The 224,759-nt window shown below is 71.0% G+C and carries 200 protein-coding genes and 1 tRNA gene (2 of these 201 only partly in view); 74 read left to right on the top strand and 127 right to left on the bottom strand.

Features of this window, described 5'->3' with window-relative positions:
- Nucleotides 1–1,112, top strand: the 3' end of a protein-coding gene (locus BKK81_RS27245; protein ID WP_071019356.1) for a pyruvate carboxylase. The gene continues 2,410 nt to the left of window position 1, outside the view; 1,112 of the gene's 3,522 nt are visible here — the last part of the coding sequence; its start codon lies beyond the left edge, outside the window; the stop codon is at nucleotides 1,110–1,112.
- A 93-nt stretch (nucleotides 1,113–1,205) separates the two neighbouring features.
- Here BKK81_RS27245 and BKK81_RS27240 read toward each other — a convergent pair whose 3' ends face one another.
- The 5 genes from BKK81_RS27240 to BKK81_RS27220 all read right to left on the bottom strand — a co-directional run bounded on the left by BKK81_RS27240 (nucleotide 1,206) and on the right by BKK81_RS27220 (nucleotide 5,200).
- Nucleotides 1,206–1,607: a Zn-ribbon domain-containing OB-fold protein gene (locus BKK81_RS27240; RefSeq protein ID WP_071019353.1), complete on the bottom strand. Its 402-nt coding sequence runs from the start codon at nucleotides 1,605–1,607 to the stop codon at nucleotides 1,206–1,208.
- 4 nt (nucleotides 1,608–1,611) lie between these two features.
- Nucleotides 1,612–2,778, bottom strand: coding sequence for a thiolase domain-containing protein (locus BKK81_RS27235; protein WP_071019350.1), 1,167 nt, complete (start codon nucleotides 2,776–2,778; stop codon nucleotides 1,612–1,614).
- 207 nt (nucleotides 2,779–2,985) lie between these two features.
- Nucleotides 2,986–3,900 carry a glutaminase gene (locus tag BKK81_RS27230; RefSeq protein WP_071019348.1) on the bottom strand — a complete coding sequence of 305 codons (915 nt, stop codon included), beginning with the start codon at nucleotides 3,898–3,900 and terminating at the stop codon, nucleotides 2,986–2,988.
- A 141-nt stretch (nucleotides 3,901–4,041) separates the two neighbouring features.
- Nucleotides 4,042–4,734 carry an LrgB family protein gene (locus tag BKK81_RS27225; protein ID WP_071019345.1) on the bottom strand — a complete coding sequence of 231 codons (693 nt, stop codon included), beginning with the start codon at nucleotides 4,732–4,734 and terminating at the stop codon, nucleotides 4,042–4,044.
- Complete coding sequence (locus tag BKK81_RS27220; protein ID WP_156811462.1) at nucleotides 4,727–5,200, bottom strand: CidA/LrgA family protein; 474 nt, start codon at nucleotides 5,198–5,200, stop codon at nucleotides 4,727–4,729. The genes BKK81_RS27225 and BKK81_RS27220 overlap by 8 nt, the downstream gene beginning before the upstream one ends.
- Nucleotides 5,201–5,383: 183 nt before the next feature.
- On the opposite strand from BKK81_RS27220, the gene BKK81_RS27215 reads away from it, so the two are divergent.
- On the top strand, nucleotides 5,384–6,274 hold the full coding sequence (locus BKK81_RS27215; protein WP_071019341.1) for a LysR family transcriptional regulator: 891 nt from the start codon (nucleotides 5,384–5,386) through the stop codon (nucleotides 6,272–6,274).
- 253 nt (nucleotides 6,275–6,527) lie between these two features.
- On the opposite strand, the gene BKK81_RS27210 is transcribed toward BKK81_RS27215, so the two are convergent.
- Together BKK81_RS27210 and BKK81_RS27205 are read right to left on the bottom strand one after the other, a co-directional pair.
- Nucleotides 6,528–7,796 carry a glutamate carboxypeptidase gene (locus BKK81_RS27210; RefSeq protein ID WP_071019339.1) on the bottom strand — a complete coding sequence of 423 codons (1,269 nt, stop codon included), beginning with the start codon at nucleotides 7,794–7,796 and terminating at the stop codon, nucleotides 6,528–6,530.
- A gap of 125 nt (nucleotides 7,797–7,921) precedes the next feature.
- The gene (locus BKK81_RS27205) at nucleotides 7,922–8,653 is read right to left on the bottom strand and encodes a BON domain-containing protein (protein WP_071019338.1); all 732 of its coding nucleotides are present in this window, start codon (nucleotides 8,651–8,653) and stop codon (nucleotides 7,922–7,924) included.
- A gap of 703 nt (nucleotides 8,654–9,356) precedes the next feature.
- Here BKK81_RS27205 and BKK81_RS35700 point away from each other — a divergent pair.
- Nucleotides 9,357–9,500 (top strand): hypothetical protein, encoded by a 144-nt coding sequence (locus tag BKK81_RS35700; protein ID WP_156811461.1) that lies wholly within the window; start codon nucleotides 9,357–9,359, stop codon nucleotides 9,498–9,500.
- A 193-nt stretch (nucleotides 9,501–9,693) separates the two neighbouring features.
- Complete coding sequence (locus tag BKK81_RS27200) at nucleotides 9,694–10,410, top strand: MgtC/SapB family protein (protein WP_418235902.1); 717 nt, start codon at nucleotides 9,694–9,696, stop codon at nucleotides 10,408–10,410.
- A gap of 56 nt (nucleotides 10,411–10,466) precedes the next feature.
- On the opposite strand, the gene BKK81_RS27195 is transcribed toward BKK81_RS27200, so the two are convergent.
- The gene (locus tag BKK81_RS27195; protein WP_071019332.1) at nucleotides 10,467–11,441 is read right to left on the bottom strand and encodes a Bug family tripartite tricarboxylate transporter substrate binding protein; all 975 of its coding nucleotides are present in this window, start codon (nucleotides 11,439–11,441) and stop codon (nucleotides 10,467–10,469) included.
- 434 nt (nucleotides 11,442–11,875) lie between these two features.
- Here BKK81_RS27195 and BKK81_RS27190 point away from each other — a divergent pair, with 434 nt between their 5' ends.
- Nucleotides 11,876–12,961, top strand: a complete 1,086-nt coding sequence (locus BKK81_RS27190; protein WP_071019330.1) for a calcium:proton antiporter — start codon at nucleotides 11,876–11,878, stop codon at nucleotides 12,959–12,961.
- 54 nt (nucleotides 12,962–13,015) lie between these two features.
- The gene (locus BKK81_RS27185) at nucleotides 13,016–13,705 is read left to right on the top strand and encodes a uracil-DNA glycosylase family protein (protein WP_071019327.1); all 690 of its coding nucleotides are present in this window, start codon (nucleotides 13,016–13,018) and stop codon (nucleotides 13,703–13,705) included.
- Here the strand turns inward: BKK81_RS27185 and BKK81_RS27180 are convergent.
- The 3 genes from BKK81_RS27180 to BKK81_RS27170 form a co-directional block, all read right to left on the bottom strand.
- Entirely contained in the window at nucleotides 13,660–13,998 is a 339-nt protein-coding gene (locus BKK81_RS27180; protein ID WP_071019324.1) for a carboxymuconolactone decarboxylase family protein, read from the bottom strand. The genes BKK81_RS27185 and BKK81_RS27180 overlap by 46 nt on opposite strands.
- A 154-nt stretch (nucleotides 13,999–14,152) precedes the next feature.
- Complete coding sequence (locus BKK81_RS27175) at nucleotides 14,153–15,289, bottom strand: OpgC domain-containing protein (RefSeq protein WP_231908102.1); 1,137 nt, start codon at nucleotides 15,287–15,289, stop codon at nucleotides 14,153–14,155.
- A 216-nt stretch (nucleotides 15,290–15,505) separates the two neighbouring features.
- Nucleotides 15,506–16,435, bottom strand: coding sequence for a LysR substrate-binding domain-containing protein (locus BKK81_RS27170; protein ID WP_071019318.1), 930 nt, complete (start codon nucleotides 16,433–16,435; stop codon nucleotides 15,506–15,508).
- Between the two features lie 266 nt (nucleotides 16,436–16,701).
- Here BKK81_RS27170 and BKK81_RS27165 point away from each other — a divergent pair, with 266 nt between their 5' ends.
- Nucleotides 16,702–17,493, top strand: a complete 792-nt coding sequence (locus tag BKK81_RS27165; RefSeq protein WP_071019314.1) for a crotonase/enoyl-CoA hydratase family protein — start codon at nucleotides 16,702–16,704, stop codon at nucleotides 17,491–17,493.
- Nucleotides 17,494–17,531: 38 nt separating this feature from the next.
- Here the strand turns inward: BKK81_RS27165 and BKK81_RS27160 are convergent, their stop codons facing one another.
- Nucleotides 17,532–18,098: a winged helix-turn-helix transcriptional regulator gene (locus BKK81_RS27160; protein ID WP_071019312.1), complete on the bottom strand. Its 567-nt coding sequence runs from the start codon at nucleotides 18,096–18,098 to the stop codon at nucleotides 17,532–17,534.
- A gap of 208 nt (nucleotides 18,099–18,306) precedes the next feature.
- Here BKK81_RS27160 and BKK81_RS27155 point away from each other — a divergent pair, with 208 nt between their 5' ends.
- On the top strand, nucleotides 18,307–19,161 hold the full coding sequence (locus BKK81_RS27155; protein ID WP_071019306.1) for an alpha/beta fold hydrolase: 855 nt from the start codon (nucleotides 18,307–18,309) through the stop codon (nucleotides 19,159–19,161).
- Between the two features lie 50 nt (nucleotides 19,162–19,211).
- On the opposite strand, the gene BKK81_RS27150 is transcribed toward BKK81_RS27155, so the two are convergent.
- The 3 genes from BKK81_RS27150 to BKK81_RS27140 all read right to left on the bottom strand — a co-directional run bounded on the left by BKK81_RS27150 (nucleotide 19,212) and on the right by BKK81_RS27140 (nucleotide 23,666).
- The gene (locus BKK81_RS27150; RefSeq protein WP_071019303.1) at nucleotides 19,212–20,606 is read right to left on the bottom strand and encodes a dihydrolipoyl dehydrogenase; all 1,395 of its coding nucleotides are present in this window, start codon (nucleotides 20,604–20,606) and stop codon (nucleotides 19,212–19,214) included.
- 253 nt (nucleotides 20,607–20,859) lie between these two features.
- Nucleotides 20,860–21,591, bottom strand: a complete 732-nt coding sequence (locus BKK81_RS27145) for a glutathione peroxidase (protein WP_071019301.1) — start codon at nucleotides 21,589–21,591, stop codon at nucleotides 20,860–20,862.
- Between the two features lie 326 nt (nucleotides 21,592–21,917).
- Nucleotides 21,918–23,666: an FAD-dependent oxidoreductase gene (locus BKK81_RS27140; RefSeq protein ID WP_071019298.1), complete on the bottom strand. Its 1,749-nt coding sequence runs from the start codon at nucleotides 23,664–23,666 to the stop codon at nucleotides 21,918–21,920.
- Nucleotides 23,667–24,185: 519 nt separating this feature from the next.
- Here BKK81_RS27140 and BKK81_RS27135 point away from each other — a divergent pair.
- Complete coding sequence (locus BKK81_RS27135; protein ID WP_083384471.1) at nucleotides 24,186–25,241, top strand: EAL domain-containing protein; 1,056 nt, start codon at nucleotides 24,186–24,188, stop codon at nucleotides 25,239–25,241.
- Nucleotides 25,242–25,339: 98 nt separating this feature from the next.
- Here BKK81_RS27135 and BKK81_RS27130 read toward each other — a convergent pair whose 3' ends face one another.
- Nucleotides 25,340–26,056 (bottom strand): aspartate/glutamate racemase family protein, encoded by a 717-nt coding sequence (locus BKK81_RS27130; protein WP_071019296.1) that lies wholly within the window; start codon nucleotides 26,054–26,056, stop codon nucleotides 25,340–25,342.
- A 3-nt stretch (nucleotides 26,057–26,059) separates the two neighbouring features.
- Nucleotides 26,060–27,358, bottom strand: coding sequence for a D-amino acid dehydrogenase (locus tag BKK81_RS27125; RefSeq protein WP_071019293.1), 1,299 nt, complete (start codon nucleotides 27,356–27,358; stop codon nucleotides 26,060–26,062).
- Nucleotides 27,359–27,696: 338 nt separating this feature from the next.
- Here BKK81_RS27125 and BKK81_RS27115 point away from each other — a divergent pair, with 338 nt between their 5' ends.
- From BKK81_RS27115 to BKK81_RS27105, 3 genes are read left to right on the top strand one after another with little or no spacing between them, the layout of a single operon-like run.
- The gene (locus BKK81_RS27115) at nucleotides 27,697–28,533 is read left to right on the top strand and encodes a transporter substrate-binding domain-containing protein (RefSeq protein ID WP_071019287.1); all 837 of its coding nucleotides are present in this window, start codon (nucleotides 27,697–27,699) and stop codon (nucleotides 28,531–28,533) included.
- 9 nt (nucleotides 28,534–28,542) lie between these two features.
- A complete protein-coding gene (locus tag BKK81_RS27110; RefSeq protein ID WP_071019285.1) occupies nucleotides 28,543–29,202 on the top strand; it encodes an amino acid ABC transporter permease in 660 nt (219 codons plus the stop codon).
- Between the two features lie 4 nt (nucleotides 29,203–29,206).
- Nucleotides 29,207–29,974, top strand: coding sequence for an amino acid ABC transporter ATP-binding protein (locus BKK81_RS27105; protein ID WP_071019282.1), 768 nt, complete (start codon nucleotides 29,207–29,209; stop codon nucleotides 29,972–29,974).
- 75 nt (nucleotides 29,975–30,049) lie between these two features.
- On the opposite strand, the gene BKK81_RS27100 is transcribed toward BKK81_RS27105, so the two are convergent.
- From BKK81_RS27100 to poxR, 13 genes are all read right to left on the bottom strand, one after another.
- Complete coding sequence (locus BKK81_RS27100) at nucleotides 30,050–30,241, bottom strand: 2-hydroxymuconate tautomerase (protein WP_071019280.1); 192 nt, start codon at nucleotides 30,239–30,241, stop codon at nucleotides 30,050–30,052.
- 184 nt (nucleotides 30,242–30,425) lie between these two features.
- On the bottom strand, nucleotides 30,426–31,214 hold the full coding sequence (gene dmpH, locus BKK81_RS27095; RefSeq protein ID WP_071019277.1) for a 2-oxo-3-hexenedioate decarboxylase: 789 nt from the start codon (nucleotides 31,212–31,214) through the stop codon (nucleotides 30,426–30,428).
- Between the two features lie 84 nt (nucleotides 31,215–31,298).
- A complete protein-coding gene (dmpE, locus tag BKK81_RS27090; RefSeq protein ID WP_071019274.1) occupies nucleotides 31,299–32,105 on the bottom strand; it encodes a 2-oxopent-4-enoate hydratase in 807 nt (268 codons plus the stop codon).
- Nucleotides 32,106–32,113: 8 nt separating this feature from the next.
- Complete coding sequence (locus BKK81_RS27085) at nucleotides 32,114–33,568, bottom strand: 2-hydroxymuconic semialdehyde dehydrogenase (RefSeq protein WP_071019271.1); 1,455 nt, start codon at nucleotides 33,566–33,568, stop codon at nucleotides 32,114–32,116.
- Between the two features lie 320 nt (nucleotides 33,569–33,888).
- Nucleotides 33,889–34,821 carry a catechol 2,3-dioxygenase gene (locus BKK81_RS27080; RefSeq protein ID WP_071019269.1) on the bottom strand — a complete coding sequence of 311 codons (933 nt, stop codon included), beginning with the start codon at nucleotides 34,819–34,821 and terminating at the stop codon, nucleotides 33,889–33,891.
- A gap of 86 nt (nucleotides 34,822–34,907) precedes the next feature.
- Nucleotides 34,908–35,213: a 2Fe-2S iron-sulfur cluster binding domain-containing protein gene (locus tag BKK81_RS27075; RefSeq protein ID WP_071019266.1), complete on the bottom strand. Its 306-nt coding sequence runs from the start codon at nucleotides 35,211–35,213 to the stop codon at nucleotides 34,908–34,910.
- Between the two features lie 63 nt (nucleotides 35,214–35,276).
- Nucleotides 35,277–36,347 (bottom strand): NADH:ubiquinone reductase (Na(+)-transporting) subunit F, encoded by a 1,071-nt coding sequence (locus BKK81_RS27070; RefSeq protein ID WP_071019263.1) that lies wholly within the window; start codon nucleotides 36,345–36,347, stop codon nucleotides 35,277–35,279.
- A gap of 25 nt (nucleotides 36,348–36,372) precedes the next feature.
- Nucleotides 36,373–36,732, bottom strand: coding sequence for a phenol hydroxylase subunit P4 (locus tag BKK81_RS27065; protein ID WP_071019260.1), 360 nt, complete (start codon nucleotides 36,730–36,732; stop codon nucleotides 36,373–36,375).
- 41 nt (nucleotides 36,733–36,773) lie between these two features.
- Nucleotides 36,774–38,288, bottom strand: coding sequence for an aromatic/alkene/methane monooxygenase hydroxylase/oxygenase subunit alpha (locus BKK81_RS27060; protein ID WP_071019257.1), 1,515 nt, complete (start codon nucleotides 38,286–38,288; stop codon nucleotides 36,774–36,776).
- A gap of 67 nt (nucleotides 38,289–38,355) precedes the next feature.
- A complete protein-coding gene (locus tag BKK81_RS27055) occupies nucleotides 38,356–38,628 on the bottom strand; it encodes an MmoB/DmpM family protein (RefSeq protein ID WP_071019255.1) in 273 nt (90 codons plus the stop codon).
- A gap of 10 nt (nucleotides 38,629–38,638) precedes the next feature.
- Nucleotides 38,639–39,634, bottom strand: a complete 996-nt coding sequence (locus BKK81_RS27050) for an aromatic/alkene monooxygenase hydroxylase subunit beta (protein WP_071019249.1) — start codon at nucleotides 39,632–39,634, stop codon at nucleotides 38,639–38,641.
- A gap of 93 nt (nucleotides 39,635–39,727) precedes the next feature.
- Nucleotides 39,728–39,952: a phenol hydroxylase subunit gene (locus BKK81_RS27045; RefSeq protein ID WP_071019247.1), complete on the bottom strand. Its 225-nt coding sequence runs from the start codon at nucleotides 39,950–39,952 to the stop codon at nucleotides 39,728–39,730.
- Between the two features lie 767 nt (nucleotides 39,953–40,719).
- The gene (gene poxR, locus BKK81_RS27040) at nucleotides 40,720–42,426 is read right to left on the bottom strand and encodes a phenol degradation transcriptional regulator PoxR (protein WP_071019244.1); all 1,707 of its coding nucleotides are present in this window, start codon (nucleotides 42,424–42,426) and stop codon (nucleotides 40,720–40,722) included.
- Nucleotides 42,427–42,604: 178 nt separating this feature from the next.
- Here poxR and BKK81_RS27035 point away from each other — a divergent pair, with 178 nt between their 5' ends.
- Nucleotides 42,605–43,507, top strand: coding sequence for a patatin-like phospholipase family protein (locus tag BKK81_RS27035; RefSeq protein WP_071019242.1), 903 nt, complete (start codon nucleotides 42,605–42,607; stop codon nucleotides 43,505–43,507).
- Between the two features lie 23 nt (nucleotides 43,508–43,530).
- On the opposite strand, the gene BKK81_RS27030 is transcribed toward BKK81_RS27035, so the two are convergent.
- Nucleotides 43,531–44,070 carry an isochorismatase family protein gene (locus tag BKK81_RS27030; protein ID WP_071019239.1) on the bottom strand — a complete coding sequence of 180 codons (540 nt, stop codon included), beginning with the start codon at nucleotides 44,068–44,070 and terminating at the stop codon, nucleotides 43,531–43,533.
- 379 nt (nucleotides 44,071–44,449) lie between these two features.
- On the opposite strand from BKK81_RS27030, the gene BKK81_RS27025 reads away from it, so the two are divergent.
- On the top strand, nucleotides 44,450–45,667 hold the full coding sequence (locus BKK81_RS27025) for a CaiB/BaiF CoA transferase family protein (RefSeq protein WP_071019236.1): 1,218 nt from the start codon (nucleotides 44,450–44,452) through the stop codon (nucleotides 45,665–45,667).
- Between the two features lie 169 nt (nucleotides 45,668–45,836).
- On the opposite strand, the gene BKK81_RS27020 is transcribed toward BKK81_RS27025, so the two are convergent.
- The 6 genes from BKK81_RS27020 to BKK81_RS26995 form a co-directional block, all read right to left on the bottom strand.
- Nucleotides 45,837–46,850, bottom strand: coding sequence for a tripartite tricarboxylate transporter substrate binding protein (locus BKK81_RS27020; protein ID WP_071019233.1), 1,014 nt, complete (start codon nucleotides 46,848–46,850; stop codon nucleotides 45,837–45,839).
- 73 nt (nucleotides 46,851–46,923) lie between these two features.
- The gene (locus tag BKK81_RS27015) at nucleotides 46,924–48,726 is read right to left on the bottom strand and encodes an acyclic terpene utilization AtuA family protein (RefSeq protein WP_071019230.1); all 1,803 of its coding nucleotides are present in this window, start codon (nucleotides 48,724–48,726) and stop codon (nucleotides 46,924–46,926) included.
- Complete coding sequence (locus BKK81_RS27010) at nucleotides 48,723–50,774, bottom strand: acetyl/propionyl/methylcrotonyl-CoA carboxylase subunit alpha (RefSeq protein ID WP_071019228.1); 2,052 nt, start codon at nucleotides 50,772–50,774, stop codon at nucleotides 48,723–48,725. Before BKK81_RS27010 ends, BKK81_RS27015 begins: the two co-directional genes overlap by 4 nt.
- Nucleotides 50,775–50,889: 115 nt before the next feature.
- Nucleotides 50,890–51,747: an enoyl-CoA hydratase/isomerase family protein gene (locus BKK81_RS27005; protein ID WP_071019226.1), complete on the bottom strand. Its 858-nt coding sequence runs from the start codon at nucleotides 51,745–51,747 to the stop codon at nucleotides 50,890–50,892.
- Between the two features lie 104 nt (nucleotides 51,748–51,851).
- Nucleotides 51,852–53,012, bottom strand: coding sequence for an acyl-CoA dehydrogenase family protein (locus BKK81_RS27000; RefSeq protein WP_071019223.1), 1,161 nt, complete (start codon nucleotides 53,010–53,012; stop codon nucleotides 51,852–51,854).
- Between the two features lie 236 nt (nucleotides 53,013–53,248).
- A complete protein-coding gene (locus BKK81_RS26995; protein ID WP_071019221.1) occupies nucleotides 53,249–54,868 on the bottom strand; it encodes an acyl-CoA carboxylase subunit beta in 1,620 nt (539 codons plus the stop codon).
- Between the two features lie 222 nt (nucleotides 54,869–55,090).
- Here BKK81_RS26995 and BKK81_RS26990 point away from each other — a divergent pair, with 222 nt between their 5' ends.
- The gene (locus BKK81_RS26990) at nucleotides 55,091–55,840 is read left to right on the top strand and encodes an IclR family transcriptional regulator (RefSeq protein ID WP_071019218.1); all 750 of its coding nucleotides are present in this window, start codon (nucleotides 55,091–55,093) and stop codon (nucleotides 55,838–55,840) included.
- A 78-nt stretch (nucleotides 55,841–55,918) separates the two neighbouring features.
- Here BKK81_RS26990 and BKK81_RS26985 read toward each other — a convergent pair whose 3' ends face one another.
- The 24 genes from BKK81_RS26985 to BKK81_RS26870 all read right to left on the bottom strand — a co-directional run bounded on the left by BKK81_RS26985 (nucleotide 55,919) and on the right by BKK81_RS26870 (nucleotide 76,283).
- Complete coding sequence (locus BKK81_RS26985; RefSeq protein ID WP_231908101.1) at nucleotides 55,919–56,617, bottom strand: 4'-phosphopantetheinyl transferase family protein; 699 nt, start codon at nucleotides 56,615–56,617, stop codon at nucleotides 55,919–55,921.
- Nucleotides 56,618–56,700: 83 nt separating this feature from the next.
- A complete protein-coding gene (locus BKK81_RS26980; protein WP_071019212.1) occupies nucleotides 56,701–57,150 on the bottom strand; it encodes an excinuclease ATPase subunit in 450 nt (149 codons plus the stop codon).
- 65 nt (nucleotides 57,151–57,215) lie between these two features.
- Entirely contained in the window at nucleotides 57,216–58,445 is a 1,230-nt protein-coding gene (locus BKK81_RS26975) for a beta-ketoacyl-ACP synthase (RefSeq protein WP_071019209.1), read from the bottom strand.
- Nucleotides 58,442–59,173 carry a 3-oxoacyl-ACP reductase FabG gene (fabG, locus tag BKK81_RS26970; RefSeq protein WP_071019208.1) on the bottom strand — a complete coding sequence of 244 codons (732 nt, stop codon included), beginning with the start codon at nucleotides 59,171–59,173 and terminating at the stop codon, nucleotides 58,442–58,444. Before fabG ends, BKK81_RS26975 begins: the two co-directional genes overlap by 4 nt.
- A 5-nt stretch (nucleotides 59,174–59,178) precedes the next feature.
- A complete protein-coding gene (locus BKK81_RS26965; protein WP_083384777.1) occupies nucleotides 59,179–59,745 on the bottom strand; it encodes an ApeP family dehydratase in 567 nt (188 codons plus the stop codon).
- A 20-nt stretch (nucleotides 59,746–59,765) separates the two neighbouring features.
- On the bottom strand, nucleotides 59,766–60,959 hold the full coding sequence (locus BKK81_RS26960; protein WP_071019205.1) for a beta-ketoacyl-ACP synthase: 1,194 nt from the start codon (nucleotides 60,957–60,959) through the stop codon (nucleotides 59,766–59,768).
- Nucleotides 60,956–61,636 carry a DUF3261 domain-containing protein gene (locus BKK81_RS26955; protein WP_231908100.1) on the bottom strand — a complete coding sequence of 227 codons (681 nt, stop codon included), beginning with the start codon at nucleotides 61,634–61,636 and terminating at the stop codon, nucleotides 60,956–60,958. Before BKK81_RS26955 ends, BKK81_RS26960 begins: the two co-directional genes overlap by 4 nt.
- Entirely contained in the window at nucleotides 61,624–62,862 is a 1,239-nt protein-coding gene (locus BKK81_RS26950; protein ID WP_071019202.1) for an NAD(P)/FAD-dependent oxidoreductase, read from the bottom strand. The genes BKK81_RS26955 and BKK81_RS26950 overlap by 13 nt, the downstream gene beginning before the upstream one ends.
- 35 nt (nucleotides 62,863–62,897) lie before the next feature.
- Complete coding sequence (locus BKK81_RS26945) at nucleotides 62,898–65,276, bottom strand: MMPL family transporter (RefSeq protein ID WP_071019200.1); 2,379 nt, start codon at nucleotides 65,274–65,276, stop codon at nucleotides 62,898–62,900.
- Entirely contained in the window at nucleotides 65,269–65,922 is a 654-nt protein-coding gene (locus BKK81_RS26940; protein WP_071019198.1) for an outer membrane lipoprotein carrier protein LolA, read from the bottom strand. Before BKK81_RS26940 ends, BKK81_RS26945 begins: the two co-directional genes overlap by 8 nt.
- On the bottom strand, nucleotides 65,919–66,335 hold the full coding sequence (locus BKK81_RS26935; RefSeq protein ID WP_071019196.1) for an acyl-CoA thioesterase: 417 nt from the start codon (nucleotides 66,333–66,335) through the stop codon (nucleotides 65,919–65,921). The genes BKK81_RS26940 and BKK81_RS26935 overlap by 4 nt, the downstream gene beginning before the upstream one ends.
- Complete coding sequence (locus BKK81_RS26930) at nucleotides 66,332–67,333, bottom strand: LpxL/LpxP family acyltransferase (protein ID WP_083384775.1); 1,002 nt, start codon at nucleotides 67,331–67,333, stop codon at nucleotides 66,332–66,334. Before BKK81_RS26930 ends, BKK81_RS26935 begins: the two co-directional genes overlap by 4 nt.
- Entirely contained in the window at nucleotides 67,330–68,112 is a 783-nt protein-coding gene (locus BKK81_RS26925; RefSeq protein ID WP_071019195.1) for a glycosyltransferase family 2 protein, read from the bottom strand. The genes BKK81_RS26930 and BKK81_RS26925 overlap by 4 nt, the downstream gene beginning before the upstream one ends.
- Entirely contained in the window at nucleotides 68,105–69,868 is a 1,764-nt protein-coding gene (locus tag BKK81_RS26920; protein ID WP_071019193.1) for an AMP-binding protein, read from the bottom strand. The genes BKK81_RS26925 and BKK81_RS26920 overlap by 8 nt, the downstream gene beginning before the upstream one ends.
- The gene (locus tag BKK81_RS26915) at nucleotides 69,861–70,406 is read right to left on the bottom strand and encodes a hypothetical protein (RefSeq protein WP_071019191.1); all 546 of its coding nucleotides are present in this window, start codon (nucleotides 70,404–70,406) and stop codon (nucleotides 69,861–69,863) included. Before BKK81_RS26915 ends, BKK81_RS26920 begins: the two co-directional genes overlap by 8 nt.
- A gap of 48 nt (nucleotides 70,407–70,454) precedes the next feature.
- The gene (locus tag BKK81_RS26910) at nucleotides 70,455–70,712 is read right to left on the bottom strand and encodes an acyl carrier protein (protein ID WP_071019189.1); all 258 of its coding nucleotides are present in this window, start codon (nucleotides 70,710–70,712) and stop codon (nucleotides 70,455–70,457) included.
- Between the two features lie 39 nt (nucleotides 70,713–70,751).
- Complete coding sequence (locus BKK81_RS26905) at nucleotides 70,752–71,021, bottom strand: phosphopantetheine-binding protein (RefSeq protein WP_071019187.1); 270 nt, start codon at nucleotides 71,019–71,021, stop codon at nucleotides 70,752–70,754.
- Nucleotides 71,008–71,784 (bottom strand): lysophospholipid acyltransferase family protein, encoded by a 777-nt coding sequence (locus BKK81_RS26900; RefSeq protein WP_071019185.1) that lies wholly within the window; start codon nucleotides 71,782–71,784, stop codon nucleotides 71,008–71,010. Before BKK81_RS26900 ends, BKK81_RS26905 begins: the two co-directional genes overlap by 14 nt.
- The gene (locus BKK81_RS26895; RefSeq protein WP_071019184.1) at nucleotides 71,777–72,532 is read right to left on the bottom strand and encodes a beta-ketoacyl synthase chain length factor; all 756 of its coding nucleotides are present in this window, start codon (nucleotides 72,530–72,532) and stop codon (nucleotides 71,777–71,779) included. The genes BKK81_RS26900 and BKK81_RS26895 overlap by 8 nt, the downstream gene beginning before the upstream one ends.
- Nucleotides 72,533–73,505: 973 nt before the next feature.
- Nucleotides 73,506–73,823, bottom strand: a complete 318-nt coding sequence (locus tag BKK81_RS26890; protein ID WP_071019182.1) for a high-potential iron-sulfur protein — start codon at nucleotides 73,821–73,823, stop codon at nucleotides 73,506–73,508.
- Between the two features lie 306 nt (nucleotides 73,824–74,129).
- The gene (locus tag BKK81_RS26885; protein WP_071019180.1) at nucleotides 74,130–74,954 is read right to left on the bottom strand and encodes a c-type cytochrome; all 825 of its coding nucleotides are present in this window, start codon (nucleotides 74,952–74,954) and stop codon (nucleotides 74,130–74,132) included.
- Nucleotides 74,955–75,039: 85 nt separating this feature from the next.
- A complete protein-coding gene (locus tag BKK81_RS26880) occupies nucleotides 75,040–75,495 on the bottom strand; it encodes a DUF6691 family protein (protein ID WP_071019178.1) in 456 nt (151 codons plus the stop codon).
- A gap of 1 nt (nucleotide 75,496) precedes the next feature.
- Nucleotides 75,497–75,931, bottom strand: coding sequence for a YeeE/YedE family protein (locus BKK81_RS26875; RefSeq protein ID WP_071019176.1), 435 nt, complete (start codon nucleotides 75,929–75,931; stop codon nucleotides 75,497–75,499).
- Between the two features lie 46 nt (nucleotides 75,932–75,977).
- Nucleotides 75,978–76,283, bottom strand: a complete 306-nt coding sequence (locus BKK81_RS26870) for an ArsR/SmtB family transcription factor (protein WP_197524074.1) — start codon at nucleotides 76,281–76,283, stop codon at nucleotides 75,978–75,980.
- 343 nt (nucleotides 76,284–76,626) lie between these two features.
- Between BKK81_RS26870 and BKK81_RS26865 the strand changes: the two genes are divergently transcribed.
- Genes BKK81_RS26865 through BKK81_RS26850 form a run of 4 tightly spaced genes read left to right on the top strand, consistent with a single transcriptional unit; the run spans nucleotide 76,627 to nucleotide 80,452 of the window.
- Complete coding sequence (locus tag BKK81_RS26865) at nucleotides 76,627–77,700, top strand: ABC transporter substrate-binding protein (RefSeq protein ID WP_071019172.1); 1,074 nt, start codon at nucleotides 76,627–76,629, stop codon at nucleotides 77,698–77,700.
- Between the two features lie 10 nt (nucleotides 77,701–77,710).
- Nucleotides 77,711–78,643 (top strand): ABC transporter ATP-binding protein, encoded by a 933-nt coding sequence (locus BKK81_RS26860; RefSeq protein WP_083384469.1) that lies wholly within the window; start codon nucleotides 77,711–77,713, stop codon nucleotides 78,641–78,643.
- Nucleotides 78,640–79,428, top strand: a complete 789-nt coding sequence (locus BKK81_RS26855) for an ABC transporter permease (RefSeq protein ID WP_071019170.1) — start codon at nucleotides 78,640–78,642, stop codon at nucleotides 79,426–79,428. Before BKK81_RS26860 ends, BKK81_RS26855 begins: the two co-directional genes overlap by 4 nt.
- Nucleotides 79,421–80,452 carry a substrate-binding periplasmic protein gene (locus tag BKK81_RS26850; protein WP_071019169.1) on the top strand — a complete coding sequence of 344 codons (1,032 nt, stop codon included), beginning with the start codon at nucleotides 79,421–79,423 and terminating at the stop codon, nucleotides 80,450–80,452. Before BKK81_RS26855 ends, BKK81_RS26850 begins: the two co-directional genes overlap by 8 nt.
- A gap of 185 nt (nucleotides 80,453–80,637) precedes the next feature.
- On the opposite strand, the gene BKK81_RS35695 is transcribed toward BKK81_RS26850, so the two are convergent.
- From BKK81_RS35695 to BKK81_RS26835, 3 genes are all read right to left on the bottom strand, one after another.
- On the bottom strand, nucleotides 80,638–81,507 hold the full coding sequence (locus BKK81_RS35695; RefSeq protein WP_071019167.1) for a DUF4852 domain-containing protein: 870 nt from the start codon (nucleotides 81,505–81,507) through the stop codon (nucleotides 80,638–80,640).
- A 145-nt stretch (nucleotides 81,508–81,652) separates the two neighbouring features.
- Nucleotides 81,653–82,447, bottom strand: coding sequence for a hypothetical protein (locus tag BKK81_RS26840; RefSeq protein WP_071019165.1), 795 nt, complete (start codon nucleotides 82,445–82,447; stop codon nucleotides 81,653–81,655).
- 224 nt (nucleotides 82,448–82,671) lie between these two features.
- Entirely contained in the window at nucleotides 82,672–84,360 is a 1,689-nt protein-coding gene (locus BKK81_RS26835) for a caspase family protein (protein ID WP_071019163.1), read from the bottom strand.
- Nucleotides 84,361–84,419: 59 nt separating this feature from the next.
- On the opposite strand from BKK81_RS26835, the gene BKK81_RS26830 reads away from it, so the two are divergent.
- Both BKK81_RS26830 and BKK81_RS26825 read left to right on the top strand, forming a co-directional pair.
- Nucleotides 84,420–85,190, top strand: coding sequence for a hypothetical protein (locus BKK81_RS26830; RefSeq protein ID WP_071019161.1), 771 nt, complete (start codon nucleotides 84,420–84,422; stop codon nucleotides 85,188–85,190).
- On the top strand, nucleotides 85,187–86,260 hold the full coding sequence (locus BKK81_RS26825; RefSeq protein ID WP_156811459.1) for a hypothetical protein: 1,074 nt from the start codon (nucleotides 85,187–85,189) through the stop codon (nucleotides 86,258–86,260). Before BKK81_RS26830 ends, BKK81_RS26825 begins: the two co-directional genes overlap by 4 nt.
- Before the next feature lie 145 nt (nucleotides 86,261–86,405).
- Here BKK81_RS26825 and BKK81_RS26820 read toward each other — a convergent pair whose 3' ends face one another.
- Entirely contained in the window at nucleotides 86,406–88,034 is a 1,629-nt protein-coding gene (locus tag BKK81_RS26820; protein ID WP_071019157.1) for a hypothetical protein, read from the bottom strand.
- Between the two features lie 205 nt (nucleotides 88,035–88,239).
- Complete coding sequence (locus BKK81_RS26815; RefSeq protein WP_071019155.1) at nucleotides 88,240–89,007, bottom strand: LuxR family transcriptional regulator; 768 nt, start codon at nucleotides 89,005–89,007, stop codon at nucleotides 88,240–88,242.
- Between the two features lie 466 nt (nucleotides 89,008–89,473).
- Here BKK81_RS26815 and BKK81_RS26810 point away from each other — a divergent pair, with 466 nt between their 5' ends.
- Entirely contained in the window at nucleotides 89,474–89,782 is a 309-nt protein-coding gene (locus BKK81_RS26810) for a hypothetical protein (protein WP_231908099.1), read from the top strand.
- Nucleotides 89,779–90,708: a hypothetical protein gene (locus tag BKK81_RS26805; RefSeq protein WP_083384468.1), complete on the top strand. Its 930-nt coding sequence runs from the start codon at nucleotides 89,779–89,781 to the stop codon at nucleotides 90,706–90,708. Before BKK81_RS26810 ends, BKK81_RS26805 begins: the two co-directional genes overlap by 4 nt.
- Nucleotides 90,709–90,783: 75 nt before the next feature.
- Here the strand turns inward: BKK81_RS26805 and BKK81_RS26800 are convergent, their stop codons facing one another.
- Nucleotides 90,784–91,248, bottom strand: coding sequence for a hypothetical protein (locus BKK81_RS26800; protein ID WP_071019153.1), 465 nt, complete (start codon nucleotides 91,246–91,248; stop codon nucleotides 90,784–90,786).
- A 170-nt stretch (nucleotides 91,249–91,418) separates the two neighbouring features.
- Between BKK81_RS26800 and BKK81_RS26795 the strand changes: the two genes are divergently transcribed.
- Nucleotides 91,419–92,936 carry an MFS transporter gene (locus BKK81_RS26795; protein WP_071019151.1) on the top strand — a complete coding sequence of 506 codons (1,518 nt, stop codon included), beginning with the start codon at nucleotides 91,419–91,421 and terminating at the stop codon, nucleotides 92,934–92,936.
- A gap of 419 nt (nucleotides 92,937–93,355) precedes the next feature.
- On the opposite strand, the gene boxA is transcribed toward BKK81_RS26795, so the two are convergent.
- The 4 genes from boxA to BKK81_RS26775 form a co-directional block, all read right to left on the bottom strand.
- A complete protein-coding gene (boxA, locus tag BKK81_RS26790; protein ID WP_071019149.1) occupies nucleotides 93,356–94,636 on the bottom strand; it encodes a benzoyl-CoA 2,3-epoxidase subunit BoxA in 1,281 nt (426 codons plus the stop codon).
- A gap of 106 nt (nucleotides 94,637–94,742) precedes the next feature.
- On the bottom strand, nucleotides 94,743–96,170 hold the full coding sequence (gene boxB / locus BKK81_RS26785) for a benzoyl-CoA 2,3-epoxidase subunit BoxB (RefSeq protein ID WP_071019147.1): 1,428 nt from the start codon (nucleotides 96,168–96,170) through the stop codon (nucleotides 94,743–94,745).
- A gap of 108 nt (nucleotides 96,171–96,278) precedes the next feature.
- Nucleotides 96,279–97,937: a 2,3-epoxybenzoyl-CoA dihydrolase gene (boxC, locus tag BKK81_RS26780; RefSeq protein ID WP_071019145.1), complete on the bottom strand. Its 1,659-nt coding sequence runs from the start codon at nucleotides 97,935–97,937 to the stop codon at nucleotides 96,279–96,281.
- 152 nt (nucleotides 97,938–98,089) lie between these two features.
- Entirely contained in the window at nucleotides 98,090–99,184 is a 1,095-nt protein-coding gene (locus BKK81_RS26775; protein ID WP_083384467.1) for a helix-turn-helix transcriptional regulator, read from the bottom strand.
- Nucleotides 99,185–99,284: 100 nt separating this feature from the next.
- On the opposite strand from BKK81_RS26775, the gene BKK81_RS26770 reads away from it, so the two are divergent.
- The 3 genes from BKK81_RS26770 to BKK81_RS26760 all read left to right on the top strand — a co-directional run bounded on the left by BKK81_RS26770 (nucleotide 99,285) and on the right by BKK81_RS26760 (nucleotide 103,043).
- Complete coding sequence (locus BKK81_RS26770; protein WP_071019143.1) at nucleotides 99,285–99,752, top strand: DUF4863 family protein; 468 nt, start codon at nucleotides 99,285–99,287, stop codon at nucleotides 99,750–99,752.
- Between the two features lie 19 nt (nucleotides 99,753–99,771).
- Nucleotides 99,772–101,328, top strand: coding sequence for a 3,4-dehydroadipyl-CoA semialdehyde dehydrogenase (locus BKK81_RS26765; protein ID WP_071019141.1), 1,557 nt, complete (start codon nucleotides 99,772–99,774; stop codon nucleotides 101,326–101,328).
- Between the two features lie 125 nt (nucleotides 101,329–101,453).
- Entirely contained in the window at nucleotides 101,454–103,043 is a 1,590-nt protein-coding gene (locus BKK81_RS26760) for a benzoate-CoA ligase family protein (protein WP_071019140.1), read from the top strand.
- Nucleotides 103,044–103,110: 67 nt separating this feature from the next.
- Here the strand turns inward: BKK81_RS26760 and BKK81_RS26755 are convergent, their stop codons facing one another.
- The 7 genes from BKK81_RS26755 to BKK81_RS26725 form a co-directional block, all read right to left on the bottom strand.
- Entirely contained in the window at nucleotides 103,111–104,106 is a 996-nt protein-coding gene (locus BKK81_RS26755; RefSeq protein WP_156811458.1) for a tripartite tricarboxylate transporter substrate binding protein, read from the bottom strand.
- Between the two features lie 14 nt (nucleotides 104,107–104,120).
- Nucleotides 104,121–105,590: an MmgE/PrpD family protein gene (locus tag BKK81_RS26750; RefSeq protein ID WP_083384466.1), complete on the bottom strand. Its 1,470-nt coding sequence runs from the start codon at nucleotides 105,588–105,590 to the stop codon at nucleotides 104,121–104,123.
- Nucleotides 105,591–105,745: 155 nt separating this feature from the next.
- On the bottom strand, nucleotides 105,746–106,750 hold the full coding sequence (locus tag BKK81_RS26745) for a tripartite tricarboxylate transporter substrate binding protein (RefSeq protein WP_071019136.1): 1,005 nt from the start codon (nucleotides 106,748–106,750) through the stop codon (nucleotides 105,746–105,748).
- Nucleotides 106,751–106,842: 92 nt separating this feature from the next.
- Nucleotides 106,843–107,457 (bottom strand): YbhB/YbcL family Raf kinase inhibitor-like protein, encoded by a 615-nt coding sequence (locus tag BKK81_RS26740; RefSeq protein WP_083384465.1) that lies wholly within the window; start codon nucleotides 107,455–107,457, stop codon nucleotides 106,843–106,845.
- Nucleotides 107,454–108,167: a 3-isopropylmalate dehydratase small subunit gene (gene leuD, locus BKK81_RS26735; protein WP_156811457.1), complete on the bottom strand. Its 714-nt coding sequence runs from the start codon at nucleotides 108,165–108,167 to the stop codon at nucleotides 107,454–107,456. Before leuD ends, BKK81_RS26740 begins: the two co-directional genes overlap by 4 nt.
- Entirely contained in the window at nucleotides 108,164–109,561 is a 1,398-nt protein-coding gene (locus BKK81_RS26730) for a 3-isopropylmalate dehydratase large subunit (RefSeq protein WP_071019134.1), read from the bottom strand. Before BKK81_RS26730 ends, leuD begins: the two co-directional genes overlap by 4 nt.
- On the bottom strand, nucleotides 109,558–110,472 hold the full coding sequence (locus BKK81_RS26725) for an isocitrate lyase/PEP mutase family protein (protein ID WP_083384464.1): 915 nt from the start codon (nucleotides 110,470–110,472) through the stop codon (nucleotides 109,558–109,560). The genes BKK81_RS26730 and BKK81_RS26725 overlap by 4 nt, the downstream gene beginning before the upstream one ends.
- A 198-nt stretch (nucleotides 110,473–110,670) precedes the next feature.
- On the opposite strand from BKK81_RS26725, the gene BKK81_RS26720 reads away from it, so the two are divergent.
- Both BKK81_RS26720 and dinB read left to right on the top strand, forming a co-directional pair.
- Nucleotides 110,671–111,483 (top strand): GntR family transcriptional regulator, encoded by an 813-nt coding sequence (locus BKK81_RS26720; protein ID WP_071019132.1) that lies wholly within the window; start codon nucleotides 110,671–110,673, stop codon nucleotides 111,481–111,483.
- Nucleotides 111,484–111,638: 155 nt separating this feature from the next.
- Nucleotides 111,639–112,811, top strand: a complete 1,173-nt coding sequence (gene dinB, locus BKK81_RS26715) for a DNA polymerase IV (RefSeq protein ID WP_071019130.1) — start codon at nucleotides 111,639–111,641, stop codon at nucleotides 112,809–112,811.
- A gap of 86 nt (nucleotides 112,812–112,897) precedes the next feature.
- On the opposite strand, the gene BKK81_RS26710 is transcribed toward dinB, so the two are convergent.
- The gene (locus BKK81_RS26710; protein ID WP_071022398.1) at nucleotides 112,898–113,833 is read right to left on the bottom strand and encodes a LysR family transcriptional regulator; all 936 of its coding nucleotides are present in this window, start codon (nucleotides 113,831–113,833) and stop codon (nucleotides 112,898–112,900) included.
- A 299-nt stretch (nucleotides 113,834–114,132) separates the two neighbouring features.
- Here BKK81_RS26710 and BKK81_RS26705 point away from each other — a divergent pair, with 299 nt between their 5' ends.
- Nucleotides 114,133–115,059, top strand: a complete 927-nt coding sequence (locus BKK81_RS26705; protein ID WP_071019129.1) for a DMT family transporter — start codon at nucleotides 114,133–114,135, stop codon at nucleotides 115,057–115,059.
- A 145-nt stretch (nucleotides 115,060–115,204) separates the two neighbouring features.
- On the opposite strand, the gene BKK81_RS26700 is transcribed toward BKK81_RS26705, so the two are convergent.
- From BKK81_RS26700 to BKK81_RS26690, 3 genes are all read right to left on the bottom strand, one after another.
- Complete coding sequence (locus BKK81_RS26700; protein ID WP_071019127.1) at nucleotides 115,205–116,086, bottom strand: ProQ/FinO family protein; 882 nt, start codon at nucleotides 116,084–116,086, stop codon at nucleotides 115,205–115,207.
- Nucleotides 116,087–116,201: 115 nt separating this feature from the next.
- Nucleotides 116,202–116,921 carry a GntR family transcriptional regulator gene (locus BKK81_RS26695; protein ID WP_071019125.1) on the bottom strand — a complete coding sequence of 240 codons (720 nt, stop codon included), beginning with the start codon at nucleotides 116,919–116,921 and terminating at the stop codon, nucleotides 116,202–116,204.
- Between the two features lie 3 nt (nucleotides 116,922–116,924).
- Nucleotides 116,925–118,721, bottom strand: coding sequence for an IlvD/Edd family dehydratase (locus BKK81_RS26690; protein WP_231908097.1), 1,797 nt, complete (start codon nucleotides 118,719–118,721; stop codon nucleotides 116,925–116,927).
- Nucleotides 118,722–118,973: 252 nt separating this feature from the next.
- Between BKK81_RS26690 and BKK81_RS26685 the strand changes: the two genes are divergently transcribed.
- Nucleotides 118,974–119,996: a tripartite tricarboxylate transporter substrate binding protein gene (locus BKK81_RS26685; RefSeq protein WP_071019121.1), complete on the top strand. Its 1,023-nt coding sequence runs from the start codon at nucleotides 118,974–118,976 to the stop codon at nucleotides 119,994–119,996.
- 53 nt (nucleotides 119,997–120,049) lie between these two features.
- Here the strand turns inward: BKK81_RS26685 and BKK81_RS26680 are convergent, their stop codons facing one another.
- Both BKK81_RS26680 and BKK81_RS26675 read right to left on the bottom strand, forming a co-directional pair.
- Nucleotides 120,050–120,385, bottom strand: coding sequence for an antibiotic biosynthesis monooxygenase family protein (locus BKK81_RS26680; protein WP_071019119.1), 336 nt, complete (start codon nucleotides 120,383–120,385; stop codon nucleotides 120,050–120,052).
- 97 nt (nucleotides 120,386–120,482) lie between these two features.
- On the bottom strand, nucleotides 120,483–121,127 hold the full coding sequence (locus BKK81_RS26675; protein ID WP_071019117.1) for a LysE family translocator: 645 nt from the start codon (nucleotides 121,125–121,127) through the stop codon (nucleotides 120,483–120,485).
- Nucleotides 121,128–121,254: 127 nt separating this feature from the next.
- Here BKK81_RS26675 and BKK81_RS26670 point away from each other — a divergent pair, with 127 nt between their 5' ends.
- The 10 genes from BKK81_RS26670 (at nucleotide 121,255) to BKK81_RS26620 (ending at nucleotide 133,285) form a co-directional block, all read left to right on the top strand.
- The gene (locus BKK81_RS26670) at nucleotides 121,255–122,577 is read left to right on the top strand and encodes an aminotransferase-like domain-containing protein (RefSeq protein WP_071019115.1); all 1,323 of its coding nucleotides are present in this window, start codon (nucleotides 121,255–121,257) and stop codon (nucleotides 122,575–122,577) included.
- Between the two features lie 154 nt (nucleotides 122,578–122,731).
- Nucleotides 122,732–125,800 carry a formate dehydrogenase-N subunit alpha gene (gene fdnG, locus BKK81_RS26660; protein WP_156811456.1) on the top strand — a complete coding sequence of 1,023 codons (3,069 nt, stop codon included), beginning with the start codon at nucleotides 122,732–122,734 and terminating at the stop codon, nucleotides 125,798–125,800.
- A gap of 10 nt (nucleotides 125,801–125,810) precedes the next feature.
- Complete coding sequence (gene fdxH / locus BKK81_RS26655; protein WP_071019109.1) at nucleotides 125,811–126,755, top strand: formate dehydrogenase subunit beta; 945 nt, start codon at nucleotides 125,811–125,813, stop codon at nucleotides 126,753–126,755.
- Nucleotides 126,742–127,383: a formate dehydrogenase subunit gamma gene (locus BKK81_RS26650; RefSeq protein ID WP_071019108.1), complete on the top strand. Its 642-nt coding sequence runs from the start codon at nucleotides 126,742–126,744 to the stop codon at nucleotides 127,381–127,383. The genes fdxH and BKK81_RS26650 overlap by 14 nt, the downstream gene beginning before the upstream one ends.
- A gap of 54 nt (nucleotides 127,384–127,437) precedes the next feature.
- Entirely contained in the window at nucleotides 127,438–128,379 is a 942-nt protein-coding gene (fdhE, locus tag BKK81_RS26645) for a formate dehydrogenase accessory protein FdhE (protein ID WP_071019106.1), read from the top strand.
- Complete coding sequence (gene selA / locus BKK81_RS26640; RefSeq protein ID WP_071019104.1) at nucleotides 128,369–129,799, top strand: L-seryl-tRNA(Sec) selenium transferase; 1,431 nt, start codon at nucleotides 128,369–128,371, stop codon at nucleotides 129,797–129,799. Before fdhE ends, selA begins: the two co-directional genes overlap by 11 nt.
- On the top strand, nucleotides 129,796–131,763 hold the full coding sequence (selB, locus tag BKK81_RS26635) for a selenocysteine-specific translation elongation factor (protein ID WP_071019102.1): 1,968 nt from the start codon (nucleotides 129,796–129,798) through the stop codon (nucleotides 131,761–131,763). The genes selA and selB overlap by 4 nt, the downstream gene beginning before the upstream one ends.
- Nucleotides 131,764–131,859, top strand: a tRNA-Sec gene (locus BKK81_RS26630). It abuts the gene before it with no gap.
- A 506-nt stretch (nucleotides 131,860–132,365) separates the two neighbouring features.
- On the top strand, nucleotides 132,366–132,665 hold the full coding sequence (locus BKK81_RS26625) for a hypothetical protein (protein ID WP_071019100.1): 300 nt from the start codon (nucleotides 132,366–132,368) through the stop codon (nucleotides 132,663–132,665).
- A 302-nt stretch (nucleotides 132,666–132,967) separates the two neighbouring features.
- Nucleotides 132,968–133,285, top strand: coding sequence for a hypothetical protein (locus tag BKK81_RS26620; RefSeq protein WP_071019098.1), 318 nt, complete (start codon nucleotides 132,968–132,970; stop codon nucleotides 133,283–133,285).
- Between the two features lie 478 nt (nucleotides 133,286–133,763).
- Here the strand turns inward: BKK81_RS26620 and BKK81_RS35690 are convergent, their stop codons facing one another.
- Complete coding sequence (locus BKK81_RS35690; RefSeq protein ID WP_071072405.1) at nucleotides 133,764–134,021, bottom strand: hypothetical protein; 258 nt, start codon at nucleotides 134,019–134,021, stop codon at nucleotides 133,764–133,766.
- A gap of 233 nt (nucleotides 134,022–134,254) precedes the next feature.
- A complete protein-coding gene (locus tag BKK81_RS26615) occupies nucleotides 134,255–134,467 on the bottom strand; it encodes a hypothetical protein (protein WP_156811455.1) in 213 nt (70 codons plus the stop codon).
- Between the two features lie 465 nt (nucleotides 134,468–134,932).
- Between BKK81_RS26615 and fdhD the strand changes: the two genes are divergently transcribed.
- The 8 genes from fdhD (at nucleotide 134,933) to BKK81_RS26575 (ending at nucleotide 145,868) form a co-directional block, all read left to right on the top strand.
- On the top strand, nucleotides 134,933–135,754 hold the full coding sequence (fdhD, locus tag BKK81_RS26610) for a formate dehydrogenase accessory sulfurtransferase FdhD (protein ID WP_071019095.1): 822 nt from the start codon (nucleotides 134,933–134,935) through the stop codon (nucleotides 135,752–135,754).
- Nucleotides 135,755–135,927: 173 nt separating this feature from the next.
- Entirely contained in the window at nucleotides 135,928–137,055 is a 1,128-nt protein-coding gene (locus BKK81_RS26605) for a transglutaminase-like domain-containing protein (RefSeq protein ID WP_071019093.1), read from the top strand.
- A gap of 854 nt (nucleotides 137,056–137,909) precedes the next feature.
- On the top strand, nucleotides 137,910–139,154 hold the full coding sequence (locus BKK81_RS26600) for an efflux RND transporter periplasmic adaptor subunit (RefSeq protein ID WP_071019092.1): 1,245 nt from the start codon (nucleotides 137,910–137,912) through the stop codon (nucleotides 139,152–139,154).
- Nucleotides 139,155–139,169: 15 nt separating this feature from the next.
- Complete coding sequence (locus BKK81_RS26595) at nucleotides 139,170–142,352, top strand: efflux RND transporter permease subunit (RefSeq protein WP_071019090.1); 3,183 nt, start codon at nucleotides 139,170–139,172, stop codon at nucleotides 142,350–142,352.
- A 1-nt stretch (nucleotide 142,353) separates the two neighbouring features.
- Nucleotides 142,354–143,871 carry an efflux transporter outer membrane subunit gene (locus BKK81_RS26590; RefSeq protein WP_071019087.1) on the top strand — a complete coding sequence of 506 codons (1,518 nt, stop codon included), beginning with the start codon at nucleotides 142,354–142,356 and terminating at the stop codon, nucleotides 143,869–143,871.
- 170 nt (nucleotides 143,872–144,041) lie between these two features.
- Nucleotides 144,042–144,287, top strand: a complete 246-nt coding sequence (locus BKK81_RS26585) for a hypothetical protein (protein ID WP_071019085.1) — start codon at nucleotides 144,042–144,044, stop codon at nucleotides 144,285–144,287.
- Between the two features lie 226 nt (nucleotides 144,288–144,513).
- Nucleotides 144,514–145,089 (top strand): AAA family ATPase, encoded by a 576-nt coding sequence (locus BKK81_RS26580; protein ID WP_071019084.1) that lies wholly within the window; start codon nucleotides 144,514–144,516, stop codon nucleotides 145,087–145,089.
- A gap of 107 nt (nucleotides 145,090–145,196) precedes the next feature.
- A complete protein-coding gene (locus BKK81_RS26575) occupies nucleotides 145,197–145,868 on the top strand; it encodes a DUF2459 domain-containing protein (RefSeq protein WP_071019082.1) in 672 nt (223 codons plus the stop codon).
- Here the strand turns inward: BKK81_RS26575 and BKK81_RS35685 are convergent.
- From BKK81_RS35685 to BKK81_RS26550, 6 genes are all read right to left on the bottom strand, one after another.
- Nucleotides 145,857–146,009, bottom strand: coding sequence for a hypothetical protein (locus BKK81_RS35685; protein ID WP_156811454.1), 153 nt, complete (start codon nucleotides 146,007–146,009; stop codon nucleotides 145,857–145,859). The genes BKK81_RS26575 and BKK81_RS35685 overlap by 12 nt on opposite strands.
- 191 nt (nucleotides 146,010–146,200) lie before the next feature.
- Complete coding sequence (alaC, locus tag BKK81_RS26570; RefSeq protein ID WP_071019080.1) at nucleotides 146,201–147,451, bottom strand: alanine transaminase; 1,251 nt, start codon at nucleotides 147,449–147,451, stop codon at nucleotides 146,201–146,203.
- A gap of 77 nt (nucleotides 147,452–147,528) precedes the next feature.
- A complete protein-coding gene (locus tag BKK81_RS26565) occupies nucleotides 147,529–148,086 on the bottom strand; it encodes a DUF523 domain-containing protein (protein WP_071019078.1) in 558 nt (185 codons plus the stop codon).
- A 77-nt stretch (nucleotides 148,087–148,163) separates the two neighbouring features.
- Entirely contained in the window at nucleotides 148,164–149,222 is a 1,059-nt protein-coding gene (locus tag BKK81_RS26560; protein ID WP_071019077.1) for a porin, read from the bottom strand.
- Nucleotides 149,223–149,568: 346 nt separating this feature from the next.
- On the bottom strand, nucleotides 149,569–150,483 hold the full coding sequence (locus tag BKK81_RS26555; RefSeq protein ID WP_071019075.1) for a LysR family transcriptional regulator: 915 nt from the start codon (nucleotides 150,481–150,483) through the stop codon (nucleotides 149,569–149,571).
- 41 nt (nucleotides 150,484–150,524) lie between these two features.
- Nucleotides 150,525–150,902 (bottom strand): MerR family transcriptional regulator, encoded by a 378-nt coding sequence (locus tag BKK81_RS26550; protein WP_071019074.1) that lies wholly within the window; start codon nucleotides 150,900–150,902, stop codon nucleotides 150,525–150,527.
- 164 nt (nucleotides 150,903–151,066) lie between these two features.
- On the opposite strand from BKK81_RS26550, the gene BKK81_RS26545 reads away from it, so the two are divergent.
- On the top strand, nucleotides 151,067–151,525 hold the full coding sequence (locus BKK81_RS26545) for a hypothetical protein (protein ID WP_071019072.1): 459 nt from the start codon (nucleotides 151,067–151,069) through the stop codon (nucleotides 151,523–151,525).
- Nucleotides 151,526–151,551: 26 nt separating this feature from the next.
- Here the strand turns inward: BKK81_RS26545 and BKK81_RS26540 are convergent, their stop codons facing one another.
- Nucleotides 151,552–152,937: a DUF1501 domain-containing protein gene (locus BKK81_RS26540; protein ID WP_071022395.1), complete on the bottom strand. Its 1,386-nt coding sequence runs from the start codon at nucleotides 152,935–152,937 to the stop codon at nucleotides 151,552–151,554.
- A gap of 37 nt (nucleotides 152,938–152,974) precedes the next feature.
- Nucleotides 152,975–154,606 carry a DUF1800 domain-containing protein gene (locus tag BKK81_RS26535; RefSeq protein ID WP_071019070.1) on the bottom strand — a complete coding sequence of 544 codons (1,632 nt, stop codon included), beginning with the start codon at nucleotides 154,604–154,606 and terminating at the stop codon, nucleotides 152,975–152,977.
- Nucleotides 154,607–154,964: 358 nt separating this feature from the next.
- Here BKK81_RS26535 and BKK81_RS26530 point away from each other — a divergent pair, with 358 nt between their 5' ends.
- Nucleotides 154,965–156,350: an amino acid permease gene (locus BKK81_RS26530; protein WP_071019068.1), complete on the top strand. Its 1,386-nt coding sequence runs from the start codon at nucleotides 154,965–154,967 to the stop codon at nucleotides 156,348–156,350.
- Nucleotides 156,351–156,397: 47 nt separating this feature from the next.
- Here the strand turns inward: BKK81_RS26530 and BKK81_RS26525 are convergent, their stop codons facing one another.
- Together BKK81_RS26525 and pdxR are read right to left on the bottom strand one after the other, a co-directional pair.
- Nucleotides 156,398–157,345, bottom strand: coding sequence for a bestrophin family protein (locus BKK81_RS26525; protein WP_071019066.1), 948 nt, complete (start codon nucleotides 157,343–157,345; stop codon nucleotides 156,398–156,400).
- A 186-nt stretch (nucleotides 157,346–157,531) separates the two neighbouring features.
- The gene (pdxR, locus tag BKK81_RS26520) at nucleotides 157,532–159,016 is read right to left on the bottom strand and encodes a MocR-like pyridoxine biosynthesis transcription factor PdxR (RefSeq protein WP_071019064.1); all 1,485 of its coding nucleotides are present in this window, start codon (nucleotides 159,014–159,016) and stop codon (nucleotides 157,532–157,534) included.
- Nucleotides 159,017–159,283: 267 nt separating this feature from the next.
- Here pdxR and BKK81_RS26515 point away from each other — a divergent pair, with 267 nt between their 5' ends.
- Nucleotides 159,284–160,492, top strand: coding sequence for a benzoate/H(+) symporter BenE family transporter (locus tag BKK81_RS26515; RefSeq protein WP_071019062.1), 1,209 nt, complete (start codon nucleotides 159,284–159,286; stop codon nucleotides 160,490–160,492).
- A gap of 82 nt (nucleotides 160,493–160,574) precedes the next feature.
- On the opposite strand, the gene BKK81_RS26510 is transcribed toward BKK81_RS26515, so the two are convergent.
- From BKK81_RS26510 to BKK81_RS26495, 4 genes are all read right to left on the bottom strand, one after another.
- Entirely contained in the window at nucleotides 160,575–160,892 is a 318-nt protein-coding gene (locus BKK81_RS26510) for a zinc ribbon domain-containing protein (RefSeq protein ID WP_071019061.1), read from the bottom strand.
- 128 nt (nucleotides 160,893–161,020) lie between these two features.
- The gene (gene fmdA, locus BKK81_RS26505) at nucleotides 161,021–162,253 is read right to left on the bottom strand and encodes a formamidase (protein ID WP_071019059.1); all 1,233 of its coding nucleotides are present in this window, start codon (nucleotides 162,251–162,253) and stop codon (nucleotides 161,021–161,023) included.
- 126 nt (nucleotides 162,254–162,379) lie between these two features.
- Nucleotides 162,380–162,892, bottom strand: a complete 513-nt coding sequence (locus BKK81_RS26500) for an AmiS/UreI family transporter (protein ID WP_071019058.1) — start codon at nucleotides 162,890–162,892, stop codon at nucleotides 162,380–162,382.
- A gap of 435 nt (nucleotides 162,893–163,327) precedes the next feature.
- A complete protein-coding gene (locus tag BKK81_RS26495; protein WP_071019056.1) occupies nucleotides 163,328–164,488 on the bottom strand; it encodes a helix-turn-helix transcriptional regulator in 1,161 nt (386 codons plus the stop codon).
- Between the two features lie 252 nt (nucleotides 164,489–164,740).
- Between BKK81_RS26495 and BKK81_RS26490 the strand changes: the two genes are divergently transcribed.
- From BKK81_RS26490 to BKK81_RS26475, 4 genes are all read left to right on the top strand, one after another.
- Nucleotides 164,741–167,461 (top strand): ATP-binding protein, encoded by a 2,721-nt coding sequence (locus BKK81_RS26490; RefSeq protein ID WP_071019054.1) that lies wholly within the window; start codon nucleotides 164,741–164,743, stop codon nucleotides 167,459–167,461.
- Complete coding sequence (locus BKK81_RS26485; RefSeq protein WP_071019052.1) at nucleotides 167,458–168,798, top strand: EAL domain-containing response regulator; 1,341 nt, start codon at nucleotides 167,458–167,460, stop codon at nucleotides 168,796–168,798. The genes BKK81_RS26490 and BKK81_RS26485 overlap by 4 nt, the downstream gene beginning before the upstream one ends.
- A 152-nt stretch (nucleotides 168,799–168,950) precedes the next feature.
- The gene (locus tag BKK81_RS26480) at nucleotides 168,951–169,919 is read left to right on the top strand and encodes an aminomethyltransferase (RefSeq protein WP_083384461.1); all 969 of its coding nucleotides are present in this window, start codon (nucleotides 168,951–168,953) and stop codon (nucleotides 169,917–169,919) included.
- Nucleotides 169,920–169,923: 4 nt separating this feature from the next.
- Nucleotides 169,924–171,087, top strand: a complete 1,164-nt coding sequence (locus BKK81_RS26475; RefSeq protein ID WP_071019051.1) for a glycosyltransferase — start codon at nucleotides 169,924–169,926, stop codon at nucleotides 171,085–171,087.
- Nucleotides 171,088–171,137: 50 nt separating this feature from the next.
- Here BKK81_RS26475 and hpnA read toward each other — a convergent pair whose 3' ends face one another.
- On the bottom strand, nucleotides 171,138–172,139 hold the full coding sequence (hpnA, locus tag BKK81_RS26470) for a hopanoid-associated sugar epimerase (protein WP_071019048.1): 1,002 nt from the start codon (nucleotides 172,137–172,139) through the stop codon (nucleotides 171,138–171,140).
- Between the two features lie 173 nt (nucleotides 172,140–172,312).
- On the opposite strand from hpnA, the gene ispH reads away from it, so the two are divergent.
- From ispH to BKK81_RS26440, 6 genes are read left to right on the top strand one after another with little or no spacing between them, the layout of a single operon-like run.
- Nucleotides 172,313–173,308, top strand: coding sequence for a 4-hydroxy-3-methylbut-2-enyl diphosphate reductase (gene ispH, locus BKK81_RS26465; RefSeq protein ID WP_071019046.1), 996 nt, complete (start codon nucleotides 172,313–172,315; stop codon nucleotides 173,306–173,308).
- 17 nt (nucleotides 173,309–173,325) lie between these two features.
- Nucleotides 173,326–174,489: an adenosyl-hopene transferase HpnH gene (gene hpnH / locus BKK81_RS26460; protein WP_071019044.1), complete on the top strand. Its 1,164-nt coding sequence runs from the start codon at nucleotides 173,326–173,328 to the stop codon at nucleotides 174,487–174,489.
- A 5-nt stretch (nucleotides 174,490–174,494) separates the two neighbouring features.
- Nucleotides 174,495–175,679, top strand: a complete 1,185-nt coding sequence (hpnI, locus tag BKK81_RS26455; RefSeq protein WP_071019042.1) for a bacteriohopanetetrol glucosamine biosynthesis glycosyltransferase HpnI — start codon at nucleotides 174,495–174,497, stop codon at nucleotides 175,677–175,679.
- Entirely contained in the window at nucleotides 175,676–177,109 is a 1,434-nt protein-coding gene (gene hpnJ / locus BKK81_RS26450; protein WP_071019041.1) for a hopanoid biosynthesis associated radical SAM protein HpnJ, read from the top strand. The genes hpnI and hpnJ overlap by 4 nt, the downstream gene beginning before the upstream one ends.
- A gap of 32 nt (nucleotides 177,110–177,141) precedes the next feature.
- Entirely contained in the window at nucleotides 177,142–177,957 is an 816-nt protein-coding gene (gene hpnK / locus BKK81_RS26445) for a hopanoid biosynthesis-associated protein HpnK (RefSeq protein WP_231908243.1), read from the top strand.
- Nucleotides 177,958–177,964: 7 nt separating this feature from the next.
- On the top strand, nucleotides 177,965–178,990 hold the full coding sequence (locus BKK81_RS26440) for a lysylphosphatidylglycerol synthase domain-containing protein (protein WP_071019037.1): 1,026 nt from the start codon (nucleotides 177,965–177,967) through the stop codon (nucleotides 178,988–178,990).
- 56 nt (nucleotides 178,991–179,046) lie between these two features.
- Here BKK81_RS26440 and BKK81_RS26435 read toward each other — a convergent pair whose 3' ends face one another.
- Nucleotides 179,047–179,685: an MlaC/ttg2D family ABC transporter substrate-binding protein gene (locus tag BKK81_RS26435; protein WP_071019036.1), complete on the bottom strand. Its 639-nt coding sequence runs from the start codon at nucleotides 179,683–179,685 to the stop codon at nucleotides 179,047–179,049.
- 287 nt (nucleotides 179,686–179,972) lie between these two features.
- On the opposite strand from BKK81_RS26435, the gene BKK81_RS26430 reads away from it, so the two are divergent.
- Nucleotides 179,973–182,705, top strand: coding sequence for an MMPL family transporter (locus tag BKK81_RS26430; RefSeq protein ID WP_083384460.1), 2,733 nt, complete (start codon nucleotides 179,973–179,975; stop codon nucleotides 182,703–182,705).
- A 26-nt stretch (nucleotides 182,706–182,731) separates the two neighbouring features.
- Complete coding sequence (locus tag BKK81_RS26425) at nucleotides 182,732–183,547, top strand: MlaA family lipoprotein (protein WP_071019034.1); 816 nt, start codon at nucleotides 182,732–182,734, stop codon at nucleotides 183,545–183,547.
- Nucleotides 183,548–183,596: 49 nt separating this feature from the next.
- Here the strand turns inward: BKK81_RS26425 and BKK81_RS26420 are convergent, their stop codons facing one another.
- Entirely contained in the window at nucleotides 183,597–184,274 is a 678-nt protein-coding gene (locus tag BKK81_RS26420) for a TetR/AcrR family transcriptional regulator (protein WP_071019032.1), read from the bottom strand.
- Between the two features lie 94 nt (nucleotides 184,275–184,368).
- Between BKK81_RS26420 and BKK81_RS36590 the strand changes: the two genes are divergently transcribed.
- Nucleotides 184,369–186,657 (top strand): NAD(P)/FAD-dependent oxidoreductase, encoded by a 2,289-nt coding sequence (locus BKK81_RS36590; RefSeq protein ID WP_083384459.1) that lies wholly within the window; start codon nucleotides 184,369–184,371, stop codon nucleotides 186,655–186,657.
- The gene (locus tag BKK81_RS26410; protein ID WP_071019030.1) at nucleotides 186,654–187,631 is read left to right on the top strand and encodes an alpha/beta fold hydrolase; all 978 of its coding nucleotides are present in this window, start codon (nucleotides 186,654–186,656) and stop codon (nucleotides 187,629–187,631) included. Before BKK81_RS36590 ends, BKK81_RS26410 begins: the two co-directional genes overlap by 4 nt.
- Nucleotides 187,632–187,683: 52 nt before the next feature.
- Here BKK81_RS26410 and BKK81_RS26405 read toward each other — a convergent pair whose 3' ends face one another.
- The 5 genes from BKK81_RS26405 to BKK81_RS26385 all read right to left on the bottom strand — a co-directional run bounded on the left by BKK81_RS26405 (nucleotide 187,684) and on the right by BKK81_RS26385 (nucleotide 193,708).
- On the bottom strand, nucleotides 187,684–188,670 hold the full coding sequence (locus tag BKK81_RS26405; protein ID WP_071019028.1) for a TonB family protein: 987 nt from the start codon (nucleotides 188,668–188,670) through the stop codon (nucleotides 187,684–187,686).
- Between the two features lie 202 nt (nucleotides 188,671–188,872).
- Nucleotides 188,873–189,967 (bottom strand): CaiB/BaiF CoA transferase family protein, encoded by a 1,095-nt coding sequence (locus BKK81_RS26400; RefSeq protein WP_071019026.1) that lies wholly within the window; start codon nucleotides 189,965–189,967, stop codon nucleotides 188,873–188,875.
- Between the two features lie 14 nt (nucleotides 189,968–189,981).
- Nucleotides 189,982–190,959, bottom strand: coding sequence for a tripartite tricarboxylate transporter substrate-binding protein (locus BKK81_RS26395; RefSeq protein ID WP_071019024.1), 978 nt, complete (start codon nucleotides 190,957–190,959; stop codon nucleotides 189,982–189,984).
- On the bottom strand, nucleotides 190,956–192,140 hold the full coding sequence (locus BKK81_RS26390) for an acyl-CoA dehydrogenase family protein (RefSeq protein ID WP_071019022.1): 1,185 nt from the start codon (nucleotides 192,138–192,140) through the stop codon (nucleotides 190,956–190,958). The genes BKK81_RS26395 and BKK81_RS26390 overlap by 4 nt, the downstream gene beginning before the upstream one ends.
- A gap of 14 nt (nucleotides 192,141–192,154) precedes the next feature.
- On the bottom strand, nucleotides 192,155–193,708 hold the full coding sequence (locus BKK81_RS26385) for an AMP-binding protein (RefSeq protein ID WP_071019020.1): 1,554 nt from the start codon (nucleotides 193,706–193,708) through the stop codon (nucleotides 192,155–192,157).
- A 99-nt stretch (nucleotides 193,709–193,807) separates the two neighbouring features.
- Between BKK81_RS26385 and BKK81_RS26380 the strand changes: the two genes are divergently transcribed.
- Together BKK81_RS26380 and BKK81_RS35680 are read left to right on the top strand one after the other, a co-directional pair.
- The gene (locus BKK81_RS26380) at nucleotides 193,808–194,710 is read left to right on the top strand and encodes a LysR family transcriptional regulator (protein WP_071019018.1); all 903 of its coding nucleotides are present in this window, start codon (nucleotides 193,808–193,810) and stop codon (nucleotides 194,708–194,710) included.
- 322 nt (nucleotides 194,711–195,032) lie between these two features.
- Nucleotides 195,033–195,236, top strand: coding sequence for a hypothetical protein (locus BKK81_RS35680; RefSeq protein WP_084084975.1), 204 nt, complete (start codon nucleotides 195,033–195,035; stop codon nucleotides 195,234–195,236).
- A gap of 12 nt (nucleotides 195,237–195,248) precedes the next feature.
- Here the strand turns inward: BKK81_RS35680 and BKK81_RS26370 are convergent, their stop codons facing one another.
- The 4 genes from BKK81_RS26370 to BKK81_RS36150 form a co-directional block, all read right to left on the bottom strand.
- On the bottom strand, nucleotides 195,249–197,687 hold the full coding sequence (locus BKK81_RS26370) for a CHASE2 domain-containing protein (RefSeq protein WP_231908096.1): 2,439 nt from the start codon (nucleotides 197,685–197,687) through the stop codon (nucleotides 195,249–195,251).
- Nucleotides 197,677–199,371 carry a FecR domain-containing protein gene (locus tag BKK81_RS26365; RefSeq protein WP_197523986.1) on the bottom strand — a complete coding sequence of 565 codons (1,695 nt, stop codon included), beginning with the start codon at nucleotides 199,369–199,371 and terminating at the stop codon, nucleotides 197,677–197,679. The genes BKK81_RS26370 and BKK81_RS26365 overlap by 11 nt, the downstream gene beginning before the upstream one ends.
- A gap of 4 nt (nucleotides 199,372–199,375) precedes the next feature.
- Complete coding sequence (locus tag BKK81_RS26360; RefSeq protein WP_071019013.1) at nucleotides 199,376–200,086, bottom strand: response regulator transcription factor; 711 nt, start codon at nucleotides 200,084–200,086, stop codon at nucleotides 199,376–199,378.
- Between the two features lie 142 nt (nucleotides 200,087–200,228).
- Nucleotides 200,229–200,411: a hypothetical protein gene (locus tag BKK81_RS36150; protein ID WP_071019011.1), complete on the bottom strand. Its 183-nt coding sequence runs from the start codon at nucleotides 200,409–200,411 to the stop codon at nucleotides 200,229–200,231.
- Nucleotides 200,412–201,222: 811 nt separating this feature from the next.
- On the opposite strand from BKK81_RS36150, the gene cysK reads away from it, so the two are divergent.
- Nucleotides 201,223–202,140 (top strand): cysteine synthase A, encoded by a 918-nt coding sequence (gene cysK, locus BKK81_RS26350; protein WP_071019010.1) that lies wholly within the window; start codon nucleotides 201,223–201,225, stop codon nucleotides 202,138–202,140.
- A 98-nt stretch (nucleotides 202,141–202,238) separates the two neighbouring features.
- Here cysK and BKK81_RS26345 read toward each other — a convergent pair whose 3' ends face one another.
- From BKK81_RS26345 to BKK81_RS26320, 6 genes are all read right to left on the bottom strand, one after another.
- Nucleotides 202,239–202,931: a phosphorylase gene (locus BKK81_RS26345; RefSeq protein ID WP_083384456.1), complete on the bottom strand. Its 693-nt coding sequence runs from the start codon at nucleotides 202,929–202,931 to the stop codon at nucleotides 202,239–202,241.
- Nucleotides 202,919–204,952 (bottom strand): squalene--hopene cyclase, encoded by a 2,034-nt coding sequence (shc, locus tag BKK81_RS26340; protein WP_071019008.1) that lies wholly within the window; start codon nucleotides 204,950–204,952, stop codon nucleotides 202,919–202,921. Before shc ends, BKK81_RS26345 begins: the two co-directional genes overlap by 13 nt.
- Before the next feature lie 191 nt (nucleotides 204,953–205,143).
- A complete protein-coding gene (gene hpnD / locus BKK81_RS26335; RefSeq protein ID WP_231908095.1) occupies nucleotides 205,144–205,911 on the bottom strand; it encodes a presqualene diphosphate synthase HpnD in 768 nt (255 codons plus the stop codon).
- 378 nt (nucleotides 205,912–206,289) lie between these two features.
- Nucleotides 206,290–206,862: a BON domain-containing protein gene (locus tag BKK81_RS26330; RefSeq protein ID WP_231908094.1), complete on the bottom strand. Its 573-nt coding sequence runs from the start codon at nucleotides 206,860–206,862 to the stop codon at nucleotides 206,290–206,292.
- A 137-nt stretch (nucleotides 206,863–206,999) separates the two neighbouring features.
- Nucleotides 207,000–207,203 (bottom strand): cold-shock protein, encoded by a 204-nt coding sequence (locus BKK81_RS26325; RefSeq protein WP_008650922.1) that lies wholly within the window; start codon nucleotides 207,201–207,203, stop codon nucleotides 207,000–207,002.
- A gap of 317 nt (nucleotides 207,204–207,520) precedes the next feature.
- On the bottom strand, nucleotides 207,521–208,816 hold the full coding sequence (locus tag BKK81_RS26320) for an Hsp70 family protein (RefSeq protein WP_071019005.1): 1,296 nt from the start codon (nucleotides 208,814–208,816) through the stop codon (nucleotides 207,521–207,523).
- A gap of 238 nt (nucleotides 208,817–209,054) precedes the next feature.
- On the opposite strand from BKK81_RS26320, the gene BKK81_RS26315 reads away from it, so the two are divergent.
- From BKK81_RS26315 to BKK81_RS26305, 3 genes are read left to right on the top strand one after another with little or no spacing between them, the layout of a single operon-like run.
- Nucleotides 209,055–210,041: a Bug family tripartite tricarboxylate transporter substrate binding protein gene (locus BKK81_RS26315; protein ID WP_156811552.1), complete on the top strand. Its 987-nt coding sequence runs from the start codon at nucleotides 209,055–209,057 to the stop codon at nucleotides 210,039–210,041.
- 45 nt (nucleotides 210,042–210,086) lie between these two features.
- Nucleotides 210,087–211,286: a CaiB/BaiF CoA transferase family protein gene (locus tag BKK81_RS26310; protein ID WP_071019003.1), complete on the top strand. Its 1,200-nt coding sequence runs from the start codon at nucleotides 210,087–210,089 to the stop codon at nucleotides 211,284–211,286.
- Nucleotides 211,283–212,176, top strand: a complete 894-nt coding sequence (locus BKK81_RS26305; RefSeq protein WP_231908093.1) for a citryl-CoA lyase — start codon at nucleotides 211,283–211,285, stop codon at nucleotides 212,174–212,176. The genes BKK81_RS26310 and BKK81_RS26305 overlap by 4 nt, the downstream gene beginning before the upstream one ends.
- Before the next feature lie 69 nt (nucleotides 212,177–212,245).
- Here the strand turns inward: BKK81_RS26305 and BKK81_RS26300 are convergent, their stop codons facing one another.
- The 3 genes from BKK81_RS26300 to BKK81_RS26290 all read right to left on the bottom strand — a co-directional run bounded on the left by BKK81_RS26300 (nucleotide 212,246) and on the right by BKK81_RS26290 (nucleotide 215,400).
- A complete protein-coding gene (locus BKK81_RS26300; protein ID WP_157903368.1) occupies nucleotides 212,246–213,484 on the bottom strand; it encodes a GGDEF domain-containing protein in 1,239 nt (412 codons plus the stop codon).
- A gap of 147 nt (nucleotides 213,485–213,631) precedes the next feature.
- Complete coding sequence (locus BKK81_RS26295) at nucleotides 213,632–214,360, bottom strand: IclR family transcriptional regulator (protein WP_071019001.1); 729 nt, start codon at nucleotides 214,358–214,360, stop codon at nucleotides 213,632–213,634.
- Between the two features lie 62 nt (nucleotides 214,361–214,422).
- Nucleotides 214,423–215,400 (bottom strand): LysR substrate-binding domain-containing protein, encoded by a 978-nt coding sequence (locus BKK81_RS26290; RefSeq protein ID WP_071022377.1) that lies wholly within the window; start codon nucleotides 215,398–215,400, stop codon nucleotides 214,423–214,425.
- 199 nt (nucleotides 215,401–215,599) lie between these two features.
- Between BKK81_RS26290 and BKK81_RS26285 the strand changes: the two genes are divergently transcribed.
- Nucleotides 215,600–216,817, top strand: coding sequence for an MFS transporter (locus BKK81_RS26285; protein WP_071018999.1), 1,218 nt, complete (start codon nucleotides 215,600–215,602; stop codon nucleotides 216,815–216,817).
- Nucleotides 216,818–216,820: 3 nt separating this feature from the next.
- Entirely contained in the window at nucleotides 216,821–217,477 is a 657-nt protein-coding gene (locus tag BKK81_RS26280; RefSeq protein ID WP_071018998.1) for a DNA-3-methyladenine glycosylase, read from the top strand.
- A gap of 51 nt (nucleotides 217,478–217,528) precedes the next feature.
- On the opposite strand, the gene BKK81_RS26275 is transcribed toward BKK81_RS26280, so the two are convergent.
- The 6 genes from BKK81_RS26275 to BKK81_RS26250 form a co-directional block, all read right to left on the bottom strand.
- The gene (locus BKK81_RS26275; protein WP_083384455.1) at nucleotides 217,529–219,793 is read right to left on the bottom strand and encodes a TonB family protein; all 2,265 of its coding nucleotides are present in this window, start codon (nucleotides 219,791–219,793) and stop codon (nucleotides 217,529–217,531) included.
- Complete coding sequence (locus BKK81_RS26270) at nucleotides 219,790–220,650, bottom strand: PP2C family serine/threonine-protein phosphatase (RefSeq protein ID WP_156811451.1); 861 nt, start codon at nucleotides 220,648–220,650, stop codon at nucleotides 219,790–219,792. The genes BKK81_RS26275 and BKK81_RS26270 overlap by 4 nt, the downstream gene beginning before the upstream one ends.
- The gene (locus tag BKK81_RS26265; protein ID WP_071018992.1) at nucleotides 220,554–221,237 is read right to left on the bottom strand and encodes a vWA domain-containing protein; all 684 of its coding nucleotides are present in this window, start codon (nucleotides 221,235–221,237) and stop codon (nucleotides 220,554–220,556) included. The genes BKK81_RS26270 and BKK81_RS26265 overlap by 97 nt, the downstream gene beginning before the upstream one ends.
- Nucleotides 221,238–221,507: 270 nt before the next feature.
- Nucleotides 221,508–222,263, bottom strand: coding sequence for a YfaP family protein (locus tag BKK81_RS26260; protein WP_083384454.1), 756 nt, complete (start codon nucleotides 222,261–222,263; stop codon nucleotides 221,508–221,510).
- A 25-nt stretch (nucleotides 222,264–222,288) separates the two neighbouring features.
- Complete coding sequence (locus BKK81_RS26255) at nucleotides 222,289–223,050, bottom strand: YfaP family protein (protein WP_071022375.1); 762 nt, start codon at nucleotides 223,048–223,050, stop codon at nucleotides 222,289–222,291.
- A gap of 77 nt (nucleotides 223,051–223,127) precedes the next feature.
- Nucleotides 223,128–224,759, bottom strand: partial view of a DUF2300 domain-containing protein gene (locus BKK81_RS26250; RefSeq protein WP_071022372.1) — the 3' portion only. Its footprint extends 90 nt past the window's final position; only the last 1,632 of its 1,722 coding nucleotides appear in the window; its start codon lies off the right edge, out of view; it ends in the stop codon at nucleotides 223,128–223,130.

The raw sequence follows: 224,759 nt of genomic DNA, 5'->3' as shown, positions 1-224,759 counted from the left end.
CCGCGCTGGCGGGCAGCGAACGCGATCCGGGCCTTGACCTGGAGCGTCTGCACGAGGCCTCCATGTACTGGGAAGGCGTGCGGCGCTACTACGCGCCGTTCGAGTCCGACATCCGTGCCGGCACCGCCGACGTCTACCGCCACGAGATGCCCGGCGGCCAGTACACCAACCTGCGCGAACAGGCGCGCGCGCTCGGCGTGGAGCACCGCTGGACCGAGGTGTCGCGCGCCTATGCCGAGGTCAACCAGCTGTTCGGCGACATCGTCAAGGTCACGCCGACCTCCAAGGTGGTGGGCGACATGGCGCTGATGATGGTGACCAACGACCTGAGCGCCGCCGACGTGTGCGATCCGGCCAAGGAGATCGCCTTCCCCGAGTCGGTGGTCTCGCTGTTCAAGGGCGAGCTCGGCTTCCCGCCCGACGGCTTCCCGGCGGCGCTGTCGCGCCGGGTGCTCAAGGCGGAGCCGCCCGCTCCCTACCGCCCCGGCGACCGCCTGCCGCCGGTCGATCTCGACGCGGCCCGGGCGCAGGGCGAAGCCGCCTGCGGCCGCGCGCTCGACGACCAGCAGCTCGCCTCCTACCTGATGTACCCCAAGGTGACGGTCGACTACTTCACGCACCGGCGCAGCTACGGCGACACCTCCACCCTGCCCACGCCGGCCTTCTTCTACGGCCTGCAGCCGCAGCAGGAGATCGCGGTCGACATCGCCCCGGGCAAGACGCTGCTGATCGCCCTGCAAGGCGTGCATGCCGCGCAGGAGGAAGGGATGTTCAAGGTGCAGTTCGAGCTCAACGGCCAGCCGCGCATGGCGCACGTGGAGAAACACGCGGCGCCCGCCGCCGGCGGCCCGGCCGCGGGCTCGCGCAGCCGCCCCATGGCGGAAGCCGGCAATCCGCTGCACGTGGCCGCGCCGATGCCGGGGGCGGTGGTGACGGTGGCGGTCAAGCCGGGGCAGCATGTCAGCGCGGGCAGCGTGCTGGTGTCGCTGGAGGCGATGAAGATGGAGACCCACCTGACCGCCGAGTTCGACTGCGAGATCGCCGCCGTGCACGTGGCGCCGGGCGACCAGGTGCCAGCCAAGGCCCTGCTGCTGGAGTTGCAGCGCAAGTAGGGCGGAACCGCGCCCGCGCCGCCGAGCGCCGGCAGGCCGCGGGCGGGCCCGCCATGAGGGGAAAGCCCCGCCGGCTCAGGCCGGCCGGGGCCTTCAGGCCGGCGCGAAAGTCGGCACCGGCGCGCCACCCTCGGCGGTGGGCGAGAACTTCACCTGGACGCGCTGGCCGATGCGCACCGTGTCGAGGTCGCAGTCGACGATATTGGTCATCATCGTCACGCCTTCGTCCAGCGTCACGTAGGCGATGCAGTACGGGGTGGGACCGGCGCGGCGGGTCACGCTGTACGAGTAGATGGTGCCGCTGCCGCTGGCCGGCTTCCACTCGGTCTCGCCGAGGCAGAAGGGGCACAGCGCGCGCGGGTACCAATGCACCTTGCCGCAGTCCTTGCAGGCCTTCACCAGCAGCCGGCCCTCGCGGGCGGCCTGCCAGAACGGCGCGTTGTCGGGCTGTTCGTCGGGGGCGGCGAGCGGGGCGGGAACGTAGGGAGTCGTCATGTCTTTACTCTCGTTCGAGGATCAGGGTGGCGCTGCCGTGGCGCGAGCCCAGGTAGCCGCCGGTGCCTTGCGCCAGCGCCAGGCCGCAGTCCTTGACCTGCACGGCCGGATGCGCCTCGCCACGCAGCTGGCGCACCGCCTCGATCACCTTGGTGATGCCGCCGCGGTTGGCCGGGTGGTTGTTGCACAGGCCGCCGCCATCGGTATTGATAGGCAGCTTGCCGACGCCGGCGATCAGGTTGCCGTCCATGACGAAGCGGCCGCCCTCGCCCTTCTTGCAGAAGCCCAGGTCCTCGAGCTGCATCAGCACGGTGATGGTGAAGCTGTCGTAGATCGACGCGTAGCGGATATCGGCCGGCGTCACGCCGGCTTCGGCGAAGGCTGCCGCGCCGGAGAACTTCGCCCCCGACCAGGTCAGGTCGACCTCGCCGCCGAGCTGGCCCTTGACGTACTCGCCGGCGCCCAGGACCTTCACCTTGGGCCGCTTGAGGGTGGCGGCGATCTCGGGGCGCGCCACGATCAGCGCGCCGCCGCCGTCGGACACCACGCAGCAGTCGAGCTTGTGCAGCGGGTCGGAGATCATCGGCGAGGCCAGCACGTCCTCCACCGTGACCACGTCGCGCAGCATGGCATTGGGGTTGTGCTGGGCGTGGTGCGAGGCCGCCACCTTGACCCAGGCGAGCTGCTCGGGCGTGGTGCCGTACTGGTGCATGTGGCGCATGGCCACCATCGCGTACAGGTTGACCGTGACCGGGCTGAACGGGGCCTCGAAGGGCTGGTCCGGCAGGTTGGCGCCCCAGTTGCGCGCCTTGGTGCCGCTGGAGCCTTCCGAGCGCGGGCGGCCCGCCAGCGTGATCAGGGCGACGTTGCACTTGCCGGCGGCGATCGCCTGCGCGGCGTGGGAGACGTGGGCGATGTAGGAGGAGCCGCCGGTTTCCGTCGAATCGACGTGGCGCACCTTCAGGCCGAGGTAGTCGACCATATTGATCATGCCCAGGCCGGGGGCGTCGCCCGCGCAGAAATAGCCGTCGACGTCGGCCAGCGTCAGGCCGGCGTCCAGCAGCGCGCCCTTGGCGCATTCCGCGTGCAGTTGCGCCACGCTCTTGTCAGGGGCCTTGCGCGTCGGGTGCTCGTAGGCGCCGACGATATAGGCCTTGCCTTTGATGCTCATCGTGAGGATTCCTTTGCGGCCGCCGCGGCCGCGTGATTTCACCGCCCTGCCCGCGCTCGCGGGCGCCTGCCAGCCGGCACTCCGGCCGGCGGACGTGCGTCGGGAGCCTGCGGGCGATCGTCAATGATGGCGCAGCGGCGCGGCGCTGCCAATGGCAGAAAAGATCAAGGCGATTGACAGAAAGAGACGGCCGGCGCGCGCCGCCGTTCAGAAGATCGACTGCCCGGTCAGCGTGGTCAGCCACTCCAGCGCCTGCACGCCGGCCAGCGAATTGCCGCTGTGGTCCAGGCCCGGCGACCACACGCACACGGCCCAGCGGCGCGGCAGCACCGCGACGATGCCGCCGCCCACGCCGCTCTTGGCCGGCAGGCCCACGCGGTAAACGAAGTCGCCGGCCTCGTCATAGGTGCCGCAGGTCAGCATCAGCGCCGACAGCCGCTTGGTCGGGCTCGGTGCCAGCACGCGCTCGCCGCTCCACGGCACCACGCCGCCGTTGGCGAGGAACAGGGCGGCGCGCGCCAGTTCCTCGCAGCTCATGGTGATCGCGCACTGCCGGCAATAGGCGTCGATCACCGCCTGCACCGGCATCTCGATACGGCCGAAGCTCTTCATGAAATGCGCCATGGCCAGGTTGCGGTCGGCATGGGCCAGCTCCGAGCGCGCCACCTCTCCGTCGTAGTCGATGCCGTCCTTGCCGCACAGCCGGCGCAGGAACTGCACCAGGGCCGACTCGGCCTGCACGAAGCGGCTGCACAGCACATCGGTCACCACCAGCGCGCCGGCATTGATGAAGGGATTGCGCGGCAGGCCCTGCTCGTATTCGAGCTGTACCAGCGAATTGAAGGCATTGCCGGAAGGCTCGCGCCCGACGCGCTGCCACAGGTCCTCGCCCAGCAGCTGGAAAGCCAGCGTGCAGGCGAACAGCTTGGAGATGCTCTGGATGGAGAACGGCACGGTGGCATCGCCCACCGCATGGCAGCGCCCGTCCAGCGTCACCAGGGCCATGCCGAAGTGATCGGGCCGGACCTTGCCCAGCTGCGGGATGTAGTCCGCCACGCGGCCCTTGCCGAGCAGCGGCTGCACGTCGTCGCGGATGCGTTCGAGGATGGCGGTGTAGTCCATGCGGGCTCCGGGCAGGCGGGAATGCAGTCGTCGAGGCGGCACGGCACGGATCGCTCCGTCCGCCCGCCTGCGGGCCCAGCAGGATCCGTGCCGGGCCCGGCCGCCATCGTACCGCGCCGGCCGCGCGGGCAGACGCCGACGCTAGAAGAAACAGAGCCGGATCAGCGGCGCGCCCAGCACGCTGACCAGGCCGGCGATCATCATCACCAGCGAGGCCACCACGCCCTGCACCTCGCCCAGCTGGCGCGCCTTGGCGGTGCCGGCGCCGTGCGCCGCCGCCCCGAAGATGGCGCCGTGGGCCAGGCGGCTGCGCACCATCGGCAGCCACGACAGCACCAGCTCGCCGATGGCCATGCCGGTCAGGCCGGTGATGACCACGAACACCGCCGCGAGATCGGCCGGGCCGCCCAGCGAGCGCACCGCCTCCACCGCGAATGGCGTGGTCACGGATCGCACCGCCAGACCCTTCTGCAGCGCCAGCGGCAGGCCCAGCCAGCGCGCCAGCCACACCGAGGTGGCGACCGAGGTCAGCACCGCCGCCAGCACGCCAAGCGAGATCGACAGCCAGTGCTTGCGCACCATCGCGCGGTAGTCGTAGATGGGCAGCGCGAAGGCCACCGTGGCCGGGCCCAGCAGCCACAGCAGCCAGCGCGTGTCGGCGATGTAGTCGCGGTAGGGAATGTGCGCGGCCAGCACCAGGGCGATCAGCACCGCCGGCGTCGCCAGCAGCGGCATCAGCAGCAGGCTGGCGCGGCGCGCATAGAGATACTTGTTGAGGTAGTAGAGGCCGAGCGTGGCGGCGAAGCACAGGCCGGCCAGCAGGCCGTCAGACATGGTGGCGCTCCCGCTGGCGGCGCGCCAGCATCAGTTCGAGACGGTAGACACGGTCGACCACCAGCGCTGTCACCACCATCACCGCCACCGTGCTGCAGCCGATCACCGCGCAGATGCGCCAGCCATCGTGCCGCACCAGGTCCGAGTACTGCACCACCGCCAGCACGGCGGGAATGAAGAACAACAGCATCTCGCCGAGCAGCCAGTCGGCGCCGCCGCGGATCCAGCCGGTGCGCACCACGCCGCCGAACAGCAGCGCGGCCAGCACCAGCAGGCCCAGCAGGCTGGCCGGCAGCGGCAGGCCGAGGCGCCCGCGCAGCCAGTCGGCCAGCACCCACAGGGCGGACAGCGCCAGCACCTGGACCATGGCCAGCCCTCCCTTGCGCAGGGATGAGGCGACGGCATGGCGGGACGGCGCGGCGGCGGGGCCGGCCGGATGGTGGGGGGAAGGCGAGAGGGCTGGCATGGTCGGGAAGCGGCGCGCAGGTGGCGGGATCGGTACTGGGGTCGGGGCGGTTACAGCACATCCGGAGGTGGTGCACTGGCCGCACGCTGGCGATGCTCTAGTGTACGAAGCCCGCTCCGATATATAAAATGAATATAAATTATTCATTTGATTCTCATCTGGAATAGAAAACGGGATCGTGCGATGGATATCCGCAGCCTGCGTTATTTCGTCGAAGTCGTCCGCCAGGGCGGCTTCACCCGCGCCGCCGGCGCCTTGCACGTGACCCAGCCGACCATCAGCAAGATGGTCAAGGCGCTGGAGGACGAACTGGGCGGACCGCTGCTGCTGCGGGAAGGCCGCACCGTGCAGCTCACCGATGCCGGCAAGGTGGTGCTGGCGCGCGGCCAGGCGGTGCTGGCCGAAGTGGCACGCCTGCGCCAGGAAGTGGCCGAGGTCGACGGCATGGCCCGCGGCGAGCTGGCGGTGGGCATCCCGCCGATGGCGGGACGCTATTTCGCGCCGGTCATCGGCGCCTACCGCCGGCAATACCCCGGCGTGGCGCTGCGCCTGCGCGAACAGGGCGGCCGGGCACTGGAAGAAGGCGTGGCCTCGGGCGAACTGGACCTCGGCGTCACGGTGCTGCCCGCCACGGTGCCGGGCCTGGGCACCCTGCCCGTGACCCGCCACGCGCTGACGGTGATCTACCCCGCCGCGCGCGCGCCGGCGAGCATGCGCGCGCTACCGCTGGCGGCGCTGGCCGGCGAGTCGTTCGTCATGTACGAAGATGACTTCGTGCTCTACCGCGTCATCCTCGACGCCTGCGAGGCCGCCGGCTTCCTGCCGCAGATCGCCGGCCAGAGCCGCCACTGGGACTTCATCGGCGAACTGGTGGCGGCCGACGTCGGCATCGCCCTGCTGCCCGAGCCGATCGCGCGCAGCCTCGACCCGGCGCGCGTGGCGGTGCGCCCGCTGGCCGCGCCCGAACTGACCTGGGAACTGGGACTGGTCTGGCGCGAAGGCTACCTGTCACGCGCAGCCCGGGCCTGGCTGGACGCCTGCCAGCGGGCCTTCGGCACGCCGTCGGCGCCGTGAAGGGCGACCGGGGCGTGCATGGCGCCGGCTGACCGTGGCGGCCGGGATCACACCATCGGCTTCGCTTCTTTGCTCACGTGCTGGATCACACCCTAGGCTTCGCTTGGGTGTGGTGCCTTGCTAGACCACCCCTCACCCCCACCCTCTCCCCATGCGGGGAGAGGGAGCCAAGACCTTGTGCTTGGCGAGCGGTGTTGGCGGCTCTGTTGGCTTCGTCCAACGCGACGGGGTTCGTGCCGTGCCGTTTGCCGCCTCACTCCCGCCCGATCTCCTCCAGCAGCCGCGTGACTAGGTAGAGCCGCGGCACCACGGCTTCGAGATCGACATACTCATCGCGCGCATGGTAGCCGTGACCCGCGAGGCCCAGGCTTTCCAGCACCGCGGCCTTGCCCGAACGCGCGGCGAAGCCGGCGTCGGTGCCGCCACCGGTACCGGGGATCAGCAGCAGCTTGCGGCCGTCGAGTTCGGCGTAGATCTGCTGGGCGCGTCGCGCCAGCGCCTGGCCGCGCGCGTCGGCGACGTAGGCCGGGCGGCCTTCGCTCATCGTCACCGTGGCCTGGGTGTCCGGCACCAGGTGCCCGGCCCCGACCTTCTGCTGCAGGGCGGCCTCCAGCTTCTGCGCGCCGCCCGGCACGCTGATGCGCACATCGGCCCCGGCCGAGGCGGTCTCGGGGATCTGGTTGCGCGGGCCATCGGCGCTGGCGCTGGTCCAGTTGAGCTGGGTGCCCGGCACGTCCTTGGCCACGTCGCGCGTCTGCTGCAGCTGGTAGGCCAGCTCGAGCAGCGCATTGCGCCCCTGCTCGGGCGCGGCGCCGGCGTGCGAGGCGCGCCCCTTGATGGTCAGGGTCGCCGTGGCGGTGCCGCTGGCGGCCAGCAGCACGCCCTCGGCGCCGGCGGTGGCGCGGTCGGGCGAGGGCTCGAACGACAGCACCACGTCGTGCTGGTCGGCCAGCGCCGCGATCCGTTCGCCGGAACCGCCCGACCCGACCTCCTCGTCGGGATTGAACAGCACGCTGAGCTGGGCAAAGTCGCGCCAGCCGCGCGCCTTCAGGATCTCCAGGCTGTGCAGGATCACCGCGATGCCGCCCTTGTCATCGGCGATGCCCGGGCCGTACAGGCGGTTGCCCTCGCGCCGGATCGGCTGGGTCGCCAGCGTGTTGGCCGGGTAGACGGTATCCATGTGGGCGATCAGCAGGATGCGGCGCTTGCCGGTGCCGACCAAGGTGCCCTGGACCAGCGTGCCCGGCCCGCGCGTGGCGGCGAAACGCTCGGTCCTGGCGCCCAGCGCGATGAGGCGCCGCTCGGTGTAGTCCGCCATCTGCGCCAGCCCGGCCGCGTTGGCGCTGCCGGATTCGATCGCGACCATGTCGCGCAGCGATTGCTCCAGCGCCGGCTGGGCTGCGCGGGCGGCGGCAAGCAGTCCGGCATCGGCGGCGGGCACCTTGGCGGCATCGGCAAACGCGGTGCCGCAGCACAGCGCGGCGCAGGCCGCGACCAGGGCGCGGCGGAAGGCGAAGGGCATGGGATCTCCTTTGTGGTTGGCTGGGTCCGCCGCGCGCCCGTCTCCTCCTGCCGGCGCGCAGACGAACGCCCATGCTATCGCCTCCGTGCGCGCCAAGCGAGCACTGCCCAGCCAACCGGCCGGCCTCAGCCGGCCAGCTCGATCCGGTTCACCACGTTCTCCACCCCTTGCACATACCAGGCGTCCTGCTCGGCACGGCGCCGCACCGCGTCGGTGACCGCACAGCCATCCAGCGTCACCACCCGGCCCTCGGTATGCACGCCGATCTGCTCGGCATCGACGAAATCGTCAGTCTCCAGCACCAGCCGCAGCGCCTCCGTGATCTCGGCATCGCTGTCCGCCTCCGCCGGCTCGACCTTCAGTTCGTTGACGACGCAGCGGCAACCTGGCACCCACCACGCCAGCACGCCGGCCAGGCGCAGGTGCGAGAGGCTGATCACATGCCCGCTCAGCGTGACCACGCCGTCGGCGACACCCACCTCGATCTCGCCGGCACTGTCCTCTCCGGCCGCGCGCAGCTCGTTGCTGCGCCCCTTGGCCCGCGCACTGATGCGGCAGTTGCGGAAGTCGATGTCGTCGAGCAGGCGGTCGCACACCGCGGCGCGCAATTCGCCATCGCCCACGGGATTGCTGCCGTCCGCCACGCGCAGGTGGTCGATCACGCTGGAGACGCCATCGACGCGGCGCATCTGCGCCGCGGTGCGCGTCTTGTCGACGATGTCCGCCACTTCGCCCTCCAGCAGCAAGGCGCCGTGGTCCAGGCGCATATGGATGACCGGATGCTGCGGATGGCCATGGAAAGGCACATGCGCCAGGGCGGCACGCGCCTGCGTCAGCACTGATTCGCTACTCTGCATGATGTCTGCCTCCTCTCGACTGCCGTGTGGAATGCCCTCCCGCCGCGCGGCGCACGCGGGGCATGGCGGCGCGGGCCTCGCCCGCGCGGACGGACCCCAACCCATTATAGGAACGGCCCCGGCGCTCTCGCGCACGGCCGTGCGGCTTGACCTTGACAGGCCAACGGGCTATAGTCCTCGCTTCGTTAAAAGTTTGGGGTTCCCAATTGGACACTTCCAGTTGTCCTGATCCGTTGGTCAAGCATTAACCCCCGCCAGACTTTCCGCCGCATTCCCCGGCCACCGTCTGGCAGGACCTGCAAGACGGTGCGCATCCAGCCCTAGTGCCCTAGCGGCTGACCCGCACTCCATACGCTTTACCCGAATCATTCGCAGGCGCTGTGCCGCCCGCGAAGGGATCGGCCTTGGGCCGTCCGCCACGCCAGCGCGTGACGGCGCGTCCCGGGCCATGGCGCGCCGCCCGCGAAACGGCCCGCCGTCCCGGTCGCCCGTGCGCACCATGGTGCGCACGGGCGGGCGCCCCATTTGTTCCACCGCAACCAGGAGGCCAACGATGCCCGACGACCCTTGTAGTCCGTCATCCGAACCGCCGCGCGCCCCATATGGCCGGCGCGCCTGCCACGAACCTGCCCGACCGAGCGCGCCGCTCGCCTGACCGATCCGCCGAGCGACGCCGGGTCCGGGCCCCGACAGGAGAATCCACATGAAATACGCTGTCCTGCTGCCCGACTTCCGTCACCCCGAAATGGCCACCCACGACGCCGACCGCCTGCGCGCCATGCGCCAGGCCGGCGCGCGGCGCGCAGCCGCCTGGCTGCGCCGCCTGCTGGGCGGCTGGCGCGGCTGAACGCCGCGGCGGTCCCGGCGCCCGTGCCGGGGCCGCCCCCTCCGACTTCCCGACTCATCGACCGCACCGCTGGCGCGCCCGCGCGCGCCGGCGGCTGCGTCACGCGCCTGCCATGGGCGCCGGCTAGCCTTGCGGGCGGATGCCCGCAACCGCGCCAGCCGGCCGGCCGGTGGCGGCAAAGGAGAACGATTCTGTGCGCATGATCAACAACTTCCAGTGGCTGCCGCTGCTGGACACCCTGACCTGCCTCGCCCTCGCATTCGTGCTCGGCTCCGCGATCGGGCTGGAACGCCAGTTCCGGCAACGTACCGCGGGGCTGCGCACCAATGCGTTGGTGGCGGTCGGCGCCGCCGTCTTCGTCGACCTGGCCTGCCGCCTGGGCGGCGGCGACGGTGCCGTGCGGGTGATCGCCTACGTGGTATCCGGCGTCGGTTTCCTCGGCGCCGGCGCCATCATGAAGGAAGGCATCAATGTGCGCGGCCTGAACACGGCCGCCACGCTGTGGGGCTCCGCCGCGGTGGGCGCCTGCGCCGGCGCCGGCTTCGCCGCCGAGGCCCTGCTCGCCTCGCTGTTCGTGCTGGCCGCCAACACGCTGCTGCGCCCGGTGGTCAACACCATCAACCGCGCGCCGATCGACGACGCCTCGACCGAAGTCACCTACCAGATGCGCGTGATCGCCCCGCGCGAGCACGGCAAGCAGGCGCTGGCCGCGCTGGAGGACAGCCTCGAGCATGCCAACTACCCGGTGGGCGACCTCGATGTGGAGACTTTCGGCGAGGACGACGTGGAAATCGTCGCCACCCTGCTGAGCACCTCGGTGGACTCGGACGAACTCGACCGCGTGGTCGAGGGACTGGTGCTCAAACCCTTCGTCTCGCAGGCCTACTGGAGCCCCAGCACCACCGACTGACGATGGCCGGCGCCGGCCGGCCGGTCAAAGGGGCCGCCGACGGCCGGCGGCCCGCCTCACTCCTGGATATTGGCCTCGCTGACGATCTTGCGGTAGGCCTCGGTCTCCTTGGCGATGAAGGCGCGGAAGGCCGCCCCATCCTTGGCGTCGATGTCGACGCCCGCCTCGGACAGCCTGCCCTTGACCTCGGGATCGTTGATGGCGTGCGCGAGCGCTTCCGACAGCCGGTCGGTGACCGCCTTGGGCGTCGCCGCCGGCGCGAACACGCCGAACCAGAGCCGCATGTCGATGCCCGCCAGGGCCTTGTTCTCGGCCAGCGCCGGGATGTTGGGCGCCGCGTGCGAGCGCGCCGCCGAGGTCACGCCGATGGCCTGCAGCTTGCCCGACTTGATCTGCGGCAGCGCGGTGGACAGCACCAGCACGCCCAGCTCGATCTGGTTGGCCATCAGGTCGGCAATGGCCGGCGCTCCCCCCTTGTAGGGCACGTGGGCCATATTGACCTTGCTGGCGCTGCGGATCAGCTCGCCCGACAGATGCAGCGGCGTACCGATGCCCGAGGTGCCGTAGTTGACCGGCTTGTGGCTCTTGGCCAGCGCCAGGAAGCCGTCGATGCCGCGGATGCCCGACTGCGCGCCCGACACCAGCACCATCGGCTGGGACCCGACCATGCGCAGCGGCACCAGGTCGCGCTGGCCGTCGTAACGGATACGCGGGTTGGTCAAGCGCGCGATCGAGATCTCGCTGTTCGACCCCAGCAGCAGCGTATAACCGTCCGGCGCGGCATTGACGGTCTTGACAGCACCGATGGTGCCGCTGGCGCCGGGCGCATTGTCCACCACCACCGAGACGCCCAGTTCGCGCGACAGGCGCTGGCCAAGCACGCGCGCCACCAGGTCATTGCTGCCGCCGGCCGCATAGGGCACCACGAGCGTGACGGGATGGTCGGGATAGGCGGCCAGCGCCGGCGCGGCGGCGAACGAAGCCGACAGCGCGGCGGTCAGCGCCAGCGCGGCGGCAAGAGACTGTTTCATCGGATTCCTTGTTCTGTGATCCCCGGGGGACCTGTGCCGGACCAGGGGCGCGCCGTCCTGCCCGCCGTTGCGGCTCTTACGGCTCGCGCGCGACGCGGATTGTAGGGCGGACGAATGCGGATTGGGAAGCCGGCAAACCGCCCCGCCAGACCCGCGCGGCGGCGGCACGTGGATGCGCTCAGGCAAAGTTTGCGCCACTTCGCGGATCGATGAAAACCTACCGTGAAACGGCGCCACCCTCCGATCATTCGAAGAAAACTTCCACTATATGAGTCGAAAATCTTCAAATTTCGCGGAACCATAGGACATCTTCCCTGCCTTACCCCTGGTCCAAGACAGACGCCACGCGGATCTATCGAATCCATCACGTGACGCTGGACAGACATCCGAGAACAACACAAAGATCACTCGACACAGGAAAGGAAATCAACGGGATGGCATTGGCTTCGAACAAACTGCCGGCATGGACGATCTGGGCGCCGCTGGGCGCCTGGGCCGTGCTCGGCGCCCACACCGCCCTGCCCGGCCAGGCCTGGTTGCTCTGGATCGCGGCGCTGGCGCTGGCCGGCGCGGTCTTCTCCGCGGTGCACCACGCCGAGGTGGTGGCCCACCGCGTCGGCGAACCCTTCGGCACGCTGGTATTGGCGATCGCCGTGACCGTCATCGAGGTCTCGCTGATCGTCTCGGTGATGCTGTCGTCCGGCCCCGAGAAGGCGGCCCTGGCGCGCGATACGGTGTTCGCCGCCGTGATGATCCTGTGCAACGGCATCGTCGGCCTGTGCCTGTTCGTGGGCGGCCTGCGCCACCGCGAGCAGGCCTTCAAGGCGCCGGGCGCGACCGCGGCGCTGGCCGTGCTGGCCGCCTTGATGACCCTGACCATGGTGCTGCCCAACTACACCAGCACGGTGCCGGGCCCGGTACTGTCGCCGCCCCAGCTCGCCTTCTCGGGCATCATCGCGCTGGTGCTGTACTGCGTCTTCGTCTTCGTGCAGACGCTGCGCCACCGCGACTACTTCCTGATTGCCGGGGTCTCCGACGAAACCGTGCATGCGCCGCCACCGCCGGTGCGCGTCGCGCTGTCCAGCCTGGCGCTGCTGATGGTGTGCCTGGTGGCCGTGGTCGGCCTGGCCAAGGTGCTGTCGCCGGTGGTCGAATCGGCGGTGGCGCGGGCCGGCGCTCCCGCCGCGGTGGTCGGTATCATCATCGCGGCCATGGTGCTGCTGCCGGAAGGCCTGGCAGCGCTGCGCGCGGCGCAGGCGGACCGCCTGCAGACCAGCATGAACCTGGCGCTGGGCTCGGCGCTGGCCAGCATCGGGCTGACCATTCCCACCGTCGCCGCTGTCTTCATCGTGGTGGGCCAGCCGCTGACGCTGGGCCTCGGTCCGAAGGAGATGGTGCTGCTGGCGCTGACCGTGGTCGTGTCGACGTTGACACTGGGGCTGGGCCGGACCACCATCCTGCAAGGCGTGGTGCACCTGGCCATCTTCGCCGCCTACCTGTTCCTGTCCATCATCCCCTGAGCCCACTGAGCCCCCCCCCCGACTCCCCCGAGCCGCCGCGCGCGGCACGCGCCCATGCCCCGCCGACCCGACCTGCCCGCCGCGCCCGCGTGCGGCGACCTCGACAGCCTGCTTGCCGAGATCCGCGCCTGCCGCGCCTGCGCCGACGCCCTGCCGCTGGGCCCGCGCCCCGTGCTGCAGGCGGGCGCCGGCGCAAGCATCCTGGTGGTCGGGCAGGCCCCGGGCGCGCGCGTGCATGCCAGCGGCATCCCCTGGGACGACGCCAGCGGCGCGCGCCTGCGGCAATGGATGGGGGTGGACGACAGCGTCTTCTACGACGCCTCGCGCATCGCGCTGGTGCCGATGGGCTTCTGCTACCCGGGCCGCGGCAAGAGCGGCGACCTGCCGCCGCGCAGCGAGTGCGCGCCGCTGTGGCTGGATACGCTGCTGGCCAGGCTGCCAGGGATCCGGCTCACGCTGCTGCTCGGGCAATACGCGCAGCGCCGCTTCCTCGGCCGCGCCGCGCGCGCCAGCCTGACCGAGACCGTGGCCGCCTGCGCGGACTACGGACCCGGCTGCATGCCGCTGCCCCATCCCTCGCCGCGCAACCAAGGCTGGTTCCAGCACCATCCCTGGTTCGCGCGCGACCTGCTGCCGCTGCTGCGCGAGCGCGTGCAGGCGGCCCTGGCGGCGCACGGCGCGCCGGCGCCGCAGGGAATTCAGGCAGTACGGGAGGCGAAGGCGTCCATCACGCGCGCCGAGTAGACCAGCGCGGCGCCGGTGTTCACGGCGATCGCCACGCCGAGCGCTTCCATCACCTCTTCGCGCGTGGCACCGCGCTTGGCGGCGGCCTCCGCATGCACGGCGATGCAGCCGTCGCACTGCCGCGTGACCGCCACGGCAAGCGCGATCAGTTCGCGCGTCTTGGCATCCAGGTGGCCGGTCTTGGCGCCAGCCTCGCTGAGGTGGCCGTAGCCCTGCACGGTCTGCGGGCTGAGCTTGGCCATGTCGGCGATGGTGGCCAGCAACTGCTTGCGGTAGGCATCCCACTCGAGCATCATGATCGGCTCCCTGCGGATGCGGCCAGGCGCGCCGGCCGCGATGGCAACGCGCGGCCCGGCAGGGCCGCAGTCACCAAGGAGTCTAGACCATGGACAGCGGCCGCTCAGGCCGCTCAGGCCGCTCAGGGCGCTCGGTTCGCCCGGTTCGCGCTCAGGCCGCCTGGCTGCGCGCGGCGAGGCGGCGCGCTTCCTTGCGGCGCCCCCACCAGCCACCGATCCCCAGCAGCAGCGCCACGGCGATCAGGTCGCCGGTGAGCGCGACCGGGCGCGGCGGCCTACCACCGGCCACGCCGTAGGTGAAGCCTTCGATCACTACCGACAGCGAAGCGCCGAAGACGAAGCAGAACAGGCTGTGCCGGCCGATCTGCACCACCGGCCCCATCCACTGCGCCAGCCGCGCCACCCAGCCGGCGCGGGCCGCCAGGTAGACCAGCCAGGCGATCCCGAGGAAACTGACCAGCCGCAGCGCGGCCAGGCTCTGCTTGGGCAGCGGGAACGCCAGCACCGGCACCCAGGCCGGCAGCCAGGGCTCGTAGACGTGCGGCCGCATCCACAGGTAGGCCAGCAGCACGCTGCACAAGGTGATGCCGATGGCGACTGCCGTCAGCAGCGAACGGCCCAGCACCCGCTGCGGCAGCATCACGTCGGGACGCAGCCGCGACAGCAGGCCCAGGCCGAACATCAACTGCCAGGCAAAGGGATTGAAGGACCAGCCAGTGCCCTCGCTGCTGGGCAGCAGCGGCGTCAGCACCGGCGCCATCAGCCACAGGGCCACGCTGCAGCCGACGAAGGCCAGCGGCCGCGCGCGCGCGGCCCGCACCGCCAGCGGCGCCAGCCCGATGAAGACCGCGTACATCGGCAGCACGTCCGAGACGAAGGGCTGGCGCGACAGGCTGACCAGCTCCAGCAGCGTGGTGACGGGGTGGGCCTGGAACACCAGCGCCTCGGTCGAGCGGATCGCCGGCGCCGGGATGCGGCAGGCCGCCAGCAGCAGGCCGAACACCAGCATCAGCACGGCCGTCAGCAGGAAAGCCTGGTAGATCACCCAGCTGCGCCGGCGCAGGCGGCTGCCGGCGATGCCCGCGCCGTGGCGGGCTTCCATCGCCAGGTAGGCCGAGGCGGCCGAGTAGCCCGCCAGGAAGACGAAGATCTCGGCGGCGTCGAATAAGACGAAGTTGCGGATGGTGTAGTCACCGAGCACGCTGCCGTTGACGTGGTCCACCACGATGAAGATCAGCGCGATGCCGCGGATCAGGTCGATCTCGGTACGGCGCTGGGACAAGCTCATCACTGCGTTCAATTCCTGTGGTTGGTAGCGGCCGTGCGCCGCTGCTTTCTTCTGAGTTTTTGTTCTACGCCATACCGGGGAGTTCCCGATAGTTGGATTCCGTTTCGGCGGGTTTCAAGCTGTTTCAAAGCCTGGCGCGGAGCACATCCGGAGCGTCGCCGGCGCGGCCGGAATCCAGCGGCACCCACCCTCTGTCGCCGAGGCGAGCGGCACGTCTCAGCCGGGCTCGCCGATCACCTGCGCCGCCAGTTCGGCTTCGACCCACTGGCGGAAGCGCGCCACGGCGGGACGCGCCTGCGCCTGCGGGGCCACCACGAAGCGATAGCCGATGCCGTCGGCCGCGTGCTCCGGCAGCACCACGCGCAGGCGTCCCTGGGCCAGCAGCGGCAGCGCCAGCGGCGTGCGACCGATGGCCACCCCGGCCCCCTGGGCGGCGGCCCGCAGCACGTGCTCGTACTCCGAGAAGTACAGGCAGGGCTGGCCGGGCGAATGCGCCAGGCCCAGGCGCGGGTACCAGTCCGTCCACGACATCCACGGAAAGCGTCCGGCCGGATCGTGGTAGACCAGCAGCGGCGTGCGCAGCAGGTCGGCCGCCGTGCGGATGCGCGCCGCCACCTCGGGCGCCGCCATCAGCATCACGCGCTCGCGCAGCAGCGGCGCTTCGGAGCCGTCCACGGCGCACAGCCGGATGCCCAGGTCGAAGCCCTCGCGCTCCAGGTTGGCATTGGCCTCCGAGGCATCGACGCGCACGTCGATATCCGGCGCCAGCACCTGGAAGCGCGCCAGCTTGGGCACCAGCCACAGCGCGGCGAACGACGGCGTGGTGGTGACCGTGACCGTGCTGCGCTCGGCGGCCAGCAGGCGCACACAGGCCTCGGCGAGGCCCTCCACGGCGGCCCGCGCCGCCGCGTAGAACTCCCGCCCCTGCGGCGTCAGGCTCAAGCCCTTGCCGCCGCGCACGAACAGCGCCGTGCCCAGCACGTCTTCCAGGCTCTTGACCTGCTTGCTGATGGCGGACTGGGTCAGGCACAGCTCGTCGGCCGCCGCGGTGAAGGACAGCAGGCGGGCGGCGCATTCGAAGCCGCGGATGGCTTCGAGCGACATGGCGCGCAGCGCGGCCGCCGCGACAGGACTCGGCTTGGACATGAGCGGCTGGAATAGCGGAGATGACGACAGTTCCGGGCAGAACGGGCCGATCGCGCCAACAATGGCACCACGGCCTGCAGATGACAGCGGAGATATCGCGATGGCGGACGCGCCCGGAAAGCGGGATTCTACCCGACACCGGCGCGTGATGCAGGCCGCACACGTGACGCCCGACGCACGCCTGCCGGGCCGCTGACAAAGTTTGACTTTCGCCCGTACCGGCCCCAGGGCCAGCCTGCGGACCTTTCCTTCCAGGAGACACCAGCATGACTTCCTACGTCGACACCCGGCAGCACGGCCAGCACGTGCTGCTGACACTGAACCGGCCCGCCAAGCTCAACGCGCTCAGCTATGGCCTGATCGACGAGCTGATGGGACATCTCGATGCGCTCGAAACCGATCCGGCCGTGCGCACCGTGATCCTGACCGGCCAGGGCGAGCGCGCCTTCAGCGCCGGCGCCGACATCGCCGGCTTCGCGCCGGACATCGCCATCTCGCCGGAGCAGGCCCATCGCGAGTTCCTGCTGCGCGGGCAGGCCTTGACGCGGCGCCTGGAGACCTATCCGAAGCCCGTCATCGCCGCCGTCAACGGCCTCGCCTTCGGCGGCGGCTGCGAGGTGGTCGAGGCGTGCAGCCTGGCCGTGGCCGCCACCCACGCCACCTTCTCCAAACCCGAGATCCGTCTCGGCTTCCCTCCGACATTCGGCGGCACGCAACGGCTGCCGCGCCACGTCGGCCGCAAGCGCGCCATCGAGATGATCCTCACCGGCGACGCCATCGATGCCGACACCGCCCGCCGTATCGGCCTGATCAACCAGGTGGTGCCGGCCGCCGAACTGCTGCCGGCCTGCCTGGCGCTGGCCGACCGCATCGCCCGCCATGCGCCGCGCGCGGTGACGGCTGCGCTGCGCGCCGTGACGCGCGGCATCAACGTGACGATCGATGAAGGGCTGGCGATCGAGGGGATGCAGTTCATGATCGCCGCGGCCTCGGCCGATGCGCGCGAGGGCACGCGGGCTTTCCTGGAGAAGCGGGAACCGCGCCTGTCAGGGCTCTGATCCTGGCGATGTCCTGGCGACGCTGCGGGCGCAGTGGACTAGCTCCCCGACGCCTCCATGACCGGCGCGGCCTCCCCTTGCGCTGCCGGCGCCGCGCCCTCCGAAGCCTGCGCAGCCAGGTGGGAGGCCGCCGCCGCCAGCCGCCGCCGCATGCCCTCGCTGGCCGCCGGCCCTGGCACCAGCGCATGGCGGGCGAAGCCGATCGGCTCGCCGCTGGCGGCATCGACCAGGCGCGGCTCGACCGGGCGGCCGCTGGCCTTGTCGACCAGCTGCACGCTGGCGCCCTCGGGCGCGAAGTGCCGGTTGCCCCAGGCCAGCAAGGCGAGCAGCACCGGCTGGAAGTCGTGGCCGCGCTCGGTCAGCACATATTCGAAGCGCGGCGGCCGTGCGGAATACTGGCGCCGCTCCAGCAGGCCCGCCTCGACCAGCCCGGCCAGGCGGCGCGTCAGCATATTGGGCGCGATGTCGAGGTTGCGCTGGAAATCGTCGAAGCGGGTCGAGCCGTACAAGGCCTCGCGCAGGATCAGGATGCTCCACCATTCGCCCACGCGCTCCAGGCTGCGGGCGATCGGGCATTGCATGTCCTTGAAGGTCTTTCGTTGCATGGTCGTGGCTCCTTGGACGGCATCTTAGCAGTCTTCGCGCCAGTGGAATCCATTGCCATTCAAGGGCTTACCGCAGCGTCGCCCCAGCGCGCCGGGCATGGCCGGGCATGCCGGCCGCGCGGCCGGCGCCACGCCCCCGCGCCGGCAAAGGCGGATCTCGGGCAGAATGCCCGCGTGTGCCTTACGCTGCGCCGACACCGGCCAAGACATGACTTCGATCCGCCACATCGCCTCCGGGCGCGCCGAGCTCGCGACTGAAATCGCCGGCAGCGGCGCCCCCGTCGTCTTTCTCCATGCCAATGTATGCGACCGGCGCATGTGGCGTACCGAGCAGGACGCCATCGGCGCCACTCATAAGGCAATCGCCTATGACCGCCGCGGCTTCGGCGGCAGCCGCGCCGAGCCGGAGGATTTCTCGGCCCTGGACGACCTGCTGGCGGTGCTGGATGCCACCGCGGATGGCGCCCCGGCGGTCCTGGTCGGCTGCTCCCTGGGCGGCCGCATCGCGCTCGATGCCGCGCTGCGGCACCCGGCGCGGGTGCGGGCCCTGGTGCTGATCGCCCCGAGCATCGCCGGCGCTCCCGAGCCGGTCCATGCCCCCGCGGTGGTGGAACTGCTGGCCCAGGCCCGCGACGCCGAAGCGTCCGGCGACATCGATCGCCGGAATGCCTCGCAGGCGCGCCTGTGGCTGGACGGGCCGCTGGCCGCGGAAGGCCGCGTGGCCGGGCCGGCGCGCGATCTGTTCCTCGCCATGAACGGCATCGCGCTGCGCGCGCGGCCGTTCGGCGCGGACCAGGATATCCAGCCGATGTTCCACCGCCTCGGCGAGATCGCCGTGCCGACCCTGGTGCTGTGCGGCGACCTCGACTTCCCCCACATCCAGCAGCGCTGCCACCACCTGGCGGCGACGGTGCCGGGCGCGGAACACCAGACCCTGGCGGGCATGGGCCACCTGCCCAGCCTGGAAGACCCGGCGCACATCAGCGCATGCATCGCCGGCTTCCTGGCGCGCCGCGTCGACAGCGGCGGCGGTGGCGACCGCCACGCCGGGCCCGCGCGCTGAGCGCGGCGGCGTTCGTCACCAGGCCCTCACGCCCTCACGCCCTCAAGCCCTCACGCCGCCTGCAGCTTCGCCGCGGCGTCGCGCAGCGCGGTGCGCAGGCCCTCTTCCACCACCGGGTGGTAGAAGGGCATGGCCAGCATCTGCTCGATGGTCAGGCCCTGCTGGTACGACCAGGCCAGCAGGTGCGCGATGTTCTCCGCGCGCGGGCCGCTCCACTCGGCGCCGAGGAAGCGTCCATCGGCGCGGTCGGCGTAGACGTGCATCAGGCCACGGTTCTTCAGCATGACGCGGCTGCGGCCCTGGTCCTCGAAGCTGACCTCGCCGGTGACGAAGCTGCCCTCGGCCAGGTCGGCGAAGCGCCGGCCCACCATGGCGATCTGCGGATCGGAAAACACCACCGCCAGCGGCGCGCGGCGTGCCAGCGGCTTGAGCGCGGGCCAGGCAGCGGCGTTCTCGCCGGCCGCCTTGCCTTCGTCGGCGGCCTCGTGCAGCAGCGGCAGCACGTCGTTGACGTCGCCGGCCAGGAAGACCGGCGCGCTGCCGCATTGCAGGGTGGCCGCATCGAACACCGGCACGCCGCGCGCATCGAGCGCCAGCCCGGTGTTCTCCAGGCCCAGCCCGCGCACGTTGGGAGCGCGGCCGGTGGCGGCCAGCACGTAGTCGAATCGCTCCGTGACCTCGCGCCCTGCCGTATCCGTATAGCGAATCACCGCCTCGTCGCCCTCGCGCCGCATCTCGCTGACGCGGGCGTCCGGATCGAGGTAGAAGTCCTCGCGGAAGGCCTGCAGGGCCGCCGCCTTGACCGCCGGGTCGGTCAGCGGGCCGACGCCGCCGCGCACGCCGAACACGCGCACCCGCACCCCCAGGCGCGACAGTGCCTGGCCCAGCTCCAGGCCGATCACACCGGGGCCGAACACCGCCACGCTGCGCGGCAGGTCATCCCAGGAAAACACATCGTCATTGACCACCAGGCGGTCGCCGAACACGCGGAAAGGCTCGGGCACCACCGGGCTGGAGCCGGTGGCGATCACTACGCGGCTGGCCCGCACGGTGACGCTGTCACCGACCTCCAGCACGGTGTTGTCGATGAAGCGCGCATAGCCGCGCAGGCGGTCCGCCTCGTCGAACCCTTCCACGCCGCGCACGACGAAGCCGACGAAACGGTCGCGCTCGCGCTTGACGCGCGCCATCACCTCGCGCCCGTCGATGCGCACCGCGCCGTCCACATGCACGCCGAAGGGCGCGGCGTGGCGGATCTCGTGCGCGGCCTCCGCGGCCGCGATCAGCAGCTTGGAGGGCATGCAGCCAACGCGGGCGCAGGTGGTACCGTAGGGACCGCCCTCGATGATCACGGCGCGCTTGCCGGCGGCCTTGGCGGCCCGGTAAGCGGCGAGGCCGGCGGTGCCGGCACCGATCACGGCGACGTCGGTGACGATGGTTTGCATGGATTCTGCTCCTCGAAAGGTACGGGTGCCGGGAAGGCCCGGCGGCTCCGGTGGGTTCTGGGGATGGTGCGTGACGGGGGCGATCGGACGGCGGCGCCTGGCGCGCGCGCCAATCAGCGAATCGGCGAATCGGCGAATCGACGGGCGGGATGGCAGCACGCTGCCATCGGGTCCGGCGACTGGGTCCGGCGACTGGGTCCGGCAGCCTGGCCGCGCCGCCGCGCGCCCGCGGGCACGCGGCGGGCAGCGGCGCTCAGCGTGCCAGGTACTGCTCGAGCGCCTCGGCGCCGCCGACCAGCTTGCCGTTGATGAAGACCTGCGGCGCGGTCATCGTGCCCGACACGGCGCCCAGCACCTTGCCGCGGATCTTGTTCTCGAGCGGCACATCGATGTAGTCGAAGCCGTTGTCGTCGAGCAATTGCTTGGCCTTGGCGCAGAACGAGCAGCCCACCTTGGAGAACACCACCACCTGGTCGGGACGCTTGGCGTTGGGCGCGATGTGGTTGAGCATGGTGTCGGCGTCCGACACCTTGAACGGGTCGCCCGGCTCTTCCGGTTCGATGAACATCTTCTGCACCACGCCGTCCTTGACCAGCATCGCATAGCGCCAGCTGCGCTTGCCGAAGCCGAGGTCGGCCTTGTCCACCAGCATGCCCATGCCTTCGGTGAACTCGCCGTTGCCGTCGGGGATCATGGTGATGTTTTCCGACTCCTGGTCCTTGGCCCACTCGTTCATGACGAAGGTGTCGTTGACCGAGACGCACAGGATGTCGTCCACGCCATGCCTGGCGAACACCGGCGCCAGCTCGTTGTAGCGCGGCAGGTGGGTCGACGAACAGGTCGGCGTGAAGGCGCCGGGCAGCGAGAACACCACCACGGTCTTGCCGTCGAACAGCTGGGCCGTGGTCACGGTCTTCCACTCATTGTTTTCACGCACGCGGAACGAGACGGCGGGAACGCGCTGGCCTTCGCGGGATTGCAGCATGGATATCACTCCTGGTCGGTTGGGTTGTGGCTGCGTGATGCAGCGAAGGCCTCATTGTGTCGATCCCGCCCACATTTGTGAAATTCATTGTATCTAGCGGAGTGATTGCATAAGACTATCAATGGGCGATAGGACGGGACTATCCCCGCCTCGATCGAGGCTCATTCGACACATTGCTTGGTGAAATCACCGCCTGGCAGGCATCCCGCGCATTCTGGGCTTGCGCCCCGCCAGCACCGCCGAGGATGACCCGCACGCCGGCCGAGCGCGCGTCACGCCCGCCCGTGGCACTGGAAGGCGCGCCAGCAGACTCGCCAGCAGACCCGCTAGCAGACCCGCGCCGGACGTCCCGCCAGCCCGGCCAGATAGGCGTGGATCTGCGCCACCACCGCCGCGCCCTCGCCGACCGCCGCGGCGACCCGCTTGGTGGAACCGGCACGCACATCGCCGATGGCGAACACGCCCGGCACGCTGGTCTGCAGCGGAGCCTCCTGCCCGGCGTCGGCACCGGTGCGCACGAAGCCGTGCGCATCGACGCCCACCGGGCAGTCGCGCAGCCAGGCCGTGTTCGGCGCGGCGCCGACGAAGAGGAAGAGATGGCGCAGCGCGCCGTCGTGCTCGCCGTCGGCGCGGCAGCGCCAGTGGATGTGGTCGAGCCAGGCGCTGCCGTCCAGCCCGGTCACCTCGGTGCCGGTCCACAGGCGCACATTGGGCAGGCCGGCGATGCGGTCGATCAGGTAGCGCGACATGGTGGCCTCCAGACCGGGCCCGCGCACCATCAGGTGGACGCGCGCGGCGTGCGTGGCCAGGTAGACCACGGCCTGTCCGGCCGAATTGCCGCCGCCGACCAGGATGACTTCCTCGTCCTGGCACAGCCTGGCCTCGACCGGCGAAGCCCAGTAGTAGACGCCGCTGCCCTCGAAGCGCTCCAGCCCGTCGATGGCCGGGCGCCGGTATTGCGCGCCGCTGGCGATGACCACGGTGCGCGTCGCCACCTCGCGGCCGTCGGCAAGCACCAGGCGCAAGGGGAAGCGGTCGCAGCGCAGCGCGCGCACGGCCAGCGGGATGGCCAGGTGGGCACCGAACTTGAGCGCCTGCGCCAAGGCGCGGCCGGCCAGTGCCTGCCCGGAGATGCCGGTGGGAAAGCCCAGGTAGTTCTCGATGCGCGCGCTGGCGCCGGCCTGGCCGCCCGGGGCGCGCTCGTCCATCACGGCCACCGACAGGCCTTCGGAAGCGGCATAGACCGCGGTCGCCAGGCCGGCGGGCCCGGCACCGGCCACCACCACATCGTAGATGTGTTCGGGATCGAAGTCGGGCAGCAAACCCAGGCAGGAAGCCAGTTGCCCTTCATCCGGCGCGCGCAGTACATGGCCGCCCGGGCACAGTACCAGCGGCAGGTCGGCCGGCTCCAGCGCGCAGCCGCCCAGCAGCGCACGTGCCTGCGGGTCGGCTTCGACGTCGAGCACGGTATGGGGATGGCCGTTGCGGCGCAGGAAGGCCTGCAGCGCCAGCAGCCGCGGCGACGCGCCGCGCCCGACCAGCACCGGCCCGCTGCCGCGCTCGATCAGGCCCACGCGACGCAGGATCAGCGCGCGCATGATGCGCTCGCCCAGTTCGGCCTCGGCCACCAGCAGCGCGCGCAGGCGTTCGGGCGGAATCGCCAGCGCCTCGGTGTCGGCGACCGCGACTCCATCGACCAGCGCCGGCTTGCCGCTCAACTGTCCGACCTCGGCAAGGAACTGTCCGGGCCCTTCCTCGACCACCGTGCTGGAGCGGCCGAGCCCGTCGCGCTGGACCACCGCGACGCGGCCGCTCAGGACCACGAACATGCCGCGGCCGCGGTCGCCGATGGAGAACAGGTTTTCGCCCGCGCGCCAGCGCCGCACCTCGCCGAAACGGCGCATGCGCTCGATGTCCGCCACCGAAAGTTGCGGGAACATCTGGTGCCGGCGCGACTCCAGCGGCGAAAACGGGGCCTCCGCCGCTTCGCCCGGTACCTCGCCGGATACTCCGCCCGCGCCCCCTTCCTGCCGCGGGGGCTCCCCGCCCGTCCCGCCTGGCCGCCCTGCTTCCATGCCGCCCCCTTGCCGTCCCCGGCCGCATGCCCCGGCCGCGCGGCGCGCATCGCGCGCTCGCCGGCGGGGCCGACTCTAGATACTAGGCAGCGGCGCAGCGGAATGCACGCGCCCCATCCCACCTGCCGCCTGCCAGGTGCCGGGCTCGCCCCTTGCCAGGCCTGGGGCGGCCCTGCCGTGTCCTTCCCTTCGAGTGTGGGGTCAAGTACGAGTCGCGGCGTCCGTTAAAGCATGCGATCTCGACGCTCAGCAAGCCGGCAGGCCGCCTCTCCCGGGCACGCCGCCGCACGCACCCCGGAACCGCCCCTCGCCACCGGCCTCGCCAGGCCGGCGGCCGGCAGGGCCTCCCCCCTGACCCCTGCGAGATCGGACAAGAAAGACCGAGACATTGCCATGCCTTCAAGCCGGACGACCCAGTCGCGCAGCCAGCCGTCACCACGGCGGTCGCGCGCGCGCGCCGTCTCCCCGCGCCTCCGCTGTACACGTCCGCCCGGACGTCACCCCTGACGGCGAGGCACCATGCAGCGCATCGAACTCCTCAAACGCGTCGCCCACGGCGCACGCCTGTATCTGTCCCTCACGCCATGGGGCGCGCCGGTCCAGGGCGCGCTGCTGCAGGACGAGTGCGCCCCGAACGGCCACCGCCTGATCCCGGGCACGCAGGTCGAGCGCCTGCTGCGCGCCGGCTTGCTGCGCCGCCGCGGCGTGGCCAACCCGAACGGCGAGACCGACCTGGACCTGACCCCGGCCGGCTACGTGACCGCGTTCGGCCGGCGCCTGGCCGCCTCCATGCTGCGCGAGGCCAATGGCGGCGACGGCGACAGCCAGGCCCCGCCGGCGACGCCGGCATCGCTGCCGGGCGACACCGACGGCCAGGCCTTGCCCGGCTACTCCTTCGCCTTCCAGCCCATCGTCGACGTCCGGCACCGCTGCGTGGTGGCCTACGAGGCCTTCGTGCGCGGACGCCGGGACGGCAACGCGGCGCCCGTCCTGCGCGCGGTGCCGCCCAACGAGATCCATCGCTTCGACGACGAGTGCCGTACCGCCGCCATGCGTACCGCGGCCCGGCTGCGCATCGGCCAGCGCCTGCATATCAACAGCTTCGTCAGCGAGGACGCCGACGCGCAGGCCGCGCTCGCGCGCACCCTGTCGACGGCACAGGCGCTGGGCTTCGATGGCGGCCGCCTGGTGCTGGAAAGCAAGGTCGACGAGATCGTGGAACGCCCCGAAGCCTATGCCCGGCGCATGCAGCCCTTGCGCGAGCTGGGCATGGGGCTGGCGCTCAGCGAAATCGGCGGCGGGCTGGCCGGTGCCAACCTGGTCGCCGCCATCCGCCCCGACTACGTCAAGCTGGGCCGGCGGACTGCGCTGGGCACGCACGTCGACGCGCGCCTGCGCGAGCTGGTGCCGAAGCTGGTGCAGACCTGCCGGACGCTCGGCGTCGGTGTCATCGCCGAAGCGGTCGAGACGGTGGACGAATACCACTGGCTGCGCAACGCCGGCGTCGAGCAGTTCCAGGGCAACCTGTTCGCCCCGCCCACCTTCGAGGCGGTGCCGCCCGCGCAGCTGCCGTAGGCGATCATTGGCGACCGCGGTCCGCCGCGCGGCGCCGCCGTGGCCCGGCGCCGCGCTGGTGCCCTGAATCACGAACGCGTGGACTCAATACATTCTGTCTAGCGTGCTGCCGCGCCGGCCATCAGCTGGCGTGCCAGTGACACCAGGTCGAACACCGGCAGCCGGCAGCGCCGCGCGATCTCGGCCGCATAGGGCGGCATATTGGTGCATTCCAGCACCAGCGCCCGCAAGCGCGGATGCGCGGCGGCAAAGCGCACCGCCGTCTCCACCACCTCCTGCCCGACACGCGCCATATCGCCCTCGGGCTGGTTGCCGAGGATCACGCGGGCGAACTCGCCGGCCTCGTCCATGCCCGCGCGCGGCGAGCGCGCCGATCCGCCGACCGCTTCCAGGTGCGCATCGCTGAGCGCGCCGGCCGAAGCCGTCAGCACGCCGACCGCCTCGGGGCCGCCGCACACCTGGTACAGCGTGGGAAGCCAGCACAGCGCCGAGCTGGCGAACGGCACCCGCAGCGCCGCCGCCATCTCGCGATGGTGCAGCGCAAGGAAGCCGCAGCTGGTGACGATGGCCTGGCAGCCCTGTGCCTGCAGTGCCAGCGCCGCCTCGACGAAGGCACCGCCCAGGCCCTCGGCCTGCCCGAACACCACGCGCCGCGGCGAAGCCGCCGGCACCCGCTGGTAGCGCGTGGCGAAGGCAAAGGTGGCTGGGTTGCCGATATCGCCCGGCGGGCGCGGGAACACCGTGTCGAGCATCACCACGCCCAGCGCCGGCTGGCCCGGACCCGGAGCCCGGCCGTCAGCGATGTGGTCTGCCATGGTTCAGTACCTCGCCAGCGTGAGGCCGTCCAGGTCGATCTCCGGCTTGCGCCCGAGCACCAGGTCCGCCACCACGCGGCCGGATCCCATCGACATGGCCCAGCCGGTGGAGCCGTGCCCCACGTTCAGGAAGAGATTGGCGTGCGAGGTCGGGCCGAGGATGGGCGGGCCGTCCGGCGTCATCGGCCGCCGGCCCACCCAGTAACGCGCGCCGGCCATGTCGCCGGCGCCCGGGAACCAGTCCGCCATGACCTGGCGCAGCGTCTTCAGGCTGGCCTCGCGCAGGGCCAGGCGGTCGTCGCCCAGCTCGGCGGTGCCGGCCACGCGCACCTGGTTGCCCATGCGCGTGATGGCCGTCTTGAGCGACTCGTCCATGACGGCGGCGCGTGGCGCGGCCTCGGCGTCGGTGATCTGCAGCGTGGCCGAATAGCCCTTGACCGGATAGAGCGGCAGGGCGATGCCCAGCGGGTCCAGCAGGGTGTGGCTGTCGACCCCGGCGGCCATCACCAGCGCATCGCAGGGCAGGCGCTGCGGCCCCGCCGCGCCGGCGCCTCCCTGCTGCCCCGCCTCCAACGGCTCCAGCTGCTCCAGCTGCACCGCACTGACCCGCCCGCCGGCCGCCTCGAGGCGCGCCACGCGGGCGCCGAAGCGGAAGCGCACGCCGCCCTGCTCGCACAAGGCGCGCAGTTCGCGCGTGAAGACCGCGCAGTCGCCGGCCTCGTCCTCGGGCAGGTAGAGCCCGGACAGCGGGGCCACCGGCGCGCGCGCCAGCGCCGGCTCGATCTCGACGCACTGGGCGGCATCGAGCAGGCGGTGCGGGATGCCGGCCTCGGCCAGCAAGGCCAGCGCCGGCCTGGCCAGCTCCTCGTCGTAGCGCGAGCGGAACAGCTGCAGGTAGCCTTGGCTGCGGCCGTAGTCGAGGGGGTGGTCGCGCAGGAATTCGTGCAGGCAGGCGCGGCTGTAGTAGGCCACGCGCTGCATGCGCAGCTTGTTGACGCGATAGCGCGCCAGTTCGCAGTTGCCCAGCCAGCGCCCGATCCAGCGCCACTGGCGCAGGCTCAGCTGCGGCCGGAAGATGACCGGCGCGGCCGGCTTCAGCAGGTATTTCAGGATCTTGGCCGGCATGCCCGGCGCGGCCCACGGCGTGACATAGCCGGGCGCGATCACGCCCGCGTTGCCGGCGCTGGTCTGGCGCGCCACGTCGGGCTCGCGCTCGACCAGGGTCACCTCGGCGCCCTGCCGGTTGAGCCAGTACGCCGTGGCCGTGCCGATCACGCCGCCGCCGATCACTACGACTTTCATATCGTCGAACCCGCGTCCGCGCGGGACGCAGCAAGGGTGGGAAGAAGAATGGGACGAAGCGGCCGGGACGCAGCGCGGACGCGGCGCGGGCCTGTGCGTGAGTCTACTGAGCTTCGCCGCCGCGCGGAAGCACCAGGCCGATGCGCGCGGCTGGCGGGCACATGGCACAGAACTCGCTTCCGTCCTTCGGCATGCCGCGCCCAGGGCTGGCAGCCATTCCGCCGGCCGCCACCTTGCTGCTACACTCGGGCCCCAGGATGGCGCCCGGGCAGCCGTACCCGGCCATCGGCACCACAACCACGGCAGCATCCACACGACAGAGAGAGAGGAAACCCGACATGGCGATCACGCGCAGGCAGTTCATCGAAGCCACCCTCGCAAGCGGCTCGGCGCTCGCCCTCGCCCCGGCCTTCGCCGACGAGCCCGAATCGACCATGGCCCGCATCAAGCGCACCGGCCGCGTGCGCCTGGGCGCCATCAACGGCGCTTCACCCTATTTCAGCAAGGACCTCGCCACCGGCGAATGGCGCGGCTTCTGCATCGATTTCGGGCGCGACCTGGCCAGGCACCTGGGCGCGCAGGTCGAATGGGTGGAGACCACCTGGGGCAATGCCGTGCTGGACGTGCAGACCAACAAGATCGACGCCCAGTTCGCCATGGCGCCCACGCCGCAGCGGCGCGAGGCGGTCGACTTCAGCAATCCGCTGTTCCAGAACCTGCACACGGTGGTGGCGCGCAAGTCGCTGAACATCGAGCGCTGGGAGCAGCTCAACGTGCCCGAGATGCGCATCGCGGTGGACGTCGGCTCCAACCACGACCAGCTCGCCACCCAGCTGCTGCCGCGCGCCAACGTGCAGCGCTTCGAGACCTCGGCGGCCGCCACCATGGCGCTGCAGTCCGGCCGCGTCGACTGCCAGATCCTGGTGGTGCTGCTGTCCACCGCGCTGCTGGCCAAGCTGCCCAATATCGGCCACATCCTCTACCCCACGCCGCCGCAGACCGCGGTCACCAACATCGGCCTGCGCAAGCAGTCCGACCCGGCCTTCGTCAACGCGCTCAATGCCTGGCTGGACGAAGCACGCAAGGCCGGCCGCATCCGCGAGACCATCGTCGGCAATATGCAGAAGCTGGCCAACGTGCCGCCCACCGCCTTCCCGCCGCAAGTCCGCTTCTGAGGGCCGAGCATGTATCAGTGGGATTTCGGTTCGCTGTGGGCGTACCGGGGCATCATCACGGCCGGCGTGCTGACCACGCTGGCCTACACCGCGGTGGTCATCGTCTCCGGCCTGCTGGTGGGGGTCCTGGTGGGCCTTGGGCGGGTCTCGTCGAGCCGGCTGCTGGCGGGCTCGCTGCGCGCCTTCGTGGAAGTGTTCCGCTGCACGCCGGTGCTGGTGCAGCTGATCTGGTTCTACTATGCGCTGCCGGTGCTGCTCGGCATCGAGCTGACGCCCGGCACCGCCGCGGTGCTGGCGCTGACCCTGTACGGCGGCGCCTTCTACTCGGAGATCGTGCGCGGCGGCATCATCTCCATCGATCCGGGCCAGGTCGAGGCCGGCCAGGCGCTCGGCATGACGCGCGGGCAGGTGATGCGCCGCATCGTGCTGCCGCAGGCCTTCCGCCGCATGACCCCGCCGCTGGTCAGCCAGTCCATCATGCAGCTCAAGAACACCTCGCTGCTGTCGGTGCTGGCGGTGCCCGACCTGCTCTACCAGGGCCAGGTGATCGCGCACGACACCTATCGCCCGCTCGAGATCTACACCCTGGTGGCCGTGATCTACTTCGCCATCCTGCTGCCCGCCACCATGCTGGCCAAGCGGCTGGAAGCGAAAACCACGGGAGCCTGAGCCGATGCCAACCGAACCCATGATCTCGATCCGCGGCCTGAAGAAACGCTTCGGCGACGTCACCGTGCTGCGCGACATCAGCCTGGAGGTCGGCAAGGGCGAGGTGGTCGCGCTGATCGGCCCCTCGGGCTCCGGCAAGTCCACCCTGCTGCGCTGCGTCAACCTGCTGACCACGCCCTGCGGCGGCACCATCCAGGTCGGCGCGCACCGCTTCGACTTCGACCAGCCGGGCGGCCCCAGGCTCGGCGACCGCGCCCTGGCCGCCTTCCGCGCGCGCACCGGCATGGTGTTCCAGCACTTCAACCTGTTTCCCCACATGACCGCCGCGGAGAACGTCATGGAGGGCATGGTGACCGTGCTGGGACGCCCGAAGGCCGAAGCCCGCGCGCGGGCGCTGGAACTGCTGGCGCGCGTCGGCCTCGCCGAACGCGCCGGCACCTATCCCGACAAGCTCTCCGGCGGGCAGAAGCAGCGGGTCGCCATCGCACGCGCGCTGGCCATGCAGCCCGAAGTGATGCTGTTCGACGAAGCCACCTCGGCGCTCGACCCCGAACTGGTCGGCGAAGTGCTGGGCGTGATGCGCGCGCTGGCCGACGAGGGCATGACCATGATGCTGGTGACCCACGAGATCGCCTTCGCGCGCGAAGTGGCCGACCAGGTGGTCTTCATGCGCGACGGCGTGGTGGTCGAGGCCGGCCCGCCCGCGCAGGTCATCGACGCCCCGCGCGAGGCGTCCACGCGGGCCTTCCTGGCACGCGTCAGCGGCGGCTGACCGGCGCGGCGGCAGTCCGCGTGGCGGCGCGTCGCCGCCGCCGGACCGCCGGCGTGCCGCCCTCCCGGCTTCGCTTCAGCGTCCCAGCTCCTTGGCTGTCTTGCCGCCGATGCTGAAGTGCTCCTTGGGCATTTCCTGCAGCATCACCCGCACCGTTTCGCGCGGCGCGCCGATCGACTCGACCGCCGCATCGGTCAGCGCGGCGATCAGGCGCGCCTTCTGTTCTTCGGTGCGGCCTTCGATCAGGAAGACTTGCATGATGGGCATGGTGTGGGCTCCTTCAGGTTGGAATGGGTTGGATGGGTGGTCTGGCTGGCCTTGGTCTGCATGATGGGGCTTGCCGGCGCGTGGCGCCAGGGGTGAGGGCGGGACGGCTGGCGCGGGGGTACGACGAAGGCAAATAGGTCTGCGTACGCCTTGCCGCCGCGTGGCACCACCCCACCCCCAAGCCTCACACAAAGCGCATCGACACCGACCCCAGCCGCTGGTAGCGCACCGTCACGTTGTCGCCGGCGGCCACCGCCACCGCCTCCGTCACGCCGCCGGTCATGATGAAGGTGCCCGCCGGCAGTTCGCGCCCGCGCGCGCCCAGCATGTTCGCCAGCATCGCCACGCTGTTGGCCGGATGGCCCAGCACGGCGGCGCCGGCGGCGGTCGCCACCACTTCGCCGTTCTTCTCCAGCACCACGCCGAGATTCTTCAGGTCCAGCCCTTCCACCCCCAGGCTGGTGCCGCCGGTGACGAAGCGCGCCGACGAAGTGTTGTCGGCGATCACGCTCTTCAGGTCGAAGCGGAAGTTCTCATAGCGCGAATCGATCACCTCCACCGCCGGCAGCACGAAATCCGTCGCCGCCAGCACGTCGCCGATATGGCAGCCCGGGCCCTTCAACGGCCGCTTGAGCACGAAGGCGATCTCGGCTTCGACCTTGGGATGGATCAGGCCGGAAGTGTCGATCGCCGCGCCGTCCATGCAGGCGCCGTAGTCGGTCAGGAAGCCGTAGACCGGCTCGCTCACCCCCATCTGGCGCATCTTGGCAAAGGAGGTCAGCCCCATCTTCAGTCCGGCGATGCGCGTGCCACGCGCTTCCTTGCGCGCGCGGATGGCGTCCTGGATCGCGTAGGCGTCGTCCCAGTCCATGTCCGGATGGGCGTCGGTGATCTTGCGTACCGCCTCGCGCTGCAGCTCGGCGTTCTCCAGGTGCTCGGCGAGCTGCCGGATGGTCTCTTGTGTCAGGTTCATGGTCTTTCCTTGTAGCTTGTGGCTCATGGCTCATGGCTCATGGCTCATGGGCGGTGGCCTGTGGCTTGCGCGGGGACGGCCCCCTCAGACGAAGCGCACGCCGGCCGAGCCGACGCCGCCCAGGCTGATGCGCAGCTGGTCGCCCGCCTGCACCGGCACCATCGCCGCCAGCGAGCCCGACAGGATCACCTCGCCCGCCTTCAGCGCGATGCCCAGCCGGCCCAGCGTATTGGCCAGCCACGCCACCGCATTGGCCGGATGGCCGAGCGCGGCCGCGCCCGCTCCGGTGGCGACGATCTCGCCGTTCTTCTCCAGCGTCATGCCGACCGTGCCCAGGTCCAGCCCGCGCGGGTCCACCGCCGCGTCGCCCAGCACGAACACCCCCGAGGACGCGTTGTCGGCCACCGTGTCCTGGATGCGGATCTTCCAGTCGCGGATGCGGGAATCGACGATCTCGAAGCACGGCAGCACGAAGGCGGTGGCGCGCAGCACGTCGGCATTGGTGACGCCGGGACCGGCCAGGTCCTCCTTGAGCACGAAGGCGATCTCGCCCTCGGCCTTGGGCGCGATCAGCGTGGCAGCCTCGATGGCCGCGCCGTCCGGATAGACCATGCCCGACAGCAGGTGGCCGAAGTCCGGCTGGCGCACGTCCAGCATGTCCATCACCACCTTGCTGGTGACACCGATCTTCTTGCCGATCACGCGCTCGCCGGCATCCAGCCGGTGCTGCACCATGGCCAGCTGGATGCGGTAGGCGTCGTCGATCGACAGCGCCGGCCAGCGCTCGGTCAGCGGCGCCACCGCCTGGCGGCGCACCAGGGCCTGGTGCAGGCTGGCGCCGATCTCGCGCAGTTGCTGCGCCGGCAGGCCTTGTTGCAGGGCTTCTTCCATGTCTTGCCTCACAGTTTCACGCAGATATTGCGCAGCTCGGTGTAGAACTCCAGCGAATGCACCCCGCCCTCGCGGCCGATGCCGGATTGCTTGGCGCCGCCGAAGGCGGTGCGCAGGTCGCGCAGGAACCAGGCGTTGATCCAGCAGATGCCCACCTCCAGCGCCTTGCCCATGCGGTGCGCGGTGCCCAGGTCCGAAGTCCACACCGTGGCGGCCAGCCCGTAGGGCGTATCGTTGGCCAGCGCGATCACCTCCTCCTCGGTGTCGAACGGCGCGATATGGCAGCAGGGCCCGAAGATCTCCTCGCGGATCACCGCCGCGCTCTCGGGCAGGCCGGTCCAGATGGTCGGCTGCACCCAGGCGCCCTCGGCCAGCGCGCCCGGCATCTGCGGCACGCCGCCGCCGGTCACCACGGTGGCGCCCGCCTCGGCCGCCTTGCGGTAGTAGGACAGGACCTTCTCGCGGTGCTCCAGCGACACCAGCGGGCCCATGGTCACGCCGGCCTCGTTGGGCGGACCCAGCTTGAGCCCTTCGGCCTTGGCCTTGAGCGCGGCGACGAAGCGCTCGAAGATGGGCCGCTGCACATAGACCCGCTCGGTGCCCAGGCACACCTGGCCGCTGTTCTCGAAGGCCGAGCGCGTGATGCCGGCCACCGCCTTGTCGAAGTCCGCGTCGGCGAAGACGATGCCGGCGTTCTTGCCGCCCAGCTCGAACGACACCGGGCGCACACCGCGCGCCGCCGCGCGCATGATGGCCTCGCCGGTGCGCGTCTCGCCGGTGAAGGTGATGCCGTCCACATCCGGGTGCTCGGTGAGGAAAGCGCCCGCCGAGTCCGGGCCGAAGCCGTGCACCACGTTGTAGACGCCGGGTGGCACGCCCACCTCGTTCATCACCTCGCCCAGCAGCGTGGCGGTCGCGGGCGTCTCCTCCGAGGGCTTGACCACCACCGTGTTGCCGCAGGCCAGCGCCGGGCCGACCTTCCACGTCATCAGCAGCAGCGGCAGGTTCCACGGGCACACCACGCCGATCACCCCGCGCGGTGTGCGCACCGCGTAGTTGACCGCTTCGCCGCCGTCCGGCGTGGCCATGGCAAAGCTCTCGGTCGGCACGTTCTTGATCAGGTCGGCGAAGACCTTGAAGTTGGCCGCGCCGCGCGGGATGTCGACATGGCTGGCCAGCGACAGCGGCTTGCCGGTATCGGCGATCTCCGCCTGCAGGAAGTCATCGAAGCGGCGGTTGATGCCGTCGGCCACCGCGTGCAGCAGTTCCACGCGCTGGGCCACCGTCATGCAGCCCCAGGGGCCCGCGAGCGCGGCACGCGCGGCGGCCACCGCCGCCTCTACCTCCGCGCGGCCGGCTTCGTGCACGCGCCCGATCAGGCTGTTGTCGACCGGGTTGCGGTCATCGAATTGGCGGCCGGTGGCGACCCACTGGCCGTTGATGAAGTTCTGGAAGTCTTTCATGGTGCTTGTCTCGTTATGGCTTGGGGATGGCGGGGGAGGCTTGCTTCTTTCGTTCGCTCGGTTCCCGGTGCGCTTCGCTTTTCCGGGGGGCTGGGAAAACACGCAGGCCTTCGCCACGGCAATCGCCCGCCCTCACCCCCGGCCCCTCTCCCATTGCATGGGAGAGGGGAACAAACCCTCGCCAGAGCGACCTTCCCCGCCCGCGATGAACCTGGCTCCCCTCTCCCGCTCGCGGGAGAGGGGTTGGGGGTGGGGGCTGGCGCCCGCGTCATGCGATGGCCCGCACGATGCCGAGCACCGCCTCATTCGAAAACTCCCCCTCAGGTCAACACATTCAAGAAGGCATCATTGAGCTTGCGGTCGTGATAGAAGATCGCCCGCCCCAGCTCGTTATCGGTCCAGGTGATGGTCGGCTTGTCCGGGTAATGGATATAGCCGCCGGCGAAGACCTCGTTGCGGTTGCCCGAGGGGTCGAAGAAGTAGATGGTGGCGCCGCGCGTGATGCCGTGCCGGGTCGGACCGATGTCGAGCGATACATCGCGCTTGGAGATGATGTCGGCCGCCTTCAGCACCTCGCTCCAGTTGTCGAGCTGGAACGAAGCGTGATGGAAGCGGTTCTTCTCCGGGTGGCGGATAAAGGCGATGTCGTGCGCCTTGTTCGAGCAGGTCAGGAAGGCGCCGATCACCATCCGCTCCGGCCCCGCCACCACCTCCTCGGCCAGCGAGAAACCCAGCACGTCGCGGAACAGCTTGACCGTGCCGTCGAGGTCGTCGCCGTACAACAGGCAGTGGTCGAAGCGGCTCGGCGCCATGCCGCGCAGGTCGTCCGGCCAGGGGTCCGGATTCAGGTCGCCGGTCTGGCAGCCGAGCTTGTCCTTGTCCGCGAACAGCTCGATGGCATGGCCGGTCGGGATGGTGAAGCGGAAGCGCCGGCCGGTGCGCAGGTGCTCGCCGGCGGGAATCCAGGCGCAGTCCTGCGCCAGCCCGCTGGCGGCCACTTCGCCCGCCAGCCGCTCCAGCGTGGCGTCGCTGTCGACGCGGAAACCCATGTAGTCCATGCCCGGGCTGTCGGCCTCGCGCAGCACCACGCTGTGATGGTCGTGCTCGTCCCAGGCCTTCAGGTAGACGCGGCCCTGCGCGTCGCGGCCGGTCTCCTGCAGCCCGAGCACGTCGATATAGTGTTTCAGCGCCGGTTCCAGTTCCAGCACGCGCAATGCCACGTGCCCCGGGCGCAATACGCCAGTCAATGCCATGTTCGTCTCCTTGATGTCCGGATCTGCGATCCGTGTTTGTCGTCACCGCCCTCGCGGCGCTTTCGCTTGCTCGACAGTCGGCCCCGCTAGCGCGCCTTGTCCAGGCAACGCGCCAGCAGCGCCGCCGGCCGCAAGCGGATATCGCTGTCGGGAAATGCCTTGCAGGCCAGCACCAGCCCCTGCCCCTGCTCCGCCTCCGACAGGCAGGCGCGGCTCATCTTGCCGGTGCGGTAGCGCCCCGACTCGATGCGGACCTTGCAGACGCCGCAGCCGCCGCCGCGGCAGCCCGCGGGGATGCCGCGCTGCCCCAGCACTTCCATGGCACGCAGCAGGTTCTGCCCCGGGTCGCAGGGGTAGCGCTGCCCGCTGTCCGCTATCTCCACCGTATGCATGTCTGTCTCCTTTGCACGCTTGGTGCGCTTTGTGTGCTTGGTGCGCTTTGTGCGCCTTGCCCGTCAGATCTTGAACAGCGGACTGCGCGCGCTGTTCTGCGCATCGCTCGCGGACAGGAACTTCTCGGTATGGATGTCCGCCTCGAACAGCCGGCCCTGCATCAGGGTGCGGATGCAGGCTTCGATCATCGGCGGCGGCCCGCACAGGTAGGCCTTGTGGCCGCGGAAGTCCGCACGCCCGTCGCCATCGGCATAGAGCGCGGCCAGCGCCTCGTGCGCGAAGCCGCGCGCACCCTGCCAGGCACTGTCGGCCGGCTCGTCGGACAGCGCCGGCACGTAGCGGAAGTTCGGATGGCGTTCGGCCAGCGCACGGAACTCGTCCTCGCAGTACAGCTCGGCCCGGTTGCGCGCGCCCTGCACCAGCGTGATCGGCAAGGTCTCGCCAGCGGCCAGCAGTTCGCGGATCATCGCGCGCGGGCTCGACAGCCCGGAGCCGCCCGCCAGGAACAGCATCGGCGCCTGTGCCGAGCGGCGCACGAAGAAGCGGCCGTAGGGCGCGGAAAAGCGCAAGGCGTCGCCGACCGCCAGCCGCTCGTGCAGGTAGCCGGTGGCCTGGCCGCCCTCCACCTTGCGCACATGCAGTTCCACCAGTTCCTCATCCGGCGCATTGGCCAGCGAGAAGGCGCGCGGCTGGTCGCAGCCCGGCACCTGCAGGTTCAGGTACTGGCCCGCCTGGAATGCCACCTTCGCACCGCCCTTGACCCGCAGCCAGATGCCACGGATGGTCGGTGTAAGCGCGCGCACGTCCACCACTTCGGCCTCGTAGTCGGCCAACGGTAGGCCCAGCGCATCGGCGTCCTCCTCGATGTCGGCCTCGATGGTCAGGTCCGACTGCGCGGTGGCGCAGCAGGCCAGGCACTGGCCGTTGTCGCGCTCGAAGTCCATCAGCGCGAAGCTCGAAGCCTCGCCCTGGTCGACCTCGCCCTCCACCACCTGCACCTTGCAGGTGGCGCACAAGCCGTGGCAACAGGCGTGCGGCAGCCATACGCCGCTGCGCAGGCAGGCATCCAGCACGGTCTGCCCGGGTGCGATCGGGATGGTCTGCCCGATCGGCTCGATGGTCAGCGAATACATCTTGCGTCTCCTTGCGCGGCGGCGCTCAGCTCGCGCTGCCGCCGATACCGTCCAGGCCGGGCGTGCGGAAGCGGATCACTTCCTTGTGGCCGAGGCCGTTCTCCTCCAGCGTGGCGTCGAGGTCGGGCTGCCAGGGCCGGCCACCGCGCAGCCACTCGACCCGGCTCCAGTCGATGCGGCCGAAGTCGGGGTGGTAGCCATAGACGCCGGGCAGCACCTGCTCGACCACCTCGCGCAGGCGCATCGCGGGCGGGAAGGGGAAGCAGTGCGGCGCGCAGAACAGCAGGTGCTGGTCCCAGCCGACGTAGAGCAGGCGGTTGCCGTGGAACACCGCCTCGCGGTCGGCGGGTTCGAAGCGGTATTCACCGATGGATGCGACGGACATGATGTGTCTCCTTATGCGTGGGGTCCGGGGTGGCGCGGCGCTCAGGCAGCCGGGTGCGGCACGCCCTTCCAGGCATTCCAGTTCTTCTGGTCCTGCGAGCCTTCGAAGTCGAGGTTGTCGGCGCCCAGGTTGAGCCGGTACCACTTGAGCACGTCCTCCAGCGAGGCACCGCCGCAGTTGCCCTGGTAGATCTGGTGCACCGGCAGCCAGGCCTGGGCATACTTCTCGGGCTCGCCGTCGAAGATGTCCTTGCAGCCGTCCGAGCAGAAGTGGAACTTCATGCCGTGGTAGCTGCTCTCGCGATAGCAGGTCTGCGTGGGGTCGTCCGGCTCGGAGAACACCATCGGGATCTGGCAGGTCTGGCACAGCATCGGCAGCGTGCCGTTGTAGAAGCGCTCGCCGGCCTGCTGGCGCTCCTGCCAGTAGTCCAGGCGCGGCTTGTAGTAGCGCGCGAAGGTCTGCGGATACTTCTCGTCCAGCCATGCCATCTCGTCGGGCTTCGGGATCCAGGTGTGGAAGCCGGCGGCGGCCGCATAGTTGTAGAAGGTGCCCCAGGCCTCGTGGGTGATGCGGTCCTTGGTCTTGGTGGCGACGTCGTGGTACTTGGGCAGGCGCAGGCCGTAGCGCTCCAGGTCCTTGAAGAGCGCCCCGCCGGCCTGCTCGAAGTACATCTCCCAGGCCTCGGCCCAGGACATCACGCGGCGCGGCAGCATGTAGTCCATCATCATGCCGACCAGCGTCAGCAGGCGGAAGCCGCGCCAGAACCATTTGTCGAGCCACTTCTGCAGGATCGGGATGTTGTCCGGGTCCTGCTCGCACAGGAACTTGACCACCTCCAGGCCCAGCGTCATGTGGCGCGACTCGTCCGACTGCGCGGAGAAGCCGAAGGTCACTGTGGCCATGTCGCCGTTGTAGGCGGCGCCCGACATGAAGGGCATGAACAGCAGGTTGGTCAGCACGTACTCGAAGGAGAACGAGATCGCGGTGATGAACTCGAACGGCCCCGCGCTCATCGCGTCCTCGAAGTAGGACTTGGGCACCGACAGGTACCAGACGCGGTCATGCATGTGGCGCCACTCGCCGAAGCCGTGGAAGTACTTGTTGTAGACCGACAGCGTGTGCAGCTGGGTCTGCGCGTGGCGCAGCTCGTCGATCGATTGCATCTGCGCCGCGACGCGCGCGCCGGCGCCGCGGAAATGGCGCCCCAGATGGGCATAGCCGCGGTGCGCGGCATACTCCAGCGGCGTCACGCCGGTCAGGAACAGCCGCAGCGCATTCAGGTAGCGCGCGTCCGAGACGTTGAGGTGGCCGTTGTTCTGCACGAAGGAGTCGATGATCGCGTACAGCTTGCGCTCCTTCTCCGACTGGTACTTCCAGTACGCGTCCATGGTCATGCGGAAGGGATCCTCCCACTTGTCCCAGTCGTGGATCTTGATGCCTTCGTACTTGTCGAAGGGAAAGACCTTGTCCATCGGCTCGTAGGTGGTCTCCCAGCCGAGGTCGCGCGTCATCGTCGCGTACTTCTCGCGCAGGTTGAGCTTCTTGCGTGCGTCCATGATGTCTCCGTGTGCTCTGCTATGGCGTGCGGTTGCCGTTGCTTGTGTGCGGGGCGCCGAGCCGTGCTCAGGCGCTCCAGTGCAGCGTGAAGGCTTCGTCGGTCTCGTCGATGTTGCCGGACAGCGAGATCAGGTTCAGGTGGATCTCCTGCAGGTCCCAGTCGCGGCCGAGCTTGTCGGCCACCAGCTCGCGCACGATGGTCAGGCGCCCCGGGGCGTCGATCTTGACCATGGCGGGGAACTGCGACACCACGGCGAGCGGGTTGGCCTCGGCGATGGCCTCGATGATGGGACGGGTGTCGTCGTTGTTCTGCAGGGCGATGTAGACGTTGGCGCTCATGGCATTCTCCTCAGGCGGCCACGCCGAGCTTGGCCAGCCGGGCGTCGAATTGTTCGAGGCACAGGGCGATCGCCTGCTCTCCTTCGCCCCCCAGCAGGATGGCCGCCACCGGCCGCAGCGCCTCGGCCGCCTGCGCGCGTGCCTCGGCGGCCCAGCGCGACAGCAGCGCGCGGTTGGCCTCGGACTCGGCGGCCGCCGTCTGCACCACCGCGTCGACCCAGCGCACGTGCTCGTCGCGCCAGTCGTTCATGAACTCGGTCACCACGGCCAGCCCGGTGCCGCAGGCGCGCACGATGGCCGCGTCGGCATGCTGGTAGACGAGCGGATAGAGCAGCCCGTCGAGCGCCAGGTTCTGCGTGACGAAGGTCTGGAACCAGTCCTCGATGACGAAGCTGTGTTCGACGAAGCGGCGCAGCGGCTGCCATGCCTCGCTCTCCAGCCAGGCCGCGCGCGCCCGCTCCAGCGCAGCACCCGTGTTGCCGTCCAGCAGCAGGCCGATGCGCGACAGGTACTGGGCGATGCCCAGCCGGTCCATCGCGCAGTAGGTGCAGGCCTGCGTGATGGCCGTGCCCCAGCCATAGTCGGCGCAGTAGAAGTTGTTCATGTTCGCCGCCCATTCCACGTGGCGCAGCGGCAGCAGGCCATCGGTCAGGCGCTCGCGCCATTCCAGCGGCAGCGCCTGCAGCAGCCCGCGCTTCTCGACGAAGGCGAAGTTCTTCTCGGCCGCTTCCTGCTGGCGCCCGCGCATACCGACGTAGGCGCCGTAGTAGTACTGGCGCGGGTCCTTCAGCGCATACCAGTCCGCCATCTCGATGGCGGTGCGGCGCTTGTCGTACAGCTCGAACTGCGGCGCCCAGGTCGGGCGGTAGTGGAAGTTGACCTCGGACTGGACGTCGTAGGTCGCCTCCTGGTAGCGCGAGGCCGGCTTGTCGCCGAAGCGCCGCGCCACGTGGCCGTAGGTCTGGCGCAGCGGCTGGATCTGCTGCGTCTTGATATCGACTTGCATCGCGTTGTCTCCTGGTTTGTATCGTGGTGCCGGCGCGGGTGCGCCGGCGGTGGGGGCTCTGGCGGCCCGTTGTGTGTGCCCGGTGGATGCCTGCTAGGCGTCCTCGCCGCTATCGACGGAGGCCGCCTCTGCCGGCAGGAAGCGCACATGGTTGGCGCTGCAGAAGGCTTCGAACATCGGCTCCGGCAGGATGAGTTCGACGTTCAGGTCGGGATCGGCGACGCTGAAGGCGAACAGCACGAAGCCCTCCGGCGTGCGGCCTTCCACGCGCACGTAGCGCGGCGTGGCTTCGAACAGCGGGACCGATTGATTGATCATGGCGTCTCCAGGTGCGTGGCATCCGCGTGCTGCCGTGCCGCATCGCGTTGTGCTTGCCCGGACTATTGCGAAGACCGTGCCAGCCCGCGCAAAGGCACGCCAGATCAGCGTTTGCGGCACAGATGGCGATGCCAGGCCCGGCCCATCTCCGTACAAACCCGGAGAGATCGCTGCGCCACCGCTCGATCAATTCATCAAGCTCCGCCGCGCACTTGATCAAATGATCAAAAGCCGCGCCAGGCGGCCGTTTGCGGGCAGCGGCCGCTGCCGCCGCCGTACTTGCGCATCGCAACAACGAAGCCCTGCCAAAAGGGCCCGGGCGCTCAGCTGCCGGGCCGCACGGCGGAACGCGGCGCAGCATCGCCAGGCCGCGCCGCGCCGGACCCGGCGCAGCGCTGACGTGCGGGATGCATCAAATGATCAAATCGGAGGAATGCGTGGGGGGCGGCTGGCTCCGGACGGAGCGATACGGGCTGCGCCGTGGCGGCTGTCTCCCCGCTCCCGCTTGCGGGAGCGGGGCCGGGGAGAGGGCAGGCACTGGCTATGCCGTGACGGGCGGGATCGCACCGTCGGCTTCGTTTCCGTGCCCGCGTTCTGGATCACACCGAGGGCTTCGCTCGATGCGACGCCTCGCTAGACCACCCCTCTCCTCAACCCTCTTCGTGCGGGGAGAGGGAGCCAAGACCGTGTGCTTGGCGATTGGTGTTGGCGCATCTCGCCGGCTTCGGCATGCGCGTCGGGGTTCGCGCCGCGCCGGCCGGCTCCCCTCACCCGCGCGTGCCGCGCGTCTTCCATCGGTACGCCAGCTGGGGCCGCGTCAGCCCGAGCAGCCGCGCCGCCTGGCTCAGGTTGCCGTCGGCGCGCTGCATGGCAGCCTCCATCAGCACGCTTTCCACCTCGCCCAGCGCCAGGCCGTTCTCGGCCATATAGTCCAGCAGGCCATGCACCGCGGCTTCGCGCAGGCCGGGCAGCGCGCCCTGCTCGCCCAGCCTGGGCGTGGTGTCGACCCCGGCCGGCGCTTCGGTGCCGGGCAGGAACAATTGCTCGGCGCTGATCTGGCCGCCGTTGGCCGCCAGGATCACGCCGCGCTCGATCACGTTCTCCAGTTCGCGCACATTGCCCGGCCAGTCGTAGCGGCGCAGCTCGGCCAGCGCGCGATCGGTGATGCCGAGGATCTTCTTGCCATGGCGCGCGCCGTAGCGCGCGATGAAGCGCTCCGCCAGCAGCCGGATGTCGTCCAGCCGCTCGCGCAGCGGCGGAATCGTGACCGGGTAGACGTTGAGCCGGTAGTACAGGTCCTTGCGGAAGGTGCCCTGCCTGACCGCCTCGGCCAGGTCCACATTGGTGGCGGCGACCAGGCGCACGTCGACCTTGCGCGCCTCGTTGCCGCCGACGCGCTCTACCTCACCCTCCTGCAGCACGCGCAGCAGCTTGGACTGCGCCGAGGCGGACAGCTCGCCCAGTTCGTCCAGGAACAGGGTGCCGCCGTGAGCACGCTCGAAGCGGCCGGCACGCGACTGGTGGGCGCCGGTGAAGGCGCCCTTCTCCACGCCGAACAGCTCGGACTCGATCAGTTCGTCGGGGATGGCGGCGCAGTTCACCGCCACGAAGGGCTTGTCGGCTCGCGCGCTGACGCCGTGCAGGGCTTGCGCGAAGCGCTCCTTGCCGACCCCGGTCTCCCCCAGCAGCAGCACCGTCACGCTGCTGCCGGCGGCGCGCTGCAGCAGGTTCCAGGCGGCGCGGAAGCCCGGCGAGCCGCCCACCAGGTCGGCGGGCTGGTCGTTGGCGCGCTGCAGGGCACGCAATTGCTCCACTTCGCTCTGCAAGGCCAGGATGGTGTCGATGACCGGGTCGGGCTGGTACAGCGCCAGCTCGGCCTCGCCGTCCTCCCACTGCTCCAGCGGCTTGCCCAGGATGCGGCAGTGGGGCTGGCCGCAGCCCACGCATTCCAGCTCGCGGTAGAGGATGGTCTTGCCCATCAGCGCCGAGGTATAGCCGGTGGCGTAGCCGATCTGCATCCAGCACACCGGCGCCTGCGCCACGCCGAACATCTGCCGGTGCACATCGCCCTCGAAGGAGTCTTCCCAGAGGAATTCGCCGTGGTAGACCCCGGCGGCGATATTGATGTCCACGGTCAGCGGCGTCACCCTGACCACGCCCTCGATGGTGTGCAGGCAGGGCCCCATCTCGAGCATGCCGAAGTCGCTGTGGCCCGAGCGCATGGTCTTGGCCAGTTCGGCATCGCGCAGCCCGGAATGGAAGCCCATGCGCATGAACAGGCCGCGCGCGCGCTCCATGCCGAGGGTATCCACCAATTCCTTGCGCAGGGCGCCCAGCGCCGCCGTATGCAGCAGGATCATGCGCTGCTCGCCCAGCCAGATCGACCCCTCCTTCATGGCGAAACGCAGCCGGCGGGCGAGGTTGGACAGGCCATCGCGCATGGTGGCCGAGAAATTGTCGGTAGAACTGCTCATCGTCTCCTCTCTTCGCGCCGCTCTGCTGGCGGGCGTACCATTTTTCCACATGGCTATGCACATTATGTGCCATCGCGGTGCCGGCGCCTCCGGGTGCCGGACACTGGCCGTCGGCGCGCGCACGATATACCCTAGTCGCAGACCTCTCCCACTGCGATCTGCTGCATCGCAATACGCCATGGACAAGACAGCCTTCGTTTTCGCCGGCGGCGGCAGCCTCGGCGCCGTCGAGGCCGGCATGCTGCGCGAGCTGGTGGCCTCCGGCCTGATCCCCGACTTCGTCGTCGGGGCCTCGGCCGGCGCCATCAACTGCGCCTATTTCGCCTGCCATCCCCACGCCGAGGGAACGTCGCGCCTGGAAGCGCTCTGGCGCGGCGTGCGGCGCGACGATGTGATGCCATGGTCCTGGCGCAACCTGCTGGGCATGTTCGGCGGACGGCGCGGGCACCTGGTGGAGTCCACCGCGCTGCAGCGCCTGCTGGCACTCCATTTCGGCAACGCCCGCATCGAGAACGCGGCGGTGCCGCTGCATGTGGTGGCCACCGACATGCACAGCGGCGAGGAAGTCGTGCTGTCGTCCGGCAGCCTGGTCGATGCGGTGCTGGCCAGCGCCGCCATCCCCGGCGTGTTCCCACCCGTGCGGGTGGACGGGCGCGCGCTGATCGACGGCGGCGTGGCCAACAACACCCCGGTTTCCACCGCGGTCCGGCTGGGCGCCACCCGCGTGCTGGTGCTGCCGGCCGGCTTCGCCTGCGCGCAGCGGCGCGAACCGCGCGGCGCCATCGAACACGCCTTCAACGCCCTGTCGCTGCTGGTAGCGCGCCAGCTCGTGCACGACCTCGAACGCTGGTCGGACGTGGCCCGCATCAGCGTGGTGCCGCCGCTGTGCCCGCTCGATGTCTCGCCCTACGACTACAGCCGCTGCGGCGAACTGATCGATCGCGCGGCCGAGGCCACCGCCGCCTGGCTGAGCGCCGGCGGACTCGACAGCTGCAAGGTGCCCGGCGCGCTGCATCCGCACGACCACGACGCCGAACACCCGAGCTGCAGCGCGGACCTGCCGGCCTCGGCGGTGTCCTGAGCCTCGAATGGATCGATGAGAGACTAGAAGCGGCACGCCTCGGCAGTGACGAGCTGCGCGAAGGCGCTGCCGAGCGTGCGGTTGTGGTGCGCGATGATGGCCGCCGCGGGCAGGTCCGGCGTGTCCATGCAGGTATGCGCGTCGGCCACCAGCACCGGCCGCAGGCCGAGATCGGCCGCGGCGCGGCAGTTGGCGTCGACACAGTACTGCGTCTTCATGCCGACGATCACCAGCTCGCCGATGCCGGCCTGCGCGAGGCGCGCCTCCAGCCCGGTGCCGACGAAGCCGCTCGGCCGGGTCTTGTCGAACACGATGTCGTGTGCCGCATCCACGTCGAGGCGCGGCAGCAGCTGCCAGGCCGGGCTGCCCGGCGCGATCGGCGAGCCTGCGGGTCCGGTATGGCGCGCGGCGAGGACCGGCGCGCCGGCGGCACGCGCACGCGCGGCAAGCCGGTTGATGCGGGCGAGCACGCGCTCGCCTTCGTAAGGCGGCTCGGGGCCATCGAAGAGGCCGCACTGCATGTCGAGGATCAGCAGCGCGCGGCGGGCGGAAGGTTCTGGCATGTGTTTCTCCTGCTCATGTCGTCTGGGTGGGGGGCATGCCCCGCGTTGTCCCGGCATGGACGGAGAAACGAAAAGGCCCCGTCCATCGCTGGCGGGGCCTTGAAACGGTATGCGTTCCGACTCGATACCGTCCTCACGACCCGCCTGGCGCGGTCGTGGTGGTAGTGGTCGTGATCGGGGAAATGGCGCGCAGCGCGTCGGAATGCATGAGCGCCATGATGCGCGTGCCGGCGACCCGCCGTCAATCCTCCTGCGAAGCGCACGCCGCCTCGCCACGGCATGCTTCGCCTGCGGCTTACGCACGCTTCGGCACTGAGAAATTGCGTGAACGCGTGCCGCGCTCAATGATGCCGTACACCGACTTCCACGAAAGACATCGATGAGCGCAATCCTCCAGGGCATCAAGGTGCTCGACCTGACCCGCGTGGTCGCTGGCCCCTGGGCCACGCAGAACCTGGCCGACATGGGTGCCACCGTCTACAAGATCGAGAAGCCGGGCGACGGCGATGACACGCGCAAGATGGGGCCCTTTCTCACCGACGCGCAAGGCAGGACCAGCAATGACTCGGCCTTCTACCTGTGCTGCAATCGCGGCAAGCAGTCGATCACGGTCGACATCTCGCGGCCCGAGGGCGCCGAGCTGGTGCGCCGGCTGGCCGCGCGCTGCGACGTGGTGGTCGAGAACTACAAGGCGGGCAGCCTGCGCAAATACGGCCTCGACTACGACTCGATCCGCGCGCTGCGGCCCGACATCATCTATTGCTCGGTGACCGGCTTCGGTCCCGACGGCCCCTACGCCGCGCGCCCGGCCTACGACTTCATCCTGCAAGGCATGGCGGGCCTGATGAGCACCTGCGGCCAGCCCGACGGCAGCGCCGGCGCCGAGCCGATGCGCACATCGATCCCCATCACCGACATCCTGACCGGCCTCAACGCCAGCGTGGCCCTGATGGGCGCGCTCTACCACCGCCTCGCCACCGGCGAGGGCCAGTACATCGATGCCGCCATGCTCGATGCCTCGGTGGCGGCCAACGGCCATCTCGGCCTCGGCTACCTGATGACGGGCAAGGTCCCGGGACGCGCAGGCAACACCAACCCGGTGGCGGCACCGTCCGAAGTATTCGCCTGCCTCGACGGCCACCTGATCGTGGCGGCCGGCAACAACGGCCAGTTCGCGGCGCTGTGCAAGGTGCTGGGCTGCGCCGAGCTGCTTGAGGACGAGCGCTTCCGCGAGAACACCGGCCGCGTGGCCAACCGTGCCGCGCTGCGCGATCGCATCGGCGCCTGCGTGGCCGGCTGGCATGCGGCGGAACTGCTGTCCACGCTGGAACGTGCCTTCGTGCCGTGCGGCCCGATCAATGCGCTCGACGCTGTCTTCGCCGACCCGCAGGTGCGCCATCGCGATCTGCTGCTGAAGCTGCCGCATGGCCGCGGCGTGGATGCCCCCTCCCTGCGCAGCCCGCTGCGCTTCTCCGCCACCCCGGTGGAAATGCGCGCGCCGCCGATGCTGGGCGAGCATACCGAGGCGGCGCTGCGCGCGGAACTGGGACTCGGCGACGCCGAGCTGGCGGGGCTGCGCGAGCGGGGGGTGTTGTAGCGATGACGCCGGGGAAGGCATCGCCGTGGCTGGCGCCGGCCCTCTCCCCCGGCCCCTCTCCCGCACGCGGGAGAGGGGAGCAAACCGACGGGGTGCGAAGCCCGAGCGCACCCGATAGCGCCGTCGGCCTGATCGGACACGCCAGGACGCCACCGCGTCCCGCGCCACCTCAATCGAGATGGATGTCCGCCTGCTTCACCACCGTGGCCCAGCGCGCCGCTTCCTCGCGGATGAAGGACTGGAACTGTTCGGGCGTGCCGCCGACCGGCTCGATGCCGTAGTCGACCAGGCGGGCATGGACATCGGCTTGCTTCAGCACGGCCGCCATTTCCGCCGAGAGCTTGTCCAGCACCGGCCTGGGGGTCTTCGCCGGCGCCAGCAGGCCGATCCAGCTCGAGGCGGACGCGGCGGGATAGCCGGCCTCGGCGATGGTCGGCACGTCCGGCGCGGTGGGCCAGCGCGCCGGTCCGGTGATGGCCAGGGCCTTGACCTTGCCGGCGCGCACCTGCGGCATCATGGTCTGCACCGAGTCGAAGATCACGGCGATCTGGCCGGAGAACAGATCGGGGAGCGCCGGCGAGATGCCTTTGTAGGGCACGTGGGTCATCTTGACGCCGGCCGCGCGGGCGAACAGCTCTCCCGTCAGGTGCGCGCCCGAGCCGTTGCCGCTCGAGGCGAAGGTGAGGCGCTGCGGGTTGGCCTTGCCCCAGGCCACCAGCTCCTTCACGCTGTTCGGCGGCAACTGGCCGCTGGACACCATCAGCATCGGGATGCGCCCGATCTCGCTGACCCCGGTCAGGTCCTTGACGGGGTCGTAGCTCATGTGCGAGTAGAGGCTCGGATTGATGGCGTGCGCGGCCACCACCACCAGCAACGAATAGCCGTCCGGCGAGGACTTGGCGACGTTGTCCGAACCGATCATGCCGTTGGCGCCGGGACGGTTCTCCACCACCACCGGCTGGCCCAGCCGTTCGGCCAGCTTCTGCATCACCAGCCGCGTGACGGTGTCCGAGACGCCGCCCGGCGTGTACGGCACGACCACGCGGATGGGCTTGCTCGGGTAAGCCGCCTGCGCCGCGGCGGCGGCCGGCAGCAGCGGCAGCGCCAGTGCCAGCGCGGCGGCGCCCAGCAGCGCGCGCAGGCGCGGTCGTTGCAGGCCTTGCCTGCCTTGGGGGTAAGCCATGATGTCTCCTCCGGGTGTGATGGCGCGCCCGTCTCTCGACCGGCGCGCGGTGGCCTGCCGTCCGCAGCCGGGTCTATGCCCAGCTCTGCGGGACCGACAAGGGAAAATCGAGCAGCATCTGGGCGAAGCTCTTGCCGAGCGGGTCGGAGCGCAGGCTGGCCACGCCGCCGCCGCCGAGCGCGCCGTGCAGCAGGAAGTTGAGCGCATGCAGGCCGGGCACCTCGAAGCGTTGCACCGCGCCCTCCCCTGCGTCCCTGAGCAGGTGGGCGAAATAGGCCTGCACCGCCGCCGCCGTCAGCTGCTCGCGCAACAGCGGCAGGTAACGCGGCTCGCGCGCGATCACGCCGATGTTCTCGTCGTCGCCCTTGTCGCCGCTGCGGGCATAGGCCAGCGCCACCAGCGGGCGCGGCACACGCGGCTCCTGCGGCAGCGGCGGTGCCTCCGCCGACGCGAGCGGCACCGCCGCGACGGCTTCGCCGCAGTGGGCCGCGCAGGCCAGCACCACGCGCGCGCCTTCCATCTCCACCGCCATCGGCACCGTGGCCTTGGGTACCAGGAAGGACGACACCTTGACCACCGGCTGGATCTCGCTGCGCCCCGAGAACGACGAGCGTGTCCCCGCCGCCATCGAGGTGCCGGCGGAAGCCGCCTCGCGTTGCAGGAAGGCCAGACCGCGTGCCAGCGGGTGGCGCGCGGCGACGCGCAGCACCACCTCGCGTGTCGGCAGCACGCGCGCATGCGGGCCGTACTGCGACTCGCAACCCAGCAGTTCCACCACCGTCTCCGAGTAGTCGGGCAGGCCCTGCTCGGCCAGCAGGCGCCGCGTGCGCGCCAGCAGCGCGTCGGCGGTGCGGCGTGCCTTGGCCGGGGCGTCGATGCCGCGGATGGCCATCATCAGGTTGAGCTGGAAGCCATCCTGCCAGGTCGCGTTGCCCTTGTAGTCACTGCCGGGCGCACGGCCGCGCGCGCCGCTCAGGCGGACCCGGCCGGGGCCGTCCTGCTCGGCCTTGACCAGGCGGAAATCGCAGGTCACGTCCGGCATGCGGTAGTCCGCCGGATCGCCCACTTCGTACAGCACCTGCTCGGCCGCCGCGGCCGCCTCGACCAGCCCGCCGGTGCCCTCCGGCTTGCTCAGCAGCACGCTGCCATCGGCCGCGCAGTCGATCACCGGGTAGCCGATGCGGTCCCAGTCCGCCACGCGCTCCCAGTCGGTGAAGAGGCCGCCGGTAGCCTGCGCGCCGCACTCGATCAGGTGGCCGGCCAGCGTGCCGGCGGCCAGGCGGTCCCAGTCGTCCCAGCGCCAGCCGAATTCGTGCACCAGCGCACCCACCACCACGGCGCTGTCGACGCAGCGGCCGGCGATGACGATCTGCGCGCCCATCTCGAGCGCACGCGCGATGCCCTGCGCGCCGGTGTAGACATTAGCCGACCAGGGCGCCTCGGGCAGGGTGCCGCCGTCGAAGGAATGCAGGCCCTGCGCGCGCCAAGGCGCGTAGTGCGGCAGCACATCGTCGCCGCTCACCACCGCGATGCGCGGCGACAGCCCCTGTTCGCGCGCCACCGCCATCAGCGCATCGCGGCAGGCGTGCGGATTGAGACCGCCGGCGTTGGCCACCACGCGCACGCCGCGTGCCAGGATCTCGCGCAGGTGCGGCGCCATCGCCGCCTGCACGAAGTCGGTGGCATAGCCGAGCGCCGGGTTCCTGGCGCGCGCGCGCGCCAGGATCGACATGGTGGTCTCGGCCAGGTAGTCGTAGACGAGGTAGTCGAGGCCGGGCACGGCCAGCAACTGCGGCGTCGCCATGGCGGAATCGCCCCAGAAGCCGGAGGCGCCGCCGATGCGGACCGCGCCGCTGCGATTCACACCGGTGCTCATGCCTGGCCCTCCACCGTGGCGCTGCCCGGCTGCCCGGCCGACGCTGCCGGCGCTGCCTGCACGCGCGCCAGCAGCGCCCCGGCGCGCGCCTGGCCGCCGGCCCGCGCCGGCAGTTCCGCCACCACGCCGGCGAACGGCGCCACCAGGGTATGTTCCATCTTCATCGCCTCCAGCACCACCAGCGCCTGCCCCGCGGCCACGCTGGCACCCTCTTCCACATGGACGGCGACGATGCGCGCCGTCAACGGCGCCAGCAGCGCCCCGTCCCCCGCGGCCGCGCCGGCGCCGCGCCGGCGCCGCGCATCCTCGCGCTCGAAGCGCCAGGCGCGCCCGCCCGCGCCCAGGTGCAGCACCTGGCCGTCGCGCGCGCTCACCAGCGGCCAGGCCGCGCCGGCGCATTCGACCAGCGCATCGCCGCGCGCCGGGTCGGCACGCAGCACGCGCAGCGGCAGCCGCTGCGCGCCGGCACCATCGCGTGTCTCGTGGTCGCCGGCAGGCTGCACCTGCGCCTGCCAGCCCGCGCCCTCCGGATACAGCGTCACGCGCCAGGCGCGCTCGCCCAGGCGCAGCGTCATGGCCACCGGCGCCGCCGCCAGCACTGCCGTGGCCCGCCCGTCGAGCAGGCCGGCGCTGGCCAGCGCGGCACAGGCCACCACCGCCGGTGCCGGCTCGGCGGGCTGCAGCGCGGCCTGCAGGTGCGTGGCGACGAAGCCGGTATGGACATCGTTCGCGGCGAAGGCCGGATGCGCCAGGCAGTCAGCCAGGAAGCCCTGGTTGGTGGGCACGCCGAGCAGCACGCAGTCCTCGACCGCGCGCAGCAGCTTGCGCCGCGCCTCCTCGCGCGTGCTGCCATGGGCCACCAGCTTGGCAACCATCGAGTCATAGTGGGTCGGGATGGTGCCGCCCTCCTCGAGCGCGTGGTCGACACGCACCTCGCGCCCCTCGGCAGGCGGGCGCCAGCGCAGCACCGGCCCGCCCTGCGGCAGGAAGCCGGCCGGCACGTCCTCGGCGGTCAGGCGGACCTCGATGGCATGGCCGCGCAGCGCCACCTCGTCCTGCGACACCGGCAGCGGCTCGCCGGCCGCCACGCGCAACTGCCACTCGACCAGGTCGAAGCCGGTGATGGCTTCGGTCACCGCGTGCTCCACCTGCAGGCGCGTGTTCATCTCCATGAAGTAGAACTCGCCCTGCGCATCGAGCAGGAACTCCATGGTGCCGGCGCCGACGTAACCGATGGCGCGCGCCGCGCGCACCGCCGCTTCGCCCATGCGCGCGCGCAGGGCCGGCCCGACCGCGGGCGACGGCGCTTCTTCCACCACCTTCTGGTGGCGGCGCTGCACCGAGCAGTCGCGCTCGCCCAGGTGGATGACGTGGCCCTGGCTGTCGGCGAAGACCTGGATCTCCACGTGGCGCGGCGCGATCACCGCGCGCTCCAGGATCAGTTCCTCCGAGCCGAAGGCGGCGCCCGCCTCCGAGCGCGCGCTGGCCAGCGCGGCGGCCAGGCCGGCGCGCTCCTGTACCAGCCGCATGCCGCGGCCGCCACCGCCGGCGGCCGCCTTGACCATCAGCGGGAAACCGATGCGGGCGCCCTCCGCCAGCAGGGTGGCGTCGTCCTGCGCTTCGCCCTGGTAGCCGGGCACGCAGGGCATGTCGGCGGCCTGCATCAGGCGCTTGGCCTGGGCCTTGTTGCCCATGGCGCGGATCGCCGCCGCCGGGGGACCGACGAAGACCAGGCCGGCGGCGGCGACCGCCTCGGCAAAGTCGGCGTTCTCGGCCAGGAAGCCGTAGCCGGGGTGGATGGCGTCGGCACCGCTGGCGCGCGCCGCGGCGATGATGGCGTCGATGTTCAGGTAGGAATCGCGCGGCGCGGCGCCGCCGATGCGCACCGCGCGGTCGGCGCAGGCCACGTGCGCGCCGTGGCGGTCGGCCTCGGAATAGACGGCCACCACCCCCAGGCCGAGACGGCGTGCCGTGCGCATGATGCGCAGCGCGATCTCGCCGCGGTTGGCGACCAGCAAGGTATGGAAAGGACGGGTGCTAGCAGGCATGGCTTGGATCCGGTAAGAAAGCGGTCGGGCCAGCCGGGGCCCGTTCTCGCATCAGAACGTCAGTACATCGGTGCATCGGTGCATCGGTGCATCGGTGCATCGGTGCATCGGTGCGTCAGTGCGGCAGCACGGCCGGCGCTTGCGCGGCGCGCACGGCATCGGCATCGAAGTGCGCGACCCAGGCGGCATCGCGCTTGTCGCGGAAGGCCTGCACGCCTTCGGCGCCCTCGTCGCGTATGCACTCGGCAAACACGCGCGCCGCGTCGTCCAGCAGGCCGGGCAGCGGCTCCGCGCCGCAGCGCGGCACCAGTTGCTTGAAGGCGCGGTTGGCATGGGGCGCGCAGCGGCACAGCTGCGTCAGCCAGCGTGCCAGCAGCGCGTCGAGCGCGGCGCTGTCCACGGCCAGTTCGTCGACCACGCCGAGCGCGCGCGCCGCCTCGCCGCTGACGCGCTCGCCCGTCAGGCCCAGGCGGCGCGTGACGCGCGCACCCAGCCGCGCCACCACGAAGGGGGCGATCTGGGCGGCGATGATGCCGAGCGAGGTCTCGCTCAGCGCGAAGCGCGCGTCCTGCGTGGCCAGTACCACGTCAGCCGCACAGGCCAGGCCCATGCCACCGCCCATGGCCGCGCCCTCCACCACCGCGATCACCGGCAGCGGCAGTTCGGCCAAGGCCTGCATGAAATGGCCGAACAGGCGGTTGCGCGCGGCCACGGGGTCATCGAGCCCCGGCGCGGCCGCCAGGCGCGCCTGGAAGTTGCCCACGTTGCCGCCGGCGCAGAAGAAGCCCTGGGCGCCGCGCAGCACCAGCGCCCGCAGCGAGGTATCGCGGCGCGCCGCGTCGACCGCCGCGGCCAGCTCGTCCACCACCTCCGGCGCCAGCGCGTTGCGCGTGTCGGGGCGGTTCAGCGTGACGAAGAGCACGTCCTGGTAGCGGCGGACGATGACCGGTGCTTGTGCGGCGTCGTATGGCATGGCGATTGACGAAAGGTGATTGGCGTTTGGTGATTGGCGATCGGCAGCGGTGCTGCCTTGCCAAGGTAAGGTGATGGCCCGGCCCTGGCGGCCGTGCGGCACGCTCAGCCGCGCGCCATCAACCCCATCTGCTTGGCGATCACGGTCAGCATGACCTCGTCGGCGCCGCCGCCGATCGAGCCCAGGCGGAAGTCGCGGTAGGCGCGCGAGACCGGGTTGTCCCAGGTGTAGCCCATGCCGCCCTGGAACTGCATGCACCAGTCGGCGATCTCGCGCGATACGCGGCCGGCCTTGAGCTTGGCCATCGAGGCCAGCTCGACCACGTCGCCGCCGTCGATATAGGTCTGCGTGGCCATGTAGACCAGCGCGCGCAGGGCCTCCAGCTCGGTCTTCAGCTCGGCCAGCTTGAACTGGATGAACTGGTTGTCCAGCAGCGGCTTGCCGAAGGCGTTGCGCTGGCGCAGGTAGGCGGCGGTCTCCTCGATCAGCCAGCCGGCGGCGAGCCGCCGCGCGGCGCCGTTCAGGCGCTCCTCCTGGAACTGCTTCATCTGGTAGATGAAACCCATGCCCTCCTCGCCGATGCGGTTGCGCGCAGGCACCCGCACCTCGTCGAAGAAGATCTGCGCGGTGTCCGAGCTCCACATGCCGAACTTCTTGATCTTCTGCACCTCGACGCCGCGCGCGCGCTTGCCGCCCTCCCGCAGCGGCACGATGATCAGCGACTTGTTCTTGTGCACCGGACCGTCGGAGGTGTTGCACAGCAGGCAGATCCAGTCGGCCTGGGTGCCGTTGGTAATCCACATCTTGGAGCCGCTGATCACGTAGTCGTCGCCATCGCGGCGCGCGCGCGTCTTCAGCGAGGCCACGTCGGAGCCGGCGCCCGCCTCCGACACCCCGATCGACACCACCATTTCGCCGGCGATGGCCGGCGCCAGGAACTCGCGCTTGAGCGCGTCCGAGCCGAAGGCGGCCAGTGCCGGCGTGGCCATGTCGGTCTGCACGCCGATGCCCATGCCGATGCCCTGCGCGCGGATATGGCCGAGCGCCTCGGCGGCGGCGACCGCGTAGGAGAAGTCCAGTCCCAGGCCGCCGTACTCGACCGGCTTGGTGATGCCGAGGAAGCCGAGCTCGCCCATCTGCTTGAACAGGGCGTGGGCGGGGAAGATCTCGGCGGCCTCCCATTCGTCGACGTGCGGATCGATCTCCGCCGAGACGAAGCGGCGGATGCTGTCCATGATGTTGCGGTGGTCTTCGGTGTAGAGCATCACTTGTCTCCTGAACTGCTGTGGTCTGGTCGGATCTGGTGGGATCGGTTGTGTCGTAAGGGGCGGCTCCCGGGCGTCGTGGCGGCAAGGCCGGGGGAGAGGACTGGCATGCGCTGGAACGACCCCGCTCGCTCCATGCAGGCGCCTGCCCTCTCCCCCGGCCCCTCTCCCGCATGCGGGAGAGGGGAGCGAACCCGCGCCGCGCTCGCTTCGATCACGCGCCCCGGCAACTCGCCTCAGAAGCGCGCCACGCCGAACTGCACCGGCCGCAGCGCGCGCGCCTGCGCCTCGCGCGCCGTGGCCAGCACGAAGGCCAGCACGGCACGCGTGTCGCGCGGATCGATCACGCCGTCGTCCAGCAGCAGCCCGCTGGTGACGAAGGCACTGGCCTGGCGCTCGAAGTTGGCGACGATCTCCGCGGTCTGCTGCGCCAGGCGCGCTTCGTCGACCGCCGCGCCCTTGCGCTCGGCCTGCTGGCGCGCGACGATCTCCAGCGTCATCGCCGCCTGTTCCCCGCCCATCACCGCGGTGCGTGCATTCGGCCACGAGAAGCAGAAGCGCGGGCGGAAGCCGCGTCCGCACATGCCGAAATTGCCGGCGCCATAGGACGCGCCGCAGTACAGCGTGATCTGCGGCACCTTGGAGTTGGACAGGGCCTGGATCATCTTCGAGCCGTGCTTGATCATGCCGGCCTCCTCCGAGGCCCGGCCGACGATGAAGCCGGTGGTGTTCTGCAGGAAGACGATGGGGGTGCCGGACTGGTTGCAGGCCTGGATGAACTGGGCGGCCTTGGTGGCGCCGGCCGGGTCGATCGGCCCGTTGTTGGTGATGAAGCCCACCGCATGGCCCTCGATACGCGCGTGGCCGCATACAGTGGCCGGACCGTAGTCCGGCTTGAAGGGCAGCCAGGCGGAATCGTCGACCAGGCGCCCGATCACTTCCACCATGTCGACCGGCCGCTTGATGTCCAGCGTCATCACGCCGAGCAGTTCGTCGGCATCGAGGCGCGGCGGCCGTGCCGGCTGCGCGGCCGGCACGCCCGCATCGGCCCAGTCCAGGCTGGCCATCACGTCGCGCGCCATGGCGATCGCATGTTCGTCGTCCTCGGCCAGGTACTCGGCGAGGCCGCTGATGCCGCCATGCATGTCGGCCCCGCCCAGCTCCTCGTCGGTGGCGATCTCGCCGGTGGCGGCCTTCAGCAGCGGCGGCCCGGCCAGGAAGGCGCGCGCGCGCTGGCGCACCATCACCACGTAGTCGGACAGGCCCGGCATGTACGCCCCGCCCGCGGTGGACGAGCCGTGCACCACGGTGATCACCGGCAGGCCGGCGGCCGACAGCCGCGCCAGGTTGTAGAAGATGGCGCCGCCGCGGATGAACTTGTCGACACGGTACTTGCGCAGGTTGGCGCCGGCCGACTCCACCAGGTGGACGAAGGGCAGCCGGTTTTCCAGCGCGATCTCCTGGCAGCGCATCATCTTCAGGTTGCCGCCCTCGGTCATGGCGCCCGCGTCGATACCGGAGTCGGTCACCACCACCATGCAGCGCACGCCGCTGACAAAGCCAATGCCGGCCAGCAGCGAGCCGCCGGGGATGGAGGTCGCGTGGTCGGGATCATCCATGCCGTAGCCGGCCAGCTTGGCCAGCGCGAGGTAAGGCGAGCCGGGATCGAGCAGGCGCGCCAGGCGTTCGCGCGGCAGCAGCGCCCCGCGCTTGGCGAAGGCCGGGCGGGCGCGCTCCGAGGCATCGCTGGCGCGGCGCTCGAGCACCTGCATCTGCTCGATCAGCGCGGCCATGCCGCTGCGCTGCGTGGCGAAGGCGGCGGATGCCGGGTCGAGGCGGGATTCGATGGGAGTCATGGCACAGGGGGTGGTTCCGTGATGGAGCGATTGCAAACCATGGCCGTCCCGCTCACAACTGGAAAACCGGTCTTTGTGCATAATGTGCACAAACGCACGAACGTGCCGGATCCGCCGGAGCACCGGATGCTCCGGCCGCCCGCCTCGCCACGGCATCACGTCACCATCACGTCGCCATTGCGTCGCCATTGCGTCGCCATTACGTCGCCATTACGCACCCCGATGAGCGCCAGCCCCCTCCCCGCCCTCCCTGCCCGCCCGGGCGTGCAAAGCCTGGCGCGCGTCTTCACCTTGCTGGAGTTGCTTGCCGCGCACAACGGCACGGGCCTGGCGCTCCCCGACCTGGCGGCACTGGCCGGCATCGACCGCACCACGGCGCACCGCATGGTGCGTTTCCTCGAAAGCGCCGGCCAGGTGGAGCGCGAAGCCGCCGGCAAGCGCTACCACCTCGGCCCGGCAGCGATGGCACTGGGCCTGCGCGCACTGAACCGCACCGCAGCCGACAGCGCCCTGGTGGTGAAGATGAAGGCTCTGGCCCGCCTGACCGGCGACACCGTATTCCTGATCGCCCGCCTGGGCGACCACGGCCACTGCCTGCACACCGAGGAAGGCAGCCACCGCATCAAGTCCTTCCACATGCTGACCGGCAGTTCGCGCCTGCTGGGCCAGGGCACCGGCAGCATGGCCTTGCTGGCCGGGCTGGACAATAGCGAGATCGCCGCGCACTTCGCCCGCCACCGCGGCGAATACGAGGCCGGCGGACTGAGCCTGCTCAAGCTGCAGCGCGGCGTCGAGCGCTGCCGCCGGCTGGGCTACGCGCTGGCCGGTGCCGAAGGCGTGGCGGGCATCGGCTATGTGCTGCCACCGCCGATGGGGCCGGATGCGGCCATCAGCATCGTCTCCGCCACCACGCGCATGCCGGCGAGCCGGCGCCATGAGATGGGCGGCGTGATCGCGGCGATGTTCGCCTGAGGCGGGCGTACGGGCCCGAGGGCCAAGCTAGGCTAGGCTAGGCTCGGCTCAGCTCGAGCTCCGCCCGCATCGCGGATGTCAGTTGCCGCCGCCATCCTGCGCGCCGGCCGGCGGCTGCTGGCACCAGTGGCGCAGCGTCCGCGCGGCGGCGCCATCCACCTGTGCCGGCCCGCCGCTGCTCAGGGCGAACACCGCGCCATGGGCGACCCAGGTGCAGGCATCGGCCTGCGCGGCGGACACGGCGCGCAGCGTGGCCTCGCGGCCGAGCATGGCGGCGAACAGGTTGCCACCGTTGCGCTTGAGCCAGGCTTCCTTGAGGGTCCAGGCGTGCAGGAAGGCCAGCAGCCGTGCCGGCTCGTCCGCCTCCGCGCGCACCAGGTCGGGCAGCGCAGCGCGTTCGGCGGCGCTGCTGGTGGCCTCGGCCAGCGCGGCCAGGCCGCGGCGCGGCCGGATCGCTTCCAGGTCCAGGCCGACCGGCGCGGCGGCCACCGCACAGGCCACGCGGTCGGCCGAATGCGAGAGCGAAATCCAGGCCGGATACGGCCCGCTCGCCAGCGGCGGGCCCTCGCCTCCCGCCGACAGGGTCCAGTCGCCCCAGCCGCCGCCCATGGCCCGGGCCAGCGCCTGGCGCGCCAGCCAGCGGCCGGCGACGAACTGCGCGCGGCGCGGGCCGGCCGACAGGGCGGCAAAGCGGACCAGCTCGGCGGGCGACAGCCAGCCGGCCGGCGGCGGCAGCGCGCACATGAGCCCGTCCACGGTGTCCGTCAGCACGGTCACGCGCAGGGCTGCGGGTGTGGAGGCCGGCGCCTGCCCGCGCACCTGCCCGCTCACCTGCCCGCGCCCTGGCCGCCCGGTACCGTTCAGTTGGCGACCTTGGCGTAGGTGCCCTTCAGGGCAACGCCCACCACCACCGCGCCGGCGTGGCACTCATAGTCGGTCGCGCTCGCCATCTCGTTCTTCTTGTAGTAGCTGACGATATTGACCACGGCATTGGAGCCGTTTTCCCTGGCCTTGTCCTGGAACGCCAGCAGGGCCGACAGCGCGGCCCAGCGGCAGGCGTCCTCGTCGCTCTTGCCCACGCCGTTGGTCTTGCGGTTGGAGACGTCGCTGTCCTTGGTCTCGAGCACCTTGGGGGTCTTCTGCCCGCTCAGGAAGAAGCGCACGGAGCCATCCAGCTTCTCCTTGGCTTCCGGCATGTCCAGCACCTCCTGCAGCGGCAGCAGATACCTGGTGTCGCGCGCGAGCGCCGGGGTCGCATGCAGCGCGGTGACGCACAGGGCGGCGGCGGCGATGGACAGCGTGAACTTCATGGGAATTCCTCCTGCTCGGTAAGGATGGTGGAAAAAGGCGGCCGCCAGCGCGGCCGCCGGTGGAATCAGGCCGGCCAGCGGCGGAACACCAGCGAAGTGTTGATGCCGCCGAAGGCGAAGTTGTTGCTCATGACGAATTCCGCGTCGAGGCGGCGCGGCGCGCCGATGATGTGGTCGAGCGGCGCGCAGCGCGCATCGGGCGTGGCCAGGTTCAGCGTCGGCGCGAACCAGCCGTCGCGCTGCATCTCGATGGTCATCCATGCCTCGAGCGCGCCGCAGGCGCCCAGCGTATGCCCGATGTAGCTCTTCAGCGAGCTGACCGGCACCGCGTCGCCGAGCACCGCGTGGGTGGCCTGCGCCTCGGCGATGTCGCCGTGCTCGGTCGCGGTGCCGTGCGCATTCACGTAGCCGATGCGCGCGGGCTCCAGCCCGGCGTCCTCCAGCGCCAGCCGCATGGCCTGGGCCATGGTGTCGGCCTTGGGCTGGGTCACGTGGGCGCCGTCGCTGTTGGTGCCGAAGCCGACGATCTCGGCCAGGATGCGCGCGCCGCGCGCCTGCGCGTGTTCGAGCTCTTCCAGCAGCAGCGTGCCGGCGCCCTCGCCCAGCACCAGCCCGTCGCGCGCGCCGTCGAAGGGGCGCGGCGTGGTGTGCGGCGCATCGTTGCGCGTGCTGGTGGCGAACAGGGTGTCGAACACCGCGGCCTCGGTCGGGTCGAGTTCTTCCGCCCCGCCGGCCAGCATGGCCACCTGGCGCCCGGCGCGGATCGCCTCGTAGGCATAGCCGATGCCCTGGCTGCCCGAGGTGCAGGCGCTCGAGGTGGTGATGATGCGGCCGGTGATGCCGAAGAACACCCCCATGTTGACCGCCGTGGTGTGCGGCATCATGCGGATATAGGTGGTGGCCGTGATGTCCTCGGTCGAGCGCTCGGTCAGCATGCGGCCGAAGTCCGCCACGGCCGCCGGCGTGCCGGTCGAGGAACCATAGGCGATACCCAGCCGGCCGCTGCCGAGCAGCGGGTCGCCTTCGAGCCCGGCCTGGCGCAGGGCGGCCTCCGCCGCCAGTACCGACATCAGCGCCACCCGCCCCATCGCGCGCGTGCGCTTGCGCGTGTAGTGCTCCGGCAGCTCGAAGTCCGGCACCGGTGCCGCGAGCTGGGTGTTCAGGCCGCGGAAACTGGCCCAGTCCGGCATGCGCACCACGGCGCTGCGCCCTTCCTGCAGGCGCGCGCGCACCGCCGCCCAATCGTTGCCCAGCGCGCAGACCGCGCCGGCGCCGGTGACCACGACACGCTTCATCCGATCATCCCTCCGTTGACCGAGATCACCTGGCGGGTGATGTAGGCCGCGTCCGGCGACATCAGGAAGGCCACCGCGGCCGCGACTTCGTCGGGCGTGCCGAGGCGGCGCGCCGGGATCATCTTCAGCGCCTCCTCGCGTACGTGCGCTTCGACCATGTCGGTGTCGATCAGCCCCGGCGCCACGCAGTTGACGGTGATGGCGCGCTTGGCCAGTTCGATCGCGAGCGCCTTGGTGGCGCCGATGATGCCTGCCTTGGCCGCGCTGTAGTTGGCCTGGCCGCGATTACCCACCAGCCCCGAGACCGAGGACAGCGTGACGATGCGGCCCGGCGCGCGGCGCTGCACCATCGGCATCACGACCGGGTTCAGCACGTTGTAGAAGGCGTCCAGGTTGGTGTGCACCACCTCGTCCCATTCCTCGCCGCTCATGGCCGGGAACGCGGCATCGCGCGCCAGCCCGGCGTTGCAGACCACGCCGTAGTAGCAGCCGTGCGCCTCGATGTCGGCCAGCAGGGCGGCGCTGCTGGCGGCACGGTCGGCCACGTCGAAGCTCAGCACGCGCGCGCTGCGGCCGAGCGCGCGCACGGCGTCGGCGACCGACTCCGCTTCATCGCGCCGCGCGCGGCAGTGCACGACGATGTCGTAGCCGTCGCGCGCCAGGCGCAGCGCCACCGCACGGCCGATGCCGCGCGAGGATCCGGTGACGAGTACGTTGAGGTTGCTCATGCTTGTTACCCTTGGAATTTCCCTGCTTGTGTCGCTTCAGGTTGTGTCGTTGGCCGCGTGCCCGCCTGCGCCTGCAGGAAAGCCTGCGCGTCGTCGGGCTGGTAGACGGAGAGGTTGGCCTGCGCCAGCATGCGGCCGTCCTGCTCGATGGTGCAGGCGAACATGCCCAGTCCGTTGTCGCCCGCCAGCTCCGAGCGCACACGGATGGTCAGTTCGCTGCCGACCGCGAAGGAAGGCTGCGCGCATTCGTAGCGGCGCGTGCCGAGCAGGAAGCCGATGCCCGGCGCCCGCCCGGCGCGGCGGTCGCGCATGCCGGCCCAGGCCGCGATGGTCTGCGCCATGTACTCCACGCCGACCCAGGCCGGCATGCCGGCCTCGTCGACGAAGAGCTGGGTGGCGCGCACCGTGGCACGCGCCACCGCGTCGTCCTCGCCGGCATGCAGCAAGGCGTCGATCAGCAGCATGGCACCGGCGTGCGGCACCACCTCGGCCACCGGCGGCAGCACCTCGGGCGCCGCCGCGACAGGGCCTGCCGCCACCCCGGCGATGCCGGCATGCTGGCTGTCAGTCATCTGCGCTGTCTCCATCATGTTCAGCCCTGGTCCAGCAGCAGCACGCCGTTGCTGCCGCCGAAGGCGAAGGAATTGCTCATCAGGTAGCGCGGCGCCCGCCCCAGCGCGTCGCCGGGCGCCACCAGCGGCTGCGGCGGCAAGGCCGGATCGGCCACGCCGTCCCACCAGTGCGGCGGCAGCCTGCCCTGAGGATTGTCCACCAGCGTCAGCCACAGCAGTGCGGCTTCGATCGCCCCGGCGGCACCGAGCGCATGGCCGGTCAGCGGCTTGGTCGAGCTGACCGGGACGTCGCTGCCCAGCAGCGCTGCCACCGCAGGCAGTTCCATGGCATCGTTCTGTGGCGTGGCGGTGCCGTGCAGGTTGACGTAGTCGACCGCGCGCGCGTCGATGCCGGCGCGGGCCAGCGCCTGCGCCATCGCCGTGCGCGCGCCCTGCCCGCCCGGCTCGGGTGCCGAGATATGGTAGGCATCGGCGCTTTCGCCCCAGCCCGCGAGCCGCACCGGGCCCGCTTCGCGCGTCATCAGGAACAGCGCCGCGCCTTCCCCGAGGTGGATGCCGGCGCGGTTGGCCGACAGCGGCAGGCAGCGCTGCGGGCTGACCGACTCCAGCGCGCGGAAGCCGGCGATGGTGAAGCCGCACAAGGTATCCACGCCGCCGCACAGCACCGCATCGGCGGCGCCGCAGGCGAGCAGGCGCGCGGCGGCGGCCATCGCCTTGGCGCTGGAGGAGCAGGCGGTCGACAGCACATAGGCCGGCCCGCGCGCGCCGGTGAGGCGGGCGAGAAAGTGCGCGGGCGAGCCCAGTTCCTGCTGCCCGTACACATAGCCCGCCGGCCACGTGCCGGACGCCGCGCGCGCCGCCACCGCGCGCTCGCCTTCGGCGATGCCGGAGGTACTGGTGCCCAGCACCACCGCCACGCGTGCCGGACCGTGCCGCGCCACCGCCGCGTCGACAGCGGCGCGGAGCGGTTCCAGCGCGGCCAGCAGCATGGCGTTGTTGCGCGTGCGCTGCGCCACCGGCGTGTCCGCCGGCAACGCGGCGGCGGCATCGGCGGCCAAGGGCGCCGTGCCCAGGTGCAGGCACTCGCCCGGGGTGTAGCGCTCGGTCAGCTCGCCGCCGGCGGGACCATCGCTGCGCCACAGCGCCGCGCGCACGGCCTCGGCGCCGATGCCGAGCGCGCACGCCACGCCCATCTGGTTGAGGAATACGGTCATGGGCGGACTCCATCGCCGGCCGGCGCCGCAGCCAGGTTGCGGATCTCCAGCGTGTAGCCATCGCGCCGGTGGGCCAGCGCAATGAGCCGGTCGCCGCGATTGTCCGGGTCGCCCGGATAGCCGATCGCGACCACGGCTTCGGCGCCCTGGCGCAGCTCGCGCCAGCCCGGCCCCTCGGCCAGGGTCCAGCCCGGCGGCAGCGCCGCCGCCACCGCGGCCGACGGCCACAGCGCCAGCTGCAGGTCGCTCAGGATGCGCTCCGGCATCAGCTCGGCCGGAGCCCACGGCGAACGCGACACCTGCAGGCGGGTGCCGTCCCAGGCCAGGCGCGCCAGCACCTGCCCGCCCGCCAGCGCGGCGAGCCGGGTCGTGCCGGCATCGGCCTCGAGCAGGGCCTGCAGTTCGCGCACGTGGTCGGCGCCGGCGCCATCGCGGAAGCGCACGCGGATCTGCTGCTGCCAGGCCAGGGTGCGCCCCAGCGCGGCCGGCGCAAGCCGTAGCAGCGGCGCGGCGGCGGCCGCAGCGGCCGGAGCGGGCGACGCAGCCGCCACGGCCGGGCTGGCGGCGGGCGGCGCGGACGTGCCGCAGCCGGCAGAGACCCATGCCGTCACCAGGGCGGACACCAGCGCCGGCATGGCATCACGCCACGCCAGGCGGTCGGGGCTCAGTCGGCGCAAAACTGCTCCAGCACGTTGAGGCGGCGGCGCGACTCGGTGACGAAGGGGTTGTCGCGGTCCCAGGCGTAGCCGGCCAGGATGGCGCTGATCATGCGGCGGATCTCGTCGGTGGCGTCGGGATGGAAGATCAGCTTCTGGAAGCGCCCTTCGTACCAGGCTTCGACGAAGGTGCGGAAGCAATCCACGCCGGCCTTCAGCGGCCGGGCGAACTCGGCCTCCCAGTCGACCGCCTCGCCAGCGAAACGGCGTGCCAGGCAGTCCGCCGCCAGGCTGGCCGACTTGAAGGCGATGGTGACGCCGGAGGAGAACACCGGGTCGAGAAACTCGCCCGCGTTGCCCAGCAGCGCATAGCCGTTGCCCCACAGCGAGCTGACGTTGGCCGAGTAGCCGGCGATCTGCCGTGCCGGCGTATCCCAGCGCGCATCGGCCAGCAAGCGCGCCAGGCCCGGCTCTTCGCCGACCAGGGTGCGCAGGCGCGCCATTTCGTCGCCGGCGTAGCCGTCGAGGAATTCCTTGCGCGCGACCACCCCTTGCGAGCAGCGGCCGTTGGAGAAGGGAATGGTCCAGTACCAGACGTCGACGTGCTCGGGGTGCACGCTGATCAGGATCTTGTTGCGGTCGAACTCGCCGCTGGGGATGCGATCCTCGACGTGGGTGAACAGCGCGCTGCGCACCGGGAAGCCGGAGGGCGACTCGAGCTGCAGCAGGCGCGGCAGCACGCGGCCGAAGCCGGAGGCATCGAGCAGGAAGCCGGCGCTCACCTGGTAGCGCGCGCCGTCCGGCGCCTGCACCGTCACCAGCGGGCGGGCACCGCTCACGTCGATGGCCAGCACCTGGTGCCGGAAGCGGACCTCGGCGCCCTGGCGCGCGGCTTCCCGGATCAGCACGTCGTCGAAGTGCGCGCGCTGGACCTGGTAGGTGGTGCCCCAGCCCGGCGAGAACTTGTCGCGGAAATCGAAGGCCGTATGGCGGCCGGCGCGCGAGAAGGCGGCGCCGTTCTTGTACTGGAAGCCCGCTTCCACCACGGCCTGCAGCATCCCTGCCGCCTCGATATAGGCCATGCTCTGCGGCAGCAGGCTCTCGCCGATCGAGAAACGCGGGAACGTCTCCTTCTCCAGCACCAGCACCTGGATGCCGCGCTGGCGCAGCAGCCCCGCGGCGACCGAGCCCGCCGGGCCCGCGCCGATGATCAGCACATCGACCTGTTCTACCTGTTCGCTTGTCATGCAGCGTACTCCATCCTTCTCGAATTCCTGCCCCGTCATGGCGCCCCCCGCGGGTGCGCCGGCACGAAGCCTCGATCTCCTGGTGCCCCGCCCGGCGCCTGCGCCGGACGGAACCATGGCGCCAGTCCCCACACGGTGCCGACGCCGGCCAGCATGGTCAGCCCGAACACGCGCAGCGCCGGCGTCGCCGACAGCGCGAGCAGGCCGAAGGCCAGCAGCGTGCTCGCCGCGCCCAGCACCACGGCGGTCCAGGAGGCGCCGTCGCCGGGGTGCTCCAGCAGGAAAATGCCGTAGTCGACACCGACGCCGAGCAGCAAGGCCAGCGCCAGCACCGAGAACAATTGCAGCGGCATCTGCAGCCAGCCCAGCAGCGCCAGCGCGGCAAGCGCCGCCAGCAGCGTCGGCGCCAGCGCCCGCCAGCTGGCGCGGCCATAGCGCCACGCCAGCAGCAGGGCGACGCCGGCGGCACCGGCCAGCAGCAGCCAGCTCATCAATTGGCGGTAGTGGCGCAGCAGGCGGCTCATGCCGTCCACGCGGTCCACCCACTGTACGCCAGACAGCCCGCTCACCGCATCCGCCACCGCGCGCATCGTGCCGGGACGCTCCAGCCCCTGCAGCAGGATCACGCTCGCATACCCTTGATCGATCCGGCCCAGCCACAGCGGGCGCAGCATGGCGGACACCGGGTGCCGCAGCCAGTCTTCCAGGCGCAGCGGGCTGCGCGCCGGTGCGCGCGCCGGCACAACCGCCGCGCCGCCGAGGGCCTGCGCCACGCGCGCCCGCGCGGCCGCCTCCAGCGGCGCCGCCAGCGCGGCGTCCGCCTGCTGGCGCCGGGCCGACGGCACCCAGTCCGACAAGGCCAGCAGCCCGGCCAGTTCCTGCCGCGCCAGCAGCGGCGCCAGCGCCGCGCGCGCGGCCTCCTCGCGCTCCAGCACCTGGTCGGGCGAGCCACCCCGCACCAGCACGAACTGCGCGGGGCTGGGCGCCGCCAGCAGGCGGCCGGCGGCGCGCTGCGCCGCCACCAGCGCCGCCGGCGAACTCTGCAGCTGGCGCACATCGTCGGCCACCTGCAGCCGCATCAGGCCGGGCACGATCCACACCGCCAGCGCAAGCGCCAGCAGCACCGTGGCACGATTGGCGCCCACGCGCGGCCAGCGCGCCAGGTTGGCGGCCAGCCGCTGCGACAGCGGGGTCGGGCGCAGGCCGCCGCGGTCCAGCCAGGGGAACCACAGCACGACCGTGAGGCAGGCCGCCACCAGGCCGGTGGCCGAGAACAGCGCCATCTGGCGCAGGCCCGGGAACGGCGCGATGCCCAGCGCCAGGTAGGCCACCACGCTGGTCGCCAGGGCCAGCGCCATGCCGGGCAGCAGCGCGCGCATCACGCGCCGTGGCGGCGCACCGCCCTCGGCCTGGCGCGCGACGAAGTAGTGGATGCCGTAGTCCTCGGCCACCCCGACCAGGCTGGCGCCGAACACCAGGGTGATCAAGTGCACCCGCTCGAACACCAGCGCCGTCACCGACAACGCTGCCGCCGTGCCGATCGCCAGGGACAGCGCCACCAGCACGATCGGACGCAGCGAGCGGAAGGCCAGCCACACCAGCAGCAGCACCGCCGCCAGCGAGCCGAGTCCGATCACGTTCATCTCGCGGTTGGCCTGCGCCGCGGCGGCCTCGGCGTGCAGCGGGATGCCGGCGGCGATGACCTCGACCGCGCCGGCGGGGTCCGCCTGCGCAGCGGCGCGGGCGCGCGCCAGCAGGTCGGCATAGTCGGTCGCGCCGCTGGCGCTGAAGGCCGGCCGCGTGATGCGGTAGCTCAGCACCACCCAGTGGCGCCCGTCGGCCTCGACGGTGGCGAGGCCGTCGCGTTCCTGCACGCGCGTGGCGCCGGCGCGCGCCAGCCACCATTGCGGCCACAGGCCGAGCGGGTCCTCGCTCCATTGCGTCAGGCGGGGGCCGGCCGACAACTGGTAGAGGCGCGCCAGCGCCTGCCGCGCCAGGTCCTCGCCATCGGCGGCGCGCAGCATCTGGCGCTGCCCGTCGGTCAGCAGGCGGTCGCGCCACGGGCGGTAGAAATCCAGCGCGGCATCGAAATCGAAGGCGGCCAGGCGGTCCTGCGGCTGCAGCAGGCCGCCCCCGTCGCCGAGCGCGGCGCTGAAGCGGCGCGCGGCGGCGCGCGCCTGCTCCCAGGCCGGCGCCCCCACCAGCACGGCGACCTCGCGCGAGGCGCCGTCGGCCAACTGGCGCAGGGCCTGGTCCGCCAGCGCGCTGCGCGCATCGGCCGGCAGCAATGCCATCACGTCGGTGTCGAGCCGGGCATCGCGCCAGAACTGCACCTGGTGCACGACCAGTGCCAGCACCAGCAGCAGCCAGGCGAAGGCCAGCGCGCGTGCGCTCGCGGACCCGCGGCTAGTCAAAGCGCCGCTCCTGCTCGGGCGTCAGGCGGGCCGCCGTGCCGGGCTCGATCATCCGCACCAGCGTGCTGTCGCCGCCCGCCTCCTCCCAGCGCACCGAGCGGACGAAGCGGTCGCCGCTCAGCTCGATGCGGCTGAACGCCCTGCGCAGACCGGCGTCGGCCGGCACCAGCGACAGCGACCAGCCGTGCGCGCCGGCCAGCTTCCCCTCCGCCTGGAAACGTGCCGCCAAGGCGCGCAGGTCGCCCTGCAGCATGGCCATCACGGTCTGCGCCACCTGCCGCATGGCGGGCTGCGCATCGGCCTGCAGCTGCTGCTGCACGGTGCCGTCGGCGCCGCGCATCACCAGCCGCTCGGGCGTCACCAGCAGGCTGGAGACGAAGGGCTCGCGCGTCTGCCAGGACACGCCGCGCCCGCGCGCCAGCACGAAGTCGCCGCGCGCCACGAGCGGGTTGGCGAAGCCAGCCAGGTGGCGCGTCTGCTCGAAGCGGCCGTGGACGACCGGCGCGGGATCCAGCCGCGCGGCCACGCCGGCCAGCACGTCGGCCGCCGGGGCGGACGCGCGCTGCGCCGGCGGCGGCGCAGCCAGCGCGCCGCTGCCCAGCAGCAACGCCAGCAGGCCGGCGGCGCCCGCCTGGCCCAGCCTCATGGCTTGATCCCCAGGCGCTCCCACAGCACCGGCGGACAGACGAAGCAGAGTTCCCCGCTGGTCGCTTCCACCGCCACCTGGATGGTGTAGCCCTTGGTCAGGCGCCGCCCGCTGGCCGCGTCGCGCACCAGGTACTCGATCTTCAGGCGGTTCTCCCACTCGGTGATGGTGGCGCGCACCAGCACGGACTGGCCATAGTGCAACGGCTGGACGTACTTGATGCGCAGGTCGACCACCGGCCACAGGTAGCCGGAATCGCGCATGGCGGGATAGTCGTAGCGGTAGCGCGCCAGCAGCGCGCAGCGCGCCTGCTCGAAGTAGCGCAGGTAATTGCCGTGCCAGACCACGTTCATCGGGTCGAGGTCGTGGAAGGCAGGTGTCAGGGTGATCTCGTGGCTGAGTTCGGATGTCATGGGCCGTTCCGTTGCGGGCGCGTCGCGCCATCCTGTCCGGACGCGGCGGATGCCTCGCCGCCGGCCCAGAAGTCGTAGAAATTGAACCACTCGTAGGGCGAGGCCAGCAGCAGCGCCTGCAGCCACGCGGCAAAGCCGGCGGCATGCGCGGCCAGCGCGGCCTCGCGCCCGCCGCGCGGCAGGCGCACGTCGCGCGCCAGCTCGGTGAAACGCAGCAGGTGGCCGCCACGCGTGCGCACGCAGCCCAGCGCGAACAGCGGACACTCCATCAAGGCCGCCAGCACGTACGGGCCCACGGGAAAGCGCGCGGGCGCGCCGAGGAAGGGCACGCGCACCGCGCGCCCGCCGTGCACCGGCACGCGATCGCCGGCGATGGCGACGAACTCCCCGGCACGCACCCGCGCCGCCAGTTCCGCGGCGCTGGCCGGCGTGAGGTCGTCGACCTGGTAGAGCTGCAGGCCGGAACGCGGATCCAGGCGCGCCAGGATGCGGTTGAAGCGCTCGGCATGGGCGGTGTGCACGAGCACCGTCAGGCGCAGCCCGGCACGCTGGCCGGCCAGCGCCCGGCACAGCTCCAGGCAGCCCATGTGCGCGGTGACGATGATGCCGCCCTGCCCCGACTCGATCTGGCGCAGCAGCACCGCCTCGCCTTCGCGCCGCACCGCGCCGAAGGGATAGCGCCCGCCGATGGCCAGCAGCTTGTCCAGCAGCGTCTCGCCGAAGGACAGCAGGTGGCGCAGGCTGTGGCGCCGCCCGGGCTGCGTGCCGGCGGGCAGCCCGGTGGCACCGCCCTGTTCCTGCACGCGCCGCAGATAGTCGAGCGAGGCGTGGCGCGCCAGCGGATTGGCCAGCCAGTAGTAGGCGACCACCGGATACAGCACCAGGCGGAACAGGCCGCGGCCACACACGCGGTACAGCGCGTACAGGCACCAGATGCCCCACACCGAGGTGGTCTCGCCGATGGTGCTCCAATGGCGCGGTGCCTGCGGCGTGCTCATGGCCGGGCTCCGCCGGCCGCGCGCGGCAATCTGCGCCACAGCAGCCACGGCAGGCGCCGCAGCATGCCGGCAAACAGGCGCGCATGCATGCAGGAAATCAGCACGTTGTCGCGCCAGACGCGGAAGTGCGACACCCCGTCGGCGGGATAGGTCACGCGCGTCGGCACATTGACGATGGCCACGCCGCGCCAGACCAGGTGCACCAGGATCTCGGTGTCGAACTCCATGCGCTTGCCCAGCGCCTGCCGCGCCAGCAGCGCCCGCACCGGCGCCAGCGGATAGACGCGCAGCCCGCACATGGAATCGCGGATGGCCAGCGACAAGGTGTTGATCCAGACCCACACATGGGTCAGGTAGCGCGCCAGCTTGCGCACGCGCGGCACCGAGTCGTCATAGAGGGGATGGCCGCAGATCATCGCCGTCGGGTGGGCACGCGCCAGCGCCAGGAACTGCGGGATGCAGCCGGCATCGTGCTGGCCGTCGGCATCGATCTGCAGCGCGTGCGTATAGCCGCGCTGCCAGGCCGCCTCGAAGCCGGCCATGATGGCGCCGCCCTTGCCCTGGTTCTGCGGCAGGCGGATCAGGGTGACCTGCTGCGGATGGCGCGCGGCCAGCGCGCGCAGCACCTGCGCGCAGGCGGGGCCGCTGCCGTCGTCCACCAGCAGGCAATGGCACTGTTCGGCCAGGATGGCGTCGACCATGGCGCCGATCGCGCGCTCGTGGTCGTAGACCGGCACCAGCACGACCGGCCGGAAGGCCTGCGCGGCACGCTCAGTCATGTGTGGCTCCGAACACGATGCGGCCGCTGGCGTGCGTGCCGGCCGCCGAGCTCAGGCGGAACGCCAGCGTGGCGCGCTCGGCCTGCCAGGTGAGCGCCAGCGCCACCGTGCTGCCGGGCACGATCACCGCCTGGAACTTGAGTACGTCCAGGCGCTGGAAGGCGGTGCGCGGCGGCACCGGCAGGCGCTGCGGCGCCAGCTGCATGACCCACTCGACCTGGGCCACCCCGGGCACGATGGGCGCGCGCGGAAAGTGCCCGTCGAAGACGGCCAGCTCGCCATCGATGTACAGCTCGGCCGTCGCCGTGGCGCCGTCGCCGTCTCCGTCTCCGTCCAGCCAGCGCACCTCGGGCAGCACGCGCCGGAACAGCGCGCGCAGCATGGCATCGCTGGTCTTGCCCTGCGCATTGCACGGCAGCGCGGCGGGAAAACGCCAGCGGCGCGGCAGCGCCAGCGTATCGACGGTATCGGCCAGGGCCTCGCGCAGCGCGGCGGCGAGGCCGGCGCGGCCCTGCGCGGCGAGCACGGCCTGCCCCGCCGCCGCGGGCACCACGACCGCTGCCAGGCGCGTTCCCACCGCCAGCTCCAGCAGCGTGACACGCGCCTCCTGCACCAGCGGCGTCGCCGCCAGCGCACGCTCCACCGCGCTCAGCGAGACCCGCTTCTCTTCGATCTTGGCGATGCGGTCGGCGCGACCCGCCAGCACGAAGCCGCCGTCTGCGGCCGGCTGCGCCAGATCGGCGCAGACATGCCAGCCGGCGTCCGGCAGGTGGTCCGAGCGCACCGCCAGCAGTCCGTCGCGCAGGCACCAGTCGACGCCCGGCAAGGGGCTCCAGCGTTCCTGCTGGCGCGCTTGCTGGCGCCAGGCGATGCCGCCGGTCTCGGAACTGCCGAAGACCTCGATCGGCGCCTGGCCGAGGTGGCGCAGGGCATCCGAGGCGGCCTGCGCCGGCAGCGGGCCGCCGGAGGAAAACACGGCACGCAGCGCGCGCCGCGCCGGCGCCCAGTCCAGCCCTTCGGGCAGGCGGCGCAGGTGTGCCGGGCTGCTGACCAGCAGCGCCGGGCCGTCGAGCGCGGCGGCCTGCGCCACCAGCTCTTCGTGGAAGGCCAGGCGCGCCAGGGGCATCGGGCGGCCGGCCGCGAGCGGCCACAGCACGCAGAACAGCAGCCCGTAGATATGCTGTGGCGCGACCGTGCAGAGCACCTGCGCGCCATCCGGCAGCGCGGCGCCGAAGGCCGCCTCCAGCGCAGCCACCTCCGCCTCCAGCTGGCGCAGCTGCTTGGGCACGGCCTGCGGCACGCCGCTCGAGCCCGAGGTGAACAGGGTCAGCCCGCAGTGCCGCGCGTCCAGCGGCGGCCAGGCCGCCGCCTCGCCACTGCCGGCCGCCTCCGGCAGGCCGGCGGGAGCGGGCAGCAGCCCGCCCGGCAGCTCGCCCGCCAGGCCATCCACCGCGCCGGCGCCGCCACGCAGCGCCGCCACCGTCGCCGGCAGCGCGTCGCCGGGCAGCACCACATGCTTGCCGGCATGCCAGGCGCCGAACAATGCCGCGGCGAACTCCGCATGGCCGTCCAGGTAAAGCGCCCAGCGCGTGCCGGGCCGGGCGGCAAAGGCCTGGCGCCAGGCCCGGGCACGCGCGAGGAAGGTGTCGGCATCCCACCCTGCCGCGCCCGCCCCCGCCACCGGACGCGCGCGTGCCGGCGCCGGCAGTCCTGCCAGCGCCGCCATCGTGCCGCTCACGCCGCGCCACTCACGCATGGTCGCTCCTTGCCATCACGCGCCGCCGCAGCAGCCACTCGCCGCCGAACATGGCGCCGATCAGCACATAGGCGATGCCGCCGTTGTACAGGGCCCAGACACGGTCGCTGGCGAAGCAGGCGGTGAGCGCGGCCAGTGTGCCGTTGACGACGAAGAACAGGCACCAGGCCTGGGTGACACGGCGCGTGTAGCGCACGCCGGCCGGCGGCAGGTCGGGCTCGCGCAGGCGTGCCATGCGCTCGACCAGGCTCTGCCGGCCGAGCAGGCTCCAGCCGAACACGGCGAGCATGACGAGATTGACCATCACGGGATAGAGCTTGAGCGGCAACGCGCGGTCGGACACCAGGCCGGCCAGCGCCGGCAGCGCTGCCGCGGCGGCCATCGGCCACCAGCCCTGGCGGCGTCCGGCGCAGGCGCGCAGCAGCGCCAGCGCCAGCAGCACCAGCGCCATCGTGCGCGGCGACCAGTGCTGCAGGCCGAAATAGGCCAGCACCGGATAGCACAGCAGCAGGACGGCCAGCAGGGTGTTGCGCAACATGGTGGTCGGGTCGGCGGGATAGCGGGATAGCGGGATGGCGGACCGGCCTCAGGCCGGGGTCGGCGAGTCGATCAGGCGGGCCAGTGCCTCGACGATGTCCTGCACGGTGCGCACGGACTTGAAATGCTCGGGCTTCGGCGGCGTGCTCAGGATCGGCTTGAGCTTCACCAGCAGGTCGACGGCATCGATGCTGTCGATGTCGAGATCGTCGTAGAGCAGCGCCTCGGGGCGGATGCGCGCGGCGTCGATCTCGAAGCTCTCCTGCAGCACCGCGGCGACGCGCGCGTAGATTTCCTCGTGGGTCATGTTCGATTCCTCCTCAATGAGATCGGGGCGCCGGCCGGCTCAGGCCGCCGCCTCGCTGCGTTGCGCGGCGATGAAGGCAGCCAGCGCGGAGACGCTGGCAAAGCGTGCCCGCACCGCTTCCTTGTCGCCGTCGAGCTTGACGCCGAAGCGCTTCTGCAGGGCCAGGCCCAGCTCGAGCGCGTCGATCGAATCGAGGCCGAGCCCCTCGACGAACAGCGGCGCCTGCGCGTCGATGTCGGCCGGGCTCAGGTCTTCGAGCGACAGCGATGCAATGATCAGTTCCTTGATGTCTTCTTCAAGCGCCTTCACGGCCCACCTCCCTGGAAAAATATTCTGATAGCGCCTGTGTCAGCTGGCGCACGGCCAGGGCATCGTCGACGCCGGCCGCCAGGCAGGCGGCGGGGTCGATATCATCCTTGACCTCGATGACAAAACGCGGCCGCCGCAGCGGCACCGCGTACCACTTCTCGCCCTTGGCCAGCGTGGGCGGCTCGCAGCGGATCACCACCGGTGTCAGCGCGAAGCCGCCGCGCACGGCGATATTGGCCGCCCCGCGCTGCAGCCGCATGGGCGCGCCCGGCACCGTGCGCGTGCCCTCGGGAAAGATCACGAGGTTGTTGCCCGCGCGCAGCGAGGCGATGCAATCGTCGACCATGGCCGCGCCAGCGTCGTTGCATACGTAGCCGGTGGCCAGCACCGGTCCGCGCGTGAACGGATTGCGCGCCAGCCCGGCCTTGACCACGCAGTCGGCACGGCGCGTCAGCGCGATCAGGAAGACCACGTCGATCAGCGAGGGGTGGTTGGCGACGATCAGCAGCCCGCTGCGGCGCAGCCGCTCGGCATGCCGGATCTCGTAGCGCAGCACGCCGAGCCCGCGCATCAGCAGCAGGAACAGCCGGAAGGCATGGTGCACCAGCTGCTTGCAGGCACGCTGGCGCCGCAGGTCCGGGCCGGGCAGCAGCGCCACCAGCGGGAACACCACGATACGCAGCAGCAGCCCGCCCAGCCCGAAGGTGGAGAAGCAGACGCCGGTGGCGCAGACGCGCCAGGCGCGGTCGATGCGGTCAACCATGGCGCCGCCACTGCCAGGCGCACTGCTCGCCGTGGTGGATCAGCCCGGCCTCGCCCGACAGCATGAAGCGCAGCACCTCCAGGCCATGCGGCAGCGCGGGCGCTGGGCCGGATGCAGGTGCGGCGGGCACGGCGGAAGAGATCGGCGCCAGCGAGAACACCGGCTCGCCGGCGCGCGGCCGGCCCAGGCGCCAGGCCCAGCCGTACAGCGCGGCAGGCTCGTCGGCGAAGCCCGCATAGGCCTCGGGCAAGGGCGCCTCATAGTGGACCAGCAGGACTTCCGGCGCGCCGTCGGCCAGCAGGGCGCACGCTTCCACCACGCCCGCCTCGACCGTATCGCGTCCGGCGGCGACAGCCTGCTGGCAGGCGACATCCTTGCGGTCGATGGCATACAGGGCGCCGATGGCGTTGTGCACCGACAGGCCGAAGGCGGTCGGCGAGACCCCGCCTTCGGCGGCAAGGTCGGAGAGCATGTCGTAGGCGCGCTGCACGTCGCCATGGCGCGAGGCGAACACGGTGGGAATGCCGCCACCCTGGGCCTGGCATTCGTAGGCCGGCGCGAGCGCGACGCGGCCGAGCGGCACGACGCGACGGCGCAGCATCGGCGCCATGGCCTCCAGCGCCAGGTCGGCCGCGGCGGCCGAGGCGGACGGCAGCCACGGCGCCGCGCACCATTCCCGCCATGCCTGCTCCGCCTGCAGTCCGCCGGCCCGGGCGGACCAGGCACGAATACCGAATTCCATTGCCATGCCGTGCGCGTTGGGTGATCGTGATTCCGTATTGCACCCGCGCCGGCGCGCGCCGGCCGTTGCGGGGCGCTGTCGTGGCAGATAAGTGCGATCGATTGTCGTGGACCGGCGCCAGAGCGGCACCTTCCGAGGCCGGCGCCACACCGTGCGTGTGGCCGCCACGCCTTCCCTGTTTCTTCCTCTCCGGATGCCGTGCGACAGCCAGGACCGGCCAGGGCGCCGGCACCTACCATGCCAACGTCCCGCCTCGCCCTTAACGGCAATCCGCCGTTGTCCTTGAACCTGCGCGCGGCGCGCGCGGCCACTTCCCGGCCACTTCCCGGCCATGCCATGGCTGGCCGGAAAAGGCGGCCATAGCCGCTTTCTTCTCTTATCGGGGCGCGATTTTCTCACAATCCGGCCCGCGGGCGCCAGTTTCGGAGTGTCAGCATCGGTGTCGGCCTGCGGCCGGCCTGCCGCGCCCGACTTCCAGGCCGGCAGGGGCGCGGGGCGATGCTACAGCGCACGCTCGCGCTGCGGCCGGGCGCGCCGCCCGCATGCCCGGCCACGCTGCCAGGCGGGACGTGCCGCCAGCGGCGGTCGGCCGCATCGGCGACGATACCAGGCCGGTTCTGTCATCCGCTTCTCCCTGGGCCGGCGGGCGGGGCCGCAGGGCGCGGCGCCACCGATCTGCGCTCAGGCTAGGGGAACAGGCTTAAGGCTGGCTGAAGCCGGCCAAGGCAGGACGGCGCCGGAAATGGTAGCGCGGGCGACGCGCGACGCACCCGACATGAGCAGGATCGAGACAAAAGCGGAGAAATAATCGGGAATTGCCAGCGTAGCGCGAAGATGCTGACTGAACAGGAGGGAAAGCCCCGGCACAAAGCCGGGCGGCATCGTCTCACTGCGCCACGGCAAACCGGGACCGGGCGCGCGCACGATGCGCTGCCCGGCGGCGTGGGCGAGGCGTCCTGCCTCCGCCCACGCCCCGTCATCAGGCCTTCTTGACCCAGGCGCTGCACCAGCCGTTCATCGCCACCTGCTTGCCGGCGAACAGCGGGCACGGACCCTTGGCATCGCCGGCCTTGCCCTGGTACAGCTGGCAGTTGCCGCAGTGCTGGCTGGCTTCGTGCTTGGGGTACTTGGCCTTGTCGACCTTGTTGGTGTCCGCCTTGTAGCCGAGCGAGACGGCCTGCGGATCCTTCTCGTCCACCATGGCGCCACCCGCTTGCGCACGTGCCAAGGTGGAAACGGCCATGGCGCCGGCGGCAACGATCGGGATGGTCTTCAGGAACTGACGACGATTGGACATGATGCTTCCTTCTTTATGTGGGGGGGTAGGACTGCACATCGTTGTTGTAGGACGGCGACCGCCGCGTGCCGCATGGGCGATGCCGCGCGCGGGGACGGCCCGGCGGCCGCCGCCCATCCATACTAGTCCAAGGGAGAATGGTCATGGCGCCCCGGGGCGCCATGGCCGGCATCATGGATGCGGAATGGGCGGCCGCCGCACCGCCGCCCGTCGACTCTACCGGAAGCGTGCGCCGCCACGATGACCTGGCGCAAATTCCCGTGGCGCCACGGGTGCGCCAGATTGCCGCACCCCGTCCCGCCGCGCCTAGCGCGCGTCCTTGGGCTTGCCGCCCAGCGGCCAGTCCTTGGCCCGTGCCGCATAGTCGGGGCGAGGCTGCTGCGTGAAGTAGGCCGCCACGTCCACCGCGTCCTGCGCGGACAGCGTGCCGCCCTGGCCCAGCGGCATGTTGTGCTTGACGAAGGCCGCCGCGGTGTACAAGCGCGCCATGCCCGCGCCGACATTGAACGCATCCTTGCCCCATACCGGCGGGAACACATAGCCGCCGGCCGGATTGGGCATGCCCTGCCCCTCGGCGCCATGGCAGGACGCGCACTGGGCGGCGTAGAGCGCGGCACCGTGCTTGCTGTCGGGCACCAGCGCCGTATCGATCTTCTCGAAGCCGCGGCCGGCCACGTCGTGGCCGACCGGCACGCCGGTGGACAGCCACTTCATATAGGCCAGGATGTCGTTCATCTCGCCGGAATCGGGCGCCAGCGGCTTGCCGTTCATGGAGCGCTGGAAGCAGTCGTTGACGCGCTCCTGCAGGGAAATCACCTTGCCACTGCGTGCGCGGTACTCGGGAAAGGCAGCGGTCAGCCCGACCCACGGCGAGGCGTAGGGCACGGTGCCGCCGTTCAGGTGGCAGTTGGTGCAGTTCAAGCCGTTGCCGACGTTGCCCGGCAACAGCTTGCGGGTATCGCTGAGCAAGGCCTTGCCGCGCAGGATGGCTTCGCCCACCGCGCCCTTCGGCACGCTGGCCGGGTCCGGCACGACGAAGGGGACCTGGTCCTGCGCCGCGCGCGCCGGCAACGCGGCGGCGAGCGCCAGGGCCAGCGCCAGGGGAACGGCCATCTTCAGGGGAATCCGCATGTGTCTTCTCTCTTCCATGTCGTGTGGTGTTGTTTTGTATTCTGTTCTGTTCTGTTCTGTTGTGGGTGCTGATGCGCCCCGCCGCTCAGGACTTGCCGGCCGCCGCCGGCTGCGCCGCACGCCGGGCCGCGCCGACGCGTTCGACGCCTTCGAACACCAGCATGCCGGCCAGCATCGCGGCGACGAAGCCCCAGGCCTTGGCATAGCCGGCCCCGAGCGCGACCAGCGCGGGGCCGGGGCAGAATCCGGCCAGGCCCCAGCCCACGCCGAAGGCGGCGCTGCCCAGCACCAGCCGGAGCGTGATCACACTGCTGGCGGGCAGCTGCATCGGCAGCCCGAGCAACGAGCGCTGGCGGCGCTTGGCCAGGAAGAAGGCGAAGAAGCTCACGCAGATGGCCCCCACCATGACGAACACCAGCGACGGGTCCCACTCGCCGGCCAGGTCGAGGAAGCCGAGCACCTTGGCGGGATTGGCCATGCCGGACACCATCAGCCCGATGCCGAACAGCAGGCCGGAAATCAGCGCGGTCAGGATCGGCATCTCAGGCTCCCAGCAGGTGGCGGGTCACGAAGACGGTGGCAAAGCCCGCCACCATGAAGGTCAGCGTCGCCACCAGCGAGCGGATCGAGCCGCGCGCGATGCCGCACACGCCGTGGCCGCTGGTGCAGCCGCTGGCGAAGCGCGTCCCCAGGCCGACCAGGAGGCCGGCCAGCAGCACCTCGCCCCAGCCGCTCTCGATGTCGGGGTGCACCGCATGGCCGGACAGCGCCGCCAGCAGCGGCGCGCCGACCAGCCCGGCGAGGAAGGCCGCGCGCCAGGCCACGTCCTTGCGCGGCCGCGCGAACAGGCCGCCGACGATGCCGCTGATGCCGGCGATGCGCCCGTTGCACAGGACCAGCAGCGCGGCGGCGGCGCCGATCATCACGCCGCCCGAAAAGGACAGCGTGGGGGTGAAGTTTCCAAGGTCGATCAGCATGGTGTCTCCTGCAAGTCTCGATATTCGTGGGCGCGGGCCGGCCCCGCTAGCGCGGCGCGGCCAGGTCGCCGGGCTCTGCGCAATAGTGCTGGTACAAGGTCTGCATGACGGCCATTGCCTGCGGGCTGGCAATGGCGTAGAAGATGTGCTTGCCTTCGCGGCGCGTGGACACGACCCCGCTGTCGCGCAGTACGCCGAGCTGCTGCGACAGGGTCGGCTGGCGGATGCCCAGGCGCGCCTCCAGGTCGCCCACGCGCAGTTCGCCCTGCGCCAGTTGGCACATCAGCAGCAGCCGGTCCGGATTGGCCAGCACCTTGAGCAAGCCGCAGGCGCGGGCGGCCGCGCCGCGCATGGCATCGACCTCGATGTCCGCGGCGCTCTCGGCGCCATCTCCACCATCAGGCAGGTGCTCCGGCAAGCCGTCCATCGGGCACTCCTCCTCAGTCTTTACCGGTCAATATTATATATATTTGTATATTGATAGCAAGACCCCAGGCCTGGGATGCGGCTCGTCTCCCGCCTCTCTCCAGCCAGCGCGCCCGGCCTCCCCAGCCGATATGAATAGGCGAAAAGCTTCGTTGTGAGGTGCAAGGCCTTCCCCAATACTAGTTGCCAGCCCTGCCGGGCGGACGCGCCACAGGGCGCCCGCGCCCTCCTTCCTCCCAGCCGGCAGGCCAGCCAGGACCGAACACCCGATGCCAGCCAACGCCACGCCTTCCCACGCGCGCCGCCGCGCACTCCAGCAACTCGCCGCGCTCGCCGCCGGCGGCGTCGGGCTCGGCCTGGCCGCCTGCTCGCGCGAAGACGCGCAGGCGCCCGGCAAGGCCGCCGCGGGCGGCGCTCCCGCCGTCATCCGGCAGGCCGGCGACAAGGTCCGCTTCAAGTATCCCGACAACCCGAGCTTCGACCTGGTCTACCTGGCCGACCAGCTCGGCTACTTCGACGGCAGCAATACGCGCCCCGACTATATCGGCAAGGTGGCCGCGCCGCAGATCATCCCGCTGGTGGGCACCGGCGAGATCGACTTCGGCTCGCGCATGGTGCCGCTGGTGATCTCGGCCTTCGCCAGCGGCGCCGACATCCAGGTGGTGGCGGCCGGCGGTGAAACGCTGGAAGCGGCGCCGCACATGAAGTATTTCGTGCGCAAGGACTCGGGCATCCGCCAGCCCAAGGACCTGGAAGGCAAGACCATCGGCTTCAACAGCTTCGGCGCCTGCGCGGAATTCGTCACCAAGACCTTCCTGCGCCAGAAGGGCGTGGACGTCAGCAAGATCAACTTCGTGGTGATCCCCGACGACCAGGCCGAGCAGACCCTGGCCACCGGCAACACCGACCTCGCCATCATCCACGCGCCCTACTCCGGCCGCGCCGACCATGCGCCCAACCTGGTGCGGCTGTGGAGCGACTACGACCTCGACCGCGGCCTGGGCGGCATGGCGCCGTACAGCGCGCACGGCAAGTTCATCCGCGAGCATCCGGAGGCCGTGCGCGACGTAGTGACGGCGCTGGCCAAGGCCGCCAACTGGGTCAACGCCAATCCGGAAGACGCCCGCAAGCTGGTGTCCCAGCGCATCAAGCTCGACCTCCAGTACGTCGACCGCTATGCCTACGTCAAAGACCTCGTCATCACCGAACCGCCGATCCAGTACTACATCGACGTGCTGGAGCGCGAAGGCAAGCTGGCGCGCGGCAAGGTGGCCGCGCACCAGATCTACACCAACGCCTTCAACCCCTACGCCAGCGGCGGCGCCGCGCCGGCCAAGGCCTGAAGGAAACCCCATGTCCGGCAAGATCAGCGCGCGTGGCGTGCGCATGGACTACGCGGTGCGCAACGACGCCGGCCAGCCCGAAGAGGTGGCCGTGCTGCGCGACTTCGACCTCGACGTGCGCGAGGGCGAGTTCCTCTCCATCCTCGGCCCCTCGGGCTGCGGCAAGTCCACCTTCCTCTCCATCCTGGCCGGCCTGACCGAGCGCACCGGCGGCAGCATCCGCATCGACGGCCGCGCACTGGCCGGCATCAACCCGTACCAGGGCGTGGTGTTCCAGGGCTACGCGCTGTTTCCCTGGCGCACCGTGCTGGAGAACATCGAGGTCGGCCTGGAGATCCGCGGCGTGGCCAAGGCCGAGCGCCGCCGCATCGCGCAGGAGTATCTCGAACTGGTCGGCCTGGCGGGCGCCGGCAGCCGCTATCCGCACGAGATCTCCGGCGGCATGAAGCAGCGCGTGGCGATCGCGCGCGCGCTCGCCTACAAGCCCGACGTGCTGCTGATGGACGAGCCCTTCGCCGCGCTCGATGCGCAGACGCGCGAGATCCTGCAGGGCGAGCTGCTGCGCATCTGGGAGCAGTACCGCAAGACCATCGTCTTCATCACCCACAGCCTCGACGAAGCCATCTTCCTGTCCGACCGCATCGCGGTGATGACGCGCCGGCCGGGCACCGTCAAGCAGATCCTCGACGTGCCCCTGCCGCGCCCGCGCCTACCCGAGCTGCGCAATGCCGCAGCCTTCGTCCACCTGCGCCAGCAGGCCTGGGACATCCTCAAGGACGAGGTGCAGTTCGCCAGCCCGGCGGCGACGCCGCGGCCGCTCGGCGCCACCGCCGACCCGCGCGAGCGCGGCGAGGCGGCGGCGGTGCCCCCCTCAGTGGCCGCGCCGCCACTGGCGGTACCCGGCCGGCCTGTATCCGCCACGGCGGCGGAGGCCGCACCATGAGCGCCCGCAAGCGATCCCTCCGCCTCGGCGAACATGCGCTCGGCCTGGCCGGCATCGCCGCCTTCCTGCTGCTGTGGGAGGCCGTGCCGCGCCTGGGCATCGTCAGCCAGGCCTACCTGAGCCCGCCTTCACAGGTCGCCGAGGCGATCTGGCAGCTGCTCGCCAGCGGCGCCCTCGCCAAGCACCTGGCCGCCAGCCTGCAGCGCTCGCTGTACGGCCTGGCGCTCGCCATCGGCCTGGGCGTGACACTCGGCCTGCTGATGGGCTGGTTCGCGCGCTTCGAGACCGTGGTCGACCCCATCCTGCAGCTGTTCCGGCAGACTTCGGCGTTCGCGCTGTTCCCGGTCTTCATCCTCTTCCTCGGCATCGGCGAGCTGTCCAAGGTGGCGCTGATCTTCTGGGCCTCGTTCTGGCCGGTGCTGCTGAGCACGATCAGCGGCGTGCGCCAGGTCGACCCGTTGCTGATCCACTCGGCCCGCTCGATGGGCGCCTCGCGCGCCTTCGTGTTCCGCAAGGTGGTGCTGCCGGCGGCGGCGCCGTCGATCTTCACCGGCATCCGGCTGGCGGGCACCTACTGCGTCACGGCGCTGGTGGCGGCCGAGATGATCGGTGCGCATTCGGGCCTGGGCTTCCTCACGCTCAATGCGCAGGAAGTATTCCAGATCCCCACCATGTATGCGGGCATCCTGCTGCTGGCCCTGCTGGGCCTGGCCATGAACTACGCGCTGGCGCTGGTGGAGCGGCGCCTGACGCGCTGGCGGCGCGGGCTGACGCTCAATGCCTGAGCCGCTCGACCTGGACCTGCTGCCGGCCCCGGCGCCAAGGCAAGCGCTGCCGCGGCTGCCGCTGCTGTCGCGCCGCATCCGGTTGTCGCTGGCCGCCGCGGCAGCCGCCGTGCTCGCGGGCATGCTGGCGACGGCGGCGCTGCCACCGCTGCTGGCGCGCCTGCCGCACCTGCCCGAGCGCCTGCCGGCGCCGCTGCAGCACTGGCTGGCGCAGCGCGTGGCACCGCCCGACTGGCATGCCCTGCGGCTCGGCCCGGTGCTGGCCGAGGCCAGCCGGCGCGGCGTGCTGGTGGTCGGCGTGCGCGCCTATGCGCGGCCCGCGCCGCCCGGCGCACCGGCTCCCGCCGAACCCGACGCCTTCGATGCCAGCCTGGCGCGCCAGCTCGCCGCCCACCTCGGCCTGCGCCTGCGCCTGGTCGGCCTGCTGGGCGACGCGGGCGACCCGGGCGACCCGCGCAACGCCCCTGCCCTGCTGCCCGGGCCGCGCCCCGACCTGCTGCTGGCCGGCGCCGGCGCGGTGCCTGCGGCACCGGCGGCGGCGCGCGTGCCCACCGCCTACACCGGCGGCATGGGACAGGTGCTGGTGCTGCGCAAGAGCGCCTATCGCCATCCTGCCGACCTGGCGCGGCGCAGCGTCTGCGTGGCGCAAGGCAGCCCCTATGCGCACACGCTGGCGGCCCGCTACGGCGCGCTGCCGCGCACCTATGCTTCGGCGATCCGCGCGGTGTCGGCCTTCCTCGCCGGCGAGTGCGACGGGCTGGCTGACGACACCCTGGCGCTGGCGCGCCTGGCGCGCCTGCCGGAGTGGCGCTTCTACCGCGCGCTGGACGGCGCCGTCGCGCCCGACAATGGCGCCGCCCAGATCGTGCTGCGCGCCGGCGACCCGCTTTCGGCCGCCTATGTCGAGCGCGCCGTGCGCTACTGGAAGAGCGGCGGCGCCCTGGCGCAGGCGCGCGAACGGCGCGCCGCCGACCTCGCCTTCGAGGCCGGGCAGCTGCAGGACGGGCTGGTCTGCCACAACTAGCAGGACACTGGTCCACTGGTTCCCCGCAATGGGTCGGTGCCTGCCCTGCCATGCGGACTCATCGCGTCGTTGCAAGGGCTCGCCATCGCCGTGCGATGGCTGCGCTATGCGCCTGGCGCGGATTCCCGCATGGCATCTCCTTCACCGCCCATTTCAACGATTCAGCGGACCAGGCCGCACCTGGCTCAGCCCGCCGCCTCCACCAGCGTCTCGGTGCCGTTCACGCGGATGCCGACGCGCACGATCTGCGCGCGCACGCGCTTGCTGGCGATATCCGCGTCCTGCGCGAAGCCGTACACCACCACATCGAAATTGCGATAGCTGCTGCGCGCCGCCTCGATCGCGCGCGCGGCCTCGGCCGGCACCTTGAGCTGGGCGAAGGCCTCGCCGTTGGTGAAGGCGAGCTGGTATTCGCCGTTGTCGAACAGGTAGTAGTAGGTGCCGGCCTCGCCCAGCTTGCTGGGAAAAGCGCCCTTGTCCAGGTCGTAGGCCTGCAGCATGCCGCTGCCGTTGAGGCGGTACTTGAAGTAGCGCTCGCTGGCTGCGGCCTTCACCTTGGCGTCGATCTGCGGCTTCAGCGCATTGAGCAGTTCCTGCTTGCGGAAGGCGTCGCCGGTGCCGGCGTACTCGCGCGACAGGCGCTGCGCGATGGCGGGATAGTCGGGCGGCATGCCGGACAGCGCCAGGTAGGCGAACATCAGCTGGTTGCCGCTGTCGATCTCGCGGTACTGCGCGGCCGGGGTCGCCGCGTCGGCACGCGGCAACGCCGCGGCTTCGGCCTTGGCGTGCGCGCTCGCCGCCAGGGTGGCCGGATCGGGCGCGGCCGGTGCGGCGGCATCGGCCTTGATGCCGGCATCGGCCGGCGGCGCCTCCTTGCCGCAGCCGCCCAATGCCGTGGCCGCTACCACCAGCAAGGCGGCAGCGCCGCGCAGCGCACGGCGCGACGGCAGCGAGGCGAGCAGGCCGGTGGCGGGATCGGCGGCGGCATACGCGGCGGGATCGGCGGCCGCGATACGGGATGCGGTGGCGGGCAGGCGGATGTCGGAACGGTTCATGGTCAGTTCTCCAGGTCGGCGTGGCGCACGCTGTGGCGCGGCGCCATCGCTCATGTCAGGTTCGGATCGGGAAATCGGGAAATCGGGAAATCGGGGGATCGGGAAATCGGGGATCGGAAATCGGGATCGGGCCGGTTGGCCGCCCCTAGATCGCGGCGGCGCGCAGGCGGAACTCGCGCCAGCCCAGCCAGGCCAGTGCCGCGCTGGCGCCCAGCACCAGGAACAGGCCCAGGCCGGGATGCAGCGCGCCCAGCAGTTGCGCCGTCATCTCGCGCGCCATCTGGCTGGCCATGGCCTGCGCCTGCGGGCCGCCGAAGGCACCGGCGAGCTTGCCGGCGTCGGTCACGGCAGCGGACAGCCGCGACCAGGCCACCAGCGCATGCAGCACCACCACCGCGAGCGGCGCGCACTTGCCGAGCGCGGCCTGCGGGGCGCGCAGCGGCCAGCTCGCCATGCACGCCGCCAGTGACAGCAGGAACAGCGCCTGGGCCAGCGTGAAGCCGCCACGCGCGCCGGCCGAGAACTGCTGCAAGGTGGAAGCATCGACGCCCAGCAACTGCCAGTAGCTCAGCGACACGGCGCCGAACAAGCGCACGCCGACGGCCTCGAAAGCGAAGGCGCCGAGCACCAGCACGCCCAGCGCCGCCAGCACGGGCACACCCAGCGCGGCACGCGCCTGCTGCCACAAACGCCGCCCCTGGGCGCCGGCCAGCGCGGCGGCGCGCGCGGCCTCCTCCTGCGCGAGCTGCGCGGGCGGCACGGTACTGAGCGCGCGCAGCGCGCCGCCGGCATCGAGTTCGACCTCGACGTGGGCATTGAGCACCGGCACGCCGGGCGAGCGCCAGTGCTGCATGACATCGAACTGGAGCATCTTGCCGTCGAGGTTGACGGCACCTTTGCCGTCGGCTTGGTAGACGATGATGCGACCGCGCTGGGCCATGGCTTTCCTCCTGTGAAGCCTGCGTGAATCGGTGCCGCGCCATGCATCGGTGGCAAGGCGCGGCGGCGGCCGGCGGGCTGCGCCGGCTCTCATGCCGTTCAACGGGGGTAGCGGAGGAATTTCAAAAAAAAATCGCCGATGCGAGCGCATCGGCTGCATCGGCTGCATCGGCATCGAGGGCCACATCGGTACGGCGGCGCGCCGCCGGGAAGGCGGCGCCAGGCTCAGCGCGGGGCGGCCGGCGCCGAGGCGGCCCGGACCTGAATATCGCGTTGATAGGCCGAGGTGGCCTCGGTCACATCGCGCATGGTGGCGCCCATGGCCTGCAACAGGTGGCGGGCCGCCGCCGCGGAATCGCCATCGCGGCGCAGCGCCAGGTCGGCCTGGTAGGCATGGGCGGGCGCGTAGCCGGCGGCCACGGCGGCATCCAGCAGCGGCGCGGCGCGCGCCAGCGAGGCCGCGTCGCCGGCCAGGATCAGGCGCTCCGCCAGGTCGGTCTGCGCCGGCGGGAAGCCCTTGGCCGCGGCCCTCTCGGCCCAGCGCCGCGCCTGCGCCCCGGGCGCGCCGTCCTGCGGCAGGCCGCGGCCCAGCGCCGTCTGCGCCACCACGTCGCCGCCGCGTGCGCGCCGTTCCAGCGCCTGGCGCGGAAACGGCCGTTGCGCCACCAGCTGGCGGATCTCGTAGTTGAGGTCCTGCAGCACGTAACCGGGCCAGCGCCCCGCGGCGCCTGCGCCGGAAGCGCCCGCCTTGTCCGCGCCGGCCGCCGTGAGCGCAGCGGAGCGCCCGGACGGCGGCCCTGGAGGCCCTGGAGGCCCCGCTGGCCGGCCCCCGCCCTGGGCCGCCGCCCAGGTCGCGGCCGGCACCGTGGCGGCGCGGCCGGCCGGCGCCGGCGCATCGCCGCTGGCGCTGCCCTGCGCCAGCCGCGCCGCCGAACCCGGCGCCCCGGCCGGCCAGGCCCGGCCATCGTTGAGCACCAGCCGCACCGACGTTTCGCCGAAGCTGACGTGCGGGCGCTGGGTGTCGTGCGTCAGCAAGGCGACGCGCTCGGAGACCCGCGCGAAGACATCGCCGAGATTGAGCCCGCGCTCGCCCAGCACCTCGACCAGGGCGGCGGTGTAGGGGCTGTTGCGCACCTCGGGCGACCAGTAGTCGCGCGCCCGCGCGCCAGGCGCCGTCGAATAGGCGATCACCAGCCCGCGCGGCGCGGGGGCCGCCGCGAAACCCTGGTTGGCCACCTGCCCCGCCGGCGCCCCGCCGCGCAGGTAGATCTCGCGGCAGGCGTCCAGGATCATCACGCTGCTGCGGGCATCGGCGCGCTGCAGCTCGCCGAGCGCCTCGTCCAGCGGCACGCCCTGGTCCTCGATGCTGCGCGCGCTGGGGTGGCCGACCTCGGCGCCGATCGGCAGCAGGTAGCTGCTGTCATTGGCCTGCGCGCCGTGCCCGGCGTAGTAGACCAGCGCCACCTCGGCGCCGCGCCCGCGCCGGGCGAAAGCGCGCAGCGCCTGGCGCAGGCGGGCGGCGTCGAGGTCCTGCTCCAGGTCGACTTCGAAGCCGAGCTGGCGCAGGCGGTCGCCCAGCGCGCGGGCATCGTTGACGGGATTGACCAGCGGCTGTGGATAGGCGGCATTGCCGATGACCAGCGCGTAGCGGCCGGCGGCCCAGGCGTGGCCGGCGGCCGCGGCCAGGGCCAGCGCCGCCAGCCGGCGCGCCAGCCTTGGCAGGCGCGGCCGCGCGCGGCGGTGCTGGACGGGCGGGACGGGCGGGACGGGCGGACGGGAGGCGCCGCCCGGCAGGGTATGGTGCGATGACATCCGATCGAGGAATCCGTTGCGGCGTGCGCCCGCGCGCTGCGGCAGCGCCACCATGGCGCGCGCGCCGGCGATACAATGCACGCCGCGGGCGGCGACCGACATCTTGCGCCGCCGCCCCGCCAACTTGCAAGCCCCAACCCCCTCACAAGGAAGCAGCCGTCTTGTCTTCGGATCATCCGGACCATTTCCCCAGGATCCAGGTGCTGTGGAACCGGCGCGAGGCCCTCTCCCGGTCGGAGTGGGAAGAACTCTACCGGCGCGTGATGGACGCGCTCGCCGGCTACCGGCCGCGCGAGGCCGGCGCGCTGGGTGACCCGCTGCCGGACCTCTGCCACCAGTTCTTCGTCGAGCGCGTCATGCCGGGCCGCGGCAGCAACGGCCCCGAGCATGCCGGCGCGCTGCGGCTCTATTTCCGCCATTTCCTGCTCGACCTGCTGCGCGCCGCCGGTACCGTCGGCGAGCCGGTCGACGACAACCTGCAATGCGAGCCCGGCTCGGCCGAGGCCCAGCGCACCGCCTTGCAGCGCTTCGGCCTGAGCCTGGATGCCGCGCGCGATGCCGCGGCCGCCTTCGTCGCCACGCTGTCCGAGGACATGCTGATGCTGCTGCGCTTCTGCGGCTGCGGCGACGCCGCCGTCAGCAGCTTCGCCGACCGCATCGCCTCGGCCCACTACCGCTCCGGCCAGCTCGGCCTGGTGCACCGCCGCCGCAGCGACAAGGAAGGCGCCGGCCGCCAGCTGGCCTCGGCCCCGCACCGCGGCACGCTGATCGAGCGCTGGGTCATGCGCACGCTGGGCCGCGGCGCCGCGCCGGCCGAGCTCGACCCCGGCGACGCCGGCGACGTGGGCGCCGCCCAGGCCCTTTTGGATATTCTCTGTGCGGTCGCGTTAGCGGGGCAGAACCCCGCGGCCATCGACCCGACTCCCGCATGAGCGCCCTGACCCCTCCCTTGCACATCGTGGCCGCGCGCCTGCAGCGCGGCGCCGCCGCCCCGGCCACCGGCGATCCCGCCGCGACGGACCCGGCCGGCGCCGGACCCTGGTCGGAGCGCGCCATTCCCGCCGCGCTGGCGGCCGCCTTCGAACGTGCGGCGGCGGCCGGCGCGCTGCGCGAGCAGGCGCTGGCGGCCGGGCAGATCCACGCCCTGCGCGACGCGCCCGCCTTCGGCGCCGTGCTGCTGGACCGATGGCTGCCGCAGGCACAGCAGTGGCAAGGCTGGCTGGTCACGCCAGACCCTGCTTACGCCGGCTCCACCGACCTCGTGCTGGAAGCGCGCGACGGCCCCTTCGATCCGCGCGCCGGCATGGTCTGCTGCGCGCTGCCGCTGCTGGCCGCTCCCGCCCAGCTCGGCGACTGCCTGGGCCGCCTGCCGCCGGCGCGGCTGGACGCGGTGCGCTGGCTGGGCGAGTGCGACCGCGGCGCGGCCGCCGGCAACCTGCCGCGGCCCGGCGTGATCGCCCGCATGGGCGTGCCCGACGGCTACGCCTTGACCGGCACGCCGCTGGCCGGGGAGAACGACGCGCGCAACGCGTACCGGGACCTGCTGGCCCAGGGCATGGACCGCTTCGGCCTGGTGCCGGCCAAACTAGCCACCACGCATGCCACCATGCCACCGGCAGTGCCGGAGACCGCTGCCCCGCCACCGCGCGCCGCCGCCAACCAGCCGCGCTGGCTGCGCCGCTTCGCCGCCGTGGCCGCCACGCTGGCGGTGGTGCAGGCCGGATTGCTGCTATGGCGCTTCCAGGACAGCGGCGACGCCCTGCGCACCGGCGACGGCGCGCAGCAGTACCGGGGCGGCAGCAGCGCCGAGGGGATGCGATTCCGCGTACTGTTCCGCCCCGAGGCCAGCGAGGCCGAGATCCGCGACTGGCTGCGCCAGCAGAAGCTGCAGATCGTGGCGGGGCCGGACCCCATGGGTGCCTACACCCTGTCGTCCGCCGAGACCGGCCGCGCGCTGCCGCAACCGGGCCCGGGCAATCCGCTGGCGCGGGTGGAGCCCTGAGCGGGCCGGCCGGCAACCTCCGGCACGTCACGAAGCGCCGAACGCGGCGCAGAAAGCAGCGCGGAAAGCAGCGCAAAACGAAACCAGGGTGCACGCCTGCGCGTGCACCCTGGCCTCACCTGTCAGCGGCGCGCCGCGCGCCGGCTCAGCGCACCCACACCCCCACGTAGCCGCGCGAGGCATCGGTCGCCTGCACGCCATGCTCGACCAGCACGTAGCGCACGCCGTCCGGCGTCGCCGCGCCGTAGGCCTGGAACCAGCTGCCCGAGCCGGGCAGCCCCAGCTGGTCGGTCGGGGTGCCGGCCAGCAGCGCGCTGAACTGGTCCGCGCTCAGTGTCACCGGCGCTGCGCCCGCGAGCGTCAGCGTGGCCTTGCCGGCGCTGTCCACGCTCAGGCTGGAATAGGCCTGCGGCACCGGCGCGCTGCTGCTGAGGCCGTCGCGGCGGCAGTCCTCCCAATACTGGCTGAAGCTCTGCCCGGCGAGCTGCTGGGCGGAGGTGATGCGGATGGCGTTCTGCGCCACCAGCACGTCCGTCGACTTCAGCCCGTCGGTGCCATCGTTGACGTTGGCGGCCAGGCAGACCATCGAGGCCACCGGCAGGTCGGGCGCGAGCAGCAGCTGGTGGAAGTTCATGCCGTACTGCACCGGGCTGCCCCACTGGTAGCCCCCGTCCGCCTGCGGCACCACCGTGATGCGGCTGCCGCCGAGCGTCAGCACGCCGGACTGGCCGATGCCTTTGTCGAGCACCGAGGCCTGCAGCGGCGCCATGCCGGCCGCGTTGTAGTGGAAGTCGGCATAACCGACCGCGCCGGCCGGCACGGTGGACGCAGCGCTGCCACCGCAGGCCTGCGCGCCGCTCAGGCGCGAGCCGTTCCAGCCGCCCTTGAAGGTAGCGTTGACCTGCGTGCCGTAGACCCCGCCGACATGGTTCAGGTCGGTGAACTCGCCGCTGAACAGCTCGACGGTGGCGAAGCTGTTCTGCGCCAGCTTCTCCGTCACGCTGCCGCTGATCTGCCACCCGCTGGCGGTCTGCCGCACCTGCCCGCCGACCACGTACTTGCTGCCGTCGGACAGGATGCGCGTGCCCGACACCGAGCCGTCGATCTCGCTGACCGTCACGTCGAAGGCGTAGCCCACGTGGCTGGGGCCGTTCAGGCGCCACGTGCCGGCGTACAGGCACAGCGACTGCCCGCGCAGATGCGCCTGCGCGCTCACCGCCGGCACCAGCTTGCCCTGCGGCGAGGCCGCCTGCACCGCGGCCAGCACCGCCGCATCGGCGGCGAAGGCCGAGGGCGCCTGCTGGAAGTTCAGGCTGCGCCCCGCCAGCGCCTGCGCCGACGACGGCGCGATGCGGATGGCCTGCGCGAGATTGCCGCCGCTGTCCAGCGATTGCAGGAAGCTGCCGATATTGGTCACGGTGTCGTTGGTCTCGTCCGCCGCGCCAGGCACCAGCGACACGGGCGTCATCACAGGCTGCGCCGCCGCCGTGCCGATCACCACGCCGCCCACCGAGAAGGTGACCGGCTGCCCCGGTACGTAGGAGAAATGGCCGCTGTCGTCGGTGACGCCGCTGAGATCGCCCGAGCGGTACGCCATGCCCACCACCGGGGCATCGACAAAGATGCCTTGCGCCACCTGGGGCGCCTGCGGCGCCGCGCTGCCCGCCCCGGTGGCGGCACTGCCGCCGTCGCTGCCGCCGCCGCAGGCGGCCAGCAGCAGAGACACGCTCAGCGCGCAGGCCAGCGTGACTCCCTTCCTGTTGTTCTTGTACATGCGATTCCTCGATGATGATGATGGCCCACGGACCCGTTGCTGTCTGCCCGCGCGGCCAGGCCTTGGCACGCGGGCACGGGGATTGGAACAAGGCACGGCACGGTCCGCCTAGCTGTCAGGACTGACAGGTGGGCCCGCGCTGTGCGCGTGTGCGGTGCGTATGCGGTGCGTACGCGGTACGTATCAGGTGCGTAGCACGCGCCTGTCATGGCACCGCCAGCCCGGCCAGGATCGCGCGGGCGACCGCCTCGCGGCGGTTGCGCGCGCCCAGCTTGCGGGCGGCATTGGCCAGGTGGAAGACGGCGGTGCGCTCGCTGATGCCGAGCTGGCGGCCGATCTCGCGCGCGGAGCCGCCCGCGGCAGCGCGCGCCAGGCATTGCTGCTCGCGCGCGGTCAGGGCCGGCGCGCCGGCCCGGGGCGGTGGTGACAGGCGGCGCACCGCTTCGTGCAGGTAGAGGCCGAGCAAGGTCACGCGCGCGACGACCTGGTCGAGGCGGCGCCGCGCGGCCTCGCCGTCGTGCGCGGTGGCGGCATTGAGCAGGGCGGTGGCGCCGTGCGCGCCACGCAGCGGCACCACGATACCGCCGGCCAGGCCATGCTGGCGCGCTTCGGCGAACAGCCGCGCCGCCGCCGGACTGTCCGCGCCGCGCCGGTGCCACGGCAGCGGCAGGCCCGCCGTGGCCGCGTGCCGCACGAGCGGATCCAGCGCCAGGTAGCCGGCCGCGCGATAATGGCGCGCCCAGGCCGGTGGCAGGGTCGACAGGCGGTGCCAGGCGGCGCCCGCCGCGGCACTGCCGTCGATGCCATCGAAGACGAAGCGCGCCCGCTTGCCGTCGGCGCGCACGGGCCGATGCTCGGCATAGAGGAAGCAATGGAAGCCCAGGCCGTCGAGCCAGCGGCTGGTGTGGTCGATCAGCGCACGGCGCGAGTCCGCGTGCAGCAAGGTGTCGAGAAACGCGAGATCCTGGGGCATCGTTGGTTCCGGTCAGCGGAACGGCGGCGCTCGCGCACCCTGCGCGGCGGCGGCCGGTCCGGCTTCTGAGCGGTCAACGTTGCACGGCGGGAGATTTGTAAAAATTAATTCCGGGCAGCCTGCCCCGCCAAGGTGCGCGCCTGGCATCGCCGGACCGCGGGCACGCCGCATCCGCAGGGTTTCCAGGCCGATCCCGGTCGAAGTTGCGGGAAATTCGCGACGGATTGCGCGCCGCCCCGCCGCTTGCGCCTGTGCGCTGCCGCACTATGCTGGAAGGGCATCGCGGCACGATCTTCCCCCGGAGCGGCGCCGCCATGTGCCGTCCAATGCGTCTGCCTGGCCGCTGTTCCACCAGGCGGAGCCTTGGCCCCGTGACTGTCAACCGGACACCATGATCATGTCGAAAAAGCTTGCATTTCTTCTGACATGCCTGGCATTGGGAAGCGCCGGAGCCGTGCATGCTCAGATGCAGCCGAAACAACCCGACCCGTACACCAGCGGCGCGGACGCCAACAGTGGTGCCCGCGATCCTTACTCGCAGGGTGCGCGCGTCGGCGATAAGTTCGATCCCTATTCGCAAGGGGCGAATCAGTCCACCCAGCAGAACCTGGCCCCGAGCGACGTGAGCCCGCCACGCGACCCGTACTCGCAGGGAGCCAACACCGGCACGCGCGATCCCTATGGCGAGGGCGCGCGCACCATCAACCGCGACTACCCCTTCGACCCCTCCTCCGGCGCGCAGGACCGCCGCAACCCCTACTTCCAAGGCGCATGATCGCTTCTTCGTCTTCCCGCCGCGACCACCGCGCCGCGGCGGGCCGCCGCCGCGCGGCATCGCGGTGCGCCAGCCTGGCGCTGGCACTGCTGGCTTTCCCGGCCTGGGCCGATCCCGCTCCCGTCCCATCATCCGCCGCCACGGCGGCAGCACCGCCGCCGGCCGCGGCCCGCCTCGCCCGCCGCGATGACGATCCCTGCGCCACCGTATGGTTCCGTGACGGCGCCAAGGTACAGATGGAAGCCGATGGCGCCATGCCGATGTCGCGCCATACGGTGCAGCAGCAGCCACAGGTCAGCGGCGACACCTGCACCACGCAATTGCAGATCCATTCGAAAACGGCCCTGGCGGCCCTGATGGCCCCCCCCGTGACCACCGACCAGCAGTACGCCGTGGTCATCGTGCCACCGCGCGGCGACGCGCCCGGCCACGTCGAAGGCGGCGCCGTGGTCGATGCCAGCGGCCACTACGTGCGCCTGCACGGCGAGACCCGCAGCATGGGCCGCGGCGTGTTCGACTACGCGCACCAGGACCTGAGCGAGGGCAAGGAACTCGGCGGCGAGTCGGTCACGTCCCGCGCCAGCTTCGTCATCTACGCGCGCGACTCCGGCGACGACGTAGGCCGGCTGGAGATGCCGCACGCCACGCTGCAGGTGGCATCGCGCCGGGTCGGCAAGCGGCAGCACATCGATACGGCGCTGGGCAGCATCGAATGCGTGCCGATCCGCTACGAGCGCGTGACCGATCTCGGCCCGCTGCAGGTGGCCGGCGACGCGATACCGACCCAGCCTACCGTGATGCAGATCACCGATTGGTACTGCCCGAGCCAGGGCTTCGTGATGCGCTCCGACGTCGAGGAGAACGGCAAGGTCCAGCGCATCGACACCACGTCGATCGAGGCGCTCGACGCCACCGACGAACCGTGAGAGCCGTGATGGCAGCGTAGTGGCCACGCCACGGCAGCCAGCGCCACGGCAGCCCGGCCTGCGCGCCGGCTGCAGTCAGCCGGCGGCGGCCAGGAAGCCTTCCGCCAGCGCCACCCAGCAGGCGGCACCGAGCGGAATCAGCGCGTCGTGGAAGTGCGTCAGCAAGGAGATGGCGCGGTCCGGCACCGGTTCCCGCACCTCGGGGAAGGCCATGGTCTGCGTGATGAAGGGGCTGCGGAAGGGGCGGCGGCGCGCTTCGCCGGACAGCGGCACCAGCGTTTCGCTGCGCCAGCACAGTTCGAAGGTCCGGCTCATCGAGGTGCATTCGATCACGCGTGCCGGCGCCGCCAGGCCGCTGGCGGCAAACAGGGCATGGAAGGGAGACTGTGCATCGGCCAGCGGGTCGAGCGTCAGCCAGTCGGCGTCGAGCAACTCCCGCACCGAGCGCGCGCCGGCCAGCGGATGCCCGCGCCGCGAGGCTTCCTGCATGCTGCCGGTGTCGGCCACCGCGGCAAGCGCGCGCAACTGGTCGAGCTTCATGGAAGAGGATGCCTGCAGGGCAAGGCCGGCTTTGCGGGGGGAGTCCCGGACCCTGCCCTGCCTGCGGTCCTTGACGGCGGGCAGGCGCTCGCACAATCATTGTCGGTGTGCAGCAGGTAGGCAGCAGATAGCCAACGCAGGGCCCCGTTCATCCCACCTGGAAGGGCACTATGAAGCAAGGCGCGGTCATGCTGAAGGCGCATCCCGACCTGACGTCGCTGCAGGTCCACCTGTTCGGGCTGGCGCTCGGCTGCGCGACCGGCGTGGACTTCGTCGCCTCGTCGATGATGGGAGTGGCGGGCACGCACATCCGCGCCGGCGTCTTCGCCTCGCCGGAGGACTTCCTCTGGAGCCTGACCTCCTATGCGGCCGCAGCGGTGGTGGCCAACCTGGTGCTGCGGCGCATCGCAGAAGACATCAGCTACCGCGGCTACACCCTGCTGAGCCTGGCAGTCGCCGCCGCTGGCGCGCTGCTGTGCGCGCTCTGCGAGACGCCGTTCCAGCTCAGCCTCGCGCGCGCCGTGCAGGGCCTGGGCGCGGGCGGGCTGTTCTCCGCCTCGCGCATCATCATCCAGCTCGCCGCCGAGCGCGAGGAACGCCGCCCGCTCTTCCTCGGCTTCAATATCGGTGCGCTGGGCATGCCGGCGCTGGCGCCCTGGGTCACGGCCCAACTGGTGCAGAACACCGACTGGCGCACCATCTTCCTGTTGCAGGCGGCCCTGGCGCTGGCGACCTTCGCCTTCGTGCTGGCGGCCTACCCGCGCCGCATGCGCGCCACGCTGCCGCCGTGGAAGATCGAGGTCGGCAAGCTCGACTGGCTGACGGTGATCCTGCTCGGCGCCGGGGCGCTGATCCTGCTGCACGGGCTGGGCGACCTGCGCTTCTACGAATTCGCCAACTCGCCGAGCGTGGCGCTGACGCCGCTGCTCGGCCTCGCCTGCGTCGCCGCCGTGTTCGTCCACCAGCACCGGCACCCCGACCCCTGGCTCAATCCGCGCCTGCTGCTGGGCCGGCGCTATATCGCGGGCCTGTCGTTCTACGCGCTGTACTACTTCCTGGGCGGGTTGTGGGGCTACGTGGTGCCGACCACGCTGCAGTCGGGGCTCGACTTCACCTTCCAGACCGCCGGCGCGGTGCTGACCACCACCGGACTGGCCGGCTTCGGCGCGGCGCTGCTGTTCACCTTCGGCGGACCGAAGCTGGTCGGCCAGCGGCGCTATATCGCACTGGGCTACCTGATGTTCGCCGGGGCGGCCTGGCTGCTGTCCCAGCGCATGATGCCGGGCGCCTCGATCGCCGTGCTGCTGCCGGCGCTGACGCTGCAGAGCCTGACCGTGCCCTTCGTGCTGATGCTGGTGGCCGGCCTGACCTATGCCGACCTCAGCGTCGACAGCTTCGCCCATGCCTACCAGTTCAAGAACATCGTGCGGCAGGTGGCCACCGCCGGCGGCACCGGCATGGCCAGCCTGTGGCTGCAGTACGGCGAGGTGATGGCGCGCACCCAGCTGGTCGGCAACATCACGCCGTTCGCCTTTGCGCAGGAACCCGACCAGGGCACCCTGCTGCGGCTGTCGCGCCAGATCGACCAGCAAGCACTGCTGATCGCCAGCGGCAACCTGTTCGCGCTGCTGGCGGTGGCCTGCGTGGTGATCGCGCTGGTGGCGGTGGTGCAGCGGTCGTTGCGGTGAGGATGGGAGGCGGCCGAACGCCAACACCGAGCGCTGAGCACCAACACCGAGCGCCAAGCACGAGGTCTTGGCTCCCTCTCCCCGCATGGCCGCATGGGGAGAGGGCCGGGGTGAGGGGTGGTTTAGCAAGGCGCCACACCCAGCGAAGCCGACGGTGTGATCCAGCACACGAGCCAAGAAACGAAGCCAACGGTATGGTCCGGCACGCAAGCACAGAAACGAAGCCGATGGTGTAATCCCGGCCGCCGCGGTCAGCCGGCGCCTGCCCTCTCCCCCGGGCCCCCGGGCCCCTCTCCCGCAAGCGGGAGAGGGGAGCAAACCGGCGGGGTGCAAACCCCTTTGCGTTGAATGAAGCCGAAACGAGAGTGCCCAACACCGCACGCCAAACATAGTGTCCTGGCTCTCTCCCCCCTGCCCCGTCAATACGTCTCCAGGTGCAGCCGCCCCTCCGCCTTCAGCGAGGCCGCGATCGCGTCCCAGTCCAGCCCGGCCTGCCGCGCCACGTCGCGCAGCGCCAGTACTACGCCCTCCTCCATGCTCTTCAGCCCGCACACATAGAAGTAGCTGTCCGGGTCCGCCAGCAGCACGGCCAGGTCGGCAGCGCGTTCGCGCATGGCGTCCTGCACGTAGCGGCGCGGCTGTCCTGGCGTGCGCGAGAACGCCAGGTTGATGTCGATGAAATCCTTGGGCAGGTTCTGCAGCGGCCCGAAGTACGGCAGTTCTTCCTTGCTGCGCGCGCCGAAGAACAGCATCAGCTTGCCGCCTTCGAAGCGGCCGCCCTTGCGCAGGCGCCGGCGCCATTCGGTCATGGCGCGCATCGGCGCACTGCCGGTGCCGGTGCAGATCATCACGATGTGCGAACGCGGATGGTTGGGCATCAGGAAGCTGGCGCCGAAGGGGCCGATCACCTCCACCTTGTCGCCCACCTGCAGGTCGCACATATAGTTGGAAGCGACGCCGCGCACCGGATTGCCCTGGTAGTCGGCCAGCACGCGCTTGATGGTCAGCGACAGGTTGTTGTAGCCGGGCCGCTCGCCGTTGCGGGCGCTGGCGATCGAATACTGGCGCGGGTGATGCGCGCGCCCCTGCGCGTCCACGCCCGGCGGCACGATGGCGATGGACTGGCCCTCCAGCACCGGGAACGGCATGGCGCCGAAGTCCAGCACGATATGGTGGGTGTCGTACTCGCGCCCGACCTCGGTGACGCGCACATTGCCGGCCACGGTGGCGGTGACCGACTTGCGTTCGGCCTTGGGTCCGTACAGGTTGGTGAAGGCACGCGCGGCCGACCACGGCGGCACCGTGGCGCCATAGCGCGCACTGTTGAAGGTTTCCTGGCCGGCGGTGGCCACCGGCGGCTCGGTCAGGGCCGGCTCGAGCAGGGCCGGCGCGCCGGGCGCCACGCCCTGCTCCGCCAGTTGCTGCTCGCTCAGCTCGACCGGCAGTTCGTCCCAGCCGAGCTGGTCGTCGAGGCTATAGGGCTTGGCGCGCGGCATCACACGCCAGTTGTCGATCGAGCCGGTCGGGCATGGCGAGATGCAGGCCATGCAGAAATTGCACTTGTCGGCATCGACCACGTAGTTGCGCGAGTCGTGCGTGATAGCGTTCACCGGGCAGGTGGCTTCGCAGGTGTTGCAGCGAATGCAGATCTCGGGGTCGATCAGATGCTGCTTGATGACGTGAGTGTCGGCCATGTCCATGGCTGTCTCCTGGCGGTGAGCGTCCCTCGGATGCGGGGCGTTTCGTTCTGGGCGGGCGCGGTGGCGGCGCCCGCCGTGTCTCCGTGGTGTCTCGGACGGCCCGGGCTCAGTTGAAGCGCACGTACTCGAAGTCGACCGGCTGGCGGTTGATGCCCATCACCGGGGGCGCGATCCAGTTGGCGAACTTGCCCGGCTCCACCACGCGGCCCATCAGGCTGGCGACGAAGGCACGGTCTTCCGGCGTCGGCAGCCACTGCGGCGCGTTGGCGGCCCACTCGGCGTCGGAGATCACGCGGCCGTCCGGCGAGACCTTGACGCCGGCGAGGGCGCCGATATTGCGGTGGAAGGCCTTGTGCGGCACCTTGAGGCGGAACGGGATGCCGGCCTTGTCGATGACCTTGTTCCAGCGCTCCACGCCGGCCATGCTGTCCTTGATGTAGTCGTCGCGCAGCACTTCGTTGAGGGCGTTGAGCATCGGCACTTCCTTCTCGACCAGCTGGCCGCCGGCGGCCTGCAGCACCTTGTAGCTGTCGCCCTTGAGCAGGTGGTCGTCGGCGCGCTTGCCTTCCTCGTAGCGGCCCTTGAGGCCGGTGCTGTAGAAGGTGGCGGCATTGGACGACTCGTCGGCGCCGAACAGGTCGATGGTGACGCTGTAGTGGAAGTTCAGGTAGCGCTGGATGGTCGGCAGGTCGATCACGCCGGCCGCGCGCAGCTTGCCCGGGTCATCGGTCTTGAGCTCGTTCATCACCTGGCAGGTGCGCTGGATCACGCGCGACACGCCGGATTCGCCGACGAACATATGGTGCGCTTCCTCGGTCAGCATGAAGCGCGTGGTGCGCGCCAGCGGGTCGAAGGCGCTCTCGGCCAGGGCGCAGAGCTGGAACTTGCCGTCGCGGTCGGTGAAGTAGGTGAACATGAAGAAGGACAGCCAGTCGGGCGTCTGCTCGTTGAACGCCTGCAGGATGCGCGGATTGTCCTGCTCGCCGCTGCGGCGCTCGAGCAGGGCCTCGCCTTCCTCGCGGCCGTCGCGGCCGAAGTACTTGTGCAGCAGGTAGACCATGGCCCACAGGTGGCGCCCTTCTTCCACGTTGACCTGGAACAGGTTGCGCAGGTCGTACATGCTGGGCGCGGTCAGGCCGAGGTGGCGCTGCTGCTCGACCGAGGCGGGCTCGGTGTCGCCCTGGGTGACGATGATGCGGCGCAGGTTGGCGCGATACTCGCCCGGCACGTCCTGCCAGGCGTCCTCGCCCTTGTGGTCGCCGAAGTGGATCTTGCGGCCGGCCTCGGCCGGGTTGAGGAAGATGCCCCAGCGGTAGTCCGGCATCTTGACGTGGCCGAAGTGGGCCCAGCCCTGCGGGTCGACGCTGATGGCGGTGCGCAGGTAGACATCGAAGCCGTGCGAGCCGTCCGGGCCCATGTCGTTCCACCAGCTCAGGTAGTTGGGCTGCCATTGCTCCAGCGCGCGCTGCAGCGTGCGGTCCTCGCTGAGGTTCACGTTGTTGGGGATCTTGTCGCTGTAGTTGATGCCGGACATCGTTGTCTCCGTCGCTGTCTTGCTTCCGGGTGGATGGAATGGCCCTGCCGCGCGCCACGCGGACCCGCGCGGCAGGACGATGCTGGGGGGGAAGTCGGCGCGCGCCCCTCAGACGCGGTTCCAGTCGAAGGCGGCCTTGTCGCCCTTGCCGTAGACCTTCAGCGCCCCCTTCTCGCCGACCGCGTTGGGACGCTGGAAGATCCAGTTCTGCCATGCGGTCAGGCGGCCGAAGATGCGGGTCAGCATGGTCTCCTGGCCATTGAAGCGCAGGTTGGCTTCCATGCCGGTGAGCGCGTCGGGCGACATCGACACGCGCTCTTCCACGGCGATGCGCACTTCGTCCGCCCAGTCGATATCGTCCGGGTTGGCCGTGGCCAGGCCCAGCGCGAAGGCGGCATCGGCGTCGAGCGCCTGGCCGGCCTTGGCGCGCACGGCCTCCAGCGCCGGTGCCTCGTCGTAGAAGCGGCGCCCGAGACGGCTCTGCCCGGTGGCCATCGGGTAGCGGCCGAAATTGGCCTCGCCCACCGTGATCTTCGGCGCGCGCGCCTCGTCGTCGGGCAGCGCCAGGTGGTAGATGCGGTCGCAGGCCAGCGCCAGCTCCAGGAAGGTGCCGGCGAAGCAGGAACCCGGCTCGACCAGCGCGAACAGACTGCGCGAGGACACGTCCAGGCGCGACAGCACGCGGCGCAGCAGGCCGATGGTCTCGCGCACCAGCCAGTGGTCCTGATGCGCCTGCAGCGTGGCATCGACGCCGAGCACGGCGGCGGCATCGCCTTCGGTCTTGATCAGCCAGGTGCCGATGTCGAGCTCGTTGGTGCGCATCGACAGGATGGCGTCGTCCAGTTCGCGCGCCAGCTGCAGCGGATACCAGGCGGCGCCGGCCTCGACGATGGCCTGCGGCGTGGCCGGCTGCGGGCCGGAGGGACCGCGCACGGTGAAGCTGGCGGTGCGCCCGGCGCGGTCGATCACCACGCTGACATGCTGGTAGTGCAGCGCATCGGCCTCGACCGTGCGCGCCAGCGGCGGCAGCGCCACGCCTGGCACGCCGGCCGGGCGGTCGCTGCCGGCCGCCAGCGCCAGCGCGCGTTCCCGCACCCGCTGCGCGAACACGGCGGGCTTGGCGATGTCGTCGACCAGGCGCCAGTCCTTGGCGCGCTGGCCGCGCACGCCCTCGGTGGTGGTGCAGAAGATGTCGGCCAGGTCATGCCGCACGTGGCGCTTGTCGGTCACGCGGGTCAGGCCGCCGGTGCCGGGCAGCACGCCCAGCAGCGGCACTTCGGGCAGGCTGACGGCCGAGGAGCGGTCGTCCACCAGCAGGATCTCGTCGCAGGCCAAAGCCAGCTCGTAGCCGCCGCCGGCGCAGGCGCCATTGACCGCGGCCAGGAACTTGAGGCCGCTGTGCCGCGAGGAGTCTTCCATGCCGTTGCGCGTCTCGTTGGTGAACTTGCAGAAATTCACCTTCCAGGCATGGCTGCTGACGCCCAGCATGAAGATATTGGCGCCCGAGCAGAACACCTTGTCCTTGGCGCTGGTGACGACCACGGTGCGCACTTCGGGATGCTCGAAGCGGATGCGGTTCAGCGCGTCGTTCAGCTCGATGTCCACGCCGAGGTCGTAGCTGTTCAGCTTGAGCTTGTAGCCGGGACGCAGGCCGGCGTTCTCGTCGATATCGATCGACAGCGTGGCTACCGGGCCGTCGAAGGCCAGCTTCAGGTGGTGGTACTGGGACGGGTCGGTCTGGTATTCGACGCGGGGGGCGATGCTCATGATCGTTGTCTCCTCAGCTTTAACGCAGGATAGTGCATTCGTTTCGATTCGGTGAAAGCACTATAGTGCATCAATGAATCCAGGGTCAAGAATTATCTTGCGTGTCGCCACTGCTTGCCGTGAGCGCTCCCGGCGCGGCGCCCCGGGAGTGCTCACAAAGGTAGCTGCAGGGCCGTCCGCACCATCTCCCGCAACGCCTGGAACGTCGGCTCGAGCGGCTGGGCACTGGTATCCAGGTTGAACTCCGCCTTGGAATAGAAGGCCGCGCGCCCGGCCAGGATCTGCCGCAGGTCATCCATGGCCTCGCGGCTGGCGGCCATCGGCCGCAGGTCGCCCTGGGCGCGCACGCGGCCCATGTGGTCTTCCGGCGTGGCCTGCAGCCAGACCGTGGTGCAGTGGGCCAGCAGCAGGTTGAAGGCGGCCGGGTCCGAGACCAGCCCGCCGGGCGTGGCGATCACTGCCTCCGGGTGGATCTGGATGGCCTCCTCCAGCGCGCGCCGCTCATAGCGCCGGTAGGCGTTCATGCCGTACAGCCCCTGGATCTCCGACACGCTGCAACCGGCGAACTGCTCGATCTCGCGGCTCAGTTCGACGAAGGGCACGCCGAGATCGTCCGCCAGCATCGCGCCCAGCGTCGACTTGCCGGCACCGCGCAGGCCGATCAGCGCCACCCGCGGGCTGCGCGCCGCCCCGCCCGCACCCGGACCGTTCTGCCCGCCGGTGCCCAGCAGTTCGCCCACCGCGATGCGCACGCGCCGCAGCGTGGCCTCGTCGCGGTGCTCCAGCAGTTCGCGCAGCAGCAGCCATTCCGGGCTGGAGGTGGTCACGTCGCCGAGCAGTTCCGCCAGCGCGCAGTGCAAGGCCCCCGCCACCTGCTGCAGCACCAGGATGGAGGCATTGCCGTCACCGTATTCCAGATTGGCCAGGTGGCGCTCGGAAACCCCGGCCGCCGCCGCCACCGCCTTGCGCGTCAGGCCGCGCCGGGCGCGCAGCTCGCGCACCCGCTCGCCGAGCGCCTGCAGCAGCGGGCTGCGCCCCTCGCCAGCCACCGGCGCGCCGCTGGTCGCGCCCGCGCGCTGGCGCGCGCCGGGCGGGCGGGACGCCGTCGGCGCCGCAGCGGCGCCGACGGCGCCCGGCAAGGCCACGGGAGCGGGAGCGGCGCCAGCCGCCTCTGCGTCCGGCCCCGGCGGCTGCCCCAGCGGCTGGCCCAGCGTTAACCCCGATCCATGCAATATAGTGCTTGACATGATTTTCAGCCGGCTCTATGTTTCGTTCATGCACAATAATGCATGAATCGCCGGCATGCAAGCCGGCCATGCCCGATGGAGCCCCACCGTGTCCCCCAGCATGTCTCCCACCGAATTCCGCGCCCTGCTGGCGCGCCTGACCGCGCAGCTCGCCGGCCGCCCCCTGGACGATAGCCTCGACGCCTGGCTGAATGCCGAGCACGGTGCCGGCAGCGCCACTTACCGCGGGCTGAAGGCCGCCTGCGAGGCCGGCGTCGCCGCCGGCTGGCTGTGCGACCGTGAAGGCGGCGGCATCCGCTACGGCCGCATCTTCAAGCCCGCCGACGACCTGCACGGCTTCTCGGTCGACGTGGTCGACATGTGCGACATCGCCGGCCCCCACCACGTCCACCCCGAGGGCGAGATCGACCTGATCCTGCCGCTCGACGGCGCGGCCCGCTTCGACGGCCGCCCGGCCGGCTGGCTGGTGTGCCCGCCGGGCAGCGCGCACCGCCCCACCGTCAGCGGCGGACGCGCGCTGGTGCTCTACCTGCTGCCCGCCGGGCGCATCGAATTCACGCGCCAGTAAGCCAACGGGGAGACACGCCATGAGCGAACGGCTTTCCAACTATCTCGGCGGGAGCTGGCAGGCCGGCAGCGGCGCCGGCACCCCGCTCTTCGACCCCGTGCTCGGCACCGAACTGGCGCGTGTGGACGCCGGCGGACTCGACCTTGCGGGTGGCTTCGCCTTCGCCCGCGAACAGGGCGGCGCCGCGCTGCGCGCGCTCGGCTACCGCGAGCGCGCCGGCCTGCTGGCCGCCGCCGCCAAGGTGCTGCAGGCCAATCGCGGCACCTATTACGAGATCGCCACCGCCAACAGCGGCACGGTCGCCGGCGATTCGGCGGTCGATATCGACGGCGGCATCTTCACGCTGTCCACCTATGCGCGGCTGGGCGAGTCGCTGGCGGAGTCGATGGGCGGCCGGCGCACCCTGCTCGATGGCGAGGCAGCGCGGCTGGGCAAGGATCCCGCCTTCCAGTCACAGCACGTGCTGGTCCCCGCGCGCGGCGTGGCGCTGTGCATCAATGCCTTCAATTTCCCGGGCTGGGGCCTGTGGGAGAAGGCCGCGCCGGCGCTGCTGTCCGGTGTGCCGGTGATCGTCAAGCCGGCCACCGCCACCGCCTGGCTGACCCAGCGCATGGTGCGCGACGTGGTCGAGGCCGGCGTGCTGCCGCCGGGCGCGCTGTCGGTGGTGTGCGGCAGCCCCGCCGGCCTGCTCGACCAGCTCCAGCCCTTCGACCTGCTGTCCTTCACGGGCTCGGCCGACACCGCCGCGCAACTGCGCGCGCATGCGGCGGTGAGCCGGCATTCGGTGCGCGTCAACATCGAGGCCGACAGCGTGAACTCGGCCCTGCTGCTGCCGGGCGAGGCGCCTGACAGCGAGGCCTTCGCCCTGCTGGTCGAGGAGGTCGTGCGCGAGATGACGGTGAAGTCCGGCCAGAAGTGCACGGCCATCCGCCGCGTGTTCGTGCCGGAAGCCCTTTACGATGCCGCCGCCGAGGCCATCGGCGCGCGCCTGGCCAAGGTCACGGTGGGCAATCCGCGCCAGGCCGAGGTGCGCATGGGCGCCCTGGTCAGCCGTGCCCAGCTGGAGGCGGTACGCAGCGGCCTGGCACGGTTGCGCACGGCCGCCAGCGTGCTGCACGACGGCGCCGGCCACGCCCTGGTCGACGCCGATCCGGCGGTAGCCTGCTGCGTGGGCCCCACCCTGCTCGGCACGCGCGACGCCGACGGCGCGGCGCTGGTGCACGACACCGAAGTCTTCGGCCCGGTCGCCACTGTGCTGCCCTACCGCGACAGCGCCCACGCGCTGGCACTGGCGCGGCGCGGCCAGGGTTCGCTGGTGGCCTCGCTCTATGGCAGCGACGCCGCCGCGCTCGGCAACGCCGCGCTGGCCCTGGCCGACAGCCACGGCCGTGTCCACGTGGTCTCGCCGGAGGTGGCGCAGAGCCACACCGGCCACGGCAACGTGATGCCGCAATCGATACACGGCGGCCCCGGCCGGGCCGGCGGCGGCGAGGAACTGGGCGGCCTGCGCGCGCTCGGCTTCTACCACCGCCGCAGCGCCATCCAGGCCGGCGCCGCCGTGCGCGAGCGCCTCTGAGCATGGCCCGGGCGGCGCGCGCGCACGGCGGCAAGACCGGCGCGCGCCGCTCCCTCCCGTCAGCGGGAGCACGAACCGAAGACCCTGAAGCCAGTACCTATCCGATCGAGATTGGGGAGACAAGCATGAGCGCCCAAGCGCAAGCGCCGGTGGAACCGCCCGGCACGCCCTTCAACTTTGCCCATCACCTGTTGGCGCGCAACGCGGCGCGCGCCGCCAAGACCGCCTACGTCGACGACGACGGCACGCTTAGCTACGGCGCGCTGGACGAGCGCGTGCGCCGGCTGGCGGCGGCGCTGGCGGCGGCCGGCGTGCATCGCGAGGAGCGCGTGCTGCTGCTGATGCACGACTGCAACGACTGGCCGGTGTGCTTCCTCGGCGCGATGTACGCCGGCATCGTGCCGGTCGCCGTCAATACCCTGCTGACCGCCGACGATTACGCCTACATGCTGCGCCACAGCCGCGCCCAGGCCGCGCTGGCCTCGGCGTCGCTGCTGCCGGTACTGCGGCAGGCCATCGACCTGGCAGCGGCCCAGGGGGGCTGCGAGGTCCGCAGCGTGATCGTGGCGCGCGGCGAGGCGCCGGCCGCGCCCGGCTGCGCCGCCCTCGACGACCTGCTGGCCGCGCACGCGCCGCTGCCCGCGCCCGCCGCCACCGGCCCCGACGACCCCGGCTTCTGGCTCTATTCTTCCGGCTCCACCGGCCGCCCCAAGGCCGCGGTGCACAGCCACGGCAACCCCTACTGGACGGCCGAGCTGTACGGCGGCCCGGTGCTCGGCCTGCGCGAGCAGGACGTGTGTTTCTCGGCCGCCAAGCTGTACTTCGCCTACGGCCTGGGCAACGGCCTCAGCTTTCCGCTGAGCGTCGGCGCCACCGTGGTACTGATGGCCGAGCGGCCGACGCCAGAAGCCACCATCCGGCGCTGGCTGGACCACCAGCCCACGGTCTTCTTCGGCGCCCCGACCGGCTACGCGGGCCTGCTCGCCTCGCCGCAGCTGCCCGCGCGCGGCGAGGTCTCGCTGCGCCTCTGCTCGTCGGCCGGCGAAGCGCTGCCGGGCGAGATCGGTGAACGCTTCACCGCGCACTTCGGCTGCGAGATCATCGATGGCATCGGCTCCACCGAGATGCTGCACATCTTCCTGTCGAACCGGCCGGGACGCGTGCGCTATGGCACCACCGGCTGGCCGGTGCCCGGCTATGCCATCGAGCTGCGCGGCGAGGACGGCGGCCCGGTGCCCGACGGCGAGGTGGGCGACCTCTACATCCGCGGCCCGAGCGCGGCGCTGATGTACTGGAGCGACCGCGCCCGCTCGCGCGACACCTTCCGCGGCGAGTGGACCAAGAGCGGCGACAAGTACCTGCACAACACCGACGGCAGCTACAGCTACGCCGGACGCAGCGACGACATGCTCAAGGTCAGCGGCATCTATGTCTCGCCGTTCGAGGTGGAGGCCACGCTGATCCAGCATCCCGCGGTGCTGGAGGCGGCCGTGGTCGGCGTGCAGGACGCCGACGGCCTGACCCGCGCCAAGGCCTACGTGGTGCTCAAGCCGGGCGCCAGCGCCAGCGACGGCGAACTCAAGGCCTTCGTCAAGGACCGGCTGGCGCCCTACAAGTACCCGCGCCTGATCGAGTTCGTCGACGGCCTGCCCAAGACCGCCACCGGCAAGATCCAGCGCTTCAAGCTGCGCGAGCTCGACGCCGCCCGGCACTGAGGCCGGCGCGGCCTCTCTTCGACAGGGCGGACGCCGGCGGCCGGATCGGCAGCCGGCGTCCGCTGCGCTACTCGGCCGCCATCCGCGCCGCGCGCGCGAGGCGGCCCAGGCGGACCTTCTCGTCGTCGAGGAAGCGCGCGAAGCCCTCGCGCGAGCCGCTCACCGGCTGGTAGCCGTAGGCCGCCATCTGCGCCAGCAGGTCGGGATCGCTGCGGTAGGCGAGCGCGGTCGCCTGCGCCACCCGGTCGAGCACCGCGTCCGGCGTGCCGCGCGGCGCGTAGATGCCGCCCCAGTGCTGCATGCGCACAGCGGTGAAGCCCTGCTCGACCGTGGTCGGCACGTCCGGCAGCACCGCCGTGCGGTGCCCGTCGGCCACCGCCAGCGCGCGCAGCTTGCCGCCACGCACGAATCCCAGCACGCCGACCGGCGCTTCGGAGGCCAGGTCGATCTGGCCGCCCATGACGGCGTTCAGCGTCTCCATGCCGCTCTTGTAGTGCACCACCGTGACCGGCACGCCCAGCGCCTGGCGCATCATCTCGGCGACGAAATGGCCGGTGCTGCCGAGCCCGGCGGTGCCGAAGGCGATGCCGCCCCTTGCCTTGGCATAGGCCTGCAGCGACTTCAGGTCGTTAAAGGACGCGCCCGCCGCGGCGACGATCACCGAGGGCGCCGAGCTGATGCTCGCCACCGGCACCAGGGCGTCGTCGGCATAGGGCATGCGGGCACGCAGCAAGGCGTTGGACACCGCGCCATTGCCCGCCACCAGCAGGGTGTAGCCGTCCGGCGCGCTGCGCGCCACCAGCTCCGCGCCGATCAGCCCGCCGGCGCCCGGCTTGTTGTCGACGATCACGCTCTGGCCCAGCTGGCGCGCCAGCGCCTTGGCCAGCAGGCGGGTATTGGTATCGCCGGGGCCGCCGGCCGAGAATGGCAGCACCAGCCGGATCGGCCGCGCCGGCCAGGCCGCCTCGGCCCGCGCCGGCGCGCCGCGCAGTCCGGCCAGCGCCAGCGGCAGCAGCGCCACCATCCCCAGGCAGGCACGCCTTCTGTTCAGGGTCGTCGCCATGGTCCGCTCCCGGCTCATGCGAAGGCGGCGCCGACCGGCGGCGCCAGCAGGGCCATCAGTTCGCGCACGTCGCCGAGCGTCTCCAGTCCGGCCACCATCTGCTCGATGGCCTGCTGGCGGGCGGGCGCGACCAGGCCGTCGGTAAGCGCGCGGAACTTGGCGGCGACCTCCGCGTTCGACTGCGGCGCCTCGATCGCGCGCGACGCGCGCCGCTGCACTTCGATGCGCTGGCCGTCGGTGAAGGTCACCGCCAGACGCACGCGCCCGCGCGCCTGGGCACCGCCGGCGTCGAGGGCCGCGTCGTGGCGCACCTCGATGCGGGGCAGCAGCGCCCACACATCGTCGGCATCGATGCGCGCGGGGGTGAACTGTGCCACCAGCGCGGCGCCGTCGAGCACCGCCACGGCGAGCGCGTAGCCGATGTGCATCTGCGCGCCGATCGGCGTGAACGGGCGCTGCGGCGGCCACCAGCCGTGGTGGTAGACCGCATGCGTGACGTCGACCTCGATGCGCGCGATCTCCGGCGCGCGCAGCGGGCGCTGCGCGCCGACGTCGAACAGCGCATCGAGCGGGGCGTGGATGCCACCCATGGCCGCATAGGGCTTGATCACCATGCGCTCCACTTCCCAGCGCTCGCCGAGGCCGTCGGCAAGCTGGCCGGCATCGGGCGCATGGCCCTCGCCGAAGGTCGAGAGGAAGCCGCCGTACTCGCGCTCGAACACACGCTTGATGCCGGTATAGCCACCCGCCGCCAGCAGCGCCGCGTAGAGGCCGTTGCGCGCCGCGAAGCCGTGGTGCATGCGCTTGCTCATGGCCTCGTACTGGGCCGCCATCAGGCCGGCCGATTGCGTCGCGGCCAGGCCCAGCGCATCTTCGAAGCGGGCCGCGTCCAGCCCCAGCAGCTTGCCCACCGCGGCGGCCGCGGCGTGGGTGCCGAACACCGCGCCCGAATGCCAGCCGCGCGACAGCATCTGCGCGCCGTGCAGGGCCAGCCCCACGCGCGGGCCGACCTCGAAGCCGGCCATGGCCGCCTCCAGCAGGCCCGCCCCGCTCACCCGCGGCTCTCCTTCCGCCGCCGCCCACAAGGCCGGCAGCACCAGCGAGGCGCTGTGCAGCGGCGCGAGCGGATGGTAGTCGTCCAGTTCGAAGCCCTGGATGAAGGTACCGTTGAGCAGGGCCGCCCCCGGCGCGCTGGTGCGCGCGCCCCAACCGACGATGGTGCGGTCGCCCTCGCCTTCGGTACGGCGCACGATGCCCGCCGCGACGCGCGACCAGGGCAGCTGCGCGCCGACGATGGCGCAGCCGATGCCGTCCAGGATCAGGGCCTTGGCGCGTTCGCGCGCGCTGGCGCTGGCCTGCTCCAGGCGGAAGCCGGCCAGCCAGTGGGCGAGGCGCCCGGTCGGCCCGGCCGGATCGGTGGCCGCCTGGCCGGTGGCGCCGGCGTGCGCCGGGGCGGAACCCGGTACGGAAGAATGGGAGGTCATGGCAGGTCCTTGCGAGTGAGCGGGTGAGCGGGTGAGCGGGTGAGCGGGTGAGCGGGTGAGCGCACCCGGGATTCGACGTCCGTGCCCGACCCGGGGCCGGCACGGCAGACGTGTTCCGGTCGAGCGTTGCATCGAGCGCTCGATCAAGCGGACCTTCAGTCGAGCGGATAGTGCTTGACCAGCTCCGCGACGTGCGCGCTGTCGCGCCGCACTTCCTCGGCGAACTCGGCCGGCGTGTTCGCCACCGGCTCGGCACCGGCGTTGGCGATCGCCTTGCGCACGTCGGCGTCCTTGACCGCTTCGCGCAGCGCCGCGACGATGCCCTGCGTGATGGCGGGCGGCGTCCCCTTGGGCGCAAACAGGCCATACCAGGTCACCGAGCGGAACTGCGGATAGCCGGCCTCGGCCGTCGTCGGCACATCGGGCAGCGCCGCCGCGCGGCGGTCGCCCTGCGTGGCCAGGATGCGCAGCGTGCCGGCCCGGTGGTGCGGCAGCGCGCTGGCGATGCTGGTGAGAGCCATGTTCACGTTGTTGGCGACCAGGTCGGTGACGATGGCGCCGGTACCTCGGTAGTTGACGATCACCAGGCGCGGCAGGCCCGCCTCGTCGGCAAGCTGCTGGCCGGACAGCCGCGCCAGGTTCTCGCCCGTGCCGAGCGAGCACTGCGGCGCGGTGCGGCAGTAGCGCACCAGCTCGCCGAAGGTCTTGACCGGCAGCCTGGCACTGACGACCACCGCGGCGGGCGACTGCGAGACAGCGCTGACCGGCTCCAGCCGGGCGAGCGGGTCGACACCCTTGAGGCTGGGCGTGTAGCGCGTCGCCAGCAGGCCCGGCACCTGCAGCAGCAGCGTATAGCCGTCGGGACGGGCCTCCATCACGCGCCGCGTGCCGATCAGGCCGTCGGCGCCCGGCAGGTTCTCCACCACCACCGGCTGCCCCCACATCGCGCCGAGCTGGCGCGAGACGGCCCGGGCGGTGGCGTCGGTGCCGCCACCCGCGACATAGGGCACCACCAGGGTCACCGGCCGCTGGGGCTTCCACGGCGCGGCGGGCGCCGCCTCGGCGCTCGCCAGCGCGGGCGCCGCCAGCAGGGCGGCGACGGCCGCGCCCAGGGCGAGCCGTCGCGCCGGCCGGCGCGGCTTCGGGTCTTGTATCGACATCTTGTCTCCTGTCATCGTCTTGTCGTCGGATCCTCATGGATCCTGCTTGTCCTGCTTGTCCTGCTTGTCCTGCTTGTCCATCGCGCCGCCGGTCAGGCTGGCGCGCCCACTGCCCGGGCCCGCCAGTCACGCTGGAACACGCCATCGAGCCGGCCGCGCGCCATCGCATGCGCACGCAGCCACGGCCGCAGCGCATCCGCCGCCAGCCCGGGCGGCGGCGGCGCCGACAGCGCGAACAGCTGGAACACATAGCGGTGCGGGCCGTGGCCGGGCAGCGGGCGCGGTCCGTCGTAGCCGGTGCCGCCGAGGCCGTTGCGCGCCAGGACCACGCCCTGCGGCGCGCGGCCCGGCGCCAGGGCGCCCTCGGGCAGCCCGTTCACCGCCGCCGGGCCCCAGGCCAGCGCGTGCGCGATGGCGTGCGGCAGCGGCACGTCGGGGTCTTCCACCAGCAGTAACCAGTGGCTGGCACCAGCCGGCAATGCCCGCCAGCGCAAGTCCGGCGACAGGTTGCCGCCCACGCCCCGGCCGGCGTGGCGCAGCGCCAGGCTGGCACCGGCGGCGAAGCTGTCGCTGTGCAGCGCCAAGGCTGCCGGCAGCGCCGCCAGCACCGGGTCCGCCTGCGCCAGCGTGGCGTCGCCGGCATGGCGGCCGCGCAGCAGCAGGCCGATCCAGCGCAGTACCCAGGGATGGCGCATGTCCGCCGTCATGGCAGGCTCCGCGCCTGCGCCTGCGCCTGCGTTGCCGGGGCTGGCGGCGGCACCTGCCCGTCCACCCGCCCTGCCATCTGCCCTGCCATCTGCCCTGCCACCTGCCAGGCCCAGGGCCGGCGGCTGCGGTCCTGCTGCTGCCAGGCGCGGATGGCGGGATCGTCCTGCAAGGTCAGCCCGATGTCGTCCAGCCCGAGCAGCAGCGCCTGGCGCCGCAGCGCGTCGATCGGGAAGGGACTGGCCACGCCGTCGGGCGCGGTCAGCGTGGCGGCCTCCAGGTCCACGCGCAGCGGTGCGCCGCCGGCGCACTGCGCGGCCAGGGCCTGCACGGCTTCCAGCGGCAAGCGGATCGGCAGCACACCGTTCTGGAAGCAGTTGCTGTAGAAGATGTCGCCGAAGCTCGGCGCGATCACGCAGCGCACGCCCATGCCCATCAGCGCCCACACCGCGCCCTCGCGCGACGAGCCGCAGCCGAAGTTGGGCCCGGCCAGCAGGATAGGCGCGCCGCGGAAGGCGGCCTGGTTGAGCAGGCAGCCCGGGTCCTCGCTGCCGTCCTCGCGGTAGCGCAGGGCCTCCAGCGCCCAGGGGCCGAGCTGGTCGCGCGCCAGGCTGGTCAGCCGCTCGATGCGGACGATGACATCGGTATCGACGTTGGCGAGCATCAGCGGCACGGCGGCGCCGCTGACCACGGTGAAAGGCTGCAGGCTCATGCAAGGCTCCTGACATCGGTGATGCGGCCGGTGACGGCGGCGGCCGCGGCCATCGCCGGGCTGGCCAGGTGGGTGCGCGCCCCGGGGCCCTGGCGGCCGACGAAGTTGCGGTTGGAGGTGGATACCGAGCGCTGTCCCGGCGGCACCTGCTCGCCGTTGGCGGCCACGCACATGCTGCAGCCGGGCTCGCGCCAGCTGAAGCCGGCCGACTCGAACACCTCGCGCAGGCCTTCGGCCTCAGCCGCCGCCTTGACCGCCACCGAGCCCGGCACGACCCAGGCGGTGACGCCGGGCGCGACGCGGCACCCGCGCAGCACCGCGGCGGCGGCGCGCAGGTCGGACAGGCGCGAGTTGGCACAGGAACCGATGAAGACCCAGTCCACCGGCGTGCCGGCGATCGGCGCGCCGGGCTCCAGTCCCATGTAGGCGAGCGCGTCGGCATAGGCCTGCGCGGCGGCGCCGGCGGCCGCGGGCACGGGGATGCGCGCGTCCACCGCGATGGCGTGCTCCGGGCTGGTGCCCCAGGTGATGGTGGGCACGACCTCGGCCGCGTCGATGCATTCATCGCGGTCGAAGACCGCGTCGGCGTCGCTGGCCAGGGTGCGCCATGCCGCCGCCGCCTGCTCGAACGCGGCGCCGGCCGGCGCATAGGGACGGCCGCGCAGCCAGTCGATGGTGCGCTCGTCCGGGGCGATCAGCGCGAAGCGCGCGCCCAGCTCGACCGCCAGGTTGCACAGGGTCAGCCGTGCCTCCACCTCCAGCGCGCGCACGGCGCTGCCGGCGAACTCGATGGCATGGCCGGCCCCGGCCGCCGCGCCGAAGCGGGCGATCAGGTGCAGCGCCAGGTCCTTGGCGCTGACGCCGGGCGCCAGCGCGCCTTCGCAGCGGATACGCATGCGGCGCGGCTTCTGCAGGCGCAAGGTCTGCGTGGCCAGCGCATGCGTGCTCTCCGACGAGCCGACGCCGAAGGCCAGCGCCCCGACCCCGCCATTGGTACAGGTGTGGCTGTCGCCGCAGACCACGGTCAGGCCGGGCAGCACGATGCCGAGTTCGGGGCCGCTCACGTGCACGATGCCCTGGCCGGGCTCGCCGAGATCGAACAGTGTCACGCCGGCCGCGGCCGCGCGCTCGCGCAGCGCGCTCCACAGCCGCGCGCCGGGCAGGTAGGTGGTGCCGTCGCGCCCGGGCTGGCTGGACACCGCGTGGTCGGGCGTGGCGAAGACCAGGGCGGGGTCGTGCAGCGGCAGGCCGCGCGCCGCCACCTCGGCCAGCGCCGGCGGGCCGGACAGGTCGTGCAGCAGGTGGCGGTCGATGTGCAGCAGCGCCCAGCCGTCGCCCAGTTCGCGCACCACATGCGCATCCCAGAGCTTGTCGAACAGCGTGGCCGGGTTCATGCCGGCCTCGCGGCGTCGCTGCTACCGGGGGTGGCGGGAGCAATGGCGAGCGCCGGTGCACCCGCATTGAAGCGCTGGCGCAGGGCGTCCCACTCGTCGGCGCCGAAGCGGCGGAAAGTCTGCGCCACGCCTGCCGACACCGGCGGCGCGCTGTGCGTCGCCTTCAGTTCCGCCAGCGCGCGGTCGCCCGCCTCGATCGCGGCCTTCAGCATCAGGCCCGGCAGGATGGCCAGCTTGTAGCCCATGGCCTCGGCCTCGCGCAGGTCGAAGATCGGCGTGCGTCCGCCGGGCACCACGTTGAGCAGGCAGGGGCCCTGCACGCGGGCCGGTACCGCGGCCACTTCCTCCAGCGTCTGCGCGGCTTCGACGAAGGCCATGTCGGCGCCGGCGGCGAGCGCCGCCTTGGCGCGCCAGATGGCCTCGTCCAGGCCCAGCACGGCGCGCGCGTCGGTGCGCGCGATGATGACGAAATCCGCCGTGCGGCGCGCCTGCGCCGCCGCCCGCACCAGCGAGACGAAGGCTTCGCGCGAGACCACCTCCTTGCCGTCGAGGTGTCCGCAGCGCTTGGGCGCGACCTGGTCCTCGATATGGATGCCGGCCACGCCGCGGCTCTCGTACTCGCGCACGGTGCGCGTCACGTTCAGTTCGTTGCCGTAGCCGGTATCGGCGTCGGCGATCAGCGGGATGGCGATGGCGCGCGCCATCACCGCGGCGTTCTCCACCATCTCGCTCAGGGTCAGCAGGCCGAAATCGGGAAAGCCGCGCGCGGCCGAGGTCCCGGCTCCGGTCATGTAGGCGGCGGCGAAGCCGGCCTGCTCGATCAGGCGCGCGCCGATGGCGTCATAGGCGCCCGGCGCGATCAGCATGCCGGGCGCCTGCAGGCGCTGGCGCAACAAGGTGGCGGGGTGCATGGTGCGGGCGGTCTCCTCTTGCGGGTAGGCGAATGCCCCCGGGACGGGGGACCGGGGCAGCGTGTGCCCCTCGCCTGTGTTTATGTGTTTATATTCTAATAACAACTAACCAGCAAGGTCAACCGGAACCGGGCGGAGCGGCCAGGGATCCGCGCCACCCTTGTGCTATGCTCCCCGACGCCACCGATCCATCACCCCATGCCCCGCAACACCGCCGACGCAACGCCCGCCCCGCTGCCCCGCATCCCTGGTACCTCCCTGCACCGGCAGCTCTTCCTGGTGCTGCGCGACGAGATCTCGCGCGGCGTCTACGCGCAGACCGGCGCGCTGCCCAAGGAAGAGGCGATCTGCGAGCGCTTCGGCGTCTCGCGCATCACGGTAAGGCGCGCGCTGGCCGACCTCGCCGCGCTCGGGCTGGTGGAGCGGCGCCACGGCCTCGGCACCTTCGTGCGCGCCGGCACGCCGGCGGGGCGCAGCAGTCCCAGCCTGGGCATGATCGACAGCCTGCGCCGCGCGGCGCTGGAAACCGAGGTCGAGGTGCTCGAGGTGGCCCAGGCCGAGCCGCCGCCGGATATCGCCGCGCTGCTGCAGCTCGCGCCCGGCGAGCACGCCGTGCATGCCCTGCGCCTGCGCAGCCTGCAGGGCGAGCCGGTCATGCTGACCGACGCCTGGGTGCCGGCCGCGCTGGGCAAGCGGGTCTCGGCGGCAGCGCTGCGCAAGCATGCGCTGTTCGAGATCCTGATGGCGCAAGGGGTGAAGTTCGGCCGCGTGGTGCAGGAAATCAGCGCCCAGGCTGCCGATCCCCGCTGTGCCCGCTGGCTGAGCACCGAAGTCGGCGCGCCGCTGCTGAAGCTGGTGCGCCTGCTGCACGATCCCGCGGAGCTCCCGGTGCAGCACCTGACGGTGCTGCTGTCGCCGGAACGCAGCCGCATCCTGATGGACATCCCCTCCGAGAAGATCAACACGCTGAGCGCGGGACAGATCGTCCACGATATCGGCCGGCAGGGCTGAGTGCGCGGCGCGGTCGGCGCGGGCGCCGGGGCGTTGGGCCAGGTCCTATCGTCCAGCGGGGAAATTTCCCATATACTGTATATTCATACAGTCAACTGGAAGCCGTGGCCGCATGCTGCCACGCACCCCTCCGCCCGCCTCGCCGCCCAGCCGTCATGCTGTCCGCCACCCGCCGCATCGCCCACCTCGACATGGACGCCTTCTACGCGTCGGTCGAGCTGCTGCGCTACCCCGAACTGCGCGGCCAGCCGGTGGTGATCGGCGGCGGGCGCAATGCCGTGCCGGAGGTGCTGGCCGACGGCAGCCGCCGCTTCGCGCGCCTGCGCGACTACGTCGGACGGGGCGTGGTCACCACCTCGACCTACGAAGCGCGCGCCTTCGGCGTGTTCTCCGCCATGGGCATGATGAAGGCCGCCCAGCTCGCCCCGGACGCGATCCTGCTGCCGACCGACTTCGAGGCCTACCGCCACTACTCGCGCTTGTTCAAGGCGGCGGTGGCGCGCTTCACCGACCAGATCGAGGACCGCGGCATCGACGAGATCTACATCGACCTGAGCGCGGTGCAGGGCGAGGCCGCCGAGGTTGCCGGGCGCATCAAGCAGGCCGTGCGCGAAGCCACCGGCCTGAGCTGCTCGATCTGCGTGGCGCCGAACAAGCTGCTGGCCAAGATCGGCTCCGAGCTGGACAAGCCGGACGGACTGACGCTGCTGCGCATGGAAGACGTGCCGCTGCGCATCTGGCCGCTGCCGGTGCGCAAGGTCAACGGCATCGGGCCCAAGGCGAGCGAGAAGCTGGCCGCGCTGGGCATCGGCACCGTGGGCGAGCTGGCGCGCGCCGACCTGGGGCTGCTGCAGGAGCATTTCGGCCGCAGCTACACCGCCTGGCTGGCGCAGACGGCGCAGGGCTTCGACGAGCGGGCCGTGGTGGTCAGTTCCGAGCCCAAGTCGATCAGCCGCGAGACCACCTTCGAACGCGACCTGCACCCGCGCCGCGACCGCCCGCTGCTGTCGGAAGCCTTCACGGGGCTATGCCTGCGCGTGGCGGACGACCTGCGGCGCAAGGGCTATGTCGGGCGCACCATCGGCATCAAGCTGCGCTATGACGATTTCCGCACGGTGACGCGCGACCTGACCCTGCCGGAGCCCTCGGCCGACGGCGCGGCCATTCGCCGCGCGGCCACCGAATGCCTGCGCCGCGTGCCGCTCGACCGCAAGCTGCGGCTGCTGGGCGTGCGCGTCAGCGCGCTGCTGCCGGTGGAGGAAGCGGCGGGGCTGGCAGCGCTGCCGATCCAGGCCGAACTGCCGTTCGACGCGGCGGACGGCGGCTGAGCCGGGCCGGCGCACGGCCATGTACGCCACGGGCCGGCCGCACACCCCGGCCTTTCTCCCCTCTGCCTTTCTCCCCTGGCCGCCGCTCAACGCGGGGCGCGCAAACGGGCATCCAGGAAGTCGATCAGCGCCCTGACCTTGGGCGGCAGGAAGCGGTTGGGCGGATGCAGCAGCCAGACCGTGCCCACGTAGGCGCGCGCCTCCAGGGTCCAGTCGGCCAGCACGCGCACCACCTCGCCCCGCTGCAGCGCCTGCGCGGCGGCGAAGTCCGGCAGGCTGGCGATGCCCAGTCCCTGCTGCGCCGCCTCCAGCCGCGCGCTGGCGTGGTTGGCGGCATAGCGCCCGCGCACCTCCACGCTCACCGGTGCCGCCGCCTCGGCCGGCGCCGTGCGGCGGAAGCGCCAGCGCTTGTCATCGGCCGTCTCGCCCAGGAACAGGCAGTCGTGCGCGGCCAGCTCGCGCGGATGGCGCGGCTCGCCGCGCGCGGCGAGATAGGCGCGCGATGCGCACAGCACCCACTCGACGCGGCCCAGGCGCCGGCCGGCCAGGCCGGGTGGCGGCTGGTCGGTCAGGCGGATCACCAGGTCGAGGTCGTCGTCGAGCGGATCCAGCGTGGCATCGGAAAACACCAGCCGCAGGTCCACATCGGGACAGGCGCGCAGGAAATCCGGCACCAGCGGATGGATCACGGTCTTGGCGTAGGCGGTCGGCGCGCTCAGGCTGACGCGCCCGGCCGGCCGCGCCGCCAGGGCGCCGGCCGCATCGACGGCGCCGGCCGCCGCGCCGACCAGCTCGCGGCAGTGGCGGTAGACCTGCTCGCCCGAGGCGGTGACACGCACCTTGCGTGTCGAGCGCTCCAGCAGGCGCGTGGCCAGCGCGTCTTCCAGCCGCTTGATCTGCCGGCTGACCGTCGACGGCGTGGTGCCGAGCTGGCGCGCCGCCAGCGAGAAATTGCCGGCATCGACCACGCGGGCGAACACGGCCATGTCGGGCAGCAGCGCAAACAGCTCGTTGGGGTTCATTGCGGGTTCCTTGGCGGATTCTTTGCCGCTGTATGCGCCGATGCGTGCGCCGATGCATGCGTCGATGCATGCGTCGATGCGCTTTCCGGCGTCCCTGCCAGGGACGCGCGCGCGCCGGCAGGGCTGGCCGATCTGTGCGAGCCAGGCATAAAAGATTTGCACGACGACCGGATTATCACCATCCATGCAATACAAGACAATGCTCTCCGTCCGCCCGCCTGCGCACCTGAGCCCGGCGGCCAGCCACGTTCCCGCGCCATCGCGCGTCCTCCGATCCTGCCTTGTCCGTCCTGCCTGCCATGTCCGCCAGAACCGCCACCGCCTCCCTGCTGCCCGACCTGATGCTGCTGACCGTTGCCGCCGTCTGGGGCAGCAGCTACGGCGTGGTCAAGGACGCGCTCGCCGTCTATCCGGTGCTGGGCCTGCTGGCTCTGCGCTTCGGCCTCACCTCCGCGCTGCTGCTGCCGGCGCTGCGCCACCTGCGGCACTGCGACGGCCGCACCGTGGCCGGCATGCTCGGCACCGGCGTGCTGCTGCTGGCCATCTTCCTGTGCGAGACCTTCGGCGTGATGCAGACCCAGGCCTCCCATGCCGCCTTCCTGATCAGCCTGTGCGTGGTGCTGACGCCGTTCGCCGAGTGGCTGCTGCTGGGCCGCATGCCGGCGCGGCGCGAGTGGGCAGCCGTGGCGCTGTCGCTGCTGGGCGCCGCCCTGCTCACCGGCGGCTCGCTGCGCCTGCAGGCCGGCGACGTGCTGATGCTGGCCGCGGCCCTGCTGCGCGCCGTCATTGTCTGCGTGACCAAGCGCATGATGCGCGAGCGCGCGGGCCGGCCCGTGCCGCCCGCGCTGCTGCTGACCGCCGTGCAGTCGGGCGTGGTCGCGCTGGGCAGCGCGGCGGTGCTGCTGGGCGTGCCCGCCCAATGGCAGGCGCTACCGGCGCCAAGCCTGCATGCGGGCTTCTGGGCCAGCGTGGTCTACCTGGTGGGGGCCTGCACCTTGTTTGCCTTCTTCGCGCAGAACTACGCGATCCGGCGCAGCCAGCCCACCCGCGTGGCGCTGCTGATGGGCAGCGAGCCCGCCTTCGGCGCCCTGTTCGCCTGCCTGTGGCTGGGCGAACGGATCGCGCCGGCGGGCTGGGCCGGCGGCGCGCTGATCGTCGGGGCGTCGCTGCTGGCGACGGTGCGCTGGCGCCGCCTGCCGCGGGCCGGCCTGGCGCTGGAATCCTGACTTGAGGGGTGCCGCGCGGCCGGCGGGCACGAGGGAATCGTGCCGGGGCAGCGGTAGAAGGAAAGGCGGGGCCGCGGCAAAGGGCGGTGCCGTGCCGCTGTGCCGCGCGACAGCCAAGAGCGCCGCCTGCGGCGCCCTTGCGCGATCAAGCCGAAGTGGTGGTGGAGGTGGAGGTGGAGGTGGAGGTGGAGGTGGAGGTGGCCTCGAAGACAGCCGGTTCGCCAGCGGCGGCAACCGGTGCGTCTGCCACAGATACCACAGGTGCCACGGACTCGGCGGCCACCGGCTCTGCGGGCATCGTTTCGGTCTGCGGCTGCGCGGCCGGTGCGGCTTGCGCGGGCTGAGCCGCGGCTTCCTGGCCTTCCACCGGCTGGCCTTCGGCCGGCTTGCCGCCCGCCTGGGCCGGGCGACGCTGGCCGCGCGCGCGGCGCTCGCCACGCTCGCCGCCCTTCTCGCCGCCCTTCTCAGCGCCGTTCTCACCACCCTTGCCGCCGCCCTTGCCACCACGCGGGCGGCGCGCGGACAGCCACTTGGCGCGCTGGGCCTGTGCCGCCGTCACTTCGCCGGCCGCGTTGCCTTGCAGGTCGACGCGTGCCGCGCCGGCCACCATGCAGGTCCAGTAGCGGCTGCCCTGGCACCAGGTGGCGAGCGCTTCCTTGATCTGCGCTTCATCCAGGCCCAGCTTGGCGGACTGCTGCACGAGGTCGTGCATGATGCCCAGCTTGAGGGGCAGCTTGGGCTCGGGCTTCTTGGGGAAGGCCTTGGGGAAATGCTTCTGCAGGCGCCGGATCGCTTCGATCACCGGGTCGACCGGCTCGGCCTTGGCCTTGCCCTCGGGACGGCCCTTCGCTTCCGGGCGGCCCTTCGCTTCCGGGCGGCCCTTCGCTTCCGGGCGTGCCTTGGCATCCGGGCGCGCCTTGGCCTTGGCTGGCGGCTTGCCCTGCTGCGCCGGCTTGGCGGCGGCCGCGTTCTGCTTGGCCTGTGCCACGAGTTGCGCCTTCAAGGCGGCAAGTTGTTCGAAACCCATAGTGCGTCTGATCGGAAAACAGACGCCCATTCTAGCAGGCTGCCGCGACCTTCCGCCCTGCCCCCGCCCGGCCCCGGCCGGCACCGGTGGCACGGGCCACCGGCGCGGCAGATGCTCAGCGCGTGAGCGCGCCGCCGGCGCGCTCACGCTGGGCGGCGAGGTAGGCGTCACGCGAGGGCTGCAGGTGCTGCCGGCACAACGCGACCAGCTCCTCGCGGCGTCCCGCGCGCAGCGCGTCGATCATGGCCCAGTGTTCCTGGCGCGCGCGCTCGCGGTAGGCAGCGGTGGCCAGCGAGCCGAAGCGGATCGGATGGGTGCGCCGCGCATACTCGGCGATGGCCTGCAGCAGCACGGTGTTGCCGGCCAGTGCAAACAGCTCGCGATGGAACTGCTGGTTGATGCGGAAGACCGCGTGCGCATCGCCTGCGGCGACGGCGGCGTCATGGCGCCGCTGCACCGCCACCAGCGCCTGCAGCCGCACCGGCGGCACGGGCAGCGGGATCAGCGCGGCGGCCTGTGCTTCCAGCAGCTCGCGCAGGCCGAACAGTTCCACCACTTCTTCCGGCTCGAAGGCGCGCACCAGCGCGCCGACATTGCGCCGGCGCTCGACCGCGCCCATCTGTTCGAGCGCGGACAGCGCCTGGCGCACCACATGGCGCTTCAGGCCGAAGCGCTCCATCAGGTCGTCCTCGACCAGGCGCTCGCGCGGATGCAGGCGCCCGAAGACGATGTCCTCTTCCAGGGCGTCGATGGCACGCTGCAGCGCATCGGGCACGTCGGGTGCATCGGACGCGTCGGGTGCGTCGGGTGCACCGTCCAGGGCTTGGTCCGCCATCGCTCAGCGCTCGCGCGGCACCGTGTCCACGGTGCCGCCGGCCCGCAGGAAGTCGAAGTCCACGCCCTGGTCGGCCTGCGTCACGGTTTCCAGGAAGAGCTTGCGGTAGCCGCGCTCGGCGCGCGGGCGCACCACCGGTTGCTCGGCCGCCCGGCGCGCCAGTTCCGCGTCGTCGACCAGCAGCGCCAGCTCGCGCCGCGCCACCGACAGGCGGATGCGATCGCCGCTGCGCACCAGGGCGAGCGGTCCGCCGATGGCGGCCTCCGGCGTCACGTGCAGCACGATGGTGCCGGCCGCGGTGCCGCTCATGCGGCCGTCCGACACGCGCACCATGTCCTTGACGCCGGCCCGCGCCAGCTTCTTCGGGATCGGCATGTAGCCCGCCTCGGGCATGCCCGGCGCGCCGGTGGGGCCGATGCGCTTGAGCACCAGGATGTCGTCGGCCTTGACGTCGAGGGCCTCGTCGTCGATGCGGTGCGCCATGTCCTCGGCGTCCTCGAACACGACCGCTCGCCCCTCGTGCTCCATCAGGGCGGGGTTGGCCGCCGACTGCTTGATGATGGCGCCGCCCGGCGCCAGGTTGCCGCGCAGCACCGCCAGGCCGCCGGCCGGGTAGATCGGCTCGGCGCGGCTGCGGATGACCTCCTGGGCGAATGGCGGCGGCGCGGCGTCCAGCTCCTCGCCCAGCGTGCGGCCCGACACGGTCAGCGCATCGAGGTGCAGCAGGGGCCGCAGCTCGCGCAGCAGCGCCGGCATGCCGCCCGCCTTGTGGAAGTCCTCCATATAGTGCTGGCCCGAAGGTTTCAGGTCGACCAGCACCGGTGTCTCGCGGCTCATGCGGTCCAGGCCGGCCAGGTCGATGTCGATGCCGAGGCGGCCGGCGATGGCGGTCAGGTGCACGATACCGTTGGTCGAGCCGCCGATGGCCAGCAGCACGCGCAGCGCGTTCTCGATCGACTTGCCGGTCAGGATGCGGTCCGGCGTCAGGCGCGCGGCCGCCATCGCCACCGCGGTGGTGCCGGTGCGCTCGGCCACGCGGATGCGGTCGGCCGTGACCGCGGGCGCCGAGGCGCCGCCCGACACCATGATGCCCATGGCTTCGGCCAGGCACGCCATGGTGCTGGCCGTGCCCATCACCGAGCAGGTGCCGACGCTGGCCACCAGCTGGTTGTTGACGTCGGCGATCTCGGTGCCGTCGATCTCCTCGGCACGGAAACGGCCCCAGTAGCGGCGGCAGTCGGTACAGGCGCCGACGCGCTCGCCGCGGTGCGCGCCGGTCAGCATCGAGCCGGTCACCAGCTGGATCGCCGGCACGCCGGCCGACGCCGCGCCCATCAGCTGGGCCGGCACGGTCTTGTCGCAGCCGCCGATCAGCACCACCGCGTCCATCGGCTGGGCGCGGATCATCTCCTCGGTGTCCATCGACATGAGGTTGCGCAGGTACATGCTGGTGGGCGCCGAAAAGCTCTCGTGCACTGAGATGGTCGGGAAGTCCACCGGCAGGCCGCCGGCCAGCATGACGCCGCGCTTGACCGCCTCCACCAGCTGCGGTGCGTTGCCGTGGCAGGGGTTGTAGCTGCTGCCGGTGTTGACGATGCCGATCACCGGCCGCGACAAGGCGTCGTCGGTATAGCCGGCGCCCTTGATGAAGGCCTTGCGCAGGAACAGCGAGAAGCCGGTATCGCCGTAGTTGGTCAGCCCCTTGGCCAAGCCCTCCGCCGATGGCTGTGATCCACCACTCTCTTGCAATGAATCCTGGGATGAGGCCGGAGGGACGGGGGGACGGTCGGACGAAGACATCCGTGATCTCCAATAATATTATTGATAATCTCGGGCGAGAGCATAGCCTGCGTGGCTGCGCGTGCGCAAGCCCGGCAACGGCCTCGGTTTATTGATTGAAATACAAGATCAGTCGATAGAAAGATTCTGATTCTTCTATCAAGAGGTGCCTCATACACTACGTCCCGATGCTGAGCCGGGCGGCATCGGCACGGCGGTCCCACGCCGCCGTCCTTCCCTTCGAATCCAATCAGCCCGGCACAGGAGACCTTCATGTCCAGCCTCTTGCGCAGGCACGGCCGCGCGCGCCCGGGTGCGCGGCGCGCCCTGCTCGTGTCCACGCTGGCCGCGTGCGCCGGCCTGCTGCTGGCGCCGGCCCCCGCCGCCGCGTCCGACTATCCCAACAAGCCGATCCGCCTGGTGGTGCCCTACCCGCCCGGCGGCGCCACCGACGTCATCGGCCGCACGCTGGCGCAGCAACTCACCACCACGCTCGGCCAGCAGGTGGTGGTGGACAACCGCGCCGGCGCGGCGGGCAATATCGGTGCCGAACTGGTGGCCAAGTCGCCGGCCGACGGCTACACCTTGCTGATGGGGGCCCTGACCAGCCACGCCATCAACGCCGCCCTGTACAAGAGCCGCGTGCCCTACGACCTGGAGAAGAGCTTCGCGCCGGTCGCCATCGTCGGCACGGTGCCGCTGGTGTTCGTGGTCAATCCCTCGGTCAAGGCCAACACGCTGGCGCAACTGGTCGAGCTGGCCAAGGCCAGGCCCGGCAGCCTCACCTTCGGCTCGGCCGGCAACGGCTCGCCGCAGCACCTGGCCGGCGAGCTGTTCAAGCGCATGACCGGCGCCGACATGCTGCACGTGCCGTACAAGGGCAGCGGTCCGGCCATGACCGATCTGATGGGCGGGCAGGTGCTGAGCATGGTGGAAACGGTGCCGGCGGCGCAGTCCTTCATCAAGAGCGGCAAGATCCGCGCGCTGGCGGTGACCAGCGGCGAGCGGGTCAGCACGCTGCCCGACGTGCCCACCGCGGCCGAAGCCGGCCTGAAGGACTTCGAGGTCAGCTCGATGTTCGGCATCGTCGCCCCGGCCGGCACGCCGGCGCCGGTGATCAACCGCCTCAGCGCCGACCTGAAGAAGATCCTGGCCGAGCCCGAAGTGAAGGCCGCCCTGCTCAAGCAAGGCGCGATCGCCGCCTGGACCACGCCGGCGCAGGCCGGCAGCCGGATCAAGGCCGAGATGACGCGCTGGAGCGCGGTCATCCGTGACGCCGGCGTCAAGCCCGAATGACACCGGCTTGAGACCGGGCCGGAGCCCGGGCGATGCGCGCGGCCCCGGCCGCCTCAGCCGCCCGCCCGGCGGCTGTCCGGCACCGGATGGGCCAGCGTGCCGTCGCCGTAGGCCCGCTCGACATGCGAGACCACCACGTGGTAGCCCTCGTACCAGCGGCGGTACTGGCGCTTGGCCTCGAGATGGCGCGGATGGCGGGCGAAGGCTTCCAGCGCGGCGCGGTCGTGCCAGTAGTAGCTGGCGTTGACCAGCATGCCGTCGGCCGAGCGCCAGGATTCGGCGCCGGCGAAGCCGGGCAGGTCTGCCGCGATTTCGTCGAGGACGGCGCTCAATTGCCGGAAGGTGTCATCGGCCTGTCCGGGCCGGTAGATGAAGGCGGCGATATACATGGTCTGCCTGGGTCGGGAAACGAGAGGAAGGACTTCACGGGAACGGGACGAAGGGGACGAAGTGACCGCAAGGCAGCCGCGCCCGCCCCGTCCGCCCTCATGCCGCGCGCTGCAGCAGGAGGCGCACCGCCAGGCCCGCCATCAGCAAGGCCAGCGCGACCGACTGCAGGCGCGCCAGCCCGGGCCGCGCTCGCGGCAGGCGCCGCAGGCTCGCGCCGAGCGCGCCCAGCAAGGCGTGGTAGAGCAGGCTGATCGCCGAGAGCAGGGCGCCCAGCACAAGCAGTTGCGACGCCACCGGCCCCTGCCCCGGCACCACGAACTGCGGCAGGAACACCAGGAAGAACAGCAGCGCCTTCGGATTGAGCAGGCAGTTCAGCAGGCCGCGCACGAACACCGCGGCGGCCCCCGCCGGCCGGCTGGCGCCTGCCGCGGTGCCGCCCCCGCCGCCGGCGCCGCGCGCCGGGCGCAGCGCCTTGGCGGCCAGCCACAGCAGGTAGGCCGCGCCGGCGTAGCGGATCAGGTCCAGGGCAGGCGCCCAGGCCACCACCACGGCGGTCACGCCGCTCGCGGTCAAGGCAGTGAGCAACAGGTCCGCGCCGGCGATGCCCAGCGCCGCGGCAACGCCACCGCGCAGGCCGCAGGCGGCGCCATGCGCCATGACGAAGGCCGTATTGGGGCCGGGAGAGAGCATCAGCATCAGGACGGCGCCGCAGAACAGCGACAGGGTGGCGGGATCGGGCATCGTGGGTCGGCGCAAGAAGGTGGCGAAGGGAATGGCCGCAGCGTAGACTCCCGATGCAGTACGAACAAGAAATTGTCCTAGATACACCTCGCCCGCTCACCCGCTCTCCCCTCGCCCGCCGACACCCATGGCCCCGCCCCGCTACCGCAGCATCGTCGATGCCTTCGCCGCGCGCATCCACGACGGTGAATTGCCGCCCGGCACGCGCCTGCCGGCGGTGCGGCAACTGATGCGGCAGCACGGCATCGCCCTGGCCACCGCCTCGCGCGTCTACGCGGAGCTGGAGGCCGCCGGCCTGGCGGTGGGCGAAACCGGCCGCGGCACCTTCGTGCGCGACACCTCCCTGCCGCGCGGCCTGGGGCTGGAGCAACGGCCCCTGCCCTCCGGCGCGGTCGACCTGACCTTCAACTATCCGGCGCTGCCCGATCAGGCGGAACTGCTGCGCGAGGGCCTGCGCGCCATCGCCGCCTCGGGCGATCTCGACGCCCTGCTGCACTCGGCGCCGCAGGGCGGGCGCCCGCACGAAAGGGAGACCGTCGCGCGCCACCTGCGCAACCGGGGCATCCGCGTGCCGGCCGCGCAGGTGCTGATCGTCAACGGCGCCCAGCAGGGGCTGGCGGTGGCCGCCATGGCGCTGCTGCGGCCGGGCGACCTGCTGGCCATCGACGCCTTGACCTACCCGGGCATGAAGACGCTGGCCGAATCCTGCCGCCTCGAGCTGGCGCCGCTGCCCATCAGCAGCGGCGGCACCGACCTCGACCGGCTGGAGGCGCTGTGCCGGCGCCGCCCGGTGCGCGCCGTCTACACCATGCCGACCTTGCACAATCCGCTCGGCCACGTGATGCCCGAGGCCGAGCGCGCCCGGCTGGCCGCCATCGCGCGGCGGCACGACCTGCTGATCATCGAGGACGGCGCCTACGCCTTCCTGGCCGAACCCGCTCCCGCCCCGGTCTTCTGCCACGCGCCGGAGCGCACGCTCTACGTGTCGGGGCTGTCCAAGAGCGTCGCCTCGGGACTGCGCCTGGGCTTCGTGGCGGCGCCGCCCGGACTGGTGCCGGCGCTGGAGCGCGCCATCCGCGTGTCGACCTGGAACACGCCGTCGCTGATGGTGGCGCTCGCCTGCCGCTGGATCGAGTCGGGCACCGTCGATGCGCTGGAGATGCGCAAGCGGCGCGACGCGCGGCAGCGCCAGCGGCTGGCACGGCGCCTGCTGCAGGGCTGCGCGATCACCGCCCACCCGGGTGCCTACTACCTGTGGCTGGCGCTCTCCGACGACCGGCGCGCCGACGGCGTGGCGGCCGCGCTGGCGCGACAGGGCGTGCTGGTGACGACGGCGGAGCCCTTCTGCGCCGGGCCGGCGGTGCCGCAGGCCCTGCGCCTCGCGCTGGGCTCGATCGCGCTGCCGGCGCTGGAGGACGCCTTGCGCAAGGTCGCCGCGCTGGCCGCCTGACGCTCCCGCCCCGCCATGCTGCACCGCACCGGGCGCACGCGCCGCGGCCGAAGTCGGGGCAGATCCCCATAGTGGGTGTTGCGCCACTTGGCCTATACTGGATCAGCGATGTCGCCTGCGCTCAGCCAAGGCGCCATGACGAGGAGGTGTCCCCATGGTCATGATGAACCGGCGCCAGTTCCTGAAGGTCACTGGCGCCTCGCTAGCGGGCTCGAGCCTGGCACTGATGGGCTTCGCGCCCGACACCGCACTGGCCGAGGTACGCGCCTACAAGCTGGCGCGCGCCACCGAGACGCGCAACACCTGCCCCTACTGCTCGGTGGCCTGCGGGCTGCTGATGTACAGCCTGGGCGACGGCGCCAAGAACGCCAAGGCCAGCATCATCCATATCGAGGGCGACCCCGACCATCCGGTCAACCGCGGCACGCTCTGTCCCAAGGGCGCCGCCTTGATCGACTTCGTGCACAGTCCCAGCCGCCTGGTGCAGCCCGAGTACCGCGCGCCGGGCTCGGACAAGTGGCAGCCGATCGCCTGGGACGACGCGCTGGACCGCATCGCCCGGCTGATGAAGCAGGACCGCGACGCCAACTTCGTCGAGAAGACGGCCGACGGCCGCACCGTCAACCGCTGGCTGACCACCGGCATGCTGGCCGCCTCGGCCAGCAGCAACGAGGTCGGCTACCTGACGCACAAGGTCGTCCGCAGCTTCGGCATTCTGGGATTCGACAACCAGGCGCGTGTCTGACACGGCCCGACGGTGGCAGGTCTTGCCCCGACGTTCGGCCGTGGAGCGATGACGAACCATTGGGTCGACATCAAGAACGCGGACGTGATCCTGATCATGGGCGGCAATGCGGCCGAGGCCCACCCTTGCGGTTTCAAGTGGGTGACCGAGGCCAAGGCGCACAACAAGGCGCGCCTGATCGTGGTCGACCCGCGCTTCACCCGTTCCGCCTCGGTGGCCGATCTCTACGTGCCGATCCGCACCGGCACCGACATCGTCTTCCTCGGCGGCGTGATCCGCTACCTGCTGGCCAACGACAAGATCCAGCACGAGTACGTCAGGAACTACACCGACTTCAGCTTCATCGTGCGCGAGGACTTCTCCTTCGAACGCGGCCTGTTCTCGGGCTACGACGCCGAGAAGCGCACCTATGACAAGGCCTCGTGGGACTACGAGAAGGGCGAGGACGGCTTCGTCAAGACCGACCCGACGCTGGGCCATCCGCGCTGCGTCTACAACCTGCTCAAGCAGCACTACGCGCGCTATACGCCGGAGATGGTGGAACGGGTCTGCGGCACGCCGCGCGACAAGTTCCAGGCCGTGTGCGACCTGCTGGCCTCCACCGCCGTGCCCACGCGCGCCATGACCATCCTGTATGCGCTGGGCTGGACGCAGCACTCGATCGGCTCGCAGATCATCCGTACCGGCGCCATGGTGCAGCTGCTGCTGGGCAATATCGGCGTCGCCGGCGGCGGCATGAACGCGCTGCGCGGCCACTCCAATATCCAGGGGCTGACCGACCTGGGCCTGATGTCCAACCTGCTGCCCGGCTACATGACACTGCCGACCGAGCAGGAGCAGGACTACGACCAGTACATCGAGGCACGCGCCTCCAAGCCGCTGCGGCCCAACCAGCTCAGCTACTGGCAGAACTACGGCAAGTTCCACGTCAGCCTGATGAAGGCCTGGTGGGGCGACGCCGCCACCGCGGAGAACCGCTGGGCCTTCGATTACCTGCCCAAGCTCGACAAGCCCTACGACCTGCTGCAGGTCGTGGAGCTGATGAACCAGGACAAGATGACCGGCTACATCGCGCAGGGCTTCAACCCGCTGGCCGCGGCACCGAACAAGGCCAAGGTGATGCGCGGGCTGTCGCGCCTGAAGTTCCTGGTGGTGATGGATCCGCTGGCCACCGAGACCTCCGAATTCTGGCGCCACGCCGGCGAATACAACGACGTCGACCCGGCGCAGATCCAGACCGAGGTGTTCCGCCTGCCGACCACCTGCTTCGCCGAGGAAGACGGCTCCCTGGTGAATTCCGGGCGCTGGCTGCAATGGCACTGGAAGGGCGCCGAGCCGCCCGGACTGGCGCGCACCGACATCGAGATCATGTCGGGCCTGTTCCTGCGCCTGCGCGAGCTGTACCGGAAAGACGGCGGCAAGTTCCCCGATCCCATCGTCAAGCTGTCGTGGCCCTATGCCCGGCCGGACAGCCCGACGCCCGAGGAAATCGCCAAGGAGTATTCGGGACGCGCGCTCACCGATCTCGCCGATCCGAAGGACCCGGCCAAGATCCTGCACCGCGCCGGCGAGCAGCTGTCCGGCTTCGCCGAGCTGCGCGACGATGGCAGCACGCTGAGCGGCTGCTGGATCTTCTGCGGCGCGTGGACCCAGGCCGGCAACCAGATGGCGCGGCGCGACAATGCCGATCCCACCGGCATCGGCCAGACCCTCAACTGGGCCTGGGCCTGGCCGGCCAACCGGCGCGTGCTGTACAACCGGGCCTCCTGCGACACGGCCGGCAAGCCCTTCAATCCGGCGCGCAAGCTGATCGGCTGGAACGGCAAGAGCTGGGGCGGCGCCGATGTGCCGGACTTCAAGATCGACGAAGACCCGGGCCAAGGCATGGGGCCCTTCATCATGCTGCCCGAAGGCGTGGCGCGCTTCTTCGCCCGCGCCAATATGGCCGAGGGCCCCTTCCCCGAGCACTACGAGCCCTTCGAGACCCCGCTCGGCTACAACCTGATGAACGGCAAGCGCCCCGAGGCCGTCAGCAACCCGGCCGCGCGCGTCTTCCCCGGCGACTGGGCCAACTTCGGCAAGGCCGATGCCTTTCCGCACGTGGCCACCACCTACCGGCTGACCGAGCACTTCCACTACTGGACCAAGCACGCCCGCATCAATGCGGTGCTGCAGCCCGAGCAGTTCGTCGAGATCGGCGAGGCGCTGGCCAAGGAGATCGGCATCGTCGCCGGTGACCGTGTCAAGGTCAGTTCCAAGCGCGGCTATATCAAGGCCGTGGCACTGGTGACCAAGCGCATCAAGCCACTGCAGATCGACGGCCGCACCGTGCACACCGTCGGCGTGCCGATCCACTGGGGCTTCACCGGCTTGGCCAGGCCCGGCTTCCTGGCCAACACGCTGACGCCCTTCGTCGCCGACGGCAACTCGCAGACGCCGGAATTCAAGTCCTTCCTGGTGAAGGTCGAGAAGGCATAGGAGAGGCGCGATGGCACTGCAATCCCTGGACATCAAGCGCCGCTCGGCCACCACCACGCCGCCGCCGCAGGCGCGCCAGACGGCCTCCGGCGAGGTCGCCAAGCTGATCGACACCACCAAGTGCATCGGCTGCAAGGCCTGCCAGGCGGCCTGCATGGAGTGGAACGACCTGCGCGACGAGGTCGGCACCAACGTCGGCGTCTACGACAACCCGGCCGACCTGTCGGCGCAGTCGTGGACCGTGATGCGCTTCGCCGAGTACGAGAATCCCAATGGCAACTTCGAGTGGCTGATCCGCAAGGACGGCTGCATGCACTGCGAGGATCCGGGCTGCCTGAAGGCCTGCCCCTCGCCCGGCGCGATCGTGCAGTACACCAACGGCATCGTGGACTTCCACGAGGAGAACTGCATCGGCTGCGGCTACTGCATCACCGGCTGCCCGTTCAACATCCCGCGCCTGTCCAAGACCGATCACAAGGCCTACAAGTGCACGCTGTGCTCCGACCGCGTGGGCGTGGGGCAGGAGCCGGCCTGCGTCAAGACCTGCCCGACCGGCGCCATCGTGTTCGGCACCAAGGAGGCGATGAAAGACCACGCGGCCGAGCGCATCGAGGACCTGAAGTCGCGCGGTTTCGACAAGGCCGGCCTGTACGACCCGGCCGGCGTGGGCGGCACCCATGTGATGTATGTGCTGCACCATGCGGACCAGCCCTCGCTCTACCACGGGCTGCCGGACCAGCCCCGCATCAGCCCGCTGGTGGGCCTGTGGAAAGGCGTGGCCAAGCCGCTGGCGGTGGCCGGCATGGTGCTGACCGCGCTGGCGGGCTTCTTCCACTACATCCGCGTCGGACCCAACGAGACCGGGCCGGAGGACGAAGAGGCAGCCGGCCAGGCCCTGGAGGGCCGCGAACCGGGGCCGCAGCAAGACCGGGAGGACCACCATGAAGCCCGCTGACAAGCCCGGCCTGATCGTCCGCTACACCGCCGGCGAGCGCACCACGCACTGGATCGTCGCCATCGCCTTCGTGCTGCTGGCGCTGTCGGGACTGGCGCTGTTCCACCCGTCGATGTTCTGGCTGAGCAACCTGTTCGGCGGCGGCACCTGGACGCGCATCCTGCATCCGTTCCTCGGCATCGTCATGGTGCTGGCCTTCGCCGTGCTGGCGCTGCGCATGTGGCGCCACAACCTGCTGACGCGCGCCGACCGCGCCTGGCTGGCGCACCTGGGCGACGTGGTCAACAACCGCGAGGAGGCGCTGCCCGAGGTCGGCCGCTACAACGGCGGGCAGAAACTGCTGTTCTTCGTCATGGTGATCAGCCTGCTGTTGCTGCTGGCCAGCGGCATGGTGATCTGGCGCACCTATTTCTCGCAGTACTTTCCCGTCGGCATGATCCGTGCCGCTTCGCTGCTGCATGCCGTTTGCGCCTTCGTGCTGATTTGCGGCATCATTGTCCACATCTATGCGGCGCTGTGGATCCAGGGCACGGTCGGAGCGATGACGCGTGGCACGGTGACGCGCGGATGGGCCTGGAAGCACCATCGCGGATGGTTCCGCGAGGTCTTCCGGCAAGGCGACAAATAGCGCCGGCCGGATGCGCGAGCGCCGGCCGGCTCCCCTCCCCTCGGTGGACCGCCCATGGCGCAGCGCATCCTGCAACCCCACGAAATCGAGTCGCTCGACCACGTCGCACTGGCCAGGCTGCGCCTGCCGCGGCACGGCGATGTCTTCTCCGCCCGCGCCGCCCGGCTGCGGCAGTTGAGCGGCGGCAATCCGATCGGCCCCTACCTCGAAGCCATGGCCGTGCTGGCGGCGGCACAGCATGAAATCGCCCAGACCCTGGCGGTTCCGGCGCCCGATCCGCGCGACATCGAACTGGCGCTGGCCCACGGCATGCCGCCGCTGACCGCGGCCGGCGGCCAGGGCCACGGCGCCTGGCGCGGCGCGCTGGCCGGCCTGCTCAGCCGGCTCGACCAGGCGCCTGCCCTGCCGCCGCCGGCACGGCAGGCGCTGGCGCGCCTCGGCACGCTGCCGGCGCGCGAGCTGGAAGACCAGGTCCAGGCCCTGCTGGCCGGACGCGACGACGGCATCGACGCCGCCCTCGCGCCCTTCCTGATGGCCGCGCTGCAGGTCAGCTGGACGCACCAGGCTGGGCAGCTGCGCGAGCAGGACGTGCCGCTGCTGGAGGTGGCCGGCGTCTGCCCGGTGTGCGGTTCGCTGCCGGTGGCCAGCATCGTGCGCATCGGCGGCCGCTACCAGGGCCTGCGCTACCTGCACTGCGGCCTGTGCGCCAGCGAGTGGCACATGGTGCGCGTCAAGTGCAGCCACTGCGAATCCACCGAAGGCATCGCCTACTACACCGTCGAGGGCGCCGGCGAAGCGGTCAAGGCCGAGTCCTGCGACCACTGCCACAGCTACCGCAAGATCTGCTACATGGAAAAGGATCCGCAGGTCGAGCCGCTGGCCGACGACCTCGCCACGCTGACCCTGGACGTGCTGATGGGCGAGGCCGGCTATGCCCGCGCCAGCGCCAATCCGCTGCTGTGGCAGCCGGGCCGGGAGGCCGCCGATGGACGCTAGCGCGCCGTTGCTGGCGGGGCCGGTGGACATCCCCTCGGTCGACCGCCTGCTCAACGCCGACCCCCTGCAACCGCTGCTGGCGCGCTACGGCCGCAGCCAGGTGACCGCCGCGCTGCGCCGGCTGCTCGACGACTACCGCGCGCGTGCCGTGGCCGGGCAGCTGCTGCGGCCGGCGCTGGAAGACGCCGCGCTGGCGCAGGCGCTGACGGCCACCCTGGACGATGCCGCGCGCCCGCGCCTGCGCGCCGTCTACAACCTGACCGGCACGGTACTGCACACCAACCTGGGCCGCGCCCTGCTGCCGCAGGAAGCGGTGGCCGAGGTGGCACGGGCGTTGACCGCGCCGGCCAACCTGGAATTCGATCTCGACACCGGCGGCCGCGGCGACCGCGACGACCTGGTCGAAGACCTGCTGTGCGAGCTGACCGGTGCCGAGGCGGCGACGGTGGTCAACAACAACGCCGCCGCCGTGCTGCTGATGCTGAACACGCTGGCGCAGCGGCGCGAAGTGGTGGTGTCGCGCGGCGAGCTGGTCGAGATCGGTGGCGCCTTCCGCATTCCCGACATCATGCAGCGCGCCGGCACGCGCCTGGTCGAGATCGGCACCACCAACCGCACCCATCCGCACGACTATGCCGGCGCGATCGGCGCGCGCACCGCGCTGCTGATGAAGGTGCACTGCAGCAACTACCAGATCACCGGCTTCACCCGCAGCGTGGAGGTGGACGAGGTGGTGGCGCTGGCCCGCCCGCACGGCCTGCCGGTGGTGGTGGACCTGGGCAGCGGCACCCTGGTCGACCTGCGCCGCTGGGGCCTGCCCGGCGAGACCACGGTGCGCGAGACCATCGCCGCCGGCGCCGACCTGGTCACCTTCAGCGGCGACAAGCTGCTGGGCGGCCCGCAGGCCGGCCTGATCGTCGGCCGCGCAGACCTGATCCGCAAGATCAAGAAGAACCCGCTCAAGCGCGCGCTGCGCGTGGGCAAGCTGACGCTGGCCGCGCTGGAGCCGGTGCTGCGGCTGTACCGCGCGCCCGAGCTGCTGGCGCAGACCTTGCCGACCCTGCGCCTGCTGACCCGTCCCGCCGCCGCGCTGCAGGCCCAGGCCCAGCGCCTGTGCCCGCTGCTGGCACCGGCGCTGGGCGCGGAGTACCGGATCGAGGCCGCAGCGATGTTCAGCCAGATCGGCAGCGGCGCGCTGCCGCTCAGCCAGGTCCCCAGCCACGGCCTGCGCATCGCCGCCGCGGCCGGCCGGCGCGCCGGCGCGGGCAAGCCGCTGCAGCGCCTGGAAGCGGCCCTGCGCGCGCTGCCGCGCCCGGTCATCGGCCGCATCGGCGAACAGGCCCTGTGGCTGGACCTGCGTTGCCTGGAAGAAGACGAGGAGGCCGGCTTCGTCGCCCAGTGGCAGGCCCTGCGGCCATGATCGTCGGCACCGCCGGCCATATCGACCATGGCAAGACCACGCTGGTGCGCGCACTGACCGGCGTCGACACCGACCGCCTCAAGGAAGAGAAGGCACGCGGCATCTCCATCGAGCTGGGCTACGCCTACACGCCGCTGCCGGGCGGCGAGGTGCTCGGCTATATCGACGTGCCCGGCCACGAACGCCTGATCCATACCATGGCGGCCGGCGCCAGCGGCATCGACCTGGCCCTGCTGGTGGTGGCCGCCGACGACGGCGTGATGCCGCAGACCCGCGAGCACGTGGCCATCCTCGCATTGCTCGGCGTACGCGCGACGGTGGTGGCGCTGAGCAAGGCGGACCGCGTCGAGCCGCCGCGGCTGGAGGCCGTGCGCGCGGAGATCTCGGCCTTGCTGGCGGACACGCCCTTCGCCGGCGCGCCGGTGTTCGCGCTGGCCGCCACCCGGGCCGGCGATGCCGGCGTGGCGGCGCTGCGCGCCCATCTGCATGCGGCCGCGCTGGCGCTGCCGCCGCGTACCGCCGACGGCCCCTTCCGCCTGGCCGTCGACCGTGTGTTCACGCTGGCCGGCCACGGCACCGTGGTGACCGGCACGGTCTTCGGTGGCCAGGTCCGCGTCGGCGACAGCGTGCGCCTGGCGCCCTCCGGCCTGCCCGCACGCGTGCGCAGCATCCATGCCCAGCAGCAACCGGCCGAGGCCGGCCACGCCGGGCAGCGCTGCGCCCTCAATCTCGCCGGCATCGACAAGGACGCCATCGCGCGCGGCGACTGGGTGCTCGACCCGGTCCTGCTGGCACCCACCACGCGCCTCGACGTGCGGCTGGCCCTGCTGCCCGGCAGCGGCCACCGCCTTGCGCACTGGGCCCCGCTCCACATCCACCTGGGCACCACGCACCGGCTTGCCAACATCGTGCTGCTGGAGGGCGACACCATCGAGCCCGGCGCGCAGGCCTTCGCCCAGCTCGTGTTCGCCGCCCCGCTCTGCGCCTGGCCGGGCGACCGCTTCATCGCGCGCAATCCTCAGGCCACCCGCACCGTGGGGGGCGGCGTGGTGCTGGACCCGTTCGCGCCGGAACGCCGGCGCCGCGCGCCGCAACGGCTGGCCTACCTGCGCGCCCTGCAGCAGATGGCCGGCGGCAGCGGCCTGGCGCCGCTGCTGGCGCAGGCGCCGCGCGGCATCACGGTCGCGCGCCTGCGCTGCCTCGCCGCCGGCGCGCCCGGCGGCTGGCGCCTGCCAGCCGACGCGCTGCGCATCGGCGCGCCGACCCAGGACGAGGCCAGCCTCATCCTCGCCGAGCACTGGCAGGCCCTGCAGACGCGCGTGCTGGAAGCGCTGGCGGCCTTCCACGCGCGCCAGCCGGACGAGCCCGGCCCGGACGCTGGCACGCTACGCCGCATCGCCTTCGCCGGCACGCCGGTGCCGGACCCGCTCTGGCTCGGCCTGCTCGACGCCCTGGCCGGGCGCGGCGCCCTGCGCCGCCAGGGCGCCTGGCTGCAACTGCCCACGCACTCCGCCAGTCTGAGCGCCGCCGAACAAGCCTTGCAGCCGCGCGTGATGCCGCTGCTGGAGGCCGGCGCCTATGATCCCCCCTGGGTACGCGACCTCGCCGCCGCGCTCCAGGTGCCGGAAGACGCGATGCGGCAACTGCTGCGCAAGCTGGCGCGCCAGGGCCAGGTGCACCAGGTGGTGCGCGACCTGTTCTATACGCACGCGCACGTCCAGGCGCTGGCCGCCCTGGTGAGCGGGCTGGTGGCACACCACGGCAGCGTCGACGCGGCACGGTTCCGCGACGCCGTCGGCCTCGGGCGCAAGCGGGCCATCCAGGTTTTGGAGTTCCTCGACCGCGTCGGTTACACTCGCCGGGTCGGCAATGCGCGCATGCTGCGCCCCGACAGCCAGTGGCAGCAGGGGCAGGCGAACGGCGCAGCGGTCCCGTCCGCAGCCGCTCACGACGAAGGGCCATGAGGAAAGCAGGCGTATCCGGTGATGCGGCCGGGCTTCAAACCCGGTTGGGGGCGTCAGCCGTTCCCAGGTAGGTTCGACTCCTACTGCTTTCCGCCACAAGATTTCCGGCGCTCTGGTGGAGACCGAAGGGAGCGAGGAACGGGGGTGGCCTGTGGTTTTCTGCCATGCCCGCTCGAGTGCCCGCTCGAGTGCTCATCGTTGGCGCTCCTCGTTCGCGCTCCTCGTTGCATGCCGCGCGCCGGCGCCCTTGCAGCTTCATGGCATCGCCGGAGTGCCCCTGTGCCGCCAACTCACAGCGGTCGTTCGGCATCCGTCCCACTGAGATCCCACCGAGGCGCCACGCCGTCGCCGGAAGACGCCCTCACGACCAGACTCGCCATCCGATCACCGGTTCACCTTGGCGTTCTTCTCCGTGCCGCCCAAGCAGCGCAGCCGCAGTGCCCAGTCATGACAAGCAAGGGAAGGCACCGCTTTTCCCACCCCGCTCTTTAGAGGGATTGGATGCCAGGCCAGGGCTCGTTCACCATGGGCTGGTGACTGCCGCCCTGCCTTCGGCGAGCGGCATCGACTTCTTCGCACTCTTGGGATAAGGAAGCCGCGCCATGCCTGTCATCACTCGGAGCGACCTGCAATACGAATACAGTTGGACGCCTGTGAATGGCGACAACCCCAAGCTGACCGGGAAACCGGATGACGTGCTTTTGAATCGCAAGGAGGGGTACGAGGTGCTGGCTTTTCTGGTCCACTTCTGCCGGAGCTGGAACGATGCCGATGGCAAGCCATTGACCCGGGCCCATGCGCTCAAGGCCGAACGCCTGATCCACCTGCATTTGCCGAGTGACGTCCGCTCAAGAATGGATGTGTCCGAATGGCTCGCTGACAACTGGGAGAGCTACACCTGATGCGTGGGTAAGGGCGCTTTCGTTGAAATCTGTTCCGGAGCGACACAAGCACGCCGACCCGGTCGGCAAGCAGGGCGACCGGGTGGTCGGCCGCATGTCGGCGCATGTCGGCGCATGTCGGCGCATGTCGCATACAGCAGTCCGGGACGGCAATGCCATGACCGGATCGGCTGGCAGCAGCCTGCCGATCGGTGGGTGACGTCATCTGCGCGTGGCATTGCAGCCGACGGCCAGCGCTGGACCAGAGCAGCGGCCACCGCGCTATACTGTATATTCATACAGTACACAGCAAGTGGCGCATCATGGGCAACCCGAAACTCCGCATCGCCAACGACGATCCCTGCGACACGTACGTCCCCGCTACCCACCCCGCAAACGGCATCCTGGCGCGCGTCCCGAGCGACTTCGTCCACGTGGCAAGACAGACGCTCGGCCCCGCCGCTGCTGACGGACTCGCGCATGCCGAGGTGGTGATCGACGCCGGCGAGGCCGGCACCGTCCGGATCTTCTTCGAGCGGAAGCTGGCCCGCCATCACAAGAGCTACTACCACTACTGGATCGCCTATCGCGCCGAACCGGTCACGCCCGACACGGCGAACGCCGATGCCGACCACGCGTAGCGACCATTCCCGCAGCGTTCCGCCGGCGCTGACCGAGGCAGCGCTACGCGCGCCCTGCCGGCCTGCCCCGGAGCTAAGCCGACGGCCGGCATCGCTGCCGCTTTACCCCACCTTCGTATGCACCAGACTTGTGCAGGGTAACAAGTTTGATACAAACACCGAAAATGTCACGCAGCAGCGTTTTCATGCTGCCACTCCCGGTGGGCAAAGGTGCTCCCGCGCCTTTGCCCCGCTTTTTCCATCGGTCACCGGCCAGCACCCGGGCCGAAGCTGGCCTGCAGCGCGGCGGCACACAGCCCAGCCGCCTGCCCCGGTTCATCGAGCAGCGGCCGACAGGGAGTGCCCGGTGCACGGGAAATCGCGCACCACGGCCGCCGCGCCGGACATGAGCGGTCCACTCCGCCTCCAATAATGAAAAACGCCCGCTCGCGGCGGGCGAGCCGCCAGGACGGCGGCAAGAAATCCTCGGTTCTGACGGCTACGCTGCTATCGACACGTCATGCACGATGTGGGTGCTGACCAGGATGCGAAGCGCGTCGACGTCCAATTCGTGCGACTGGATCGGCAGGCGGAAAAGGCGCAACCTGGGAAAGATCGTGGTCGCCATTTCCGTGCACCGGCCGAGTGACTCAAATCGACCGAAATCCCACAAGGCGGCACCGCAGACTTGCACCAGGCGATTCCCGCCGGACGTCAGTGGATATGTTGCAATGAATCGATCAAATGACTGCCTCATCTACCTCTCCTGCTACTCCAACCTCGGAGCGCCCCCCCGGTCTTTCAATTCCCTTTCCTCTTTCAATTTCCATGCATTCAGGATAGTTGACGGATTCCGTCCAGCCATGGAGCCTTACCTCCTGTTGCTCTCCTGCCTTGCATTTGCAGAAGTTGCTGCGTATCCATTTCCGCCTATCGTTCATCGACGGCGTCTCGACACGCGGCGTGAATCCGGGCTCGCCGGGAGCAGGCTCACGCTGAGGAAATCAAGGCATCGACATGTCTCTGGGCCCAGGACAGGCCGCCCGACTGAGCATCGCTGCACTGCGCGAAGCTGCCGAACGCTTCGGACTCGGCAATGACATGGTCGCCGAGCCGTACCCGTCCGAGGGCCGCGAACCTGCCGGCCCCGGAGGGTTTTGCAAAGCCTTCGACGATGTAGTTGTGGTACCACTGAATGGACATGCGCATAGCTCCGGCTATTTCTATCCCAAGGCCCGCAATCTCAGACATGGTCTGGCGAAGACTACTACAGCGCAGCCTGAAAGGTTCCGATATGCCCCCTACTTTCCGGGGAGGCCCGCATGGAATCCGTGCGCATGTGCCAAAGCGATGGGAAGGGTGGAATCCCGGGTTTCGACAATGCGCGACACATTGACGAAGGCGGGCGGACAATGCCGGCAATCAAAGGAAAGTGTGCCCAGCGAGAACTGCGCGCGCCGATACGGGTGGCCTGTCACCGTTTGCCGATCCTGCGTTGCCCCTCTCCGATCCCCCCGTGTCTTCGTTGATGTCGGGCCATCGCACTGTGATAATGTTCGGGCAGCCTGGGCTTCAAACCCGGTCGGGGACGCCAGCCGTTCCCAGGCAGGTTCGACGCCCACTGCTTTCCGCCAGCGAGCCGACGGCGATACCAGAAAGGAAGCCCCGATGCGCCTTGAGCCCCAATCCGAACGCACCGGCAGCCAGCGCCGCGCCATCGTCCGGCACCAGGGCGATGCCTTTACCGCGGGCGCCGATGACGTCAGCGAGGAATTTCCGGTCGCCCTGGTCTTCAACGGCATCTCCCACGCGGTCATGATGGCCACGCCGCGCGATCTGGAGGCTTTCGGCACCGGCTTCGCGCTCACCGAGGGCCTGGTCGCGCGGGTCGGCGACATCCATGACATCGAAGTGCTGCTGCACGCGGACAGCGCCGAGGTGCAGCTCACCATCGCCCAGCAGGCCTTCCTGGCCTTGAAAGACCGGCGCCGCACACTGGCCGGACGCACCGGCTGCGGATTGTGCGGCATCGAAAGCCTGCAGATGCTGGATCTGCTGCCGGCGCCGGTGCCGCGGCCGCTGCCGGCGCTGCCGCTCGACGCGGTGCTGGCGCGTGCCTGGCGCGAGCTGCCGGCGCACCAGACCCTGATGGCGGCCACCGGAGGCGTGCATGCCGCCGCCTGGTGCACGCTCGATGGCGGCATCCTGCACGCCTTCGAGGACGTCGGCCGGCACAACGCCCTGGACAAGCTGGTCGGACACCTCGCGCACGCCGGTGTCGACATGAGCCGGGGCTTCGTCTTCCTGTCCAGCCGCGCCAGCTACGAGCTGGTGCGCAAGGCCGCGCGCATGGGCATCCCGATGGTGGCGACGATTTCCGCGCCCACCTCGCTGGCCATCGATATCGCGCAGCAGGCCGGCATGCGGCTGGTCAGCTTCTGCCGCCACAGCGGCTTCGTCGAGTACACCGGCGGCGCGGCTGCCTCCTAGCAGGCAGCAACCTGCTGCCTGCGGCCTGCCCGGCGGCACGCAACGGCCGCCCGTTCCCGCGCCGCCCCCCTCCCACGGAATCCTCCCTAACTGGCCGGCGCCGCCTACTATGCAATGACGGCGCATGGCCGCCCTGGCGTATGCGCGGGAACCTGACGAGTGGAGGAAGGCTCATGGACCGTCGTGCATTCTTGCGGCTGGGGGCGGGCACCCCGGCACTGGCAGGCCTCAGCGGCCTTGGACTGGGGCTTCCGGCCATGGCCGCCGCGCCGGCGCCGGATGCGGCACCGGCCGGCCTTGGATGGCGCACCTACGAGATCGTCACCGAGGTCGCGCTGCCCGCGCAGGCCGCGCCGGCCAGCGTCTGGCTGCCTGCAACGGGCGGCAAGCTCGGCGACTACCAGCGCACGCTGGCAACGCGCTGGGAGGCCCCGGCGGGACAGGCGCGTGCCGCACTGGCGCCGGGATACGATGTGCGCATGGTCGTGGTGGGCTGGCCGGAGGCCACCGACGGGCCGCTGCGCGCCACGCTCACCCAGGTGGTGGCGCTGCGCGACCGCGCGGTGGACCTGGGCCAGGCGCCCTCGCCCGCCGTGCCGCGCGAGTCGGCCGCCGTCCTGCGCGAATACCTGCGGCCGACCCGGCTGCTGCCCCTCGACGGCATCGTGCGCGACACCGCGCTGCAGGTCACAGCCGGCGCCGGCGACGACGTGGCCAAGGCCCGCGCGCTCTACCAATGGGTGGTCGACCATACCTGCCGCGATGCCAGCGTGCGCGGCTGCGGCACCGGCGACGTGGCGGCCATGCTGCGCACCGGGGGCATCATGAACGGCAAGTGCGCGGACATCAACGCACTGTTCGTGGCCCTGTCGCGCGCCGTCGGCATCCCGGCGCGCGACGCCTACGGCGTGCGCGTCGACCTGTCGCAGCACGGCTTCAAGGCCCTGGGCAAGGACGGCGATATTTCGAAGGCCCAGCATTGCCGCGCCGAGTTCTACACGGCCGGCTACGGCTGGGTGCCGGTCGATCCCGCCGACGTGCGCAAGGTCGCGCTGGAAGAAGCGCCGGGTGGCCTGCCGATGGACCACGCCAAGGTGCGCGCGGCGCGCGCCCTGCTGTTCGGCGCCTGGGAGATGAACTGGGTGGCCTACAACCATGGGCACGACGTGGCATTGCCGGGCAGCGGCGCGCCGCCGGTACCCTTCCTGATGTATCCGAACGGGCACACGGTGGCCGGCACGCTCGACAGCGTCGATCCGGACGCCTTCGGCTACCGCATCCGCTCGCGGCGCCTGGCCTGACACCCGCGCCGGACCCGCGAACCCGCCATGCACCGGCGGGCACCGGCAAGGACGGCAGGCGCTCGGCCTCGGCGGCACCGGCCTCGGCCGCGCGCCGCCGGGATCGCGCGATAGAGCACGATCCCTGCTTCCCCCCCTTCCGGCGTCGGCACGCTGCCGCCGCCGTGCTCCGAGGCCACCGCGGGTGCCGACATGGCGTGGTCGACCTCCCTGAGCAGCAGCCACGCATGCCGGCGGGACATGCCCGGACGCCTGGCGGCGGCGCTCATGGAACCGTGACCCGTTCCTTGCATTGTCTCCGGCGTGACCTAAAGTGATGTAATGGATGCCGCCGTGATCCGGCGGCCGGGTCGAAGACGCCGTGGCAGGAGCCGCATCGGCTTCGGCGGCAAGGCGGCCCCGGGCGCGATCCGCGTGCGGCAGCCGGCAACCGCGCCCTCTGCGCAGGGCGCCTTTCACTGATCGAGCATGACGCGTCTCCCACCCCACCGCCTGCCCGCCCACCGCGCCCTCAACGCCGCGGCTCTGCCGCACCGGCAGGAATAGCCGCCGACCACCGACAAGGAACTGCCTGCCTAGCCAGATGCACCGCCTGCACCGGTGACGACATGCCACCCTCCCGGACCGGAACCGCGACCCGTTCTTCCTCCGGCCGGCACCGCCGCATGCGGCGCGCCGGCCTCCTGCAGTACTCCATGCGCCCGCGCGGCCATGCCTGTCATGCGCCTGACGCGCCAACAGCGCAGCATCTCCCCAGCGGTGCGCATGGCCGCGCCGGCCATGCCGCAGCGTGGTGCGGGTCCGCCATCCCGCCAGCCGGTCCAGCCCAACCGTATTGAAACCGAGGTTCCTCTATGCGCGTCGAACGGGTTTCCTCTCTCCTGGTCTGTGCGGCGGCGGCCGCCGCACTGTCGGCATGCGGGAAGAAGCAGGCCGCCCCGCAGGCGCCGATGCCGGAGGCCGGCGTCTATACGGTGCAGACGACACCGGTTCCCGTCGTCAGCGAACTGCCCGGCCGCACCAGTGCCTTCCTGGTGGCCCAGGTGCGCGCCCGCGTGGATGGCATCGTGCTGCGCCGGGTCTTCACCGAAGGCGATGACGTCAAGGCCGGGCAGTTGCTGTACAAGATCGACCCGCAGCCCTACATCGCCGCACTGAACAGCGCCAAGGCCGCGCTGGCGAAGGCCGAAGCCAACGTGGCCACCCAGCAGGCCCTGGTGCAGCGCTACAAGGTGCTGGTCGCCGGCAACGCCGTCAGCAAGCAGGACTACGACAATGCCGTGGCAGCGCTGGGACAGGCCCAGGCCGACGTGGCGGCCGGCAAGGCCGCCGTGCAGACTGCGCAGATCAACCTGGGCTACACCGACGTGACCTCGCCGATCACCGGCCGCATCGGCCTGTCGCAGGTGACCCCCGGCGCCTACGTGCAGGCCAGCCAGGCCACGCTGCTGGCCACGGTCCAGCAGCTCGACCCGATCTACGTCAATCTGACCCAGTCCAGCGTGGACGGCCTCAAGCTGCGCCGCCAGATCCAGGAGGGGCGCCTGCAGGTGAACGGCGCCAATGCCGCCAAGGTCGCGCTGGTGCTGGAGGACGGGCGCAGCTACGGCGCGTCCGGCAAGCTGCAGTTCACCGACGTCAGCGTCGACCAGACCACCGGCTCGGTCACCGTGCGGGCCATCTTCCCCAATAAGGACGGCGTGCTGCTGCCCGGCATGTTCGTGCGCGCCCGCATCGACCAGGGCACCAACGACCGCGCCATCATCGTGCCGCAGATCGGCGTCACCCACGACCAGAAGGGGCAGCCGGTGGCGCTGGTGCTCGACAAGGACAACAAGGTCGCGCAGCGCAAGCTGGTCACGGCCGGCACCTATGGCAGCTACTGGGTGATCGACAGCGGCCTGAGCCCGGGCGAGCGCGTGGTCGTCAACGGCGTGGAGAAGGTCAAGCCGGGCATGACCGTCAAGCCGGTGGCGCCCAGGCTGCCGGCCGGGCCGGCCTCGGGGGCGCAGGCGGCCCCGCCAGTTTCCGCGCCCGCCACGGCGGGCGCCTCGGCCCCGGCCCCGGCGGCCCCGGCTTCCGCCTCGGCGGCGCGATAGACGGGAGCCGGCGCCATGGCAAAGTTCTTCATCGACCATCCGATCTTCGCCTGGGTCATCGCCATCATCCTGATGCTGGCCGGCGTGGCCTCCATCATCACGCTGCCGATCGCGCAGTACCCGACCATCGCGCCGCCCGCGGTGCAGATCAGCGCCAACTATCCCGGCGCCTCGGCCAAGACCGTCGAGAACACGGTGACGCAGGTGATCGAGCAGCAGATGAGCGGCCTCGACCACCTGCTCTACCTGTCCTCGACCAGCGATGACTCCGGCACCGCCACCATCACGCTCACCTTCGCCGCCGGCACCAACCCGGACATCGCGCAGGTGCAGGTGCAGAACAAGCTGCAGCTCGCCACGCCGCTGCTGCCGCAGGTGGTGCAGCAGCTCGGTACCAAGGTGACCAAGTCGAGCAGCAGCTTCCTGCTGGTGCTCGCCTTCGTCTCCAAGGACGGCAGCATGAGCCGCTACGACCTGGCGAACTACGTGGCCTCCAACGTGCTCGACCCGATCAGCCGCATCGACGGCGTCGGCACGGTCACGCTGTTCGGCTCGCAGTACGCCATGCGCATCTGGCTGGACCCGACCAAGCTGAACAACTACAGCCTGACGCCGCTGGACATCACCGCGGCCGTGCAGGCGCAGAACGTGCAGATCGCCGGCGGCAGCCTGGGCGGCACGCCGTCCGTGCCCGGCCAGATGCTGCAGGCCACCATCACCGAGGCCACGCTGCTGCAGACCCCCGCGCAATTCGGCGACATCCTGCTCAAGGTCAACACCGACGGCTCGCAGGTGCGCCTGCGCGACGTGGCCCGCATCGAACTCGGTGGCGAGACCTACAACTTCGACACGCAGTACAACGGCCAGCCGACCGCCGCCTTCGGCATCCAGCTCGCCACCGGCGCCAATGCGCTGAACACCGCCAAGGCCGTGCGCGAGAAGATCGCCGCCTTGTCCAGGTACTTCCCCAGCGGCCTGGTGGTGGAATTCCCGTACGACACCACGCCCTTCGTCAAGCTGTCGATCGAGGAAGTGGTCAAGACGCTGCTGGAAGGCATCGTGCTGGTGTTCCTGGTGATGTACCTGTTCCTGCAGAACCTGCGCGCCACCCTGATCCCCACCATCGCCGTGCCGGTGGTGCTGCTGGGTACCTTCGCCGTGATGGCGGTGGTGGGCTTCTCCATCAATACCTTGTCGATGTTCGGGCTGGTGCTGGCCATCGGCCTGCTGGTGGACGACGCCATCGTGGTGGTGGAGAACGTCGAGCGCGTGATGGCCGAGGAGGGACTGTCGCCGCGCGACGCCACCCGCAAGGCCATGGAGCAGATCACCGGCGCGCTGGTGGGCGTGGCGCTGGTGCTGTCGGCCGTGTTCGTGCCGGTCGCCTTCTCCGGCGGCTCGGTCGGCGCCATCTACCGGCAGTTCTCGCTGACCATCGTCTCGGCCATGATCCTGTCCGTGATGGTCGCGCTGATCCTGACCCCGGCCCTGTGCGCTTCCATGCTCAAGCCCATCCCGCAGGGCCACCACGAGGAGAAGAAAGGCTTCTTCGGCTGGTTCAACCGCACCTTCACCGCCAGCCAGCAGCGTTACCACGGCGGCGTGAAGCACGTGATCCGCCGCTCCGGGCGCTGGCTGATCATCTACCTGATGGTGATCGCGGTGGTGGCGGTGCTGTTCCTCAAGCTGCCGAAATCCTTCCTGCCGGAGGAGGACCAGGGCTCCATGTTCGTGCTGGTGCAGGCCCCGGTCGGCTCCACCCAGGAGCGCACGCAGAAGGTGCTGGACGATGTGCGCCGCTACCTGCTGGAAGACGAACGCGATTCGGTGGAGGCGGTGCTGACGGTGAACGGCTTCAGCTTCGCGGGCCGCGGCCAGAACTCGGGCCTGGCCTTCGTGCGCATGCGCGACTGGAGCCAGCGCAAGACGGCGAACCTCAAGGTGCCGGCCCTGGTCGGCCGCATGTTCGCCCACTTCGCGCCCTACAAGGACGCCAATGTGTTCCCGGTCAACCCGCCCTCGATCCCCGAGCTGGGCACCGCTTCCGGCTTCGACTTCGAGCTGCAGGACCGCGCCGGCCTCGGCCACGAGAAGTTGATGGAGGCGCGCAACATGCTGCTGGGCATGGCGGCCAAGGACCCCTCGCTGGCGCAGGTGCGGCCCAACGGCCTCAACGACACGCCGCAGTTCAAGATCAACATCGACCGCGAGAAGGCCAACGCGCTGGGCCTCACCACCAGCAGCATCGACCAGACCTTCTCCATCGCCTGGGCATCGTCCTACGTCAATAACTTCCTCGACCTGGACAACCGCATCAAGAAGGTCTACGCCCAGGGCGACGCGCGCTTCCGCATGAACCCGGACGACCTGAGCTACTGGTACGTGCGCAACGCCGCCGGCACCATGGTGCCGTTCAGCGCCTTCAGCAGCGGCCAGTGGATCTACGGTTCGCCCAAGCTGGAGCGCTACAACGGCATTCCCGCGGTGGAAATCCAGGGCGCGGCGGCACCGGGCAAGTCCACCGGACAGGCCATGACCGCGGTCGAAGCCATCGCCGCCAAGCTGCCCGATGGCATCGGCTACGAATGGACCGGCCTGTCCTACCAGGAGCGGCAGTCGGGCTCGCAGGCGCCGATCCTGTACGGCATCTCGATCCTGTTCGTGTTCCTGTGCCTGGCCGCGCTCTACGAGAGCTGGTCGATCCCCTTCTCGGTGATCATGGTGGTGCCGCTCGGCGTGGTCGGCGCGCTGCTGGCGACCACGCTGCGCGGCCTGGAGAACGACGTGTTCTTCCAGGTCGGCCTGCTGACCACGGTCGGCCTGTCGGCCAAGAACGCCATCCTGATCGTGGAATTCGCACGCGATCTGCGCGACCAGGGCCTGTCGGCGGTCGAGGCAGCGGTGGAAGCGGCGCGCCTGCGGCTGCGCCCGATCCTGATGACCTCGCTGGCCTTCATCCTCGGCGTCACGCCGCTGGCGGTCAGCAACGGCGCGGGCTCGGGCAGCCAGCACGCGATCGGCACCGGCGTGATCGGCGGCATGGTGACCGCCACCTTCCTCGCCATCTTCATGATCCCGATGTTCTTCGTCGTGATCAGCCGCTTCAGCAAGCAGAAGGTCGAGCCGGCACGGGCCACGCCGCCCGGCGCGGGCGGACCCGGCGCCGGCGGCACGGCCGTGCCCACGGAAGGACCTTGAGATGCGCAGACAAAGCCTGATCGCCGCCTGCACCGCCGTGCTCGCCGCCGGCTGCACGCTCGCGCCCCGCTACGAGCGTCCCGCCGCGCCGGTCGACGCGGATTTCCCGCGGGGCGGCGTCTACGACCACCAGCCGGAGGCGGCCGGCGCCGCCGACAAGAGCCGCAGCGCCGCGGGCCTGGCCGCGCCCGAGATCGGCTGGCGCGATTTCTTCGCCGACGCACGCCTGCAGCAGCTGGTCGAACTGGCGCTGCGCAACAACCGTAACCTGCGCGTGGCGGTGCTCAATATCGAAGCCTCCCGCGCGCAGTACCAGATCGCGCGCGCCGCGCTGTTCCCCGCGCTCAGCGCGGCCGGCTCGATGACCCGGACGCGCACGCCCAAGGACCTGACCCTGAGCGGCAAGCCGATCACCACGGAATATTCGGTCGGCCTCGACGTCTCCTGGGAGATCGACTTTTTCGGCCGCGTCCGCAGCCTCAAGGACCAGGCGCTGGCGCAGTATTTCGCCCAGGCCGAGAACCGCAAGGCGGCGGAGATCGCGCTGGTGTCGGCGGTGGCCGACCAGTACCTGACCATGCTGGCCTACGACGATGCGCTCACCGTCACGCGCAACACCCTGGCGACGGCACAGGAGTCACTCCGCATCACCAAGCTGCAGTTCGACACCGGCACCGGCTCCGAGCTGGCCCTGCGCCAGGCCGAGGGCGTGGTCGAGCAGGCGCGCGCCAACCTCGAGTCGCAGCAGCGGCTGCGCGCCCAGGCCGAGAATGCGCTGGTGCTGCTGGTGGGCGAGCCGCTGCCGGCCGATCTGCCTGCCGGCCTGGCGCTGGACAGCCAGGACCTGCTGGCCGACATTCCGCCCGGGCTTCCATCCGACCTGCTCGCGCGCCGCCCCGACATCGCCGCCGCCGAGCAGGTGCTGCGCGGTGCCAACGCCAATATCGGCGCCGCGCGCGCGGCCTTCTTCCCGCGCGTGACGCTGACCGGCAGCGGCGGCACGCTGTCGCCCACCTTCGGCGGCCTGTTCAAGCCGGGCTCCGCCGCATGGTCGTTCACGCCGCAGATCACCCTGCCCATCTTCGAGGGCGGGCAGAACGTCGCCAACCTCGACCTGGCGCACGTGCAGAAACGCATCGACATCGCCAACTACGAGAAGGCGATCCAGACCGCCTTCCGCGAAGTCGCCGACGGGCTCGCCGCGCGCGGCACCTATGACAACCAGATCCGCTCGCTGGCGCTCTTCACCAGCACCCAGCGCCGGCGCCTGGAGTTGTCCGAAATGCGCTACCGCAACGGGGTCGACAGCTACCTGAGCGTGCTGACGGCGCAGACCGATTTCTACTCGGCCCAGCAGCAGCTGATCACGGCCCGGCTGCAGCGCCTGACCAACCTGGTCGACCTGTACCAGGCGCTGGGCGGCGGCTGGCTGGAGCACACCGGCGACACGCCGCGCCCGTCCGATGCAGCGGTCGACTACGCGCAAGCGCCCGGCCGCGCCGCCGGCAAGCTGCCATGACTTGACCAAAGTCAGAGGCGGATACATCACTATCGGCCAAAATGATGCTTTGGTTCACCAACGACTGGCTTCACGCGGCATCGCGCCCTGCTCACCGCAGCACCCGGGCCGCCGGCGCCAGGCGGCACAACTAGGACATCCAGCGCATGAGAACGCTCGGCTATAGAATCATGGGTATCGCGATCGCCCTCGCAGTGGTCGGCCTGCTGATCGCCATCCCCTTCAGCGAAGTGCCCGGCAACCCCCACCTGTTCCGGTTGATGCTGGAAGGCTATCGCATCCACCTGATCCCCGACGGCTCCTCGCCCACCGGTTACCTGGTCAACCTGATGAGCGGCGACTGGCTGTTGCTGTGCTCCGGAGTCTTCCTTACCGGCTTCGTGATCGCCACGCTCGGCCACGTGCGCCGGACCTGAAGCGGCGCCGGCGCGGCGCGCGCCTTGCGCGCCGCAACGATCGCCGCCCGCCTCGCCGCTCCCCCGCACTACTGCGCAGCCGCCGCCCCGCTTCGCCCTCCCGCGCGCGCTCCTCTCCTGCGCTGCTCTCCTGCGCTCCCCCTCCTGCGCGTCCCCGATTCCCAGCCCGGCAGGCGTCGCGACAGCGTGACGCCGCCCCCGCCACCCTCCTGCCCAGCCCTTTGCCATGCCCACCACATCCGTTGCCGACACCTCCGCATCATCCCGCTTCATCGTACTGACCGGCGGCCCCGGCGCCGGCAAGACGACCCTGCTGGAAGCCCTCGCCAGCGCCGGCTATGCCTGCAGCGAAGAAGCGGGGCGCGGCATCATCCGGGACCAGGTCGCCATCGGCGGCAACGCGCTGCCCTGGTGCGATGCGACGGCCTTCGCCGAAGCCATGCTGGCCTGGGAGATGCGCTCCTATCATCTCGCCGGCCGCCAGCCCGGCCTGGTCTTCTTCGACCGCGGCATGCCGGACGTGGCCGGCTACCTGCGCCTGAGCGGGCTGCCTGTGCCCGCGCACGTCGAGCGCGCCGCGCGCATCTTCCGCTATCGCCCTCAGGTCTTCCTGCTGCCGCCCTGGCACGAGATCTTCACGCAGGACGCCGAACGCCGGCAGAGCTACGAAGAGGCCGTGCGTACCTGCGAAGCGATGCGGGCCACTTACGCGGCCTATGGCTACCAACTGGTCGAGGTGCCGCCGGGCAGCGTCGCCCGGCGGGCAGCGTTCGTGCTGGAGCAGGCGGGCGCCCTGTCCTGATGCGCCCGCGTTCCGGGCTTGCGGCAGGCAGCGGTGCGCCGCCTACACTTCCCGCAGGGCCATGCGATGCATGGTCCATCGACAGGAACCTATCGACAGGAGCCCAGTTGCGCCGGAACGGCCCGCCCTGCCCCACACCGCGTCCGCGCCTGCTGGCGCTGGCAATGCTGCTGCTCGCCGGCTGCGCGTCGGCCCCGCCCCCCGTGCCGGGCGGTCCGCCGGTGACCCGCATCGCCGTGGTCGCGCGCGGCTGGCACACCGACATCTGCCTGGCGTACCCCGATGCGGGCGAGCGCGTGCGGGCACTGGCCAGTGGATTCGACGGCGCGCGCTTTCTCTGCTTCGGTTTCGGCGAGCGGCAATTCGTCATGGCGCGCGAGCATGGCGTGCTGGCCACGCTTTCAGCGCTGCTGCCGAGCCGGGCCGCGCTGCTGATGACGGTGCTGAACGCGCCGCCGGAAGCCGCCTTCGGCGCGAGGGAGGTAGTCAATCTCGAAGTCGGCGCGAACGGTCTGGAAGGCCTGCAGGCCTATCTGCGCGCCTCCGTGCAGGACACCGCTGACGGACAAGCCATGCGCCTTGGCGATGGCCCGTATCCGGGCAGTGTGTTCTTCGCCGCCACCGGCACCTACGATGCCTTCTTCACCTGCAATACCTGGACGGCCGAGGGGCTGCGCGCGGCGGCGCTCCCGGTCGACGGCAACATCCTGCTCGCCGGCACGCTGATGCGGCAGGCGCGCGGGCTGGCGCGGCAGCAGGCGCCGGCACTAGCACGGTGACGGCGTGCACACCGTGGCACCTTGCGGAGGCACCACGACGGTTGTCTTTGCTGGGGGATTGGGGTCGCTGCTGCTGAAGGACACGCAGCCCGCCAGGGCCAGCGGCAGCAGCGCCGCGATCAGGATGGCATACCGTTGCATCGTGGTTCTCCCATGGCCCGGCGGCAAGCGGCCGGGCCGATTGAACGACAATGAATCCAGTATAGGCAGCGACGACTGCGCCACGCCCGGCCGGTCCCGCTCCGGGTGCCCATCGAGACACTCCGGGGCGGCAGCCGGCCGCGCCGGACGGCGCCAGCCGCACATGGCGCCCGATATGCGCTGGACGAGGCTCAGCCCTTGGCCTTGCCCGGCTGCGGATGGTGCTCGTCCACCGGTACCTTGACCAGCCCGTCGGCGCGGAACATGGTCTTGATGCCGCGCACCGCCTGGCGGATACGCGACTCGTTCTCGATCAGCGCGAAGCGCACGTACTCGTCGCCGTAGTCGCCGAAGCCGATGCCGGGCGACACGCACACCTTGGCCTTGGCCAGCAGCTGCTTGGAGAACTCGAGCGAACCCAGCGCACGGTAGGGCTCCGGGATGCGCGCCCAGATATACATCGACGCCTTGGGGATCTCCACCGGCCAGCCGGACTCGATCAGCCCGCGCGCCAGCACGTCGCGGCGCGACTGGTATTGCGCCGCGATCTCCTTCACGCATTGCTGGTCGCCTTCGAGCGCGGCGATCGCGGCCACCTGCAGCGGCGTGAAGGTGCCGTAGTCGTGATAGCTCTTGATGCGCGTGAGCGCCGCCACCAGGTCCGGATTGCCGACCATGAAGCCGATGCGCCAGCCCGCCATGTTGTAGCTCTTGGACAGCGTGAAGAACTCCACCGCGATGTCCTTCGCCCCCGGCACCTGCATGATCGACGGCGCCTTCCAGCCGTCGAAGACGATGTCGGCATAGGCCAGGTCGTGCACCACGAAGATATCGTGCTTGCGCGCCAGCGCGATGACGCGTTCGAAGAAGTCCAGCTCGACGCATTGCGCGGTCGGGTTGGAGGGGAAGCCCAGCACGATCATCTTGGGCTTGGGATAGCTGCCGCGGATCGCGCTTTCCAGCTCGGCGAAGAAGTCCACCCCGGGCGTCAGCGGCACCGAGCGGATATCGGCGCCGGCGATCACCGCCCCGTAGATGTGGATCGGGTAGCTGGGATCGGGCACCAGCACGGTATCGCCGCGGTCGAGCGTGGCCAGCATCAGGTGGGCCAGGCCTTCCTTGGAACCGATGGTGACGATGGCTTCGCTGTCGGGGTCGATATCGACCTCGTAGCGTTCGCGGTACCAGTGCGAGATGGCGCGGCGCAGGCGCGGGATACCCTTGGAGGCCGAATAGCCGTGGGTGTCGGCGCGCTGGGCGGCCTCGGTGAGCTTGGCCACGATATGCGGCGGCGTGGCACCGTCGGGGTTGCCCATGCTCATGTCGATGATGTCCTCGCCACGGCGGCGGGCGGCCATCTTCAACTCGGCGGTGATATTGAAAACGTAGGGGGGAAGGCGATCGATGCGCGCAAAGCGGCGCTTGCCCGAAGCGGCAGACATGGAGTTCCTTTCAACGTAAGCGCCCGGAACCGTCCGAGCGACGCGTCCTGCCGTTGGTGCGGCAGGCGGAACACATCTTAGCGAGGAAGACCGGAAGCGGCAAGCGTTGAATCGGCGCCGGCGTCTTCCGCAACGGCATCGGCAACGGCGCGCAGCAAGGCATCGACCTCGTCCTCGTTCCACACCATGAGCCCGGCCTCGGCCAGCAACGCGGCGGCCACGCCCTGCCCCGCACGGTGCGCACCGGTGAAGCTGCCGTCGTAATGCGCGCGGTTGCCGCAGGAGGGACTGAATGCCTTCAACAGGGCATGGCGGCAGCCGCGCTCGCGCGCGAGCGCCAGGGCCTGCTGCGCACCGGATACAAAGGCTGCGCTGACGTCGCCGCCGCTGCGCTCGCGCACCACGGCGACGCCGGCCAGCACCTGCGGCCCGCTGCCGCCGACGATTTCCGCCGGCGGTCGCGGCACCGGCAGGCCGCCCAGCAGCTCGGGACAGGCCGGCACCAGTTCGAAGACCTCGCGCAGCCGCGCCAGCACGGCATCCGGCTGCGCCTTGCCCTGGCCGTCGTAGCGCACGGGCCGGCCCAGCAGGCAGGAACTGATCAGCAAGGCGGGACGGGAAGCGGCAGGCGGCATGCGGTACGGACCGGGACGTAGGAAAGCCGCCCCAGTCTACACCAGCCGCCGCGCCCCGTTCCTTGCGGGCGCTCCGCTCAGAAGCGGTGGCGCAGGCCGATGGTGGCGCCGGCCTGGTTCTGGCCGGCGACCACGGTGCCGTTGCCGCTCAGGCCCAGCGCCGAGCCGTTCTTGTTCTTGGTGTAGCCCAGCATCGCGTAGGCGTCGGTGCGCTTGGACAGCGAGTAGTCGGCCACCAGCGCGAACAGCCACGGATCGGCGCCGCTGTTCTTGGTGTCGGTGTAGTAGGCCGCGCCGGTCAGCATCAGCGCCGGCATCACGCGGTACTGCGCGCCGAGCCAGTAGACGTTGTTGCGGGTCACCGCGGCGGTGGCGCTGGCGGTGCCTTCGTCGCGCAGCCAGCGGTAGCCGGCGAAGACCTTGGCATCGCCGAAGGCGTAGGACGCGCCCACGGCCACGCGGCGGGCCGCGCGGTCCTGCAGCGCCGCGGTGGCGCCCTGGAACTGGTCATAGGCCACGCCGGCCGAGAACGGGCCGTTGCCGTACGACACGCCGCCGCCGAAGTTCTTGGCGGCCTTGAAGGCGCCCGGGGTCTCGCCGTTGTTGTCGCGGCCGAAGCTGTAGAAGGCGGTGGCGGTCAGGCCGCCGAACTTGCCGGTGTACTTGACAGCGTTGTCGGCACGGCCGTTGAACAGCGAGTCGACGCTGTTCAGCGAGTAGCGCGGGCCCACGCCCATCGGATCGTAGGCGCCGAACAGGTCGTACAGCGCGTTCTGCTGGCGGCCCAGCGTGACGGCGCCGAAGTCGCCCTGCACGCCGACGTAGGCCTGGCGGCCGAACAGGCGGTTGCCCTGGCCGGACATGCCGGTGTCGAGGTCGAAGCCGCTTTCCAGCACGAAGATGCCCTTGAGGTTGTTACCCAGGTCTTCGGTGCCGCGCAGGCCCCAGCGCGACCCGGACAGGTTGCCCGAGTTCATGCGATAGACGGTCTCGCTGCCGTTGTTGGCAGCCGGGGCGTGGCTGGCCACTTCGATGCCGGCATCGACGATGCCGTAGAGCGTCACGTTGGACGCGGCCTGGGCGTAGGCCCCGCCGGAGACCGCGGCGGCGGCCAATGCAAGGAGAGCTTTCTTCACTGTATTCACTCGGTCTTTTTTTGTCGGATGACGATCCCCGCCCGCACCGCACCGGGCCGATCGGCCGGCATGGCGCGAGCGCCCTCCCGGCGCATCCGGAACCGCGAGGAACCGGGCACCACGGAAGCAGCTGACGACGGAACGCGCCGCGACATCGGCAGGAATCGACGGGCTGATCGCGGTGAAGACGTGGCTGGCACATCCCCGCCCCATGCTGCCGTGCTGCGCTGCTGCACCGGGTCACCGCGACAGTGAGCGCATTGTGACGATGTTCTGTGAAAGAAATATGTCGCTTTGTCTCTGCCGCCAGACAGGCAGCGCGCCCTGCGGGGCGCGCCGGCGGCATTCAGGCCGGGAAGGGATAGGCGGCGTCGAAGGCCGCGAAGCGCGCCTCCAGGAACTCGATCAGCCGGCGCTGGCGGTAGGCCGGAAAACGGTTGCGCAGGAACACGAGCTGCAGCGGCAGGGCCTGCCCGTACCAGTCGCGCAGCAGCAGTTCGAGCCGGCCGTCGCGGATGTCGGCGGCGACGTCGAACCAGCTCTTGAAGGCGATGCCGTGCCCGCCCAGCGCCCAGTCGCGCACCACCGCGCCGTCGTCGCTGGTGCGGCGCCCGCTCGCTTCGACCTCCACCTGCTGGCTGCCCGACTGGAAGCGCCAGCGCATGCGCGCCTGTCCTCCGGGCGCCAGGCACAGCAGTTGGTGGCGGGCGAGCTGCTCGGGCGACGCCGGCCTGCCGGCGCGCGCGAGGTATGAGGGGGCGGCCACCGCCACGCGCCGCGTGGTGGTGAGCTGGCGCCGCACCAGGCTGGAGTCTTCGAGCCAGCCGACGCGCACGGCCAGGTCCACATTGCTGCGGAAGAGGTCGGCCAGGGTATCGCCGATGGACAATTCCAGCGAAAGCTGCGGGTGGGTTTCGAGGAAATCGTCGAGCCAGCCGCGCAGCCAGCTGCGCCCCAGGTCCGACGGCGCCGACAGGCGCAGCGGCCCGGCCAGCTCTTCGCGTTGCTCGGCCAGGGCGCCCTCGCCTTCTTCCAGTGCGGCCAATGCCCTGCGCGCGGCGTCCAGGAACAGCCGGCCCTCCTCGGTCAGGCGCATGCGGCGGGTGGTGCGGGCAAACAGCCGCGCATTGAGACGCTGCTCCAGCCGGATCAGCGCGGCGCTGGCGGTGGCGGCGGTACGGTCGAGTTCGCGTGCCGCCGCGGAAAGGTTCTCCAGTTCGGCCGTGCGCACGAAGAGCTTGAGGTCGTCGAGGGAATACATGTTGGACGGGCGGGCATGGCCCGGCGATGGGTCGGGAAAGGTCAGAGAAGGTCGGGGCCGGTCAGGACCGCCGGTGCAAAAGGGCAAGGCTGGCCGATGCGCGCCGCCAGCTCGCCGCGCAGCGCGCCCAGCTCGGCCAGGCGTGCGTCGATCACCGCCAGCTTGGCGCGCAGCAGCGCCGACAAGGTCTCGGCGGGATCCTCCGCCGCCCGCAGCGTGGCGCCGTGCGCGGCGATTTCGGCCAGCGAAAAACCCAGCGCCTGCGCGACGCGCACATAGCGCAGCCACTCCACCGTCTCCGGCGGGAAGTCCCGATAGCCATTGGCCAGCCGCCGTCCCTGCAGCAAGCCCACCTTTTCATAAAACCGCACCGCGTCGCGCGACAGTCCTGCCCGCTCGGCCAGTTCTCCAATGCGCATCCAGCGCCTCCACTCGTCCTGGCGCCACCCCGCCGGCGGCGCTTGACCCTGGAGCTTACTCCATGCCCCAGCCTTGCGGCACGTCTCACCCCGTGCCGGCGCGGCGGCCGGCGACGGCCGCCCGGCCTTCCCTTCCCGTCGAGACGACCGACAAGGAGCTGACCATGAACCACCCCCTCCCCACCTCGCTTGCAGGCAAACGCTACCTGCGCCTCGTGCGTGCCAGTGCCTGGTACGACCTGCTGGTCACTGCCGGCTTTGCCACACCCTGGAGCCTGGCCTGGCTGCATGCCGCCCTCTCGGCCGCCGGTGCCGCCAGCGGCCTGGGCGCGCTGCCGCCGCTGGACCTGATGCAGACGCTGTTCGCCAACCTGCTCGGTTCCGTGGTGGTGGTCTGGGCCCTGCTACGGCTGCGCCGGCCACTGCCCTCGCACGGCGGCTACGATGCCGCCGCGCGCGCGCTGTTCGCGGCATGGCAGGCCTATGCGCTCGCCTGCGGCGGACCGCGGCTGCTGTGGATCTTCCTCGTCTTCGAGATCGCCTGGGGCGTGGCGCAGGCCCTGCCGTGGCTGGCCGCCGGCTGGCAGGCACGCGATACGGCGGCGCCCGCCCGCCGCCCCTGACGGCGCAGGCGGGCCGGCCCTGCCGCTCAGACCAGGCCGATGTCGCGCGGCCGCGCGCCCGGGAACACCTGGGCCAGGCGGGACTCGTCGAGTCCGTACAGGCGCTGGAACAAGCCGCCCAGCACGGCCCGGTACTCGTTGAGGACAGGCCAGTCGCGGTTCTGGTTGAGCGTGCGCTCCTCCACCGCCACCTGGTCACCGGCGATGCGCCCGCCGCGCACGGTGCCGCCCGCCACCCAGTAGACGGTGCCGTGCCCGTGGTCGGTGCCGCGCGTGCCGTTCTCGCGGAAGGTGCGGCCGAACTCCGAGATCACCACCACCGTGGTCTTGCTCCAGGCCGGCCCCATCTCCTCGGCGAAACCGGCCAGGCCGCGCCCGAGATTGTCCAGCAGGTTGGCCAGCTGTCCCTGCGCCGCGCCCTGGTTCACATGGGTATCCCAGCCGCCCACGTCGATGAAGGCGAGGTTGAACTTGTCCCGCATCAGGCCGGCCATGCGGCGCGCCTCCAGTTCGAAGCCCTTGGCGCTGAGCGCGCGCCGGTTGGCTGCCTGCATCTCCTCCAGGCGCGCGGCCAGCGTGCCGCCGGCGCCGGTGGTGCCAGTGGTGCCGCTGGTGCCGCTGGTGCCGTCGCCCATGGCTGCCGCCGGCATGGCGGCGCGGCGCTGCATGGCCTCGGCTTCCTGCGCCACGGCCTGGCGCAGCTCGAAGCCCTCGTCGATCAGCGGCTCGAAGCGCGTACCCCGGTACATCTGCGCCAGCAGGCGTGTCTGGCGTGCGTCGAAGGGCGCGCGTCCGGTGCCCTTGAGCGAGACATTGGGCACGTCGCGCGTGCCCGACAGCACGGTCGGCATGCCGTCGGTGAAGGCGACCGGCGCAGCGCGCCCGCCCATCGCCAGCGCCAGCCGGTTCAGGAAGCCGCTGCCGCGCGCAGCGCCGGCGGCGGCCAGCGCCGACGGCAGCCCTGCCTCGATGCCGTCCTGCGTCTCGAAATGGCTGCGCGACAGGTCGGCGGTACCGGCGAACGGCAGGAAGGCGAGCTGCTGCCGCTGCCACAGCGGCAGCATGCTGTCGCGCAGCGCGGGGTGCAGCGCCCAGCTGCCGATGCCACGGGCGCCGGCATCGGCCTCGAAGCCGGCCGCCAGCGCCAGCGCCGCCGCCGGATCCGGCGGCGCACCGGCGGCGAGCGGGGCGCGGATGGCGATGGTGGGCCGCACCGCGCGATAGAAGTCGCTGCCGGCAGGCACCAGCACGCTGCAGGCGTCATAGCCGCCGCGCAGGAACACCAGCAGGAAGCGCGCGTCCGCCTGCGCCGGCAACGCATAGGCGCGCGACACGATGCCGGGCCACGCCAGCGCCGCGCCGGCGGCGCCGAGGCCGGATGCGGCCCCCTTCAACCAGTCTCTACGGTTCATGATCGACTCCGTGGAGCGCATGCGCGCCGGGGCCCCTTCATCGCTGCATCCATTCGGGCGAGGCCAGCAGCAGCGTGTTCCACTCGGCCTGGCTGGTCGCCTGCGCCAGCGCCGTGCGCGTGCCGGCACCGAGCGTGTGCTCGATGGCCTCGAAATAGAGGCGATTGCCCGGCATCGGAAAACCGGCGGCCGGCAGCGGCTTGCCATCGTCACCCTGGAACAGGCCGGCCGGGCCGCTGCCGATCGCGCGCGCGATCTCGAAACGCTTGACCAGTTGCCCCGAGCTGGCCCAGGCACTCTCCGCCAGCGGGTAGCCGTCCGGTGTCACGCGCCCGTAGAGCGGCTCGCCGAGCTGCTGCAGCCAACCCACCGCCGGCCGTACGTTGGCCACCGGCCGTCCGTCGTAGGCCAGGCGCAGCGAGGACACCACGAACACCATCGGGTCCTTGAACTTGCGCCCCGCGCCGGCGGCCGCCCGGTCCATCTCGGGCGACAGGAACAGCGTCCTCAGCACGGCGCCGATATCGCCGCGGCTATGCATGAAGGTATCGGCCATGCGCGCGACCAGCGCAGGCGGCGGCTCGTCGGCCAGGAAACAGGCAGCCAGCTTGGCCGACAGGTAGCGCGCGGTGGCAGGCTCGGCGGCCAGGATGTCCACCGCCTGCTCGACCTCGCGGAAGCCGCCGGGCGCGATCGGGTGGCCGAGCAGCGTCTTCGCGCCGTAGTCGTGCCGTGCCGGATTGAAGGCGAACAGCCCTTGCGCGCGGTAATCCGCCTGGCGCTGCGGCGGCAACCTGGGGGGCTGCCCGCTCACCTCCAGCCCCACCCCGGTCAGCACGCGCGCCAGCTCCTGCACGTCCTGCTGCGTATAGCGCGAGCCGCTGGGCCCGCCCGATACGCCGAGCGTGTGCAGCTCCATCAGTTCACGCGCGTAGTTCTCGTTGAGATGGCCGGCCGCGCTCTGCGCGTTGTCGAGGTATTCGAGCATGGCCGGCGCGGTCACCGTGGCCAGCAGCAGGTCGCGGAAGCGGCCCAGCGCGCGCGGGCGCACCACCTTGTCCTCGTAGTCGCCCAGGGTCCAGCGCACCGTGCCCTTGCCCGAGTAGACGCTGAAATGGTTCATCCAGAACCAGGTCATCTGCTCGCGCAGTTGCGCCGGCGAGCCGAGCGCGCGCAGCAGGTGGCGGCGCGCGGTGTCCAGCACCAGGTCGTTGCCCAACCGGGTGATCGCATCGCTCGCCTGACGCTTGGCGTCCTCGTCCGCGAGTCCCTTGATGCGCTGCTGCTCGGCCACCACCGCGCGGTAGCGCTCGGTGCCGTCCATCTGCGACACGCTCAGCGCCGCGATGGGGCCGGCGAGCGCGGGTGGGTCGGCTGCCGGCAGGCGCAGTTGTTCGTCCAGGAAGCGCTCGCGCCCGAGCCGCTGCAGGCGGGCGATACTGGCCTGGTCGGCGCCGAAGGTGACGCGGTCGAGCCAGCGCAGGTCGGCGGCGCTGAGCGCGGCCGCGCCGCCCTGGGAGCCCGCGCCGGACTGGCCTGCAGCGCAGGCTCCGAGCAGGGCCACGGCCGCCGCGGCCGGCAACAGGGCCGCGCGCCGCGCAAGCCACCTGGCGGCCGCCGCCAGCCCGGTGGCGCAAGCGCCGCCGCTACGGCATCGGACTTGGCTCATGAGGCGCATGGCTCGGATCGCTCCCGCAAGGTCTGGACACCGCACTGACGCGCCGACCCCGGTCCCGGTTGACCAGCGCGCCGCCAGGAAACCCCTGCATCACATCCGTCCGCGCGGAGAGCCGGCGGAGAACGCGCCTCGCATCTTGTGCCAAGCAGCGCGGAAAACCGACATCCTCCTTTCGTGGATTTGGCAGATTGATGAATCTTCTGCCATCATCCGACTTTTTTCGGCAAGAGAATGCCGTCCACGCGGCGCCATGACCTGGCTTCCGCGCGCCGCGCACTCCACTGCCCCCTGCGGCTCCGCCCTACAAGGGCCGGAGCCGTCCGTCGATACCATCGGAGACAACGAAGACATGGGTGAACACCAAACGGAGCAACTGCAGCGCGGCCTGGGCGAGCGCCACATCCGCCTGATGGCGCTGGGCTCGGCGATCGGCGTCGGGCTCTTCCTGGGATCGGGGGCCGCCATCCGCATGGCGGGTCCGGCCATCATGCTGGCCTATGCCCTGGGCGGCGCGATGATCTTCCTGATCATGCGCGCGCTCGGCGAGATGGCCGTGCACCATCCCGTGGCCGGCTCCTTCTGCCGCTACGCGCAGGACTACCTCGGCCCGCTGGCCGGCTACCTGACCGGCTGGAACTACTGGTTCGTGTGGCTGGTGACCTGCATCGCCGAGATCACGGCGGTGGGCATCTACATGGGCATCTGGTTCCCCGACGTGCCGCGCTGGATCTGGGCGCTTGCCGCGCTCGCCGCGATGGGCTCCGTCAACCTGCTGGCGGTCAAGGCCTACGGCGAGTTCGAGTTCTGGTTCGCCATGATCAAGGTGGTCACCATCGTGGCGCTGCTGGCGGCCGGCGGTGCCATGATCGTGTTCGGCCTGGGCAACGGCGGCGTGCCGGTCGGCATCGGCAACCTGTGGGCGCATGGCGGCTTCCTGCCCAACGGCGCCGGCGGCGTGCTGATGTCGCTGCAGATGGTGATGTTCGCCTACCTCGGCGTCGAGATGGTCGGGCTGACCGCCGGCGAGGCCAGCAATCCCGCCAAGTCCATCCCGCAGGCCATCAACTCGGTGTTCTGGCGCATCCTGATCTTCTACGTCGGCGCGCTGTTCGTGATCCTGTCGCTCTACCCCTGGGACGGCATCGGCACCCAGGGCAGCCCCTTCGTGATGACCTTCGAGCGCCTGGGCATCCGCACCGCCGCCGGCATCATCAACTTCGTGGTGCTGACGGCCGCGCTGTCCTCCTGCAACGGCGGCATCTTCAGCACCGCGCGCATGCTCTACAGCCTGGCCGTGCAAGGCCAGGCCCCGCGCGCTTTCGCCAAGGTCGACCGCAACGGCGTGCCGCGCCGCGCGGTGCTGGTCTCGATGGCGGCCCTGCTCGGCGGCGTGGCCCTCAACTACCTGGTGCCGGAAAAGGTCTTCGTCTGGGTCACCTCGATCTCGACCTTCGGCGCAGTCTGGACCTGGGCCGTGATCCTGGTGGCGCAGATGCAGTTCCGCCGCAGCCTGTCGCCGGCACAGCGCAAGGCGCTCGCCTTCCGCATGCCCTTCTGGCCCTACGGCTCGTGGATCGCGCTCGCCTTCCTGGCCGGCGTGGTGGCGCTGATGGCCTATTTCCCCGATACGCGCGTGGCGCTGTACGTCGGGCCGGCCTGGCTGCTGCTGCTGGTCGTGCTGTACCGCCGCCTGGACGGCGACGGCCGCCAGCCGGCCGCTGCGCCGCGCGGCTGACCTGCGGCCCGCGCCGGTCCGCCAAAGGGGCCGGCGCGGGCCCGGCTTCAGCGCAGCACGAAATCCACCGCCACCGGCGGCGCCGGCAGGTCGCGCTCGCCCAGCGTCTCGCGCAGGGTCGCTTCGATGGTCAGCGAGATCGCCTCCAGCGCGAGGTCGTTGGGCGCGGTGCCGAACGGCTCCTCCAGCTGCGCCGCCAGCGCCTCGAGCGCGAAGAAGGTGTAGGCGATGAAGGCGACGATCAGCGGCGTGGTCGGCCCGATCGAATCGAGCAGGCCGAACGGCAGCAGCAGGCAGTAGAGATAGGTCGTGCGGTGCAGGATCACCGCGTAGGTGAAGGGAATCGGCGTGCCGGCGATACGCTCGCAGCCGCCCAGCACCTCGGTGAGACGTTCCAGCGGGCGCTCCATCGCCGCCGCCAGCACTGGATCGAGCCGACCCCGGCGCCGCATGTCGCGCAGCCATTCCCCCGCCATCAGCAGCAGCACGGCAGGCTGGAAGCGCGCCTGCGCCACGCGCGCGCAATCTTCCGGCGACAGCAGGCGCGCCATGTCCTGGCCCGGCGCCGAGCCGCGCAACTGGTGCCGCAGCGCGTGCGCGAAGGCCGCCAGCCGGTAGACGAAGGGGCGCGCGCGTGCCGCCGCTTCCTCACCATCGGCACCATCGGCGCCATCCACCCCATCGGACAGCGTGCAGGCCTGCCGCGCCAGCGTGCGCGACGCATTCAGCAGGCTGCCCCACAGCCCGCGCGCCTCCCAGTAGCGCGCGTAGCTCGTGTTGTTGCGGAAGCCGAGGAAGATCGCCAGCGTCAGGCCGATCAGCGAGAACGGCACGAAGGTCAGCGGGATCTTCAAGGAGAACAGCCTGCCGTGCAGCAGCGTCACCAGCACGGCGAAGCCGGTGGTCAGGGCAAGTTGCGGCGCAATGGCCGGCAGCACCGAGCCGCGCAGCAGGAACAGCATGCGCAGCCAGTTGGGGCGGGGACGGATGATCATGGCGGCCTGCGATAGCCGGCGGCACGCCGCCCGCAGCGCCGCTGCGAGCCCGCCCGCCAGGCGCGGGCGGCCGTCCGCCGGGAAATCACTCTAGCACAAGGGGATCGCGCCGCACCGGCCGTTTGCGCCCGGTGTTCGAAAGACCGGGTGATCCGGCGAATCCAGGAATCAGGTCACGGGAGGCCTTCACCGATCCAGCGCGCGAAGCACATCGGCGAGCTTCCTGACCGCCACTTCCAGTTCTTTCGGGGCATAGGCAGCAAACCCCATGAGAAAGCCGGACTCGGACCCGCTGGACGCATGCAGGGCCGTCAGTCCCAGCAGGTCGATGCCGGCCCGGCGCGCGGCATCGATGGCTTTGCGCTCCGGGATGTCGCGCAGCAAGACGCATGGCATCTGCATGCCACCGCTGGGCACCCGCGGTTCAACGAAATCGGACAAGTGCCTGCGCACGAGCCGCTCCAGCACATCGCGCCGCTCGCCGTAGACGCCACGCATGGTGCGCACATGCGCACCGAAGTGCCCCCCCTCCATGAAGCGCGCCAGCGTCAGTTGCGGGATGGCGGCGCTATGCCCGTCCTGCAGCGTGCGGGCAACCGTCATCGGTGCCACGAGCTGCGGCGGCAGGACCATGTAGCCGATGCGCAGGCCTGGGAACATAGACTTGGTGAAGGTGCCGATGTAGATCGTCCGGTCGTGCGCGTCGAGACCCTGCACGCATGCCGTGGGCCTTCCTGCATAGTGGAATTCGCTGTCGTAGTCGTCCTCGATGATCCAGGCCTGGTTCCGCCGTGCCCAGTCGATGATGGCGAGACGCCGGTCGAGCGCCAGGGTCGCCCCGGTCGGGAACTGGTGGGAAGGCGTCAGGAACACTGCCTTGGCAGGCTGCGCGGCATTCTGCAGCGACTCCACCCGCATCCCCTGCGCATCCAGCGGAACCGGTACGCATTCCAGGCCAGCGGTGTCGAACGCCCTGCGCGCGCCGTGATATACGGGGTCTTCGATGAAGATCCGGTCACCGGCATCGAGCAGCACGGCCGCGCACAGTGCCAGGGCCTGCTGCGAACTGGTCAACACCAGGACGCGCGCGGGCGTGGCGCTGGCGCCGCGTTCGAGATTGACGTAATCCGCAATGGCTCGCCGCAACGGTTCCATGCCCTGCGGGTCGCCATGCGTCAGGGCAAGCGTTCCCTGCTCCTTCAACACTTGCCGCTGCAGCCGCTCCCAGGTCTGCAAAGGAAAACTGCGCGTTTCCGGCACGCCCGGGGCGAAGGGACGCGGCGCCAGCGTTTCGCGCACACCCCCACTTTGGAACATGGCCGCACCGCGCTGGCTGAGGCGCGGCGACTCGCGCTGCCGTATATGGCGCTGAGCCGCGCCATGCCTCGGCGACAACTGCGCCCGCTGCGAGACGAAGCTGCCGCTGCCTACCCGCCGGTCGATGAACCCTTCCGCCTGCAACTGGCTGTATGCAGCTTCCACCGTGTCCCTGGAAACGCCCAGCGATTGCGCGAGCGCCCGCGAGGCGGGCAGAGGCTTGCCGATGTCCAGCGCGCCGTCGAGGATCAGCTGCCGGATGGCGCGCTGGATGCGTGCATGCAGCGACAAGGCGCCATGAGCCGGATCACCCATCCAGGCTTTGACGGATTCGAGTTGGGCGTGCTTGAACAATGGCTGGGTATCTCACCGGAAGAACGGCGTGGACATGCCCGCCATCTTAAGGCCAAGGCGAGAACGACCACTCGACAGGATCCGGAAGACACCAGCAGGCCATGCTGGCTTTGGAGCAAGTCGGGGTCGGGGCCGGGCCTGGGCATGCCCGGCGATTGGTCGGCTGACAGTCGAGAAATTGGCTGGGTACAACATGCCATTTCGAGGTTAAAAAAGTAGCTTCCCGACAACGTTCAAGAACCGATCTTGCAGGAGTCAGAAAAGGCCATGTTGCGCGCCACCTCACCGTCTCCCATCCGTCTGGGCGATCTCGCCCATCCTGTCGTGGCCGGCCTGGTCTCGGTCATCGTGAACTACGGCGGCACCTTCATTCTGGTGTTCCAGGCCGCCAAAGCGGCCGGCCTGGGCCCGGAGCTGACGGCCTCTTGGGTGTGGTCGGTCTCGCTCGGCGTGGGAGTGACCGGCCTCATCCTCAGTTGGGTCGCCCGCGAGCCTGTCATCACGGCCTGGTCCACGCCGGCGGCCGCGTTCCTCGTCACGGCGCTGGCGACCACGCCCTACGCGGAAGCTGTCGGCGCGTATCTGATCTCCGCCGCGGCCTTCGTGCTGCTCGGGCTGACAGGCTGCTTCGAGCGGGTCATCCGCCTGATCCCGCCGGGTGTGGCCGCCGGCCTGCTGGCTGGCATCCTGCTGCAATTCGGCATCGGCGCCTTTGGCGGCATGAGCGTCGATCCGCTCTTGGCGGGGATGCTGATCGTGGCCTACACCGTGCTCAAGCGATTCACCGCGCGCTATGCCGTGGTCGGCATTCTGGTGCTGGGACTGGCTTTCCTCCTCATCCAGGATCGCGTCGGCCTGTCCGGGCTGACGCTGAAGTTCGCCGCACCCGTGTTCACCATGCCGGCGTTCTCGCTCAACGCGCTGTTGAGCGTGGCCTTGCCGCTGTTTCTCATCACGCTGACCGGCCAATATATGCCCGGCATGCTGGTGCTGCGCAACGATGGCTTCAAGACCAGTGCCAACCCCATCGTGACCATCACTGGGCTCGGCTCGCTGCTGATGGCGCCGTTCGGTTCGCATGCGTTCAACCTTGCCGCGATCACGGCGGCGATCTGCACCGGCCCGGAGGCACACCAAGACCCGTCCAAGCGTTGGATCGCCGGCTTCGCCGCGGGCGTCTTCTACATCCTCGTCGGCGTGTTCGGCGTGACCCTGGCCGCCGTCTTCATGGCCTTCCCGCCTACCTTCATCACCACCCTGGCGGGCCTGGCGCTGCTGGGTGCGATTGGCGGCAGCCTCGCTGGCGCCATGGCCGATGCCAGGACCCGTGAAGCCTCGCTGATCACCTTCCTGGCAGCCGCTGCCAATATCAAGATGCTTGGCGTCGGCGGCGCGTTCTGGGGCTTGCTGATCGGCCTGACGGCCTATGCGGTGCTCAACGGCCGGTGGTCCCGCCCCGCGCCGCAACCCAGGTGAGCGCCGTCTTCCGCGTGGGCACGACAGCAGAGCCTGCGCGGTTCGTCCGTGAGCGGCCCCAGCAGATGCCGGGACCAGCGACCTAATGGCTGATCATCCAGGGACGCTTGCCCGGATAGGATTTCGCCGCGTCCGTTGCGGGCTTGGCCGCGGCCGTGCCGCAACCGCATCCCGGGCCGTGGCGATGGCCCTGCGACAGCGCCGGCGCGTGCGCGCTGCGCTCGTTGCCGGCATGCGCGCGCCGCTGGGCAGGTGGCATCAGGGCCAGCATGGTCAGGCTTACCATGCGCTTCGCCTCGGCCCCGCAGTCCGGGCAGGCCTGCGGCGCGTCGCGATCGGCCACGCGCCGCATGGCAGAAAACGCTCCGCAGCCGGCGCACTCGTACTCGTAGATCGGCATCTCCCTTCTCCTTCGCTCCGTTTCCCTCGCACTGTTTCGCTTGTCCTGTCGCCCGCGCTGCCCGCGCGCGGCGCGTCGGCGGCTGGCGTCCCGCCACCCGCTTGCCAGCGGGACGCCAGCCGCCGCGCTCAACGGCGGTCAGGCGAGATCAGCACGTCCGCGCCGCCGTGGATATGGCGCACCGGACCGTTCGCGTCGGGCCGGATGTCGAAGTCGAAGATCTGCGTGGGCAGCCACAAGGTCGCGCACGAATTGGGGATGTCGACCACACCGCTGATATGGCCCTGCACCGGCGCGGTACCGAGGATGGCGTAGGCCTGCGCACGCGAGTAGCCGAACTTGGTCATGTACTCGATCGCATTGAGGCAAGCCTGGCGGTAGGCCACGTTGACGTCGAGGTAGTGCTGGCGCCCGCCCTCGTCCACCGAGATGCCTTCGAAGATCAGGTAGTCGTTGTAGGCCGGCGTGATCGGGCTCGGCTTGAAGATCGGATTCCTGATGCCGTACTTGGCCATGCCGTCGCGGATGACGTCCACGCGCATATGGACCCAGCCTGCCATCTCGATGGCGCCGCAGAAGGTGATCTCGCCATCGCCCTGGCTGAAGTGCAGGTCGCCCACCGAGAGACCGGCGCCGTCGACATAGACCGGGAAGTAGATGCGCGAGCCGCGCGAGAGATCCTTGATATCGCAGTTGCCGCCATGCTCGCGCGGCGGAACCGTGCGCGCGCCGGCCGCGGCCGCCTGCTGGCGCGCGTCGCCGCGCAGCCGGCCCATGTGGGCGGTGGCGGCGAAGGGCGGATTGGCGAGCGGCGGCACGCGCTGCGGATCGGTATCGATCAGGGCCTGCTCGCGTTCGTTCCAGGCGTGCAGCAGCGCGGGGTCGGGCAGGCAGCCGATCAGGCCGGGATGGATCAGCCCGGCAAAGCGCACGCCCGGCACGTGGCGCGAGGAGGTGAACATGCCGTGGAAATCCCAGATCGACTTCTGCGCCTGCGGGAAGTGGTCGGTGAGGAAGCCGCCGCCGTTCTGCTTGGAGAAGAAGCCGTTGAAGCCCCACTGGCTGTCCGGCTTGGCGCCGATGTCGAGCAGGTCGACCACCAGCAGGTCGCCGGGCTTGACGCCGCGCACGCCTACCGGCCCCGAAAGGAAATGGACGATGGACAGGTCGATGTCGCGCACGTCGTCGGCCGACTCGTTGTTCTGGATGAAGCCGCCGGTCCAGTCATAGGTTTCCAGGACGAAATCGTCGCCCGGGTTGACCCAGCAGGCCATCGGGATATCCGGGTGCCAGCGGTTGTGGACATTCTCGTTCTCGTAAGCCGACTGCTTGAGGTCGACCCGGATGAGGGTGTCTGCCATATGCCTGTCTCCTTGGAGTGGGTCCGGTCGGGTGCCGGTTGAAAGTTCCGGTTCAGGGTGCCGGTTCAGGGCGGACCGGGCCGGAGCGCCGGTCGGGAAAGAAAGCGGGGAACGCCGCCGGCAGCGCTACTTCAGCGCGCCACTGAGCAGCAGGTAGCCGGGCAACCAGCCGGTGACGATGCCCGCCAGCACGGTGGCGACGCCGGTCAGCCTGAGGATCGGGCGCTGCAGCGCCAGCAGCACGAAGTAGAGGAACCACAGCACGCCCCAGCCCACCCAGCACCAGGCGAACCAGATGTCCCAGATGCTGGCCGCCTGCTGCAGGGAATCGATCGCCACCGGCACCACCGTGATGGAGACGAACAGGCTGAACCAGCCCAGTCCCCGGCCGTCGGCGCCGTTGAACCGGTTCAGCGCCACCCACAGGTAGGTGAAGGTGAACAGCAGCGTCAGCGCGCCCGCCTTGATCGAGGCGGTGCCGGCGTCGCTGCCGAAGATGAGCTGCAGCGACACCAGCATGGTCACGCCGCCGGAGAAGATATTGACCACCCAGATCTCACGGTCGCCGATCCTGCCGAGCAGCCATAAGCCATTGAGGAACAGCACCGCGCCTACGTACAGCAAGGTCAGGCCTAGCATGTCGTCTCCTCCGGGTTGCCTTCGTTATCGTTGTCGTTGTGGTCGTTGTCGTGGTTGCCGCCGTGCGCGCGGCTCGCCTCAGCGTTCGGTCCGGCCCGGCGGCACGCCGGGTTTGGGGGCGGGCGCGAAGGCAGCGGCACGCCTGTGGCGAACGGATCCACTATAGGCAGGCGGCCGCCGCGGCGAATCCCTCGCGGCGACGATTCGCCCCTCACCCTGCCGGACGAGGCCGCCTCCCCCAGGCGGGTGAGGCGGGCGGGACGGATGGAGCGGATGCCGGACCGGACCCATGGCGCGCGCACCGGCAAGCGTCATGGCGCGCTGGGAGGCAATGCGTCGCAACGCAGGCCTGAGAGCCGGTCTGAGGGTCGAGCGGAAGTACGGCGGACGGCGCGGCACGCATCGGCCAGGCGGGCGCCCGCCCGGGCGGCGCGCTCAGGCGTGCGGGCAGTGCTGCGCGTGCAGCCGCACCAGTTCCATCTGCCCGTGCGTATCGGTCTTCTGGAAGATCTGCTTGAGGTGGCTGCGCACCGTGTTCTCCGACACGTGCAGGGCCTGCGCGAGCGAGGCGATCGAATGGCCGGCGAAGACCAGGGCGCTGACGCGCGCCTGTGCCTCGCTCAGCTTGAAGTGGCGCGCGAACTGGCAATCCTGGTGCGCGTGCTCGGCGCCCTGGCGGCGCGCGCTGACCACCAGCAGGGCGCGCGGCCGGCCAGGCCCGCCATGCAGCCAGGCGCCGGCCGGCTGCAGGTTCAACGTGGTGGGCAGCGTCCCGCCGGGCGCCGACACGGACAGCACCTGGGTCGGCGCGGATCCCGCCTGGCGGCCGCCGGCCGTTCCGCCCTCCGCGGGCAGCCGCGCCATCGCCGCCAGCATCTCGCGCAAGGCGCGCTGGTCGGCCGGCATCACCGCCGCCAGGTGCTCGCCATCGCGGTACAGCCCGCTGCCCTGCCCGCACAGGCCATGGGCGTTGCGGTTGGCATAGACGATGCGTCCGTCGGGCTCGACCAGGAAAGTCGCCGCGGCATGGCTGTCGACGATGCGCATCAGCGCCGCGCCCACGTCGTCGGCGCGGCGGCGCTGCCAGCGGTTGTCGAGCGCCAGCGCCACATGCGCCAGCACTCCCCGGAACTCGGCCTTCTCGCGCGCGCCGAAGCGGCGCTGGCCTTCTTCCCGGTAAAGCTCCAGGTAGCAGAGATGCTCGCCGTCGCGCGCCACCACGCCGAACAGGCGATGCAGGTAGCCGTAGGGCTGCAGTACCGCCTGGTAGTAGTCGGTGCGGCACAACTCGCGGCTGCCCAGCACGTCTTCGCCGGTGCTGACCTGCAGCGGCTGGCAGGCGTCGGCGAAGAGAAACCAGGGGTTGCGCGGGGCGTAGTCGGCAAAGCTGCGTGCAAAGCCGTCGTCGGCGGGCGCGCCGTGCAGGAGTTCGCTTCGGCCGCTGGCCAGGTGGCGCCGCGCCAGCAGCGCTGCCGCCGCGCCGAGGCGCTCGCACAATTGCGTCATGACGCCGTGCCAGGCGGCATCGTCGCGCGCGGCGTGGATGCGGTAGAGCAGTTCGCCCGTCTCGGGCGGATCGGCGTCGTGCGCTGCCAAGCGCGGCTCCTCCTGGTATCCCGGCGCAGCGCGGGGGGGCGTGGGTCGGCGCCGCAATGACGCGGACCGGATCTTTGCCGGGAAGTGTTTGCGCACGCCCGGCAAAAGTCAAGGCGCGCATACCCTCGGCGCACCGCATTGCGCGGCGCGGCGAATCCGACAATAATCGGGGCGCCTGCCTGCGCCGCCGCGCGCCATGGCCCCTCGCCCCGCAGCATTCCCGAGCGCGCCCGCCGCGCCGACGCCCACGCCATGCGCATTCGACGAGAGTACCAATCCTGGGTCGCGAACGAGACGCTCGAGGATTACGCACTGCGCTATGCGGCCCGCTCGTACCGGCGCTGGACACCGTTCACGCTCGCCAACACCGCGCTGGGCGGCGCTTCTTTCCTGGCGCTGGAGGCGATCGGCGCCAGCGTGACCCTGAGCTTCGGCTTCCAGAACGCCTTCCCCGCCATCCTGCTGGCCTGCCTGCTGATCTTCCTGGTCGGCCTGCCGGTGGCCTACCACGCCAGCACGGCGAACGTCGACATCGACCTGCTCACGCGCGGCGCCGGCTTCGGCTATGCCGGTTCGACCGTCACCTCGCTGATCTACGCCTCCTTCACCTTCATCTTCTTCGCGCTGGAATCGGCCATCCTGGCCCAGGCCCTGGCGCTCGCCACCGGCCTGGACCTTACGCTCGGCTACCTGATCTGCTCACTGGCCATCGTGCCGCTGGTCTTCTTCGGCGTGACCCTGATCAACAGGCTGCAGATGTGGACCCAGCCGCTGTGGGCCGTCCTGCTGGTCCTGCCCTTCGCCTACATCCTCGGCCACGACCCGCACGTGTTCTCGCAGTGGGCGGCCTTCACCGGCCTGTCCGGCGGCACGGCGCGCTTCGACCTGCTGGCCTTCGGCGCCGCCACCGGCGTGCTGTTCTCGCTGATGGGTCAGATCGGCGAGCAGGTCGACTACCTGCGCTTCCTGCCCGACCGCAGCCGCGCCAACCGGCGCGCCTGGTGGAGCGCCCTGCTGCTGGCCGGTCCGGGCTGGATCCTGATCGGCGGACTCAAGGTCATGGCCGGCAGCCTGCTGGCGGTACTGGCGCTGAACGCCGGCATCCACAGCCGGCAGGCGATGGAGCCCATCCATATGTACCTGTGGGCCTACGGCCAGGTGTTCGACCGCCCCGAGGTGGTGCTGGGGGTGGCGCTGCTGTTCGTGCTCGTCTCGCAGATCAAGATCAACGTGACCAATGCTTACGCCGGTTCGCTGGCCTGGTCCAACGTCTTCGTGCGGCTGGCGCACTACCATCCCGGGCGCGTGGTCTGGCTGGTGTTCAATGTCGTGATCGCCCTGCTGCTGACGCTGCTCGGCATCTTCGCCACGCTGGAGGCGGTGCTCAGCGTCTACGCGATCGTCGTGACCGCATGGCTGGGGGCGCTGGTGGCCGACCTGGTCGTGCTCAAGCCGCTCGGCATCAGCCCGCGCCACGTGGAATTCCGCCGGGCCTACCTGCACGCCTTCAACCCGGTCGGCTGCGGGGCCATGCTGGCCGCCTCGCTGGCCGGCCTCGGCGCCTACGCGGGACTGTTCGGCGCCACCGCCCGCGCCTACGCCGCCTTCCTGGCGCTGGCGGCATCCTTCTGCTGCGCCGTGGCCATCGCCTATGCCACCGGCGGCCGCTACTACATCGCGCGCGACAACAGCCGCTTCCGCGCGCACCGCGCCGACGAGCCGATCCGCTGCTGCGTCTGCGAGCGCGACTACGAAGCGCCCGACATGGCGCACTGCCCGTTCTACGGCGGCCCGATCTGTTCGCTGTGCTGCGGCCTGGACAACCACTGCCACGATGCCTGCAAGCGGCCCGCCGACGCCCCGGCCCGCGCGCACCGCGCGGGCCCGGCGGGCATGCTGGCGCCGCGCTTCACCGGGCGCCTGGCACGCTTCCTGGCGCTCTTCCTGACGGCGGCTGCGGCCATGGGCGCGCTGTTCCTGCTGGCCTGGCGCCTGATGGACGGCGCCGCCGCCTCGTCCGCGACACCATTCGCCGAACTGCTGCTGCGCGTCTACGCGGCGACCTTGCCCTTGCTGGCCTTCGGCGCCTGGTGGATCGTGCTGTCGCACGAAAGCCGCGAGCTGGCGCGGGCGGAACTGCTGGAGTCGCTGCGCCATCTCGAATCGGCGCGCAAGCACCTCGTCGAGTCGGAGAAGATGGCCTCGCTCGGCGGCCTGGTCGCCGGCGTCGCGCATGAAATCAACACGCCGGTCGGCATCGCCGTCAGCGCCGCCTCCTACCTGCAGGACCGTACCGATGCGGTGCTGGCGCGGCAGGCGCGCGGCGAGCTGCAGCCGGGCGAGCTCGAGCGCTACCTGGAAGACGCGGCGCAATCGGCCAGGCTGCTGCTGTCCAACGCCAACCGCGCCGCCCAGCTGGTGCAGAGCTTCAAGCAGGTGGCCGTCGACCAGGCCAGCGAGAAGCGGCGCCGCTTCGATCTCGGCGACTACCTGCGCGAGACCGCGACCAGCCTGCGGCCCGGCCTGCGCGACACCCGCGTGCGGCTGCTGGTCGACTGCCCCGCCGGCATCGTCATGGACAGCTACCCCGGCCCGATCGCGCAGATCCTCACCAATCTCGTGATGAACTCGCTGCAGCATGGCTTCGGCGACGGCCGCGCCGGCACCATCCGCATCGCGGCCCGCCACGACGAGGACGACGGCATCGCGCTGAGCCATGCCGACGACGGCTGCGGCATCCCGCGCGCGCTGCACGAGAAGATCTTCGAACCCTTCTACACCTCGCGCCGCGGCCAGGGCGGCAGCGGCCTGGGCCTGCACCTGGTCTACAACCTGGTCACGCAGCGGCTGGGCGGCACCATCGCGGTGGCCGAGCGGGCCGGCGGCGGCGTCGAATTCACCGTGCGCATGCCGCGCGTCACGCCCTCGGCCAGGGCCACCATTCCAATCGTTCCCGCCGGGAATCCAACATGAGTCCAAGCTCCCCGATGCCCGAGCCGCTGTCGACCCTGCCGCCCTGGCAGGTGCTGCTGGTCGACGACGAACCCGCCGTGCACGACGTCACCCGCCTGGTCCTGCGCGACCTCAGCTTCGGCGGCCGGCCGGTGGTCTTCCACAGCGCCTACCGCGGCGAGCAGTGCCTGGCCCACCTGTCGGCGCATCCCGATACGGCGCTGGTGCTGCTGGACGTCGTGATGGAGACCGACCAGGCCGGCCTGGAGGTGGTGCACCGCATCCGCCGCGAACTGCGCAACGCCGACGTGCAGATCGTGCTGCGCACCGGCCACCCCGGCATGGCGCCCGAAGCCGAGGTGGTGCTGGATTATGAAATCAACGGCTACTTCGTCAAGACCGAGCTGACGGCGCGCAAGCTGGCCTCGGTGGTGATCGCCGGGCTGCGCAGCTACCAGTACGTGCGCGCGCTGCAGCAAGCGCACCTGCCACCGCCCGCAGCGGCGCCCACGCACGATCCGCGCACCGAGGAAGACGTCGCACGGGCCCTGCGCGAACGGCGCTACCGGCTGCAGGCCCAGTGCCAGGTCGACCTCGCGCGCGGCACCGTCGCCGCCGTGGCACTGCTGCCCGAGTGGCCGCAGGCGGACGGCTGGCTGCCCCACGCCGCCCTCGCCAACCGCCTGCGCGGCACGGCGTTGCTGGAGCCGATGCACGCCGCGCTGCTGCGCGACGCCTGCGCGCTGGCCGGCGCATGGCGCGCGGCGCCACTGCGGCCCCGCGCCGCGGGGGAAGCGGCAGCCGCGGCGGCCGAGCCGCCGCCACGCATCAGCGTGCCCGTCCTGCTGCCCGCGGCCGGCGCCGGCGCCATCCTGCAGGCACTGCCGGAGCAGGTCCGCCAGGCCCTGGACGAGGCCGGCCTGCCAGCCGGCGCGCTGGACCTGCTGCTGTCCGGCCACCTGCCGGACGGGAGCGGGGCCTGGGATATGCCGGGCGGCGACGCGGAAACCGCGCGCCTGGCCTGCTCCCGGCTGCGCGACCAAGGCGTGACCATCACGCTGGGCGACGTCGGCAGCGGCCCCATCTCGCTGGCCCACCTGCGCCGCCTGCAGCCGGACCGCATGCAGATCGCGCGCTCCCATGTGGACGGGGTGGCGGCCGATCCGGAGCACAGCGCGATTGCGCGCGCCGTCATCGCGCTGGCGCACACGCTCGGCGTGCAGTCCCTGGCGGACGGCATCGCCAGCGCGGCCGACCTGGAGTTCTTCAAATGGGAAGGCTGCGACCAGGGCCAGGGAGACCTGCTGGGGCCGCCGTGCCCGGTGGCCGAGTGGCTGCACGCGCTGCCGGCCGGCTGACGGCCGCCACGCCCGCTCAGGCGCCTGTACGACGCGCACGCCGGCGCCTCGCGCGGCGCTGACTGCCCATTTCCGCCCGCCGCGCGAGGCAAGCCGCGGCGGTCCCGGTTACAATCGCCCCCGTGCAATTCTCTCTTTGCCCGAGGAACAGGATGTCCGACGCTCTAGACGCGCCGCCGCGTGAACCGCGGGCGGGCGCCGAGGACAGGGCCGCGGCCGTGGCGACTACCATCGCCCGCAAGGCCATCGAACAGGCCGACCACGCCATGCGCAACTGGATGGATCCGGAGCCGGGTCCGCTGCGCATCGGCTCCGAGCAGCACCTGCGCATGTTCTGCAACATGCTGCTGCAGACCCACAACCCCTACAGGCCGGCCGTGATCGAATGGCCGGCGCTCACGCCCGAGGCACTGCAGCGCGTGACTTCCCTGCCGATCTGGGACATCGCCGTGCAGACCGAGGGGCGCGCCTCGATCCGTGTCAAGACCTTCGCCCGGACCGTGGCCCACCCGCTGCTGCGCAGCGCGCTGGAGATGGACGGCGGCGAGGAGGCGCGCCACAAGGAGGTGCTGTCCAAGCTGGTCGAGGCCTATGGCATTCCGCTCGCGCCGGAACCCGACTACCCGCCGCCCGCCGATCCGGAATGGGGCTGGCTGGTGACCGGCTACAGCGAGTGCATCGACAGCTTCTTCGCCTTCGGCCTGTTCGCCGCCGCCAGGCGCTCCGGCTTCTTCCCGGCGGAACTGGTCGAGACCTTCGAGCCGGTGATCCAGGAAGAGGGGCGCCATATCCTTTTCTTCGTCAACTGGGCCGCCTGGTATCGCCGCAACCTGCCGTGGTGGCGCCGCCCGCTGTTCGCGCTCAAGGTGGCACGGGTGTGGGCCTTCCTGGTCTGGGAACGTATCGGCATCGCGCGCGGCATCGACGCCGACGGCGTGGCGCGGGATGCCAGCTTCACCATGAGCGGCAGCGCGGCGCTGGGCGAGGCCATGTCGGCCGCCGCCATGATCGATCTCTGCCTGGCCGAGAACGAGAAGCGCATGGCGGGCTATGATACGCGCCTGCTGCGCCCGGATACCGTGCCCCGCCTGGCCCGTTTTGCCCGCCGTTTCCTACGTTGATTCCATGTTCCTGAAGATTGCTTTTGCGCTGGCGCTGGTGTCGCTGGCAATCTGGTGCGTATTGCTGGGCGCACGCGCCGGTTTCTGGCGCGTGCGCAAGCCGGCGCCCTCCCCCAGGCCCGTCCTGTGGCCGGAAGTGATCGGCATCGTGCCGGCGCGCAATGAAGCCGACGTGATCGGCCGCGCCGTCGCCGGCATGCTCGGCCAGCGCTACGCGGGCAGGCTGCGCCTGGTGGTGGTCGACGACCACAGCGACGACGGCACTGCCGCCATCGCACGCCAGGCCGCGGCCGATATCGGCCGCGCGGACGCACTCACCGTGGTGTCGGCGCGCGACCTTCCCGCCGGCTGGAGCGGCAAGGTGTGGGCGCAGTCCGAAGGACTGGCGGCGGCCGACGCGATCGCGCCCGAGGCCCGCTATATCTGGCTCACGGACGCCGACATCCACCATGGGCCGGGCGTGCTGGCCGAACTGGTGGCGCGCGCCGAGCATGAGCAGCGCGACCTCGTCTCGCTGATGGTGCGGCTGCGCTGCGCTTCCTGGTGGGAACGCTTCATCGTGCCCGCCTTCATCTTCTTCTTCGCCAAGCTCTACCCCTTCGCCAGCATCCGCAATCCGCGCAGCAAGGTGGCGGGCGCGGCCGGCGGCTGCATGCTGGCCCGGCGCAGCGCGCTGGCGCGCATCGGCGGCTTTGCCGCCATCCGGCACGAACTGATCGACGATTGCAGCCTGGCGGCGCAGATCAAGCGCGGCGGCCCGATCTGCCTGGACCTGGCCGACGACAGCATCTCGCTGCGGCCCTATGACGACTGGCGCAGCCTGTGGGACATGATCGCCCGCAGTGCCTATACCCAGTTGCACTATTCGCCGTGGATGCTGGCCGGCGCCTGCCTGGGCATGGTGCTGACCTACCTGGCGCCGCCGCTGCTCGCGCTCGGTGGCCTGGCCGCCGGCGCGCTGCTGTGGCCGGCCTGGCTGGCCTGGGCGATGATGAGCCTGGCCTACCTGCCGATGCTGCGCGAGTACCGCCAGCCGGCCTGGCTGGCACCGCTGCTGCCCGCCACCGCCCTGTTCTACCTGGGCGCCACCATCGACTCGGCGCGCCGCTACTGGCTGCGCCGCGGCGGGCAGTGGAAGGGCCGCGCGCAGGCTCCCGTCCGTTCCTGAACCGTCCCGGATCCCGGAAGCCCCGCCACACCCGCCCTGCCGTGCCTGCCTTACCCCAGATAGCCAGCCTGCCGGAACCAGTCCAGCGCGTCGCGCAGGGCCTCCTGGTACGGCCGGGCGCGGTAGCCCAGCTCGCGCGCGGCCTTGTCCGAGCGGAAAAACATGCGGTATCGCGACATGGCGAGCCCGTCCAGGGTGATGAAGGGCTCCTTGCCGGTCACGCGGGCCACCGCCTCGGCCACGTGCGCCAGCGGGTACAGCGGCCAGCGCGGCAGTTGCACCGTCGGTGCGCGCCGGCCGCTCAAGCCGGCGATATCGCGCAGCATCTGTTGCAATGTGACGTCTTGACCACCCAAGATATAGCGCTCGCCGATGCGGCCCCGCTCCAGCGCCAGCATATGGCCCTCGGCCACGTCATCCACATGGGCCAGGTTCAGGCCGGTATCGACGAAGGCCGGGATCTTGCCGGTGGCCGCCTCGACGATGATGCGGCCCGTGGGCGTGGGGCGCACGTCGCGCGGCCCGATCGGCGTGGAGGGGTTGACGATCACGGCCGGCAGGCTCTCCTCGGCCACCATGCGCTCGACCGCGCGCTCGGCCAGCACCTTGCTGCGCTTGTACGCGCCGATGGCCTCGTCCGGCCGCATGCCGGCGGTCTCGTCCACCGGCGCGGTGGCACCCGCCACGCGCAGCGTGGCGACGCTGCTGGTGTAGATGATGCGCTCGACCCCGGCGGCGCGGGCGGCCCGCATCACGGTCTCGGTGCCTGCCAGGTTGGTGCGCACGATCTCCTCGGGATCCGGTGCCCAGAGCCGGTAGTCCGCCGCCACGTGGAACAGGTAGCGCACCCCGTCCAGCGCACGCGCCATGGCCTGGGCATCGCGCATATCGCCTTCGACCACCTGCAGCGGCAGGCCTTCCAGATTGCGGCGCGGGCTCGAGGCGCGTACCAGCGCGCGCACCTCGAAGCCGCGGGAGAGTGCCTGACGCGCCACGGCGGAGCCGAGGAAACCAGATGCACCTGTAACGAAAACTACATTTTTTACCGTCATGAGTCCTGTTGCGGTAGTGTCGCGGGCAAACCGGTCAACGGCCTGCCCTGCAGGGCGGCCGGACAAAGAAACCGGCAGCGGTATATAGTAACCACCGTGTTACGGAAATGTGATTCCGGAACAGCAATATTAATTTGTCTTTCACACCCATCCTTGGGTCGGGGGTTTTTTGTATGCAAGTGATTCTTGCCCAGCCCCGGGGCTTTTGTGCCGGCGTGGTGCGCGCCATCGAAATTGTCGACCGCGCCCTCGTCAAGCACGGCGCCCCGGTGTTCGTGCGGCACGAAATCGTGCACAATAAGCAGGTTGTCGAGGGGTTGAAGCGCAAGGGCGCGAAATTCGTCGAGGAACTGGACACGGTGCCTTCTGGCGCCGTGACCATTTTCAGTGCCCACGGGGTGTCCAGGCAAGTCGAGGCGGAAGCGCGCACGCGCGAACTGCACGCCATCGACGCCACCTGTCCGCTGGTCATCAAGGTGCATACGCAGGGCCGCCAGTACGCGGCCAGCGGCCGTGCCGTGATCCTGATCGGGCATGCCGGCCACCCCGAGGTGGAAGGCACGATGGGCCAGATCCCGGGCAAGGTCATCCTGGTGCAGAACGCGGCGGAGGCGGAAACGCTGGACCTGCCGCGTGACGCTCCGCTCGCCTACGTCACGCAGACGACGCTGAGCGTGGACGATACACGGGGTATCATCGCGGCGCTGGAGCGCCGCTTCACCGACATCGTCGGCCCGGACACCCGCGACATCTGCTATGCGACGCAAAACCGCCAGAGTGCGGTGCGTGAGCTGTCCAAGCACGTCGACGTGATCCTGGTGGTCGGCGCGACCAACAGCTCGAATTCCAATCGCCTGCGCGAGATCGGTGCCGAGAGTGGCGTGCCGAGCTACCTGCTTGCCGAAGGCAGCGAGCTGGATCCGGCCTGGGTGCGAGACGCGGCAGTGGTCGGCATCAGTGCCGGCGCTTCCGCGCCCGAGGAGATGGTGGAGGACGTGATCGCCGCGCTGCGCCGGCTGGGACCGGTCGACGTGTCGACCATGGAGGGTATCGAGGAACACGCCGAGTTCCGCCTGCCCGCCGAACTCGCCGACGCCCGCCCTGACACCGCGGCCGCCCGACAAACCGAACCGCAGCCGGCCCCGCTCAGCGTGGCCGACTGCACTTGAGAACTAGGAACACCGCCTTGGCCATTCCTTTCCTGCAGGTTGCCCGCGTGGGCACCTATATCGTGCGCAAGCACCTGTCCGGACAGAAGCGCTACCCGCTGGCGCTGATGCTCGAGCCCCTGTTCCGCTGCAACCTGGCCTGCAACGGCTGCGGCAAGATCGACTATCCGGATCCCATCCTGAACCAGCGCCTGTCGGTGCAGGAGTGCCTGGAGGCGGTCGACGAGTGCGGCGCGCCGGTGGTCTCCATCGCCGGCGGCGAGCCGCTGCTGCACAAGGACATGCCGGAGATCGTGCGCGGCATCATCGCGCGGCGCCGCTTCGTCTACCTGTGCACGAACGCGCTGCTGATGGAAAAGAAGATGGACCAGTACGAGCCCAGCCCGTACTTCGTCTGGTCGGTCCACCTGGACGGCGACCGCGAGGCGCACGATCACTCGGTCAGCCAGGAAGGCGTCTACGACAAGGCCGTCGAAGCCATCCGCGCGGCCAAGCAGCGCGGCTTCCGCGTCAACATCAACTGCACGCTGTTCAACGACGCCCAGCCGGAGCGCGTGGCGGCCTTCTTCGACACGGTCAAGGCCATGGGCGTGGACGGCATCACCGTCTCGCCGGGCTACGCCTATGAGCGCGCCCCGGACCAGCAGCACTTCCTGAACCGCGGCAAGACCAAGCAGCTGTTCCGCGACATCCTCAGCCGCGGCCGCGGCAAGAAGTGGTCGTTCAGCCAGTCGACCATGTTCCTCGACTTCCTGGCCGGCAACCAGACCTACCACTGCACGCCCTGGGGCAACCCGGCACGCACGGTGTTCGGCTGGCAGCGCCCGTGCTACCTGGTCGGCGAAGGCTACGTCAAGACCTTCAAGGAACTGATGGAGACCACCGACTGGGACGCCTACGGCACCGGCAACTATGAGAAGTGCGCCGACTGCATGGTGCACAGCGGCTACGAGGCGACCGCGGTGGCGGACACCTTCGCCCACCCGCTCAAGGCGCTCGGCGTGAGCCTGCGCGGCGTGCGCACCGACGGCCCGATGGCGCCGGACATCCCCCTCGACAAGCAGCGTCCCGCCGAGTACGTGTTCTCGCGCCACGTCGAGATCAAGCTGGCCGAGATCGGCCGCGCCAAGCCGTCCAAGGGCGGCAAGGCAGCCGCCAACCAGGCCGCGGAAGCCGCCTGAGGACGATGGCGGCAGCCTGGCCGACCCTGCTTGGCAGCGCGCTCGCCTCGGTGGCGGCGGGCTATGCCCTGGCCGCCGCCTGGGCCGGCCGGCGCGCGCCCGCGGCCTGGCCGGCGCCGGCCGCGCCGCGTCCGGTCAGCGTGCTCAAGCCGCTGTGCGGCGCCGAGCCGCGCCTGTACGAGAACCTGGCCGGCCTGTGCCGCCAGACGCATCCGTGCTACCAGATCGTGTTCGGCGTGCGCGACGCCGCCGACCCGGCCATCGCCGTGGTCGAGCGGCTGCGCGCCGACTTCCCCGCCTGCGACATCGCCCTGGTGGTGGATCCGCGCGTGCACGGCAGCAACCTCAAGGTCAGCAACCTGATCAACCTGTTCGCCGCCGCGCGCCACGATGACCTGGTGCTGGCCGACAGCGACATCGCCGTGCCGCCCGACTACCTGGTGCGCGTGGCGGCGCCGCTGGCCGACCCGCAGGTCGGCGTGGTCACCTGCCTGTACCGCGGGCGCCCGGTCGGCGGCCTGTGGTCGCGCCTGGGCGCCGGCTTCATCGATGGCTGGTTCGCGCCGTCGGTGCGCATCGCCCATGCCGGCGGCTCGCGCCGCTTCGCCTTCGGCGCCACCATCGCGCTGCGCCGCGGCACGCTGGCCGCCATCGGCGGCTTCGAAGCGCTGTCCGACCGCCTGGCCGACGACTTCTGGCTGGGCGAACTCGCGCGCCAGCTCGGCCTGCGCACGGTGCTGTCCGAGGTCGTGGTCGGCACCGACGTGACCGAGACGCGCCTGGCCGAGCTGTGGAGCCACGAGCTGCGCTGGCTGCGCACGATCCGCTCGCTGAACCCGGCCGGCTTCAGTTTCACCTTCATTACCTTCACCTGGCCGATGCTGGCGCTGGGCCTCGCCCTGGCGCCGCTGCCGGCGGTGCTGGCCATCGCCGCCGCCGGCGCGGCCGCGCGCAGCGTGCTCGCCGGCAGCGCCGGCGACGCGCTGCTGGCACCGCTGCGCGACATGCTGCTGCTGGCCGAATGGGCTGCCGCCCTGCCCGGCAAGCGCGTGCGCTGGCGCGACCAGGTGATGTCGACCCAAGACCGGCCCGCCACGGCGGCGGCCGCGCCACGTGCGCAGGCCGCCCGCCCGGAACCCGACAAACTCAACCCAGCCGCAAACGGCATCGTTTCCCGCAAGCCGCTATGACCGCCGCAAAGAAAACACTGTTCCTGCAAGCCCCCTCCTTCGACGGATTCGATGGCGGCGCCGGCTCGCGCTACCAAGCCAAGCGCGAAATCAAGTCCTTCTGGTACCCGACCTGGCTGGCGCAGCCGGCGGCCCTGATCCCGGGCAGCCGCGTGCTCGATGCGCCCGCCGACGAGCTGACCGTGCAGCAGACGCTGGACATCGCCGTCGACTACGACCTCGTCATCATCCACACCTCGACGCCCTCCTTCCCGACCGACGCCAAGTTCGCCGAGGAACTGAAGAAGCGCAAGCCCGGCGTGATGATCGGCATGGTCGGCGCCAAGCCGGCGGTGGACCCGGGCGGCACGCTGGGCGCCAGCGACGCCATCGACTTCGTCTGCCGCGAGGAATTCGACTACACCTGCATGGAAGTCGCGCAGGGCAAGCCGCTCAAGGACGTGCTCGGCCTCAGCTACAAGCTGGCCGACGGCTCGCACGAGCACAACGGCCCGCGCCCGATGATCGAGAACATGGACGAACTGCCCTTCGTCGCCCCGATCTACAAGCGCGACCTGAAGATCGACAACTACTTCATCGGCTACCTGAAGCACCCCTATGTGTCGATCTACACGGGCCGCGGCTGCCGCTCGAAGTGCACCTTCTGCCTGTGGCCGCAGACCGTCGGTGGCCACCGCTACCGCACCCGCTCGGCGGAGAACGTGATCGCCGAGGTGAAGTGGATCAAGGAGAACATGCCCGAGGTCAAGGAGATCATGTTCGACGACGACACCTTCACCGACTTCAAGCCCCGCGTGGAAGAGATCGCACGCGGCCTGGGCAAGCTGGGCGTGACCTGGTCCTGCAACGCCAAGGCCAACGTGCCGTACAGCACGCTGAAGATCATGAAGGAAAACGGCCTGCGCCTGCTGCTGGTGGGCTACGAGTCGGGCGACGACCAGATCCTGCACAACATCAAGAAGGGCCTGCGCACCGACATCGCGCGCCGCTTCACCGAGGACTGCCGCAAGCTGGGCATCCAGATCCACGGCACCTTCATCCTGGGCCTGCCCGGCGAGACGCGCGAGACCATCGAGAAGACCATCGAGTACGCCAAGGAGATCAACCCGCACACCATCCAGGTGTCGCTGGCCGCGCCCTACCCCGGCACGCGCCTGTACGACCAGGCCGTGGAGAACGGCTGGCTGGAGGAGAACAAGGTGATCAACCTGGTCAACGACAAGGGCGTGCAGCTCGCGGCGATCAGCTATCCGCACCTCAGCAAGGAAGAGATCTACCACGGCGTGGAGACCTTCTATAAGCGCTTCTACTTCCGCCCCAGCAAGATCTGGGAGATCGTGCGCGAGATGCTGGGCAGCTGGGACATGATGAAGCGCCGCCTGCGCGAAGGCGTGGAGTTCTTCCGCTTCCTGCGCTCGCACGAGGCCTGATCCTGGAACAGCCTGCCCACCCCGCCCGCGCACTGATCGTCACCGCCGACGACTTCGGCCTCACCACCGGGGTCAACGAGGCGGTCGAACTGGCGCACCGCGACGGCGTGCTCAACGCGGCCAGCCTGATGGTGGGCGCGCCGGCGGCGGCCGACGCGGTGGCGCGGGCGCGCCGCCTGCCGGCACTGCGCGTCGGCCTGCACGTGGTGCTGGCCGACGGTCCTGCGGTGCTGCCGCGCAGCGCGATCCCCGACCTGGTCGACGCCGAGGGCCGCTTCGGCTCAGCCATGGCGCGCGACGGCTGCCGTTTCTTCTTCCTGCCGCACGTGCGGCGGCAGCTGGAGGCCGAGATCCGCGCGCAGTTCGAGGCCTATGCGGCCACCGGGCTGCCGCTCGACCATGTCAACACGCACAAGCATTTCCACCTGCACCCGACGGTGCTGTCGCTGATCCTGCGCATCGGCCGCGCCTACGGCCTGCGCGCCATGCGGCTGCCGCTGGAAAACGGCGCACCGCTGCTGCTGCGCCCCTGGCTGGCGCTGCTGCGCCGGCGCCTGCGCGCCGCCGGTGTCGCCCACAACGACTACGTGGTGGGCATCGCCAACAGCGGCGGCATGGACGAGACGGTGCTGCTCGATGCCCTGCGCCGGCTGCCGCCGGGCGTGGGCGAGATCTACCTGCACCCGGGCGTGGAGTCCGGTGCGCGCGTCACGCAATCGATGGCTGGCTACCGCCACGCCGACGAACTCGCGGCCCTGTTGTCGCCGCGCGTGCGTGCCGCGATGGATGAAGTGGCGCCACGGCGCGGCGGCTTTGCCGACGTGTTCGGCGGCCTGGCGCCCGCCTGAAGCAAAGATGAAACGGATTGCCTATCTCACCGGCCTGTTCGGCCTGCTCGGCCTGACCGCCCTGGTGGCACACCAGGGTGTCGGCGACGTCGCGCACATCCTGGCGCAGGGCGGCTGGCTGCTGTTGCTGCTGGTGCCCTTCCACGCCGTGCCGCTGCTGCTCGATGCGCAGGGCTGGCGCGTGCTGCTGGCGCCGGCCGATCCCGGCCGCCGTGCCGGCCTGGGTTTCCTGTGGTGGATCGCGGCCGTGCGCGAGGCGGTCGGCCGCCTGCTGCCCACCGCCAGCATCGGCGGCGAACTGGTCGGCATCCGCCTGGCACGCCTGCGCGTGCACGACACCACGGCCGTCGCGGCAAGCGTGGTGGTCGAAGTGATGGTGACGCTGCTGGCCCAATACCTGTTCTCGGTGCTGGGCGTGCTGATGCTGCTGCTGGCCATGGACACAGGCGGCCATGCCACCGTGATCCTGGCCGGCCTGCTGCTGTCGCTGCCGGTGCCGGTGCTGTTCGCGCTCTCGCTGCGCCACAGCGCCATCTTCGAGAAGCTGGAAGGCGCGGCCAAGCGCATCTTCGGCGAGGACCACCGCATCGCCGTGATGATCGACGGCGCGCGCCTCGACGCCCAGATCCGGCGGCTGAACCAGCGCCGCGGCGTGCTGCTGCGGGCCCTGGCCTGGCAGTTCGCCGGCATGCTGGCGGGTACGCTGGAAGTGTGGTTCGCGCTGCATCTGCTGGGCCACCCGGTACCCTTGTGGCAGGCGCTGGCCATCGAGGCCCTGACCCAGGCCGTGCGCCATGTCGCCTTCTTCGTGCCGGCCGGGCTCGGCGTGCAGGAGGCCGTGGTGCTGCTGCTGGGCCACATGCTGGGCGTGGACCCGCAGACCTCGATGTCGCTGGCCCTGGTCAAGCGGGCGCGGGAAATCCTCTTCGGCGTGCCGGCACTGCTGTCCTGGCAATGGCTGGAACTGCACCGCTGGCGCCGTGGCGCGCCCAAGGCGGCGCCGGCCGACGCGCGCGAGGCGCCGCTGCCCTGAACCGCCGTGGCCGGCCCGCCTCGCGGCGGCCGGCCACGCAGGCGGTCGGCCGCCGATCAGGCGTCGGCGGCCTGCTTGGCGTTGTGGTTGATCAGGTACTTGACCAGGCCGTCGACACCGCTGCGCGCGACGATGTCGGCGAACTGCTTGCGGTAGACCTCGATCAGCCAGGCCCCCATCATATTGATGTCGTAGATGCGCCAGCCGCTGGGCGTGCGCTGCAGGCGATAGTCGATCTGCATCTCGTCGCCGTTGTTCATCACGCGCGTCTGCACCACCACGTCGTTCGGTCCCTGCGCAGCCTGTGCCGGCTGGTAGCGGAACTTGACGTTCTGGTCGCGCAACTGCGACAGCGAGACGGCATAGCTGCGCACCAGCAGCGCTTCGAACTGCTGGTGGAGCTGCGTGCGCTGCTCTGGCGTGGCGTCCTTCCAGGCTGCGCCGACGGCCAGCCGGGTGGTACGCTGGAAGTCGGTGAACGGCAGGAACTGGCGCTGGACCACCGCGGTGATCTTGGCCAGGTCACCGCTGCGCGTCTCGGGGTTCGACTGGATCGTGGTGATCACGCCTTCGACGGCGGCCCGCACCAGTTTGTCCGGGCTGGCCGTGGCGCGGTCGATGGCCTGCGCCTGCACGGTGGAGACCACGGCGACGGCGGCCAGCGGGATCAGGGAAACGATGCGATGGGTATTCATGCTGGAGGTGGAGGCTGGAAACTAGAAACGAGGAACGAGGAACGAGGAACTTGAGGCTTGGGCTTGAGCCCCGGGACGGGCGCGGGAGGCCCGCGTGACGGTGGCGGGCAGGGCCGGCCCCGCCGCCAGGAAACCTGATCTTGAGCCGGTCAGTAACGAAGAAGTATAGCCGAGCGGCTTGCCGGCCCGCCGCGAGGCACAGCAATCACATTGCGACTGCGCCAGCGGCACTCCCCCACCCCCACGCGGGTATACTCCCGGCTGCCGTACTGCACGCCACCCCTCACATGCTCACGTCGCTGCTCACCCGGATCGTCAAATTCTCTACGTCACGCGCCTGGAGCGTGATCGTCCTGGCCGGGCTGCTGAGCTTGCTCAGCGGCGTCTACGTGGCACGGCACTTCGCCATCAATACCGACATCGGCCGCCTGCTGGAATCCAGGCAGCCGTGGGCCCAGCGCGATGCCGCCATCGGCAAGGCCTTCCCGCAGCGCGAGCAGATGATCCTCGCGGTGGTCCAGGCACCCGCGCTCGAACTGGCCGATGCCGCCGCCAACGAACTGGCCGCCGCGCTGCGCCAGCAGCCGGCACGCTTCCATGCGGTCAGCCAGCCCGGCGGCGGCGAGTTCTTCGGCCGCAACGGCCTGCTGTTCCTCGATACCGGCGCGGTCAAGGAAACCACCGCGCAGCTGGGCGAGGCCCGGCCCCTGCTCAATGCGCTCGCGCGCGATCCTTCGCTGCGCGGCCTCTCCGATACGCTCTCGACCACGCTGGCGCTGCCGCTGCAGCTCGGCCAGGTCAAGCTGTCCGACATGGCCACCCTGCTCGGCCAGGGCGCCGGCGCGGTCGAGGGCGTGCTGGCGCACAAGCCGGCCGCCCTGTCGTGGATGGGCCTGCTCGACGCCGACATGCGGCCGGGCCCCGACGGCCTCGCGCGCAGCTTCGTCACGGTCAGTCCGGTGCTCGACTACAGCGACCTGGAAGCCGGCGCCGCGGCCTCGGCGGCGATCCGTGACGCAGCGGCCAAGCTGCGCCTGGCCGAACGCTTCGGTGCCGAGGTGCGGCTGACCGGGCCGCAGCCGCTGGCCGACGACGAGTTCGCCTCGGTCAGCGAGGGGGCCGCGCTGAACGGCGCCCTGACCGTGCTGGCGGTAATCCTGATCCTTTGGATGGCACTGCGCTCCAAGCGGCTGATCATCGCCGTGCTGATCAGCCTGTTCGCCGGTTTGCTGATGACCGCCGCGCTGGGCCTGGCCATGGTGGGCGCGCTCAATATGATCTCGGTGGCCTTCGCCGTGCTCTTCGTCGGCCTGGGCGTGGACTTCGGCATCCAGTTCGGCGTGCGCTACCGCGCCGAGCGCCATGTGGACGACAGCGTCGACGTGGGCACGGCGCTGGAGCGCGCCGCGCGCGTCTCGGCCATGCCGCTGGCGCTGGCCGCCGCCGCCACCGCCGCCGCCTTCTTCTGCTTCCTGCCCACCGACTACCGCGGCGTGGCGGAACTGGGCAAGATCGCCGGCGTCGGCATGATCGTGGCCTTCCTCGGCACCTTCACACTGCTGCCGGCGCTGATCTCGCTGATGCGGCCCGAGGGCGGCCGCGTCGCACCGGGGGTGCGCTGGCTGGCGCCCGCCGACGCCTTCTTCGAACGCCACCGCAAACCGGTGCTGCTCGCCACCAGCGCCGCCATCCTGCTGGCCTCGCCGCTGCTGCTGCACCTGCGCTTCGACTTCGACCCGCTCCACCTGAAAGACCCGCACTCCGAATCGATGGCCACGCTGCTGGCGCTGAAGGATGCGCCGCAGGCCGGCACCGACGACGTCAGCGTGCTGGCGCCCTCGCTGGACGCCGCCCGGCAGGTCGCCGGCAAGCTGTCGGCGCTGCCCGAGGTGGCGCGCGTGATCACGCTGCAGACCTTCATCCCGGCCGACCAGGGGCCCAAGCTCGAAGCCATCGCGGCCGCCGCGGCCAATCTGCAGCCGGTGCTGCGGCAGGCCTCTTCGCCGCCGGCCACCGACGCACTGCGCGTGGCCTCGCTGAAGCAGGCCGCGCGCCAGCTCGGGCTCGCCGCCGAGGACCATCCGGGCCCGGGCGCGGCCGAGGCCGCACGCCTCGGCAAGGCACTCAGGCAGCTCGCCGCCGCCGATGCCGCCACGCGCGACCGCGCGGAACAGGCGCTCAGCCTGCCGCTGCGCCTGGCACTGGCGCGCCTGGACCTGGCGCTGTCGCCGCAGCCGGTCAGCCAGCAAAGCCTGCCACCGGCGCTGGTGCGCGACTGGCTGGCGCCCGACGGCCGCGCCCTGGTCGGCATCAGCCCGAAACTGCCACCTGCCGGCGGCGCCGGCCAGGACAGCGCGCGCGAGCAGGCGCTCGGCCGCTTCATCGAAGCCGTGCAGCGGGTCGAGCCGGCGGCCACCGGCGGTCCGATCGTGATCCGCGGCTCGGCCGACACCATCATGACGGCCTTCGCCCACGCCGGCATCTGGGCCGTGCTGTCGATCACCGTGCTGCTGTGGATCGCCCTGCGCCGCGTCGGCGACGTGCTGCGCACCCTGGTGCCGCTGCTGGTGTCGGCCGTGGTAACGCTGGAGATGTGCGTGGCGTTCGGCATCGCGCTGAACTTCGCCAACGTGATCGCGCTGCCGCTGCTGCTCGGCATCGGCGTGGCTTTCAAGATCTACTATGTGATCGCCTGGCGGGCGGGCAAGACCCACCTGCTGCAATCCAGCCTGACGCACGCTGTGCTGTTCAGCGCCGCCACCACCGCCACCGCCTTCGGCAGCCTGTGGCTGTCGAGCCACCCCGGCACGTCCAGCATGGGCAAGCTGCTGGCGCTGGCGCTGGCCTGCACGCTGGCGGGCGCGGTGTTCTTCCAGCCGATGCTGATGGGCCGCCCGCGCCAGCGCGCCGGGGCCCGCCCCGGCACGGCCCCGGCGGACCCGGTGGCCGGCAGCGGCCAGCCCGGCAAGCGCCGCCGCAAACGCAGGAACAAGGCCAAGACCTCCTCGCCGGCGCGCTGAGCCGGCACGAACCCAAGACCAGAGCCATGCGCCGTACCTTTCCGCTTCTCCGCCCCCATCCGCTGCCCGTGCTGGCCGCCACCGCCCTGCTCTGCGCCGGCTGCGCGAGCGGTCCGCAGGCCTCGCCCGACGATCCGCTCGAGCCGCTCAACCGCGCCGTCTACCAGGTCAACGACAAGGTCGACACCTATGTGGCCCAGCCTGTCGCCAAGGGCTACAAGGCGGTGACGCCGCAACCGGTGCGCAGCGCCGTGACCAACTTCTTCGCCAACATCGGCGACGTCGGCAACGTGGTCAACAACCTGCTGCAGGGCAAGGCCGTGGATGCCACCGAGAGCTTCATGCGGGTGACCATCAACACGGTGTTCGGCATCGGCGGCCTGTTCGACGTGGCCACACCGGCCGGCCTGAACCGCCATTCGCAGGACTTCGGCCTGACCATGGGCGTGTGGGGCCTGCCGTCCGGCCCCTATCTGGTGCTGCCCTTCTTCGGCCCCAGCTCCGTGCGCGACGGTGTCGGCCTGGGCGCCAACTTCCTGCTCGACCCGACCACCTACATCGATCCGGTCTGGCGCTACAGCCTGTTCGCCGTCAACGTGGTCGACACCCGCGCCAACCTGCTGGGCGCCACCGACCTGCTGTCGCTGGCGGCGCTCGACAAGTACGCCTTCACGCGCGATGCCTACCTGCAGCGCCGGCGCTACCTGATCGAAGGCAGCCGCGCCGACAAGAACCTGCCCAACTACGAGGACAGCGAAAGCGAAGGCGAAGGCCAGGCGGCACCCAAGCCCGCCGGCGCCGCGCCCGCCGCACCCGCTCAGCCGGAACCGGCCAAGCCCTGACGCCCATCCCCGATTCCCATCCCGCACGCACGCGGCGCTGCCGCGCGCTTCAAACGCCCGCCTGAAGACAAGGCGCCGTGCCACCGGCCGGCGCCGCCTGTTGCGCCAGCACCACTGGCTTGCGCGTGATCACCAGGGCCAGCTGCAGCGCGGTGGCGGCCACCTGCTCGACCGCGGGCGCATAGCCGTTGCGGATCCAGCGCAGCGCGACATGCATGATGCCGCCGGTGGCGCCGGCCAGCAGCAGCGCATCCGGCTCCTCGCCGGCCGGCAGCAGGGCTTGCGCGAGCAGGCTGCCCAGCCCGCGCAAGGAGGCGTCCAGCGCCTCGTCCACCTGCTTGCTGACGCCCTGGATCTCCACCAGGAACACCCGCGCCGAGCGCGGATCGCGCTGCAGCGCGCCGAAATAGGCCTGCAGCATCGCCAGCGCGCGGCGCCGGCCGCTGCGGCCGGCCGCCTCGCCGGCCGCGACCAGCTGCTGCAGCAGCACCTGGGTCACCGTCTCGAAGGACGCTGCCAGCAAGGCCTCGCTGTTGGCGAAGGATTCATAGAAATAGCGCTCGGTCAGGCCGGCGGCCTCGCAGACCGCCTTGACGGTGGAATGCTGGTAGCCGCGCTCGCCATACACCTGGATGGCGGCGGCAACCAGCTGGCAGCGGCGCTGGGCGCGCCGCTCATCGGCATCGGCGCCGCGGTAGCGGCGGGCGGGGGAAAGCTCGGAGGTCATGCCGCCATTATGACATTCCCTATTGTCAGATTGGGTTGTCATAAGGAATCTGACAACCTAAAGTGTCAGAAGCGCATTTCATCCGGACCTCTCCATGACTGCCACCGCCCCCCAAGACTCACCGCTCGACGTCCTCATCGTCGGCGCCGGCCTGTCCGGCATCGGCGCCGCCCGCCAACTGCAGCAGCGCTGCCCCGGCAAGCGCTATGCCATCCTCGAGGCGCGCGCGTCGATGGGGGGCACCTGGGACCTGTTCCGCTATCCGGGCATCCGCTCGGATTCCGACATGTACACGCTGGGCTATCGCTTCAAGCCCTGGAAAGGCGCCAAGGCCATCGCCGACGGCCCTTCGATCCTCTCCTACATCCGCGAGACCGCCGACGAAGCGGGCATCACCCGGCACATCCGCTTCGGTCACAAGGTGATCCGCGCGGACTGGGACAGCGGCGCGGCCTGCTGGACGGTCGAGGCCGAACGCGCCGCCGACGGCAGCCGGGTGCAGTGGCGGGCGCGCCTGCTCTATGTCTGCGCCGGCTACTACAGCTACGCCGAAGGCCATCGGCCGGCCTTCGCCGGCGAGGAGAACTTCCGCGGCCGCATGGTGCATCCGCAGTTCTGGGACCCGTCGATCGACTATGCCGGCAAGCGCGTGGTGGTGATCGGCAGCGGCGCCACCGCCGTCACGCTGGTGCCGGCGATGGCGCAGAGCGCCGCCCACGTCACCATGCTGCAGCGCTCCCCCACCTATATCGTGGCGCGGCCGGGCCAGGACGCCATCGCGCACAAGCTGCGCCGCCTGCTGCCGGAGGGCCTGGCCTACGGCATCACGCGCTGGAAGAACGTGCTGCTGGGGATGTTCTTCTTCCAGCTGGCGCGCCGCCGCCCCGAGCAGGTCAAGCTGCGCATGGTCGGCATGGCCGCCGAACAGCTCGGCCCCGGCGTCGACGTCGGCACGCACTTCACGCCGCGCTACAAACCCTGGGACCAGCGCGTGTGCCTGGTGCCCGACGGCGACCTGTTCCGCGAACTGCGCGACGGCCGCGCCTCGGTCGTCACCGACACCATCGCGCGCTTCACCGAGCACGGCATCCAGCTCGACTCGGGCAAGGAACTGGCGGCCGACGTGGTGGTGGTCGCCACCGGCCTCAAGCTCAATATGCTGGGCGACATCGCCATCACCGTCGACGGCCAGCGGCGCGTGCCGGCCGAATCGATCGCCTACAAGGGCATGATGTTGAGCGACGTGCCGAACATGGTGCTGGCCTTCGGCTACACCAATGCCTCGTGGACACTGAAGGCCGACCTGACCGCCGAGTACGTGTGCCGCCTGCTGCGCTACATGGACCGCCACGGCCGCCGCATCGCGGTGGCGCGCCGCGACGGCCAGGTGCAGGCCGAGCCCTTCCTCGACTTCACCTCGGGCTACGTGCAGCGCGCCGCCAGCGTGCTGCCCAGGCAGGGCGACCGCAAGCCCTGGCGCGTGTACCAGAACTACTTCATGGACATGCTGACCATCCGCTACGGCCGCATCGACGACGGCGTGATGCAGTTCGACGCGCCGCTCGGCGCGCAGATGCAGCTCAAGGGTCGGGTGGCGGTGCTGACCGGCGCGGGCAGCGGCATCGGCCGCGCGCTGGCGCAGGCGCTGGCGCTGCGCGGCTGCCACCTGGCCCTGGCCGACCGCGATCGCGCCGGCCTGGAGCAGACTGCCGCGCTGCCGGAGCTGCGCCAGGTACGCGTGAGCCTGCACGTGCTCGACGTGGCCGACCGCGAGGCCGTGGCCGCGCTGCCGGTGGCGGTGATGGCCGAGCACGGCCGCGTCGACCTGCTGGTCAACAACGCCGGCGTGGCGCTGGGCGGCAGCTTCGAAGAGGTCAGCGAGTCCGACTTCGACTGGCTGATGTCGATCAACTTCCAGGGCGTGGTGCGCATGACGCGTGCCTTCCTGCCCCTGCTGCGCCGCAGCGACGATGCCCGCATCGTCAACCTGTCGAGCCTGTTCGGCCTGATCTCGCCGCCGGGGCAGGCAGCCTACTCGGCCAGCAAGTTCGCCGTGCGCGGCTTCTCCAACGCACTGCGGCACGAGCTGGCCGACAGCCGCATCGGCGTGACCGTGGTGCATCCGGGCGGCATCGCCACCTCGATCGCGCGCAATGCCCGCGTGGCCGGCGACATCCCGCGCGAACAGGTCGAACAACGCCTGAAGCGCACGGAAAAGCTGCTGCGCATGCCGCCGGCCAAGGCCGCGGATATCATCCTGCGTGGCATCGAGAAACGCCGCTCACGCGTGCTGGTCGGCAGCGACGCGGTGGTGCTTTCCCTGCTGGAGCGGCTTGCGCCGGTCCGTTACTGGAACCTGATCGGCCGGAGCCTGCAATCATGAGCGTCCTCACCACCGTCCTCCTCGCCGTGCTCGCGCTGCTGCTCGTGCTGGGCGCCAGCCTGGCCTGGTTCACCGGCCGCATCGCGCGGCGCATCGAACAGGGCATGCCGCCCACCGGCCGCTTCGTCGACGTGCCGGGCGCGCGCCTGCACGTGGTCGAGCGCGGCCAGGGTCCGGCCATCCTGCTGGTGCACGGCCTGTCCGGCCAGCTCGGCAACTTTGCCTACGGCATGATCGAGCCCTTGGCGCGCGACTTCCGCGTGATTGCGGTGGACCGCCCGGGCTCCGGCTATTCGACGCGCCAGCCCGGCACCGGCGCCGACCTGCCGACCCAGGCCGCCGCGCTGGCCGCGCTGATCGACCGGCTCGGCCTGGAACGCCCGCTGGTGGTCGGCCACTCGCTGGGCGGCGCGATCGCGCTGGCCCTGGCGCTCGGCCACCCGGAGCGCGTCGGCGGACTGGCCCTGCTGGCCCCGCTCACGCATCCGCCCGAAGGCGTGCCGGCGGTATTCAAGGCGCTCGCCACCGAGCGCCCCTGGCTGCGCCGGCTGATCGCCTGGACACTGGCGGTGCCGATGTCGATCGCCCGCCGCGAGCAGGTCATGTCGATCGTGTTCGGTCCCGACCCGGTACCGGAAGACTTCGCCACGCGCGGCGGCGGCCTGCTGGCGCTGCGGCCCAGCCACTTCATCGCCGCCTCCGAGGACCTGGTGGCGGCCGGCCACAGCCTGCCGCCGCAGGTGCCGGCCTATGCCGGTCTGCGCCTGCCGCTCAGCATCCTGTACGGACGCGAGGACCGCATCCTCGATCCGGCGCACAACGGCGAGGCGCTCGCCGCCAAGGTGCCGGGCGCCCGGCTGGTGCTGGTGCCGGGCGGGCACATGCTGCCGATCACGGCGGTGGACACCAGCGTGCGCTTCGTGCGCGAGGCCGCCACGCAGCTACACCGGCCCGAGGCGGTCGCCGTGGGCTGAGCGCGGCGCCGCCGCGCAGGCACCGGACGCGGCCTGCCACGGCCCGCCGCGCTCAGGCGGGGCGCTCGTTCTGCAGCGGGTAGGTGCCGGGCGGCACCAGTTCCTTCAGGCAGGCGTCACGCGCCTGCCGGCTGGCCACGAAGAGATAGGGCGCGACCGCGTCGTTGATGCGCTTGAGGCCGCCCCCGTCGAGAAAGGCCCTCAGGTCGGGGCTTTCCAGCATGCGGTTGGCCTCCAGCGCATCCGCACCGGTGATGCCGGCAGCCTCCAGCGCCTTGCCGGCCAGCGTCGCCTCCTTGACCTTGCGGCCCAGCGGCGAGTTCAGCAGGCGCGCCAGCTTGAGCATCAGGTCCGGATCGGACAGCACCATGGCGAAGCCGGGCCGCACCACCTGCTCCAGTACCGGCCCCGACAAGTGCCCGCGCGTGCATTCGACAAAGCGTGCCTTCGGCACCGGCCCGATCCGCTCGGGCAGCCTGGCGAAGGCCTTGTCCATGCCCGCCGTCACCACCGCGTCCACGTCATAAGCGCGCACCAGCACGCTGAGCGCCTCGTCGTAATTGGCGGGAAACACCTGCGGCGGCGGTGCGGCGCGCTGCTCGCTGTTCAGGGTCAAGGGTTCGGCCTGCGGCCGCGAGGCCCCGCCGCCGTCGGCAAGGTGGAACTCGAAGCGCGCCAGCGCGCTGCCGCGCACCGGGGCACCGCTGGCCGCATCGCGGAAGGGCTGGCACCTGGCCCGGCCCGCCGCGGCCAGCGCGGCGTCGTCGAAGGCCGCCTGGCCGGAGCCCTGCCGTACCTGGGCGAACTCGATGCTGCCGTCCAGGCCCAGCACCAGCTCGACCTGCACCCCTCCGCTGGCGTGGGCCGCGCGCAGGGCCGGCGGGAACACCGGCGGCTCGAGCTGGCAAGTGGTGGTGGCATGGGTGGCGGGATCGCGCAGCGGCATGGCAAGCGTCACGGCGCCACATAGAGCGGGCGCGGCGAGCCAGGCCGCCAGCAGCAGGAAACGCGGTGACGGCAGCTTGTGCGACCGTGGCATATGAGCTCCTGGGCGTGCGGGCGCGACCGTGCGTTGCATGAGGGGGTGGCTCTTGACGGCGTGATCCGGCGTGATCCGGCGTGATCCGGCATATTCGGCGGCGCCTGCCTGGGCGACGCCATCGTTTCCATCATACCCAGATTGCGCCGTGTCGGCGCACCCGCTCCCGCCGTCCCCGCCGCCACCCAGCCGCCACCCAGCGTCAGGTTCCGCCCAGCGGGGGCACCTCCGTGCCGCTGTCGGGCAGGCCGAGCGAGAACTTGACGGGAAAGCGCAGCGCGATCCCCTTCTCCTCCGGCAGCGAGCGGATCATGCCGCGCGCCTGCACATGGGGGTCATCGAACAGCGCTTGTGCCTCGAGCACGGGCGAGAACGGCAGGTCCCGCCCGGCAAAGGCCGCCTCCCATTCCGCCAGTGTGCCGCCCAGGAAGATGCCCTTGAGCATGGCGTGGACCTCTTCCTTGTAGCGCATCCTGCCCGCGCGCGTGGCGAAACGCGGATCGTGCAGCGCGGGATGCGCCGCGCCCAGGGCCTCGCCCAACGCCAGCCAGAACTTGTTCTCCAGGATGCCCAGCGCCAGCCAGCGGCCGTCGCGGGTGGCGAACAGGTCGTTGTCCGGCAGCACGCTGGGCGCGTCCAGCGGCTTGTCCGCGTGCGCGCGCGCGGCCCAGGCGCCGTGCGCCGTCCAGGACAGGATGGCGTCATGGATCGAGACGTCGAGATGCTGGCCGCGCCCATGCCGGCGCGCGCTCATCACCGCCACGGCCAGCGCCAGCGCGGCATAGCCCGAGGCCGCATAGTCCGACACGCGGGTGCGCGGGCGCGAGACCTTGTCCTCCACCTGCGCCGGCACCGACCAGTAGCCCGCCAGCGCCAGGTAGTTGAGATCATGGCCGGCATGGTCGGCATAGGGCCCGTCCTGCCCGAACCCCGAGATCGAGCACAGCACGATGGCCGGGTTGACCGCGGCCAGCGCCGCATAGTCCAGTCCCAGCCGCCGCAGCACGCCCGGGCGGAAGCCCTCGACCACGGCATCCGCCCCGCGTACCAGCGCGAGGAAATCCGCCTTGCCCTGCGCGCTCTTCAGGTCGAGCGCGAGCGCGCGCTTGCCGCGGTTGAACTGCGCGAACACCGCCGCGCCGAGCTGGCGCGAGGTGTCCCCCGTACCAGGCTGCTCCACCTTGACCACCTCGGCACCGAGCTGCATCAGCAAGGTGGTCGCATGGGGACCCGGCAGCAGCTGGCTCAGGTCGATGATCTTCACGTCCTTCAGGCAGGACCACTCCGCTTTCTCCATCGCACCAGCTCCGATCAGGTCGACTCCATGCCGATCTCGTTCATCAACGCGCCGTAGCGGCGGGCGTCGCCGGCCACCAGCGCGGCGAATTCGGCCGGCGAAGGGCTGCGGCGCAGTTCGCCCGCCGTGGCGCGCAACTGTGTGTCGAACGCCCCGCTGGCCTGCACCTGGCCGACCGCGGCGAACAGGCGCTGCAGCAGCGGCGCCGGCAGCCCGGCGGGCGCGAACAGCCCGCTCCAGTTGTCGATGACGAAACCCGGCGGCAGCGCCTCGGCCAGCGTCGGCACCTCGGGGAAGTACGGCGAGCGGGCCGGCGACGACACCGCCAGGGCGCGCAGCTGCCCGTTGTGCAGGTACTGCGCGGCGGTGCCGAGCACCGGCATGCCGAAGTCGGTCTGCCCGCTCAGCATCGCGGCGACCAGTTCGGTGGCGCCCTTATAAGGCACGTGCAGGGCCCGGGTCCCGCTCTGGTGCAGCAGCATCTCGACGGCAAGATGGGCGATGCTGCCCTTGCCGCCGGAACCAAAGCTGAATCCGCCCGGCTTGCGCCGCAGCGCGGCCACCAGGTCGGCCACGCTGCGGTACGGCGCCGATGCCGGCACCGCCAGCACGGTGGGCCCGCCCGCCAGCGCGGCGATCGGCGTGAAATCGCGCGCAGGATCGTAGGGCGGGCGGCGGAAGGTGTGCACATTGATCACGTGCGTGTTGGCCAGCACGCCCAGCGTGTAGCCGTCGGGCGCGGCGCGCTTGAGCATGCCGGCGCCGATCACGCCGCCCGCGCCGGCCGCGTTCACCACCACCACCGGCTGCCCCAGGCGCTGGCGCAGGCCCTCGGCCAGCACGCGCGCCGTGCTGTCAGGCGCGCTGCCGGCCAGGAAGGGCACCAGCAGGCGGAGCGGGCGCTTCGGGTAGCCGGCGTCCGCGCGCGCCGGGCCGGCCAGGCCGCCCAGCGCCGCCGCCCCGGCCAGCGTCAGCCATTGCCTGCGGTTCATGACGGTTCTCCCTGCGCCGGCTGCAGGATGGCGCGCGCGATGGTGTTGCGCTGGATCTCGCTGGTGCCGGTGAAGACGCGGAACATGCGCAGCTTGCGGAAGGCCTGCTCGACCGGGTGGCCGCGCGTGACGCCCACGTTGCCATGGATCTGCACCGCCTTGTCGGCCACCTCGAAGCAGCGTTCGGAGACGAACAGCTTGCAGGCCGCGGCCTTCATGCGCAGGTCGGCGCCGGCATCGGCCAGCGCGGCGGTCTGCGCGATCATGCTCTCGCAGGCCCACAGCGCGGCCGCCATGTCAGCCAGCATGTGCTGGATGGCCTGGTAGCGCGCAATCGGGCCGCCGAACTGGCGGCGCTGGCCGGCGTACTGCAGCGACGAGCGGTAGGCGCGCATGGCCAGTCCCAGCATGCTCGGGCAATGCAGCAGCCGGTTCACGTTGATGCGCGACATGCCCAGCTTGAAGCCGTTGCCCTCGCCGCCCAGGATGTTGGCGCGCGGCACGCGCACGTCGGTGAAGGTGATGTCGGCGTCGATGTGCTGGCCGGACATCGGCACATAGTCCTGGCTGACCTTGACCCCGGGCAGGTCAAGGTCGACCAGCACCGCGGAGATCGCCGGCGGCGAGGCGCCGGCGTCGGTGACGCACATGACGATGGCGAAGTCGGCGAAGGGCGCACCGCTGATGTAGTGCTTGCCGCCATCGATGCGCAGCATGTCGCCGTCGGCCACGGCGCTGGTGGTGATGCTCTGCGCGTCCGAGCCCGAGTGCAATTCGGTCAAGGCAAAACAGACGGATTTCTCGCCGCGGATCACCGGCTTGAAGTAGCGTTCGAGCTGGTCCGGCGTGGCGTACTTGAGCATATTGCCGACGCGCGGCGGGCCGCCCAGGTCGCCCAGCACGTGCGGCGCCAGCACGGCGCCGCTGGCAGCCAGGTCAGCCTTGAGCGCACACTGGGCGGCGATGCTCAGGCCCTGCCCGCCCAGCGCCACCGGCAGGCAGGCCTGGTAGAAGCCCAGCTCGCTGGAGCGGCGCCATACCCCCTGCAGCACCTCGCGCGGCCAGGGCGCCTCGGCGTCCAGGCCCAGCTCGCGCTCGAGCGGCACCAGTTCCTCCTCGACGTAGCGCCGCATGCGCGCGCGCAGGTCGACCAGGGCGGGATCGGTCAGATGATCGAACATGGCTTGCTTCCTCCTCAGTTCACGCGGCGGGCCACGCCCTGCCAGTACGGCTCGCGCACGACCTTGCGCGCCACCTTGCCGCTCGGGTTCTTGGGCAGTTCGCCGACGAACTCGACCGAGCGCGGCGTCTTGTAGTCGGCGATGCGCTCGCGGCAGTGCGCGATCAGCGCGGCGGCCTCGAGCGCGCGCCCCGGGCGCAGCGCCACCACGGCCTTGACGCTCTCGCCCCAGGTCGCGTCGGGCACGCTGATGACGCAGGCTTCCATCACGTCGGGGTGCTGGTAGAGCACGGCCTCCACCTCGGTCGGATAGACGTTGAAGCCGCCCGAGATGATCATGTCCTTCTTGCGGTCGACCAGGTAGATGAAGCCCTCCTCGTCCACCCGCGCCAGGTCGCCGGTGCGCAGCCAGCCGTCGACCAGCACCTCGCGCGTCAGCTCCGGCTCGCCCCAGTAGCCCTGGAACACATCCTCGCCACGGATCACGATCTCGCCGATGGCGTCGCCCGCCACCTCGCGCCCCTGCTCGTCGACCACGCGCACCTCGGTCTCGCCGTGCGGGCGCCCGCAGGAGGCCAGCCGCCCGGGCCGGCCGGCGATCGCCTCGGCGTGGTCGGCGGTGGACAGCCGCGTCACGCCCGAGGTCGACTCGCTGGCGCCGTAGCCCTGCGACAGGATCGGCCCGATGCGCTCCCAGGCCTCGCGGATGCGCGCCGGCGCCATCGGCGCGGCGCCATAGCTCAGCGTCTTCAGGCTGCTCAGGTCGGCCTGCTCCAGCGCCGGATCCGCCAGCAGCATGTGGATCATCGCCGGCACCATGAACACATGGGTGATGCGCAGGCGCGCCACCTCGGCCAGGAAATGGGCCGGCTCGAAGCGATCGAACAGGACCAGCGTGGCGCCGCAGTACAGGAAGGGCTGCATCAGCATGCCGGAGGCATGGGTGACCGGGCCGATCAGGGCCAGGCGGTCGCCCGGCCGCGCCTGCCGGTCCATGCCCAGCAGCATCTTGCGCAGCGACGCCATGCGATTGCCGTAGCTCTGCACGGCGGCCTTGATGCGGCCGGTGGAGCCCGAGGAAAAATGCAGCACGGCGGCATCGGCCGCCGCCGCACGATGCGGCGGCCGGCTGGTGCCGCCACGCGCCAGCAGGTCCTCGTAGCCGAGGTAGCCGGCCGCCGGCCCGCCCAGCGCCACGAAGGCCTCGACCGCGGCGAAGCCCGGCGTGGTGCGCGCGTAGCCGGTATAGCCGTCGCCGCCGATGAAGGCGCGCGGCGTGCAGTTCTCCACCACGTCGCTGGCCTCGGCGGCGGTGAAGCGCGGATTCAGCGCCGCCTTGACCAGGCCGGACTTGTACAGCGCGCATTCGATCTCGACCAGTTCCGCGCAGTTGCGCGACTGCACCGCGACGCGGTCGCCGGGGCGCAGGCCGAGGCCCAGCAGGGCGTTGGCCAGCCGGGTGGAACGCTCGTCGAGCTGGCGGAAGCTGAGCACGCGCTCGCGATGCATGACCGCGGGCCGGTCGCCCCAGTAGCGCGCGGCCCGCTGCAGGAAGAGGGCAAAAGCCATCGTTGTCTCCTTGATGTATCCGGCCCCCAGTCTGTAAGATGCCCCCCATTCCTACAATGGCGCATCAGCTATCAAGCCATAACCATAAGGAATGCAAAGATGGAGACCCGCGACCTGGAATACCTGCTGGCGATCCCCCTGCACGGCAGCATCGGCCGCGCGGCGGAGGCGCTCGGGCTGAGCCAGCCGGCGCTGACCAAGGCCTTGCAGCGCGTGGAAGCGCAGGCAGGCCTGCCGCTGTTCGAGCGCAGTGCCAATGGCATGCGTCCGACCCAGGCGGGAGCGCGCTTTCTCGAACGCGCGCGCCGCATCCAGCTCGAGTACGACGATGCGCTGCAGGAAATGCAGGGTATCCGCACCGGCCAGCTCGGCATGCTGCGGCTGGGCTACTCCCCCTCCATCCCGGAGGCGCTGGTGCTGGATGCCTGCCGCCAGCTGCTGCGCGAGCGCCCCGCCGGCCGGCTGCGCCTGCACCGGCGGCTGGCACGCGAGCTGACCGACTCGCTGCAGGCCGGTGAACTCGATCTCGTCGTGGCCCCCCTGCCCCGCCAGCATGCCGATGCCTTCGCCGCCACACTGCTGTTCGACGACAGCCTGGCCGTGCTGGCCGACCCGGCGCACCCGCTGCATGGCCGCGGTCCGCTGCGGCTGGCGGACCTGGCGGAGCAGGAATGGCTGCTGCCGGAGCCCCACATCGTGCTGCGCCAGCAGGTCGACGCCGCCTTCCGCCAGCGCGGCCTGGGCGAGCCGAAGCTGCGCATCGAAATCGATTTCGGCAGTACCTCGCTGTTCCAGCTGGTCGCCGGCACACACCTGCTCACCATCGCCGGCACGCGTGACGGTGCCGCGCATGGTGGGCTGAGAGCGCTGCCGCTGCGGCAGGGAGAACTGGACCTGGGGCGCCGCATCGGCGCGATCTCGCGGGTCGGCGCGTACCTGTCGCCGCTGGCGCAACGGATGATCGAACTGCTGCGGGAAGGCAGCGCGCACAAGCGCGGCTGAAGGGATAGGCGCGTAACGCGCGACGGTGGACCGGCATGGCGGCCAGGCGCGGCGCCGGGAAAAAAGTCGTGCCCGCCCGGCTACTGCTGTGCGGGGGGACCGGGCGGGCACGAAAACCGCGCGGATCGAGGCCGGTCCGGCAGTGCGGCGATATTACTGAGGGTCGCTGTGCGGCACTGCCAACAATTGTGTCGACCGCCAGGCACGTGCGGCCCGTCATGCGTGCCGCACAAGGCATTGCAATTGTTTGCAGTAGCCTGCCGGGCGCGGCCTTAGACTGCGGTGCTTATTCCGTGGAATGCAAGAAAGGAGCGGCTTCGCCATGAACCGCACGAAGGTGATCGGGTATCTCGCCCTCGGCATGGTCGCCGTGGCGCTGACGGCAGTGCTTTGCGTCACGCTGCAGCAGGGCAAGGAAGCGGGCGAGGCCCGCAAGATCAAGCAGATGGAAAGCCGTGTGACCGGCCTCGCCGCGCCCGGCTCCGCGGGCGCCGAGGGTGCCGCCACGCAGGCGGCGCGCCGCTAACCCGCTAACCCGCTAGCCGCCGGACGCTGGCCGCTGGCCGGACTCCGGCGGCGCCGGCAGGCGCATGATGAAGGTGGCGCCGGCGCCCCGCTCGCTCTCCACCGCCATGGTGCCGCCGTGCCGCTGCACCACGGTGCGCACGAACACCAGGCCCAGCCCCACGCCGCCCGGCGTGCCGTGCTCACCCTCGTGCAGCCGGCTGAAGGGCCGGAACAGCCTGGCCTGGTCCTCTACCGCGATGCCGGGCCCCTGGTCGGAAACGCGGATCGCATAGGTGCCCGCCTCCCGGGCCAGGCTCACGGTGACGGTGCCGCCGTCCGGGCTGAACTTGATGGCATTGCCGACCAGGTTGGCCACGGCGCGCGCCAGCAGCGCCGGTTCCGCCATCATCACGCAAGCCTCCTCGCAGATATCCAGCGCCAGCTCGATGCGGCGTGCGCTGGCCTGCGCCCACAGCGCATCGGTGGCGTCGAGTACCAGGCCGGCCAGGTCCGATTCCAGCAGGCGCAGTGGCTGCGTCTCGGCGCGTGCCAGCCGGATGAAGTCGTCGGCCAGGTCCAGCGTGCGCCGCGCCAGGCCGCCGATGCGGGCCAGCAGTGCGGGCTGCGGCAGCGCCTTGGCGGCATCGGCCTGCAGTTCGAGCAGCGCCAGGATGGAGGCCTGCGGCGAGCGCATGTCGTGCGAGAGGAAGCGCAGCGTCTGCTCGCGCTGCCGTTCGGCGCGGCGCACCTCGGAAATGTCGATCAGGCTGACGATCACCCCGGCCAGCCCCCCATTGCTGCTGCGCAGCGCGGCGCCGCGCAGCAGGAAGGGACGCTCGTCGCCGCTGCTCAGTTCCACGCCGCCTTCCTCCACCTCGCCCTGGCTGCCCTCGCCGGTCGACAGCGCTGCATGCAGGCCCTCCCAATAGGCCAGTCCGGGGCCGGCCACGGGAAACAGCCGGGTCAGCAACTCGTGCACGTCGGCCGGCACGCCCGTCTCCCCTTCGCCTGCGCTACGCCCACCCGCGGCCGCACAGAGCATGGCGCAGCGCCGGTTGGCCAGCAGCACGCGGCCCTCCGGCGTGCAGATCACGGTGGCCTCGGGCAGGCTCTCCAGCGCGTCCGAGAGGAACTGGCGCAGGTCGCGCAGGCGCGAGCTCATGCGGTAGACCGCTTCCATGCGGTGGTCGAGCGAACGGCCGGCCGGCCCACGCGGCGGCGACGCCCCGAGCAGGCCGGGCTCGGCCTCCAGCCGGGCGGCTTCCTGGGCCAGGAAGCGCAGCACCGCCTCCTGGCGCCGCCAGCTCCACAGCGGGTAGAACAGCAGGCAGCCGACGATGGCGGAGGCCGGGGCGAACCAGAGGTGCGCCAGGCCCATCAGCAGCAGGCTGGCGGCGAAGGCCGCGCCGGCCAGCAGCACGCTGATCAGCAGTGCCGCGCGCGGCGCCAGCATCAGCGCGGCGAGCGCCGCCAGCAGGATCGGCAGCAAGGTGCCGAGCCAGAACCAGGGTGCCGCCACCGCCACGATCGCGCTGCCCTGCTCCAGGGCCTGGATGGTGTTGGTCAGGATCTCGACGCCGCTCATGCCGCGGCCGTCGCGCGACACCGGGGTCGGGAACACGTCGCCGAGCCCGGTGGCCGCCGCGCCCACCAGCACCGCCTTGCCGCGGAACAATTCGGGCGGCACCGCGCCCGACAGCACGTCGCGCACGGATACGCGCGGAAAGGTGCCGGGCGGGCCGGCGAAGGGGATGCGCACCAGGTAGCGCCGCTGCCAGTCGCCGTCGGCGCGGAAGGGATCGGGAGCGTTCTCGTGACGGTAGTCCGCCACCGGGCGCGCGCTGCGGCCGAATCCGGCGATCACCGCCGAGAAATGCGTCAGCAAGGCGCCGGGCAGCCCCTCCTGAAGGAATACCTGGCGCGCCACGCCGTCCACGTCGACCGCCATGTCGATATGGCCGATGCCGGCGGCGCCCAGCCAGGGCAGCGGATAGCGGATGGTCCAGCTGCCGCCGACGGCCTCCGCCAGGGCCGGCAGCACCACGTTGCCGGCACGCGCCATGCTGCGCGCCAGCGCCATGTCGTCGCCCGGCGAGCGCAGGTCAGGCTCCGAGAGGATGATGTCCAGGCCGATCACGCGCGGCTTGCCGGCGGCGATGTGATCGATCAGGTCGGCCAGCACCGCGCGCCGCCACGGCCAGCGGCCGATCGAGGTGATGCTGGCATCGTCGATGGCGACGATCATGATGTCCGGCTGCGGCGCATGGGCCTGTGCCGCGATGCCGATGTCGTAGACCGCCAGGTCCGCCCGCTGGGTCCACTGCCAGTGCGCGGCGGCGATCGCCAGCACGGCCACCGCGGCGCTCAGCAGCCACCAGTCGAGCAGCGTGCGGCGCCGGTACGGCGCCAGGTAGGCGGCCAGCGCGCCGCGCAGCCCGCCAGGAGATGTGCCGGGCCGGCTATTGTCCACGGCGGATCATGCCGCCGGCGCTGGCAACCGGCTGGCCGGTGCCATCGCGCAGGTACTGCACGACTTCGATCCGCTGCGGCGCCGAGAAGGCTGCCTCGCTGACGGCTGCTTTACCGCCGCCCTTCCCCTCTCGCGCCACGCGCACGTAGTAGAAGCCCGAGCCCGGGCGCGGCAGCGCCACCTCGTTGGTCTCGGTATGCGCGTCGACCAGCGGATGGGTGAAACGTGCCTCGTCCGCCAGCTGCACGCGATAGCCCGCGGCGGCTGCCGCGCCGGCGGCAGGCCAGCGGATGCGCAGCGTGTCGCCGCCATCGTCGGCCAGGCTGGGCTGGGGTGGCGGCGGCTCCACCGTGAACGGCACCGACTCCGACCACGGGCCGGGCTGGCCCGCGGCGTCGAGCGAGCGCACCCGCCACCACCATCTGCCGAGCGCCAGTTCGCGGCCGGCCTCGGTCTGCTCGCTGCGCAGCGGCTGCACCGCCGCATCGCGGAAATCGCTGTCGCCGGCCACTTCGTATTCGTAGGCCCGCACGCCTCCGTCCACGTGGGCCCAGGCGAAGCCGACCTGCTGCCCGTACTGCGAGGAATCCTTGCCGGGACGCAGCATGAACGGCGCCGGCGGAGTCAAGCGGACGACAAGACGCTGCACCGAGGCCGGCCCGGTCAGGTGCTGCGCGCCGATGGCGCTGACGCCCACGTAGAGCACCCCCTCGGGCAGGTCGGCCAGCGTGGCCTGCTGGCCTGCGACCCGCTGCGTGAACAGCCACTCGGTCTGTTCGGCATCGCGCGACACCACCACGCGGTAGCCGCTGGCCCCCGCGACCGGCTGCCACTGCAGCGGCGCCGTGGCGCCCAGCACCGGCTGCGGCAACGCGCCCAGCTGCGGCGGCGGCGGCAGGGGCACCGGCGCGGCCAGCTTGCCGCCGCCGGACGCCGACACACCATAGCCGGCGCCCACCCGGGCCGCCGCACCGGCCTTGCCAACCTTGCCGGCGCCCGCGATGCCGGCCACGCCGACGATGCCCTGCAGCACCTCGCTGCGGTTGCCCGCATCGTCGGCCGCCACACGGTAACGCGTGCCGCGCACGCCGGTCACCATCATCGGCGTGCGCATCTCGAAGCGGCCCACGCCGGTGCCGCCCGGCGCCACCTGGGCCTCGGCGCCGCCGCGCCCGACCTCCAGCATGGAGTCGGTCAGCCCGGTCTTGGCGAAGGCGCGCAGGCGGCGCACCTGGACCGCGCTGGACGGCGGCAGGGTCAGGCGCGAGCGGTCGGACAGCTCGATCGTCACCAGGCCGTCGACGCCGGTCTCGATGCGGGCCGCCTCGGCCAGTTGCGTTCCGGCACGCAGCGGCGCGCCGTCGGCGCGCACGTCGCCGTGCACCGCCACCGCGCGGGCGCTGCCGGCCTGCTCGGCAATGTATTTCAGGGGAATGCGCAGGCGCGTGCCCGGCTGCAGCCGGTACGGGTCGCCGACCCGGTTCAGCTGCTGCAGCATGCGCCAGCCGTCGAGCCGTGTCATGTAGCGGTCCGCCAGGCCGATCAGGGTATCGCCCCGCTCCACGAGGTAGATGAAGTCCTCGCCTTCGGTTCCGGCCGGACCGGCCCACACCCGCGTGACCGCTACGGCACAGAGAGCCGCCACCCCGCAAGCCGCCAGCGCCCGCCGGGCGCCGGCACGCACCCCTTCACTCCGCCTGCTCATCCGCTGCATTCACGCTCTCGAAACGGTAACCATGGGAATAGACGGATGTCAGCCTGACCCCGTTCTCCGGGCGCAGGGACAGCTTGATGCGCAGCCGCGACATATGGGTGTCGAGCGTGCGCGAGCCCGCGCCGATGCTGCGGCCCCACACCGCCTGCTCCACCACCTCCCGCGACAGCAGGCGGCCGATGTTGCGGAACAGGAAAAGCGCCAGCTCGAACTCGCGCGGCGACACTTCGACGGGCTCACCGCCCACCAGCACGGTGCGCGCGCCGGCGTCCAGGCAGTAGTTGCCCTGGCGGACGATCTGTTCCTGCTGGGCGGCCTCGGGATAGGCACGGCGCAGCAGCGCCTGCACGCGCGCGTTCAGTTCCGCGCGCCGGATCGGCTTGATCATGTAGTCGTCGGCGCCCACGGTCAGGCCGGCGACGATGTCCTCTTCCTGGGAGCGGCTGGTGACGAACAGGATCGGCGGCAGGCGCCCGGAGTTCTGCCGCACCCAGGACACGATCTCCGGACCGGCGATGTCGGGCAGTTGCCAGTCGACCAGCAGCAGGTCGAAGACCTGGTCGCGCAGGGCCCGCAACAGGCTCCTGCCGTCGCCGAAGCTGGTGCATTCGTGGCCGGCGTCCACCAGGATCTGCCGGATCAGCTCGGATTGGTCTTTGTCATCCTCGACCGAGGCAATTCTCATACTTCCCTCTTCTGCCTCCGCCGCGCCCACCTGGCACGGCTCCGGAAACGCGCCAGGGCGCCTTTCCTGCGCATGGTACATAACAGCCCCCCCTTCCGTCGACCCTGCCGGGCGGGGGACTGCTCCCGGTTGCCGGCGGCCTTCATTGCCGGATGAAGGTCTCGTATTCCAGCCTGCCCGGCCTGCGATCGAGCAGCTGCAGCGCCGCGCCACCACCCTCGGCAGGGCCGCGGCGAAGCCATGGCCGTACCAGGTCGGGCCCCGGCTCCAGCGTCAACCGCGCCAGACAGGGGTTCAGCATCGGGAACAGCGCGTTCAGCGGCACCTCGTGGCGCTGCTCCAGGCAGAAGTCGAGATTGAGCCCCCGGCAGCGCCAGCACCCAGCGGCCCGCCGCGAACAGCAGCCGCGCGGCGATCGCCTGCACCTTGACGACCCCGTACCGGCCCAGGCGGACGGTGAGCGCCATGATGCCGCGCAGTTCGAAACCGAAGCCGGCCATCTCCGTGCCCCCCGTACATCGGGCTGCGCGGCGAGCGTGGCAGTTCGATGCCGTCGGGGATGGTGCTGGAGCGCTGCGCCGGCCTCGTAGCAGGCACGGCCCAAGGTGTCGGAGACGTGCACGCACGGCTCGCGGAAATTCGCGCAAATCGCTGGCCTGCGGCCCATCGCGCTGGAACGCATAGCGGCTGCCACGGATCCACTGGCTCTGGAACAGGTCGATCTTGCGTTCCCTGGTGTCGATGCCGTGTCGGACACCGGCAGCGGGCGCCGCTGGCGCGGAGCGGACTTCGAAGGAGAATCCCAGGGCGCTGCGGAAGACGATTCCGACCAACGCGCTCAGTGCCCCGCTTCAGCAAATGAGCCAAAGAAGACCTTTGGCTTGAGAATTTTCCCCGTGATGACGCCGAATGTTAGCGTTTGAAGTCAATGGCTACTGTCAACAACTGTGTCCCGAGCACAGCGATCCACGCCCATCGACACGCCCGGCAGGCGCGCAGCCGCAGCGCGGAACCTGCCGCCACGCCGGACCGATGGCCCGCCAAAGCCGCTAGAATCACGCCGGCGAACCGGCACGCCGGCATTCGGACGCGCCGCCAGGCGCCAGGCACCAGGCACCAGTCAACGGAGAAACCAGATGAAGGTCGACAATATCCTGCACACCATTGGCGGCACGCCGCACATCCGCATCCAGCGCCTGTTCGGCGACCAGCATCGCGTCTGGATCAAGTCGGAGCGCAGCAACCCGGGCGGCTCGATCAAGGACCGCATCGCCCTGGCCATGATCGAGGCCGCCGAGCAGGATGGCCGCCTCAAGCCGGGCGGCACCATCATCGAGCCCACCTCGGGCAATACCGGCATCGGCCTGGCCATGGTGGCCGCGGTCAAGGGCTACAAGCTGGTGCTGGTGATGCCGGACAGCATGTCGATCGAGCGCCGCCGCCTGATGCTGGCCTATGGCGCCACCTTCGAACTGACTCCGCGCGAGAAAGGCATGAAGGGCGCTATCGCCCGCGCCGAGGAACTGGTCGCGTCCACCCCGGGCGCCTGGATGCCGCAGCAGTTCGAGAATCCGGCCAACGTGGCCGTGCATGAGCGCACCACCGCGCGCGAGATCCTGGCCGACTTCCCCGAAGGCGTCGACGTGCTGATCACCGGCGTCGGTACCGGTGGCCATATCACGGGCTGCGCGCGTGTGCTGAAGGATGCCTGGCCCAAGCTCAAGGTCTATGCCGTCGAGCCGACCGCCTCGCCGGTGCTGTCCGGCGGCGCGCCCGCGCCGCACCCGATCCAGGGCATCGGCGCCGGCTTCGTGCCGCGCATCCTCGACAGCGGGCTGCTCGACGGCATCATCCAGGTCGATGCCGAGCCGGCACGCGAGATGGCACGCCGCGCCGCGCGCGAGGAAGGCCTGCTGGTGGGGATCTCTTCCGGTGCCACGCTGGCGGCGATCGCGCACAAGCTGCCCGAGCTGCCGGCCGGCGCCACGGTGCTGGGCTTCAACTACGATACCGGCGAACGGTACCTGACGGTGGAAGGGTTCTTGCCCGCCTGAGCGCCTGATCCCTGCCCTCGCACTCCCGGCAGGCCCGCCGCCGGGAGCGGCAGGGCCTGCAGGATGCGGCCCGGCACGGAAGGCCGGGCGCCCTCCGCTCAGCCTGCCGGCAGGGCAAACCCCGCGCCGACCCTTCCCCGCACGGACTTCAGCGTCGCCCGCGCCGCGGACGCGTCGCGCGCCAACCGCAGCAGGCCGCCGATCTGCCCGGGCGCGCGCAGCAGGCTGCGCAGCACGGCCGGCACGTCGGTGCTGCCGTCGGCCGCCATGCCCGCCAGCGCAGCCGGCGGCACGGCACGGTCGGCCGGATCGATCACCACCCGGCAGGCGGCGAAGCGCAGGCCGCGGGCCTGGGCGAAACGCGCCGCAAGATGGGATTCCATGTCGACGCCGAGCGCACCGGTGCGCTGGTGCAGCGCGCGCTTGCCGGCCAGGTCGGTGACCGCGGCATCGGCGCCGGCCAGGCTGCCGACGCGCGCCTGCGGCAAGGCCCGGCGCAGCGCGCCGAGCCAGTCGGCGTCGGCGGGGTGCAGGCTGGTGCCGTCATGCACGCCGTCGGCCAGCACCACGGCGCCGGGCGCCAGTCCCGGCTCCAGGCCGCCGGCCACACCGAAGCTGATCACGCCCGCGCAGCGGGGCCAGTCACCCTGCTCCAATGCCGCCTGCAGGGCGCCGGCGCGGAAGCCGTAGAGCGTGGCGACACCGGGCGCGGCCGCCAGCCGCGCCTCGAAGTCCATGCCGCACACGACCAGCACGGACGCGTCGCGCCCGCCGGGACTTACATGCCCCATGCCACGTGGCGGCTGCCGGCGCGCCGCAGGTTGCGGTAGCGCGCCAGCGCCCACAGCGGGAAGAAGCGCGCGTAGCCGTGGTAGCGCAGGTAGAACACGCGCGGGAAGCCGGTGGCGGTGAAGTGCGCCTCGGCCCAGAAGCCGTCCTCCTGCTGCGTGGCCTGCAGGTAAGCAATGCCGCGCGCGACGGCCGGATGCGCCACGGCGCCGGCCGCCATCAGCGCCATCAGCGCCCACGCGGTCTGCGACGCCGTGCTCGGCGCGCGCTCGTAGCCGTGGTATTCCAGCTTGTAGCTGGCGCCGTCCTCGCCCCAGCCGCCATCGTCGTTCTGGATGCCGACCAGCCAATCTGCCGCGCGTTGCATCTCCGGCGCGTCCGGCTTCAGGCCCGCGGCATTGAGGGCGCACAGGGCACTCCAGGTGCCGTAGATATAGTTCATGCCCCAGCGGCCATACCAGCTGCCGTCCGGCAACTGTTCGGCCAGCAGGTAGCGCAGCGCACGCGCCGCCGCGCTGCAGCGCTCGGGCATCTCGCCGAGCTGGGCCAGCATCGACAGGCAGCGCGCCGACACGTCGGCGGTGGGCGGGTCGAGCAGCGCCCCGTGGTCGGAGAAGGGGATGTTGTTCAGGTACAGGTGGGTGTTCTCGGGCTCGAAAGCGCCCCAGCCGCCGTCACTGCTCTGCATGCCCACGATCCATTCGGTGGCGCGCGCGATGCTGTCGGCAAAGCGCTCGCGCTGCCCGAGCGGCACCGGCGCGTCGACGCGCGCCGCGCGGTCCATGGCCATCGCCACCACCGCGGTGTCGTCGACGTCGGGATAGTAGTCATTGGCGTACTGGAAGGCCCAGCCGCCGGGACGCACGTCTGGGCGGCGCACGGTCCAGTCGCCCTTCACCTCGAGCACCTGCAGCGGGCGCAGCCATTGCAGGCCGCGCTCGGCCGCCGCGGTGGCGCGCTCGCCGCCGGCTTCCAGCAGCGCGTGGCTGGCCAGCGCGGTGTCCCACACCGGCGACAGGCAGGGCTGGCAGTAGGCTTCGTCGTGGGCCTCGTCCCCGGCTTCGTGGACCACCAGCAGGTGTTCGATCGATTCGCGCGCGATCGCGCGGTCGGGGTGGTCCGCCGGCACGCCCAGTACGTCGAACATCATCACCGAGTTGGCCATCGCGGGGAAGATCGCGCCGAGCCCGTCCTTGCCGTTCAGGCGCTCGACCACGAAGGTGCGCGCGCGCTCGATGGCGCGCCGGCGCAGCGCGCCGGGGAAGAGCGGCTCGGCCACGCGCAGCACGCCATCCAGCATGCTGAACGCGGTGAACCAGAAACGGCTCTGGTGCGGCGCCTTGGGCAGCAGCCGCGTGGCCTGGCACGGCCGCAGGAACAGCTCGTCGATGCCGATCTTGCGCGGGTTGCGTGCCTGCGGGCGCAGGCTGTTCAGCACCAGCAGCGGCACGATCACGGTGCGGGCCCAGTACGACACCTTGGACAGGTGGAAAGGAAACCACTCCGGCAGCAGCATGATCTCGACCGGCATCATCGGCACCGCGCGCCACGGCATCACGCCGTACAGCGCCAGCAGCGTGCGCGTGAAGACGTTGCTGGCCTCCGCGCCGCCCATGCGATGGATGGCAGCGCGCGCGCGCTGCATAGGCTCGGCGTCCGGCGACTCGCCGATCATCTTCAGCGCGAAATAAGCCTTGACGCTGGCGCTGACGTCGGACGCGCCGTCATGGAACAGCGGCCAGCCGCCGTCGGCATTCTGGATGCGGCGCAGGTAGCGGCCGATGCGGGCCTCCAGCCGGGCGTCGGCGTTCTCGCCGAGGTAGTGCACCAGCAGGACGTACTCGGACGGGATGGTGGCATCTGCCTCGAGTTCGAACACCCAGTGGCCATCGGCTTTCTGGAGCGCGAGCAGCGCGTCGGTGGCGCCGGCGATCGCCCGCTCGAGCGCATCGTCGCGGGCCGCATCCTGCGCGGCGCCGGCGTCCGGGGCGGGGGAACTCTTGGAAACTGCTAGCTGGGTCATGGTCGGCAGAACCCTCTTCTTACTCTGACTTTCAAACTGCGGTATTCAAACTACGGCCGTCGAACTGCGGTCTTCGAACGACGCGGACGACTGGCTTCGAACGGATGCCGAACGGCTTCCGTGGCGCGGGCGGCTGCCGGTCGATGCCCGCACCCGGACATCTCCGGCATGGCCGCGCGCGGCCTGCCCGCTCAGCCCAGCGCGTGGCGCAGCACCAGCCACAGCAGGCGCACGCGCGGCACCTTGGCGCGCGCACGCGGCGCATTCCAGCCACGCGCCAGCATGCGCACCAGGATCTCGTGGTAGACGGCGGCCATGATGCGCGGCGAGCGCACCTGCCGCGCCGGGCAGCGCGCCATGATGGCGTGCGACCGGTCATAGTGCGCCTGCGCCTCGCGCGCCAGCCCGGCGCAGACCTGCCCGATGGCGGGATGGGCGATCACCTCGCGCGGCTCGCCCGCCGGGATGCCCGCCTGCGCCAGCGCCTCGGCCGGCAGGTAGAGGCGGCCCAGCTCGGCGTCCTCGTCGATGTCGCGCAGGATATTGGTCAACTGCAGGGCCCGGCCCAGGTGGTAGGCCAGCGCCACGCCGTCCTCGCGGCCCATGCCGAACACGCGCACCGCCAGCCGCCCCACGGCGCTGGCGACGCGGTCGCAGTACAGGTCCAGCGTGGCGGCGTCCGGCGCGCGGATATCGGCCACCACGTCCATCGTCATGCCGTCGATCACGGCCAGGAAATCGGCCTGCTCCAGGTCGTAGCGGGCGATCTGCCTGGCCAGTTCGGCCAGGGCCGCGGGCGGCGCGCCGGCATAGCAGGCGGCGATGTCGCGGCGCCAGGCATCCAGGCCGGCCAGCCGCGCCGCATGCGGCGCGTCGCCGTCGGCGATGTCGTCCACCGCGCGGCAGAAGGCGTAGATATGGAACATGGCCTCGCGCTGTGGCGCGGGCAGGATCCGCATGGCCGCATGGAAAGAACTGCTCGACGAGACGACATTCGCCTCGGACGGCATGCTCGGCGCTGCGATTTCGGTACCAGACACGTCACTCCTCGGCACGCTCTGAGCCATCCGGCAGGCAAGGCGGCGGCAAGCAGGCCGTTCGTGATGAGCCGGCGAGGCCAACAGCGAGTGCCCTGGCCTGGAGCAGGCCGCGGGGGCCGCAGGCAGGGCTGGCGCGTCATCGTGGAACAGCCGCTTGGCATGCCGGTCGTGCAAGCAGCGGATGGCGGAATTGGGGGTGGGCCGGATTATAGCAACATCGCCACGGCCGGCCCGGCGCTCACGGTCAGGCCGGGCGGCCGGAACGCACAGCACGCGGCGGCGCGGCCCGCGCGCGCGTCACTTCGGCGCAGCCGCGGCCGGATGAAACAAGGGGTACGGCACACCGCGCGCCGGCGTGGCAGTGGTCTGGTCGATCACGCGCTCGGCGTCGGCGACCTCGCGCAGCGCGGCGAAGAAGGCCGCCGCGGGGAATTCCGGCGCGGTGCAGCCCTGCACCAGGATCCAGCGGGCGCTCACCGTGATCCACAGGGAGCTGCGGCGCCAGGCCGGCAGTTGCAGGTCCAGCGTGTGCAGGCGGCGCTGCAGGCTGTCAGCGACATCCTTGTCATATTGGTAGGCATTGGGCAGGCGGCAGCGCCCCTCCAGCCAGCAGTGGTTGCCATGCTCGATGCGATGGTGCGACTCGCGCATCCACTCGGCCTCGCTGACGCGCGGCCCGGCCGGTTCCGGGCAGGCGGGCACGGCCGCGCTGACCTGCAGGAAGGGATCGTTGCCGCGGTTGAGCAAGGCGGTGTCGTGCGCCCACGCGGACGGCGCCGCGGCGCAGGCAACGGTCAGCAGGGCGCCGATGCCTGCGCGCCGCAGCGCGCCCGGCAACCGGCGGGACGCGGTAGACCTGGCAGCGGCCATGGGTACCTCTCCACTTGGAAGGGCGGCGGCAACGGCACGCGGGACGGCCCCGGGGCGCACCCGGCGCCACAAAAAAACAAGCCCCGCACGGGGCGGGGCTTGTCCTTGTCGGCAGTATCAGCCGGCGTTCAAGCGGCTCAGATCGCCTGGATCTTGGTGGCCTGCTCGCCCTTCTGACCCATGGCCTTGACGTAGCGGACCTTCTGGCCTTCCTTCAGCGACTTGAAGCCATTGCCTTCGATCGCGGAGAAGTGCGCGAACAGGTCGTTGCCGCCTGCGTCCGGGGTGATGAAGCCAAAGCCCTTAGCGTCGTTGAACCACTTAACGGTACCGGTTTCCATTTTGTTTGTTACCTCAGATTTCAAATAAGCTCGTTTTGCTCACCAAGCATGATGCCCAGAGAATGGTGGCGGCCGGAGCCTAACAACCACACACTGCGCCAGTATGTCAGCGAACCAACGATACGCCCGACAATAAAGTCACCAGATGGTGCACATGCGAGTGCCCATTTTCAACGAATTCGCTCGGCTGTCAATCGGGAAAGGCCTGAGAAAATATGTCTTGGCGCAAAAAGTCATTCAATATTTCCAACAACAGAGATTAGCGCCATCTACTTCCCCCGCGAACGGGGCATATCTTCGGCGATCGACCCGTGCTTTCAGCCGAACTTGCGTGCCGCGTCAAGCGCCAGCCCCGCGCCGATCCCCCCGAATACGTCACCTTCGACGCAGCGCGCCTGCGGCAGCTGGGCCGCCAGGCGCTGCCGCAGCAGCGGGACCGAACTGGAGCCACCGGCAAACAAAATCGTGTCAACCTCGCCGGCATCCACCCCGGCACTCTGCAGCAAATCCGCCACGGTGCGCTCCACCCTGCCGACCAGGCGGACAATGGCCTCGTCAAAATCGGCGCGCCCCACCTCCAGGCTCTCCCCCGGGGCAATCCGGCCCAGGTCCAGGCGCGCTGCCGTTTCGGCCGACAATATGATCTTGGCCGACTCCACCTGCAGGGCCAGCCAGTGGCCGGCGCGTTGCCGGATCAGCGTGAGCAGGCGGTCCAGCGGCGCCTTGTCGCCGGCGTCGCGATAGTTGTCCATGACATGCGCCCAGGCCTTGCGCGTGTAGACCTGGTTGATGGTGTGCCAGCTCGCCAGGTCGAAGTACAGTCCCGAAGGCATGGCCTTGCCGTTGCGCAGCGAGCTGCCCAGCCCCAGCAGCGGCATCGCGCTGGCCAGGCTGAGGCTGCGGTCGAAGTCGGTGCCGCCGATATGCACGCCCGCACTGGCAAGGATGTCGTCGCGCCGGTCGGCCAGCCCGGCGCGCCGGGGAGACAGGCGCAGCAGCGAGAAGTCAGACGTACCGCCGCCGATGTCGGCCACCAGCACCAGTTCCTCGCCGCCGATACGCGCTTCGTAGTCGAAGGCGGCGGCGATCGGCTCGAACTGGAAGGCGATGTCGCGGAAACCAGCCGCGCGCGCGATGTCTTCGAGCGTCTGCTGCGCCACCCGGTCGGCTTCATCGTCCTCGTCGATGAAGCGCACCGGCCGGCCCAGCACGGCCTGCGTGAACTCGCGGCCGGCGGCCGCCTCGGCGCGGCGCTTGAGTTCGCCGATGAACTGCGCCAGCAAGCCGCGGAACGGCATGGCCTGTCCCATGACCTCGGTGCAGTCATCCATCATCGAGGTGCCCAGCAGGCTCTTCAGCGAGCGCATCATGCGCCCCTCGTAGCCTGCCAGGTAATCGTCCAGCGCCGCGCGGCCGTAGCTGACCAGCGGGTCCTCCGCATGGAAGAAGACGATGGACGGCAGCGACGGCTTGCCCTCCTCCAGCGGCAGCAAGGCGGCTTCGCCGGGCCGGTACCAGCCCACCGTCGAATTCGACGTGCCGAAATCCACACCGCACGCCTGTGCCTGCCTGTCCTGCCAACCCCCGCTCTGCAACGTCAAACCCCGCTCCATCAATCCGCGCCGGAATACACCCGGCCGCCCGGGCACCGGCGGCGGGCGCGCGCTGCCGGCCGGACATTGTAGTGGCAAGCGGCGCCGCGCACCCGGAACTTGACAGCGGCGGTTCCGCTCCCTATTCTCGCATCGTTCTTTTGAAAAGATCGATGTTCTATTCTACAGAATACTGGATAGAAGGCGGCCTGGCCGGCCGCGCACCGCGCCTGCCCCGCCCCATGCACCTGGAGACATGATGAAGCACCCCTACTCCCCCCTGCGCCGGCTCTTGTGCCTGTTCGGCGCGGCCTGCCTGGCCGCCCCCGCCCTGCCCGCGCTCGCCGCCGGCGACTACCCGGCCCAGCCGGTGCGGCTGGTGGTACCGTTCCCGCCGGCCGGCGGCACCGATGTGATGGCGCGCCTGGTCTTCAACAAGATCGGCACCGATGCGCACTGGAACGTGGTGGTGGAGAACCGCGCCGGCGCCGGCGGCAACATCGGCCTGGACGCGGTCGCCAAGGCCAAGCCCGACGGCTACACCCTCGGCATGGGGCAGACCGCCAACCTGGCGATCAACCCCAGCCTCTATCCGCGCATGCCCTACGACGTGCTGAAGGATTTCGCGCCGGTGGCCCTGGTGTCGGCCCAGCCCGTGGTGCTGGTGGTGCGCGCCGACGCGCCGTTCAAGACCGTGGCCGACCTGGTCGGCGCGGCCAAGGGGCGCACGCTGTCGATGGCCTCTGCCGGCACCGGCACCGTGGGCCACCTGACCGGCGAGATGTTCGCCCGCCGCGCCGGCATCAAGGTGCTGCACGTGCCGTACAAGGGCGCCTCGCCCGCGCTGACCGACCTGCTCGGCGGCCAGACCGACTTCTACTTCGCCACGCCGCCGATCGCGCTGCCGATGATCAAGGCCGGCAAGCTGCGCGCCCTGGCCGTGACCTCGGCCAAGCGTTCCGCGCTGCTGCCGGCGGTGCCGACCGTGATCGAATCCGGCTACGCCGGCTTCCAGGCCGAGGACTGGAAGGCGGTGGTGGCGCCGGCCGGCACGCCCGCCGAGGTGATCCGCCGCGTCAATGAACAGACCAACAAGGCACTGGCCTCGCCCGACACCATCAGCAAGATGCGCGCCGAAGGCAGCGAACCGCGCGGCGGCACGCCGGCCGAGCTGGCCGCCTTCATCAAGGCGGAGCACGCGCGCTGGGGCGCCATCGTGCGCGAATCGGGCGCGCATGTAGAGTAAGGCGCGCCACCCGCCCGCCACGCAATCCCTTTCGATACCAGACAGATGCATAAACCGCTACGCCATATCCGCGTGCTCGACCTGACCAATGTGCTGGCCGGGCCGTTCTGCTGCCACCAGCTGGCGCACATGGGCGCCGAGGTGATCAAGGTCGAGACGCCCGGCACCGGCGACCTGGCGCGCCAGCTCGGCGCCGATCCGGAACTGAACCGCCGCCTGATGGGGGTGTCTTTCCTGGCACAGAATCCCGGCAAGCGCTCGATCACGGTCAACTTCAAGCACGCGCGCGGCAAGGAAGTCTTCCGCAAGCTGGTCGCCAGCGCCGACGTGGTGGTGGAGAACTTCCGCCCCGGCGTGATGGACCGCCTGGGACTGGGCTATGCCGCGCTCAAGGAAGTCAACCCGCGCCTGATCTACTGCGCGATCTCCGGCTTCGGCCAGGACGGCCCGCTGAGCGGACTGCCGGCCTACGACCAGATCATCCAGGGCATGGCCGGCGTGATGCACATCACCGGAGACCCGGACACCGCGCCCTACCGGGTCGGCTATCCGGTCTCGGACACCATCGGCGGCATGACCGCGGCCTTCGCCATCGCCGCCTCCCTGGCCGACCGGGAGCGCGAGACCGGCTACTTCCTCGATGTCTCCATGCTCGAGTCCACGCTCTGCACCATGGGCTGGGTGGTCTCCAACCACCTGATCGCCGGCAAGGCGCCGGTGCCGATGGGCAACGAGAATATGACGGCCAGCCCCTCCGGCACCTTCCGCACCGGCGACGGCCTGCTCAATATCGCCGCCAACAAGCAGGAGCAGTTCGAAGCGGTCTGCCGCGTGGTGGGCCGCCCCGAGCTGGCGGCGGATCCCCGCTTCGCCGAGCGCCAGGCCCGGCTGCAGCACCGCGCCGAGCTGACGCGCGAACTGGAGGCGGAACTGGCCAAGGGCAGCGCCGACGACTGGTGGCAGCGCCTCAACGAGGCCGGCGTGCCGGCCGGTCCGGTACTGAGCGTGCCGGAAGCGCTCGCGCACCCGCAGGTGGCCACGCGCGGCATGGTCGGCACCTTCCCGGCGGCACCGGGCGTGGAGCGCGATATCCGCCTGGTGCGCACCGGCTTCAAGGTCAACGGCGCGGCGCCGGCGGTCGACACGCCGCCGCCCGAACTCGGCCAGCACACCCGCGACATCCTTGCCCAGCTCGGCTACGACGACGCCGAGATCGAATCCCTGAAAGAGGAACGAGCCATATGAAGGAAGCCATGATGAACCAAGGCATGAAAGCCGCCGCCGACGACGGCGGCATCGACGCCGGCCAGCGCCTGTCGCAGGACTGGTGGCACACCGGCATCATCGACATGCGGCCCGGCGAGATCCGCTACCGCGGCTATCCCATCGAGCAGCTGATCGGGCAGGTCTCCTTCGCCCAGATGATCTGGCTGATGCTGCGCGGCGAGCTGCCCGGGCGCGGCCAGGGCGAGCTGCTCGACGCGGCCCTGATGTCCGCGGTCGACCACGGCCCGCAGGCGCCCAGCATCGCCATCGCGCGCATGGCGGCCACCTGCGGCGTCGGCCTCAACAACGCGATGGCCTCGGCGGTGAACGTGCTGGGCGACGTGCACGGCGGCGCCGGCGAGCAGGCTGTGGAGCTGTACCAGGAGATCGCGCGCCGCATCGACACCGGCCTGCCGCAACAGGAAGCCGTGCAGGGGGCGCTGCAGGACTGGCGCGAGGCGCATGGCAAGTTCGTGTCCGGCTTCGGACACCGCTTCCACCCGCTCGATCCGCGCGCCCCGCGCCTGCTCGAACTGGTCGACCGCGCCGCCGCCGACGGCGTGGTGTCGGGCCGCTATGCCGGCATCGCGCGCGCGATCGAGGCCGAACTGGGCGCGGGCCGCAGCAAGCCGATCCCGATGAACATCGACGGTGCCACCGCGGTGATCTACGCGGAGCTGGGCTTTCCGGCGCCGCTGGCGCGCGGGCTGTTCTGCCTGTCGCGCTCGGTCGGCATCCTCGCCCATGCCTGGGAACAGACCCAGCAGGGCGGCCGCAACAAGGGCCCGATCCCGCGCCAGTTCATCTGGACCTACGACGGCCATCCGCCGCGCGATGTACCGCCGCAGGACCGACCGCCGCAGGACTGAAGCCTGCGCATCGCGGCCGGTGCAGGAGTGCCGGCCGCTCTCCCATCGATTGCCCTGCCGCCCTGCCCCTCAGGCCGGCTGCAGCGCGCCATCCTCGTCGGCGTCCTCGTCCCCATCCTCATCGCGCACCGGCATGCCCAGGCTCGACGCCAGTACGAGGCGGTCGCGCCCGCGCTGCTTGGCGACATAGAGCGCCCGGTCCGCCGCAGCGAACAGGCCTTGCCACAGGGCCTCGCGGCTGCCGTCGGCGCCGTCGATCTGGGCCACGCCGATACTGACCGTGGCGCTGCCGCGCCGCCCCGGCAGGTCGATGGCCCTGACCTTGCGCAGGATGCGGTTGGCCAGGGCGCAGGCCTGTCCCTCGTCGGTGTAGGGACAGAGGATGCAGAACTCCTCGCCGCCGTAGCGGCCGGCCACGTCGGAAGCCCGTCGCGAATGGTCGATGGCCTGCGCGATCTGGCGCAGCACGGCATCGCCCACGTGGTGTCCGTGGCTGTCGTTGACCTGCTTGAAATAATCGACGTCGATGGCCAGGCAGGTCAGCGGCTCGCCGCCGCGCTGCCAGCGCGCGATCAAGGCGTCGGCGGCCTGGTCGAGCGCGCCGCGGTTCAGCAGGCCGGTCAGCGCGTCCAGGCGGGCGCCGCTCTCATTGCGCGCGATGATCTGCTCGGTGGCCAGCAGCGTGCAGCCGAAGCAGCCAAGCAGCGAGCCCACCAGCGGCAGCGCCACCCACAGCGCGCGCGAGCTGTCGGCGACGAAGAACAGCGACTGGCCGGAGGCATCGACACCCAGGGCGTGCACCATGCCGGCGGCCTGGGTCAGCAGTTGCAGCAGGCAGCCCAGCACCGCCAGCGGCGCGCCGATACTGCGTTGCGACACGCCCGAATTCAGCAGCGACAACAGGGTCAGCAGCGACACCGTGCCCAGCATGCCGAAGCCGGACAACTGCAGCAGCGCGACCGCGTTGTGCTGCTGTGAGGCGTACAGCAGCACGGCCAGGGCCAGCAGCGCGGCCACGCGCAGCAGCGTGCGCCGCTCCGGCAGCCCGTAATAGACCCGGACGCCGAGGAAGATCGCCAGCCGGCCCAGCAGGAAGGCCCAGCCCGCCAGGGCGATCAAGGTGTAGGAGCCGGTGCCGATGGTGGAGGCCAGCGCCATGCCGGCACCGGCCACCAGCGCATAGCCGGCAGCCCAGATCCGGCCGGCCTCGCTCGCGCGCAGCGCCACCGCCAGCCCGGCCGCCATGACCAGCATGCTGGAGAACACCACCATCATGACGACTACCAGAGTTTGCTGGACCAGGTACACGGATGCCCTCTTTAGTATCCCGCGCGTGCTGCCGCCCCCTGTCCCCGGGGGGCGGCGGCCAGGCTGGATCATATCCGCCTTGCACAGGGGGGCACACCCCACTAAGGGTCCGGTCGGCCACACCGCTCGCCCCAGGGCGGCGGACCGTCAATCCGGGTAGGGAAATACCCCGCCCAGCTCCGCGCTCAGCACGCGCGCGGCGCGCAGCACGCTGGCACGGAACGATGCATCGAAACGCGGTGTCGGGCAGGTCAGCGTCAGCGCGCCCTTGAGCTCGCCGCCGGGCCCGAACACCGGCGACGACACGCCGGCGATGTCCGGGCTGCGGTCGCCGACCAGTTCGACCACGCCTTCGTCACGGATCTTCTGGTACAACTCGCCGCGCGCGCCGGAGAAGGCGCGCAGCACGCGCCCGCCGGCGCCACGGTTGCGCGGCAACAGGTCGCCGGCGCGGATATGGTCACGCACCGGCTGCGGTGAATCGACACGATACAGGCAGAGACGGTGCTCGCCCTGATCGACATGGAAGGCGGCGCTCTCGCGCGTATCCTGCACCAGTTGGCGCAGCACCGGCATCACCACCGCCTCCAGCGAGAACGAGGCCGCGTAGACGGCATGCAGCCGCGCCACCTCCGGACCGAGGCCATAGCGGCCGTCCCCGTGGCGCACGACCAGGCGCGCGTGCTCGAGCGAGGCCAGCAGCCGCAGCAGCGTGCTCTTGTACAGGCCGCTGCGCTGGGCCAGTTCGGCCAGCCCCAATGTGGTATCGCCCAGCCGGAACGCGGACAGCACGAAGAGCGCGCGGTCGACCGCGGCCGCCCCGCCAGGCGCGGCGTGCTTGTCGGCTTCGGAGAGTTGGGCGGCTTTACGTGGCATGCGCGGGGAGGCTCGAGGGTGGCGCCGCGCGTGCACCGGGCGCGGCGGCGAAGCTGCGCATTCTACCGCAGCGCCTGTTCCTGCGGACGCCGCGCGGCCGCCTCGCGCAAGGCCCGCAGGAAACCCTCGGTGGCCGGCCCGAGCTCGCCGCCACTGCGGCGCAGCACGCCGATCGGCTCCTCGGTGCCCTGGCTGTCCAGCGGCAGCCGCACCAGCACGCCCTGCGCGATGGCGCGCCGCGCCGCCGACAAGGGCGCCAGCCAGACCGCGTCGGTCGCCAGCGCGGTCATCTGTCCCAGCAAGGCATCGGAAGTCTCCAGGCAGCCCGCCGGCAGCGGCAGGCCGTGGCGCGCCAGCAGGCTTTCGGCGCTGTGGCGCGGCACCGAACCGGCCGCCGGCAGCACCAGCGGGCAGGCCAGCGCCTCGGCCAGCAGCGGGTGGCGGGCGGCGGCCAGCGGATGGCCGGCACGCACCGCCAGCACCAGCGGCTCGGTGCCGAGCATCTCGAACCACAATCCCTCCATGGCGGCCGGATCGTCCATGCGGCCCAGCACCACGTCGAGGCGGTCCGCCTTCAGCCACTCGATCAGCGGGCGGTTCATGCCCGTCTGCACCGCCACGGCGATGTCCGGATGGGCCTGGCGGAAGGCCGTCAGCACATCGAACAGCAGGTCCGGCACCACGCTGGGCAGGGCGCCCAGCCGGATGCGCTCGACCGCCGCCGGACCATCGCTGACGCTGCGCGCGGCCTCGTCGAGGTCATCGAGCACACGCAGCGCGTGGCGCAGGAAGCGCATGCCGGCCGCGGTCAGGTCGGTGCCCGCGCGCTTGCGCACCAGCAGGCGCGCGCCGACCAGTTCCTCCAGCTCGCTCAGCGTCTTGGACACGGCGGGCTGGGTCAGTCCCAGCTTCTCGCCGGCCAGGCCCAGGTGCTGCAACTGGGCCACCGCGACGAAACAGTGCAGGTGGCGCAGGCGCACGCGCTTGCGGAAGGCCTCATGGCCGCGGCCGGCCCCTCCCGGATCGCGACGGAAATTCATGGAAACCCCGTCCATTGGCAAATTTTCATGAATATTCCCCAAAAACAAGGCGCTACTTATACTGCGCGCAGGATTCACCGGCAACCGGTATCATCCCGGATGGCCCGGCCGCCGTCGGCCGGGCCCGGCAGGATCCTCCAGGTGCCGCACCGCGCACCCGCCTGCCACCGTTCCGTCGCTCCCGCCCCTGTCGTCCCTTATGCCACCCACCGCCACGACTCTCGAAGCCTCGCCCCAGGGCGAGCCCGGGAGCGGCAGCCTCAGCCTGCGCATCCTCGCCATCGTCTTCTTCAACTTCGTGGCCTACCTGGCCGTCGGCCTGCCCATCGCCGTCGTACCCGGCTTCGTCCACGACTCGCTCGGCTACGGCACCGTGCTGGCCGGCCTGGCCGTCAGCATCCAGTACCTGGCCACGCTGCTGAGCCGGGCCTATGCCGGCCACCTGTGCGATGTCCAGGGCCCGAAGCGCTCAGTGGTGACGGGCCTGGCGCTGTGCGCCGGCAGCGGTGCCCTGACCCTGGTGGCCGGCCTGTTCGCGCACACGCCCGCGCTCGGCCTGGCCTGGCTGTTCGCCGGCCGGCTCGTGCTCGGCGCCGGTGAGAGCCTGGTCACCACCGGCACCATCGCCTGGGGCATCGGCAGCGTCGGCGCGCGCCACACCGGCCGGGTCATCTCCTGGAACGGCATCACCACCTACGGCGCCCTGGCCCTGGGCGCGCCGCTGGGCGTGATGCTGGGCCACGCATGGGGCCTGCCGGCCATCGGCGCCGTGACCACCTTGCTGGCCGGCGTGGCCCTGCTGCTGGCGCGCCGCAAGGCCGCCGTGCCCACCGTGGCCGGCGAGCGCCTGCCCTTCCGCCGCGTGTTCCGCGCCATGACGCCCTTCGGCCTGTGCCTGGCGCTGGGCTCGGTCGGCTTCGGCACCATCACCGCCTTCGTCACCCTGCTGTTCGCCAGCCACGGCTGGGACCACGCCGCGCTGGCCCTGACCCTGCTCGGCGCCTGCTTCGTGCTGGCGCGGCTGCTGCTGGCCGACGCCATCGGCCGCTTCGGCGGCTATCCCGTGGCGCTGGCCTCCTTTGCCGTCGAAGCCTGCGGGCTCGCCCTGATCGCGCTGGCGGCCACGCCGGCCATGGCCCTGGCCGGCGCCGCCGTGACCGGCTTCGGTTTCGCGCTGGTGTTCCCCGCGCTGGGCATGGAAGCGGTGCGCCTGGTGCCGCAGTCCAACCGCGGCTCGGCACTTGGGGCCTATGCGCTTTTCCTCGACCTGGCGCTCGGGCTGACCGGCCCGGTGGCCGGCTGGCTGGCCAAGCACCAGGGCTATGGGGCGGTCTACCTGTTCGCCGCCGTGTCCGCGCTGCTGGCGCTGGGGCTCAGCGTGGCCCTGTCCATGCGCCGGGACCCGGCGGCAGACTGAACCATGCCTGCCAGCGCCCCGCCCGCCAGCCCGTTGCCCGCCCTGCGCCCGCTGCGGCGCGACGAGCTGCCGGCCGACGCGGTCGGCCTGGCGCGCTACCTGCTGGACAAGGTGCTGGTCCACGACCTGCCGGAAGGCCGCCTGGCCGGGCGCATCGTCGAGACCGAGGCCTATCCGGTGGGCGACCCGGCCAGCTACGCCTACCGCGGGCGCACACGCGCCAATGGCGCCATGTTCCTGGCCCCGGGCCACGCCCATGTGCGGCTGCTGTACGGCCTGTCCTGGACCCTCAATATCTCGGCCGAGGCCGAGGGCATCGGCGCCGGCATCCTGGTGCGCGCGCTGGAACCGCTGGCGGGGCTGGAGGCCATGCGCCAGCGCCGGCCGGCCGCGCGCCCGCTCGACCTGGCACGCGGTCCCGGGCGCCTGGGCGCGGCCATGGCGCTCGGGCCCGGGCTGGACCGCGCCGACCTGTGCACGGGCGCGGGGCTCTGGCTGGCAGACCGTGCCACTGCGGCCGGCGATTGCGGCACCGTCGGCGTGACACGCCGCATCGGCCTGTCGCGCGCAGCCGATCTGCCGCTGCGCTTCTTCGTGGCGGACAACCCTTATGTCAGCGGCCCGAGGGCGGCACTGCGGGAAGCGCAGGGCCAGGCCTGAACTTTCCGGCGAAACCGCGAGGCAGGCCCCATACCGGGCACCTCGGCGGCCTCATGGGTCGATGGCAAGAAGCAAGTCGAGCGAGCCGGCGGACAGCCGGCCGTCCTTCAGCGCGGGGAGGTAGTTCCAGCGCGACGCTGCCGTCGCGACGTTCCGGTCGAACCTGTGCGAGCCGCTGGTGCGTATGACGGCCACGCGGCTGGGCTCGCCCAAGCGGTCCAGCGTCATGCGCAGCTCAACCGATTTCCCATGCTCCGGACGCTCTGCGACGAGGCGTATCCAGGGAGAGAGACTCTCCATCGACGCAATCTCGACGCTGGCGGCCCTGGCCTGGAACTCCTGGGCCGTATCGATCGCCCGCACCAGGCTTTCCGCCGCCACGCCAAGCGTTTGCCAGCGCCCGTGCGGAAGCAGCGCCTCGCTGGCGGCCGGGGCGATCGGCAGGACCGAGGTTGCCTCGCGCGTGGGCCTCGAAGCGGCCTCGAATCGCGATGCGACGGCGTAATAGACGAGCGCCGCCGCCTCTCCTTCCGTGTTCCAGGCCGCCGCGGCCATGCCGTACCACGCCCGGTGGTCCAGCGGGCGTGCCCAGATGGCCTGTGTGAAGAACGCGCTTGCCGCCTGCGGCTCTCCGTGCGCGAGGTGGTACTTCCCGAGCGCCAGCGCGGCGTAGTGCGCGCGCGGCGCTCTCACCAGGCGGTCACGATACCGGTCGATCTCCGGATCGATCGATGCCGCGGCAGTGCCGGCGGTCCGCCCTTGCACCTTGCCGAGGTCGCGCGAATCCATGAAATCGGCGATATCGGCGGCATACCCCGCGACGTAGGCAGCGCTGTTCTCGCCTCCCGACAGCGCCTCGCCTTCATGCAGGCGCCGCAGGATCAGCTTCACGTCTTCATAGCGGCCACTGCTTGCCGCAGCGGCCACAGCGCGCACGTCCGCCCTCGCGGTAGCGAGTGCAATACCAGAAGTGAACTCGGCCTCGGACACATCGCGGCGCCACAGTACCTCCGGCTCGCGCGCATTCGCTCCCACCACCTGCGACCGGCCGTCGCTACGCTCGCTGTCGTCATGGGGCCACGCCAGCATCACCAGGACGATCGATGCGATGACCGCGACCGCTGCGAAGAAGATGTGCGTGACATTGTGCTGGGCTGCGGGCAACGGCAGGGATACCGGAGGCGGCAGCCTGGGCGACGGCGCGCTGCCGCCCGGCGCTGCTGACGCCTGTTTGCGAGCCCCCTTGCGTGCATTCCCCTTCCCAGTCGTTGCTGCTGCTTTGGCGATCAAGGCCGCGCGCGCGCAGGCAGCGCAGGGAAAGCCCGCAAAATGCTGATGGGAGGCATCGGCGGCACAGGCCTGCAGCCCACCCGCGTCGCGCAGTGCGTAGCCGCGCAGCGCTTGTGCCCACTCCACCGCAGTGGGCCGTGCCTCCCCGGGACCGGCAAAGGCCCGGTCGAACATGCGCCGCAACTCGGCCGGCATCATGGTGTGCCCGCTGGTCGGATTGGGCGCGATACGCGGATTCGGCTGCACGCCGTACGCATAGCAGCCCTCGCGGATACGCCCGGCCAGCTCGGTCGGCACCTTGCCATCGACCGGCTTGCCGCTGAAAGGATGGATACCGAAATTCAGCAATTGGAAGACCACCACGGCGAGCGCGAAGCGGTCCTGGATCTCCTCGCCCGCTGCGACCGGGGCGCGCCCCTGCAATTCCGGGGCTAGGTAGTCGACCGTGAACTGCTGGGCGGGGAAGCGCTCGGCTTCGCCCTGGATGCTGAAACCGTCGCAATCCAGCATGGCGATGTAGAGCGAGTCGCGGTAGAAGCGCAGATTGACTGGCTTCAGATCGACGACATAGTGTCGCTGACGGTGCAAGGCGGCGATCACGGCGCTCAGATTCGCCGCCAGCGTGATCTTGGCGCCCAGCCCCGTCGGCAGCCCGGCGGCTCGCGCCTGCCGCTCGAGCAGGATCTCCTCGAGCTCGGCCGTGCGCTGTATGTCCAGCACCGGCATGACGAAGCCGATGAAATTGCCGCGCGCATCCCGGAGCGGCGCCTGCGGCCAGGCGATCTGCACATAGCGCTTGCCCTGCTCGACCTGGTCCGGAAGTTCGGGGCTCAGGCGCAGCATGGCATCGATCTTGCGCTGGCAGAGGCCCCGGTCCAGGTGCGCGTGGTAGAGCTTGGCGACCTGCTGCCGGGCATCGCTCAGCAGATATACGCTGCCGGCACCTCCGCTCTTGACCAGCCGGGCGAGCGTAAGGCTTTGCCCCGGGCCCAGCCACACTTTGCGTGCGCCACCGGATCGCCTCATTCGCGGTGTGCGATCAGCAGCGTCTTGTCGTCACCGGTGATGGCATGCGTACGGGGATCCGCCAGCGTGGCCGCGAGCGCCTGGCATCCCGCATGGCCGCTCGGCGCCTGGCGCAGGAAGCGCTCCACCGGCTCGATGAAGGGACCGTAAAGGCCGGAATTTCCCTTGCACATCGCAAAGGGCATGCTGCCATCGGACATCAGCAGCACGCTGGACGGATCCTGGCGGATCGCCGTGGTCCTGAGTCGACGACGCCAATCCGGCCCCGTGACGAAGAATGTCTCGTTGGCGTACTCGCCATTCAGCGGCAACGAAATATCCGGCCCCGCCGCAGCCAGCCGCGAGCAGGCCACGCCCACGCCATCGCCGATATGGAAGAAGCCGCCGCCGCGCGGATCCGCCACCACGCCGACCACTGTCGTCGCATAGTCATCGAGGCCCGCTCCCGCCGCGATGGCGATCTCCTGCAGCGCCTCGCGCACCCGGCCGATCACGGCCGCGATGGCCTGCTCGAACAAGGCCGGCTCCAGTTCGGGAAGCTCTTCGCCTTGCCTCAGCCGTGTAGCCAGCGCATGCACGGTGGATCGGGCAAAAAACTCGGCGCCCGCCTGGCTGTAGCGCGCGGAACCGGCGCCATCGCATACCGCGGCAACCAGGATCTCCCCGACCACCGCATGCGCGGACGCGTCCTGGCAAGGCAGCCCTTGGTCCAGGTGCGTCTTACCGGTCGCCGAAGCGGAGAATACTCGCCAGCCCATGCTCAAACCGCCACGGTCGACCAACTGTCCGTCGAAGGTAGCTGAGCCTGCGTACCCGGCGTCGACTGGGACACGGCCTGCATGCTGGCGCTGAGCCACAGGAAAAGCTCACGGAACTGCAAACCCTTGAGCTGCTTCACGCCCGGAGTCCCCTTGCTGCTGAATCTTCCCAGCACATCGACGCTGGCGCTCTCGCCCACCGCGATGGGAAACATCGCGACCTTGTTGGTCCGCTCGGCGTGACATGCCTGGCTGGCACTGGCGTCCCACGCGTCGGTCGGCACGCCGTCGGACATCAGGAAGAGCCATGGGCGCGTATACGCCACGCCTGCCTGCCGGAAGCGCTGCTTCTCCCGTTCGATTTCATCGAGCGCCAGGGCGACCGCCTGGCCCGTCGGCGTCGTCCCGCTGGCGACCAGGTCCGGTGCGCGGAAGTCCATCGCGTCGCACCACTGGCCAGCCACCTCGGCATCGTCGTTGCCACCGAGGCGGATCACCAGGATGCGGACCCGCTTGCTGGCGATGACGTCAGCTTTCAGTTCCTTCTCCAGCAATGCCAACCCCGCATTGAGTTCCTGCATCGGCCGCCCGGCCATGCTGCCGGAGCAGTCCAGCACCAGCGCCAACGGCGTACGCTGCTCGGTGTTGTCGACCAGTGCGACATCCGGTATCCCATTCGACGTCATGAAGATCCTGTGAAGAGTCGGCTCGGGACGCGGCACCTCGCCCCCCCTGGGCTGTGGCGTCCCACCACGCCGTATGGCGCGTCGCATCCAAGCCCGTGGGTCATGGAGCGGCCCAGTCTAGCGGCAAGGACGAAGGGCGTGACACACGCCACGCCAAATCAGAATCCTCTCCCCTTCGGCAAGAAGCTCCCTGAAGAATCTTCCGAATCCACGCCGTGACCGATGCTCGTCGAGCACTGCATCCTCTTGTCGGCGGCGGCAGGCCCGCCGTCAGCGCATCACGAAGGATTTCACCAGGGTCAACTCGCCAGGCTTGCGCATCGGCACGCGGAATACCTGCTGCCTTTCGTCGAGCGTGTTCTCGTCGGTGATCACGGCGACCTGGGCCACCGTGATGGCTTCGCGGCGGGCACCGCTGCCGTAGTAGTTCACGTAGACCAGGTAGGTGCCTGCCGGCGGGGTCGGATTGGAATAGATCTCCGGCCCGTAGCCGGTGGTGACATCCACGTCGAGCGCGCCGCCGTCCGCCACCACGCGATTGGCGTAGAAAGTGTGCTGCCCGTCGGGCGCCACCACGTGCAGGTCGAGGTCGGTACCGTCGCTGTCCCACGACAGCACCACGCGCAGGCGCGGGCGTGCCCTGCCCGGATAAGCCTCGTAGAACTGCACGCGCTTGGCGCTCCCCTGCGGCGTGCGCAGCTCCACGCCGTTGCTGCCGGCCGAGAAGGCGTAGGGACGGGAGAAGCGCCCGTCCTCCTCCACCCGCTGCGGCATCGCCACACCGTTGACCACCAGGGTGGCGACCCCGCCGGTGACGCCATCCGCCTGCCCGGCCGGTGCCGGCGCGCCGTTCGCCGCCTTGGGCGCGCCGCGGATGCGCCCGGCGATCAGCGCGCTGCCGGGCTGCCCCGGGCGCGTCGACACGGCTACCGCGGGATAGTGCACCTCCTGCGTATAGTCTGCCGCGTCGCGCCCGGCATGGCGCCAGCCGTTCGAGGCTGGCCTGTGGTTTCTCTGTGCTTCCATTCCAGCTCCCGCTCCAGGCCCGCCATCAGAGGCGCACCGATTTCATCAGGGCCAGTTCGCCTAGCTTGCGCAGCGGCATCACCAGCGTCTCCCGCTTTTCATTGAGCGTGTTCTCGTTGTAGATCAAGGTCAGCCTGGCGGTGATCAAGTCGCGCTCGTGCGCGCCGCCGTCGAAGTTGTAGCCGCTGGCGTCGAAGTTGCCCCAGTAATTGACGTAGAACAGCCATACCCCCGGGCGCGGCGCGGCGCTGGAGAAGATCTCCGGCCCTGCGCCGTCCACGCTGTCCACGTCGAGACCGCCGCCCTCGGGCAGCAGCGGACTGGCAAAGAAGGCGTGGCCGCCATCGGGCGAGATCACATGCAGGTCGACCTCGGCCTTGGGATCGTCCCAGGTCAACACGGCACGCAGCTTGGCCTGCACCTTGGTGGCATCGGCCTCGTAGAACTGCAAGCGCTGGCGCGTCCCGCCGTCCGCCGACACGATCTCGACGCTGTTGGAGCCGCGCCCGAAGGCCCACGGCCGCGCGAAGCGCCCCTGTTCGTCGGCGTACAAGGGCATGGCATTGCCGTTGACCACCAGCGTGGCCGGCTTGCGCCCGGCCTTTCCGGCCTGGCGCAGGCGGCCTTCGATCAGCGTGCGGTACTTCTGCGCGCCGCGCTCCACCGGCGGCTTGGGGTAGGCGGCCGTGTACTGCTCGAGCTCGCTGCTCAGCCCGCTGTGGCGCCATCCGCCCGCCGGGCCGTCGAGCTCCGCGACCGGGCCGGCCATGGCAGCCAGCGGCGCCATGGCGCAGGCCAGCGCCAGCGCCAGCGCGTTGCGATAGCGGCGCCGGCACGGCACCGCGACGATGGATTCCTGACTCATCATGGGAATGGCGTGCGCACGAGCTTACGCGCCTGGGCTTCGATAAAGGACTCATCCTGCCCGCGCGGATGATGCGCAAAGGCGAGATGCAGGTACTCGTGGGCCAGCGCGATATGGTCATCCTCGCTGGCCAGCCGGTGGATGTAGAGCCGGTTGCGGCGCGCGTCGGCGTAAGGCCGGCCCTCGCGCACCGCGCACACGGCGGGCAGCGGCGGCGTCTCGTAGCCGGATTCGGCGGCCAGCCGCCCCTGCCATTGCTTCGCGCGGCCGGCCAGCCACTGCCTCGCTCCGGCGATCTCCAGGCAATCGCCAGCCACCGGGCTCTGGAAGGAGGTCAGCGTGGCCTGCGGCCACCAGCGCGCCAGGATGGCGTCGAAGGCCAGGCCCTGGACTGCCGCGCGCTTCGCTTCGGTCCAGGCCATGCGGCCCTTGCCGCCGGCATCGTGGTGATAGCGCACGGCCACGCCGCTCAGCACCAGCCCGTCGGTCTGGTCGGCGGCGTGCCGCGCCGCGGCGGCAGGAGCATGCGGCAGCACGCGTTGCGTGCGGCTGCTGTCCGCGATGCGGAAACAGCCCTGCGCGCGGGTGGCCTGCTGCACGAGGTAGCTGCGCGCGGCCACGGCCAGCGCGCGCGCCGCCTCCGGCTCGGCGGTGTCGCCCTCGCGCTCCACCACGCGCGCCACGTAGTCGTTCAGGCCGAAGCGGCCCACGATCCGGGCCGGTGCGCCGGGCGGCCGCAGCAGGCTCAGTTCGCCGCGGCTCTGCAGCCGCACGCTGTTGCCATTGGCAAAGACTGCCACGAAGCTGCCATCGAGCCGCCCCGCCGGCACCGCCCCTCCTGCCGGCACGGCCGTCGTTACCTCCCGCAGCGGATAGCGCTCGAACATGTCGACCAGCACGCAGGCGCCATCGTCCGGCACCGGCACGGTGGCGAGCATGGGGCGCAGCAGCGGTGCGGCGCGGCGCAGCACGTCCGCGCTGCCCCCCTGCCCGCCCAGCCAGGCCGGGCTGCCATCGGCCAGCCAGCCGGCGGCGCCGCCGATGGAAGCGCCTGGGCGCGCCGGGTCGGGCATGGTCCAGGTCTTGGCGCGCAGCAGGCTGCCATAGCTGGCCAGCGTGCCTTCGCCGCGGCCCACCGTCAGCACGGAAACCAGCGTGGCGGAGGCGGCCTGCTGTGCCGCGGGCGGCACGGCCTGCAGCGCAGCCAGCAATTCCGCCACCGGCACGGTGCGCTCCGCGCGCACGGCCTGCATGTCCTGCAGCCAGGCGGGCGCGCCCGCCGCCTGCCAGAAGCGGCGCCAGTCGGCGCCCGACAGGCCGAGCCGGCGCGGCTCGAAATAGCGTCCGCACGACTGCACCAGGGCGCGCTCCCGGTCGATCCGCCGGCCTGCCGCGCAGCAGTACGCCTCTTCCGGATCTCCTCCGCGGCAGGTGTAGTCCTGGCTGGCGGCATCGGTGCCCACCAGATAGCTGTAGACGAAGAGCTTCCACACACTGCCCAGCGGCGCGCGCAGGCCCGGCGGCAAGGGCGTCGCCACCGGCGCGCCGGGACCGAGCCGGTAGAGCCTGGCCTCGCCGTCGGCCAACCGGGCGAAGCGCACCGGGTCAGCCCCGCCAGGTTGCGCGGCGGC

It is taken from the genome of Cupriavidus sp. USMAHM13, from assembly GCF_001854285.1.
In the GTDB taxonomy this organism is placed as follows: Bacteria; Pseudomonadota; Gammaproteobacteria; order Burkholderiales; family Burkholderiaceae; genus Cupriavidus; species Cupriavidus malaysiensis.
This window is presented reverse-complemented; position numbering and strand designations above follow the sequence as displayed.

Bases quoted from the DNA above. Each gene is read 5' to 3' on its own strand.
- BKK81_RS27240 (WP_071019353.1), bottom strand. From the start codon at position 1,607: ATGACGACTCCCTACGTTCCCGCCCCGCTCGCCGCCCCCGACGAACAG.
- BKK81_RS27235 (WP_071019350.1), bottom strand. From the start codon at position 2,778: ATGAGCATCAAAGGCAAGGCCTATATCGTCGGCGCCTACGAGCACCCG.
- BKK81_RS27230 (WP_071019348.1), bottom strand. From the start codon at position 3,900: ATGGACTACACCGCCATCCTCGAACGCATCCGCGACGACGTGCAGCCG.
- BKK81_RS27225 (WP_071019345.1), bottom strand. From the start codon at position 4,734: ATGTCTGACGGCCTGCTGGCCGGCCTGTGCTTCGCCGCCACGCTCGGC.
- BKK81_RS27220 (WP_156811462.1), bottom strand. From the start codon at position 5,200: ATGCCAGCCCTCTCGCCTTCCCCCCACCATCCGGCCGGCCCCGCCGCC.
- BKK81_RS27215 (WP_071019341.1), top strand. From the start codon at position 5,384: ATGGATATCCGCAGCCTGCGTTATTTCGTCGAAGTCGTCCGCCAGGGC.
- BKK81_RS27210 (WP_071019339.1), bottom strand. From the start codon at position 7,796: ATGCCCTTCGCCTTCCGCCGCGCCCTGGTCGCGGCCTGCGCCGCGCTG.
- BKK81_RS27205 (WP_071019338.1), bottom strand. From the start codon at position 8,653: ATGCAGAGTAGCGAATCAGTGCTGACGCAGGCGCGTGCCGCCCTGGCG.
- BKK81_RS35700 (WP_156811461.1), top strand. From the start codon at position 9,357: ATGAAATACGCTGTCCTGCTGCCCGACTTCCGTCACCCCGAAATGGCC.
- BKK81_RS27195 (WP_071019332.1), bottom strand. From the start codon at position 11,441: ATGAAACAGTCTCTTGCCGCCGCGCTGGCGCTGACCGCCGCGCTGTCG.
- BKK81_RS27190 (WP_071019330.1), top strand. From the start codon at position 11,876: ATGGCATTGGCTTCGAACAAACTGCCGGCATGGACGATCTGGGCGCCG.
- BKK81_RS27185 (WP_071019327.1), top strand. From the start codon at position 13,016: ATGCCCCGCCGACCCGACCTGCCCGCCGCGCCCGCGTGCGGCGACCTC.
- BKK81_RS27180 (WP_071019324.1), bottom strand. From the start codon at position 13,998: ATGCTCGAGTGGGATGCCTACCGCAAGCAGTTGCTGGCCACCATCGCC.
- BKK81_RS27175 (WP_231908102.1), bottom strand. From the start codon at position 15,289: ATGAGCTTGTCCCAGCGCCGTACCGAGATCGACCTGATCCGCGGCATC.
- BKK81_RS27170 (WP_071019318.1), bottom strand. From the start codon at position 16,435: ATGTCCAAGCCGAGTCCTGTCGCGGCGGCCGCGCTGCGCGCCATGTCG.
- BKK81_RS27165 (WP_071019314.1), top strand. From the start codon at position 16,702: ATGACTTCCTACGTCGACACCCGGCAGCACGGCCAGCACGTGCTGCTG.
- BKK81_RS27160 (WP_071019312.1), bottom strand. From the start codon at position 18,098: ATGCAACGAAAGACCTTCAAGGACATGCAATGCCCGATCGCCCGCAGC.
- BKK81_RS27155 (WP_071019306.1), top strand. From the start codon at position 18,307: ATGACTTCGATCCGCCACATCGCCTCCGGGCGCGCCGAGCTCGCGACT.
- BKK81_RS27150 (WP_071019303.1), bottom strand. From the start codon at position 20,606: ATGCAAACCATCGTCACCGACGTCGCCGTGATCGGTGCCGGCACCGCC.
- BKK81_RS27145 (WP_071019301.1), bottom strand. From the start codon at position 21,591: ATGCTGCAATCCCGCGAAGGCCAGCGCGTTCCCGCCGTCTCGTTCCGC.
- BKK81_RS27140 (WP_071019298.1), bottom strand. From the start codon at position 23,666: ATGGAAGCAGGGCGGCCAGGCGGGACGGGCGGGGAGCCCCCGCGGCAG.
- BKK81_RS27135 (WP_083384471.1), top strand. From the start codon at position 24,186: ATGCAGCGCATCGAACTCCTCAAACGCGTCGCCCACGGCGCACGCCTG.
- BKK81_RS27130 (WP_071019296.1), bottom strand. From the start codon at position 26,056: ATGGCAGACCACATCGCTGACGGCCGGGCTCCGGGTCCGGGCCAGCCG.
- BKK81_RS27125 (WP_071019293.1), bottom strand. From the start codon at position 27,358: ATGAAAGTCGTAGTGATCGGCGGCGGCGTGATCGGCACGGCCACGGCG.
- BKK81_RS27115 (WP_071019287.1), top strand. From the start codon at position 27,697: ATGGCGATCACGCGCAGGCAGTTCATCGAAGCCACCCTCGCAAGCGGC.
- BKK81_RS27110 (WP_071019285.1), top strand. From the start codon at position 28,543: ATGTATCAGTGGGATTTCGGTTCGCTGTGGGCGTACCGGGGCATCATC.
- BKK81_RS27105 (WP_071019282.1), top strand. From the start codon at position 29,207: ATGCCAACCGAACCCATGATCTCGATCCGCGGCCTGAAGAAACGCTTC.
- BKK81_RS27100 (WP_071019280.1), bottom strand. From the start codon at position 30,241: ATGCCCATCATGCAAGTCTTCCTGATCGAAGGCCGCACCGAAGAACAG.
- dmpH (WP_071019277.1), bottom strand. From the start codon at position 31,214: ATGAACCTGACACAAGAGACCATCCGGCAGCTCGCCGAGCACCTGGAG.
- dmpE (WP_071019274.1), bottom strand. From the start codon at position 32,105: ATGGAAGAAGCCCTGCAACAAGGCCTGCCGGCGCAGCAACTGCGCGAG.
- BKK81_RS27085 (WP_071019271.1), bottom strand. From the start codon at position 33,568: ATGAAAGACTTCCAGAACTTCATCAACGGCCAGTGGGTCGCCACCGGC.
- BKK81_RS27080 (WP_071019269.1), bottom strand. From the start codon at position 34,821: ATGGCATTGACTGGCGTATTGCGCCCGGGGCACGTGGCATTGCGCGTG.
- BKK81_RS27075 (WP_071019266.1), bottom strand. From the start codon at position 35,213: ATGCATACGGTGGAGATAGCGGACAGCGGGCAGCGCTACCCCTGCGAC.
- BKK81_RS27070 (WP_071019263.1), bottom strand. From the start codon at position 36,347: ATGTATTCGCTGACCATCGAGCCGATCGGGCAGACCATCCCGATCGCA.
- BKK81_RS27065 (WP_071019260.1), bottom strand. From the start codon at position 36,732: ATGTCCGTCGCATCCATCGGTGAATACCGCTTCGAACCCGCCGACCGC.
- BKK81_RS27060 (WP_071019257.1), bottom strand. From the start codon at position 38,288: ATGGACGCACGCAAGAAGCTCAACCTGCGCGAGAAGTACGCGACGATG.
- BKK81_RS27055 (WP_071019255.1), bottom strand. From the start codon at position 38,628: ATGAGCGCCAACGTCTACATCGCCCTGCAGAACAACGACGACACCCGT.
- BKK81_RS27050 (WP_071019249.1), bottom strand. From the start codon at position 39,634: ATGCAAGTCGATATCAAGACGCAGCAGATCCAGCCGCTGCGCCAGACC.
- BKK81_RS27045 (WP_071019247.1), bottom strand. From the start codon at position 39,952: ATGATCAATCAATCGGTCCCGCTGTTCGAAGCCACGCCGCGCTACGTG.
- poxR (WP_071019244.1), bottom strand. From the start codon at position 42,426: ATGAGCAGTTCTACCGACAATTTCTCGGCCACCATGCGCGATGGCCTG.
- BKK81_RS27035 (WP_071019242.1), top strand. From the start codon at position 42,605: ATGGACAAGACAGCCTTCGTTTTCGCCGGCGGCGGCAGCCTCGGCGCC.
- BKK81_RS27030 (WP_071019239.1), bottom strand. From the start codon at position 44,070: ATGCCAGAACCTTCCGCCCGCCGCGCGCTGCTGATCCTCGACATGCAG.
- BKK81_RS27025 (WP_071019236.1), top strand. From the start codon at position 44,450: ATGAGCGCAATCCTCCAGGGCATCAAGGTGCTCGACCTGACCCGCGTG.
- BKK81_RS27020 (WP_071019233.1), bottom strand. From the start codon at position 46,850: ATGGCTTACCCCCAAGGCAGGCAAGGCCTGCAACGACCGCGCCTGCGC.
- BKK81_RS27015 (WP_071019230.1), bottom strand. From the start codon at position 48,726: ATGAGCACCGGTGTGAATCGCAGCGGCGCGGTCCGCATCGGCGGCGCC.
- BKK81_RS27010 (WP_071019228.1), bottom strand. From the start codon at position 50,774: ATGCCTGCTAGCACCCGTCCTTTCCATACCTTGCTGGTCGCCAACCGC.
- BKK81_RS27005 (WP_071019226.1), bottom strand. From the start codon at position 51,747: ATGCCATACGACGCCGCACAAGCACCGGTCATCGTCCGCCGCTACCAG.
- BKK81_RS27000 (WP_071019223.1), bottom strand. From the start codon at position 53,012: ATGCTCTACACCGAAGACCACCGCAACATCATGGACAGCATCCGCCGC.
- BKK81_RS26995 (WP_071019221.1), bottom strand. From the start codon at position 54,868: ATGACTCCCATCGAATCCCGCCTCGACCCGGCATCCGCCGCCTTCGCC.
- BKK81_RS26990 (WP_071019218.1), top strand. From the start codon at position 55,091: ATGAGCGCCAGCCCCCTCCCCGCCCTCCCTGCCCGCCCGGGCGTGCAA.
- BKK81_RS26980 (WP_071019212.1), bottom strand. From the start codon at position 57,150: ATGAAGTTCACGCTGTCCATCGCCGCCGCCGCCCTGTGCGTCACCGCG.
- BKK81_RS26975 (WP_071019209.1), bottom strand. From the start codon at position 58,445: ATGAAGCGTGTCGTGGTCACCGGCGCCGGCGCGGTCTGCGCGCTGGGC.
- fabG (WP_071019208.1), bottom strand. From the start codon at position 59,173: ATGAGCAACCTCAACGTACTCGTCACCGGATCCTCGCGCGGCATCGGC.
- BKK81_RS26965 (WP_083384777.1), bottom strand. From the start codon at position 59,745: ATGACTGACAGCCAGCATGCCGGCATCGCCGGGGTGGCGGCAGGCCCT.
- BKK81_RS26960 (WP_071019205.1), bottom strand. From the start codon at position 60,959: ATGACCGTATTCCTCAACCAGATGGGCGTGGCGTGCGCGCTCGGCATC.
- BKK81_RS26950 (WP_071019202.1), bottom strand. From the start codon at position 62,862: ATGACAAGCGAACAGGTAGAACAGGTCGATGTGCTGATCATCGGCGCG.
- BKK81_RS26940 (WP_071019198.1), bottom strand. From the start codon at position 65,922: ATGAGGCTGGGCCAGGCGGGCGCCGCCGGCCTGCTGGCGTTGCTGCTG.
- BKK81_RS26935 (WP_071019196.1), bottom strand. From the start codon at position 66,335: ATGACATCCGAACTCAGCCACGAGATCACCCTGACACCTGCCTTCCAC.
- BKK81_RS26930 (WP_083384775.1), bottom strand. From the start codon at position 67,333: ATGAGCACGCCGCAGGCACCGCGCCATTGGAGCACCATCGGCGAGACC.
- BKK81_RS26925 (WP_071019195.1), bottom strand. From the start codon at position 68,112: ATGACTGAGCGTGCCGCGCAGGCCTTCCGGCCGGTCGTGCTGGTGCCG.
- BKK81_RS26920 (WP_071019193.1), bottom strand. From the start codon at position 69,868: ATGCGTGAGTGGCGCGGCGTGAGCGGCACGATGGCGGCGCTGGCAGGA.
- BKK81_RS26915 (WP_071019191.1), bottom strand. From the start codon at position 70,406: ATGTTGCGCAACACCCTGCTGGCCGTCCTGCTGCTGTGCTATCCGGTG.
- BKK81_RS26910 (WP_071019189.1), bottom strand. From the start codon at position 70,712: ATGACCCACGAGGAAATCTACGCGCGCGTCGCCGCGGTGCTGCAGGAG.
- BKK81_RS26900 (WP_071019185.1), bottom strand. From the start codon at position 71,784: ATGGTTGACCGCATCGACCGCGCCTGGCGCGTCTGCGCCACCGGCGTC.
- BKK81_RS26895 (WP_071019184.1), bottom strand. From the start codon at position 72,532: ATGGCAATGGAATTCGGTATTCGTGCCTGGTCCGCCCGGGCCGGCGGA.
- BKK81_RS26890 (WP_071019182.1), bottom strand. From the start codon at position 73,823: ATGTCCAATCGTCGTCAGTTCCTGAAGACCATCCCGATCGTTGCCGCC.
- BKK81_RS26885 (WP_071019180.1), bottom strand. From the start codon at position 74,954: ATGCGGATTCCCCTGAAGATGGCCGTTCCCCTGGCGCTGGCCCTGGCG.
- BKK81_RS26880 (WP_071019178.1), bottom strand. From the start codon at position 75,495: ATGCCGATCCTGACCGCGCTGATTTCCGGCCTGCTGTTCGGCATCGGG.
- BKK81_RS26875 (WP_071019176.1), bottom strand. From the start codon at position 75,931: ATGCTGATCGACCTTGGAAACTTCACCCCCACGCTGTCCTTTTCGGGC.
- BKK81_RS26870 (WP_197524074.1), bottom strand. From the start codon at position 76,283: ATGCGCGGCGCGGCCGCCCGCGCCTGCGGCTTGCTCAAGGTGCTGGCC.
- BKK81_RS26865 (WP_071019172.1), top strand. From the start codon at position 76,627: ATGCCAGCCAACGCCACGCCTTCCCACGCGCGCCGCCGCGCACTCCAG.
- BKK81_RS26860 (WP_083384469.1), top strand. From the start codon at position 77,711: ATGTCCGGCAAGATCAGCGCGCGTGGCGTGCGCATGGACTACGCGGTG.
- BKK81_RS26855 (WP_071019170.1), top strand. From the start codon at position 78,640: ATGAGCGCCCGCAAGCGATCCCTCCGCCTCGGCGAACATGCGCTCGGC.
- BKK81_RS26850 (WP_071019169.1), top strand. From the start codon at position 79,421: ATGCCTGAGCCGCTCGACCTGGACCTGCTGCCGGCCCCGGCGCCAAGG.
- BKK81_RS35695 (WP_071019167.1), bottom strand. From the start codon at position 81,507: ATGAACCGTTCCGACATCCGCCTGCCCGCCACCGCATCCCGTATCGCG.
- BKK81_RS26840 (WP_071019165.1), bottom strand. From the start codon at position 82,447: ATGGCCCAGCGCGGTCGCATCATCGTCTACCAAGCCGACGGCAAAGGT.
- BKK81_RS26835 (WP_071019163.1), bottom strand. From the start codon at position 84,360: ATGTCGGTCGCCGCCCGCGGCGTGCATTGTATCGCCGGCGCGCGCGCC.
- BKK81_RS26825 (WP_156811459.1), top strand. From the start codon at position 85,187: ATGAGCGCCCTGACCCCTCCCTTGCACATCGTGGCCGCGCGCCTGCAG.
- BKK81_RS26820 (WP_071019157.1), bottom strand. From the start codon at position 88,034: ATGTACAAGAACAACAGGAAGGGAGTCACGCTGGCCTGCGCGCTGAGC.
- BKK81_RS26815 (WP_071019155.1), bottom strand. From the start codon at position 89,007: ATGCCCCAGGATCTCGCGTTTCTCGACACCTTGCTGCACGCGGACTCG.
- BKK81_RS26810 (WP_231908099.1), top strand. From the start codon at position 89,474: ATGCAGCCGAAACAACCCGACCCGTACACCAGCGGCGCGGACGCCAAC.
- BKK81_RS26805 (WP_083384468.1), top strand. From the start codon at position 89,779: ATGATCGCTTCTTCGTCTTCCCGCCGCGACCACCGCGCCGCGGCGGGC.
- BKK81_RS26800 (WP_071019153.1), bottom strand. From the start codon at position 91,248: ATGAAGCTCGACCAGTTGCGCGCGCTTGCCGCGGTGGCCGACACCGGC.
- BKK81_RS26795 (WP_071019151.1), top strand. From the start codon at position 91,419: ATGAAGCAAGGCGCGGTCATGCTGAAGGCGCATCCCGACCTGACGTCG.
- boxA (WP_071019149.1), bottom strand. From the start codon at position 94,636: ATGGACATGGCCGACACTCACGTCATCAAGCAGCATCTGATCGACCCC.
- boxB (WP_071019147.1), bottom strand. From the start codon at position 96,170: ATGTCCGGCATCAACTACAGCGACAAGATCCCCAACAACGTGAACCTC.
- boxC (WP_071019145.1), bottom strand. From the start codon at position 97,937: ATGAGCATCGCCCCCCGCGTCGAATACCAGACCGACCCGTCCCAGTAC.
- BKK81_RS26775 (WP_083384467.1), bottom strand. From the start codon at position 99,184: ATGTCAAGCACTATATTGCATGGATCGGGGTTAACGCTGGGCCAGCCG.
- BKK81_RS26770 (WP_071019143.1), top strand. From the start codon at position 99,285: ATGTCTCCCACCGAATTCCGCGCCCTGCTGGCGCGCCTGACCGCGCAG.
- BKK81_RS26765 (WP_071019141.1), top strand. From the start codon at position 99,772: ATGAGCGAACGGCTTTCCAACTATCTCGGCGGGAGCTGGCAGGCCGGC.
- BKK81_RS26760 (WP_071019140.1), top strand. From the start codon at position 101,454: ATGAGCGCCCAAGCGCAAGCGCCGGTGGAACCGCCCGGCACGCCCTTC.
- BKK81_RS26755 (WP_156811458.1), bottom strand. From the start codon at position 104,106: ATGGCGACGACCCTGAACAGAAGGCGTGCCTGCCTGGGGATGGTGGCG.
- BKK81_RS26750 (WP_083384466.1), bottom strand. From the start codon at position 105,590: ATGACCTCCCATTCTTCCGTACCGGGTTCCGCCCCGGCGCACGCCGGC.
- BKK81_RS26745 (WP_071019136.1), bottom strand. From the start codon at position 106,750: ATGTCGATACAAGACCCGAAGCCGCGCCGGCCGGCGCGACGGCTCGCC.
- BKK81_RS26740 (WP_083384465.1), bottom strand. From the start codon at position 107,457: ATGACGGCGGACATGCGCCATCCCTGGGTACTGCGCTGGATCGGCCTG.
- leuD (WP_156811457.1), bottom strand. From the start codon at position 108,167: ATGAGCCTGCAGCCTTTCACCGTGGTCAGCGGCGCCGCCGTGCCGCTG.
- BKK81_RS26730 (WP_071019134.1), bottom strand. From the start codon at position 109,561: ATGAACCCGGCCACGCTGTTCGACAAGCTCTGGGATGCGCATGTGGTG.
- BKK81_RS26725 (WP_083384464.1), bottom strand. From the start codon at position 110,472: ATGCACCCCGCCACCTTGTTGCGCCAGCGCCTGCAGGCGCCCGGCATG.
- BKK81_RS26720 (WP_071019132.1), top strand. From the start codon at position 110,671: ATGCCCCGCAACACCGCCGACGCAACGCCCGCCCCGCTGCCCCGCATC.
- dinB (WP_071019130.1), top strand. From the start codon at position 111,639: ATGCTGTCCGCCACCCGCCGCATCGCCCACCTCGACATGGACGCCTTC.
- BKK81_RS26710 (WP_071022398.1), bottom strand. From the start codon at position 113,833: ATGAACCCCAACGAGCTGTTTGCGCTGCTGCCCGACATGGCCGTGTTC.
- BKK81_RS26705 (WP_071019129.1), top strand. From the start codon at position 114,133: ATGTCCGCCAGAACCGCCACCGCCTCCCTGCTGCCCGACCTGATGCTG.
- BKK81_RS26700 (WP_071019127.1), bottom strand. From the start codon at position 116,086: ATGGGTTTCGAACAACTTGCCGCCTTGAAGGCGCAACTCGTGGCACAG.
- BKK81_RS26695 (WP_071019125.1), bottom strand. From the start codon at position 116,921: ATGGCGGACCAAGCCCTGGACGGTGCACCCGACGCACCCGACGCGTCC.
- BKK81_RS26690 (WP_231908097.1), bottom strand. From the start codon at position 118,721: ATGTCTTCGTCCGACCGTCCCCCCGTCCCTCCGGCCTCATCCCAGGAT.
- BKK81_RS26685 (WP_071019121.1), top strand. From the start codon at position 118,974: ATGTCCAGCCTCTTGCGCAGGCACGGCCGCGCGCGCCCGGGTGCGCGG.
- BKK81_RS26680 (WP_071019119.1), bottom strand. From the start codon at position 120,385: ATGTATATCGCCGCCTTCATCTACCGGCCCGGACAGGCCGATGACACC.
- BKK81_RS26675 (WP_071019117.1), bottom strand. From the start codon at position 121,127: ATGCCCGATCCCGCCACCCTGTCGCTGTTCTGCGGCGCCGTCCTGATG.
- BKK81_RS26670 (WP_071019115.1), top strand. From the start codon at position 121,255: ATGGCCCCGCCCCGCTACCGCAGCATCGTCGATGCCTTCGCCGCGCGC.
- fdxH (WP_071019109.1), top strand. From the start codon at position 125,811: ATGGCACTGCAATCCCTGGACATCAAGCGCCGCTCGGCCACCACCACG.
- BKK81_RS26650 (WP_071019108.1), top strand. From the start codon at position 126,742: ATGAAGCCCGCTGACAAGCCCGGCCTGATCGTCCGCTACACCGCCGGC.
- fdhE (WP_071019106.1), top strand. From the start codon at position 127,438: ATGGCGCAGCGCATCCTGCAACCCCACGAAATCGAGTCGCTCGACCAC.
- selA (WP_071019104.1), top strand. From the start codon at position 128,369: ATGGACGCTAGCGCGCCGTTGCTGGCGGGGCCGGTGGACATCCCCTCG.
- selB (WP_071019102.1), top strand. From the start codon at position 129,796: ATGATCGTCGGCACCGCCGGCCATATCGACCATGGCAAGACCACGCTG.
- BKK81_RS26625 (WP_071019100.1), top strand. From the start codon at position 132,366: ATGCCTGTCATCACTCGGAGCGACCTGCAATACGAATACAGTTGGACG.
- BKK81_RS26620 (WP_071019098.1), top strand. From the start codon at position 132,968: ATGGGCAACCCGAAACTCCGCATCGCCAACGACGATCCCTGCGACACG.
- BKK81_RS35690 (WP_071072405.1), bottom strand. From the start codon at position 134,021: ATGAGGCAGTCATTTGATCGATTCATTGCAACATATCCACTGACGTCC.
- BKK81_RS26615 (WP_156811455.1), bottom strand. From the start codon at position 134,467: ATGTCCATTCAGTGGTACCACAACTACATCGTCGAAGGCTTTGCAAAA.
- fdhD (WP_071019095.1), top strand. From the start codon at position 134,933: ATGCGCCTTGAGCCCCAATCCGAACGCACCGGCAGCCAGCGCCGCGCC.
- BKK81_RS26605 (WP_071019093.1), top strand. From the start codon at position 135,928: ATGGACCGTCGTGCATTCTTGCGGCTGGGGGCGGGCACCCCGGCACTG.
- BKK81_RS26600 (WP_071019092.1), top strand. From the start codon at position 137,910: ATGCGCGTCGAACGGGTTTCCTCTCTCCTGGTCTGTGCGGCGGCGGCC.
- BKK81_RS26595 (WP_071019090.1), top strand. From the start codon at position 139,170: ATGGCAAAGTTCTTCATCGACCATCCGATCTTCGCCTGGGTCATCGCC.
- BKK81_RS26590 (WP_071019087.1), top strand. From the start codon at position 142,354: ATGCGCAGACAAAGCCTGATCGCCGCCTGCACCGCCGTGCTCGCCGCC.
- BKK81_RS26585 (WP_071019085.1), top strand. From the start codon at position 144,042: ATGGGTATCGCGATCGCCCTCGCAGTGGTCGGCCTGCTGATCGCCATC.
- BKK81_RS26580 (WP_071019084.1), top strand. From the start codon at position 144,514: ATGCCCACCACATCCGTTGCCGACACCTCCGCATCATCCCGCTTCATC.
- BKK81_RS35685 (WP_156811454.1), bottom strand. From the start codon at position 146,009: ATGCAACGGTATGCCATCCTGATCGCGGCGCTGCTGCCGCTGGCCCTG.
- alaC (WP_071019080.1), bottom strand. From the start codon at position 147,451: ATGTCTGCCGCTTCGGGCAAGCGCCGCTTTGCGCGCATCGATCGCCTT.
- BKK81_RS26565 (WP_071019078.1), bottom strand. From the start codon at position 148,086: ATGCCGCCTGCCGCTTCCCGTCCCGCCTTGCTGATCAGTTCCTGCCTG.
- BKK81_RS26555 (WP_071019075.1), bottom strand. From the start codon at position 150,483: ATGTATTCCCTCGACGACCTCAAGCTCTTCGTGCGCACGGCCGAACTG.
- BKK81_RS26550 (WP_071019074.1), bottom strand. From the start codon at position 150,902: ATGCGCATTGGAGAACTGGCCGAGCGGGCAGGACTGTCGCGCGACGCG.
- BKK81_RS26545 (WP_071019072.1), top strand. From the start codon at position 151,067: ATGAACCACCCCCTCCCCACCTCGCTTGCAGGCAAACGCTACCTGCGC.
- BKK81_RS26540 (WP_071022395.1), bottom strand. From the start codon at position 152,937: ATGAACCGTAGAGACTGGTTGAAGGGGGCCGCATCCGGCCTCGGCGCC.
- BKK81_RS26535 (WP_071019070.1), bottom strand. From the start codon at position 154,606: ATGAGCCAAGTCCGATGCCGTAGCGGCGGCGCTTGCGCCACCGGGCTG.
- BKK81_RS26530 (WP_071019068.1), top strand. From the start codon at position 154,965: ATGGGTGAACACCAAACGGAGCAACTGCAGCGCGGCCTGGGCGAGCGC.
- BKK81_RS26525 (WP_071019066.1), bottom strand. From the start codon at position 157,345: ATGATCATCCGTCCCCGCCCCAACTGGCTGCGCATGCTGTTCCTGCTG.
- BKK81_RS26515 (WP_071019062.1), top strand. From the start codon at position 159,284: ATGTTGCGCGCCACCTCACCGTCTCCCATCCGTCTGGGCGATCTCGCC.
- BKK81_RS26510 (WP_071019061.1), bottom strand. From the start codon at position 160,892: ATGCCGATCTACGAGTACGAGTGCGCCGGCTGCGGAGCGTTTTCTGCC.
- fmdA (WP_071019059.1), bottom strand. From the start codon at position 162,253: ATGGCAGACACCCTCATCCGGGTCGACCTCAAGCAGTCGGCTTACGAG.
- BKK81_RS26500 (WP_071019058.1), bottom strand. From the start codon at position 162,892: ATGCTAGGCCTGACCTTGCTGTACGTAGGCGCGGTGCTGTTCCTCAAT.
- BKK81_RS26490 (WP_071019054.1), top strand. From the start codon at position 164,741: ATGCGCATTCGACGAGAGTACCAATCCTGGGTCGCGAACGAGACGCTC.
- BKK81_RS26485 (WP_071019052.1), top strand. From the start codon at position 167,458: ATGAGTCCAAGCTCCCCGATGCCCGAGCCGCTGTCGACCCTGCCGCCC.
- BKK81_RS26480 (WP_083384461.1), top strand. From the start codon at position 168,951: ATGTCCGACGCTCTAGACGCGCCGCCGCGTGAACCGCGGGCGGGCGCC.
- BKK81_RS26475 (WP_071019051.1), top strand. From the start codon at position 169,924: ATGTTCCTGAAGATTGCTTTTGCGCTGGCGCTGGTGTCGCTGGCAATC.
- hpnA (WP_071019048.1), bottom strand. From the start codon at position 172,139: ATGACGGTAAAAAATGTAGTTTTCGTTACAGGTGCATCTGGTTTCCTC.
- ispH (WP_071019046.1), top strand. From the start codon at position 172,313: ATGCAAGTGATTCTTGCCCAGCCCCGGGGCTTTTGTGCCGGCGTGGTG.
- hpnI (WP_071019042.1), top strand. From the start codon at position 174,495: ATGGCGGCAGCCTGGCCGACCCTGCTTGGCAGCGCGCTCGCCTCGGTG.
- hpnJ (WP_071019041.1), top strand. From the start codon at position 175,676: ATGACCGCCGCAAAGAAAACACTGTTCCTGCAAGCCCCCTCCTTCGAC.
- BKK81_RS26440 (WP_071019037.1), top strand. From the start codon at position 177,965: ATGAAACGGATTGCCTATCTCACCGGCCTGTTCGGCCTGCTCGGCCTG.
- BKK81_RS26435 (WP_071019036.1), bottom strand. From the start codon at position 179,685: ATGAATACCCATCGCATCGTTTCCCTGATCCCGCTGGCCGCCGTCGCC.
- BKK81_RS26430 (WP_083384460.1), top strand. From the start codon at position 179,973: ATGCTCACGTCGCTGCTCACCCGGATCGTCAAATTCTCTACGTCACGC.
- BKK81_RS26425 (WP_071019034.1), top strand. From the start codon at position 182,732: ATGCGCCGTACCTTTCCGCTTCTCCGCCCCCATCCGCTGCCCGTGCTG.
- BKK81_RS26420 (WP_071019032.1), bottom strand. From the start codon at position 184,274: ATGACCTCCGAGCTTTCCCCCGCCCGCCGCTACCGCGGCGCCGATGCC.
- BKK81_RS36590 (WP_083384459.1), top strand. From the start codon at position 184,369: ATGACTGCCACCGCCCCCCAAGACTCACCGCTCGACGTCCTCATCGTC.
- BKK81_RS26410 (WP_071019030.1), top strand. From the start codon at position 186,654: ATGAGCGTCCTCACCACCGTCCTCCTCGCCGTGCTCGCGCTGCTGCTC.
- BKK81_RS26405 (WP_071019028.1), bottom strand. From the start codon at position 188,670: ATGCCACGGTCGCACAAGCTGCCGTCACCGCGTTTCCTGCTGCTGGCG.
- BKK81_RS26400 (WP_071019026.1), bottom strand. From the start codon at position 189,967: ATGGAGAAAGCGGAGTGGTCCTGCCTGAAGGACGTGAAGATCATCGAC.
- BKK81_RS26395 (WP_071019024.1), bottom strand. From the start codon at position 190,959: ATGAACCGCAGGCAATGGCTGACGCTGGCCGGGGCGGCGGCGCTGGGC.
- BKK81_RS26390 (WP_071019022.1), bottom strand. From the start codon at position 192,140: ATGTTCGATCATCTGACCGATCCCGCCCTGGTCGACCTGCGCGCGCGC.
- BKK81_RS26385 (WP_071019020.1), bottom strand. From the start codon at position 193,708: ATGGCTTTTGCCCTCTTCCTGCAGCGGGCCGCGCGCTACTGGGGCGAC.
- BKK81_RS26380 (WP_071019018.1), top strand. From the start codon at position 193,808: ATGGAGACCCGCGACCTGGAATACCTGCTGGCGATCCCCCTGCACGGC.
- BKK81_RS35680 (WP_084084975.1), top strand. From the start codon at position 195,033: ATGAACCGCACGAAGGTGATCGGGTATCTCGCCCTCGGCATGGTCGCC.
- BKK81_RS26360 (WP_071019013.1), bottom strand. From the start codon at position 200,086: ATGAGAATTGCCTCGGTCGAGGATGACAAAGACCAATCCGAGCTGATC.
- cysK (WP_071019010.1), top strand. From the start codon at position 201,223: ATGAAGGTCGACAATATCCTGCACACCATTGGCGGCACGCCGCACATC.
- BKK81_RS26345 (WP_083384456.1), bottom strand. From the start codon at position 202,931: ATGGGGCATGTAAGTCCCGGCGGGCGCGACGCGTCCGTGCTGGTCGTG.
- shc (WP_071019008.1), bottom strand. From the start codon at position 204,952: ATGACCCAGCTAGCAGTTTCCAAGAGTTCCCCCGCCCCGGACGCCGGC.
- hpnD (WP_231908095.1), bottom strand. From the start codon at position 205,911: ATGCGGATCCTGCCCGCGCCACAGCGCGAGGCCATGTTCCATATCTAC.
- BKK81_RS26330 (WP_231908094.1), bottom strand. From the start codon at position 206,862: ATGGCCGCTGCCAGGTCTACCGCGTCCCGCCGGTTGCCGGGCGCGCTG.
- BKK81_RS26325 (WP_008650922.1), bottom strand. From the start codon at position 207,203: ATGGAAACCGGTACCGTTAAGTGGTTCAACGACGCTAAGGGCTTTGGC.
- BKK81_RS26320 (WP_071019005.1), bottom strand. From the start codon at position 208,816: ATGGAGCGGGGTTTGACGTTGCAGAGCGGGGGTTGGCAGGACAGGCAG.
- BKK81_RS26315 (WP_156811552.1), top strand. From the start codon at position 209,055: ATGAAGCACCCCTACTCCCCCCTGCGCCGGCTCTTGTGCCTGTTCGGC.
- BKK81_RS26310 (WP_071019003.1), top strand. From the start codon at position 210,087: ATGCATAAACCGCTACGCCATATCCGCGTGCTCGACCTGACCAATGTG.
- BKK81_RS26305 (WP_231908093.1), top strand. From the start codon at position 211,283: ATGAAGGAAGCCATGATGAACCAAGGCATGAAAGCCGCCGCCGACGAC.
- BKK81_RS26295 (WP_071019001.1), bottom strand. From the start codon at position 214,360: ATGCCACGTAAAGCCGCCCAACTCTCCGAAGCCGACAAGCACGCCGCG.
- BKK81_RS26290 (WP_071022377.1), bottom strand. From the start codon at position 215,400: ATGAATTTCCGTCGCGATCCGGGAGGGGCCGGCCGCGGCCATGAGGCC.
- BKK81_RS26285 (WP_071018999.1), top strand. From the start codon at position 215,600: ATGCCACCCACCGCCACGACTCTCGAAGCCTCGCCCCAGGGCGAGCCC.
- BKK81_RS26280 (WP_071018998.1), top strand. From the start codon at position 216,821: ATGCCTGCCAGCGCCCCGCCCGCCAGCCCGTTGCCCGCCCTGCGCCCG.
- BKK81_RS26275 (WP_083384455.1), bottom strand. From the start codon at position 219,793: ATGAGGCGATCCGGTGGCGCACGCAAAGTGTGGCTGGGCCCGGGGCAA.
- BKK81_RS26265 (WP_071018992.1), bottom strand. From the start codon at position 221,237: ATGACGTCGAATGGGATACCGGATGTCGCACTGGTCGACAACACCGAG.
- BKK81_RS26260 (WP_083384454.1), bottom strand. From the start codon at position 222,263: ATGGAAGCACAGAGAAACCACAGGCCAGCCTCGAACGGCTGGCGCCAT.
- BKK81_RS26255 (WP_071022375.1), bottom strand. From the start codon at position 223,050: ATGGCGCCGCTGGCTGCCATGGCCGGCCCGGTCGCGGAGCTCGACGGC.